Annotated in this window: 210 protein-coding genes, 5 tRNA genes, 6 pseudogenes and 1 riboswitch (2 of these 222 only partly in view); of the genes and pseudogenes, 95 read left to right on the plus strand and 126 right to left on the minus strand. The window is 59.3% G+C overall.

The window, feature by feature from the left end; all coding sequences use genetic code 11:
- The 4 genes and pseudogenes from JIO00_RS20115 to cobA all read left to right on the plus strand — a co-directional run.
- A protein-coding gene (locus tag JIO00_RS20115) for a bifunctional protein-serine/threonine kinase/phosphatase (protein ID WP_169856750.1) crosses the window boundary here: on the plus strand, positions 1-994 show its 3' portion. It extends 677 nt beyond the left edge of the window; 994 of the gene's 1671 nt are visible here — the last part of the coding sequence; its start codon lies off the left edge, out of view; it ends in the stop codon at positions 992-994.
- 428 nt (positions 995-1422) lie between these two features.
- Positions 1423-2679: pseudogene (locus tag JIO00_RS20120) on the plus strand (NAD(P)/FAD-dependent oxidoreductase); the annotation flags it as partial.
- On the plus strand, positions 2679-5396 hold the full coding sequence (locus JIO00_RS20125; RefSeq protein WP_200668660.1) for a nitrate reductase: 2718 nt from the start codon (positions 2679-2681) through the stop codon (positions 5394-5396). The pseudogene JIO00_RS20120 and the gene JIO00_RS20125, both read left to right, overlap by 1 nt.
- A gap of 10 nt (positions 5397-5406) precedes the next feature.
- Complete coding sequence (gene cobA / locus JIO00_RS20130) at positions 5407-6192, plus strand: uroporphyrinogen-III C-methyltransferase (protein WP_010456514.1); 786 nt, start codon at positions 5407-5409, stop codon at positions 6190-6192.
- Between the two features lie 75 nt (positions 6193-6267).
- Here cobA and JIO00_RS20135 read toward each other — a convergent pair whose 3' ends face one another.
- From JIO00_RS20135 to ppsA, 8 genes are all read right to left on the minus strand, one after another.
- Positions 6268-7302: an OmpA family protein gene (locus JIO00_RS20135; protein ID WP_010456516.1), complete on the minus strand. Its 1035-nt coding sequence runs from the start codon at positions 7300-7302 to the stop codon at positions 6268-6270.
- Positions 7303-7409: 107 nt separating this feature from the next.
- A complete protein-coding gene (gene sigX / locus JIO00_RS20140) occupies positions 7410-8000 on the minus strand; it encodes an RNA polymerase sigma factor SigX (protein WP_010456518.1) in 591 nt (196 codons plus the stop codon).
- A gap of 87 nt (positions 8001-8087) precedes the next feature.
- Positions 8088-8912 carry a mechanosensitive ion channel family protein gene (locus tag JIO00_RS20145; protein WP_008027407.1) on the minus strand — a complete coding sequence of 275 codons (825 nt, stop codon included), beginning with the start codon at positions 8910-8912 and terminating at the stop codon, positions 8088-8090.
- A gap of 2 nt (positions 8913-8914) precedes the next feature.
- Positions 8915-9163, minus strand: coding sequence for a CrfX protein (locus JIO00_RS20150; protein WP_077748196.1), 249 nt, complete (start codon positions 9161-9163; stop codon positions 8915-8917).
- A gap of 63 nt (positions 9164-9226) precedes the next feature.
- Entirely contained in the window at positions 9227-10222 is a 996-nt protein-coding gene (locus tag JIO00_RS20155; protein ID WP_083376059.1) for a zinc transporter ZntB, read from the minus strand.
- A 26-nt stretch (positions 10223-10248) separates the two neighbouring features.
- A complete protein-coding gene (gene rraA / locus JIO00_RS20160; RefSeq protein ID WP_077748195.1) occupies positions 10249-10740 on the minus strand; it encodes a ribonuclease E activity regulator RraA in 492 nt (163 codons plus the stop codon).
- Between the two features lie 121 nt (positions 10741-10861).
- The gene (locus tag JIO00_RS20165; RefSeq protein WP_077748194.1) at positions 10862-11851 is read right to left on the minus strand and encodes an alpha/beta fold hydrolase; all 990 of its coding nucleotides are present in this window, start codon (positions 11849-11851) and stop codon (positions 10862-10864) included.
- A gap of 98 nt (positions 11852-11949) precedes the next feature.
- Positions 11950-14325 (minus strand): phosphoenolpyruvate synthase, encoded by a 2376-nt coding sequence (gene ppsA / locus JIO00_RS20170; RefSeq protein ID WP_010456532.1) that lies wholly within the window; start codon positions 14323-14325, stop codon positions 11950-11952.
- Positions 14326-14499: 174 nt separating this feature from the next.
- On the opposite strand from ppsA, the gene ppsR reads away from it, so the two are divergent.
- On the plus strand, positions 14500-15318 hold the full coding sequence (gene ppsR / locus JIO00_RS20175) for a posphoenolpyruvate synthetase regulatory kinase/phosphorylase PpsR (RefSeq protein WP_077748193.1): 819 nt from the start codon (positions 14500-14502) through the stop codon (positions 15316-15318).
- 123 nt (positions 15319-15441) lie between these two features.
- Here ppsR and JIO00_RS20180 read toward each other — a convergent pair.
- Positions 15442-16852: pseudogene (locus tag JIO00_RS20180) on the minus strand (aminotransferase-like domain-containing protein).
- A gap of 91 nt (positions 16853-16943) precedes the next feature.
- On the opposite strand from JIO00_RS20180, the gene JIO00_RS20185 reads away from it, so the two are divergent.
- Positions 16944-17876: a DMT family transporter gene (locus JIO00_RS20185; protein ID WP_145305892.1), complete on the plus strand. Its 933-nt coding sequence runs from the start codon at positions 16944-16946 to the stop codon at positions 17874-17876.
- Positions 17877-17981: 105 nt separating this feature from the next.
- Here the strand turns inward: JIO00_RS20185 and prpD are convergent, their stop codons facing one another.
- The 6 genes from prpD to JIO00_RS20215 all read right to left on the minus strand — a co-directional run bounded on the left by prpD (position 17982) and on the right by JIO00_RS20215 (position 26578).
- Positions 17982-19466, minus strand: a complete 1485-nt coding sequence (gene prpD / locus JIO00_RS20190) for a 2-methylcitrate dehydratase (RefSeq protein WP_169856745.1) — start codon at positions 19464-19466, stop codon at positions 17982-17984.
- Between the two features lie 175 nt (positions 19467-19641).
- A complete protein-coding gene (gene prpF, locus JIO00_RS20195; RefSeq protein WP_010456542.1) occupies positions 19642-20832 on the minus strand; it encodes a 2-methylaconitate cis-trans isomerase PrpF in 1191 nt (396 codons plus the stop codon).
- Between the two features lie 54 nt (positions 20833-20886).
- Positions 20887-23484 (minus strand): Fe/S-dependent 2-methylisocitrate dehydratase AcnD, encoded by a 2598-nt coding sequence (gene acnD, locus JIO00_RS20200; protein WP_010456544.1) that lies wholly within the window; start codon positions 23482-23484, stop codon positions 20887-20889.
- Positions 23485-23687: 203 nt separating this feature from the next.
- Complete coding sequence (gene prpC / locus JIO00_RS20205) at positions 23688-24815, minus strand: bifunctional 2-methylcitrate synthase/citrate synthase (RefSeq protein WP_077748190.1); 1128 nt, start codon at positions 24813-24815, stop codon at positions 23688-23690.
- 153 nt (positions 24816-24968) lie between these two features.
- Positions 24969-25859, minus strand: a complete 891-nt coding sequence (gene prpB, locus JIO00_RS20210) for a methylisocitrate lyase (RefSeq protein WP_010456549.1) — start codon at positions 25857-25859, stop codon at positions 24969-24971.
- Positions 25856-26578 carry a GntR family transcriptional regulator gene (locus tag JIO00_RS20215; protein WP_077748189.1) on the minus strand — a complete coding sequence of 241 codons (723 nt, stop codon included), beginning with the start codon at positions 26576-26578 and terminating at the stop codon, positions 25856-25858. The genes prpB and JIO00_RS20215 overlap by 4 nt, the downstream gene beginning before the upstream one ends.
- Before the next feature lie 299 nt (positions 26579-26877).
- Between JIO00_RS20215 and rloA the strand changes: the two genes are divergently transcribed.
- From rloA to pabB, 4 genes are all read left to right on the plus strand, one after another.
- On the plus strand, positions 26878-27414 hold the full coding sequence (gene rloA, locus JIO00_RS20220; protein ID WP_010456553.1) for a retropepsin-like aspartic peptidase RloA: 537 nt from the start codon (positions 26878-26880) through the stop codon (positions 27412-27414).
- 5 nt (positions 27415-27419) lie between these two features.
- Positions 27420-28955, plus strand: coding sequence for an osmotic stress tolerance membrane protein RloB (rloB, locus tag JIO00_RS20225; protein ID WP_077748188.1), 1536 nt, complete (start codon positions 27420-27422; stop codon positions 28953-28955).
- Complete coding sequence (locus tag JIO00_RS20230) at positions 28955-29941, plus strand: alpha-L-glutamate ligase-like protein (RefSeq protein ID WP_200666717.1); 987 nt, start codon at positions 28955-28957, stop codon at positions 29939-29941. The genes rloB and JIO00_RS20230 overlap by 1 nt, the downstream gene beginning before the upstream one ends.
- A gap of 239 nt (positions 29942-30180) precedes the next feature.
- A complete protein-coding gene (pabB, locus tag JIO00_RS20235) occupies positions 30181-31518 on the plus strand; it encodes an aminodeoxychorismate synthase component I (protein WP_010456559.1) in 1338 nt (445 codons plus the stop codon).
- A 49-nt stretch (positions 31519-31567) separates the two neighbouring features.
- Here pabB and thrH read toward each other — a convergent pair whose 3' ends face one another.
- Positions 31568-32185: a bifunctional phosphoserine phosphatase/homoserine phosphotransferase ThrH gene (thrH, locus tag JIO00_RS20240; RefSeq protein WP_010456561.1), complete on the minus strand. Its 618-nt coding sequence runs from the start codon at positions 32183-32185 to the stop codon at positions 31568-31570.
- Between the two features lie 172 nt (positions 32186-32357).
- Here thrH and JIO00_RS20245 point away from each other — a divergent pair, with 172 nt between their 5' ends.
- Positions 32358-33098, plus strand: coding sequence for a phosphoadenylyl-sulfate reductase (locus tag JIO00_RS20245; RefSeq protein WP_010456562.1), 741 nt, complete (start codon positions 32358-32360; stop codon positions 33096-33098).
- A gap of 53 nt (positions 33099-33151) precedes the next feature.
- Here JIO00_RS20245 and JIO00_RS20250 read toward each other — a convergent pair whose 3' ends face one another.
- Positions 33152-34099 (minus strand): IS110 family transposase, encoded by a 948-nt coding sequence (locus JIO00_RS20250; RefSeq protein WP_042932411.1) that lies wholly within the window; start codon positions 34097-34099, stop codon positions 33152-33154.
- Positions 34100-34835: 736 nt separating this feature from the next.
- On the opposite strand from JIO00_RS20250, the gene JIO00_RS20255 reads away from it, so the two are divergent.
- A complete protein-coding gene (locus JIO00_RS20255) occupies positions 34836-36371 on the plus strand; it encodes an NCS1 family nucleobase:cation symporter-1 (RefSeq protein WP_077748186.1) in 1536 nt (511 codons plus the stop codon).
- 57 nt (positions 36372-36428) lie between these two features.
- Positions 36429-37157, plus strand: a complete 729-nt coding sequence (locus JIO00_RS20260; protein WP_200666719.1) for an aspartate/glutamate racemase family protein — start codon at positions 36429-36431, stop codon at positions 37155-37157.
- 96 nt (positions 37158-37253) lie between these two features.
- Here the strand turns inward: JIO00_RS20260 and JIO00_RS20265 are convergent, their stop codons facing one another.
- Positions 37254-38177: a LysR family transcriptional regulator gene (locus JIO00_RS20265; protein ID WP_010456568.1), complete on the minus strand. Its 924-nt coding sequence runs from the start codon at positions 38175-38177 to the stop codon at positions 37254-37256.
- Between the two features lie 125 nt (positions 38178-38302).
- On the opposite strand from JIO00_RS20265, the gene JIO00_RS20270 reads away from it, so the two are divergent.
- The gene (locus JIO00_RS20270) at positions 38303-39049 is read left to right on the plus strand and encodes a 3-oxoacyl-ACP reductase family protein (RefSeq protein ID WP_200666721.1); all 747 of its coding nucleotides are present in this window, start codon (positions 38303-38305) and stop codon (positions 39047-39049) included.
- Positions 39050-39167: 118 nt separating this feature from the next.
- Here JIO00_RS20270 and JIO00_RS20275 read toward each other — a convergent pair whose 3' ends face one another.
- The gene (locus JIO00_RS20275; RefSeq protein WP_010456572.1) at positions 39168-39863 is read right to left on the minus strand and encodes an HAD-IA family hydrolase; all 696 of its coding nucleotides are present in this window, start codon (positions 39861-39863) and stop codon (positions 39168-39170) included.
- A 252-nt stretch (positions 39864-40115) separates the two neighbouring features.
- On the opposite strand from JIO00_RS20275, the gene JIO00_RS20280 reads away from it, so the two are divergent.
- The 3 genes from JIO00_RS20280 (at position 40116) to JIO00_RS20290 (ending at position 46095) form a co-directional block, all read left to right on the plus strand.
- Entirely contained in the window at positions 40116-44990 is a 4875-nt protein-coding gene (locus tag JIO00_RS20280; protein WP_200666723.1) for an RHS repeat-associated core domain-containing protein, read from the plus strand.
- On the plus strand, positions 44980-45381 hold the full coding sequence (locus JIO00_RS20285; protein ID WP_154913733.1) for a hypothetical protein: 402 nt from the start codon (positions 44980-44982) through the stop codon (positions 45379-45381). Before JIO00_RS20280 ends, JIO00_RS20285 begins: the two co-directional genes overlap by 11 nt.
- 318 nt (positions 45382-45699) lie before the next feature.
- Positions 45700-46095, plus strand: a complete 396-nt coding sequence (locus JIO00_RS20290; protein ID WP_200666725.1) for a hypothetical protein — start codon at positions 45700-45702, stop codon at positions 46093-46095.
- Between the two features lie 580 nt (positions 46096-46675).
- Here JIO00_RS20290 and JIO00_RS20295 read toward each other — a convergent pair.
- The 7 genes from JIO00_RS20295 to JIO00_RS20320 all read right to left on the minus strand — a co-directional run bounded on the left by JIO00_RS20295 (position 46676) and on the right by JIO00_RS20320 (position 49747).
- The gene (locus JIO00_RS20295; protein WP_010456577.1) at positions 46676-46888 is read right to left on the minus strand and encodes a hypothetical protein; all 213 of its coding nucleotides are present in this window, start codon (positions 46886-46888) and stop codon (positions 46676-46678) included.
- Between the two features lie 106 nt (positions 46889-46994).
- Entirely contained in the window at positions 46995-47177 is a 183-nt protein-coding gene (locus JIO00_RS20300; RefSeq protein WP_010456579.1) for a hypothetical protein, read from the minus strand.
- Positions 47178-47303: 126 nt separating this feature from the next.
- Entirely contained in the window at positions 47304-47732 is a 429-nt protein-coding gene (locus JIO00_RS20305) for a glycine zipper domain-containing protein (protein ID WP_010456581.1), read from the minus strand.
- Between the two features lie 193 nt (positions 47733-47925).
- The gene (locus tag JIO00_RS20310; RefSeq protein ID WP_010456583.1) at positions 47926-48297 is read right to left on the minus strand and encodes a hypothetical protein; all 372 of its coding nucleotides are present in this window, start codon (positions 48295-48297) and stop codon (positions 47926-47928) included.
- A gap of 337 nt (positions 48298-48634) precedes the next feature.
- Entirely contained in the window at positions 48635-48820 is a 186-nt protein-coding gene (locus JIO00_RS29895) for a hypothetical protein (RefSeq protein ID WP_010456584.1), read from the minus strand.
- Positions 48821-49007: 187 nt separating this feature from the next.
- Positions 49008-49328, minus strand: coding sequence for a YbjQ family protein (locus JIO00_RS20315; protein WP_083376046.1), 321 nt, complete (start codon positions 49326-49328; stop codon positions 49008-49010).
- 329 nt (positions 49329-49657) lie between these two features.
- A tRNA-Ser gene (locus tag JIO00_RS20320) sits at positions 49658-49747 on the minus strand.
- Between the two features lie 307 nt (positions 49748-50054).
- On the opposite strand from JIO00_RS20320, the gene JIO00_RS20325 reads away from it, so the two are divergent.
- The 3 genes from JIO00_RS20325 (at position 50055) to JIO00_RS20335 (ending at position 52814) form a co-directional block, all read left to right on the plus strand.
- Entirely contained in the window at positions 50055-50744 is a 690-nt protein-coding gene (locus JIO00_RS20325; RefSeq protein WP_010456588.1) for a crotonase/enoyl-CoA hydratase family protein, read from the plus strand.
- A gap of 214 nt (positions 50745-50958) precedes the next feature.
- Entirely contained in the window at positions 50959-51681 is a 723-nt protein-coding gene (locus tag JIO00_RS20330; protein WP_077748178.1) for a lysophospholipid acyltransferase family protein, read from the plus strand.
- Between the two features lie 161 nt (positions 51682-51842).
- Entirely contained in the window at positions 51843-52814 is a 972-nt protein-coding gene (locus JIO00_RS20335) for a magnesium and cobalt transport protein CorA (protein ID WP_145305861.1), read from the plus strand.
- A gap of 54 nt (positions 52815-52868) precedes the next feature.
- Here the strand turns inward: JIO00_RS20335 and JIO00_RS20340 are convergent.
- From JIO00_RS20340 to JIO00_RS20350, 3 genes and pseudogenes are all read right to left on the minus strand, one after another.
- Positions 52869-53598: pseudogene (locus JIO00_RS20340) on the minus strand (amidotransferase).
- Positions 53599-53693: 95 nt separating this feature from the next.
- The gene (locus JIO00_RS20345; protein WP_200666727.1) at positions 53694-55838 is read right to left on the minus strand and encodes a 3-hydroxyacyl-CoA dehydrogenase NAD-binding domain-containing protein; all 2145 of its coding nucleotides are present in this window, start codon (positions 55836-55838) and stop codon (positions 53694-53696) included.
- Positions 55839-55863: 25 nt separating this feature from the next.
- Positions 55864-57069: an acetyl-CoA C-acetyltransferase gene (locus JIO00_RS20350; RefSeq protein WP_102595324.1), complete on the minus strand. Its 1206-nt coding sequence runs from the start codon at positions 57067-57069 to the stop codon at positions 55864-55866.
- A 598-nt stretch (positions 57070-57667) separates the two neighbouring features.
- Between JIO00_RS20350 and JIO00_RS20355 the strand changes: the two genes are divergently transcribed.
- On the plus strand, positions 57668-58489 hold the full coding sequence (locus tag JIO00_RS20355; protein WP_200668661.1) for a c-type cytochrome: 822 nt from the start codon (positions 57668-57670) through the stop codon (positions 58487-58489).
- 120 nt (positions 58490-58609) lie between these two features.
- On the opposite strand, the gene JIO00_RS20360 is transcribed toward JIO00_RS20355, so the two are convergent.
- The 10 genes from JIO00_RS20360 to JIO00_RS20405 form a co-directional block, all read right to left on the minus strand.
- Positions 58610-59425 carry a transglutaminase family protein gene (locus JIO00_RS20360; protein WP_010456609.1) on the minus strand — a complete coding sequence of 272 codons (816 nt, stop codon included), beginning with the start codon at positions 59423-59425 and terminating at the stop codon, positions 58610-58612.
- Entirely contained in the window at positions 59422-60372 is a 951-nt protein-coding gene (locus tag JIO00_RS20365) for an alpha-E domain-containing protein (protein WP_010456611.1), read from the minus strand. The genes JIO00_RS20360 and JIO00_RS20365 overlap by 4 nt, the downstream gene beginning before the upstream one ends.
- Before the next feature lie 12 nt (positions 60373-60384).
- Positions 60385-61794 (minus strand): circularly permuted type 2 ATP-grasp protein, encoded by a 1410-nt coding sequence (locus JIO00_RS20370; protein WP_010456613.1) that lies wholly within the window; start codon positions 61792-61794, stop codon positions 60385-60387.
- A gap of 393 nt (positions 61795-62187) precedes the next feature.
- On the minus strand, positions 62188-62529 hold the full coding sequence (locus JIO00_RS20375) for a ribonuclease E inhibitor RraB (RefSeq protein WP_200666729.1): 342 nt from the start codon (positions 62527-62529) through the stop codon (positions 62188-62190).
- 214 nt (positions 62530-62743) lie between these two features.
- Positions 62744-62977 carry a hypothetical protein gene (locus tag JIO00_RS20380; RefSeq protein ID WP_200666731.1) on the minus strand — a complete coding sequence of 78 codons (234 nt, stop codon included), beginning with the start codon at positions 62975-62977 and terminating at the stop codon, positions 62744-62746.
- Positions 62978-63153: 176 nt separating this feature from the next.
- A complete protein-coding gene (speE, locus tag JIO00_RS20385) occupies positions 63154-64029 on the minus strand; it encodes a polyamine aminopropyltransferase (RefSeq protein WP_010456619.1) in 876 nt (291 codons plus the stop codon).
- Between the two features lie 250 nt (positions 64030-64279).
- Entirely contained in the window at positions 64280-64471 is a 192-nt protein-coding gene (locus JIO00_RS20390; RefSeq protein WP_010456621.1) for a PLDc N-terminal domain-containing protein, read from the minus strand.
- Positions 64472-64535: 64 nt separating this feature from the next.
- Positions 64536-65066 (minus strand): hypothetical protein, encoded by a 531-nt coding sequence (locus JIO00_RS20395; RefSeq protein WP_010456623.1) that lies wholly within the window; start codon positions 65064-65066, stop codon positions 64536-64538.
- Between the two features lie 246 nt (positions 65067-65312).
- Positions 65313-65831: an ankyrin repeat domain-containing protein gene (locus tag JIO00_RS20400; protein WP_010456625.1), complete on the minus strand. Its 519-nt coding sequence runs from the start codon at positions 65829-65831 to the stop codon at positions 65313-65315.
- A gap of 96 nt (positions 65832-65927) precedes the next feature.
- A complete protein-coding gene (locus JIO00_RS20405) occupies positions 65928-67754 on the minus strand; it encodes a long-chain-acyl-CoA synthetase (protein ID WP_154501358.1) in 1827 nt (608 codons plus the stop codon).
- A gap of 344 nt (positions 67755-68098) precedes the next feature.
- Between JIO00_RS20405 and JIO00_RS20410 the strand changes: the two genes are divergently transcribed.
- Positions 68099-68377 (plus strand): DUF3509 domain-containing protein, encoded by a 279-nt coding sequence (locus tag JIO00_RS20410; protein WP_010456630.1) that lies wholly within the window; start codon positions 68099-68101, stop codon positions 68375-68377.
- A 205-nt stretch (positions 68378-68582) separates the two neighbouring features.
- Here JIO00_RS20410 and mtnC read toward each other — a convergent pair whose 3' ends face one another.
- The 5 genes and pseudogenes from mtnC to aroC all read right to left on the minus strand — a co-directional run bounded on the left by mtnC (position 68583) and on the right by aroC (position 72743).
- Positions 68583-69266, minus strand: coding sequence for an acireductone synthase (gene mtnC, locus JIO00_RS20415; protein WP_154501359.1), 684 nt, complete (start codon positions 69264-69266; stop codon positions 68583-68585).
- Positions 69267-69270: 4 nt separating this feature from the next.
- Positions 69271-69815, minus strand: a pseudogene (locus tag JIO00_RS20420) (1,2-dihydroxy-3-keto-5-methylthiopentene dioxygenase).
- 34 nt (positions 69816-69849) lie between these two features.
- Complete coding sequence (locus JIO00_RS20425; protein WP_200666733.1) at positions 69850-70476, minus strand: methylthioribulose 1-phosphate dehydratase; 627 nt, start codon at positions 70474-70476, stop codon at positions 69850-69852.
- Positions 70473-71618, minus strand: a complete 1146-nt coding sequence (locus tag JIO00_RS20430; protein ID WP_200666735.1) for an MFS transporter — start codon at positions 71616-71618, stop codon at positions 70473-70475. The genes JIO00_RS20425 and JIO00_RS20430 overlap by 4 nt, the downstream gene beginning before the upstream one ends.
- Before the next feature lie 33 nt (positions 71619-71651).
- Positions 71652-72743: a chorismate synthase gene (aroC, locus tag JIO00_RS20435; RefSeq protein WP_083376042.1), complete on the minus strand. Its 1092-nt coding sequence runs from the start codon at positions 72741-72743 to the stop codon at positions 71652-71654.
- Positions 72744-72872: 129 nt separating this feature from the next.
- Between aroC and JIO00_RS20440 the strand changes: the two genes are divergently transcribed.
- Together JIO00_RS20440 and JIO00_RS20445 are read left to right on the plus strand one after the other, a co-directional pair.
- A complete protein-coding gene (locus JIO00_RS20440) occupies positions 72873-73826 on the plus strand; it encodes an alpha/beta hydrolase (protein ID WP_200666737.1) in 954 nt (317 codons plus the stop codon).
- A gap of 99 nt (positions 73827-73925) precedes the next feature.
- Complete coding sequence (locus JIO00_RS20445; protein WP_200666739.1) at positions 73926-74717, plus strand: hypothetical protein; 792 nt, start codon at positions 73926-73928, stop codon at positions 74715-74717.
- 126 nt (positions 74718-74843) lie between these two features.
- On the opposite strand, the gene prmB is transcribed toward JIO00_RS20445, so the two are convergent.
- Positions 74844-75752, minus strand: coding sequence for a 50S ribosomal protein L3 N(5)-glutamine methyltransferase (gene prmB / locus JIO00_RS20450; RefSeq protein WP_010456646.1), 909 nt, complete (start codon positions 75750-75752; stop codon positions 74844-74846).
- Between the two features lie 238 nt (positions 75753-75990).
- On the opposite strand from prmB, the gene JIO00_RS20455 reads away from it, so the two are divergent.
- The 10 genes from JIO00_RS20455 to JIO00_RS20500 all read left to right on the plus strand — a co-directional run bounded on the left by JIO00_RS20455 (position 75991) and on the right by JIO00_RS20500 (position 89058).
- A complete protein-coding gene (locus JIO00_RS20455) occupies positions 75991-76581 on the plus strand; it encodes a cysteine hydrolase family protein (RefSeq protein ID WP_010456648.1) in 591 nt (196 codons plus the stop codon).
- A 130-nt stretch (positions 76582-76711) separates the two neighbouring features.
- Positions 76712-77032: a hypothetical protein gene (locus tag JIO00_RS20460; protein ID WP_010456650.1), complete on the plus strand. Its 321-nt coding sequence runs from the start codon at positions 76712-76714 to the stop codon at positions 77030-77032.
- Between the two features lie 87 nt (positions 77033-77119).
- Positions 77120-77677 (plus strand): Smr/MutS family protein, encoded by a 558-nt coding sequence (locus tag JIO00_RS20465; RefSeq protein WP_010456652.1) that lies wholly within the window; start codon positions 77120-77122, stop codon positions 77675-77677.
- Positions 77678-77754: 77 nt separating this feature from the next.
- Positions 77755-78300: a GTP cyclohydrolase I FolE gene (gene folE, locus JIO00_RS20470; protein WP_003204506.1), complete on the plus strand. Its 546-nt coding sequence runs from the start codon at positions 77755-77757 to the stop codon at positions 78298-78300.
- Between the two features lie 101 nt (positions 78301-78401).
- Entirely contained in the window at positions 78402-78773 is a 372-nt protein-coding gene (locus JIO00_RS20475) for a glutathione S-transferase N-terminal domain-containing protein (RefSeq protein WP_010456661.1), read from the plus strand.
- Between the two features lie 334 nt (positions 78774-79107).
- A complete protein-coding gene (locus JIO00_RS20480; RefSeq protein WP_200666741.1) occupies positions 79108-80457 on the plus strand; it encodes an NCS2 family permease in 1350 nt (449 codons plus the stop codon).
- A 72-nt stretch (positions 80458-80529) separates the two neighbouring features.
- The gene (locus tag JIO00_RS20485) at positions 80530-81159 is read left to right on the plus strand and encodes a LysE family translocator (protein WP_200666743.1); all 630 of its coding nucleotides are present in this window, start codon (positions 80530-80532) and stop codon (positions 81157-81159) included.
- A 208-nt stretch (positions 81160-81367) separates the two neighbouring features.
- The gene (locus tag JIO00_RS20490; RefSeq protein WP_200666745.1) at positions 81368-84967 is read left to right on the plus strand and encodes a calcium-binding protein; all 3600 of its coding nucleotides are present in this window, start codon (positions 81368-81370) and stop codon (positions 84965-84967) included.
- Between the two features lie 234 nt (positions 84968-85201).
- Complete coding sequence (locus JIO00_RS20495; protein WP_231990899.1) at positions 85202-87088, plus strand: hypothetical protein; 1887 nt, start codon at positions 85202-85204, stop codon at positions 87086-87088.
- 110 nt (positions 87089-87198) lie between these two features.
- Entirely contained in the window at positions 87199-89058 is a 1860-nt protein-coding gene (locus JIO00_RS20500) for a hypothetical protein (RefSeq protein ID WP_231990898.1), read from the plus strand.
- A 155-nt stretch (positions 89059-89213) separates the two neighbouring features.
- On the opposite strand, the gene uraH is transcribed toward JIO00_RS20500, so the two are convergent.
- Entirely contained in the window at positions 89214-89567 is a 354-nt protein-coding gene (gene uraH / locus JIO00_RS20505) for a hydroxyisourate hydrolase (protein ID WP_010456673.1), read from the minus strand.
- Positions 89568-89985: 418 nt separating this feature from the next.
- Between uraH and puuE the strand changes: the two genes are divergently transcribed.
- The 8 genes from puuE (at position 89986) to JIO00_RS20545 (ending at position 98112) form a co-directional block, all read left to right on the plus strand.
- Positions 89986-90912, plus strand: coding sequence for an allantoinase PuuE (puuE, locus tag JIO00_RS20510; RefSeq protein WP_008031461.1), 927 nt, complete (start codon positions 89986-89988; stop codon positions 90910-90912).
- Positions 90909-91424 (plus strand): 2-oxo-4-hydroxy-4-carboxy-5-ureidoimidazoline decarboxylase, encoded by a 516-nt coding sequence (uraD, locus tag JIO00_RS20515; protein ID WP_010456677.1) that lies wholly within the window; start codon positions 90909-90911, stop codon positions 91422-91424. The genes puuE and uraD overlap by 4 nt, the downstream gene beginning before the upstream one ends.
- Positions 91425-91514: 90 nt before the next feature.
- Positions 91515-92510 carry an allantoicase gene (gene alc / locus JIO00_RS20520; protein ID WP_010456679.1) on the plus strand — a complete coding sequence of 332 codons (996 nt, stop codon included), beginning with the start codon at positions 91515-91517 and terminating at the stop codon, positions 92508-92510.
- A 116-nt stretch (positions 92511-92626) separates the two neighbouring features.
- Positions 92627-93130 carry an ureidoglycolate lyase gene (locus JIO00_RS20525; protein WP_010456681.1) on the plus strand — a complete coding sequence of 168 codons (504 nt, stop codon included), beginning with the start codon at positions 92627-92629 and terminating at the stop codon, positions 93128-93130.
- A 50-nt stretch (positions 93131-93180) separates the two neighbouring features.
- Entirely contained in the window at positions 93181-94473 is a 1293-nt protein-coding gene (locus JIO00_RS20530; RefSeq protein WP_010456683.1) for a urate hydroxylase PuuD, read from the plus strand.
- A 171-nt stretch (positions 94474-94644) separates the two neighbouring features.
- Positions 94645-96003: a nucleobase:cation symporter-2 family protein gene (locus tag JIO00_RS20535; RefSeq protein WP_010456685.1), complete on the plus strand. Its 1359-nt coding sequence runs from the start codon at positions 94645-94647 to the stop codon at positions 96001-96003.
- Between the two features lie 161 nt (positions 96004-96164).
- On the plus strand, positions 96165-96950 hold the full coding sequence (locus JIO00_RS20540) for an outer membrane protein OmpK (protein ID WP_200666747.1): 786 nt from the start codon (positions 96165-96167) through the stop codon (positions 96948-96950).
- Positions 96951-97326: 376 nt separating this feature from the next.
- Complete coding sequence (locus JIO00_RS20545; RefSeq protein WP_010456690.1) at positions 97327-98112, plus strand: outer membrane protein OmpK; 786 nt, start codon at positions 97327-97329, stop codon at positions 98110-98112.
- Between the two features lie 116 nt (positions 98113-98228).
- Here JIO00_RS20545 and JIO00_RS20550 read toward each other — a convergent pair whose 3' ends face one another.
- Entirely contained in the window at positions 98229-99401 is a 1173-nt protein-coding gene (locus JIO00_RS20550) for a patatin-like phospholipase family protein (protein WP_077748165.1), read from the minus strand.
- A gap of 28 nt (positions 99402-99429) precedes the next feature.
- Complete coding sequence (locus tag JIO00_RS20555) at positions 99430-100362, minus strand: lipid A biosynthesis lauroyl acyltransferase (RefSeq protein ID WP_010456694.1); 933 nt, start codon at positions 100360-100362, stop codon at positions 99430-99432.
- Positions 100363-100480: 118 nt separating this feature from the next.
- On the opposite strand from JIO00_RS20555, the gene minC reads away from it, so the two are divergent.
- The 8 genes from minC to JIO00_RS20595 all read left to right on the plus strand — a co-directional run bounded on the left by minC (position 100481) and on the right by JIO00_RS20595 (position 108494).
- Positions 100481-101218 (plus strand): septum site-determining protein MinC, encoded by a 738-nt coding sequence (gene minC, locus JIO00_RS20560; protein ID WP_154912306.1) that lies wholly within the window; start codon positions 100481-100483, stop codon positions 101216-101218.
- A 191-nt stretch (positions 101219-101409) separates the two neighbouring features.
- Positions 101410-102222 carry a septum site-determining protein MinD gene (minD, locus tag JIO00_RS20565; protein ID WP_010456697.1) on the plus strand — a complete coding sequence of 271 codons (813 nt, stop codon included), beginning with the start codon at positions 101410-101412 and terminating at the stop codon, positions 102220-102222.
- Positions 102222-102476, plus strand: coding sequence for a cell division topological specificity factor MinE (gene minE / locus JIO00_RS20570; protein WP_007898843.1), 255 nt, complete (start codon positions 102222-102224; stop codon positions 102474-102476). Before minD ends, minE begins: the two co-directional genes overlap by 1 nt.
- Positions 102477-102655: 179 nt before the next feature.
- Positions 102656-103291, plus strand: coding sequence for an RluA family pseudouridine synthase (locus JIO00_RS20575; RefSeq protein WP_030131660.1), 636 nt, complete (start codon positions 102656-102658; stop codon positions 103289-103291).
- Between the two features lie 50 nt (positions 103292-103341).
- Entirely contained in the window at positions 103342-104448 is a 1107-nt protein-coding gene (locus JIO00_RS20580; protein ID WP_200666749.1) for a hypothetical protein, read from the plus strand.
- A 76-nt stretch (positions 104449-104524) separates the two neighbouring features.
- The gene (locus JIO00_RS20585) at positions 104525-105814 is read left to right on the plus strand and encodes a M18 family aminopeptidase (RefSeq protein WP_027922480.1); all 1290 of its coding nucleotides are present in this window, start codon (positions 104525-104527) and stop codon (positions 105812-105814) included.
- Between the two features lie 257 nt (positions 105815-106071).
- On the plus strand, positions 106072-106248 hold the full coding sequence (locus JIO00_RS20590; protein ID WP_008031437.1) for a hypothetical protein: 177 nt from the start codon (positions 106072-106074) through the stop codon (positions 106246-106248).
- A 77-nt stretch (positions 106249-106325) separates the two neighbouring features.
- Positions 106326-108494 carry a mechanosensitive ion channel family protein gene (locus tag JIO00_RS20595; RefSeq protein ID WP_010456714.1) on the plus strand — a complete coding sequence of 723 codons (2169 nt, stop codon included), beginning with the start codon at positions 106326-106328 and terminating at the stop codon, positions 108492-108494.
- A 112-nt stretch (positions 108495-108606) separates the two neighbouring features.
- Here the strand turns inward: JIO00_RS20595 and JIO00_RS20600 are convergent, their stop codons facing one another.
- A complete protein-coding gene (locus JIO00_RS20600; protein ID WP_010456716.1) occupies positions 108607-109320 on the minus strand; it encodes a UTRA domain-containing protein in 714 nt (237 codons plus the stop codon).
- Positions 109321-109669: 349 nt separating this feature from the next.
- Here JIO00_RS20600 and JIO00_RS20605 point away from each other — a divergent pair, with 349 nt between their 5' ends.
- From JIO00_RS20605 to JIO00_RS20630, 6 genes are all read left to right on the plus strand, one after another.
- On the plus strand, positions 109670-110734 hold the full coding sequence (locus tag JIO00_RS20605; RefSeq protein ID WP_077748162.1) for an ABC transporter substrate-binding protein: 1065 nt from the start codon (positions 109670-109672) through the stop codon (positions 110732-110734).
- A 188-nt stretch (positions 110735-110922) separates the two neighbouring features.
- Entirely contained in the window at positions 110923-111729 is an 807-nt protein-coding gene (locus JIO00_RS20610) for an alkaline phosphatase family protein (RefSeq protein WP_010456720.1), read from the plus strand.
- Between the two features lie 5 nt (positions 111730-111734).
- Positions 111735-112571 carry an ABC transporter permease gene (locus JIO00_RS20615; protein ID WP_154501365.1) on the plus strand — a complete coding sequence of 279 codons (837 nt, stop codon included), beginning with the start codon at positions 111735-111737 and terminating at the stop codon, positions 112569-112571.
- A complete protein-coding gene (locus JIO00_RS20620; protein ID WP_010456724.1) occupies positions 112558-113358 on the plus strand; it encodes an ABC transporter permease in 801 nt (266 codons plus the stop codon). The genes JIO00_RS20615 and JIO00_RS20620 overlap by 14 nt, the downstream gene beginning before the upstream one ends.
- On the plus strand, positions 113355-114344 hold the full coding sequence (locus tag JIO00_RS20625) for an ABC transporter ATP-binding protein (protein ID WP_083376032.1): 990 nt from the start codon (positions 113355-113357) through the stop codon (positions 114342-114344). Before JIO00_RS20620 ends, JIO00_RS20625 begins: the two co-directional genes overlap by 4 nt.
- 115 nt (positions 114345-114459) lie before the next feature.
- Complete coding sequence (locus JIO00_RS20630; RefSeq protein WP_200666751.1) at positions 114460-115113, plus strand: HAD family hydrolase; 654 nt, start codon at positions 114460-114462, stop codon at positions 115111-115113.
- Positions 115114-115167: 54 nt separating this feature from the next.
- On the opposite strand, the gene JIO00_RS20635 is transcribed toward JIO00_RS20630, so the two are convergent.
- Complete coding sequence (locus JIO00_RS20635; protein ID WP_200666753.1) at positions 115168-116130, minus strand: zinc-binding dehydrogenase; 963 nt, start codon at positions 116128-116130, stop codon at positions 115168-115170.
- Between the two features lie 140 nt (positions 116131-116270).
- On the opposite strand from JIO00_RS20635, the gene JIO00_RS20640 reads away from it, so the two are divergent.
- On the plus strand, positions 116271-118352 hold the full coding sequence (locus JIO00_RS20640; protein ID WP_172962143.1) for a carboxy terminal-processing peptidase: 2082 nt from the start codon (positions 116271-116273) through the stop codon (positions 118350-118352).
- 120 nt (positions 118353-118472) lie between these two features.
- On the plus strand, positions 118473-120263 hold the full coding sequence (locus JIO00_RS20645) for a bifunctional diguanylate cyclase/phosphodiesterase (protein WP_102595825.1): 1791 nt from the start codon (positions 118473-118475) through the stop codon (positions 120261-120263).
- Between the two features lie 137 nt (positions 120264-120400).
- Here the strand turns inward: JIO00_RS20645 and JIO00_RS20650 are convergent, their stop codons facing one another.
- The 6 genes from JIO00_RS20650 to JIO00_RS20675 form a co-directional block, all read right to left on the minus strand.
- A complete protein-coding gene (locus JIO00_RS20650; protein ID WP_200666754.1) occupies positions 120401-120727 on the minus strand; it encodes a hypothetical protein in 327 nt (108 codons plus the stop codon).
- Positions 120728-121166: 439 nt separating this feature from the next.
- Entirely contained in the window at positions 121167-121574 is a 408-nt protein-coding gene (locus JIO00_RS20655; RefSeq protein WP_077748156.1) for a sel1 repeat family protein, read from the minus strand.
- Positions 121575-121946 (minus strand): hypothetical protein, encoded by a 372-nt coding sequence (locus JIO00_RS20660; RefSeq protein WP_003223109.1) that lies wholly within the window; start codon positions 121944-121946, stop codon positions 121575-121577.
- Positions 121943-122284, minus strand: coding sequence for a helix-turn-helix domain-containing protein (locus JIO00_RS20665; protein WP_200666755.1), 342 nt, complete (start codon positions 122282-122284; stop codon positions 121943-121945). The genes JIO00_RS20660 and JIO00_RS20665 overlap by 4 nt, the downstream gene beginning before the upstream one ends.
- A gap of 114 nt (positions 122285-122398) precedes the next feature.
- The gene (locus tag JIO00_RS20670) at positions 122399-122854 is read right to left on the minus strand and encodes a YkvA family protein (RefSeq protein WP_010456751.1); all 456 of its coding nucleotides are present in this window, start codon (positions 122852-122854) and stop codon (positions 122399-122401) included.
- A 293-nt stretch (positions 122855-123147) separates the two neighbouring features.
- Complete coding sequence (locus JIO00_RS20675; RefSeq protein ID WP_010456752.1) at positions 123148-123861, minus strand: FKBP-type peptidyl-prolyl cis-trans isomerase; 714 nt, start codon at positions 123859-123861, stop codon at positions 123148-123150.
- A gap of 271 nt (positions 123862-124132) precedes the next feature.
- Here JIO00_RS20675 and JIO00_RS20680 point away from each other — a divergent pair, with 271 nt between their 5' ends.
- Both JIO00_RS20680 and JIO00_RS20685 read left to right on the plus strand, forming a co-directional pair.
- Positions 124133-125941, plus strand: a complete 1809-nt coding sequence (locus tag JIO00_RS20680) for a di-heme-cytochrome C peroxidase (RefSeq protein WP_200666756.1) — start codon at positions 124133-124135, stop codon at positions 125939-125941.
- Positions 125938-127071 (plus strand): catalase family protein, encoded by a 1134-nt coding sequence (locus tag JIO00_RS20685; protein ID WP_083376028.1) that lies wholly within the window; start codon positions 125938-125940, stop codon positions 127069-127071. The genes JIO00_RS20680 and JIO00_RS20685 overlap by 4 nt, the downstream gene beginning before the upstream one ends.
- A gap of 85 nt (positions 127072-127156) precedes the next feature.
- On the opposite strand, the gene JIO00_RS20690 is transcribed toward JIO00_RS20685, so the two are convergent.
- The 4 genes from JIO00_RS20690 to JIO00_RS20705 all read right to left on the minus strand — a co-directional run bounded on the left by JIO00_RS20690 (position 127157) and on the right by JIO00_RS20705 (position 127688).
- A tRNA-Asp gene (locus JIO00_RS20690) sits at positions 127157-127233 on the minus strand.
- A gap of 19 nt (positions 127234-127252) precedes the next feature.
- Positions 127253-127328 (minus strand) — tRNA-Val (locus JIO00_RS20695).
- A gap of 189 nt (positions 127329-127517) precedes the next feature.
- Positions 127518-127594: transfer RNA gene (locus JIO00_RS20700), tRNA-Asp, on the minus strand.
- An 18-nt stretch (positions 127595-127612) separates the two neighbouring features.
- Positions 127613-127688 (minus strand) — tRNA-Val (locus tag JIO00_RS20705).
- A gap of 160 nt (positions 127689-127848) precedes the next feature.
- Here JIO00_RS20705 and rdgC point away from each other — a divergent pair.
- The 3 genes from rdgC (at position 127849) to sugE (ending at position 130314) form a co-directional block, all read left to right on the plus strand.
- A complete protein-coding gene (gene rdgC / locus JIO00_RS20710; protein WP_077749804.1) occupies positions 127849-128769 on the plus strand; it encodes a recombination-associated protein RdgC in 921 nt (306 codons plus the stop codon).
- A 145-nt stretch (positions 128770-128914) separates the two neighbouring features.
- Positions 128915-129880, plus strand: coding sequence for a bile acid:sodium symporter family protein (locus JIO00_RS20715; protein WP_077749803.1), 966 nt, complete (start codon positions 128915-128917; stop codon positions 129878-129880).
- Positions 129881-129999: 119 nt separating this feature from the next.
- Entirely contained in the window at positions 130000-130314 is a 315-nt protein-coding gene (sugE, locus tag JIO00_RS20720) for a quaternary ammonium compound efflux SMR transporter SugE (protein ID WP_010456757.1), read from the plus strand.
- 125 nt (positions 130315-130439) lie between these two features.
- Here the strand turns inward: sugE and JIO00_RS20725 are convergent, their stop codons facing one another.
- The 4 genes from JIO00_RS20725 to JIO00_RS20740 form a co-directional block, all read right to left on the minus strand.
- Positions 130440-132326, minus strand: coding sequence for an MFS transporter (locus JIO00_RS20725; protein WP_200666757.1), 1887 nt, complete (start codon positions 132324-132326; stop codon positions 130440-130442).
- Between the two features lie 99 nt (positions 132327-132425).
- Positions 132426-133577: a TDT family transporter gene (locus JIO00_RS20730; RefSeq protein ID WP_145305829.1), complete on the minus strand. Its 1152-nt coding sequence runs from the start codon at positions 133575-133577 to the stop codon at positions 132426-132428.
- A gap of 104 nt (positions 133578-133681) precedes the next feature.
- Complete coding sequence (locus JIO00_RS20735; RefSeq protein WP_169856710.1) at positions 133682-133993, minus strand: cupin; 312 nt, start codon at positions 133991-133993, stop codon at positions 133682-133684.
- Between the two features lie 42 nt (positions 133994-134035).
- Positions 134036-135229, minus strand: coding sequence for an MFS transporter (locus JIO00_RS20740; RefSeq protein ID WP_010456761.1), 1194 nt, complete (start codon positions 135227-135229; stop codon positions 134036-134038).
- A 91-nt stretch (positions 135230-135320) separates the two neighbouring features.
- Here JIO00_RS20740 and JIO00_RS20745 point away from each other — a divergent pair, with 91 nt between their 5' ends.
- Together JIO00_RS20745 and JIO00_RS20750 are read left to right on the plus strand one after the other, a co-directional pair.
- The gene (locus tag JIO00_RS20745) at positions 135321-135860 is read left to right on the plus strand and encodes a TetR/AcrR family transcriptional regulator (RefSeq protein ID WP_010456762.1); all 540 of its coding nucleotides are present in this window, start codon (positions 135321-135323) and stop codon (positions 135858-135860) included.
- 263 nt (positions 135861-136123) lie between these two features.
- Positions 136124-139594 carry a hybrid sensor histidine kinase/response regulator gene (locus JIO00_RS20750; RefSeq protein WP_077749800.1) on the plus strand — a complete coding sequence of 1157 codons (3471 nt, stop codon included), beginning with the start codon at positions 136124-136126 and terminating at the stop codon, positions 139592-139594.
- A gap of 138 nt (positions 139595-139732) precedes the next feature.
- Here JIO00_RS20750 and rmuC read toward each other — a convergent pair whose 3' ends face one another.
- Entirely contained in the window at positions 139733-141097 is a 1365-nt protein-coding gene (gene rmuC / locus JIO00_RS20755; RefSeq protein WP_200668662.1) for a DNA recombination protein RmuC, read from the minus strand.
- Between the two features lie 175 nt (positions 141098-141272).
- The gene (locus tag JIO00_RS20760; RefSeq protein ID WP_077749798.1) at positions 141273-141596 is read right to left on the minus strand and encodes a sel1 repeat family protein; all 324 of its coding nucleotides are present in this window, start codon (positions 141594-141596) and stop codon (positions 141273-141275) included.
- 940 nt (positions 141597-142536) lie between these two features.
- Here JIO00_RS20760 and JIO00_RS20765 point away from each other — a divergent pair.
- From JIO00_RS20765 to JIO00_RS20775, 3 genes are all read left to right on the plus strand, one after another.
- Positions 142537-142761 (plus strand): hypothetical protein, encoded by a 225-nt coding sequence (locus JIO00_RS20765; protein ID WP_008031832.1) that lies wholly within the window; start codon positions 142537-142539, stop codon positions 142759-142761.
- A 277-nt stretch (positions 142762-143038) separates the two neighbouring features.
- The gene (locus tag JIO00_RS20770; RefSeq protein WP_010456766.1) at positions 143039-143521 is read left to right on the plus strand and encodes a hypothetical protein; all 483 of its coding nucleotides are present in this window, start codon (positions 143039-143041) and stop codon (positions 143519-143521) included.
- 146 nt (positions 143522-143667) lie between these two features.
- Entirely contained in the window at positions 143668-144939 is a 1272-nt protein-coding gene (locus JIO00_RS20775; RefSeq protein ID WP_010456768.1) for an OmpP1/FadL family transporter, read from the plus strand.
- Positions 144940-145029: 90 nt separating this feature from the next.
- Here the strand turns inward: JIO00_RS20775 and JIO00_RS20780 are convergent, their stop codons facing one another.
- From JIO00_RS20780 to cobO, 14 genes are all read right to left on the minus strand, one after another.
- Positions 145030-145581, minus strand: a complete 552-nt coding sequence (locus JIO00_RS20780) for a glutathione peroxidase (RefSeq protein ID WP_010456770.1) — start codon at positions 145579-145581, stop codon at positions 145030-145032.
- Between the two features lie 55 nt (positions 145582-145636).
- The gene (locus tag JIO00_RS29970) at positions 145637-145759 is read right to left on the minus strand and encodes a hypothetical protein (RefSeq protein WP_010456772.1); all 123 of its coding nucleotides are present in this window, start codon (positions 145757-145759) and stop codon (positions 145637-145639) included.
- Positions 145756-146964, minus strand: a complete 1209-nt coding sequence (locus JIO00_RS20785; RefSeq protein WP_200666758.1) for an MFS transporter — start codon at positions 146962-146964, stop codon at positions 145756-145758. Before JIO00_RS20785 ends, JIO00_RS29970 begins: the two co-directional genes overlap by 4 nt.
- Positions 146965-147016: 52 nt before the next feature.
- Entirely contained in the window at positions 147017-147421 is a 405-nt protein-coding gene (locus JIO00_RS20790) for a MarR family winged helix-turn-helix transcriptional regulator (RefSeq protein WP_010456776.1), read from the minus strand.
- A 203-nt stretch (positions 147422-147624) separates the two neighbouring features.
- Positions 147625-148356, minus strand: a complete 732-nt coding sequence (locus JIO00_RS20795; protein WP_172791425.1) for an adenosylcobinamide-GDP ribazoletransferase — start codon at positions 148354-148356, stop codon at positions 147625-147627.
- A 2-nt stretch (positions 148357-148358) separates the two neighbouring features.
- Entirely contained in the window at positions 148359-148934 is a 576-nt protein-coding gene (gene cobC, locus JIO00_RS20800) for an alpha-ribazole phosphatase family protein (protein ID WP_200666759.1), read from the minus strand.
- A complete protein-coding gene (gene cobT / locus JIO00_RS20805) occupies positions 148931-149986 on the minus strand; it encodes a nicotinate-nucleotide--dimethylbenzimidazole phosphoribosyltransferase (protein ID WP_200666760.1) in 1056 nt (351 codons plus the stop codon). The genes cobC and cobT overlap by 4 nt, the downstream gene beginning before the upstream one ends.
- Positions 149983-150504: a bifunctional adenosylcobinamide kinase/adenosylcobinamide-phosphate guanylyltransferase gene (cobU, locus tag JIO00_RS20810; RefSeq protein ID WP_083376021.1), complete on the minus strand. Its 522-nt coding sequence runs from the start codon at positions 150502-150504 to the stop codon at positions 149983-149985. Before cobU ends, cobT begins: the two co-directional genes overlap by 4 nt.
- A 118-nt stretch (positions 150505-150622) precedes the next feature.
- Positions 150623-152074, minus strand: coding sequence for a cobyric acid synthase (locus JIO00_RS20815; RefSeq protein WP_083376020.1), 1452 nt, complete (start codon positions 152072-152074; stop codon positions 150623-150625).
- Positions 152071-153063 carry a threonine-phosphate decarboxylase CobD gene (gene cobD / locus JIO00_RS20820; RefSeq protein WP_169856677.1) on the minus strand — a complete coding sequence of 331 codons (993 nt, stop codon included), beginning with the start codon at positions 153061-153063 and terminating at the stop codon, positions 152071-152073. Before cobD ends, JIO00_RS20815 begins: the two co-directional genes overlap by 4 nt.
- Positions 153056-153964: an adenosylcobinamide-phosphate synthase CbiB gene (gene cbiB / locus JIO00_RS20825; protein WP_200666762.1), complete on the minus strand. Its 909-nt coding sequence runs from the start codon at positions 153962-153964 to the stop codon at positions 153056-153058. The genes cobD and cbiB overlap by 8 nt, the downstream gene beginning before the upstream one ends.
- Positions 153961-154611: a 5,6-dimethylbenzimidazole synthase gene (gene bluB / locus JIO00_RS20830; protein ID WP_200666764.1), complete on the minus strand. Its 651-nt coding sequence runs from the start codon at positions 154609-154611 to the stop codon at positions 153961-153963. Before bluB ends, cbiB begins: the two co-directional genes overlap by 4 nt.
- Positions 154608-156005, minus strand: a complete 1398-nt coding sequence (locus JIO00_RS20835) for a cobyrinate a,c-diamide synthase (RefSeq protein ID WP_169856673.1) — start codon at positions 156003-156005, stop codon at positions 154608-154610. The genes bluB and JIO00_RS20835 overlap by 4 nt, the downstream gene beginning before the upstream one ends.
- A gap of 10 nt (positions 156006-156015) precedes the next feature.
- Positions 156016-156627: a cob(I)yrinic acid a,c-diamide adenosyltransferase gene (gene cobO, locus JIO00_RS20840; RefSeq protein WP_077749787.1), complete on the minus strand. Its 612-nt coding sequence runs from the start codon at positions 156625-156627 to the stop codon at positions 156016-156018.
- An 80-nt stretch (positions 156628-156707) separates the two neighbouring features.
- A riboswitch (cobalamin riboswitch) is annotated at positions 156708-156940 on the minus strand.
- A gap of 155 nt (positions 156941-157095) precedes the next feature.
- Here cobO and JIO00_RS20845 point away from each other — a divergent pair.
- Together JIO00_RS20845 and JIO00_RS20850 are read left to right on the plus strand one after the other, a co-directional pair.
- Entirely contained in the window at positions 157096-157680 is a 585-nt protein-coding gene (locus tag JIO00_RS20845) for a hypothetical protein (RefSeq protein ID WP_077749786.1), read from the plus strand.
- A 67-nt stretch (positions 157681-157747) separates the two neighbouring features.
- On the plus strand, positions 157748-159061 hold the full coding sequence (locus JIO00_RS20850; protein WP_077749785.1) for a PQQ-dependent sugar dehydrogenase: 1314 nt from the start codon (positions 157748-157750) through the stop codon (positions 159059-159061).
- A 102-nt stretch (positions 159062-159163) separates the two neighbouring features.
- Here the strand turns inward: JIO00_RS20850 and JIO00_RS20855 are convergent, their stop codons facing one another.
- The 6 genes from JIO00_RS20855 to JIO00_RS20880 all read right to left on the minus strand — a co-directional run bounded on the left by JIO00_RS20855 (position 159164) and on the right by JIO00_RS20880 (position 164541).
- Positions 159164-159817 (minus strand): O-methyltransferase, encoded by a 654-nt coding sequence (locus tag JIO00_RS20855; RefSeq protein ID WP_154912293.1) that lies wholly within the window; start codon positions 159815-159817, stop codon positions 159164-159166.
- Positions 159818-159839: 22 nt separating this feature from the next.
- Positions 159840-160376 (minus strand): C40 family peptidase, encoded by a 537-nt coding sequence (locus tag JIO00_RS20860; RefSeq protein WP_200666766.1) that lies wholly within the window; start codon positions 160374-160376, stop codon positions 159840-159842.
- A gap of 219 nt (positions 160377-160595) precedes the next feature.
- Positions 160596-161222 carry a C40 family peptidase gene (locus JIO00_RS20865; RefSeq protein ID WP_010456802.1) on the minus strand — a complete coding sequence of 209 codons (627 nt, stop codon included), beginning with the start codon at positions 161220-161222 and terminating at the stop codon, positions 160596-160598.
- A gap of 213 nt (positions 161223-161435) precedes the next feature.
- Positions 161436-162140: a DnaA regulatory inactivator Hda gene (hda, locus tag JIO00_RS20870; protein ID WP_010456804.1), complete on the minus strand. Its 705-nt coding sequence runs from the start codon at positions 162138-162140 to the stop codon at positions 161436-161438.
- A gap of 230 nt (positions 162141-162370) precedes the next feature.
- The gene (locus JIO00_RS20875; RefSeq protein WP_077749783.1) at positions 162371-163444 is read right to left on the minus strand and encodes an AI-2E family transporter; all 1074 of its coding nucleotides are present in this window, start codon (positions 163442-163444) and stop codon (positions 162371-162373) included.
- 38 nt (positions 163445-163482) lie between these two features.
- Positions 163483-164541: a DUF2066 domain-containing protein gene (locus JIO00_RS20880; RefSeq protein ID WP_200666768.1), complete on the minus strand. Its 1059-nt coding sequence runs from the start codon at positions 164539-164541 to the stop codon at positions 163483-163485.
- A 384-nt stretch (positions 164542-164925) separates the two neighbouring features.
- On the opposite strand from JIO00_RS20880, the gene purM reads away from it, so the two are divergent.
- From purM to JIO00_RS20895, 3 genes are read left to right on the plus strand one after another with little or no spacing between them, the layout of a single operon-like run.
- Positions 164926-165984 carry a phosphoribosylformylglycinamidine cyclo-ligase gene (gene purM / locus JIO00_RS20885; protein ID WP_200666770.1) on the plus strand — a complete coding sequence of 353 codons (1059 nt, stop codon included), beginning with the start codon at positions 164926-164928 and terminating at the stop codon, positions 165982-165984.
- A complete protein-coding gene (purN, locus tag JIO00_RS20890; protein ID WP_010456811.1) occupies positions 165984-166634 on the plus strand; it encodes a phosphoribosylglycinamide formyltransferase in 651 nt (216 codons plus the stop codon). The genes purM and purN overlap by 1 nt, the downstream gene beginning before the upstream one ends.
- A gap of 8 nt (positions 166635-166642) precedes the next feature.
- Positions 166643-167356, plus strand: a complete 714-nt coding sequence (locus JIO00_RS20895; protein ID WP_077749780.1) for a DUF3108 domain-containing protein — start codon at positions 166643-166645, stop codon at positions 167354-167356.
- 64 nt (positions 167357-167420) lie between these two features.
- Here the strand turns inward: JIO00_RS20895 and JIO00_RS20900 are convergent, their stop codons facing one another.
- From JIO00_RS20900 to JIO00_RS20910, 3 genes and pseudogenes are all read right to left on the minus strand, one after another.
- The gene (locus JIO00_RS20900; protein ID WP_077749779.1) at positions 167421-168599 is read right to left on the minus strand and encodes a trans-sulfuration enzyme family protein; all 1179 of its coding nucleotides are present in this window, start codon (positions 168597-168599) and stop codon (positions 167421-167423) included.
- A pseudogene (locus JIO00_RS20905) lies at positions 168596-169973 on the minus strand (pyridoxal-phosphate dependent enzyme). Before JIO00_RS20905 ends, JIO00_RS20900 begins: the two are co-directional and overlap by 4 nt.
- Before the next feature lie 149 nt (positions 169974-170122).
- Entirely contained in the window at positions 170123-171133 is a 1011-nt protein-coding gene (locus tag JIO00_RS20910; protein WP_010456819.1) for an amidohydrolase family protein, read from the minus strand.
- A 142-nt stretch (positions 171134-171275) separates the two neighbouring features.
- Between JIO00_RS20910 and JIO00_RS20915 the strand changes: the two genes are divergently transcribed.
- Together JIO00_RS20915 and JIO00_RS20920 are read left to right on the plus strand one after the other, a co-directional pair.
- A complete protein-coding gene (locus tag JIO00_RS20915) occupies positions 171276-171692 on the plus strand; it encodes an OsmC family protein (RefSeq protein ID WP_010456822.1) in 417 nt (138 codons plus the stop codon).
- Positions 171693-171753: 61 nt separating this feature from the next.
- Positions 171754-172614, plus strand: coding sequence for a pirin family protein (locus JIO00_RS20920; protein ID WP_083376012.1), 861 nt, complete (start codon positions 171754-171756; stop codon positions 172612-172614).
- Between the two features lie 135 nt (positions 172615-172749).
- On the opposite strand, the gene JIO00_RS20925 is transcribed toward JIO00_RS20920, so the two are convergent.
- The 4 genes from JIO00_RS20925 to JIO00_RS20940 form a co-directional block, all read right to left on the minus strand.
- On the minus strand, positions 172750-173478 hold the full coding sequence (locus tag JIO00_RS20925; protein ID WP_200666772.1) for a dienelactone hydrolase family protein: 729 nt from the start codon (positions 173476-173478) through the stop codon (positions 172750-172752).
- A 66-nt stretch (positions 173479-173544) separates the two neighbouring features.
- Positions 173545-175449, minus strand: coding sequence for a molecular chaperone HtpG (htpG, locus tag JIO00_RS20930; RefSeq protein ID WP_102595537.1), 1905 nt, complete (start codon positions 175447-175449; stop codon positions 173545-173547).
- Positions 175450-175530: 81 nt separating this feature from the next.
- Positions 175531-175983: a PaaI family thioesterase gene (locus tag JIO00_RS20935; protein WP_010456830.1), complete on the minus strand. Its 453-nt coding sequence runs from the start codon at positions 175981-175983 to the stop codon at positions 175531-175533.
- Positions 175980-176456 (minus strand): PaaI family thioesterase, encoded by a 477-nt coding sequence (locus tag JIO00_RS20940; protein ID WP_077749774.1) that lies wholly within the window; start codon positions 176454-176456, stop codon positions 175980-175982. Before JIO00_RS20940 ends, JIO00_RS20935 begins: the two co-directional genes overlap by 4 nt.
- Before the next feature lie 157 nt (positions 176457-176613).
- Between JIO00_RS20940 and JIO00_RS20945 the strand changes: the two genes are divergently transcribed.
- Complete coding sequence (locus tag JIO00_RS20945; protein ID WP_102595532.1) at positions 176614-176850, plus strand: hypothetical protein; 237 nt, start codon at positions 176614-176616, stop codon at positions 176848-176850.
- A 68-nt stretch (positions 176851-176918) separates the two neighbouring features.
- Here the strand turns inward: JIO00_RS20945 and JIO00_RS20950 are convergent, their stop codons facing one another.
- Together JIO00_RS20950 and JIO00_RS20955 are read right to left on the minus strand one after the other, a co-directional pair.
- Positions 176919-177320, minus strand: a complete 402-nt coding sequence (locus JIO00_RS20950; RefSeq protein WP_010456836.1) for an MAPEG family protein — start codon at positions 177318-177320, stop codon at positions 176919-176921.
- Positions 177320-178057, minus strand: a complete 738-nt coding sequence (locus JIO00_RS20955) for a DUF599 domain-containing protein (protein ID WP_010456838.1) — start codon at positions 178055-178057, stop codon at positions 177320-177322. Before JIO00_RS20955 ends, JIO00_RS20950 begins: the two co-directional genes overlap by 1 nt.
- Before the next feature lie 262 nt (positions 178058-178319).
- Here JIO00_RS20955 and JIO00_RS20960 point away from each other — a divergent pair, with 262 nt between their 5' ends.
- Complete coding sequence (locus tag JIO00_RS20960; RefSeq protein WP_200666774.1) at positions 178320-179591, plus strand: hypothetical protein; 1272 nt, start codon at positions 178320-178322, stop codon at positions 179589-179591.
- A gap of 90 nt (positions 179592-179681) precedes the next feature.
- On the opposite strand, the gene brnQ is transcribed toward JIO00_RS20960, so the two are convergent.
- The 10 genes from brnQ to sdhC all read right to left on the minus strand — a co-directional run bounded on the left by brnQ (position 179682) and on the right by sdhC (position 192833).
- Positions 179682-180995, minus strand: coding sequence for a branched-chain amino acid transport system II carrier protein (gene brnQ / locus JIO00_RS20965; protein WP_010456842.1), 1314 nt, complete (start codon positions 180993-180995; stop codon positions 179682-179684).
- A gap of 464 nt (positions 180996-181459) precedes the next feature.
- Positions 181460-182341, minus strand: a complete 882-nt coding sequence (gene sucD, locus JIO00_RS20970) for a succinate--CoA ligase subunit alpha (protein WP_008148605.1) — start codon at positions 182339-182341, stop codon at positions 181460-181462.
- Positions 182341-183507: an ADP-forming succinate--CoA ligase subunit beta gene (gene sucC / locus JIO00_RS20975; protein ID WP_008148602.1), complete on the minus strand. Its 1167-nt coding sequence runs from the start codon at positions 183505-183507 to the stop codon at positions 182341-182343. Before sucC ends, sucD begins: the two co-directional genes overlap by 1 nt.
- A 196-nt stretch (positions 183508-183703) precedes the next feature.
- On the minus strand, positions 183704-185140 hold the full coding sequence (gene lpdA / locus JIO00_RS20980; protein WP_077749772.1) for a dihydrolipoyl dehydrogenase: 1437 nt from the start codon (positions 185138-185140) through the stop codon (positions 183704-183706).
- 107 nt (positions 185141-185247) lie between these two features.
- The gene (odhB, locus tag JIO00_RS20985) at positions 185248-186468 is read right to left on the minus strand and encodes a 2-oxoglutarate dehydrogenase complex dihydrolipoyllysine-residue succinyltransferase (protein ID WP_010456848.1); all 1221 of its coding nucleotides are present in this window, start codon (positions 186466-186468) and stop codon (positions 185248-185250) included.
- 42 nt (positions 186469-186510) lie between these two features.
- Positions 186511-189342 (minus strand): 2-oxoglutarate dehydrogenase E1 component, encoded by a 2832-nt coding sequence (locus JIO00_RS20990; RefSeq protein WP_102595535.1) that lies wholly within the window; start codon positions 189340-189342, stop codon positions 186511-186513.
- A gap of 259 nt (positions 189343-189601) precedes the next feature.
- A complete protein-coding gene (locus JIO00_RS20995) occupies positions 189602-190306 on the minus strand; it encodes a succinate dehydrogenase iron-sulfur subunit (RefSeq protein WP_010456852.1) in 705 nt (234 codons plus the stop codon).
- A gap of 11 nt (positions 190307-190317) precedes the next feature.
- Positions 190318-192093, minus strand: coding sequence for a succinate dehydrogenase flavoprotein subunit (gene sdhA / locus JIO00_RS21000; RefSeq protein WP_008032662.1), 1776 nt, complete (start codon positions 192091-192093; stop codon positions 190318-190320).
- A 3-nt stretch (positions 192094-192096) separates the two neighbouring features.
- Positions 192097-192465: a succinate dehydrogenase, hydrophobic membrane anchor protein gene (gene sdhD, locus JIO00_RS21005; RefSeq protein WP_007945134.1), complete on the minus strand. Its 369-nt coding sequence runs from the start codon at positions 192463-192465 to the stop codon at positions 192097-192099.
- A complete protein-coding gene (gene sdhC / locus JIO00_RS21010) occupies positions 192459-192833 on the minus strand; it encodes a succinate dehydrogenase, cytochrome b556 subunit (RefSeq protein ID WP_010456855.1) in 375 nt (124 codons plus the stop codon). The genes sdhD and sdhC overlap by 7 nt, the downstream gene beginning before the upstream one ends.
- Positions 192834-193196: 363 nt before the next feature.
- On the opposite strand from sdhC, the gene gltA reads away from it, so the two are divergent.
- A complete protein-coding gene (gene gltA / locus JIO00_RS21015; RefSeq protein ID WP_010456856.1) occupies positions 193197-194486 on the plus strand; it encodes a citrate synthase in 1290 nt (429 codons plus the stop codon).
- A gap of 260 nt (positions 194487-194746) precedes the next feature.
- On the opposite strand, the gene JIO00_RS21020 is transcribed toward gltA, so the two are convergent.
- The 4 genes from JIO00_RS21020 to JIO00_RS21035 form a co-directional block, all read right to left on the minus strand.
- The gene (locus tag JIO00_RS21020) at positions 194747-194968 is read right to left on the minus strand and encodes a hypothetical protein (protein ID WP_200666776.1); all 222 of its coding nucleotides are present in this window, start codon (positions 194966-194968) and stop codon (positions 194747-194749) included.
- A gap of 655 nt (positions 194969-195623) precedes the next feature.
- Positions 195624-197282 carry a cation acetate symporter gene (locus JIO00_RS21025; RefSeq protein WP_010456858.1) on the minus strand — a complete coding sequence of 553 codons (1659 nt, stop codon included), beginning with the start codon at positions 197280-197282 and terminating at the stop codon, positions 195624-195626.
- Positions 197279-197590: a DUF485 domain-containing protein gene (locus tag JIO00_RS21030; RefSeq protein WP_154912287.1), complete on the minus strand. Its 312-nt coding sequence runs from the start codon at positions 197588-197590 to the stop codon at positions 197279-197281. The genes JIO00_RS21025 and JIO00_RS21030 overlap by 4 nt, the downstream gene beginning before the upstream one ends.
- A 272-nt stretch (positions 197591-197862) precedes the next feature.
- Positions 197863-198714, minus strand: coding sequence for a glycine betaine ABC transporter substrate-binding protein (locus tag JIO00_RS21035; protein ID WP_010456861.1), 852 nt, complete (start codon positions 198712-198714; stop codon positions 197863-197865).
- A 299-nt stretch (positions 198715-199013) separates the two neighbouring features.
- Here JIO00_RS21035 and JIO00_RS21040 point away from each other — a divergent pair, with 299 nt between their 5' ends.
- Complete coding sequence (locus JIO00_RS21040) at positions 199014-200609, plus strand: glycoside hydrolase family 17 protein (RefSeq protein ID WP_200666778.1); 1596 nt, start codon at positions 199014-199016, stop codon at positions 200607-200609.
- A 124-nt stretch (positions 200610-200733) separates the two neighbouring features.
- On the opposite strand, the gene JIO00_RS21045 is transcribed toward JIO00_RS21040, so the two are convergent.
- Positions 200734-201102, minus strand: a complete 369-nt coding sequence (locus JIO00_RS21045) for a hypothetical protein (protein ID WP_010456864.1) — start codon at positions 201100-201102, stop codon at positions 200734-200736.
- Positions 201103-201326: 224 nt separating this feature from the next.
- Between JIO00_RS21045 and JIO00_RS21050 the strand changes: the two genes are divergently transcribed.
- Both JIO00_RS21050 and JIO00_RS21055 read left to right on the plus strand, forming a co-directional pair.
- Positions 201327-202625 carry a serine/threonine protein kinase gene (locus JIO00_RS21050; RefSeq protein WP_077748649.1) on the plus strand — a complete coding sequence of 433 codons (1299 nt, stop codon included), beginning with the start codon at positions 201327-201329 and terminating at the stop codon, positions 202623-202625.
- Positions 202618-203406: an MlaA family lipoprotein gene (locus JIO00_RS21055; RefSeq protein ID WP_010456868.1), complete on the plus strand. Its 789-nt coding sequence runs from the start codon at positions 202618-202620 to the stop codon at positions 203404-203406. The genes JIO00_RS21050 and JIO00_RS21055 overlap by 8 nt, the downstream gene beginning before the upstream one ends.
- A 189-nt stretch (positions 203407-203595) precedes the next feature.
- Here the strand turns inward: JIO00_RS21055 and JIO00_RS21060 are convergent, their stop codons facing one another.
- Positions 203596-204510 (minus strand): DUF808 domain-containing protein, encoded by a 915-nt coding sequence (locus JIO00_RS21060; RefSeq protein WP_010456870.1) that lies wholly within the window; start codon positions 204508-204510, stop codon positions 203596-203598.
- Between the two features lie 134 nt (positions 204511-204644).
- On the opposite strand from JIO00_RS21060, the gene JIO00_RS21065 reads away from it, so the two are divergent.
- Complete coding sequence (locus tag JIO00_RS21065) at positions 204645-205253, plus strand: TetR/AcrR family transcriptional regulator (protein WP_083376004.1); 609 nt, start codon at positions 204645-204647, stop codon at positions 205251-205253.
- Between the two features lie 101 nt (positions 205254-205354).
- Here JIO00_RS21065 and JIO00_RS21070 read toward each other — a convergent pair whose 3' ends face one another.
- Both JIO00_RS21070 and JIO00_RS21075 read right to left on the minus strand, forming a co-directional pair.
- On the minus strand, positions 205355-205813 hold the full coding sequence (locus JIO00_RS21070; protein ID WP_010456874.1) for an REP-associated tyrosine transposase: 459 nt from the start codon (positions 205811-205813) through the stop codon (positions 205355-205357).
- Positions 205814-206022: 209 nt separating this feature from the next.
- Positions 206023-206463 (minus strand): GlcG/HbpS family heme-binding protein, encoded by a 441-nt coding sequence (locus JIO00_RS21075; protein ID WP_200666780.1) that lies wholly within the window; start codon positions 206461-206463, stop codon positions 206023-206025.
- A 267-nt stretch (positions 206464-206730) separates the two neighbouring features.
- Between JIO00_RS21075 and gcl the strand changes: the two genes are divergently transcribed.
- The 8 genes from gcl to JIO00_RS21115 all read left to right on the plus strand — a co-directional run bounded on the left by gcl (position 206731) and on the right by JIO00_RS21115 (position 216352).
- Entirely contained in the window at positions 206731-208506 is a 1776-nt protein-coding gene (gcl, locus tag JIO00_RS21080; RefSeq protein WP_010456878.1) for a glyoxylate carboligase, read from the plus strand.
- A 174-nt stretch (positions 208507-208680) separates the two neighbouring features.
- Positions 208681-209463 (plus strand): hydroxypyruvate isomerase, encoded by a 783-nt coding sequence (gene hyi / locus JIO00_RS21085; protein ID WP_010456880.1) that lies wholly within the window; start codon positions 208681-208683, stop codon positions 209461-209463.
- A gap of 167 nt (positions 209464-209630) precedes the next feature.
- Positions 209631-210521 carry a 2-hydroxy-3-oxopropionate reductase gene (locus JIO00_RS21090; protein WP_010456882.1) on the plus strand — a complete coding sequence of 297 codons (891 nt, stop codon included), beginning with the start codon at positions 209631-209633 and terminating at the stop codon, positions 210519-210521.
- 153 nt (positions 210522-210674) lie between these two features.
- Positions 210675-211955 (plus strand): glycerate kinase type-2 family protein, encoded by a 1281-nt coding sequence (locus JIO00_RS21095; RefSeq protein ID WP_200666782.1) that lies wholly within the window; start codon positions 210675-210677, stop codon positions 211953-211955.
- Positions 211945-213360: a pyruvate kinase gene (gene pyk, locus JIO00_RS21100; RefSeq protein ID WP_010456886.1), complete on the plus strand. Its 1416-nt coding sequence runs from the start codon at positions 211945-211947 to the stop codon at positions 213358-213360. The genes JIO00_RS21095 and pyk overlap by 11 nt, the downstream gene beginning before the upstream one ends.
- A 139-nt stretch (positions 213361-213499) precedes the next feature.
- Complete coding sequence (locus JIO00_RS21105; RefSeq protein WP_154505075.1) at positions 213500-214414, plus strand: urea transporter; 915 nt, start codon at positions 213500-213502, stop codon at positions 214412-214414.
- Positions 214415-214435: 21 nt separating this feature from the next.
- Positions 214436-215260, plus strand: coding sequence for an ion transporter (locus JIO00_RS21110; protein ID WP_010456890.1), 825 nt, complete (start codon positions 214436-214438; stop codon positions 215258-215260).
- Positions 215261-215353: 93 nt separating this feature from the next.
- Positions 215354-216352: a sulfate ABC transporter substrate-binding protein gene (locus JIO00_RS21115; protein ID WP_010456892.1), complete on the plus strand. Its 999-nt coding sequence runs from the start codon at positions 215354-215356 to the stop codon at positions 216350-216352.
- A 192-nt stretch (positions 216353-216544) separates the two neighbouring features.
- Here JIO00_RS21115 and JIO00_RS21120 read toward each other — a convergent pair whose 3' ends face one another.
- Positions 216545-217174: a DUF5666 domain-containing protein gene (locus JIO00_RS21120; protein WP_010456894.1), complete on the minus strand. Its 630-nt coding sequence runs from the start codon at positions 217172-217174 to the stop codon at positions 216545-216547.
- A 234-nt stretch (positions 217175-217408) separates the two neighbouring features.
- Between JIO00_RS21120 and JIO00_RS21125 the strand changes: the two genes are divergently transcribed.
- The gene (locus JIO00_RS21125; protein WP_010456896.1) at positions 217409-218614 is read left to right on the plus strand and encodes an MFS transporter; all 1206 of its coding nucleotides are present in this window, start codon (positions 217409-217411) and stop codon (positions 218612-218614) included.
- Positions 218615-218711: 97 nt separating this feature from the next.
- Here the strand turns inward: JIO00_RS21125 and JIO00_RS21130 are convergent.
- Positions 218712-218882 (minus strand): annotated as a pseudogene (locus tag JIO00_RS21130) (type II toxin-antitoxin system HicB family antitoxin); the annotation flags it as partial.
- 185 nt (positions 218883-219067) lie between these two features.
- Here JIO00_RS21130 and JIO00_RS21135 point away from each other — a divergent pair.
- Complete coding sequence (locus tag JIO00_RS21135; RefSeq protein ID WP_010456900.1) at positions 219068-219787, plus strand: SDR family oxidoreductase; 720 nt, start codon at positions 219068-219070, stop codon at positions 219785-219787.
- Positions 219788-219839: 52 nt separating this feature from the next.
- The gene (locus JIO00_RS21140; RefSeq protein ID WP_200666783.1) at positions 219840-220727 is read left to right on the plus strand and encodes a LysR family transcriptional regulator; all 888 of its coding nucleotides are present in this window, start codon (positions 219840-219842) and stop codon (positions 220725-220727) included.
- Positions 220728-220790: 63 nt separating this feature from the next.
- Here JIO00_RS21140 and JIO00_RS21145 read toward each other — a convergent pair whose 3' ends face one another.
- From JIO00_RS21145 to ccmA, 10 genes are all read right to left on the minus strand, one after another.
- A complete protein-coding gene (locus tag JIO00_RS21145) occupies positions 220791-221195 on the minus strand; it encodes a hypothetical protein (protein ID WP_010456904.1) in 405 nt (134 codons plus the stop codon).
- A 14-nt stretch (positions 221196-221209) separates the two neighbouring features.
- The gene (gene ccmI, locus JIO00_RS21150) at positions 221210-222412 is read right to left on the minus strand and encodes a c-type cytochrome biogenesis protein CcmI (protein WP_200666785.1); all 1203 of its coding nucleotides are present in this window, start codon (positions 222410-222412) and stop codon (positions 221210-221212) included.
- Positions 222405-222878: a cytochrome c-type biogenesis protein gene (locus tag JIO00_RS21155; protein ID WP_010456908.1), complete on the minus strand. Its 474-nt coding sequence runs from the start codon at positions 222876-222878 to the stop codon at positions 222405-222407. Before JIO00_RS21155 ends, ccmI begins: the two co-directional genes overlap by 8 nt.
- Positions 222875-223411: a DsbE family thiol:disulfide interchange protein gene (locus tag JIO00_RS21160; RefSeq protein WP_200666787.1), complete on the minus strand. Its 537-nt coding sequence runs from the start codon at positions 223409-223411 to the stop codon at positions 222875-222877. Before JIO00_RS21160 ends, JIO00_RS21155 begins: the two co-directional genes overlap by 4 nt.
- On the minus strand, positions 223408-225396 hold the full coding sequence (locus JIO00_RS21165) for a heme lyase CcmF/NrfE family subunit (RefSeq protein WP_010456911.1): 1989 nt from the start codon (positions 225394-225396) through the stop codon (positions 223408-223410). The genes JIO00_RS21160 and JIO00_RS21165 overlap by 4 nt, the downstream gene beginning before the upstream one ends.
- A gap of 3 nt (positions 225397-225399) precedes the next feature.
- The gene (gene ccmE, locus JIO00_RS21170; RefSeq protein WP_010456913.1) at positions 225400-225855 is read right to left on the minus strand and encodes a cytochrome c maturation protein CcmE; all 456 of its coding nucleotides are present in this window, start codon (positions 225853-225855) and stop codon (positions 225400-225402) included.
- Positions 225852-226028 (minus strand): heme exporter protein CcmD, encoded by a 177-nt coding sequence (gene ccmD, locus JIO00_RS21175; RefSeq protein ID WP_010456915.1) that lies wholly within the window; start codon positions 226026-226028, stop codon positions 225852-225854. Before ccmD ends, ccmE begins: the two co-directional genes overlap by 4 nt.
- Positions 226025-226780 carry a heme ABC transporter permease gene (locus JIO00_RS21180; protein ID WP_010456917.1) on the minus strand — a complete coding sequence of 252 codons (756 nt, stop codon included), beginning with the start codon at positions 226778-226780 and terminating at the stop codon, positions 226025-226027. The genes ccmD and JIO00_RS21180 overlap by 4 nt, the downstream gene beginning before the upstream one ends.
- Before the next feature lie 76 nt (positions 226781-226856).
- On the minus strand, positions 226857-227525 hold the full coding sequence (gene ccmB, locus JIO00_RS21185; RefSeq protein ID WP_010456919.1) for a heme exporter protein CcmB: 669 nt from the start codon (positions 227523-227525) through the stop codon (positions 226857-226859).
- Positions 227522-228157 (minus strand): cytochrome c biogenesis heme-transporting ATPase CcmA, encoded by a 636-nt coding sequence (gene ccmA, locus JIO00_RS21190; protein WP_010456921.1) that lies wholly within the window; start codon positions 228155-228157, stop codon positions 227522-227524. Before ccmA ends, ccmB begins: the two co-directional genes overlap by 4 nt.
- 197 nt (positions 228158-228354) lie before the next feature.
- On the opposite strand from ccmA, the gene fliK reads away from it, so the two are divergent.
- Together fliK and JIO00_RS21200 are read left to right on the plus strand one after the other, a co-directional pair.
- Positions 228355-229929 carry a flagellar hook-length control protein FliK gene (fliK, locus tag JIO00_RS21195; RefSeq protein ID WP_200666789.1) on the plus strand — a complete coding sequence of 525 codons (1575 nt, stop codon included), beginning with the start codon at positions 228355-228357 and terminating at the stop codon, positions 229927-229929.
- Positions 229926-230255, plus strand: coding sequence for an EscU/YscU/HrcU family type III secretion system export apparatus switch protein (locus tag JIO00_RS21200; RefSeq protein ID WP_010456924.1), 330 nt, complete (start codon positions 229926-229928; stop codon positions 230253-230255). The genes fliK and JIO00_RS21200 overlap by 4 nt, the downstream gene beginning before the upstream one ends.
- A gap of 116 nt (positions 230256-230371) precedes the next feature.
- Here the strand turns inward: JIO00_RS21200 and JIO00_RS21205 are convergent, their stop codons facing one another.
- Positions 230372-230686: the 3' portion of a DUF2802 domain-containing protein gene (locus JIO00_RS21205; protein WP_010456926.1), read on the minus strand. Its footprint extends 78 nt past the window's final position; only the last 315 of its 393 coding nucleotides appear in the window; the start codon falls outside the window, past its right edge — the gene reads right to left on this strand; the stop codon is at positions 230372-230374.

Consider the following 230686-nt stretch of genomic DNA (forward strand, 5'->3'; position numbering starts at 1 on the left):
GCGAGTCGATGCCCTCGGTGAGACGAGCATTGGCGATGCGCTGATTCATCTGCAGCAATGGCCACTGCCACCCGCACTGAAACCGGGCCAGATGTTCGAGGGCTGGCAGGTCGAAGGGATGCTCGGCCAGAGCCAGCAGTCGCTGCTCTATCGGGTTCGCGACAGCCAACAACACCCCTGGCTGCTGAAAACCTTGCCCGCCGCACTTCGCGACGATCACCTCGCCGGGCAGGCTTTGCTGTCGGAGGAATGGTTTCTCAAGCGCGTGGCCGGACGGCATTTCCCTGAAGTTCATGCCGCCAGTCAGCGTCAGCATTTGTATTACGTGATGCGCGAGTATTCCGGTTCCACTCTGGCGCAGTTGCACGAACGGGTTGCGGCGCTGCCGCTGGCGCAATGGCAGGATCTGGCCGAGCGTCTGCTCAAGGCCGTCGGCATGCTGCATCGCCGGCAGATTCTTCATCGCGACATCAAACCGGAGAACCTGTTGCTGGGCGACGACGGTGAATTGCGCTTGCTGGATTTCGGCCTCGCCTACTGCCCCGGTCTGTCAGAAGATCAACCCACGACCTTGCCCGGCACGCCGAGCTATATCGCGCCGGAAGCCTTTGCCGGTGAGGCACCGACACCGCAACAGGATCTGTACGCAGTCGGTGTCACCCTGTATTTCCTGCTGACCGGGCATTATCCCTACGGCGAAATCGAAGCCTTCCAGCGTCCACGCTTTGGCGTGCCCGTCAGCCCCAGCCGTTACCGCCCCGACCTGCCGGACTGGATCGCGCAAAGCCTGGAGCGCGCGGTCGCGGCGGATCCGGGTCAACGGTTTGAAACGGCGGAAGAATGGTTGCTGTTGCTGGAGCAGGGAGAGCGACGCAGTTTGAGTGTGCGGCCCAGACCGCTGCTGGAGCGCGAGCCGTTGAAGGTCTGGCGGACGCTGGCGCTGGTGATGTTGGTGGTGAATCTGGTGCTGCTGGTTTTGCTGTTTCATGGCTGATTCCGCGTCGTGCCCATCGCGAGCAGGCTCGCTCCCACAGAGGATCTCCAGTATCCGGGAGACCACTGTGGGAGCGAGCCTGCTCGCGATGGCGGACTGACAGCCCCGCCAGCCCCATCAGCAACTCGCTCCATTAATGGGCAACGCGCTTTGATTCGGTGCAATAAATCGGACGCTTTGACTCAAAACTGTTATTTCCCGCTCTAAACCCGGGTTCTGACGACTTGGCACAACCACTGCATTACCTCTCCCAACAGACATAAAGCCCAGCCTTCAACGATGAAGGGTGTGCTTCCCGAGAGAACGGGACCAGGACAAAGGCGTCCTCGCTAGGCAACTAGCGGGACGCCTTTTTTTGTTTGCGCAAAATATGTCGAGCAAGACCTGACAGCCCTGATGAGGCGGGTCCGAGCTCCCCGGAGAACCTGATGAAAAAACTAAAACTGGTGATGATCGGCAACGGCATGGCCGGGGTTCGTACCCTGGAAGAACTGCTCAAGTTGAGCAACGAGCTGTACGACATCACGGTCTTCGGCGCCGAACCCCATACCAACTACAACCGCATCCTGCTGTCACCGGTACTGGCCGGTGAACAGACCTTCGACGAGATCGTACTGAACGATCTCGACTGGTACCTGGACAACAACATCAAGTTGCTGCTCAACCGCAAAGTAGTGGAGATCGACCGGATCAAACGCCGCGTGATCGCCGACGACGGCACCGAAGCGGAATACGATCGCCTGCTGATCGCGACCGGCTCGACCCCGTTCATCCTGCCGATCCCCGGCAACGCTTTGCAGGGTGTGATCGGCTATCGCGACATCGCCGACACCCAGGCCATGATCAACACCGCGAAAACCCACAAGCACGCCGTGGTGATCGGTGGCGGTCTGCTCGGCCTGGAAGCTGCAAACGGTCTGATGCTGCGCGGCATGCACGTCACCGTGGTGCACATCGGCGAGTGGCTGCTGGAGCGGCAGCTGGACAAAACCAGTGGCCAACTCCTGCAAACCGCCCTGGAAGCCCGCGGCCTGCATTTTCGTCTGAGCGAACAGACCCAGGCCCTGCACGATGCCGGCAACGGCCGGGTCGGCTCGGTTGAATTCAAGAATGGCGACATCATCCCCGCCGACCTGGTGGTCATGGCCGCCGGCATCCGCCCAAGCACCGAACTGGCGGAAAAATCCGGCATCCCCTGCCATCGCGGGATTCTGGTCAATGACACCCTGCAAACCTATGACCCACGGATCTACGCCATCGGCGAATGCGCCAGCCACCGCGGAACCGCCTACGGCCTGGTCGCGCCGCTGTTCGAGCAAGCCAAGGTCTGCGCCAACCACCTCGCGCAACTGGGCTTCGCCACCTACAAAGGCTCGGTGACCTCGACCAAATTGAAAGTCACAGGCATCGACCTGTTCTCCGCCGGCGACTTCATGGGCGGCGAAGGTACCGAAACCATCACCCTCTCCGACCCGATCGGTGGGGTCTACAAAAAACTGGTGATCAAGGATGACGTGCTGGTCGGCGCCTGTCTGTACGGCGACACGGCCGATGGCGGGTGGTATTTCCGGCAGATTCGTGAAAATCACGACATCGACGAGATCCGCGATCACTTGATGTTCGGCGACGCTTCGTTCATGGAGCAGGCCATCGGCGACGCAGGACACTCAGGCAGGGAAGCAAGCTGATGAACCAGATTACCGCTTCCACCTGCTGCTACTGTGGGGTCGGCTGCGGCGTGCTGATCGAGCATGACGGCGAGCGCATTCTCGGCGTCAGCGGCGATCCGAGTCACCCGGCGAACTTCGGCAAGCTGTGCAGCAAGGGGTCGACCTTGCACCTGACGGGCGACTTGACCGCGCGAGCGTTGTACCCCGAACTGCGCCTGGGCAAAGGCCTGGCCCGCAGCCGCACCGACTGGGACACCGCCCTCGACCACGCGGCCAATGTCTTTGCCCGAACCATCGCCGAACACGGCCCGGACAGCGTGGCGTTCTACATTTCCGGGCAGTTGCTGACCGAGGACTATTACGCCTTCAACAAACTGGCGCGAGCGCTGGTGGGCACCAACAACATCGACAGCAATTCGCGGCTGTGCATGTCATCCGCAGTGGTCGGCTACAAGCGCAGCCTCGGGGCCGATGCGCCGCCATGCAGCTACGAAGACCTGGAACTGAGCGACTGCGTGATGATCGTCGGCAGCAACATGGCCTACGCCCACCCGGTGCTGTTTCGTCGCCTGGAAGAAGCCCGGTCCCGCCGCCCGCAGATGAAAGTCATCGTCATTGACCCCCGTCGTACCGACACCTGCGATTTGGCCGACCTGCACCTGGCGATTCTTCCCGGGACCGATGTCGCCTTGTTCCATGGGATTTTGCACCTGCTGCTGTGCGAAGACTGGGTCGACCGCGATTTCATCCAGGCTCATACCGAAGGTTTGGCCGAACTGACCAATCTTGTACGCGATTACACGCCGTCAATGGTGTCGCAGCTGTGTGGGATCGAGGTCGAGCAATTACAGGAATGCGCCAGATGGGTCGGCACCTCCACGAGTTTTCTGTCGCTGTGGTGCATGGGATTGAACCAGTCCACCGCCGGTAGCGCCAAAAACAGCGCACTGATCAATCTGCACCTGGCCACCGGGCAAATCGGCCGTCCCGGCGCAGGACCGTTCTCCCTCACCGGTCAGCCAAATGCCATGGGTGGACGGGAAACCGGCAGCCTGTCGAACCTGCTGCCGGGCCATCGCGAAGCGGCCAATGCCGAGCATCGCGCGGAAGTGGCGGCCTATTGGGGCGTTGATCAACTTCCGGAAAATGCCGGGCTTACCGCGATCGAGTTGTTTGAACAGGTTCGCTGCGGAAAAATCAAAGCCCTGTGGATCGCCTGCACCAACCCGGCCCAATCGTTGCCGGACCAGACCGCCGTGCGCGCTGCCCTGGAGGCCTGCCCGTTCGTGGTGTTGCAGGAAGCCTTTCGCACCACCGAAACCGCCGCGTTCGCCGACCTGCTGTTGCCTGCCGCCAGTTGGGGCGAAAAGGACGGCACGGTGACCAACTCCGAACGGCGCATTTCCCACGTTCGCCGGGCCATCGTCGCACCGGGTGAAGCGCGTTCCGACTGGGCGATCACGGTGGATTTCGCACAACGCCTGGAAAAACAGCTGCGCCCCGGGCAAAACAGCCTGTTTGCCTTTGAAACGCCGGCGCAGGTCTTCGACGAATACAAACACCTGACCCGCGGGCGTGATCTGGACTTGTCCGGCATCAGTCATGAGCTGATCGACCGCCTCGGCCCACAACAATGGCCCTTCCCCACTGGCGCCAGCGAAGGCACTGCACGCCTGTATCTCGACGGTATTTTCCCGACCGCCAGCGGACGTGCTCAGTTTGTGGCCGATCCGTATCGCGCGGCCAGGGAACAACGCGACGCACACTTCCCGCTGACGCTGATCACCGGTCGCTTGCGCGATCAATGGCACGGCATGAGCCGCACCGGCACCGCCGCGCAGCTGTTCGGGCATGTCAGCGAGGCCGTGTTGAGCCTGCATCCGGATGAAATGCGTCGGCATCGTCTGCAACCCGGCGATCTGATCAGCCTGAAAAGTCGGCGCGGCGCGGTAATCGTGCCGGTCGCCAGCGACGACAGCGTGCGGCCTGGCCAGGCCTTTCTGCCCATGCATTTTGGTGACCGTTTCCTCAAGGGCGGCGTGAACACCCTCACCCTGCCCGCTTTCGATCCGCTGTCAAAACAACCGGAACTCAAACACAGTGGCGTGCGACTTGAGCCGGTGCAGTTGCCGTGGCAGCTGTTCGCCCTGGTCGAAGGCAATGTTCAACAACATTTTGAGACGCTACGACCGCTCTGCGAGGCGTTTTCCTACGCCAGCCTCAGCCTGGTCGGCCGTGAACGCCCTGCGCTGCTGATACGCGCTGCCAGCGCCACCGCGCCTGATCCGCAACTGCTGCGTGACATCGATCAGTGCCTGGCGCTCAACGACGGTCCCGTACTGGCCTACGACGACCCACGACGCTCCATCGGCAAACGCGTGCGGATCGAGAACGGTCGGATCACCGCGATTCGCCTGGCCGGCGAAACACTCGCCCAACACTGGCTGCAAAACCTCTGGTTTGAGGGACGCGTCGACGAACAACTGCGCCGTTGGCTGCTGGCACCACTGAGCGCGCAGCCGGGTAACGCGGGCACGGCGGCAGCGGGCACCAAAACCCTTTGCAACTGCAAGAACGTCAGTCAACGCGCGGTCTGCGCCGGCATCAGCCGTGGCCTGGACTTGCAGGGCCTGAAACAAGAATTGGGCTGCGGCACGCAATGCGGCTCCTGTGTACCTGAAATCAAGCGTCTACTGGCTGCCACTGCGCAGCCGATCGCCGTTATCGCGTGAGGAAAATACGATGAGCGCAAAAGTCTGGCTGGTGGGTGCAGGTCCCGGCGACCCTGAATTGCTGACCCTCAAGGCTGTTCGGGCGTTGAGAGAAGCAGATGTTGTGCTGATCGACGATCTGGTCAATGACGCGGTGCTGGAGCATTGCCCCGGCGCGCGGATCATTCCTGTGGGCAAACGCGGCGGCTGTCGTTCCACGCCTCAAGCCTTCATTCATCGCCTGATGCTGCGTTATGCCCGCCACGGCAAATGCGTGGTACGGCTCAAGGGCGGCGATCCGTGCATCTTCGGTCGCGGCGGTGAAGAGGCACAGTGGTTGCGCGAGCACGGCGTTGAAGTCGAACTGGTCAATGGCATCACTGCCGGGCTGGCGGGTGCGACGCAATGCGATATTCCGCTGACCCTCAGAGGCGTTGCCCGTGGCGTGACGCTGGTCACCGCCCACACTCAGGACGGCAGCAGCCTGAACTGGCAGGCCCTGGCCCAGGGCGGCACGACGCTGGTGATTTATATGGGCGTGGCGAAGCTGAGCGAGATCCGCGAGCAGCTGCTGGCCGGGGGGATGGCGGCGGATATGCCGGTGGCGATGATTGAAAACGCGTCCCTGGCGCACCAACGGGAATGTCGGAGCAATTTGACGGCCATGGAACAGGATGCCTCAGCATTCGAATTGAAAAGCCCGGCGATCCTGGTCATTGGCGCGGTAGCAGCCCGCTCTGCGCTTTACTGTGGGAACGAGTCTGCTAGCGAAGCGGACTTGTCCGTCGACATCAATGCTGGATATCAACGCGCCTGACGGCTCGCCCCTCACCAAATCGCAGACAAAGAAAAGCCCGGCCTAAGCCGGGCTTTTCTCAGAGCTGCGGGCTAATTACTTAGCTTGAGCTTCAACCTGCGCTTCTACGCGACGGTTTACAGCGCGGCCAGCTTCAGTTTTGTTGTCAGCAACTGGGCGGGATTCGCCGTAGCCAACAGACTGAACGCGGGTCGATTCAACACCGTACTGGTTGGTCAGAACTTGCTTAACGGCGTTTGCACGACGCTCGGACAGTTTCTGGTTGTAAGCGTCAGGACCGACGGAGTCAGTGTGACCTTCAACAGTAGTGGTGGTGGATGGGTACTGTTTCATGAAATCAGCGAGGTTTTTGATGTCGCCGTAGCTGTTAGGCTTGACTACCGACTTGTCGAAGTCGAATTTCACGTCCAGTTCAACACGAACAACTTCAGCAACTGCTGGGCAGCCATCAGCGTCAACAGTTACGTTGGCTGGGGTGTCCGGGCACTTGTCAACGTTGTCGCAAACGCCATCGTTGTCGCTGTCGGAGCAGACTTCAGCTGGTGCTGGAACTGGAGCAGCAGCAGGCTTGGAGCCGCCACCGAAGTTCACACCGATACCGACGCTTGGAGCCCACTCGGTGTCGCCTTGGTCGATGTTGTACTGAGCTTCAACGCCAGCACGGGCATAGAAGTTGTCAGTGAAGTACAGCTTGGCACCGCCGCCAACGTTGGCGAAGGTCGAACGGTTGCGGCCGTTGCTGCCATTCTGGTCGATGCTCTGGTCCGAGAAACCGGCAGAGACGTAAGGACGCAGCATGTCACCTGGGTTGTTGAAGTGGTACAGAGCGTCCAGAGCGGTGTTAGCGCCCTTGATGTTACGACCGTCGTCGGAACGAACGTTGTGCACTTCGTCGTAGCCCAGACGCAGTTCAACGTCGTCGGTCAAGAAGTAACCGATCGAGCCGCCGAACAGGTTGCCGTTGTTCTTGAAGTTACGAGCGCTGTCGAATTGTTCTTTCTTAGCGAAGCCTTCGATTTCAACTGCGCCTTGGCCTTGTGCCAGAGCGCCGAACGAAGTGGCGGCAATCAAAGAACCAATGGCCAAGCCCAAGGTGTTTTTCAGTTTCATCCGTTAAATCCCCATCTGGTGATTGTGAAGCAGTCCCGCAAACCGGGGGACAACTCGGCGGCAAGTCTATCAGAACTTGCCTACACGTAAGAGATATTTGCGCCGAACTAAGTTTCAGCAATGCCTGCAAATTTCTCACGCAATTTGTCTAGAGCGCGTTTGTACCGCATTTTTGTTGCACTCAAACCCATGTGCATGATGTCTGCGATCTCCTGAAACTCCAGCTCTGCGACAAATCGTAGCACCAGAATTTCACGGTCAATCGGGTTCACATACACCAGCCAGCGATCAAGTCCACCCTTATCCTCGGGTTTCGGCGTCTTTTCTTCAGACGCTTCCTCGAGGGGGTCCAGACTCAAAGCGTCCATCAAGCGACGCTTTCGCCGTTCCTTCCGATACTGTGTGATGCATTCGTTGTACGTGATGCTGTAGAGCCACGTTTTGAACTTCGATTTTCCCTCGAAGTTCTTCAGGCCATACAACACCTTCAACATCACTTCCTGACAGACATCGTCCGCGTCGCGATCGTTCCCCAGATATCGTGCGCAGACGTTAAATAATGTTCGTTGGTAACGCCGCATCAGTTCTTCATAGGCGCGTGTTACGTGAAACAGCTCGGTATGCGAGCGCGCGACCAACTCCTCATCAGAGAGCTCGCGGGGGTCGTAGCGCGTGGAGAGCGATTGAGCTTTATTCAAAACAAGTCGGGCCGACAGTCAGGTCAATGTCCGCCGCAGCCCTTACAGGGCACTTTGCGGCGGCATACATTAGCAGGGTTTGCCGGGTTAGCGGCTACTCACATGCTGCTCCAGGAGGATCCGATTGGAGAGAGAGACTAGCTCACCCTCATCGGTCAGCAATGTGGTTTTAACCGTGCCGATCTCTTCGATCTGACCTTCGACCTCGCCAACACGCACTTGTTGCCCAACCTGATACAACTCACGCACATAGATTCCCGCAAGAATCTGACCGGCAATTTCCCGGCTTCCCAATCCCATGGCCAGCGCAACTGCCAGACCAACGGTAATCAAAACGATCACAATCACGTGGTTGAGCAGGTCAGTCTTGACCTCCAACTGGCTGATCGCGACCGAAATACTGATGATAATTACCAGCCCCTGGGCAATTCGCCCAAGTCCCGCAGCGTAATCCAGCCCTACGCCCTCTGCGGCACCACGCACCAGCCCATTGGCCAGTTGCGCCAGCAAAACACCCACCAGCAGCACCAGCGCGGCGCCAAATACTTTCGGCAAATACAGCGCAAGCATGTCAAGCGTAGCCGAAACTCGCTCAAGTCCAAGGGACTCTGCGGCAGAAACCAGAAAAATCAGCAGAACGAACCAATAGACAATCTTTCCGATCAGGGTCGAGATCGGCACTTGCAAGCCGGCCCGGGACAGCAATTTGGTCAGACCGGTGCCGCCCATCAGGCGATCAAGGCCCAGCTTGGCGAGCAACTTCGACAGCAAAGTATCCAAAAGTTTCGCAACGACGAAACCCAACAGCAGCACAACCAGCGCGCCGAACAGGTTCGGGATGAAATTGGCCACCTTGGTCCATAACGCAGTCATTGCAGTGACGAGGCTCTGTGTCCAGAGATCAAGTTCCATATTCAATCAGCCTTATCAGCGGTTCGAGCGGTAGGTTTACGGTGGCGGGATACCGGCGAGACGTGGGCCGAGCCGTTATTGAGGGCAATCATCAGCGCGGGCAACCAGCGGCCCAGCAGGCTGAACAGATCGCCAGCGCCGACCTGGCGGTTGGCGGTTTTCAGGACACGTCCAAGGCACGCATCGTCGTCACGGGTGGACGGCGAGGCGTTCAGCATGTCGCGCAAAGACTGTTCAAACGGATCGTGCATACGCACCTCTCGTGATGTCTGTGAAAGACGCGGTCAAATTTGCCCGGGTCACATGGCTCATCGTCACACCCAGCGCAAACGTCTAAATAACCACCACTGTCCGAGCGCTACCGAAACCATCATCAGGCACGCGATCAGGAACCCATAAGGGCTGGCGGAGAATGGAATTCCACCGACGTTGATGCCCAGAAGACCGGTCAGAAAACTCATCGGCAAAAAGATCCCGGTGATGATCCCGAAGCGGTACATCGTGCGATTCATGCGCACGCTCAAACGTCGGTCTTCAGCCTCGAGGACCAGCCCCACCCGCTCCCGGGTCAATTCCAGCTCCTCAAGATATCGGGTCAGGCTGTTGTTCAATTCGTTCCAGTAATCGCCATCGTCTTCGACGAACCAGGGCAGTTTTATCCGCGTCAGCTGTCCGAAAATTTCCCGCTGCGGAGCAAGGAAACGTTTCAGTGCAGCAGCCCGTCGACGGATCTGCAAAATGGCGCCGTGCTCGGGTGTATACCGTTCGTCGGCATCCAGTTTTTCTTCTTCCTCATCGACCACTTCCGAGAGGCAACTGACCAGATCCTGCACCTTGTGGGTGAGGTACTGAGCCATATAAAGGATGAGTTCGGAGGCGGTTTTCGGCCCTTTGCCTTCGGCCAGCGTCACCAGCAACTCATCAGTGGCGCGCAATGGACGCAGGCGAAGGGAAATCACACGCTGGGCTGAGGCGAAGATACGCACCGAGACCATGTCTTCCGGTTCTGCGCCCGGGTTCAGGTTGACCCCGCGCAGAAACAGCAGGAGTTCGGAGTCCGGCAGCGGCAGAAGGCGCGGACGGGTGTTCTCTTCGAGCAGCAGGTCACAGCTGAATTCACTCAGACCGCTGGATTTGCGCAGCCAGGTCTGGGTTTGCGGGTGACTGCGATCCCAGTGCAGCCACAGGCTTTCATGGGCCTGTAGCTGCAAGTCATCGAGTTCAGTCCGGGCTATCGAACGCGCACCGCCTTTACCATCCAGCACCAGGGCATGCACCAGCCCCCACTGCGCGTTTTCTTCCTCGAACATCCTCACCCCTTTGTTGGTCTTGCGCTTTATTCAGGCATCTTCAGCGGGCTTGGCGAGATGATCACGCCGTTGTTGTCCGCGTAGATGTAATGGCCTGGATGGAAGGTCACGCCCGCAAAGGTCACCGCCACGTTGAGATCGCCGACACCACGCTTGTCGGTCTTCATGGGATGGCTCGCCAGTGCCTGAACCCCCAGGTCGGTTTGCGCAATGACGTCGACGTCACGGATGCAACCATAGATCACCAGCCCTTCCCAGCCGTTGTTCGCGGCTTTCTCGGCGATCATGTCGCCCAGCAGGGCACGACGCAGGGAACCGCCACCGTCGACCACCAGCACCTTGCCATTGCCCTTGAGCTCGGCTTGTTCCTTGACCAGCGAGTTGTCTTCGAAGCACTTGATGGTCACGATTTCGCCGCCGAAAGAATCACGGCCGCCGAAATTGCTGAACATCGGTTCCAGCACCTGCACCAGCTCCGGGTAGGCGTCGCACAGGTCAGGCGTGAGGTAATGGTTCATCGAGAAACTCCTGTAGAGAGGAAGACAATCGAGTGTGTCGCAAAGTGACCGGAACAGCTCAATGCGTCATATCTTAGCCTCAAGCCGAACAGAGCGAAATGCCCTTGTTAGAGCATCAGGCTCAGATTGCCGTGGCCAAATCCGGCTTTTCTCCCAGTAAAGGCGCTTGCTGATCGGCCAGCCAGCGCGCCACCAACGGCCAGACTTCGGTTTGGGCGGCTTTGCTGACGAGCATTTCCACGTGACCGAAATTATCGCCAAAGCCCTGCTCGCGGCCAAGGTTGATGAATTGCTTGTGTTCGGAACCCATTTGATCGAACAACTTGCGGCACGCCCATGCCGGATCCTGGTGATCGCCAGCGGCACTCACGGCCAGCACCGGTATTTGAACGTCGGCCAATCCCGCCCACCAGTCCTTCTCCGCATCGCCGAAGCGCCCGAACAGGCCATACCAGCGCATGCTTTCCAGGGCCAGGCCAATCGGCTCGTCCTCCGGGCCACGCTTGAGCCGCGAACCGGACAGTTGGGCGAAACGCTTGAGAATGAAGCGCCCGCTCCACTCCACCGGTGGAATTTTCAACGGCCAGTAGGTGCGACTGACCTGCGTGCCGAAGAACGCCGCCGACGCCACGACAGGCTCGCCGATGTATTCCCCACCCAGTGCCGCCGCCAATGTGATGCCGCCCAGCGAGTGACCGATCCAGTGCGGGACCTGACCGCTCTGCTCGCGCACGAACGCGCCAATGGCCGGCAGATCGTAACGGGCGTAGTCGGCAACACGGTTCTTGCGGTAGTTCTGATTACGCTGGGACAGGCCGTGACCGCGCATTTCGGGAATCCAGACATCGAATCCCAGGCGCGTCAGGTAGGCGCCCAGCCCAAGTCCTTTCGGCGAGAACCAGAACCGGCGATTGGAAAAGCTGCCGTGCAACAAAATCACCGGCACGCCACGCACGGACGATTCATCAGCCATGCCAAGACGCGTCACAGCCAGTTCGACGGTGCCGTCAGGGCTGTTGCCAGGTTTCAAACGATAGACATCTTCGCTCAGATCGCCGCGACGCTCGGCGCTGATCAGGGCGACAGGAAATAGGTTGCTGCTGCTTTGCATAATGCTCTTGCACAAAAAAGGGCGGCTTCCAGAGGAGCCCGCCCTACTTGAATCTTAAAGCCCCAGCCACTAAAGCGGCCGGGGCTTCACTCACACCATCAAGCCGAAGCCTGACCTTCAGCCAGGAAGAACCAGGTTTCCAGTACGGAATCGGGGTTCAGCGAAACGCTTTCGATGCCCTGCTCCATCAGCCACTTGGCCAGATCAGGGTGGTCCGAAGGGCCCTGACCGCAAATACCGATGTACTTGCCAGCCTTGTTGCAGGCCTGAATCGCGTTGGCCAGCAGCTTCTTGACCGCCGGATTACGCTCGTCGAACAGGTGCGCGATGATCCCGGAGTCACGGTCCAGGCCCAGGGTCAGCTGGGTCAGGTCGTTGGAGCCGATGGAGAAGCCGTCGAAGAACTCGAGGAACTCTTCAGCGAGGATGGCGTTGGACGGCAGCTCGCACATCATGATGATGCGCAGACCATTTTCGCCACGCTTCAGACCGTTCTCCGCCAACAGATCGATGACCTGGCTGGCTTCGCCGAGGGTACGGACGAAGGGCACCATGATTTCGACGTTGGTCAGGCCCATCTCGTTGCGCACGCGCTTGAGGGCACGGCATTCGAGTTCGAAGCAGTCGCGGAACGATTCGCTTATGTAACGCGAGGCGCCACGGAAACCCAGCATCGGGTTTTCTTCTTCCGGCTCGTAGAGCTTGCCGCCGATCAGGTTGGCGTATTCGTTGGACTTGAAGTCCGACAGACGCACGATGACCTTTTTCGGCGTGAACGCAGCGGCCAGGGTGCTGATGCCTTCAACCAGTTTCTCGACATAGAAACCGACCGGATCGTCGTAACCGGCAATGCGCTTGTCGACGCTGTCCTTGATGTCCTGCGGCAGCCCGGCGTAGTTCAGCAGCGCCTTGGGGTGCACGCCGATCATGCGGTTGATGATGAATTCCAGACGGGCCAGACCCACACCGGCGTTCGGCAGTTGCGCGAAGTCGAATGCACGGTCCGGGTTACCGACGTTCATCATGATCTTGAACGGCAGATCAGGCATGGCATCGACGGAGTTTTTCTTGATGTCGAAGCCCAGTTCGCCTTCGAAGATGTAACCGGTGTCGCCTTCAGCGCAGGAAACAGTCACGCCTTGGCCGTCTTGCAACAGCTGGGTGGCGTTGCCGCAACCGACCACGGCCGGGATGCCCAGCTCGCGTGCGATGATCGCCGCGTGGCAAGTACGGCCGCCACGATTGGTGACGATGGCGCTGGCGCGCTTCATGACCGGTTCCCAGTCCGGGTCGGTCATGTCGGAGACCAGAACGTCGCCTGGCTGGACCTTGTCCATCTCGGACACGTCCTTGATGATGCGGACCTTGCCGGCGCCGATGCGCTGGCCGATGGCGCGACCTTCAACCAGCACGGTGCCGGTTTCTTTCAACAGGTAGCGTTCCATGACGTTGGCCTGGGTGCGGCTCTTCACGGTTTCAGGACGGGCCTGAACGATGTAGAGCTTGCCGTCGTCGCCGTCTTTGGCCCATTCGATGTCCATCGGGCACTTGTAGTGCTTCTCGATGATCATCGCTTGCTTGGCCAGTTCGCTGACTTCAGCGTCGGTCAGGCAGAAACGGGCGCGATCGGCCTTGTCCACGTCGATAGTCTTGACCGACTTGCCGGCCGTGGCGACTTCGCCGTAGATCATCTTGATGGCCTTGCTGCCCAGGTTGCGACGCAGGATGGCCGGACGACCGGCGGCCAGCGTGCCTTTGTGGACATAGAACTCATCCGGGTTCACCGCGCCTTGTACGACGGTTTCACCCAGGCCGTAGGCGCCGGTGATGAACACCACGTCACGGAAGCCCGATTCGGTATCGAGGGTGAACATCACGCCGGCGGTGCCGGTTTCGGAGCGGACCATGCGCTGCACGCCAGCCGACAGGGCAACCAGTTTGTGGTCGAAGCCCTGGTGGACGCGGTAGGAAATCGCGCGGTCGTTGAACAGGGAGGCGAACACCTCTTTGGCGGCGCGAATAACGTTTTCGACACCACGGATGTTCAGGAAGGTTTCCTGCTGACCGGCGAAGGAAGCGTCCGGCAGGTCTTCGGCGGTAGCGGAAGAACGCACGGCCACGGCCATGTCAGGGTTGCCGGCCGACAGCGTGGCGAACGCAGTGCGGATCTCGGCGTTGAGTTTCTCGGGGAATTCGGCTTCCATGATCCATTGACGGATCTGGGCGCCAGTCTTGGCCAGGGCGTTGACATCGTCGACGTCCAGGGCGTCGAGGGCGGCGTGGATCTGATCGTTCAGGCCGCTCAGTTCCAGAAAATCACGATAAGCCTGAGCTGTCGTGGCGAAGCCACCGGGCACCGATACACCGGCACCTGCGAGGTTACTGATCATCTCGCCCAGGGATGCGTTCTTGCCCCCTACGTGCTCTACATCATGGACGCCGAGCTTATCGAGGGAAACTACGTACTCTACCAAGGTGATCTCTCCACTAACTGTGTTGGAAAAGCTCAGAAGCCGGGCGCTCGGGGGAGCGTTTGCCAGCTGTATGGCCTGGACCTGGAAAATAAGTGAGAATGCGGGCCACTGGCGGCCGGCAAATCGCGCCTATCATATCCAAGATTCGTCACTAGCTTAAGGCCCAAGGTGCAAATGAAACGATCTGCTTTCTTTATTTCCGACGGCACCGGCATCACAGCCGAAACCCTCGGCCAAAGCCTCCTGGCGCAGTTCGAAAACATTACCTTCAGCAAATTCACGCGTCCGTACATCGACAACGTGGATAAAGCGCGGGCCATGGTACAACAAATCAACAAAGCCGCCGAAACCGACGGTTTCCGGCCGATTATCTTTGACACCATCGTCAATCAGGACATCCGTGAGATCCTCGCCACGTCCAATGGTTTCATGATCGACATTTTCTCGACCTTCCTGGCGCCGCTTGAACAGGAACTGACCGAGCATTCTTCCTACACCGTCGGCAAATCCCACTCCATCGGCACCAACTCCAATTACATGGAGCGGATCGAGGCGGTGAACTTCGCCCTCGACAATGACGACGGCGCGCGCACGCATTATTACGACAAGGCCGACCTCATCCTAGTGGGCGTGTCGCGTTGTGGTAAGACACCGACGTGCCTGTACATGGCGATGCAATTCGGCATCCGCGCGGCCAACTACCCGCTGACCGAAGACGACATGGAACGCCTGCAACTGCCCACCGCCCTGCGCGCCCACCAGCACAAGCTGTTCGGCCTGACCATCGACCCGGATCGTCTCACCGCGATCCGCAACGAGCGCAAGCCCAACAGCCGCTATTCGAGCTACGCCCAGTGCGAGTTTGAAGTGCGCGAGGTGGAGAACCTGTTCCGCCGGGAGAACATTCCGAACATCAATTCCACGCATTTTTCGGTGGAAGAGATTTCGGCGAAAATCCTGGTGGAGAAAGGGGTGGAGCGGCGGTTCAAATAGTTCTGCGGCGCCCGTTATAGCGCATTCGCGAGCAGGCTCGCTCCCACAGTTGATCTCCAGTGGACACAAAGTTTGTGTACGACAGAGATCCACTGTGGGAGCGAGCCTGCTCGCGAAGAACGATTACACGGTCTCCGCCAATGCCCTCGCCAATGCTTCAAACCCCTGCAGCAACCACCGATCATCCCCCGCTGAATGACACACACTCGCCCGAATGAATTGCGGCACTGCGGTATGCCCGACCGCAAACGCTTCCGCGGTGGCCACCAGGTAATTGTTCTGCTTTAGCTCCGCCGCAATCTGCGATGCTCGCCACGGCTCGGGCACTTCGATCCAGAAGTGTGGGCTGTGGGGATGAGTCTTGTACCCGACCTCTTCTAACATTGGGCTGACCAAACGCTTGCGGCGACTGATTTCAGCAATCTGCTGCCCCAGCAACTGCTCGGCGATACCGTTTTCGATCCACGCCGTCGCCAGCTCCATCGACAGCGGACTCGCCATCCAGCACGTCCCGCGCACCGCCGCGCTCAAACGTCCGATCAACGGTTGCGGCGCATGCAGATAACCCGCCCGTAAACCCGCCGAAACCGCTTTGCTCAGACTGCCGATCAACACCGAACGCTCCGGGGCAAAGTGGCTCAAGGGCAACGGACGCTGCTGCGCGAGAACGGCGTGGGCTTCGTCCTCGATGATCAGCAGATTATGTTGGCGACAGACCTCGGCAATCGCCTCACGTCGTGGGACGGACATCACCGCCGCCGTAGGATTCTGGAGGGTCGGCGTGCAGTACACCGCCGATACCCGATGATGCTGGCAAACCTCCGACAAAGACTCGGGCAACAATCCTTCGTCATCCATCCCGACACCGATCAGCTTGATGCCGAGCATGCGGGCGACACTGATCAGCCCGGGGTAAGTCAACTGCTCGGTGACCAGAGTGTCGCCAGGGCTTGAGCAGCGCCATCAACACGCAGAGCAAGCCGTGCTGGCCGCCATTGACGCAAATAACCTGCTCGGCGCTCGGTACGAAGGCCTGATGCCGCAGCCAATGGGCACCTGCCGCACGATGTCGCGGCAACCCGGCATCGGCCGTATAACCGCTAAGCAGTTGCAAGGTGTATGGATCGCTGGCCAAGGCCTGCAGGCTTTGACTCAGAAAAGCGCCTTCCTGCCCCGGAATCGGCTGATTCCGACTCATATCGAAGTAAGGCTGTGGGTCGTCGCTGACATTGCGAAAGCCGCCATCCCGCACCCGCTCCATCCCCCGCTGACGCACATAGGTGCCATCTCCTACACGAGCCACGACCAACCCTACCCGCTCCAGTTCGCCATAGGCACGGCTGATGGTGCCGATGGTCACTCCCAGGCTGTCTGCTAAAAGACGATGGGGTGGCAGCTTGCTGCCAGGTTCGATCAAACCTTCGCCGATACTCTTTTCCAGGGCTTCGGCGAGGCGCTTGTACTTCACGCCGCGTCCCTGAGCCAGGCCTTCGCGCAAGATTGACACGGTGGCAATACTTACTTTGACAGTCATTTCCATCCCGAATAGCGTGCTGAAAACAGGCTCAATCAGGGATAGACCTATTTGGTAACGGGGTCAATTTCGACGACGAAGGAGCACGATCATGTCCACGGCCCTCAGCGCCTTTTCCAGTATCCGAAAACCGTGGCTAGCCGGAGGGGTCACCAGCGTGCTGTTCCTGATCGTTTGCCTGAGTTGGGGCACGACGTGGCTGGGCATCAAGATTGCCGTCGAAAGTGTGCCCCCGCTGACCGCCGCCGGGCTGCGTTTTCTGATCGCCTTTCCGCTGTTTTTGAGCTTCGCCCTGCTGCGTCGCGAGCCGCTGCTGTTTCCCCGGCAAAGCCGCTGGTTTTTCGTGTTCGTCACCCTGTCGTATTTCAGCCTGCCGTATTACTTGCTCAACTACGGCGAGATGCACGTGTCGTCCGGCCTGACCGCGCTGCTGTTCAGCTGCATGCCGGTGTTCATCCTGCTGTTTTCCGCCGTGTTTCTGCGGCAGAAAATCTACCCTTCGCAAGTGATTGGCATCGCCATCGGTTTTGGCAGTCTGTTCATGATTATCCGCAGCCAGGGGCTGCACCTGGACCATGCCGAATTGTTCGGGGTACTGGCGATTCTGGCGGCGGCGGTCATGCATGCGCTGTGTTACGTCATCACCAAGAAGCAAGGCAGTGCGATCAGTGTGATTACTTACAACACGCTGCCCATCGGCCTGGCCGGTTTGATGCTGTTTGTGGCGGGATTGAGCGTTGAGGCTCCGGTGTTCGAAGACATCACTGCGCGCTCGTGGGGCGCCTTGCTGTATCTGGGACTTGTGGCCTCGGTGGGCGGGTTTATCGTTTACTTTTTGCTGCTCAAACGCTTGAGCCCGATCATTCTGTCGTTCGTGTTTATTATTTTTCCGGTGTTCGCGGTGGTGATTGGCGCGTGGTATGAAGGGCACAGTCTGACCCGGGAGTTGATGGGGTATTCGGCGGTGTTGCTGACCGGGTTTGCCATCACCAAATTACCCGTCGAAAAATGGCTCAAGGGTTGACGCCGGCCGCCCCTGCAGGAGCCAGGCTGCCGGCGAAGGCGTCTTCAAATACGCCGTCGCCGGCAAGTCGGATCGCCGCCCCCCTGTCTTTTGCAGGAATTCGTGTCAGATCACGAACAGGTCGACGAAGCGATTGACCGGGGTTGCCTCCAGCGCAGCCTGGTCCTTGCACAACGCAAAAATCTCCGCACTGCGCTGGGCGGTGAAGCGCGTCGCCAGGTTGGCCTTGAACTTGTCCTCCAGCAACGGAATGCCATCGGTGCGGCGACGGCGATGCCCGATTGGATATTCCACCACGACCTTCTCGGTGCTCGAGCCGTCCTTGAAAAACACCTGGATCGCGTTGGCGATGGAACGCTTGTCCGCCTCCAGGTACTCGCGGGTGTACTGCGGGTCTTCGACGATGACCATTTTCTCGCGCAATACATCAATGATCGGGTGCGCCGCGTGGAAACTGTCTTCGTACTGCTCGGCGACCAGATTGCCGAATGCCAGCGGCACCGCCGTCATGTACTGAATGCAGTGGTCGCGGTCGGCAGCGTTGGCCAGCGGGCCCACCTTGGAAATGATCCGGATCGCCGACTCGTGGGTGGTGATGACGATTTTGTCGATCTCATGCAGACGATTTCTAACCTGTGGATGAAGCGTCACTGCCGCTTCGCAGGCGGTTTGTGCGTGGAATTCAGCGGGGAAACTGATTTTGAACAGCACGTTTTCCATCACGTAGGTGCCGTATGGGCGGGAGAAGCTGAAGGCGCGTTTGTCTTCGGGCTTGAGCGCCAGATCGTTGTTGGTGTGGCTGAACAATACATCGTAAAAGCCCCACTGCTTCGCCGTCAGCACGCCGGGAATGCCCATCTCGCCACGCATCGCCATGTCCGCCAGGCGCACACCGCGACTGGACGCATCACCCGCCGCCCAGGACTTGCGCGACCCGGCATTCGGCGCATGCCGATACGTGCGCAACGCCTGGCCGTCGGCGAAGGCGTGGGACAACGCTGACAGCAACTGCTCGCGATTGGCGCCCATGAGTTTGGCGGTGACGGCGGTCGAGGCGACTTTCACCAGGATGACGTGATCGAGTCCTACCCGATTGAAGGAGTTTTCCAGTGCGATCACGCCTTGAATCTCGTGGGCCATGATCATGGCTTCGAGCACTGCGCGAACGGTCAGCGGCGCATCGCCATTGGCCAGGCGCTTTTGCGACAGGTGATCGGCCACTGCGAGAATACCGCCGAGGTTATCGGACGGATGGCCCCATTCGGCGGCGAGCCAGGTGTCGTTGTAGTCGAGCCAGCGCACGATGCAGCCGATGTCCCAGGCCGCCTTGACGGGATCGAGCCGAAATGGGGTGCCTGGCACGCGTGCACCGAACGGGACGATGGTGCCTTCCACGATAGGGCCCAGGTGTTTGGTGCATTCGGGGAAGCGCAGGGCCAGCAGGCCGCAGCCGAGGGTGTCGATCAGGCAGTTGCGGGCAGTGTCGAGCGCTTCGGCGGACTCGATCTTGAAGTTGAGGACGTAATCGGCAATGTCCTGCAGGACGGTGTCGTAGTCGGGGCGGTTGTTCAGGTCGACGTTGGCGCTCATGTTCGATTCACTCTTGAAGTGGTTCGTTGATGGGACCTCGGTTCAGGGATCAATCTCGATGGGTTACAACATTCTTATTGTTGAAATCGGACCTGTAGGAGCCAGGCTTGCCGGCGAAGGCGATCTTGAGGGCGCCTTCGCCGGCAAGCCTGGCTCCTACAGGCGTTAGATGTTGTTAGAAGGAATCACCCGGCACGCGGACGTAACCTTCCATCAACACCCGCGCACTGCGGCTCATGATGGCCTTGTTCACTTTCCATTCACCGTTCACCAGGCTAGCTTCAGCACCCACCCGCAAGGTGCCGGACGGATGCCCGAAGCGCACGGCATTGCGTTCGATTCCACCCGCCGCGAGGTTGACCAAGGTGCCGGTAATCGCCGCTGCCGTGCCGATGGCAACGGCCGCCGTGCCCATCATCGCGTGGTGCAATTTACCCATCGACAACGCACGTACCAGCAGGTCGACATCCCCTGCCGCAATGGCTTTGCCGCTGGACGACACGTAGTCCGCCGGCTTTGCCACAAAGGCCACCTTAGGCGTGTGCTGACGCTTGGCCGCTTCGTCCAGGTCCTTGATCAAGCCCATGCGCAACGCGCCATAAGCACGGATCGTCTCGAACATCAGCAGCGCTTTCGGATCGCCATTGATCGCCCCCTGCAACTCGGTGCCGGTGTAGCCAATGTCTTCGGCATTGACGAAAATCGTCGGGATGCCGGCATTGATCATGGTTGCCTTGAAGGTCCCGACGCCGGGCACTTCCAGGTCATCCACCAGATTGCCGGTGGGGAACATCGAACCGCCGCCACCCTCTTCTTCCGCGGCAGGGTCCATGAATTCGACCTGCACTTCAGCGGCGGGAAAGGTCACGCCGTCGAGTTCGAAATCGCCGGTTTCCTGCACTTCACCGTTAGTGATCGGCACGTGGGCGATGATGGTCTTGCCGATGTTGGCCTGCCATACGCGCACCACGGCGATGCCGTTCTGCGGAATGCGGCTGGCGTCGACCAAACCATTGCTGATGGCGAACGAACCGACCGCAGCCGACAGGTTGCCGCAATTGCCGCTCCAGTCGACGAAAGGCTTGTCGATCGAGACCTGACCGAACAGGTAATCGACGTCGTGATCAGCCTTGGTGCTTTTCGACAGGATCACGGTTTTGCTGGTGCTGGACGTCGCGCCGCCCATACCGTCGATTTGCTTGTCGTAAGGGTCGGGGCTGCCGATCACGCGCAGCAACAAGGCATCGCGTGCCGGGCCGGGAATCTGTGCCGCTTCGGGCAGGTCTTTGAGGCTGAAAAACACGCCTTTGCTGGTGCCGCCGCGCATGTAGGTGGCGGGGATTTTGATCTGAGGTGCGTGAGCCATGATGGTCCTTTTAGGATCGAGCGGGACCGCAGGGTCCCGCCCGAACTCATCGTGTTAAACGGCAACCGCCGATTCTTCGAGGAAGTCCTGCGCGAAACGCTGCAACACGCCGCCGGCCTCGTAGATCGACACTTCTTCAGCGGTGTCGAGGCGGCAGGTCACCGGCACTTCGACGCGTTCGCCGTTCTTGCGGTTGATCACCAGCGTCAGTTCGGCACGCGGCGTGCGCTCACCGATCACGTCGTAGGTTTCGCTGCCGTCGATGGCCAGGGTGTGACGGTCGGTGCCCGGCTTGAACTCCAGGGGCAACACGCCCATGCCCACCAGGTTGGTGCGGTGGATGCGCTCGAAACCTTCAGCGGCAATCGCCTCGACACCCGCCAGACGCACGCCCTTGGCCGCCCAGTCGCGGGACGAACCCTGACCGTAATCGGCGCCGGCAATGATGATCAGCGGCTGCTTGCGCTCCATGTAGGTTTCGATGGCTTCCCACATGCGCATCACTTTGCCTTCCGGCTCGACGCGAGCGAGAGAACCCTGCTTGACCTTGCCGTTTTCCTGAACCATTTCATTGAACAGTTTCGGGTTGGCGAAGGTGGCGCGTTGCGCGGTCAGGTGGTCGCCACGGTGAGTCGCGTAAGAGTTGAAGTCCTCTTCCGGCAAGCCCATTTTCGCCAGGTATTCACCCGCCGCGCTGTCCAGCATGATCGCGTTCGACGGCGATAGGTGATCGGTGGTGATGTTATCCGGCAGCACCGCCAATGGGCGCATGCCCTTGAGCGGACGTGCGCCGGCCAACGCGCCTTCCCAGTACGGCGGACGACGGATGTAAGTGCTCATCTCGCGCCAGTCGTACAGCGGCGTGACTTTCGGGCCGGTGTCTTCATGGATGGCGAACATTGGAATGTAGACCTGACGGAACTGCTCCGGCTTGACCGACGCCTTGACCACGGCGTCGATTTCTTCGTCGCTCGGCCAGATGTCTTTCAGGCGGATTTCCTTGCCTTCGGCGTCCAGGCCCAGCACATCTTTTTCGATGTCGAAACGGATGGTGCCGGCGATGGCGTAAGCAACCACCAACGGCGGCGAAGCAAGGAACGCGTTCTTGGCGTACGGGTGAATCCGGCCGTCGAAGTTGCGGTTACCGGAGAGCACGGCGGTGGCGTACAGGTCGCGGTCGATGATCTCTTGCTGGATCACCGGATCCAGCGCACCGGACATGCCGTTACACGTGGTGCAAGCGAACGCCACGACGCCGAAACCAAGTTGCTCCAGCTCAGTCGTCAGGCCGGCTTCGTCCAGGTACAGCGCCACGGTTTTCGAACCCGGCGCCAGGGACGATTTGACCCACGGCTTGCGGGTCAGGCCGAGCTTGTTGGCGTTACGCGCCAGCAGGCCGGCGGCAATCACGTTGCGCGGGTTACTGGTGTTGGTGCAGCTGGTGATGGCGGCGATGATCACCGCGCCATCCGGCATCTGGCCAGGAACGTCGTCCCACTGACCGGAGATGCCTTGGGCGGCGAGATCCGAGGTGGCGACGCGGGCGTGCGGGTTGCTCGGGCCGGCCATGTTGCGCACGACGGTGGACAAGTCGAACGTCAGGCCGCGCTCGTATTGCGCGCCTTTCAGGCTGTCAGCCCACAGGCCGGTTTGCTTGGCGTAGTTCTCGACCAACTGCACCTGCTCGTCTTCACGGCCGGTGAGTTTGAGGTAGTCGATGGTTTGCTGGTCGATGTAGAACATCGCCGCCGTGGCGCCGTATTCCGGGGCCATGTTGGAGATGGTTGCGCGGTCGCCGAGGGTCAGCGCGGCGGCGCCTTCACCGAAGAATTCCAGCCATGCGCCGACCACTTTTTGCTTGCGCAGGAACTCGGTCAACGCCAGCACCATGTCAGTGGCAGTGATGCCCGGTTGCAGCTTGCCGGTCAGTTCAACGCCGACGCTTTCCGGCAGACGCATCCACGACGCACGGCCGAGCATCACGCTCTCGGCTTCCAGACCACCGACACCGATGGCGATCACGCCCAGTGCATCGACGTGCGGGGTGTGGCTGTCGGTGCCGACGCAAGTGTCGGGGAACGCCACGCCGTCACGTACCTGGATCACCGGAGACATTTTCTCCAGGTTGATCTGGTGCATGATGCCGTTGCCCGGTGGAATCACATCAACGTTCTTGAAGGCCTTTTTGGTCCAGTTGATGAAGTGGAAACGGTCTTCGTTGCGACGGTCTTCGATGGCGCGATTCTTCTCGAACGCCTCCGGGTCGAAGCCTCCGCGCTCGACGGCCAGGGAGTGGTCGACGATCAACTGCGTCGGCACCACCGGGTTCACTTGCGCCGGGTCACCACCTTGCAGGGCGATGGCGTCACGCAGGCCGGCGAGGTCGACCAGCGCGGTCTGGCCGAGGATGTCGTGGCACACCACGCGAGCCGGGAACCACGGGAAGTCGAGGTCGCGTTTGCGCTCGATGAATTGCTTCAGGGATTCGGTGAGCGTGGCCGGGTCGCAGCGACGTACCAGGTTTTCCGCCAGCACGCGTGAGGTGTACGGCAGAGTGTCGTAGGCGCCAGGCTGGATGGCCTCGACAGCCGCGCGGACGTCGAAGTAATCCAGATGGCTGCCGGGCAGCGGTTTACGGAATTCAGTGTTCATCGTCAGGACTCGGTCACGGTAGTTTCAAAAGGTGGGGCCTGGCACAGCACCTGAAATGCACACAATCCACTGTAGGAGTGAGCCTGCTCGCGATAGCGGTCAATCAGTCGACATCCATTTTGAATGTCAGTCCGTCATCGCGAGCAGGCTCGCTCCTACAGGGATCTGCGTAGAGTTCAGATCCCGGTGCAGGCCTTCACCATTCAGCGTTGTTCGATTGGCACGAACTTGCGCTGTTCGACGCCGACATACTCGGCGCTCGGGCGGATGATGCGGTTGTTGGCACGCTGTTCGAACACGTGCGCCGCCCAGCCGGTCAGGCGCGAGCAGACGAAGATCGGTGTGAACAACTTGGTCGGAATGCCCATGAAGTGGTACGTCGATGCATGGTAGAAGTCGGCGTTCGGGAACAGTTTCTTCTGTTCCCACATGGTCGCGTCGATGGCTTCGGAAACCGGGAACAGCACGGTGTCGCCCACTTCTTCAGCGAGTTTTTTCGACCAGCCCTTGATCACTTCGTTACGCGGATCGTTGTCTTTATAGATCGCGTGGCCGAAGCCCATGATCTTGTCCTTGCGCGCCAGCATGCCGAGGGTGCCCTCGACGGCCTCTTCAGGCGACGAGAAGCGCTCGATCATTTCCATCGCCGCTTCGTTGGCGCCGCCGTGCAGAGGGCCGCGCAACGAACCGATGGCTGCGGTGACGCAGGAATACATGTCCGACAGCGTCGAGGCGCACACCCGTGCGGTGAAGGTCGAGGCGTTGAACTCGTGTTCCGCGTAGAGGATCAGCGAAACGTTCATCACCTTGACGTGCAAATCGCTCGGTTTCTTGCCGTGCAGCAAGTGTAGGAAGTGGCCGCCGATGGATTGTTCGTCGCTCACGCAGCTGATGCGCTTGCCGTCATGGCTGAAGCGATACCAGTAGCACATGATCGCCGGGAACGCGGCGAGCAGGCGGTCGGTCACGTCGTGTTGCTCGGAGAAGTCTTTCTCCGGCTCGATGTTGCCCAGGAACGAGCAACCGGTGCGCATCACGTCCATCGGGTGGGCGTCGGCAGGAATGCGTTCCAGCACTTCTTTGAGCGCTTGCGGCAGGTCGCGCAGCTTGCCCAGTTTGCTGATGTAAGCGGCGAGTTGTGCCTTGGTCGGCAATTCACCGTAAAGCAGCAGATAAGCCACTTCTTCGAATTGCGCGTCGGCCGCCAGTTCGCGAACGTCGTAGCCGCGATAGGTCAGGCCGGCGCCCGATTGGCCCACGGTGGACAGAGCGGTTTGCCCGGCAACCTGGCCACGGAGCCCGGCGCCACTGAGTACTTTTGCTTCGGCCATTGCTGTCTCCAGTTTTTCTTGAATTTGTCAGGGAAACTTGTAGGAGCGATGCTTGCTCGCGAAAGCGCTGTATCAGACGACATTAATGTTGAATGTCAGTGCGTCTTCGTCGGATCGCCGCCCAGAGCAAGCTTCGCTCCTACAGGGCTTTCGTTACTTCTTCGCGGCAAACAACGCATCGAGCTTCTGCTCGAAGGTGTGGTAGTCGATGCGATCGTAAAGCTCCATGCGGGTCTGCATGGTGTCGATCACGTTCTGTTGCGTGCCGTCGCGACGGATTGCGGTGTAGACGTTTTCCGCCGCCTTGTTCATCGCGCGGAAAGCGGACAGCGGGTACAGCACCAGCGACACATCGGCAGCGGCGAGTTGCTCGGTGGTGTACAGCGGCGTCGCGCCGAATTCGGTGATGTTAGCCAGGATCGGCGCTTTCACGCGGTTGGCGAACAGCTTGTACATGTCCAGTTCGGTAATGGCTTCCGGGAAGATCATGTCGGCGCCGGCTTCGATGCAGGCGGCGGCGCGATCCAGCGCGGATTCCAGACCTTCCACTGCCAGGGCGTCGGTGCGAGCCATGATCACGAAGCTGTCATCGGTGCGCGCATCGACGGCGGCCTTGATCCGGTCGACCATTTCCTGCAGCGACACGATCTCTTTATTCGGACGGTGACCGCAGCGCTTGGCGCCGACCTGGTCTTCAATATGGATCGCCGCCGCGCCGAACTTGATCATCGACTTGACGGTGCGCGCGACGTTGAACGCCGAGGAACCGAAACCGGTGTCCACGTCCACCAGCAGCGGCAGGTCGCACACGTCGGTAATGCGACGCACGTCGGTCAGCACGTCATCCAGGCCGGTGATGCCCAGGTCCGGCACGCCGAGGGAGCCGGCAGCCACCCCGCCACCCGACAGGTAAATGGCCTTGAAACCGGCGCGCTTGGCCAGCAGCGCGTGGTTGGCGTTGATCGCGCCGACCACTTGCAGCGGATGTTCGCTGGCGACCGCATCGCGGAAACGCTGGCCTGGAGTGCTCTTGTTGGAACTCATGACTCACCTCGTTCAGTGGCTGTCTGGTTAGCGCCGTCCTGGTAGTGACGGGCGATATTGCGTTTGGAGGCGCCGATGTGACGGCGCATCAACAACTCGGCTAGCTCACCGTCACGGTCGGCGATGGCGTCGAGAATTCGGTGGTGCTCGGCAAAGGCCTGGTGCGGGCGATTGGGCGTGGTGGAAAACTGGATGCGGTACATGCGCACCAGTTGGTAGAGCTCGCCGCACAGCATCTGCGTCAGGGTGCGGTTGCCGCTGCCCTGGATGATCCGGTAGTGGAAATCGAAGTCGCCTTCCTGCTGGTAATAGCCAACGCCGGCCTGAAACGCCTCATCGCGCTCGTGGGTTTCGAGGACACGGCGCAGTTCGTCGATTTCTTCGCCGGTCATGCGTTCGGCCGCCAGCCGACAGGCCATGCCTTCGAGGGATTCGCGAATCTCGTAGAGCTCCAGCAGCTCGGCATGGCTCAGCGAAACCACCCGCGCCCCGACGTGCGGTACGCGGACCAGCAGGCGCTGGCCTTCCAGTCGATGGATCGCCTCGCGCAACGGCCCGCGGCTGATGCCATAGGTGCGCGCCAGCTCCGGCTCGGAGATCTTGCTGCCCGGGGCGATCTCGCCTTTGACGATGGCCGCCTGAATGCGGCGGAAGACGTTTTCGGAAAGCGTCTCCGACTCGTCTTGCGTAACCACCGGGGGATCGAGTTGATCCAGCATATTGTCGACACCTTGAAAGCCAATGCCGCAAAAACTAGCGAAAACAGCCGCAACAGTCAAAGGATAAATAGGTATTGTCGACAATCGTCTAATAACCGACTGCACCACAACAAAGCAGCCCTTCTGTTTATAGCCCCCCGCCAGCGCTGGCGCCATAAACCCACCGTGCTAGAATGCCGCCCGCATTTGTCTGTGACATCTGCACGGCTTGTCATAAATAGTTGATAGGCATACGAGGGAGCTTGCGCAGCGATGCCAGGGCCTTGAATTGAAGTACGGACCGCTGCGCACCAGGATTTATGAGACTCAAGCCCCTCCCGACATTCCTTTATCTTCTTTGCCTGCCCGGTTTCGCCGTGGCGGGGGAAAAGACCGTGTACGGCCTCAACGAGTATGCTTCCCTGGACGGCATCAACCTGGAAGTCGCCGCCAAACTCGACACCGGGGCGAAAACAGCGTCCCTGAGTGCCCGCGACATCAAACGTTTCAAACGCAATGGCGAGTCCTGGGTGCGCTTCTATCTGGCCATCGACGCAGCGCATTCGCACCCCATCGAACGGCCACTGGCCCGCGTCAGCAAGATCAAGCGTCGTGCGGGCGACTACGACCCGGAAGAGGGCAAGAAGTACACCGCCCGTCCGGTGATCGAGCTGGATATCTGCATGGGTTCGGCTTTACGCAGTATCGAAGTGAACCTAACCGACCGTAGCGCCTTCCAATACCCGCTCTTGATCGGCTCCGAAGCGCTGAAACGCTTCGACGCGCTGGTCGACCCCAGTCTTAAATACGCTGCTGGCAAACCCGCCTGCGCCACCGACGCACATACCGCAGAGTAATTCCAATGCGCGCTCTTACCCTCCATCTGAAACTGCTGATCGCCATCCTGGTGGTGCTGGGCATTTCAGTTACGGCCTATCAGATTTTCGTGCTCGGCATTCCCGTGACCGAGGACGCCACCGACGACTTGTGGAATATCGACGCCAAGGTCGAGTTCGTCGCCAGTGCCAAAGACCCGGTCAAGATCCAGATGTTCGTGCCGCCGCTGAGCCGCGACTACGTCAGCCTCAACGAGAGTTTCATTTCCAATAACTACGGCGTGGCCGTAAACCGTGTCGACGGCAACCGCAAGGTGACCTGGTCGGCGCGCCGGGCCAAGGGCAACCAGACCCTTTATTACCGCCTGGTGCTGACCAAGCGCTACACCGGCGAAAAATCCAAGGTCAAGGGCCCGACCTTCCGCGACAGCATCGCCGTCGAAGGTGCGGAAAAAATCGCCGCCGAAGCCCTGCTCGCGCCGATCCGCCAACACTCGGCCGACGTCGAAACCTTCATCGGCGAAGCCATCAAGCGTGTCAACAATCTCAACGATGACAACGTGAAGCTGTTGCTGGGCGGCGATCCTTCCCCCGGGCACAAGGCGAAAATCGTCGAGCTGGTCCTGTCCATCGCCCACGTGCCGGTAGAAAAGGTCCACACCATCCGTCTGGTGGCCGATCAGCCGCAAACGCCGGAACTCTGGCTGCGCAGCTTCAACGGCACCGACTGGCTGTACTTCAACCCGGAAACCGGCGAACAAGGCCTGCCGTCCGACCGCCTGCTGTGGTGGACCGGCGACGAAAACCTGATCACCGTCGATGGCGGCAAGAAAGCCAACGTGACGTTCAGCCTGAACAACAGCGAAATGAACGCGATTCGACTGGCCAAGCTGACCGACGAAAACACCGACGCCAACTTCCTCGAATACTCGCTGTACGGTTTGCCCCTGCAAACCCAGCAGACCTTCATGATCATGGTGATGATCCCGATCGGCGTGCTGGTGATCCTGATCCTGCGCAACCTGATCGGCCTGCAGACCCTCGGTACCTTTACCCCGGTGCTGATCGCCCTCGCCTTCCGCGAAACCCAGCTTGGCTTCGGCATCGTTCTGTTTACGGTCATCACGGCGCTCGGGCTGTCACTGCGCTCCTACCTTGAACACTTGAAGTTGCAGATGCTGCCGAGGCTGTCGGTGGTGCTGACCTTCGTGGTGGTGCTGATCGCGGCGATCAGCCTGTTCAGCCATAAACTCGGCCTGGAACGCGGGCTGTCGGTGGCGCTGTTCCCGATGGTGATTCTGACCATGACCATCGAACGCCTGTCGATTACCTGGGAAGAACGCGGTTCCGGGCATGCGATGAAAGTGGCGATCGGTACGCTGTTTGCCGCCTCCCTGGCGCACCTGATCATGAGCGTGCCGGAGCTGGTGTACTTCGTGTTCACCTTCCCGGCGATCCTGCTGATCCTGGTGGGTTTCATGCTGGCGATGGGGCGTTATCGCGGTTACCGCCTGACTGAACTGGTGCGCTTCAAGGCTTTCCTCAAGAAGGCTGACTCTTGATGTTCGGCTTCTGGAAGACCTGGAAGGCCCTGGAAGCCCGGGGCATCATGGGGATCAATCGGCGTAACGCGGACTACGTGCTCAAGTACAACAAGCGCAGCCTGTACCCGATTGTCGATGACAAGATCATCACCAAGGAACGCGCGATCGCCGCCGGTATTCATGTGCCGGAACTGTACGGCGTGATCTCCACCGAGAAGGAAATCGATAACCTCGACAAGATCATCGGCGAGCGCACCGACTTCGTGATCAAACCGGCCCAGGGCGCGGGCGGCGACGGCATCATTGTGGTTGCCGACCGTTTCGAGGGCCGCTATCGCACGGTGTCCGGCAAGATCATCAGTCATGAGGAGATCGAGCACCATGTCTCCAGCATCCTCACCGGCCTGTATTCCCTGGGCGGTCACCGTGACCGCGCACTGATCGAATACCGCGTGATCCCGGACCAGATCTTCAAAAGCATCAGCTACGAAGGCGTCCCGGACATTCGCATCATCGTGTTGATGGGCTATCCGGTGATGGCGATGTTGCGCCTGCCGACGCGCCAGTCCGGCGGCAAGGCCAACCTGCACCAGGGCGCTATCGGCGTCGGCGTCGACCTCGCAACCGGGCAGACGCTGCGCGGCACCTGGCTGAACAACATCATCACCAAACATCCGGACACCACCAACGCGGTGGACGGCGTGCAACTGCCCTACTGGGACGGTTTCATGAAACTCGCTGCCGGCTGTTATGAGCTGTGCGGGCTGGGCTACATCGGTGTCGACATGGTGCTCGACCAGGAAAAAGGCCCGCTGATTCTTGAGCTCAATGCCCGGCCCGGGTTGAACATCCAGATTGCCAACGATTGCGGCCTGACGCTGCGCACCCATGCGGTTGAAGCGCGGCTGGAAGAGCTGAAAGCGCGCGGGGTTGTTGAGTCGGTTCAGGAGCGGGTCGAGTTTGTTCAGGAGATGTTTGGGCATATTCCTGCCGTCGAAGGCTGATCCGAAACCGAGTCGCTGCCTTCGCGGGCAAGCCTCGCTCCTACAGATCTAGCGTCGTTCACATTCTCGGCGAACGGCACAAACCCGTAGGAGCGAGGCTTGCCCGCGAAGACTGACTAACAGTCACCAAACCTCGCAACCCTGTCCCCAATCTGCCAATCCCCGACATCCCCTCTAGGAGCAAATCCTGCAGAGGACTACAATCCCACCCCCGCCTCGATGGCTGATCTGCCCCGCCCATGTTGACCTGTTCCGTACACCCGCTGCCCTATCGCGCCAACCCCGCCGAGTACTTCGCGGCGATTCGTCATGCCCCCGGTGCCGTGCTGCTCGACAGCGGCCGGCCCACCGCTGATCGCGGGCGTTATGACCTGCTCAGCGCCTGGCCGCTGCAGCAAATAGCAGTATTGCCTGACGAAAGTGGCAGCGATTTCCTGCAACGCCTTCGCGACCATCTGGCACGACTGGGTGAAGCGGCAGTCTCCGATGAACTGCCATTCGCCGGCGGGTTGATCGGTTATCTGAGTTATGACTTCGGACGGCATCTTGAACACCTGCCGAGCCAGGCGCAGGACGACCTGCAATTGCCGGATGCGCGTTTCGGGCTGTACGACTGGGCATTGATCAGCGATCACCAGTTGGCTACCAGTCAACTGGTGTTCCACCCGACACTGATCGACAGCGAGCGCCAGCGCTTGATCGCCTTGTTCAGTCAGCCTGCGATTGAGCCGATCGAGCCGTTCAGTTTGAAAGCCCCGATGAAGGCCGACCTGAGCGCTGACGAGTATCGCCACGCACTTGAGCGCATTCAGCAGTACATCCAGGCGGGCGATTGTTATCAGGTGAACTTCGCCCAGCGCTTTCGTGCGCAATGTGCGGGTGATCCGTGGGCCGCGTATGTCGCGCTGCGGGCCGCGTGCCCGACACCGTTTTCCGGTTTCCAGAGCCTGCCCGACGGCGGCGCGGTGTTGAGTCTGTCGCCTGAGCGCTTCGTCAAAGTCAGTGAACGTCATGTGGAAACCCGCCCGATCAAAGGCACCCGTCCGCGTGGCCTGACGGCTGCCGAAGACGCCGCGAACGCTGCCGAACTGCTGGCCAGTCCCAAGGACCGTGCCGAGAACCTGATGATCGTCGACCTGCTGCGCAACGACCTCGGTCGCACTTGCCGCATCGGCTCGGTGCGGGTGCCGGAGTTGTTCAGTCTGGAAAGCTATCCGAATGTGCATCACCTGGTGAGCAGCGTGACCGGCGAACTGGCGGATGACCGGGATGCGCTGGATCTGATCGCTGGCAGTTTTCCGGGCGGATCGATTACCGGTGCGCCGAAGATTCGTGCCATGCAGATCATCGACGAGCTGGAGCCGACCCGACGTGGGTTGTACTGCGGCTCGTTGCTGTACCTGGACGTGCGCGGCGAGATGGACAGCTCCATCGCCATTCGCAGCTTGCTGGTCAAGGATGGGCAAGTGTGCTGCTGGGGCGGTGGCGGGATTGTCGCGGACTCGGAATGGCAGGCGGAGTATCAGGAATCGATTACCAAGGTGAAGGTTCTGCTCGACACCCTGCAAAACCTTTGATTCCGGGCTTTTGTGGCGAGGGAGCTTGCTCCCTCGCCACAGGCTGTGTTTACAGACTTAGGGCCCGATTCGAAGCCTTGATGAACTCCTGCTTCAAGTCCTCAAAGGTATGCACCGCCGGGAACTGCGGAAACTCGCGAATCACATTATCCGGCGCATGAAACAGAATCCCCGCATCCGCCTCACCCAGCATGGTGGTGTCGTTGTAGGAATCCCCTGCCGCAATGACCCGATAGTAAAGACTCTTGAACGACAGAACCGACTGCCGCTTCGGATCTTTCTGACGCAACTGATAGCTCGTCACCCGTCCCGAATCGTCGGTGATCAAGCGATGGCACAGCAAGGTCGGGAAGCCCAGTTGACGCATCAGCGGCTGGGAAAACTCGTAGAACGTGTCCGACAGAATCACCACCTGGAACCGCTCACGCAGCCAGTTGACGAACTCGATGGCGCCGTCCAGCGGCTTCAGCGTGGCGATCACTTCCTGGATGTCAGTGAGCTTCAAGCCGTGCTCGTCGAGAATCCGCAGGCGCTGCTTCATCAGCACGTCGTAGTCGGGAATGTCCCGGGTGGTCGCCCTCAGGGATTCAATACCGGTTTTTTCAGCGAACGCGATCCAGATTTCCGGGACCAGCACACCTTCGAGATCCAGACAGGCAATTTCCACAAGACACTCCCATTTGTATTGATTATTGAGTCGAGCGAGTAAAAGACTGCCGAACTCTAGCGACTCAGGCTGCCCCGCGCAACGCACAGGGCGCGCCCGCCGCCGCAGGATTTTGTTACCATCAGCCCCATATAGAGCGCCCAGCGCCACCGACCTGTAGGAAGCCGCCCTGATGAGCCCATCGTTCGATGTTGTGGAACTCGCCACGACCTATGCCAACAAATCCGCCCAGGACATCCTGAAACTCGCGTTTGCCGAGTTTGGCGATGACCTGTGGATATCTTTCAGCGGCGCCGAAGACGTGGTGCTCGTGGACATGGCCTGGAAGCTGAACAAGAACGTCAAAGTGTTCAGCCTCGACACCGGCCGCTTGCACCCGGAGACCTACCGCTTCATCGATCAGGTGCGCGAGCACTACAAGATCGACATTGAGCTGGTGTCCCCGGACTACACGAAACTGGAGCCGTTCGTGAAGGAAAAAGGCCTGTTCAGTTTCTACAAGGACGGCCATGGCGAGTGCTGCGGCATCCGCAAGATCGAACCGCTGCGTCGCAAACTGTCGGGCGTGAGCGCCTGGGCCACCGGCCAGCGTCGGGACCAGAGCCCGGGTACCCGCAGCGCCGTCGCGGTGATGGAAATCGACACCGCGTTTTCCACCCCGGAACGCACCCTCTACAAATTCAACCCGCTGGCGCAGATGACCAGCGAAGAGATCTGGGGTTACATCCGCATGCTCGAACTGCCGTACAACAGCCTGCACGAACGCGGCTTCATCAGCATTGGCTGCGAACCCTGCACCCGCCCGGTGCTGCCGAACCAGCATGAACGTGAAGGCCGTTGGTGGTGGGAAGAAGCGACGCAGAAAGAATGCGGGCTGCATGCGGGGAATATCATCAGCAAGTCCAAGGCCTGAGCCCGAGCCGGGTGAATTCCCCTGTGGGAGGTTCTATGGTTGAGGGGAAACCCTCAACTGACTTTTGACTGATATTCGCTTTGCCCTTTCAGCAAAGCGAATGCCACCCGCGCAAGCTTGCGAGCCAGCATCACCAGCGCCTCAGTAGTGCTGAAGCCCCGGGCTCTTTGGGCTTCGTAAAACCCTTTCCAGGCTTTCGTACGGCTAGCCGACATCGCTGCATTGTGCAGAAGCCGGCGGGCCTCGGGGTCACCGCGCTTGGTCAAACTGCGGCGACCGTCCTTCTGTCCTGATTTAGACACCCGTAAATCCATGCCCAGGAAGGCGATAAACGCATCCGCGTTTCTAAAATCCCCGCGCTGAAATGCAGTTATCAAGCGAGCCCCAGTCAAAAATCCAATGCCTTCAACTTTCAGGCAACGTTTCAGTTGACCGAGTAAACCGGCTTCTTTGAGCTGATCGTTGATCGTCTTTTCGATCAGCGTTTCAAGCTGCTGCATGGACTTCACTTGTTCTGCAAAAGCCGCTTTCAGCAGCGGCTCATTCGACCAACTCTGCACCAGGCCAACCCTAGCCTGGACCAAGGCAGCCCGGCGGCGGAAGAGGCTCAGGAGCTGGCGGTACAGCGGTGATGGAGGGGTCCAGGGGCGCAACTCCTCGGCTTCGTTCTTCAGGTAACGGGCCAGCAACTTGGCGTCCAGCGCGTCGGTTTTGGCGCGGATTTTCACGCCTTCGCGATAATGTTTGAGTTCATAGCCTCCCACCATGTAAATCGCACATCCGGCCTCATAGGCCAGATCAGCAAAGTCCAGGTGATAGATGTTGGTCGCCTCAATGGCAATAGCCACCGTCCCCGGCAACGTATTCAGCCACTGCTTGATGGATGTTTTAGTGTTGGGAATCTCTTTAAGCAAATCGTTATCAGCCTGATAAATCACCAGTTCATTCTTGGCGACATCCACGCCCACGATCGGTTTTGATAGAGAGACCGGCATTGCCATAGGATTTCCTCCGAGATAAGGTTTGAGCACTTGAAGGGCTCACTCAGAGGCGCAGGCTTGTTCCTATCGTCGGTCTAGCCAGATGCATTCTTTATCGGCGCTTGGGTGAAAGGAGGAGGGGCGAAATCTCCCACAGTCTGTACTGCGTCAACAGTCAGAATCGAGCCTTGTCCCTCCTCCTCCCTTCAAGTCCTACCATACAAGCGAGCCTGCTCGCGATAGCGGTGTAACAGTCAACGATACTGTTGAATGCCCCGGCAAGCCGGTCTCACTCCCACAGGCTTAGTGTTCTGTTTTATAGATGTGTACACACGAATGTCACCATAGGTGCCATTTATGTGTGCACTTTTGTTTTCTGCGCCCCAAAAAGTTACACCCTCTTTTCCTGACTTCCCCAGTCGAGTTTTCCCACCTCCTCCGACGAAAAATAAATACCTGTTCAACCGGTCAATTTATATCGCCTTTTTTTCAGTCACTTATCGTGATTCATCAACAAAACGAAATGAGAACCTATTTTTATAGATCGGTAGCTGGCATGGATCTGGCTTAAGTGCATACATGTTTTGTATACAATCAACTCAAAACATACACACACTTAGATCCGCAAGCCTGAAGCGCCCTATCCCGTACAGGCTGCAGATGCCCCGTAACCAATGATGCTTTTGCCCGCGACGAAGATTTGTCGAGCTCACGCTCATGCACAGTCATCGCGACGCCAAGCTCGGAGCCTGCCGGAATGCGTACTAGCCTCTCCAATAACAACATCGCGCTGGATCTGCCCTCCTTTCCACCCACCGCTCAAGATCAAACTGTTCAAGAACCCGTGGTGCTCAGCCCGCGCCTGCACAACAAGGACCTGGCGCCGACCAAGGCCGAAGGCCGACGCTGGGGCCGCTACAGCATCTTCGCCCTGTGGACCAACGACGTTCACAACATCGCCAACTATTCCTTCGCCATTGGCCTGTATGCGCTGGGTCTGGGTGGCTGGCAGATTCTGTTGTCCCTGGGGATCGGCGCGGCGCTGGTGTATGGCTTCATGAACCTTTCCGGCTACATGGGGCAAAAGACCGGCGTGCCGTTTCCTGTCATCAGCCGGATCAGTTTCGGTATCCACGGGGCGCAAATTCCTGCGTTGATCCGCGCCATTATCGCCATCGCCTGGTTCGGCATTCAGACGTACCTGGCGTCCGTAGTGTTTCGCGTGTTGCTGACGGCGGTGCATCCCGGCTTCGCCGACTACGACCACAACTCGATCCTTGGTCTGTCGAGCCTGGGCTGGGTATGTTTCGTGGCGATCTGGCTGGTGCAACTGGGCATCCTCGCCTACGGCATGGAAATGGTACGGCGCTATGAAGCGTTCGCCGGGCCGGTGATTCTGCTGACCGTCGCCGCGCTCGCCGCCTGGATGTACACCCAAGCCGACGCAACCATCGCGTGGTCGATCCGCGAGCCGCTGACCGGTGGCGAGATGTGGCGCAATATTTTTGCCGGCGGCGCATTGTGGCTGGCGATCTACGGGACGTTGATCCTCAACTTCTGCGACTTCGCCCGTTCATCGCCGTGCCGCAAAACCATCAAGGTCGGAAATTTCTGGGGCTTGCCGGTGAATATTCTGGTGTTCGCGGCCATCACCGTCCTGCTTTGTGGTGCGCAATTTCAGATCAATGGCCGGATCATCGAAAGCCCGACTGAAATCATCGCCTCGATCCCCAACACCTTCTTCCTGGTGCTCGGCTGCCTGGCGTTCCTGATCGTCACCGTAGCGGTGAACATCATGGCCAACTTCGTCGCCCCGGCGTTCGTGCTCAGTAACCTGGCGCCTAAATACCTGACCTTCCGCCGCGCCGGGCTGATCAGCGCAACCATCGCGGTGCTGATCCTGCCGTGGAATCTCTACAACAGCCCACTGGTGATCGTGTATTTCCTGTCCGGCCTCGGCGCCCTGCTAGGCCCGTTGTACGGCGTGATCATGGTCGACTACTGGCTTGTACGAAAAGGCCAGGTCAACGTGCCGCAGTTGTACAGCGAAGACCCCAACGGCGCTTATTACTACAGCCGTGGAGTCAATTTACGCGCCGTAGCGGCGTTCATTCCTGCCGCATTGATTGCCATCGTCCTGGCACTGGTGCCGGGCTTCCACCTCGTTTCACCGTTCTCGTGGCTGATCGGCGCCGGGATTGGCGCAATGCTCTACCTGATCATCGCCAAGCGACAGCCCCATTACGCCGACGTCAGCGGTGAAAGCATCGCAGTCGACAACGTCTGCCACTAATCCACTCGCGGCCCGCCAGCGCCGGGCCGCAGAACCGCCCTGCAATAAGGACTACTCATGCGAATTCTCGTGGTCAACGTCAACACCACCGAGTCCATCACCCAGGCCATCGCCCGATCCGCCCAGGCGGTGGCCGCGCCGGGAACGGAAATCGTCGGCCTGACGCCCTACTTCGGCGCCGACTCCATCGAAGGCAATTTCGAAAGTTACCTGGCCGCCATCGCCGTAATGGACCGGGTCATGGCCTACGACAAGCCCTTCGATGCTGTGATCCAGGCCGGCTACGGCGAACACGGTCGCGAAGGCTTGCAGGAATTGCTCAACGTGCCGGTGGTGGACATCACCGATGCAGCGGCCAGTACGGCGATGTTCCTCGGCCATGCCTATTCGGTGGTCACCACCCTGGACCGCACCGTGCCCCTGATCGAGGACCGGCTAAAACTGTCGGGGCTGTGGGACCGCTGCGCGTCGGTGCGGGCCAGTGGTCTGGCGGTGCTGGAACTGGAATCCGATCCGCAACGGGCGCTGGAGGCGATTGTCCGTCAGGCGGAACTGGCGGTGCAGGAAGACAAGGCCGAAGTGATTTGCCTGGGCTGCGGCGGCATGGCCGGGCTGGATGAACAGATTCGCCAGCGCACCGGGGTTCCGGTGGTGGATGGCGTGACGGCGGCGGTGACCATTGCCGAATCGCTGGTGCGATTAGGGTTGTCCACTTCCAAGGTGCGGACGTATGCGACGCCACGGCCGAAGAACATTATTGGTTGGCCGGGGCGGTTCGGGCGGTAGACCGCGTTATCGTTCATCGCGAGCAGGCTCGCATTGGATCTGTGTCGTTCACAAATCCCCTGTTCGCGAAAGCAGCGACTCGGTCTCAAGCCAGGCTCAAACCGCACTGAACCGCTGCACCCACCCCCGCTCCGCAAACTGCTCAATAATGAAATCCACAAACGCCCGGGTCTTGCCCGGCAGCAGTTTGTGTTCCGCGTAATAGATAGAAATGTTGCCGTCGTCGACATACCAGTCCGGCAACACCCGTTGTAACGTCCCGGCTTCCAGATACCCCACAGCAAACGGCATGCTCACCAACGCAATGCCCAACCCCTGCGCCGCCGTCGCACACGCCGCTTCCGAATCGCTCATGGTCATGCGCGCCTTCAGCGCCAGCGGGTTGTGTTGCTGAGTACGACTGGTCAATTGCCAGGAACGCACCCGACCGGTCTGTGGGGAGCGGATCAGGATGCCGTCGTGGTCCTTGAGTTGATCGGGCTCGACGATCACAGGCCGCGCCGCCAGATACTCCGCCGACGCCACCAGCACCCGATGCGCCGGCGTCAGCTTGCGCGCCACCACGCCTTGAGGCAGCTCAAATCCCCCACCAATCGCCGCATCGAAGCCCTGAGCGATCAGATCGACCTGCCGGTTGTCGAAATGCCAATCCGGGTTGATCGCCGGAAAACGCCGCAGAAACTCACCCAGTAAGGGCACCACATATAAACGCCCGAACACCGTGCCCATGCTGACTTTCAGTGTTCCCGCTGGCCGACCCTCAGCGCTGGCGAGGTTGGCCACCGCATTCTGGATCGTGTGAAGGCTGGAACTGACTTCGCCGAGAAACAGGTGACCTGCCTCGGTCAGCGTCAGGCTTCGCGTGCTGCGCTGGAACAGCCGCACACCCAGCCGGGCCTCAAGCTTGGCAACACTTTTGCCCACCGCCGCCGGGGTCAGGCTCAACCGTCGCGCGGCTTCGGCGAAGCTGCCAACCTCGGCGCTGCGCACGAAGCATTCGATACTGCTGAAGGTTTCCATAGGCGCCACTATAAACTTCTGGTTTACACAGACTATCGCAATTGCCGTCTACACAGCGTGTAATCCGCAATCAATACTAGGCTCCATCAACCGAGGCATCTCGCCTCGGGACTTCGGAGATCGTTATGACTACTCAGAACCTCAGCGGCAAAGTGGCTTTGATTCAAGGCGGGTCCCGCGGCATCGGCGCCGCCATCGTCAAACGCCTGGCCGCTGAAGGCGCAACCGTTGCCTTCACCTATGTCAGCTCCACAGCCAAAGCCGAAGCCTTGCAAGACAGCATCACCGGCACTGGCGGCAAAGCCCTCGCCATCAAGGCCGACAGCGCTGACGCCGAGGCCATTCGCCGCGCCGTGACCACCACCGTAGACACCTTTGGTCGCCTCGACATCCTCGTCAACAACGCCGGCGTGCTGGCCGTTGCGCCACTGGAGGATTTCAAACTCGAAGATTTCGACCAGACCCTGGCTATCAACGTGCGCAGCGTGTTCATCGCCACCCAGGCCGCCGCCAAACACATGACTGAAGGCGGTCGCATCATCAACATCGGCAGCACCAACGCCGACCGCATGCCCTTCGCCGGTGGCGGCCCTTACGCCATGAGCAAATCAGCGCTGGTAGGTCTGACCAAAGGCCTGGCCCGCGACCTCGGCCCGCGCGGCATCACCATCAATAACGTGCAACCGGGCCCGGTCGACACCGACATGAACCCGGCCGACGGTGACTTCGCTGACAGCCTGATCCCGCTGATGGCGGTGGGCCGTTACGGCACTTCCGAGGAAATCGCCAGCTTTGTGGCCTATCTGGTCGGGCCGGAAGCCGGTTACATCACAGGGGCGAGCCTGACCATCGACGGTGGTTTTGGCGCCTGATGCGCTAGACGCAATCACAATGTGGGGGCGAGCCTGCTCGCGAAGACGGTGCGTCAGGCGACATTGATGTCGTCTGACCTTCCGCTTTCGCGAGCAGGCTCGCTCCCACATTTCTACATCAAGCCCATTCGAGGGCTGGCAAACCACAAGCACTCGGCTTGAACGCCTTCAACGAACGAAGAATGCCATCGGCATGCGCATACTTTTCGTCAGCCATCGCCGCGTCGGGAATCGCAATCGCCGTCATCCCCGCCGCTTTCGCCGCCGTGACACCGAACGGCGAGTCTTCGAATACCAGGCAGTCCTCGGGCGCAACGCCCAGGCGCCGCGCCGCCGTGAGGAAGATGTCCGGCGCCGGTTTGGCCGCGCCCACTTCAGGGTCATCGGCCGTCACGACAAAGTCGAACAGCGCAAACCAATCGCGGTGCAAGGTGGTTTTCTGGCCGAACGACTGACGCGAAGAACTGGTGCCGACCGCGATCGGAATGTTGTTGGCTTTCAAGTGCCTGACCAGTTCCTCGGCGCCAGGCATCGCCAGCGCTTGCGGAAAACGCTCGCGCATCAGCGGTTCGCGGATCACCAGAAACTCTTCGGCGGTGATCGGCAAGTCCAGAGCCTCGACCACGTACCGCGCCAGATCACCTGCGCCACGGCCGATGATGTTCTGTTTGATGCTCCAGTCGAAGACCCGTCCGTAGCGCTCGGCAATCATGGACGTGACCTCGGTATAAATGCCCTCGGTGTCCAGCAGCAAGCCGTCCATATCAAAAATCACGGCCTTGATCGGGCCGTATTCATTCAGCGGTGCATTCATCGCATCTGATCCGTTTTCTAATGACATCCCAGAGGCGGCTCAGGTGCGGCCGGGTCCGTGATCGATTAAAGGATTCAGCAGCATAGCGAGCGCGGCGGCCATCGAGCAACGGGCAATCCCTGACAGATACAAAAAGTGCTCGTCGTCATTTAGCGATTTTCCCTACATAAAACGCCTCCTTTCCCGACTTCTTTACCCGTTGATCCCAAGCAAAGTCCCGCGCTCAAACTTGATCTGCGCGAGGGACTGCGAATGTTCGTACCTGACAAGGTACTGGCCTTGAATAACGCCATCGGCCTGCTGGTGGTTGCCGCCATGGACCCCGAGCGGCCGGATGTCGAAGCGCTGTTCGCTGACTTCCGGCTTTGCCTCAATGACTACGACGCCTGGGCCGAAAGTTTCTGGACCGGCAAGGCGCTGGATATCGAGCAGGTGTTCAAGGTGGGGCACGACGTTCGCCTGGTCGCGCCGAAAAACTCCACCACCCCTGTCAGCTCGACCGTCGCCGCATGCCCGGCAGCGGGTCCCCTGACCCTCGTGCACATGTTCGACGCTGCGCGGTTCGTGCCGATCGGTAACACCCCGGTGATGCTTGAGCCTTTGAACGCTGACGGTACGTTCGGCAAGCCGGTTTATGACGAGATCGGCCCTAGCGGCATCCTCGAAATCCGCGAGTGCGAACGCAGCCTGCGTTATCGCATCACCTTCTTCCCGAATGTTTCCGCTGAGCATGTCAAAGCGCTTTATGCCTCCTATCAAGGCGTCATCAGCGGTCTGGAAGGCTGGCTGCGTAACGAGTGGACGACCGAATTCGAACCCTCATGGGCCGAGTTCGCCGAGGCCGGTTTCATCAAGCGTTACGGCCAGCTGCAACAGGCCGACTGGCGCGGTTTCGAGAATTCGCTGAACGGGTTGTGGGATGACGTGAAGCAGATCTACGCGCTGATCGCGGACCTGCAAGCCAACAGTGAAAAACTCCTTGAGTACCTGACCGAAACCGAACTTGAAACGCTGCTGGAGGCTTCAGCGGAATCCATCGCCAACCTGCTGCTGGTGTTGAGTGATGAGCCGCTGATGTTCATTCATCTGGCGGCGATCACCAGTTGGCTGAGGATGTTGCCGCCGCAGTTCATCGCCGAAGTCGTGGCAGAGATTCGCACAGGCATATTGATCGGCTTCCTGCTGGCGCGCTTCACAGGCCCTGCCGGGTTGAAGCTCGGCATCAGCGCCAAGGTGCTGGACAAGGTCAAATCCGAGCGCGCGCGCAAATGGCTGGCTGCCGCGAGCCTGAGGTTGGCCGAGCTCGGCACCCAGTCCGACCTGACGAGCCACGCGGACGTACTCAAACCCCTTGCGGTCAATGTCCGAAATGCTCCGCTAAACCCCGCACCCGCCGTGCCGTTGCAGATCAACCTGAGCACTGCGCCGGTTTTGACAGTGCAGAATCCAGTCGCCATCGCTCGCGACAAATCCGCAGCCATGACCCGATTGGGTCGGCAGGAGCACCGTGACGACGTTCCCGATCAAGCGAAAAATCCCAACGGCGATAGTGCCGATTGCGGGCCGCTGACCTGCACCAACGGTTGCCCGGTGTCGATGGTCACCGGCGAAGAATTGCTGACACTGGACGATGGATCGCTTAACGGTTTGCTGCCTTTCGCGTTTACCCGGTTGTACCGAACCAGCGCCGTGGAAATGGATTGCGGGCTGGGTTGGGGCTGGAGTCATTCGCTGGCGCATCGCCTGGAGCTGGACGCAGAACAAGTCGTCTGGACCGACCATGAAAACCGTCGCACGACGTTTCCACTGCCCAGCATTTTGCGTCCGGCGATTCATAACAGCCTGTCCCGCTCGGCCATTTATCTCGGAAACAAACCCGAGGAGCTGATTGTTGCTCTGGCGGGTGAGTCTCCACGGTTCTATCACTTTGAGAATGGTCGCCTGACGTCCATCAGTGATGCCTACAACAACCGGCTGCATATCACCCGCGACCGTCAGGATCGCATTCAACGCGTCGATAACGGCGCGGGACGTTCACTGCTGTTGCGTTACGAGCGCCGGCACATCGTTACGGTCGAGTATCAGTCGTTTCACCCCGCCGACGGGTTGGTGGACGCCTGGCGTACAGAGCAAACGCTGATTGCCTACCGCTACGACGCCCGTCACCGTCTGATCGAAGCGACCAATGCTGCCGGCGAAAGCGAGCGGTACGACTACGACGACCAACATGTGATTCTCCAGCGGCAACTGGCCGGTGGGGCCAGCTTCTTCTGGGAGTGGGAAAGGTCTGGCAAGGCGGCCAGATGTGTCAGGCATTGGGCGACTTTTTCGCAGATGGATACGCGATATGCCTGGGATGACGACGGCGCAGTGCTGGTTAAAAACGCCGATGGCAGCGAAGAAGTTTACGTCCATGACGATAAGGCGCGATTGGTGCGCCGGGTTGAGCCGGATGGCGCAGAGCATCTCAATGCCTACGACGACCAGGGCCGTTTGACGAATGAGTGCAGTCCGTCAGGGGCAATCACTCAATATCGCTACGACGAGGTCGGGCGGCTGATCGCGCTGATTCCACCGGAAGACGAGCCAACGTCCTACGAATATCGCTACGGTTTCCTGCATGCGCGATATCGCGGTAAAGCGGTGTGGAAATACCAACGCAATGTTCAGGGGGATGTCACCGAGGCCATCGATCCCGACGGCCACATCACTCACTACCACTACGATGCTCAAGGCCGGCTGCTGTCTATCCGTTACCCGGACACCAGCCGTCATGTGTTCGTGTGGGATGCCATCGGGCAACTGGTCGAAGAGACGTTGCCAGACGGCAGTCAGCGGCGGTTTTCCTACGATGTATCGGGTCGTCAGATTGCCCGTCAGGACGAACATGGTGCCGTCACTCAATACCAATGGGACGCCGTTGGCCGACTGATCCAGACGGTTCTTCCTACAGGCGCCAGCCGCGCCTTCAGTTACAACGCCTACGGCAAAATCACCGCCGAACGCGATGAACTGGGGCGCGTCACCCGTTTTGAATACGACGATGACCTGCATCTGGTCAGCCGCCGAATCAATCCCGACGGCACGCAGCTGCGTTATCGCTACGACAACGCCCGGCTGCTACTGACGGAAATCGAAAACGAATCCGGCGAACGCTATCGACTGGACTACACACCTGGCGGACTGATCCGACAGGAAACCGGCTTTGACGGCCGTCGCACAGCGTATGCCTACGACCTCAACGGCCATCTGCTGGAAAAAACCGAATTCGGTGATGACGGCTCGCAGCTGTTTACGAGTTACCAACGGGATACGGCCGGACGCCTGCTGGTCAAAAACCTGCCCGATGGCGTCAACGTCGAATATCGCTATGACAGCCTAGGCCGATTGGTCAGCGTCGATGACGGCCAAGACCATCCGCTGGAGTTCGCGTACGACAAGCAAAACCGCCTGATCACCGAACATCAAGGTTGGGGCACGCTGCGCTACGGCTACGACGCTTGCGGCAAGCTCAACCATCTGCGTCTGCCGGACAACAGCCAACTCGACTATCACCACGCCAAGGGCGGTGCGCTGACAGCCATCGACCTTAACGGCACACGACTTACAAGCCACACGTATAAAGCCGACCGCGAACTGCAACGTCAGCAAGGCATGTTGTCGAGCCGGTACGACTACGATGAACAAGGTCGCCTGAAAGCTCACGCTATCAGCCAACCCGAGCATCCGCTGTATCGGCGCGACTATACCTACAGCGCCAACGGCAATCTCGAACACATCGCCGACACCCGTCATGGCCAACGCAGCTATCAATACGATCCGCTTGACCGCCTGATCCGCGTCCGCCACTCCCGCGACCAGCAGCCCGAAAGCTTCGCCCATGACCCCGCCGGCAACCTGTTGATGCAGGACCGTCCAGGCCCAGCCACCCTCAAAGGCAATCGCCTACTGATGCAGGGCGATCGCCATTTCGACTACGACGCCTTCGGCAACCTGATCCGCGAGCGCCGCGGCGCCGCCCAAAAACTCGTCACCGAGTACCGCTACGACTGCCAGCATCGATTAATCGGCGTCACCCTGCCGAACGGCAACACCGCCAGCTACCGCTACGATGCCTTCGGCCGCCGCATCTGTAAAACCGTCGACGGCCACATCACCGAGTACTTCTGGCAGGGCGACAACCTCGTTGCCGAAAGTGGCCGCGAACATTACCGCAGCTATGTCTACGAACCCGGCACCTTCCGCCCGCTGGCCATGCTCGACGGCAAAGGCCCGCACCAGGCCTGCCCGTTCTACTACCAACTCGACCACCTCGGCACACCACAAGAACTCACCGACTACAGCGGCGACATTATCTGGGCCGCGCAATACACCGCCTATGGCCGCCTGACTCGCCTGAACCGCGATACCCATCAGGTTCTGGATCAGCCATTGAGGTTCCAGGGGCAGTATTACGATGCGGAGACGGGACTGCATTACAACCGGCACCGGTACTACAACCCGGATCTGGGACGGTATCTGACGCCGGATCCGAGTAAGTTGGCGGGTGGGTTAAACGGATATCAGTACACTCGAAACCCGACGGGGTGGGTTGATCCGTTGGGGTTGAATGATTGCCCTGGAGGGGACGGGTGCAAGAGGCCTTCGTTTGGGGATGAGGATCCGGCGGGGAAGGTGAAGGTTGATGAGGGGGAGGCTACTCTTCCGACTCCGAAAGCAGAAATCGATTATCTTTACCGTGGTGATCTTCGTCGTCCCGATGAAATCTTTGACACTGGTTTTTTAAGCTTAGGCAAAAGTAGCGATCTATTGCTCCATATATGGGACAACCGAAATCCACCAAGCAATTTCGTAAGTACATCGACTGATCGGGAAGTAGGCATCGATTTCGGCACAAGATACAGAACTACCAAGGGTTACTTGTACACCCTGAAAAAAATCTATGGCCACGACGTGAACAAAGAATTACATCCTGACGACATTCCTTATAGTTATGAGTCTGAAATTGCAATACCTAACGGAATAGAAAGCAAAAATATTCTCGGTGCCACGCCCCTGAAAAAAGATGGTAGTTATGTTGGGTATTCCATTCCGAATCCATCAAGGAATCTGAAAAATGACAATTAAGAAAATACCTATAGTGGTGGGTGGAAAACCCGAAACTGCGACCTTGGATTATGACGAGCGGGTACCTGTGATCCGCTTGACACTTGAAAATGGTTGGAGCGAAGAATTCAAAGGCTTAGACATCTATGAGTGTCTGGGAAAAATAATTAAATCACTCCCTGAAATTAAATTTCTTTGTAAAGGAGCGAAGATAAACGTTAGACCATCTAGCATGTCGTCGCAGATGACATCCGGAATAATGGCATACGAGCACAAAATAGGCGTCCGCGCCACAAGAAAAGATATCGTCAACATCTTCGATTTTGATGACAAAGAAATAATCAACGAACCAAGACTACAGACCGAATTCTTTCATCGCTGGTTAGAATCCATAAAAAAAGTTAAAGACTAGGGCGCATACAGAGCAGCGATTTAAAACACAACCTCCCCTAACATCTCTGTTATTTAAAAAAGCACCTGTAGAGCCCAGTTTGTACTGGGCTCATCTTCTGGAATACTCGGATTAACCATCCGAACCGCCACCTCCACCCGCACTCCCCAAACTCCCACCGCGACTCATCCCTGAACCACCGAAACTACCGGATCCTCCATTCCCACTCCCAGCCCCATTCCCGATCGGTTTAAGGGGACGGGCTCAGGGGACAGATTTATTTAGGACGGATGGCAGCTCCAAGGGCTACTCAACTCCCAACCCACGCAGGAAGTGATCGTGAACAAAACAATAGAAATATCCATAAACTCCTGCGGAGTCACCGAGAAAATTTCAATCGAATGCGACCGAAAAAATCTGACATTGGTTTTCACAACAAAAAATGGCTTGAGAAAAACTTACACGGCTTTTGATCTTTACGAATGCTTTGGGCTGTTGCGAGCCGATTTTCAGGAAATGAATTTTCTATGCAAAGGCGCCAAACTCAACGTATATCCCTCGCGTATGGCCTCGCAAATGGCCGGCGTCATAGTGGCGTATGAGCTCCATATGGGACGCGCAACTGAAACTGAAGACGTGGTTAATATCTTCGATTTTGAAGACAAAGACATCACAACTGATATTCAACAACAAAGGGACTTCTATAACCGTTGGCTGCAACAGTTCACGCACTAACCACGAAGGTTAAAAATCATATTTAGCCAAAGCACTTTATTAGCAAAAAAGCCCAGTTCGGACTGGGCTTATCCTCCAAGAACAACCTGGATTAACCGCCGGAACCACTCGTCCCCCCACCAGCACCACCCGTCCCTCCTCCCGCACTTCCCGAACTCCCACCACTCCCACCACCGCTCATCCCGGAACCACCAGAGCTACCGGATCCTCCAGACCCACTCCCAGAACCACTCCCCATCGAACTTCCACCACTCATCGACCCGCTTCCCGCTCCCGGGCTGGTGCTACTCCCGCTCGCATCACCCGCATTCCCACCACCAATGGAGCCAGGCGGCAACGCCTTCCCGTCTCCAGAACCCGCGTTCATTTCAGTAGACGGCGGCATCCCGCCCTTATCGACCGGAGCATCGTTGCCGGAAGACTGAGCAAACGCCGCCATTGAACTGATCGACAACACGCTGCTCACCGTCAGGACCATCAATGTTGACCTGATCATGGTGCATCTCCTCTAAAAAGGTGCGTACCTGATTTCTGGCAGCGTTGGCTTTTTAAAGGTGCCGCTAAATCGACGAATGGCTTTTCAGCTGGGCTCACCGGAGCCATCGTTACCGGCAATGTCCGGATCTTCGGGGGTGGCCTCAACATCGCCACGTTTCACATCATCAGTCGGCACTTGCTCGACCGCCGTGTCGTCGTCCGGCGGACGTTGATCGCGACTCAGGGAATCGGTGGGCGAAGGCAGAGGGTATTCAGGGGTGTCGTCGTCATCGTCGACTTTCGGATCAGCATTCATAAAGCACCTCTCGAAGGGCCTGAAAAGCAGGCCCTGAAATTTCGAGGGCTGGGCAATGCTTGCGTTCGATCAGTGAGACGATCGGTCGATAGCACATCAACGCCGGTCAATCGTCGTCTTCTTCCTCTTCTTCGTACTCAACGTTTCCCACATCCCCAGCGTCATCGGAGTCGTTGAGCGGGACCGTTGCATCATCCATCAAAGAACCCGGATCTTCGTTGCCGGGGTCATTGATGAACGGAAGCCCACTTGGGCCTTTTTCTTCCTTGCCTTCGGTTTCAGGAGTCATGGCAGTCCTCGCAACGTTGGGGTGTATGACGTTCGAGGCGGCTTGCGACCAAACGTTCCGGGGACTACAAGGCAGATACGAAAAAACCCGGCCTGGGCCGGGTTTCTGATATCACTCGATGTCGAATCAGTGATGTTTATTCTTGTGCTTGTTTTTGTGCTTATTCTTATGACCGCCTCCGGAATGGGAGCCGCCGTTGTCGTTGCCGAGGTTGTTACCGACCGCACCACCCGCTGCGCCACCCAGGCCTGCGCCAATGGTCGAACCGGTAGAACCGCCGAGGCTGTTGCCGATCACGGAACCGCCTGCCGAGCCTAACCCACCACCAATCGCGGCCTCTGTGCGACTGCCCTTGTTCGCGCCAACAGCGCTGCCCGCAGCACCGCCAACGCCGGCGCCAATCGCTGCGCCTGTGCTGCCGCCCATTTGCTGACCCACTACGTTACCTAGTGCGCCGCCAAGACCGCCACCAACTGCAGCAGTGCCATCACCGGCAGCCATTGCACCTTGAGCGACCAAAAGTCCCAGAAACAACGTGGACAATGTCAAACGCATGATATGAACCTCAAATTCCGCATCGGGGGTAAGAGTACGCATTGCGGATGGGCGTGAGTCTAGCACCTGCACTCACTGAATCCGGCCAGCGATGAAGGTTGGACATCTGCAAATTCAAAGTCTGTGAAAAACGAAACATCCAGATACGAAAAGCCCGGCATTTAGCCGGGCTTTTCGAGGTTATCGCTCAGGATCAGTGACGCTTGTGACCTTTGGCCAGATTGCTGCCCACGCCGCCGCCCAATGCGCCGCCCAAGCCTGCACCAATGGTCGAACCAGTCTTGCCGCCCAGGCTGTTACCGATCACCGAACCACCGGCCGCACCGACGCCGCCACCAATGGCCGCTTTGGTGCGGCTGCCTTTACGTGCTGCCACGGCACTGCCGGCTGCGCCCGCAACACCCGCGCCGATTGCCGCGCCGGTGCTGCCACCCATGCTCTGGCCGACTACGTTACCCAACGCACCACCCAGACCACCACCGATCGCAGCAGTGCCATCACCGGCAGCCATCGCACCTTGAGTCACCAGAAGTCCCAGAACCAGAGCAGGCAGTGTTAAACGCATGACGAAAAACCTCAAAAATAGGGAATACCGAAAAGCCGGGGATTGAATGCTTTCGAGGAGGAAACGTCCACACAAAAGCCGCCGCTCCTCGCAATTGGCGACGTTTGGACAGCTTTTATGGAAAAGGTTTTATGACAGGCAAAAAAAAGCCCGCTGGGGAACGGGCTAGGGTACTGCTTTCTAACGGATGAGCTGAGACTACGTACTTGGGTGTGAAAACTTTGTGAAAAAACATCAACAGAAAATTCTCGCTTGTCGGTCGACCATTTTTTGGGGTGTCGAGCCCCTCTAAAAATAAAAAAACCCCACTCATTGGCGGGGTTTGTCCGGTTGATCATTACTTCCTGGATGTCACTCGTTTTGGCAAAAACTTCGACCTGAGCACCTTGGTCGCCGCGGATCTGACTTTGCTGGTCTCGACCTGATCTTCACCGAAGCTCGCCACATACTCCGTCTGGCCACACTGCACGCAATTGTTGATTGGAAATTCTGCCCCGTCGTCTTCGATATACGGATCAGTCATAGCGCTTCCCCTCTCAAAGCGGGATCGATACCGGCAAGCCCTATTGCCTGAAAAATATCGACCACCAAGGCTTTTGAGACTAGCCGGTCATTACCGGACTTGTAGTTCAGATCTCCGCATGCCCGACGAATGGACCCCGCCGTTTCCTACAAAATCAGCTGGCGATCAAACAGATTCATTCCGTCACTCACCTCAGCTTGACTGCCGTCCCGGTTACAAACACCACGACCATCCCACCCTTGCCGGCCGGCATGCTGATCTCAAAATCGAGCCCCACCACCGCATCCGCCTGAAGCGCCCGCGCCCGCTCCTTGATCTCCTCGGTCGCCTGAATCCGCGCTTCCTTCAACGCCCGCTCCAGCGTCTGGGAACGGCCACCGAAAAAATCCCGCATGCCGGCGAACACGTCGCGGATAACGTTGACGCCCTGCACCGACTCGGCGCTGACGATGTCCAGATAGGCGGTGATTTGGCGGCCTTCGATGGCGTGGGTTGTGGTGGTGATCATGGGGATTCCTTCTTCATAGAGGCGCGCATTATTCCTCTGCGGCCAATCGTTGAAAACAAAAAGCCCAGCAACGGCTGGGCTTCGATAATCAGGTATCACAGTTCTTCAGGCATATTTACAGAGTCAAAGAAGCTTGCCGTCGGAAGCCCCCATCCGCTTGGCGCTCCTGCGTTACTTCCCACACGCCTTTCACTATTCCTACACCATTTTCAGAAGCGACTTCGCTTATTCGCTTGAGCCAACAACGGTGCCATGATTCAAATACTAACGCCAGAAACCACAAAACCCCTGATTTCTCTCGAAATCAGGGGTTCTGGTTACATCGAATTTGGCGGTGAAGGAGAGATTCGAACTCTCGATACAATTTCTTGTATACACACTTTCCAGGCGTGCTCCTTAAGCCACTCGGACACTTCACCGTATCTCTTCAAACATGTTCTGTCTGTCGAGGCGCGCTAATGTAGTCGAAAGCTTTTCTGATGGCAAACTTTTTTTGCAGAATTTTCATGCGCTTAGCGTTTCAGTCGTTCCTGTCGGTTCCGGGCGATGGCAAACCTGCCAATCTCCGGCTTCGCGCCCTCTTCTATAAGCAGAGGAATGCGCGGCGGGAGTGGCGAGCTACGCTTGCCCGGCGGGGAAAGGGTGACTGGCGGGTCAGTCACGGCGCTTTACCTGGCCTGCGGCGGTGGGTAACGTCTGCCCAACTTTCATACAAGGAATAGCGTCATGAGTGAGTTGATTTCCTACCATCTCGAAGACGGTATCGCGACCCTGACTTTGAGCAATGGCAAGGTCAATGCCATTTCCCCGGACGTGATTGCTGCGTTTAATGCTGCGCTGGATCAGGCGGTGACTGATCGTGCAGTGGTGATCATTACCGGTACGCCGGGGATCCTGTCCGGCGGTTATGACTTGAAGGTGATGACGTCCGGCCCGAAAGAAGCGGTCGCGCTGGTGACGGCCGGCTCGACGCTGGCCCGTCGTCTGTTGTCGCATCCATTCCCGGTGATTGTGGCGTGCCCTGGGCATGCGGTGGCCAAGGGCGCGTTCCTGCTGTTGTCGGCGGACTACCGCATTGGTGTCGACGGCCCGTTCAGCATTGGCCTGAACGAAGTGCAGATCGGCATGACCATGCACCATGCCGGTATCGAGATCGCGCGTGATCGTCTGCGCAAGTCGGCGTTCCACCGCTCCGTCATCAACGGTGAGATGTTTAATCCACAGAGCGCCGTGGATGCCGGCTTCCTCGACCTGGTGGTGTCGGCCGAAGAGCTGCAAAGTGCTGCGCTGGCGGCGGCGCGTCAGTTGAAGAAGATCAACATGACCGCGCACAAGAACACCAAGCTGAAAGTGCGCAAGGCGCTGCTGGATACGCTGGACAACGCGATCATCCTGGATCAGGAACACATGGGTTAAGCCCGGACAGTCTGCACAGAAAAGCCCGACCGTCGTGTCGGGCTTTTTCATACGCACGCTGTTGAAAAATCAACAACCGCTCTAGCACGCGTCTGACCCTCAAGTCGGAAACATGCGCACAAACATCGCCTATCTCCTCCCTCTATAGCGGCAATTGCCGAAAACAGTGCACATCCGTACACTGCGCCACCTTTTGTCCCGGTGGGGCCTGTAAATGCTGTTTGCGTTTCGTATGTTATTGATGGGCCTGCACTTTATTTTGGCCGGTGTGCTTGGGGTGATTCTGGGCCTGTGCCGCCCGTTCAACCCGGACAACAGCCGGTTGTGTGCGCGCCTGTATGCGTGGCCGGCGATGTGTATTTTGCGTTTGCGGGTGAAGGCCGATGTCGGACCGTTGATGGATAAGCCCGACAGCTGCGTGATCATCGCCAACCACCAGTCCAACTACGATCTGTTTGTGTTCGGCAACGTGGTGCCCCGCCGCACCGTATGCATCGGCAAAAAGAGCCTGAAGTGGGTGCCGCTGTTCGGGCAGTTGTTCTGGCTGGCCGGCAATGTGTTGATCGACCGCGGCAATGCGCACAAGGCGCGCCAGTCGATGTTGACCACCACGCACACCTTGCAGCATCAAGACACATCGATCTGGGTTTTCCCCGAAGGTACGCGCAACCTCGGTGAAGATCTGCTGCCGTTTAAGAAAGGCGCGTTCCAGATGGCGATCGCCGCGGGCGTGCCGATCGTGCCGGTGTGTGTCAGCAGTTACGTCAAACACATGCGATTGAACCGCTGGCGCAGTGGGAAAATTCTGATCCGCTCGCTGCCAGCAATTCCTACGGCGGGATTGAGCCTGGATGACATGCCCCGGCTGATGGCACAGTGCCGCGAGCAGATGCGCGAATGCATCGAATCGATGGACCGGCAACTCCAAGCCGTTTGACAATAAAACCCGCCTAGTGCGGGTTTTTTTCGCCTGTGAACTTCTGCCGGCGAACTCGGCAGATTTCATTGACTCTCAAGCAGCAGACAAGGCTAAGCTGAGCACGGCTCGCCACTGGGTCTTTGTTAATCAAAAGCGCTAATAAGAAGTGAACCAAAATCATGGGTAGAGTTGTTGCTGCTGCGGTTTATAGCGCCGGTAAAAAAGTCACCAATATCACCCTCGACGAAGGCGCGGCCTGGGCAGCAAAGCCTGGCCACTTTGTCTGGATCGGCCTTGAAGAGCCGAACGCGCAGGAACTGACCAACCTGCAACGCCAGTTCAACCTGCACGAGCTGGCCATCGAAGACGCCTTGGAAAAACACAGCCGACCGAAGCTCGAAACCTTCGGCGATGCCTTGTTTATCGTCACGTATTCACCGGTCCGGCATGAAGGCAAACTGGAGTTCATCGAGACTCATATCTTTGCCGGCAACGGTTACATCATTACTGCGCGCAACGGTCATTCGGCGTCCTACGCCCTTGTCCGCCAACGTTGTGAGGCGCGTCCGCTGTTGTTGGAGCACGGGGAAGATTTCGTCCTCTATGCCATCCTCGATTTCGTGATTGAAAACTACCAGCCGGTGGGCGAAGCGATCCATGCCGAGATCGATGAGCTGGAGCGCAATGTGTTGTGCAGCGCGCTGAATGAACATGACATCCAGAAGCTGCACGGCCTGCGCCGGGACGTCTTGCGCTTGCGGCGTTATGCGGCGCCGATGGTGGAGATCGGTGAGGAACTGCAGAAGCTGAGCTTTCCGTTTATCGACAAGAACATGCGCCCGTACTTTCGCGATGTGCAGATTCACGTCACACGGCAGATGGAAGACCTGACGACCCTGGCGGACATTGCCAGCCAGACCATCGAGGTCGGTGTGTTGCTGGAGGCGTCACGGCAGAGCGTTGTGCAACGCAAGTTTGCGGCGTGGGCGGCGATCCTGGCGTTTCCGACGGCGGTGGCGGGGATTTACGGGATGAACTTCCAGAACATGCCGGAGTTGACCTGGCATTACGGGTATTTCGCGGTGCTGGGGTTTATTGCGGTGGGGTGTGTGAGTTTGTGGGCGAGTTTCAAAAAGTCCGGGTGGCTTTGAAACGCTTGTGTGGCGAGGGCGCCTGCTCCCTCGCCGCACATTCGCTGCAATGTTTTAAACCGCTTTAGCTTCTGGCTTATGCGCCACAAACCGCATCATCCACTCCGCAACGGTCGTGCCGTGATGCTCTTGCTCAAGGCTCGCCACACCTTTTGTATAAACCTGCTGACCCAGTGCCTCCTGTCGAATCTCCAGCAGCGCACGGGAATAATCGTGAATGAACTCCGGGTGCCCCTGGAAGCACAGCACCTGATCGTTGATGTGGTACGCGGCGAACGGACAGAAATCGCTCGAGGCGATAACCGTGGCGTTTTCCGGTAGCGACGTCACCTGGTCCTGGTGGCTGATCAACAAGGTCAGTTCTTCACGCACCGGACTCATCCATGGCGCCTTGGCAGCGAGTTTGTATTTGTGAGTGCCGACGCCCCAACCTTGGGTCGCTCGTTCGCTCTTGCCGCCCAGCAGCAGCGCCAACAACTGATGGCCGAAGCACACGCCCAGCAACTTGTCGCCGCGTTCATAACGCTTCAGCAAGTAGGCCCGCAGGGGTTTCGATCCACGGATCGGTGCCGAAGGAATCGGCCTTGCTGCCGGTAACGAGGTAGGCATCGAAGGTCAGATCGTCACTGGGGTACTCGCCCTGCATCACGTTGTACACGGTGAACTCGGCAGCGATGGGTTGCTGCGAAAACAGATTCTGGAACATCTGCCCGTAACCCTGATATTGATCGACCAGTTCCGGACGCAGGATGTCGGTTTCCAGAATGCAGATGCGTAACGACATAAAAAATACCTGACACGTGATGGGAATAATGCACACCCCAGAGCCTGCCTCGAAACACGGTGACAAGGCAAGCCCCGGAAGGCGTCATACGTCCCTTAGAACGCCTCCCCTTTGGCCGCTTTCTCCAGTAATAACGCAGGCGGCGCGAAACGCTCGCCATACTGCTGGGCCAGGTACTGGGCGCGGGCAACGAAGTCTTTCACCCCGTACTGGTTGATGAACTGCAGCGCGCCACCGGTCCAGGCCGCGAAGCCGATACCGAAAACCGAGCCGACGTTGGCGTCCGCCGTCGAGGTCAGCACACCCTCCTCCACACAACGCACGGTTTCGATGGCTTGCACGAACAGCAGGCGATCGCGCACATCCTTTGGCGAAATCTGCCCGTCGGCTTTCTCGAAACGGCTTTTCAGCTCAGGCCACAGATGTTTCTGGCCACCGACCGGGTACTCGTAGAACCCGCCTCCTGCGGCTTTACCGGGCCGTTTGTATTCGTTGAGCAGCAAGTCAATCACGGCGAACGCGGGGTGCTCAATCAGCGGTTTCCCTTCTGCTTGCAGGTCTTTGGCGGTCTGCTGGCGGATATGACTCATGAGGCTGAGGGAAACTTCGTCGGAGATCGCCAGAGGCCCGACCGGCATACCCGCCTTGCGCGCTTCCGTCTCGATCATCGGTGCACTCACGCCTTCGCCGAGCATGGCGATGCCTTCGTTGGTGAAGGTGCCAAACACCCGGGAAGTGAAGAAACCACGGCTGTCGTTGACCACAATCGGCGTCTTCTTGATTTGCAGGACGAAATCGAACCCGCGCGCCAGGGTTTCGTCGCTGGTGTTGGCGCCCTTGATGATTTCCACCAGCGGCATTTTCTCCACCGGGCTGAAGAAATGCAGACCGATGAACTTCGTTTGATCCGGCACGGCGGTGGCCAGGCCGCTGATCGGCAAGGTCGAGGTGTTGGAGGCGATCACTGCGGCCGGGCCGACGACCTTTTGTGCCGCCGAGGAGACTTTGGCTTTCAGCTCGCGATCTTCGAATACCGCTTCAATGATCAGGTCGCAACCGGCCAGGTCGGCATCGTTTTCGGTGGTGCGGATCCGCGCCAGGATCGCCTCTCGCTGTTGCGGGAGCATCTGGGCGCGTGCGACTTTCTTGTCCAGCAGCGCCGCCGAGTGGGCCTTGCCCTTCTCCGCTGCTGCGAGGTTGATGTCCTTGAGCACCACTTCAATGCCGGCCGAAGCGCTGACAAAGGCGATGCCCGCGCCCATCATCCCGGCGCCCAGCACGCCGACTTTTTGCGTGACACAAGGTGCAAACCCCTTGGGCCGCGAGCCGCCGGCGTTGATCTCGTTGAGCTGGAACCAGAAGGTGCCGATCAGGTTTTTCGAAATTTGCCCGGTGGTCAGTTCCGTGAAATAGCGGGTTTCGATCAGGTGCGCGGTGTCGAAATCCACTTGAGCGCCTTCGACAGCGGCACAGAGAATCTTCTCCGGCGCAGGCATGCAGCCCTGGGTTTTGCTGCGCAGGATCGACGGTGCGATGGCGAGCATTTGCGCGACTTTCGGGTTCGACGGCGTGCCGCCGGGTATCTGATAACCCTTCACGTCCCACCGCTGTGCGGCGGCCGGATTGGCAATAATCCAGGCGCGCGCCTTGCTCAGCAATTCATCGCGATCTGCGGCCAGTTCATCGATCAAACCCGCTTGCAAGGCCTGTTGCGGCCGGACTTTCTTGCCTTCGAGCAGGTACGGCAAGGCTTTTTCAATGCCCAGCATGCGCACCATACGGACTACCCCGCCACCGCCCGGCAGCAAGCCAAGGGTGACTTCCGGCAGGCCGAGTTGCACGGATGGATTGTCCAGCGCGACGCGGTGATGGCAGGCGAGGCAGATTTCCCAGCCACCGCCCAACGCCGCGCCATTGATCGCGGCCACCACCGGTTTGCCGAGGGTTTCCAGGGTACGCAACTGGCCTTTGAGCGTCAGGACCATGTCGTAAAAGGCCTTGGCCTCGGGTTTGCCGACCTTGATCAGTTCATTGAGGTCGCCGCCGGCAAAGAAGGTTTTCTTGTCCGAGGTGATGATGACCCCGGCAATGCTGTCCTTTTCGGCCACCAGGCGGGCGACGCAGGCGGCCATGGCCTCGCGATAGACCGCATTCATGGTGTTGGCGCTCTGGCCCGGCATGTCGATGGTCAGGACGACGATCTGGTCCTGACCTTTTTCGTAACGAATGGCTTCAGTCATGTCACTTGTTCCTTAAGGTCGGGGCTCAGAGGCGTTCGATGATGGTGGCAATGCCCATGCCGCCGCCGACACACAGGGTCGCGAGGCCATAGCGCAGACGCCGGGTTTCCAGTTCATCGAGCAGCGTGCCGAGAATGGCGCAGCCAGTGGCGCCCAGCGGATGGCCCATGGCGATGGAACCGCCGTTGACGTTGACCTTGTCCGGGTCGATGGCCATGTCCTTGATGAATTTCAGTACCACCGAGGCGAAGGCTTCGTTGACCTCGAACAGATCGATGTCTTCAACCCGCAGCCCGGCCTTGGCCAGTGCTTTGCGGGTGGCCGGCGCCGGGCCGGTGAGCATGATGGTCGGGTCGGTGCTGGTGACTGCGGTGGCGACAATCCGCGCCCGAGGCTGCAGACCCAGCGCACGGCCCTTGGCCTCGGAGCCAATCAGCATCAGGGCGGCGCCATCGACGATCCCGGAGCTGTTGCCCGGTGTGTGAACGTGGTTGATCCGCTCGACCTGGCTGTAAACGCGCAGCGCGGTGGCGTCAAAGCCCATCAGCCCCATCATCTCGAAGCTGGGCTTGAGTTTGCCCAGTCCTTCCAGGGTGGATTCGGCGCGGATGAACTCATCGTGATCGAGCAGGATGATGCCGTTCTGATCCTGCACCGGCACCAGTGATTTGTTGAACGAACCGTTGGCCCGCGCCCGCGCTGCCTTTTGCTGGGAATACAGCGCGTAGGCATCGACGTCCTGGCGGCTGAAACCTTCAATCGTGGCGATCAGGTCGGCACCGACGCCTTGCGGGGTGAAATGGCTGTGCAGATTGGTTTCCGGGTCCAGCGCCCAAGCGCCGCCGTCGCTGCCCATGGGCACACGGGACATGGATTCGACGCCGCCGACCACCACCAGGTCTTCGAAACCGGAACGGACCTTCATCGCGCCCAGGTTCACGGCTTCAAGCCCCGAAGCGCAGAAGCGATTGATCTGCACGCCAGACACGCTGACGTCCCAATCGGCGACTTGTGCCGCCGTCTTGGCGATATCGGAGCCCTGATCGCCAATTGGCGTGACGCAACCGAGCACCACATCATCGACCTGGCTGGTGTCCAGCGAAGTGCGCTGCTGCAACGCCGTGAGCAACCCGGCCACCAGATTTACTGGTTTGACGCTGTGCAAGGCGCCATCGGCTTTGCCTTTGCCACGGGGCGTGCGTAACGCGTCGAAAATCAAAGCTTGGGTCATGACGTCCTCGAACCTGGGCGGTGAGTAAATACTGAGCTTCCACCTTAGGCCGAGCCGCCATGGATTCAATGACCGCAATGCTCACTGGCGTTGACGGACACGCTCAGACGGACGGTCACTCGGGTGCGGATTAACCGATTAACGTCACCAAGCTGTCTAGCAAACGGGCGCCCAAGAAGCTGGCAATAGGCCTCATGCCTTTTTAAAAGCTTTAAGTAAGCAAACCATACGAAATGGATCTAAACCAAGCGTGACGCGGGCTCTAAGGTGAACATGTACGAAGTTGTCGTCGGGTTTTGCCGAGGCACTCGTCTTACAGGAAGTTCAGCGCTCTGCCGTCATGGAGATATGCAGGCAGGCATCAGGAAATAACAAAAAAGGCGGTCAAGCCATGTTCAAGCATTCGAAAGTACGTCAAGCCGGGCTCATTCTTTTCGCCACTACGCTGTTGTTGATTTTGCCGAACTTGACCAAGGTGATCGGTTAAGCGGTCTTCAAATAATACGGCGCCAGGTTTTTACATCGCCCTCTTAAAAATGTGACTGGCTCGCTACCCGGGCCAGCGTGGGTGTGCCAACCTTTGCGGCACTTCAACGACATGGACGGCGATCATTTGAAAACGCTCATTCTCTTTGGGGCCTTGCTGCTCAGCACGCCCTCGTATGCCGCACAGCTGAACCTTGAGCTGGGCGCGAGCAGTCGCACCTGGCAGACCGAGGAATTGCTCAAGCATCCTCAGGTCCAGACCATCACTATCAGCGACGACGTTTCCTACAAGCGGGACATGAGTTATCGCGCAGTTCCGTTGGCGGCGTTGTTGACCGGCATCAAGCCTGAAGACCATCTGCAAGCCGTGGCGCTGGACGGATTTGCCGCTGAACTGTCGGCGGCGCCGTTGCTGAACGCCAAGGGCGCGCGCGCGTGGCTGGCGATTGAAGACCCGGCGAAACCGTGGCCGGCGTTATCTGAAGGGAAACCGGGTGCCGGGCCGTTTTATCTGGTGTGGGTCGATCCGCAAGCCGGCAACATCAGCCCGGAGCAATGGCCGTTTCAAGTGGCGAGTATCAAGCGCATGGCGCCCGTGGCCGAGCGCTTCCCTGCGCTGCTGCCGGATCCGGCCTTGAAGGCGGATGATCCGGTGAACAAAGGCTTTGCGCTGTTTCAGAAGAATTGCCTGGCGTGTCATCGATTGAACGGTGCAGGGGATGCGCAGTTCGGGCCGGATCTGAATATTCCATTTAACCCGACCGAGTACTTCGGGGCGGATTTTCTGAAGCGCTATATTCGAGATCCGCAGAGTTTGCGCCAGTGGCCTCAGGCGAAGATGCCGGGTTTTGCGCCGACGGTGTTGCCGGAGGGGGATCTGGAAATGCTGGTGGGGTATTTGAAGCATATGGCTGGGCGCAAAGCTAAGCCCTGATCCATTCCCTGTAGGAGCGAGGCTTGCCCGCGAAGGCGTAGTGTCAGTCGACATCAATGTGAATGACACTACGCCTTCGCGGGCAAGCCTCGCTCCTGCAAGGGGGCCGTGGTGTTTCGGTTATTGCTGCTGAACGGAGATAATCGGCGCTGGCATCGGCGTCGGCGAAACAAACACCTTCGCGTGCATTTGCTCACACCCACCGCCCCGGCGCATCCCGCGTACAGGGCAGGCATCCAGGTAATCCAGGCCCACCGCCAGTTTCAAATGCCGTTCCGGCCGGGCCAATTCGTTGGTCACATCGAAGCTGTACCAAGCGTCATCGAGCCAGGCTTCGGCCCAGGCGTGACTGGCCAGGTGTTCGCTATTCTCGCTGTACAAATACCCCGACACATAACGTGACGGAATGCCCAGGCTGCGGGCGCACGCGAGAAACGCGTGCGTGTGGTCCTGACAGACACCGGAACGCCCGGCGAAGGCCTGGGCGGCGCTGGTGTCCACTTCGGTGGAGCCCGGCGTGTAGGTCATGTGCGAATTGAGGCCATGCATCAAGTCGATCAACGCCGTGCGATCCCGGCGTTTTTTGCATTCCTTTTCCGCGAACGCACGCAGGGCTTCGTCGGCTTCGGTCAGGCGCGTGAAGCGCAGGAACGGCAGTGCCGACTGGCTTTCATGTTCGGCTTCGCGCAGCTCGTCGATGTCCACCTGGCCACGGGCGCCGATGATGATCGCCTCGTGGGGTTCGTCCATGGTCAGCACATGCAGGATGTTGCCGAACGGATCGAGTTGCGCGCGCACCGGGCGCGGCAGGTCGAGTTGCCAGCTGAGCACATGCTGACGCTCGCTGTCGTGGGGTGTCAGTCGCAGGTACTGGATGCTCGCCCGCACCTGATCTTCGTAGTGATAGGTGGTTTCGTGGCTAATGGAAAGTCTCATGCAGCCTCCAGGTAGGAACTGTGAATGGCGTTACCCAACTGGCGCACCAGCGGGATGAATTCGGTCAGCCAGGCGTGCAGGCCTTCGTCGAGAATTTCGTTGATGCCGGTGTAGCGCAGGCGCGCGTCCATCTCCGCCGCCAGACGTTGCGCGGGCCGGCCATTGGCCCCCGGCAACTGGGCAAGGATCTGGTCGATTTCTTCGGTGCAGGCACGCAGGGAACGTGGCACATCGGCGCGCAGCAACAGCAACTCGGCCACATGCCGGGCACCGGGTGCATCGCGATAAATCTCGGTGTAGGCCTCGAACGACGACAACGCCCGCAACAACGCGCTCCACTGGTAATACGCGTGAGCAGTGCCGTCGCTGACCGCTTCGGCCTGATCGCCGGCCATTTCGTAGCGGGCGTCGAGCAGGCGCAACGTGTTGTCGGCCCGTTCGATAAACGTCCCCAGGCGAATGAAGCGGAACGCATCGTTACGCATGATCGTGCCGTAGGACGCGCCACGGAACAGGTGGGAACGTTCCTTGATCCACTCGCAAAAACGGCTCATGCCGTAGCGACTCAGGCCTTGCTCGGCGATCCCGCGAATTTCCAGCCAAGTGGCATTGATGTTTTCCCACATGTCGGCGGTGATTCGCCCACGCACCGCATGGGCACTGGCCCGCGCCGCGCCCAGGCAGCTGTAGATGCTCGCCGGGTTGGCCGCGTCCAGTGCGAAGAAATGCAGCAGCCGCTCGGCGTGCAAATCACCGTGGCGCTCCAGGTAATCGTCCAGGGTGCCGGTAATCAGCAGCGGCATGGCCAGTTCGTGCAGACCGTCACCGCGACCGTCCTGCGGCATCAGCGACAGCGAATAACTGATGTCGAGCATCCGTGCGAGGTTTTCCGCCCGCTCCAGGTAACGCGACATCCAATACAAATCCGAGGCAGTTCTACTTAACATGGCAGGCTTCCTTCAATCCTCGACCACCCAGGTGTCCTTGGTTCCGCCGCCCTGGGAAGAATTCACCACCAGAGAGCCTTCACGCAGGGCCACACGGGTCAAACCGCCGGGCACAACCCGGGTTTCGCGGCCAGACAATACAAACGGACGCAGGTCGATATGGCGTGGCGCAATGCCGTTTTCGACAAAGGTCGGACAGGTCGACAGGGACAACGTCGGTTGCGCGATATACGCATGAGGCTTGGCTTTGATTCGCGCGCGGAACGACTCGATTTCCGCCGCGGTCGCCGCCGGCCCCACCAGCATTCCGTAACCGCCGGAGCCCTGGGTTTCCTTGACCACCAGGTCTGGAAGATTGGCCAGCACGTGGGACAGTTCAGAAGGATTGCGACACTGGAACGTCGGCACGTTCTTCAGGATCGGCTCTTCGTCCAGGTAGAAACGGATCATGTCCGTGACAAACGGATACACCGATTTGTCGTCCGCGACCCCGGTGCCGATGGCATTCGCCAGCACCACGTTGCCGGTTCGGTAGGACGACAACAGCCCTGGAACGCCGAGCATCGAGTCCGGGTTGAACGCCAGCGGGTCGAGGAATGCATCGTCGAGGCGACGGTAAATCACGTCGACCGCCTTCGGCCCGTCCGTGGTGCGCATGAACACCTTGTCGTCGCGCACGAACAGGTCCGCGCCTTCCACCAGCTCAACGCCCATCTCTCGCGCCAAAAAGGCGTGCTCGAAAAACGCGCTGTTGAAGCGACCCGGCGTCAGCACCACCACGCTCGGATTATCGATCGGGCTGGAGCTTTTCAGAGTGTCGAGCAGCAGGTTCGGATAATGGTCGATCGGCGCGATGCGCTGGGCCGAGAACAACTCGGGAAACAGTCGCATCATCATCTTGCGGTCTTCGAGCATGTAGCTCACGCCGCTGGGTGTACGCAGGTTGTCTTCGAGCACGTAGTACGTGCCGTCGCCATCGCGTACCAGATCGACACCGGAAATGTGCGAATAGATATCGCGGTGCAGATCGAGCCCTTGCATCGCCAGCTGGTATTGCTCGTTGGCCAGCACCTGCTCGGCCGGAATGATGCCGGCCTTGATGATGCGCTGCTCGTGGTAGAGGTCGGCGAGGAACATGTTCAACGCCTTGACCCGCTGGATACAGCCGCGCTCGACGATCCGCCATTCACTGGCGGGGATGCTGCGCGGGATGGTATCGAAGGGAATCAGGCGCTCTGTCCCCTGCTCATCACCGTAGAGCGTGAAGGTAATCCCGGCGCGATGAAATAACAGATCGGCCTCGCGTCGCCGTTGTGCCAAGAGCTCGTCAGGCGTCTCGGCCAGCCAACGGGCAAACTCCCGATAATGCGGGCGGACCTGGCCGCCGGCATCGTACATCTCATCAAAATAGGTGCGGATCATGCCGTACTCCTTGTCACCCGGACATCTAGGCATCGCAAGGCCCGTGCCATCGGCAGAAACGCTTTGTTATCAATCAGTTGGAGAATCACGCCGTTTGCACCGCACCAATCCTGTGCAGCAAACGCCCCACGCTGATCGCCCCCGCTTCATTGCAAGGCGACGTTGTCACCTATCACCAGCATAGTCAGAGTTGATTTCACTGCCCGGCCGGCGGTGCGGATAATCCGCGCATCCGCTGCAAAACCTGACCAAACTTCCCTTTAGCCGCCTGCTCAGGCGGTTTTTTTTGCCTCGGGATTCTTGTTTCAGGGTTTTGCCAAGGGGCGGATGCCACAAACGAAAACGGCCAACCCGAAGGTCAGCCGTTGCTGAGCGTTGTCACTGTTCATAACGTTATGCGAGACGCCCTCGTAGTTCCTGCTTGACGCCCCACCCTTCGAGGATGCCGCCCAGAGGCTCAACCACCGCCTCGAAACCCTGTTCGAAATCGCCGATATCATCGTAGGTGGCGTACATGACTTTGCTCAGTTCGAGCGCCCATGCGCCGTCATCGCGCACACTGATTTGCGCGTTCAAGGATTCACCTTTGTATTGCCCTGCCGCCCTGCGTGCCCGCTCCTCGTCCGGGAAAATGGCGTAGAACTCGATGGGATGGAACCGTGAAAAATCGAAACCGCCTTCTTTCATGCGGCGCAACACGCTGCTGCTGATGTCTTCTTGATAGGCTGTGCTCATGAAACGTCCCCCTCAATCATGATGGATAGACTTTCCGTATTCCCGGCACGCGCAACCGATTGGTGCGAGCGATGCGGCAACCAGGTCGCCGGTGGGAAGCAAGCATGTAGCTGACAAGTCCAGACCTTAGCGATCCGTTCGCTGATCTCGATTGCAGAGTAGCCCCAAGACGGAGGCGCTGCCAAGGCCTGGATAAGAATGAGACAGGTGTTGTTCAGATTGGCGTGATGCCGAGGATTTGAATGCTGTTCTGCGCTTTGAGACTTTTTACGCCGGCATCAGCGGTGCGCCCTTCCAGATCATTCAGATCCAGTTCAGCGGCGACAGGAAGGAACCGGCCTTTGATGAGTTTCGCGGCTTGCTCGTTATCCGGGCACTCGTCGCACTCAAAGACTTCATCGACTGTTTCACCGTGATCATCCACGAAAGTGATTTTCCACTTTTGCATCAGTGCCTCCTCGAACAAACCCGCAAATGGGCTTACATCCATCTGGACTTTTGGCCTGAGTGATCGTTCAAACGGATTACCGCATGCAGGTATGAAAAACATACAGGAACCTGCAGGAGCGAAGCTTTCGCGAGCAAGCTTCGCTCCTGCAAGGGGGTTATGCGTACATCTTCAGTTTAGTCGTTGCTTGGCTTGTTGATCGCTTGCAGCACGTATTGCGGCAAAGCGAAGGCGCCGATGTGGATTTCCGGGTTGTAGTAGCGGGTGATGATGCCGCTGCCGGCGAAACGCTGTTGCAGGGTTTCGCGGGACAACTTGCGATAGGCGGTGTTGGTCGCCCCCCAGGCAAAGGTCATCGAGCCGCCGATGTAGGTCGGCACCGCGGCCTGATAGAAGTGCCAGTCCGGGAACAGACTGCGCAGGCGACCCGCAGTGGTTTTGACTTCTTCGATCTGCATGAACGGCGTGCCGTTCTGCGTGACCAGGATGCCGCCCTCGTTCAGGCAGCGACGGCAGGCCTGGTAGAAGTTTTCGGAGAACAGCACTTCACCCGGACCGATCGGGTCAGTGGAATCGGAAATGATCACGTCGAATTTTTCGGTGGTGGTGGCGACGAAACGCATGCCGTCATCGATTACCAGATTCAGGCGGGGATCATCGAACGCACCCTTGGAGTGGTTCGGCAGGAATTCCTTGCACATGTCGACCACGGTGCCGTCGATCTCGACCATGGTAATGTGCTCGATGCTGCGGTGCTTGGCCACTTCACGCAGCATGCCGCCGTCGCCGCCACCGATAATCAGTACACGTCTGGCGGCGCCATGCGCCAGGATCGGCACGTGGGTGAGCATCTCGTGGTAGATGAATTCGTCGGCCTCGGTGGTCTGGATCACGCCGTCCAGCGCCATGACCCGGCCCATGCGCGGGTTCTCGAAAATCACCAGGTGCTGGTGTTCGGTGCGCACTTCGTGCAGCAGTTTTTCCATGCGAAAACGCTGGCCGTAGCCTTCGTAGAGGGTTTCCAGGTATTCGCTGGTGGTGATGTTGCTCATGGGAAGTGCTCCGATGAATGCGGTGGCAACGGACGGTTACCCGCCCATGATGGCCAATCGATCGGCTCGATTAACCGGGAAAGGCGCGCATTCTACGTTGCGGAAGATGACAGGTCGAACCTTCTGACACCCACATACCTGTAGGAGCGAGGCTTGCCCGCGAAGAACGATAACTCGGTCTCTCTGTTAAACCGTTTAATCGTTCTACGCGGGCAAGCCTCGCTCCTACAGGGGGGGGGCGGTGTTGGGGTCAGATCCGCACATTGCCCCGGGGCCCGGCGATAGCCCAGATGATCAGGCCCAGGACAGGCAGCAGCAGAATCAGCAGCACCCAGATGATTTTCATCCCTGTGTCAGCGCCACTTTTGAGCACGTTGATGATTGCCCAAATGTCCAGGACAAGAATAATCAGGCCGATCAGGCCATTGAACGTGGAACCCATGGTGTCGCTCCCTAAGAGTGGTGTGCACTCTTAGGATAGCCGGGCCTTGCGAGGGTTCCGTTTTTTAAACGTGGACCGCTATTTTCAGGGCTTCGAGCGATGGCGCGGCGGTGATACCCACTTGCGCGCACAACTCGAGCACGCGCGGTACGTCGTTGCCGTAGACCAGCACCACTTGCAGTTCGTCGTCGAGCAACTGGCTGAAGTTCATCAGCGTGTAACCGCCGTTTTCCTTGTTCATGCTGCCCATCTGCACCTGAATGCGGTTGAGCGCTGTCAGGGCTTCGGTCTTGGCCAGTTGCTTGGGTTTGATGTTGAAATCAACGCCGGGGCCGAACGAGGCGACGATCTGGGCGAACAGGTCGACGTAGGTGTCGGCCTGGAACAGCACGGTTTCCGGCAGGCTGCCCACTACAACCCACTCGCCCAGTGGAATCGGGAAGGAGTCGTCGTAGTTGATATCCGGATTGGCCGTCAGAAAAGCCTCGGGATCGGCGTAGGCCTGAGCCGCTTCGTCAGCGACTTTCAGGATTTCGTCATCGCTCATGCACCCGGAGCTGATTTTAGTGATGAGTTCGACGAGTGCGGCTTTCATGGGGCGGATCCTGTAGCGAGTGAATTTTGAGGGCGCGAAGGATAGCGCATTCGGAGAGAGTTACCGAGCAGACCAAAACTGCGTGGCGAGGGCGCTTGCTCCCGCTCGGCGGCAAAGCAGTCGTCAATCAGGTGAAAGCGGTCGACCTGATCTACTGCGGTGAATGGTTTTGGGGCCGCTTCGCAGCCCAGCGGGAGCAAGCTCCCTCGCCATAAAAGCCTCGATACCACAGGGGAGCGTGCGTATTCAGGCCAGCAATTTTTGCAACTGCGCGGTGGTGTCGACCGCGCCCATGGTTTTAGCGGCGTCCAGCGCGGTGACGCCATTGGCATCCTTGGCTTTCGGATCGGCGCCTTTGCTGATCAGGTAATCGACGATTTCAACGCGGTTGAACATCGCCGCCATCATCAGCGCGGTGCGGCCGTCGAAGGATGAGCCTTCCACTTGTGCGCCACCCTCGACCAACGCCTTGACCACCGCCAGGTCGCCCTTGAACGCGGCGCCGGCAATCGGGCTCTGGCCGTTGTCGTTGCGGATTTCCGGGTCGGCCTTGTGTTCCAGCAGCACTTTCACCGTCTCCACGTGGCCGTGGTAGGCGGCGAGCATCAGCAAGGTGTCGCCCTTGTGGTTGCGCAGGTTCGGCGGCAGGCCTTTGGTCAGCAACGCAGCCATCATGGCCGCATCGCCCTCGCGTGCCTTGTTGAATACCTGTTCGGCAAATTCAGCGGCTTCTTCGGGGGTCATCTGGCGGCTTTGGTCTGACATCGGGGACTCCACTGTCTGTCATTCGGAAAGCCGACAGTTTCCCGAGCAGCCCCAAGGCTGTCACTTCTTTTTTCTCAAGAGCCGCCATAGCCACATTCAATAGCGGTACTTGCCGCCGCGAATATCCGCCAGGATCTGGTCGGTGACTTGCACGTAAGTCTGGGTGCCGGGCAGCCAGGCGTAGATCGGGTCATCGCCGGTTTTGCCGGGGTCGAAGGCTTCGTCCTTGAGCCGGGTCTTCTGGTATTTGAAGGTCCCGGTGGTTTCCATTTTCACTTTCACCCGCAGGAAAAGCGGCACCGCATACGCGGGCATTTGCTCGCGGGCAAACGCCAGTAACTCGCTGAAATCCAGGGTCGCCAAGGATTCGGCAGGCGTGATCGCGGCCATGCCGGCACGTCCGTTGGTGTTCAGGATTTCCACGCCATACGCCACGGCTTCTGAAATATTCGGGTGTTGCAGCAAGATGTTCTCGACCTCGGTCGTCGAGACGTTCTCACCCTTCCAGCGATAGGTGTCCCCCAACCGATCAACAAACTGCGCATGGCCAAAACCGATATTGCGCAGCAGATCGCCCGTATTGAAGTAACGGTCGCCCAGGGTGAACACGTCGTGGAGCACGACTTTTTCAGTCTTCTGCGGATCGGTGTAACCGTCCAGCGGCGCCTTGTCGTCGATTCTCGCCAACAACAGACCCTGCTCGCCTTTGGCGACTTTGCGCATGAAGCCCTTGGCGTCACGAATCGGCTGGCCGCTGTCGTGGTCGTAGGCCACCAGCTCCCAGGCCATCAGGGAAAAACCGATGGTGTTGTCGAAGTTGAGGATGTTGGTGAAGCCGATATTGCCGTCGCTGGCGGCGTACAGCTCACAAATGTGCTCAACCGCAAAGCGCGTCTTGAACTCGCGCCAGGCGCCGGGCCGCAGGCCATTGCCGATCATCTTGCTCACGCGGTGTTTGCTGTCCTCGGCCGTGGGTGGTTGATCCACCAGGTAGCGGCATAATTCGCCGACGTAACCAAGGGTGGTCGCCTGGTATTTGCGCACGTCGTTCCAGAACTGGCTGGCGCTGAATTTGCGGCGGATGGCAAATCCTGCGGCGCCGCTGATCGCCGCCCCCCAACACACGCAGAGCCCGGTGGCGTGATACAGCGGCAAGGTGCAATACACGACATCCTCGGGCTGCATATTCAGGGCGATCTGACCGAAGCTCGCCGAGCTGCGCATCCAGCGACCGTGTTTGAACACGCCCGCTTTGGGCAACCCGGTGGTACCTGAGGTGTAGATATAGAAACAAGGATCGTCGAAGAAAACCTGCTGGCTGCTGGCCGGATTTTCACTGGACGCCTGGGCGCTGGCGCTCATCAGGTTGATGAAACCGTCGGGCGCATGGCCGGGATGTCGATAGGTGTCTTGATCGGCGACGAACCAGGTGTGCGTCGGCTCGATCGACACCCGCTCGCAGACGGCACTGAAAGCCGGGACCAGTTCTTCGCCCACAATGATCGCCGCAGGCGCCACGAGGTTCAGGCTGTGAGCCAGGGTGTCGCGGGTTTGCGAGGTATTGAGCAACGCACTGATCGCGCCGACCTTGGCCACTGCCAGAATCGTCACCAGCAGTTCTGGACGGTTCTCGAGAAAAACCGCCACCACATCACCCTTGCGGATGCCTTGGGTAATCAGGTGATGGGCGATGCGATTAGCCCACTGATTGACCTGTGCATAACTCAGCGTCACGTCGCCTTGCAGCAACGCGGGCCCATCGGGATTGCGCAAGGTCGCTTGCTCGAACGTCCAGCCGAGGCCACACGCTTGGGTCGGATCCTTGACGTTGGCAACCTTCATGCCCTTCACCACCCGAGGAATGGCTTTGGCAATGGAAGGCAGTTTGCGGAGCATCATGCTCCAGGTAATCGTGTCGCTCATGCTTGCTCCCGTTCGATCTTTTTATTGTCGGGCGGCGGTCTATGAGTCCGAAAATACGTCAGCGGTTCTTGAGCTGTACACGCGGTTTTTGAAATGTTTTGTATCCGCGCCCCGAGCGTTCGAGATCGCGAACCTCAGCGCGGGTGATTGGTTCCATCCAATCGAGGCCAACCCCGCAAAATGCAGGATGCACGATGGCCATTCATGCAGATTGCACGAAAGCGAAAATCCACCAAAAATATAACTTATTGATTTATAAGGATTTTAAAAATATCAGGTGCTGGCACAATCACTGCAACTACCTCTCCATGCTTGCCAATCAAGTGCTAACGGAGCTGATAGACATGAGCCTGATCCAAGAAAAATTTACCTCCCTGTTCTCCAACTTCGAAGTGAACACCCAACCACGTCCGGATGGTGGCATTCTGCTGACCCTGCGCAGCACCGAAGGCAAAGTGTTCAAGCGTTCGATTTCGTACCAGCAATTGCATGCCGGCGATCAGTTGTCGTGGGTGATCAGTGCAATTCGCCGTGATCTGGCCGAACAGGCCAGCGAACTGCCGCAGATCTCCATGCTGCAAAGCCAGCAGCGGTTTGCCCTGCCGACCTATCACTCGGCGTGAACCTTGCGGTTGTGTAAATAGACGCGCTGTAAAAAAACAGGCCGTGAGAGCTTTCGCTCCACGGCCTGTTTTGTTTTTGAAGCTGTACTGAGCCTTTGTAGGAGCGAAGCTTGCTCGCGAAGGCGATGGAGCAGATGTCAATAATGTTGACGGACACGCCGCCTTCGCGAGCAAGCTTCGCTCCTACAGGTAAGTCGTTTCGACGTTAAAAGGTGGAAAGATCAATCCGGGCAAAACTGTCGACGGTGACATGCCCTGCCAGCTCCCCGCCTTCCCGGGCCAGTCCGCAAGTGGCCATGCCAGCGGCGCGCGCCGCGTCCAGTTCCTCGACGATATCGGACAGAAACACAATCTGCGCAGCCTCCAGCCCGATCGCCTGGGTGATGCGCTCGTAAGAGTGTGCTTCACGCTTGGGCCCCGACGTGGTGTCGAAATAGCCGCTGAACAAGGGCGACAAGTCCCCCGCCTCCGAGCAACCGAAGATCAGCTTCTGTGCCTGGATCGAGCCCGAGGAATACACAAACAGTTTAAAACCGTCCTGATGCCAGCGCTTGAGCGCTTCAACGGCGTCCGGGTAAACGTGACCTTTCAACTGTCCGGCCTGATAGCCCTGCTCCCAGACCATGCCTTGCAATGCTTTCAGCGGCGTGGCCTTGCGGTCTTCGGCAATCCAGCCCAGCAGGATTTCGATCACCCGCTCAACGTCGGCGTCCGCTTCGTTGCTGTCACGGCGCACGGCGGCCAGTTGCTCGGCCACATCTGCGCGCCCGGCGTGCTGGCGAACAAAGTCCGGCAGGTGTTTGGCGGCATACGGAAACAGGACGTCGAACACAAAACTCACCGCGCTGGTGGTGCCTTCGATGTCGGTGAGAATCGCTTTGATCGGCATCGGCTCAGTCCTCAAGACGCGGGAAGCGGCTGGCGATGTCTTCGCCGGTGAAGTTGGCACCCAGCCTTCAGGGTTGTTGAACAGTCGGATCGCGACGAAGTGCGGATGCTCGCCCATGTCGAACCAGTGCGGCGTGCCGGCCGGTACGGAGATCAGGTCGTTCTTCTCGCAGAGCACCGCGTAAACGTAATCGTCGATGTGCAGGGTGAACAGCCCACGGCCGGCGACAAAAAATCGGACTTCGTCTTCGCCATGGCGGTGTTCGTCGAGGAACTTGGCGCGCAGTTCGGCTTTTTGCGGGTGATCGCTGTTCAGGCTGATCACGTCGACGGTGACGTAACCGCGCTCGGTCATCAGTTTGTCGATCTGTTCCTGGTACGCCGCGATCACTTCTTCCTGACTGGCGCCCGGCTGGATTTTCGCGGTGGCTTGCCAGCGGTCGAAACGCACGCCCTGCTCGGCCAGGGTCGAGGCGATGTCTTCGAAATGGGTCAGCACCTTGTTCGGAAGATCAGGGCTTGAGACGTGGTAAACGGACAGGCTGCTCATCAGGGCAACTCCTTAACGGTTCATGCGTTGCGGTTCATGCTTGACGGTTCAAAGCCGCGCGCATCTTCAACTCGCATTCGAACAAAAATTCAAACGCTTCGATCTGCCGCAGGGCGTCGCTCATGCGCGCGCCCCAGGTGTAGAGGCCGTGGCCGCGAATCAGGTAGCCGACGCAATCGGGATGGGCTTCTAGCCAAGGCTGCACCTTGGCGGCGAGGCGCGCAATGTCCTGGTCGTTGTCGAAAATCGGCACGCGCACCCGGGACTCGTGGGTCGAGACGCCGCTGAAAGCTTTTTGCAGTTCGTAATCTTCGAACTCGATGAAATCTTCTGGCGTCAGGCGCGACAGCACCGTGGCGTTCACCGAATGGGTGTGCAGCACCGCGCCGATCTCCGGGCGCCAGCTGTAGAGCTGGGTGTGCAGCAGGGTTTCGGCGGACGGTTTTTTGCCCGGTTCCAGGCTGTTGCCCGACAGGTCGGTGACCAGCACATCATCCACACCCAGCTGGCCTTTGTGCTTGCCGGACACGGTCAGCAGCGCTTCGGTCGGCGACAGGCGGGTCGAGTAGTTGCTGCTGGTGGCCGGCGACCAGCCGCGACCGTACAGAAAACGCCCGGCGTCGATGATTTCCTGGGCGAGGTGTTCACGGGTAAGGCTCATGGCCTGTCCTCTTGCATGCGTGTGGCAATGATAACGGCAGCGGCGAAGGCTGCGAGACTGGCAATACTAAAGGTGAACGTGGCCCCGAGGGCGTTCCAGCTGTAGCCGGAATACAACGCGCCCAATGCGCCGCCAGTGCCGGCGAGCGCGGCGTAAAGCGCCTGGCCCTGACCTTGCTGACGCGCACCGAAGCTACGTTGCACGAACTGGATGGCAGCGGCGTGAAAGCTGCCGAATGTTGCAGCGTGCAGCACCTGGGCAAACAGCAGCACCCAAAGGAATTCGGCCAGCGAGCCCAGCAGCAACCAGCGCACGGCCGCCAGCAGGAAACTCACCAGCAGCACCCGACGCACCGAGAAGCGCGCGAGGATTTTGCTCATGGCCAGAAACATCAGGACTTCGGCGACCACGCCGACCGCCCAGAGCATGCCGATCACGCCTCGACTGTAACCGAGCCGTTCGAGGTGCAACGTCAAAAAGGTGTAATAAGGCCCGTGGCTCACCTGCATCAGCGCCACGCAAGCGTAAAACGCCAACACGCCGGGATTGCGCAATTGCGTGAGAAAACCGTCTCCGGCAATGCGTTCGCCCTGAACCGGTTGAGCGTTGGGCACCCACAGGCTGCTGACGACGATGCCGGCCATGATCAGCACAAGCGCCACCGGGTAAATGTCGAGGCTCAGCCATTCGAACATCCGGCCGAGCGCGACCACGGTGATGATGAAACCGATGGACCCCCAGAGGCGGATCTGACTGTAGCGCGACGTCTGCCCTTTCAAGTGCGCCAGGGTGATGACTTCGAACTGCGGCAACACCGCGTGCCAGAAGAACGCATGCAGCGCCATGACCATCGCCAGCCAGGCGTAGGTCTGGCTGACGAAAATCAGCGAAAACGTCAGCAGGGTGCAGACGGCGCCGAAGCGCACGATGGCCAGGCGGCGGCCGGTGTAATCACCCAGCCAGCCCCAGATGTTCGGTGCCACGCAACGCATCAGCATCGGGATCGCCACCAGTTCGCCGATGCGCGCGCTGGAAAACCCCAGGTGATCGAAGTACAGCGCCAGAAACGGTGCTGTCGAACCGAGCAAGGCGAAATAGAACAGATAGAAACTGGAGAGCCGCCAGTATGGGAGCGCCGCCACGTCGTCAGACCGCAGCGGCGTTGAGGTCAGCCATTAAAGCTGACCCAGCACCGGCGTGCTCACGCGCACGTCGGCATTCTGCCCGCGATGACGCAACAGGTGATCCATCAGCACGATGGCCATCATCGCTTCGGCGATCGGCGTGGCGCGGATGCCGACGCAGGGGTCATGACGGCCCTTGGTGATGACGTCCACCGGGTTGCCATGAACGTCGATCGAGCGGCCCGGAGTGGTGATGCTCGAGGTCGGCTTGAGGGCCAGGTGCGCAACGATCGGCTGACCGGAGGAGATACCGCCCAAAATGCCGCCCGCGTTGTTGCTGAGGAAGCCTTCCGGGGTCATTTCGTCGCGGTGTTCAGTACCGCGCTGGGCGACGCTGGCGAAACCGGCGCCGATTTCCACGCCTTTCACGGCGTTGATGCTCATCAGCGCATGGGCCAGTTCGGCGTCGAGGCGGTCGAAGATCGGCTCGCCAAGGCCTGGCATCACGCCTTCGGCGACGACAGTGATCTTGGCGCCGACTGAATCCTGATCGCGGCGCAGCTGATCCATGTAGGCTTCCAGCTCCGGCACCTTGTCCGGGTCCGGGCTGAAGAACGCGTTCTCTTCCACCGAATCCCAGGTCTTGAACGGGATCTCGATCGGGCCGAGCTGGCTCATGTAGCCGCGAATGACGATGCCCTGGGTGGCCAGGTATTTCTTGGCAATCGCACCAGCGGCTACACGCATGGCGGTTTCGCGGGCGGAACTGCGTCCGCCACCGCGGTAATCGCGCTCGCCGTATTTGTGGTGATAGGTGTAGTCGGCGTGGGCCGGGCGGAACAGATCCTTGATCGCCGAGTAGTCCTTGGACTTCTGGTCGGTATTGCGGATCAACAGGCCGATGGCGCAACCGGTGGTGCGACCTTCAAACACGCCGGAGAGGATTTCGACTTCGTCGGCTTCCTGGCGCTGCGTGGTGTGGCGGCTGGTACCGGGTTTGCGGCGATCCAGATCGCGCTGCAGATCCTCAACGGAAATCTCCAGCCCCGGCGGGCAGCCGTCGACAATGGCGACCAACGCCGGACCATGGCTTTCGCCCGCGGTGGTGACAGTGAACAGCTTGCCGTAGGTATTGCCGGACATGCAGGACGCTCCGTGAAATGAACCTGAATACGTAATGCGCGCCAGTATACGCAGGCTACCCAAGTAGTTCATCCTCGAACCTTATGGGTGCCCGCGAGTCCAACCGGCACCTTTGTGAATGATGGCGTGATGATGCTGCGAGTTCTAGCCTTGAGCCTTACCCTGTTTACCGGCTTTGCCCAGGCCACTGTCCTGCAACGCCCGATCACTTTGGATACCGGCACCGGGGAGCTTTTCGGCTCGCTGTTGCTGCCTAAATCCGACACCCCCGTGCCCGTTGTCCTGATCATTTCCGGCTCCGGTCCTACGGATCGTGACGGAAACAACCCCGACGGCGGCCGTAACGACAGCCTCAAGCGGCTGGCCTGGGTGCTGGCCAAACACAACATCGCCAGCGTGCGTTACGACAAGCGCGGCGTGGCGGCGAGCCTCGCAGCGACGCCGGACGAGCGCAATCTGTCGGTGGAAGCTTATGTCGCCGACGCCGAGGCCTGGGGCCGCAAGCTCAAAACCGACCCGCGCTTTGGCCAGCTGATTCTGCTGGGCCACAGCGAAGGCGCCTTGATCGCCAGCCTTGCGGCGCCCAGCGTCGATGCCGCCGCGGTCATCTCCATGTCGGGCAGCGCCCGGCCGATCGACCAGGTGTTGCGTCAGCAATTGAGCAATCGCCTGCCACCGCCGTTGATGCTGCGCAGCAATGAGCTGCTCGACAGCCTCAAGGCCGGCAAAACCGACGACAACGTGCCGCCGCAGTTACAGGTGATTTTCCGCCGGAGCGTGCAGCCGTATCTGATTTCGCTGTTCCGTCAGGACCCGGAGGCAGCGTTCGCCAAATTGAAAATGCCGGCGTTGATCATCCAGGGCAGCAACGACATTCAGGTCGGCGTCGGTGACGCCAGGATGCTCAAGGCGGCCAAACCGGACGCCGAACTGGCGCTGATCGAAGGCATGAACCACGTCATGCGCATCGTGCCCAACGACGTGAAACGACAAATGGCCTCTTACAAGGACCCGCAATTGCCGTTGGCCGCCGAACTCGGCGCGCGAATCCTCGAGTTTATTGACGGACTTCGCACCAGTTAGCCACTACTCACCCTCCAGTCCTGAAAAAAACGGCCGATAAGCCTTTGTCGCCAGCGCTATGACTGACGACAAGCAGAGCTTGGACAGGATCTCGCCGTTATGACTGATACCCAGACTTCACCCGACACGACCGCTGAAAAAGACGCACCGCCAGCGGTCGAGCTGCCGTGGGCGGACGTTCACGTCGAGCACCACAAGATGCTCCGCCTGGCGCCGCTGCAAACCGACCGCAATACCGGTGGGCGGCCATTGCGCTTTGTCGAATTCGGTTACGCCGACCGCCACAGCAAGGACCACAGCCTGATGCGCATGAGCATCAAGCTGCCCGGTCAGCGCGTGCGCAAAGAGCAGAACCATCTGGACGTGTGGGTCGATCACACCGCCAAGCGTGTGCATTTCGAGCCTGAAAGCGGTTTGCAGATTGAACCGATGAACCGTGGCATCGGCCGGTTCATGGCCGCCCAGGGCATCACTTGGGCGAAGAAGCGTTGGCCTGGCTACACCGTCGACGGCACGGATCTGAACAATAAAGATGCGTTGAACGAAGACACGCGCCTGCGCCGCGATCACTTTCTCAAGGCCCATGGCTTTGAAGTGGTCTACGCCGACGCCCAGCATTTGAAAGGCAGCGTCAAAGAAGTAAAGGTCGAAGACCTGGTGGGTGACTGGAACAGCGAAAAGCTGCAAGTGGTGGAAATACTCGAAGCCGCGCAGATGCTTCAACAGGCCGAGCAGAATCTGGCCGAGCAGGAAGTGAAGCTGAAGAAACACGAAGAGAAGGTCAGCAAGTACAAGCGTGAAGACGCCGGTCTGCGCTTTACCATTACGTGCCTGGTGGCGTTTGCGGTGTTTCAGGCGGGGTTACTGATCTGGATTGCTACGCACCGGTAACGATCCGAGACCGCGGCGCGGTCTTCGCGGGCAAGCCACGTTCCCACCGATTTTGCGTCGTGCCCATATGATGCGGCACACACAAGACCTGTAGGAACGAGGCTTGCCCGCGAAAGCGCCCTATAGTCAGACGCGGGAAGCGAACAGGGCCTGATGATCGCGGCACTGCTCCGCGCTCAACATGAACACACCATGCCCACCGCGCTCGAAATCGAGCCAGGCGAAGTCGACTTCCGGGTACAGCGCCTCAACGTGAACCTGGCTGTTGCCCACTTCAACTATCAGCAAGCCCTTCTCGGTCAAATGATCCGCTGCTTCAGCGAGCATCCGTCGCACCAGGTTCAAACCATCATCACCGCAGGCCAGGCCCAGTTCAGGTTCATGCTGATATTCGTCCGGCATGTCGGCGAAATCTTCCGCGTCAACGTAAGGCGGGTTCGACACGATCAGGTCGAAACGCTGACCCGGCAAGCCGTCAAACCCATCACCCTGAACGGTGTACACCCGCTCATCAACGCCATGGCGCTCGATGTTCTGGTTGGCCACCTCCAGCGCTTCGAACGACAGATCAGCCAGCACGACTTCGGCGTTCTGGAATTCGTAGGCGCAGGCGATACCGATGCAACCGGAACCGGTGCACAGGTCGAGAATCCGCGCCGGCTCGGCACCCAGCCATGGTTCGAAACGTTTTTCGATCAGCTCGCCAATCGGCGAGCGCGGGATCAGCACACGTTCGTCGACAATGAACGACATCCCGCAAAACCAGGCTTCGCCCAGCAGGTAGGCGGTCGGAATGCGGTCTTCGATGCGGCGTTTGAGCAAGCGTTGCAGATTGACCAGTTCGTCATCTTCCAGGGCGCAATCGAGGTAGCTGTCAGCGATCTCCCACGGCAAGTGCAAGGCACCCAACACCAGTTGACGGGCTTCGTCCCAGGCGTTGTCGGTCCCATGGCCGAAAAACAGATCCTCCCCATGGAAGCGGCTGACGGCCCAACGGATATGGTCACGCAGGGTACGAAGGCGGGAAGTGATCACGGGGGTAAACTCCAGAAAAAACGACTGGCGATTCTAACAGCCAAAACGCGCCACGACGACGCGGGAAAACAGCAGATCAGATGTAGGACATGTCCATTTTCACTGTTGGCTATTGAACAAAACCTGCATCTTGACAAGGCTGCACGCCAGCAACGACGGCGCCTGCGATAGTAGCGATTCACAGAACCGCTCAGCCAGAGGACAATGTCGCAAAAGCCCCACTCCAAGGAGCCCCAGAATGTCCGTTCCAAAAACGATGTTTCAACTCAGCGGCCGCGGTTACGCAGCAGCCAATCTGGGTCATGCGACCCTTGTCATCATCGATGCCCAGAAAGAATACCTCAGCGGCCCGCTGGCCCTGACCGGCATGGATGCTGCCGTCGCGAACATCAAGCAACTGGTGGCCGCTGCCCGTGCCGCCGGTCGTCCGATCGTGCATGTGCGCCATCTCGGCACCGTGGGCGGGCTGTTCGATCCACAGGGCGAGCGCGGTGAGTTTATCCCGGGCCTGGAGCCGCTGGCGGACGAAACCATTATCGGCAAACTGCTGCCGAGTGCGTTTCACGGCACCCCATTGTACGATCGACTGCAAGAACTCGGCTCTCTGGACCTGATCGTGTGCGGCTTCATGAGTCATTCCAGCGTCAGCACCACCGTGCGTGCCGCAAAGAACCTGGGCTTTCGCTGCACCCTGGTTGAAGACGCCTGCGCGACTCGCGATCTGCCCTACAAAGGTGGCGTACTCACAGCCGAGCATGTTCAGCACACCGAAATGGCGATCATGGCGGACAACTTCGCCACCCTCGCGCTCACTCATGAACTGATCTGATCGGCCTCGAAGAGCGGTCAATACCGCCGCTCATCCGCAAAAGCCTCTCATTTGCTGCAATTGACTTAGCCTCAGGAACAACCCGGACAACTCCCGGTCGAAGGGCCGATACCCATTGAGGAAGGTCGGAATGAAGTTATCCGATGGTTTTGACGCACGCCGCTTGCGGCCCAAGGGCCAACGCAACTGGCGTTTTCGATTCGGCGCAGCCTTTGCTGCCTTGCTGGCGACGTGCGGTGTGTTGCTGGCAATGGCCGGCGCCGCCAGCCTGCTCGGCCGCCCTCCGGCCCTGGGCGAATTGAATGCCAGCCCGCTGGGCTCGGCGATCATTCTGGCGGTTGGCCTGTTCGTGCTTTATATCGGTGTGTGGCTGTGGCGTCGTTGCCGGCGTCGTTCGCGCCAATCGCGAGAGCTGAACATGTCCCCGCACCTGATGAAAAAACACGATTGAATCGAAGGCCCGGCTTTTAGGCGGGCCTCAATTGTTATGGATAGTGCCTCGACTTGGGTAAACTGGCCGCCCTTCGCGGAGGCTGACATGCAAGACGACGATTTTTCCCTGTTCAAAAGTGCGATCCAAGGCGTCAAGCCGATCAAGCACGATCGCGCCGAAACCGGCAAACCCAAGGCCGACCGCGCGCAAATCGCCAAGTTGCGTCAGGCCGCGACCGTTCGCACCGATGCCACCACCGTTGATGGTCTGTCCGATCAGTTCGTGATCGACGTCGGCCCGGAAGACGAGTTGATGTGGGCCCGTGACGGCGTTCAGGAAAGCCAGATACGCAAGCTCAAGATCGGACAGATTCCGTTCGAAGGCAGCCTCGACCTGCACGGCATGACGGTGGAAAAAGCCCGGGAAACCCTCTGGGCGTTCCTGGCTGAAGCAACCAAATTCGAAATCCGCTGTGTGCGTGTCACCCACGGCAAAGCCGTGCGTCTGGACGGCAAGCGGCCGATGATCAAAAGCCACGTCAACACGTGGTTGCGTCAGCATTCCCAAGTACTCGGCTTCACCTCTTGCCAACCGAAACATGGCGGTGCCGGCGCGGTGTATGTGATGCTCAAACGGACCATGATGGAAGGTCGTGACGAGTAAAGCTGTCGCTTCACGCTTGCAGCGCCGTGTTTGCCACCGTACCCTTGCCCTTTGCGAAAATCCCCACAGGTAGTTTCATGTCCCTGGAACAGAATTACACCGCGATTCTCGGCCAACTGGGCGAGGACGTCTCCCGCGAGGGCCTGCTCGACACGCCAAAGCGTGCCGCCAAAGCCATGCAGTACCTTTGCCGCGGCTATGAACAGACACTGGAAGAAGTCACCAACGGTGCCTTGTTCAGCTCTGACAACAGCGAAATGGTGCTGGTCAAGGACATCGAGCTTTACTCGTTGTGCGAACACCACCTGTTGCCGTTCATCGGCAAGGCTCACGTCGCCTACATCCCCAGCGGCAAAGTATTGGGCCTGTCGAAAGTCGCGCGGATCGTCGATATGTACGCTCGCCGCCTGCAGATCCAGGAAAACCTCAGCCGCCAGATCGCCGATGCGGTCCAGCAAGTCACCGGTGCCCTGGGCGTTGCGGTGGTGATCGAGGCCAAGCACATGTGCATGATGATGCGCGGTGTGGAGAAGCAGAATTCGTCGATGATCACGTCGGTGATGTTGGGTGAGTTCCGCGAAAACGCCGCGACACGCAGCGAGTTTCTCAGCCTGATCAAGTAATTCGTTACACGAAGAAAACCGGCATTCATCGCCGGTTTTTTTTCGTCTGTGAAAAATCAGGTAAGCTGCGCGCCTTCCGTTCGCCCTGTGAGGCTTATTCCGTGTTCGTAAAAGCGCTTCGTGTCGGCCTTGGCCAACTGATCATCTTCATCGACTTCATTACTCGCCCAGGCAAGAAGCAGCGCCCCGCCGCCGCTCAGGCTCAGGTCGAAACAGCGGCCAAGGACCTGACGCTGTATCAGTTCCACGCCTGCCCGTTCTGTGTGAAAACCCGTCGCACCCTGCGTCGTCTGAATGTGCCGGTAACGTTGCGCGATGCGAAGAACAACGAACAGGATCGCCAGACCCTGCTGGAGCAAGGCGGCAAGATCAAGGTGCCGTGCCTGCGCATTGAAGAAAATGGGCAGACCACCTGGATGTATGAGTCTAAGGTGATTATTGATTATCTGGATAAGCGGTTCGCAGCTGCCTGACACGGCGGATCTCGAACAAAAATAAACCGGCCCATTGGCCGGTTTATTCGTTTCTACCCTCCCCTCAGTCGTTTCCCGGCTTGCTTGTGATGCGAGCCGAGCTCGGTCAGCGGTACGACGAAGGCCTCCCTCCCGGCGATATATCCCTATTGCCAAACTTTTCGTCTACAAAATCAAAAACATTATTTGCTTTATTTGTATACAAAAGCATAATCCACTTCGTGCGAGTTTCTGACCAGCCGGTCAACAAATTCGCAAGTGCCTCAAAGGGCCGCTGCCACCCTCATGGGTCCGGCCCTGGAAATAACAATAAAACTCTTGAGGAGTATTCGCTGTGGAAAGCCGCAAATCCGAAGCCCCGACGCTGGAACTCTCGCCGCCGTTACGCAATGGCTTGCTTGAGCGCATTTTCAAACTCAGCTTGCACGGCACCACGGTGAAGACCGAGCTGATTGCCGGTCTGACAACCTTCATCACCATGGCCTACATCATCTTCGTCAACCCCAACATCATGGCCGACGCCGGGATCGATCACGGTGCCGCGTTCGTCGCGACCTGTATCGCTGCTGCGCTCGGTTGCCTGTTAATGGGCCTGTATGCCAACTGGCCGGTCGGCCTGGCACCGGGCATGGGGCTGAACGCCTTCTTCACTTACACCGTGGTCGGCACCATGGGCTACAACTGGGAAACCGCCCTTGGCGCGGTGTTTGTTTCCGGTGTGTTGTTCATGTTCCTGACCTTTTCGCGGATTCGCGAATGGTTGCTCAACAGCATTCCTGTGAGTCTGCGCTACGCCATGGGCGCCGGCGTGGGGCTATTTCTTGGGTTGATCGGCCTGAAAACCGCCGGCATTGTCGTTGATAGCCCGGCCACCCTGATCAAGCTCGGCTCCCTGCGCGAGCCCGGCCCGTTGCTGGCCGCCATCTGCTTCCTGATGATCGCCGTGCTCAGCTACCACAAAGTGTTCGGTGCGATCCTCATCAGCATCATCACCGTGACTCTCGCGGGCTGGGGCCTGGGCCTCGTCCACTACGAAGGCATCATGTCTGCCCCGCCAAGCCTGGCGCCCACCTGGATGGCCATGAATGTTGCCGGCGTGTTCAACGTCAGCATGATCAGCGTGGTGCTGGCCTTCCTCTTCGTGCACATGTTCGACACTGCCGGCACCCTGATGGGCGTCGCCCAGCGCGCCAACCTGGTTAACGCGGACGGCCGGATTGAAAACCTTTCTCGCGCCATGAAAGCTGACAGTGCTTCCAGCGTGTTTGGCGCTGTAGTCGGCGTCCCACCCGTCACAAGCTATGTGGAAAGTGCCGCTGGCGTAGCGGCGGGTGGTCGGACTGGTCTTACCGCTGTGACCGTGGGTGTGTTATTTATTGCAGCCATGTTCTTCGCTCCACTGGCGGGCATGATCCCTGCTTATGCAACAGCGGGTGCGCTGATTTATGTGGCGATTCTGATGATGGGCGGCATGGCGCACATCGAATGGGACGAAGCGACCGACAGCATTCCCGCGATCGTCACTGCGATCATGATGCCGCTGACGTTCTCGGTTGCCGATGGCATCGCGCTGGGCTTTATCACCTACGTGGTCCTGAAAGCCTTCACCGGCAAGCACAAGGAAATTTCTGTCAGTCTGTGGGTGTTGTGCGCGATCTTTATCGCCAAGTTTATTTTCTTGTAAACGTTACGGCGTCAGTGTTTCAAATCAGCCTCACCCCGTCGGGTGGGGCTTTTGCACAAATGGAGGAAAGTGATGAGTCTGGAAACCTGGCTGCTGTTCAGCGGCGCTACGCTGGTGGTGATCCTGATCCCGGGGCCCCTGTCTTTGCTGATGATCAGCAACAGTCTGAATTACGGTTTGCGCCGCTCTTACCCGGCGTTCCTGGGGGGCGTTATTGCCTCGATCTGCCTGCTCAGTGCCTCGGCGCTGGGCCTGGGCGCCCTGTTGCTGGCATCGGAACAGTTGTTTAGCGCGCTGAAAATCGTTGGTGCGCTGTACCTGTTCTACCTCGCCTGGCAGAGCTGGCAGCAATCGCGCCAGCCATCGGTTGGCGCTGAAGTGCCCCAGGCTGCACCGGTGCCACGTTTTCGTGCGCTCTTCGGACGCGCATTCGTGTTGGGCGCGAGCAATCCGAAGGATATTTTGTTCTTTGCTGCTTTCCTGCCGCAGTTTCTGAGCGCCGAACAACCGTTCCTGCCGCAGTTGCTGATGATGATTGCGACCTGGACTGTGCTGGATCTGCTGTGCAAATTAGCTTATGGGCTGGGCGCTCATGGTGCGGCCAGGTATTTACGCAGTGGCAAAGGACAAAGTTGGTTTAACCGGGTGAGCGCAGGACTCTTCAGTGGAGCGGGCGCAGCCTCCTTACTAAGCAATCACTGATCGTATTGCCCTATTACTTGAACTCTTGATTTCATTAGACGTTATCAACGTCAACGCACTAAGAAGTGTTTGCCAAGGATGGCAACACTTCACACCCGCCCCGCAACAAACCGCAACACGCGATATAAATATATATAGTTGTCTTTTCAGAACTCCCCCTACCATGGCGCTGCGATTTTGCACACGACGCCAGGAAAAGGAAGTTCCTATGGCAATGGTTTTCCAAACCCCCGATCCCGATCACTACAATGCCGTCGAAGTGACGGATATTGAACTGCAAGCCAATGAGTACTCCCCAACCACTATTGATTTCGATAAAGAAAGCATCGCCTCCGCCCCGCAACAAACAAATGCCAATAAAAGCCAGCTACGCGTTATTGATGAGTTGTTCGGCCCTATAAAAATAGGCACCCACTCGATTACCCGGTGTGCACTGGATGCACTGGGCGCGACATCAAATGGTCAGGGATTGAACGCTCAAAACACGTTCTTTCGACACCCCAAGCGGTCTTTTATCAACGCCTTGCAATTTGACCCTCTATTTATTGAAGCGCGTATGCGATTCACCGGCACCCGGGATGATTACGCACTGCCTTCCTTGCTGTTTGAAATGGCGTCGCAACGCCCACTAACGGCTCCGCCCCTGCTAAGAGAATTACCTGATCCCGCTGCCGATCCTGAGCAGTACCGCCACAAACTGGACAAATTGCTGAACGCGGCGCAGAGGCTTGATATACGCCACGCGCACTTGTCCAAAACCACACCTCCCTGGGTGAATCGGGTCAAAAGTAGCAGCATGGTCAGCATGGGGACTGGGCTTCAGGCCTTCGGTATTTACAGCGGGCTGCGCGGCCTGCAAGACGCCATTGCAAGAAAAGATCATGGCGAAGTTGTATTCAACAGCCTCAGCACTTCAGCGGAAGTCACTTCATTAGCCGTCGAAGTGGCGGTCACCAAGCAAGCAAAATACATGATCGAAGCCGGGCAAAAAGCCTACAGGGATTTTGCCAAAACCAGCTTCGGCGTTCGACTGGGGCGTGGCGCGGGGCTGATCGCGAGCGCACTGACGTTGCCCTTCGATGTCATGTCCGCCGTCAAATCCTTTAATAGCGCAGCGGCAACCACAGGCAAAGAAGCCACGGATCACTATGTCGCTGCTGGCTTGAGTGTGACCAGCGCGGCCATGACGTTGATTCTGGGTGCCGCCGCACTGGCAGGTTTCTCCTTTATCGGCCCGGTGGGGCTGACGGCCGGACTTCTGCTGGTGGCAGGTTCTCAGGTCTATGCGGCGGTACGCGTTGTCGACGATATCGATGATTACATCGAACTCACTACCCATGAGCGCCTGCGCACGGGCTGGTTCGCCTTTTGGGGAATTCTCCCCGACGACGACATACAAACCCGCCACGCGATTGCAAAATCAACGGTTGAACATTCTAGATTGTTACAAGCGACCGCCCGAAAATTACTGGAAGGAAAATTAAAAGACAGTACAGAAGTCATTGTAAACGGCAAGTTCAAGGTCGAGCTAAAGCCGACACAGGTGCCTAGCTTCGATTGGGAGGCGCAACAGTACCTATATAAAACCATACAAAAACCGCACGTCATTGATAGTAACGACACGATTGATGCTCGGAACGGTGTGACTGACGACATGCCCGGCGCGGAGTTCGGAACGCCAGGAGAGAACAAAGGTGCGGTGTGGTTTATGGGTGGCGGCGACGACACCATCGTGGGTGTTGAAAAAAAGCCAAACAGATTCTATTACGGCGCAGGTATCAAGCATCTGACCGGGGGAGAGAAAGACGATGAATTCATCTTCGAAGGCGCCGCCGAACTTCTCAAAAACGGTCCAAAAGACCCTCTACCCACTCTTCTGAAAGGTGGTTTGGGCAGCGACACGCTAGTGGTTACCGGGAGCTATCCTGAGGGCAACCGCCAAAGATTCGGGTATTTCATCGATCTGAACGAAGGACGACTGTCCATCATCACCCGTGACCAGACCAATGAGGGCCGTTTCAACTATCGGCACACGCTTCTGGAGAGCATTGAGAACGTCGAAACCCTGGCCGGTGCGCAAAACAAGGTCATCGGTACGGGCGGCCCGAATGTCATCAAGTCGCGCGGTCGCGACACCATTGAGGCGGGCGCCGGGGATGACAAAATCTATCTCCTGAACAATGAAGGTACAGCCGCCGGAGGTCCCGGAAAGGATCACTACGCGGTGGCCCATAAACCCGGCAACGTATTCATTACTGAAGATGGCGTGGAGGAAAGCGTCATTGCACTTGACTGGAGAATGGACCTGATAAAGAGCTGGAAAATCGACAATCACGAACTGGTCATCACCTCAGGCTTTGATCTCGACGATCTTAAAGAGCGGGATGTCTACATCAAGGGCGTCTATAAAACAGCCAACGATCGACGGCAACTGCAGAACAGGAAACTGACTTTCGTTACAAAGGACGGGTTTCATTTGATGCCTGAACTTCCTGAAACCATAGAGGCTGCCGGCTCCCTCGAGATTAAAACAGTCATTACTGAACAGGGAAAAACCCAAAACCCGGTCATCCTTTACAACCGTGAATACACGATCGCACACGACAAAAATACGAGTTATTTTGTTTCGCGACTCAATAAACATACGATCCTTACAGTAAAACAACGAAGCACAAACACGCTGGCAACCCTTTATCTGGAGTATGCCAGCCATGAACTGACGCGGGTCGAGGCTTACTTCAAGGTAGACCTGATGCGCCAACGTGACTTTGATCGCATCATGTACAAAGAATGTGGTCTGACCTTTCACTTTGACAGTCAGCGATTGACTATCAACAACCTGGCCAGCTCTATCTGGAGCGGCGACCAGAGAATCACAAGCCGACTGACGCGCCCCACCAACGTGTTGAACCAAGCTGTTCTTCTGATTATGAATGACGGTGTTTCTTATAGAGTCGATCCACCCTCTTTGCCCGATTCAGCTTTCTCCAACGATCAGTTCGAAATAAACGGTCCAATGGAGCGCACCCGCCAAGTGCCGCTGCCACTCGCGGCCAGAGATGGAGCGCCTGTTTTTTGTCAGCCCTTGGACAACGAGGCCCATCACCTGGGCAACCGGGAGAAGTGTGTCCAACTGGTCGCTTACCCTGAACAAACAACCATCGAACATCTGGAGGGTGACGGCTCGACGTACCTTGTCCACCTCAGCTCCGAAATGACGCTAGGCATTTCAACGCCAGGCGCTCGAGCGAACGCCCTACTCAAATCGCCATCGGCGTCTACCTGGGAATTCGATGCAACGAGCCTCGCCTACACCAGAATCAAACGGGTGGACGACTGTCTGCTGATCGGACATACCGTCATTCACCTTCCGCACTACGACGACCCACAAGATTTGATCGATCAGATACGGGTCATCACGCCAGACGGCGTTGTCTATAAAGTCGATCTGGATTTCGACGAAGTCTATATCGACTCACTGGATGGCCGGTATTTCAAAGGCGATGTTCTGAACGAGGGCGCCCTATTGGCAGACCTGAGAGCCTTGGAAATGGAGGACCTCGCCGTTCGAAACATAGCCCTGAGAGACGGTACTGTCGGCAGTCTGTCTTACAACCTGTCGGACCGTCGTTGGATACTTGATACAGACACGTCCCGCACGGTCTTTTACGCCGATCTGGTGCCTTTACACCGGTGCGCCCACCAACTCGAACACTGTTATGAGTTGATGGAGTTTGGCACTCGTTCCACCCCTCCGGTAAGCGCCGCCGATCTGCGGATACTTTTAGACACCTGCAAACTTCTATAGCGCCTACGCAAGACTTCAAACCTCAGGATCAGGCAGACGTCTTTTGTAGCAAATACCGCCACACCCTATACATATCTATCGCCTCTCGACGGCTGATCCAATCAAAACTAACCACCGTGTTTTCCAGGGCCGTGCTTCTTCACGAGCCCTGCTTTTCACCCAACTAATTTTTCGTCTGTATCAGCGGCCAGTCCTGATTCAGACCTTCACCTGATTATTATCGGATCTACGGCCATGGCTAAACCACCCAAGAAAATTCCAAACCCTAATACGCCTGGCACTTCATCATCCTCCACCAGACTCTCTTCTGAGGATGACGTGCCCAGGGTTGGCCCGTCCGGCCGCAATGACACGCCCGTGCAGGGAGAACTCACTCCCCTTGTCCCTGCCTCAAATACGTTGCCAGGCGACACTTCCCAGCACCAGCCCGTGGTTGTCACCCACATGCCTGCTCGAACTCCTCACCCCTTTTTGCAACCGGAGAATAGGGTGTCCTGGCCTCTTGAGCAGGTTGATCAACTGATACGCATCGGTGACACCGGGCTCTTCATGAGCAAAGAGCAAAGGTTATATGCCCACATTGAATACGCAGGCATTGGCAGAGTGGAACCGAACGCCAACGGAGACTACCAAGTCTATTTCCCTTTCGCCCCTGACCATGCCGGACCGGTGCTGAAGAAGCTTGAAGGCAAGCCGCTGTGGTCCATTTTTCCGTCAACTCCAGGCGAACAAAAAGTGGGTTCGCGCGTGACCGCTTCGACCTTCGCGGTCCCCGTCCATCTGATCAATAATCCACTGGTGATCAGAAAACTACCCGCCGCTGACGGGCTTGGAATTCGTTGGCACAACCTGAGAAGTTATGTCGAGTTGCTCGACGAAGGCATTGTTCAAGTCGTCAGAAACGCGAATGGCGATTATCAGGCGACCTTCGGCCAGGAATGGACACCTTCCGGCCCCGTACTCGAGAGGGTTGGACTGACACGATTCTGGCGCCGTAAAGCTCCGACGCAAACCACTGATCAACTGACGGCTCGTCAACCGTCCTCCACCGTCGAAGAAGCCGGTCCGAGCAAGCGCCAGCGCCTTGAGGAACATGAACAGCAGCCAGGCCCCCGTGGACCCGAGCAACAGGTTATTCCTCTCTACCCCGCCCACCCGACCAATGAAAACCCCTACCTGTGGGCATCCTGGGGAAAGGTCAACAAGCCGCATTCAACGGAATCCATACAGATCGGTGAACTGCATTATGAAACGGTACCCAAGGTCAAAAACGTACCAAAAGTCTTGAATTACCTCCAGCATCCCCAATTCCAGCCTTCTCGTTTCGACTTGTTTGAACAGATGTTGCACGCGAAACCCTGGTTGCAGCCCGTACCGGTAGTCCTGAACAGCGATGGCAAGTGGATTGTGAATAGCACCCGCCGATTGTTTGAAAAACCGATGACAGAGTCTGTTTCAACTACCTTCCCGGACTTTTCACCGGTCACCTCGCGCGCTGTCGCAAAGCGACTATTCGAATATTCGGGGGGATCCGAGGTAATCGCCCGCGACGGCTTGTACACCACCATATTGACGCTGGATCACTGGAAGGAACGGGCGGGCATCTTTGATGCAAAGTTCGAAAATCCGATTGATTTATTGCCTGTCGCTTCACGCATGGATGATGAGGGGACAATCATTTCCATGGTGCCTCCGGAATTTGGCGAACCCTTGCGCAGGCTGGACTTCCTCCCCAGGCATTTCCAGATGGAATGGGACAGCTTTGTCGCGGATCGCTCTGACTACAACCTCAAACGGTTAGTCAGCACCGCATTGATCCGCAACGGGTATGACGTGTTTCCTTTATTGAATGAACATCGCACTCCCAAGTTGATATTCAAACGCGAGGGTCATGACAAGGTTTACTTCCTGAAACTCGGTATCGTCGAGAAAAATGCGATTGGACTAAAACCGTCTCTTGCGCCCGAACTTGCCTACCAGGCGTTAGCTTCACAGGTGGGGAATGAAGCCCGGCAAGCTCTCATTACCGCCGACCAACAAAACAACATTGTCTGGTTATTAGGCGGCGTTCAAACAACGCCGTCTGGATGGCAGTCTGTTTTTATTATCAGAGAGCGCTGATACCGCCTTTCTTCAGTGATAGCCGCACATCATTAAACGCCCCTTATCGGGCCTCAGATACTTATTGTTTAAACATTACCCACTTATATAAACATCCAGGAATACGACCGATGGCCAAACCACCAAAAAGAGTTTCAACTTCCAATACACCTGATACCTCGACAACACTTCCAAGGTCTTCGTCAGAAGACAGCCGGGTACGAGGCGGCCATCAGGCCGCAACGGTTGGCACATCGCGGGGAGACGCCAATCCCGTTTCAGACGCCAATGTGCCAGGTTCATCGCAAAGTACCTTGCCTCGTCAGCCTGTCGTCGTTAGCGACATGTCGGCTAACCCTACAAGCGATGCCGAGATGGCTACCCGCATGATTTCCTGGCCTCGGAACAAGGTCGACGAACTGTTCAGCATCGCCGACACCGGGCTTTTCATGAGCCGCCAGCAGCAGCTTTACGCCGATATTGGAGAGGAAGGCATTTTTCTGATCAGGGCAAACGCGAGAGGCGACTACCAGGTGCCTCTTCCGTTTGCCCCGGGCCAACCCGGGCCGATCCTCACGAAGGTGCCTGGCCAGGCGCAGTGGAAAATCACTCGCGAGGGCATGGTCCTTCCCATCGCAAGCGTTCCCGTGAGGCAGGAAACGCTGGAGATCATTCCTCGGCATCTGGCCGACAAACTGACGTCACCCGATGCCAACGGTCTTCGTTACGACAAGCTGAAGAGAACCTATGTCGACGTGACGGAAGAAGGCACGGTCATGGTCCGCAAAAATACGGACGGCCACTATCAGGCCTCCTCGACGAGCGAATTGATCCCTTCGGGCCCGTTACTCGAAAACATTGAAGGGATGACGCTTTGGCAACGCAAGGCAACCAACACACCAGCCTCAGACGCTGAAGATTCAGGCCCCACCCCAGGCAAGCGCCCTCGTCTGGACGAACAGGTTGAGGCTGCCAACCCCGTGGCCGATAACAACCCTCCTGCTGCCACCCTGAATGACAACCCGTATTTATGGGCCTCCTGGGGGAAAATAACCAAGCCTGATTCGGTGGAATCCATCATGATCGGCCAACTCCATTATCCGATCGTGCCAAAGGGGCCAATGGCCGATCAGCTCCCCCTCGTGTTCATTCAACACCCGGAATTTGCGCCCTCACGCTTCGAGGCTTTCGAGCGCATGTTGCAAGAGGCACCTTCGTTGCAACCCGTCGCCACCAGCCACCACGCCGCAACAAATACCCGGAAAGTCGACGGCGCTGCTCGGCTCTTTGAGAAAACACTGACGCAACAGGTCGCGGATGTTTACAAGGGTTTCACCGAGCCGACATCCCGCGCCGTCGCCAAGCGACTATTTGAGCTATCCAACGAGTCAGCGGAGTTCAACGGCAGCGGTTTGGCCCGAATGAAGCAAACCTTTCGCTACTGGGAGGGCAAATCGAACCTGGGCGTGCCACGGCTCGGCGACCCATTGGACATGTTGCCTATTGCGTCCAGTAATGATGGCGCCAGACGAATCGTCGAATTACACGCTCCGGATTCCGTGACGCCCTTACAGCAGTTGAACTTCAACCCCGAGAGCACTCATGCCTGGCAGTTCTACACCGAGTTGCCCAACGCGCCGGGACGACTTTCGTTGTTGCTCGCGTCGATACTGGGCCACAGCGGTTACAAGGTCTTCCTACCCGCAAACGTAGAGAATGTTCAGCTCACGCCTCCAACGCTGGTATTTAAAAGGCCCAATCACGACAAGGTGTACTTTTTGAAAGTGGGACGTGTGGAGACCGATGCGATTGAAATTCTGCCGCCGTCCATGGCAGAGCTTGACGACCCTCATCTGAAGACGCGAATCGGCGATGAAGCGCACCAGTCACTGGTTGCCGCCGATGCGAAGGGTGATGTGGTATGGCTGATGGGCGGCGTCCAGCACCTGCTCGCTGGAAGCCCTTCGGTGTTCATCATTAAGGAACGCTGATAGCGAAACGTGCGCACCTCGCCGTCCATCAGCGGGGTGCAACCCAAGGTATCCGTGCCAAACACAAGACAAAAAAAGCCCGCAGTGTGAGCGGGCGAAAGACCAAAGAAGCTATATGCGCAGTCGCTTCCAGGTTGAGGCAGCTGCTTGGGGGATCAGCTGCCGCGGTACGTGGAATAGCTGTAAGGCGAAATCAGCAATGGCACATGGTAGTGATCCTGTTCCGCAGAGATGCCGAACCGCAGCACCACCACGTCCAGGAACGCCGGTTCCGGCAACTGAACACCACGGGCGCGGTAGTAATCGCCCGCATGAAACTGAACCTGATAGACCCCGGAACGGTAGTCATCGCCTTGCAGCAGCGGTGCGTCGACACGGCCGTCGCTGTTGGTGATAGCGCTGGCGACCAATTCCAGCTGCGAGCCTTCAACGCGGTACAACTCGACCTTGATCGAGCTGCCCGGGCAACCGTGTGCAGCGTCCAAAACGTGTGTAGTCAAACGTCCCATTGATTCTGCGCGCCTGCCTGCATGGAGCAGTCAGACCTCGCGCCTCCCGAAGTCAGTTGAAAGGAGACCGCACCGGTTCGGAGCACGAAACGCTGCGGCGAGCGACTGATTAAGACACTTTTCAAAAAAATTGTACACAATAAAAACGACATTTTTCCAACCAGTGCCGCCATCCAGGATTTCATAACAAATCTGACGCCAAACCATGCGCTAAAAGGTCCTTCCATCCATTAGCTGACCATTCGGGCAGGTTTCTTGCAATAACATGCAAAGATGACAGCTCATCAAAAATGCAAAAAATCAGGCTTACAAAGTGAACATAAAGTTGTATACAATCAGCCCATCGCTGTGACGCCAGCCTGTCATCTCACCGCCAGGCCGCCACACAACCTGTCAACGAACAAGAAGGAAGACTGCAGTGAGCGCTGACTACCCACGCGACCTGATCGGTTACGGCAGTAACCCTCCTCACCCACACTGGCCCGGCAATGCCCGCATCGCCCTGTCGTTCGTGCTCAATTACGAGGAAGGTGGCGAGCGCAATATCCTGCACGGCGATAAAGAATCCGAAGCCTTCCTCTCGGAAATGGTCTCGGCGCAGCCGCTGCAAGGCGCGCGCAACATGAGCATGGAATCCCTTTACGAGTATGGCAGCCGCGCCGGCGTCTGGCGGATTCTGAAACTGTTCAAGGAATTCGACATTCCGCTGACCATCTTCGCCGTGGCCATGGCCGCCCAGCGTCACCCGGACGTGATTCGCGCGATGGTCGATGCCGGCCACGAGATCTGCAGCCACGGCTACCGCTGGATCGACTATCAGTACATGGATGAGGCGCAGGAACGCGAGCACATGCTCGAAGCGATCCGCGTCCTCACCGAAATCACTGGCGAACGCCCGCTGGGCTGGTACACCGGCCGCACCGGCCCGAACACCCGTCGCCTGGTGATGGAAGAAGGCGGTTTCCTCTACGACTGCGACACCTACGACGACGACCTGCCCTACTGGGAACCGAACAACCCGACCGGCAAGCCGCACCTGGTGATTCCTTACACCCTGGACACCAACGACATGCGTTTCACCCAAGTCCAGGGTTTCAACAAGGGCGACGATTTTTTTGAATACCTCAAAGACGCGTTCGACGTGCTGTATGCCGAAGGCGCCGAAGCACCGAAGATGCTGTCGATCGGCCTGCACTGCCGCCTGATCGGCCGCCCGGCGCGCCTGGCCTCGCTCAAGCGCTTTATCGAATACGCTAAAAGTCATGAACAGGTGTGGTTCAGCCGTCGCGTCGACATCGCTCGCCACTGGCACGAAACCCACCCGTACCAAGGGGCTGCCCAATGAGCACCTTCCAGACCGTCAAACCTTCGAGCCTGAGCCGCGACGCGTTTGTCGCCGCGTTCGCCGATATCTACGAACATTCGCCATGGGTGGCCGAGAAGGCCTTTGACCTGGGGCAGGACGCCTCGATCGATGAGATCGAAACCCTGCACCAGCGCATGAGCGACATCCTGTTGAGCGCCGATCATCAAAGCCAACTGGCCCTGATCAACGCTCACCCGGACCTGGCCGGCAAAGCCGCTGTCCAGGGCCAGCTTACCGCGGCCAGTACTGAAGAACAGTCGGGCGCGGGGATTCACCAATGCACGGCCGAAGAGTTTCAACGCTTCACCGAGCTGAACGACGCCTACAAGGCCAAGTTCAAGTTTCCCTTCATCATGGCGGTAAAAGGCAGCAACCGGCATCAGATCCTCGCGGCGTTCGAAACGCGCATTCACAATTCGGCGGATACCGAATTCAAATGCGCGCTGGCGGAGATTAACAAGATCGCCCTGTTCCGTTTACTGACTCTCTAGCAAGCTTGGCCCGAGAAACCTCTAGAACGCTTGCGTTTCCCAGGGCCCTGCAAGCATCCCAAGCCAACTTATTAAAGGCAGACAAGAAGAATGAAAGCTTACGCCGTACCTTTCGAGAAGTTCGTCAACCTGGCCGACGCCCGCCTGGGCACCAGAATCATCTCGGTCACCGATGACTGGTTCGCAGACGCCAACCGTCTGTTCCAACCGACCCCGGCCGTATGGAAGGAGGGCGTGTTCGATGACAACGGCAAGTGGATGGACGGCTGGGAGTCGCGCCGCAAGCGCTTCGAAGGCTACGACAGCGCCGTCATCCGCCTGGGCGTTCCGGGATCGATTAAAGGCGTGGACATCGACACTTCATTCTTCACCGGCAACTTCCCGCCGTCGGCCTCCCTGGAAGCCTGCTTCCTGGCCTCGGGCGAGCCGGACGACAACACCCAGTGGACTGAAGTGCTGTCCGCCGTCGAGCTGCAAGGCAACAGCCACCATTACCACGAAATCAGCAATGACCAGGCCTTCAGCCACTTGCGTTTCAACATCTACCCGGATGGTGGCGTGGCCCGTCTGCGTGTCTACGGTATTCCGTTCCGCGACTGGTCCGCTGTCGGCGACAACGAACAGGTTGACCTGGCAGCAGCCCTCAACGGTGGCCGCGCCCTCGCCTGCTCCGACGAACACTTCGGCCGCATGAGCAACATCCTCAACCCGGGCCGTGGCATCAACATGGGCGACGGCTGGGAAACCGCACGTCGTCGCACGCCGGGTAACGACTGGGTCATCGTCGCGCTGGGTCATGCCGGCGAGATCGAAAAAGTCATCGTCGACACCCTGCACTTCAAGGGCAACTACCCGGACACGTGCTCGATCCAGGGCGCGTTCGTGAAGGGCGGCACCGACAGCCAGATCGAAACCCAATCGCTGTTCTGGCGTGAACTGCTGCCGGCGCAGAAACTGGAAATGCACGCCGAACACACCTTCGCCGAACAGATCAAGGCCCTGGGCCCGATCACCCACATCCGCCTGAACGTGTTCCCGGATGGGGGCGTGAGCCGCCTGCGGGTATTGGGCAAGGTCGCTAAATAAGCGGCGCGCCCTTCGCGGGCAAGCCTCGCTCCAACAGGTATCACCGACCGTAGGAGCGAGGCTTGCCCGCGAAGACGCCAGAACAAACAACATTGAATTCGGAAAAGAAGACCAGCATGCGCACACTGACGATTGAACCGCTGACCAAAGAAGCCTTCGCCCCTTTCGGTGACGTGATCGAAACCGACGGCAGCGATCACTTCATGATCAACAACGGTTCGACCATGCGCTTTCACAAACTGGCGACGGTGCAAACCGCCACGCCAGAGGACAACGCGATCATCAGCATTTTCCGCGCCGACGCGCAGGACATGCCGCTGACCGTCAGCATGCTGGAGCGTCACCCGCTGGGCAGTCAGGCGTTCATTCCGCTGCTCGGCAACCCCTTTCTGATCGTGGTCGCGCCACTTGGCGATGAACCTGTATCAGGCTTGGTCCGCGCCTTCGTCACCAACGGCAGGCAGGGCATTAATTACCATCGCGGCGTTTGGCACCATCCGGTGCTGACGATCGAAAAGCGGGATGACTTCCTGGTGGTTGATCGCAGTGGCACAGGCAATAACTGCGATGAGCATTTTTTCAAAGAGGATGAGCGTTTGATCCTCGCCCCCCACCAATAAGAGAAGGTCTGATCACTCGACAACAGAGTGACAGGCGAGAGGTAAAGACTGTGGAAGCACATCTGTTGGAATGGCTGAACCTGAGCGTGCGCTGGGTTCACATGATTACTGGCGTGGCCTGGATCGGTGCGTCGTTCTATTTCGTCTGGCTGGAAAACAACCTCAATCGGGTCAACCCGAAAAGTGGTCTGGCAGGCGATCTGTGGGCGATCCACGGCGGCGGTATCTACCACCTGGAAAAATACAAACTGGCCCCGCCGACCATGCCGGACAACCTGCACTGGTTCAAATGGGAAGCCTACTTCACCTGGTTGTCGGGGATCGCGCTGCTGTGCGTGGTGTTCTACTCCAACCCGACGCTGTACCTGCTGGCACCGGGCAGCAGCCTGACCGGCCCTGAAGGGGTCGCACTGGGCATCGCCTCGTTGTTCGTCGGCTGGTTCATCTACTCCTTCCTCTGCGACTCGGCCCTGGGCAAACGCCCTGCCCTGCTAGGCTTCATCCTGTTCGTGCTGATCATTGGCGCCGCTTACGGCTTCAGCAAAGTGTTCAGCGGTCGTGGTGCGTACCTGCACGTCGGCGCGATCATCGGCACCATCATGGTCGGCAACGTGTTCCGCATCATCATGCCGGCGCAACGAGCATTGGTGGCGGCGATTGCCGAAAACCGCACGCCGGACCCGGCACTGCCGGCCAAAGGCTTGCTGCGTTCGCGTCACAACAACTACTTCACCTTGCCGGTGCTGTTCATCATGATCAGCAACCACTTCCCGAGCACCTACGGCAGCCAATACAACTGGCTGATCCTGGCCGGGATCGCGGTGCTGGCGGTGTTGGTGCGTCACTACTTCAACACCCGTCATGACAGCCACAAGTTTGCCTGGACCCTGCCTGTCGCGGCTGTTGGCATGATCTGCCTGGCTTACGTCACCGGCCCGGCGCAAATGCCGAGCGCACCTGAAGTGGCCAAGGCGCCTGGCACCATCGAGTACCAGCCGCTGCCGGAAACCGCCATCGGTGGTGGTGCCAAACCTGCCGCTGCGAAGCCTGCTGAAGCACCGGTCCAGGCGTCCAACGCCGGCCCGAGTTTCGACAAGGTGCACAGCGTGATCCAGGAACGTTGCTCGGTGTGCCATTCGGCCAAACCGACCAGCCCATTGTTCAGCGCGGCTCCGGCCGGTGTGATGTTCGACACCCCCGAGCAGATCCGCCAGAACGCCGCGCGCATCCAGGCTCAGGCCGTTACCAGCCAGATCATGCCACTGGGCAACATCACCCAGATGACCCAGCAGGAACGTGACCTGATCGGTGCGTGGATTGTTCAGGGCGCTCCGACCAACTAACCGTTGAAAAGCTTCGCGGGCAAGTCGGATCGCCGCACCGCTCGCTCCTACGGATATGCAGTGTCCCTGTAGGAGCGAGCGGTGCGGCGATCCGACTTGCCCGCGAATGGCCGCGCCGCGGTCAATCCTGATGCACAAAATCACAAGAATAAAAAAGATCCGAGGTGTTGCATGTCCGAGCTATCCGAAGCACGCATCCCCGACGCACCCGCAATTCAGCGTTTGCCCCTTTTGCAACTGATCCTGGTCGGCCTGCAACACGTTCTGCTGATGTACGGCGGCGCCATCGCGGTGCCGCTGATCATCGGGCAGGCCGCCGGCCTGAGTCGTGAAGAAATCGCCTTCCTGATCAACGCCGACCTGCTGGTAGCCGGGATCGCGACCATCGTGCAATCGCTGGGCATCGGCCCGATGGGCATCCGTATGCCGGTGATGATGGGCGCCAGTTTCGCCGCCGTCGGCAGCATGGTCGCCATGGCCGGCATGCCCGGGATCGGCCTGCAAGGAATCTTCGGTGCAACCATCGCCGCCGGTTTCTTCGGCATGATCATCGCGCCGTTCATGTCCAAAGTCGTGCGCTTCTTCCCGCCGCTGGTGACCGGCACGGTCATCACCTCGATCGGTTTGTCGCTGTTCCCCGTGGCCGTCAATTGGGCGGGCGGCGGTGCCGGCGCCACTCAATTCGGCTCACCGATTTACCTGGCCATTGCCGCGCTGGTGCTGGCCACCATTCTGCTGGTCCACCGCTTCATGCGTGGGTTCTGGGTCAACATTTCCGTATTGATCGGCATGTGCCTGGGCTACGTAATCTGCGGGCTGATCGGCATGGTCGACCTCAGCGGCATGGCGGATGCGCCCTGGGTGCAGATTGTCACCCCGCTGCACTTCGGCATGCCCACGTTTGAACTCGCACCCATCCTGTCCATGTGCCTGGTGGTGGTGATCATCTTCGTCGAGTCCACCGGGATGTTCCTCGCGCTGGGCAAAATCACCGGCCAGGAAGTCTGCCCACGGATGCTGCGCCGCGGCTTGCTGTGTGATGCCGGCGCCTCGTTCTTCGCCGGTTTCTTCAACACCTTCACCCACTCTTCGTTCGCGCAAAACATCGGCCTGGTGCAGATGACCGGCGTGCGTTGCCGCTCGGTGACCATCGTTGCCGGCGGTTTGCTGGTGGTGCTGAGCCTGTTGCCGAAAGCGGCGTTTCTGGTGGCCTCGATTCCACCGGCGGTACTGGGCGGCGCAGCGATTGCGATGTTCGGCATGGTGGCCGCCACCGGGATCAAGATTCTTCAGGAAGCCGACATCGGTGACCGTCGCAACCAGTTGCTGGTGGCGGTGAGCATCGGCATGGGACTGATTCCCGTGGTGCGTCCGGAGTTCTTCGCGCACTTGCCGTTGTGGATGAGTCCGATCACCCACAGCGGCATTGCGATGGCGACGTTGAGTGCGCTGTCGCTGAACCTGCTGTTCAACATTCTTGGCGGCAAAGAACGCGCCGCGATCAACGACTGTCACGCCCACTCGCATTAAGTCAGCAACGCACGAACCCTTTAGGAGCCGGTTTGCTGGCGAAGGCGGCGTGTCAGACGACATCAAAATTGGATGTTCTGACCTCATCGCCAGCAAGCCAACTCCTACAGGGTCGGGGACTGCCTGCGCCTTGCAAAAATAAAAACAAGAGGGAGCAACAGATGATTCGGACACAGAAAAAACTGCTGTTGGGCGGTGGCCTTCTGGCCGCAAGCCAGGCCATGGCTGGCGATTTACTGCTGTGGCAGACCAACAGTCTGAGCTATTTGTACGGCAAGGATTTTGCGGTCAACCCGTCGATCCAGCAGACGATAACCTTTGAGCATGCCGACCGCTGGAAGTACGGCGACAACTTTCTGTTCGTCGACAGCACTTACTACAACGGCGAGAAAGACCGGAACAAAGGCGTTCACGCCTATTACGGCGAGTTCAGCCCCCGCCTCTCCTTCGGCAAAATCCTCGACCGCCGTTTCGAGTTCGGCCCGATCAAGGACGTGTTGCTGGCCATGACCTACGAGAATGGCGAAGACGACACCGAGGCCTACCTGATCGGCCCCGGTTTCGACCTCGCGGTTCCCGGCTTCAACTTTTTCACCTTGAACTTCTACTATCGCCAGACCGAAGGCTCGCGCCCTGGCGACGATGTCTGGCAGATCACGCCGGCCTGGTCCTACTCCCTGCCATTGGGCAACTCGAACCTGTTGATCGACGGCTACATCGACTGGGTGGCGGATAACGACCAGAACTCACAGGGCACCTACCACGCCAACTTGCACGTCAACCCGCAGATCAAGTACGACCTTGGCAAGGCCCTGGGCTGGCGGGAGAAACAGGTGTACGTCGGCGTCGAGTACAGCTATTGGAAAGACAAGTACGGCATCGAAAACAACGGCAACTTCGACACCAATGAAAACACCACCAGCCTGCTGCTGAAGGTGCACTTTTAAGATGGCCCGCAACCGTGCTCCAAACCTGTCGTCGGTGCGCTGTTGCGGGGCACTTGAGACCTGGCCAAGGAGTCAGTATTCTCCGCGGCCGCCTGAATCCGCTTTAAAAAAAAGCCCGGATTTAATTCCTGACCAGAAAGCCAACTTATCCCGGCTCTGCACGGTTCCAAGGCATTCCAAAACCCCTCTCAATCGACTGCTCTTGAGCAGCCGAGCGGGAGTTTTTTGGCTTTTTGAACGCCTTGGCTCAGCTCTTGCTATCAGCACTGAAGCTGACCGACTGGATGATTTTTTACCGCTACAGAAAAAGGCGCCACACCAGAGCGTCGACCTTAGAAAAATAACGTGGAACCACCTACTTTTTGGGAGCAACCGAATGAAACGTACGTGCACCAGCCTGATGCTCGCGGGATCGTTACTGGCCGGGGGCCAGGCCATGGCCGGCGACTTGCTGCAATGGCAGGACAACAGCCTGACTTATCTGTATGGCAAGGACTTCCAGGTCAACCCGCGCATTCAGCAGACGGTGACCTTCGAACACGCCGACGGCTGGAAATATGGCGACAACTTCTTCTTCATCGACAAGATCTTCTACAACGGCAAGGAAGACGCCTTCGCCGGTGAGAACACCTACTACGGCGAATTCAGCCCGCGTCTGTCGTTCAACAAGATCTTCGACCAGAAGCTTACGTTTGGCCCGGTCAAAGACGTGCTGCTGGCCATGACTTACGAGTTCGGGGAAAACGATACCGAGTCCTACCTGATCGGTCCCGGTTTCGACCTGGCGATCCCTGGGTTCGACTACTTCCAGCTGAACTTCTACAACCGCCATACCGAAGGCGACCGTCCGGGTGACAACATCTGGCAGGTCACCCCGGTCTGGTCCTACACCATTCCGGTCGGCGACTCGAACATCCTGATCGATGGCTTCATGGACTGGGTGGTCGACAACGACGTCAACAAAAAAGGCGAATATCACGCCAACCTGCACTTCAATCCGCAGGTCAAATACGACCTGGGCAAGGCACTGAACCTGGGCGAAAAGCAGTTGTACGTCGGCGTCGAGTATGACTACTGGAAAAACAAGTACGGCATCGAAGACAGCCAGGGTTTCAAGACTGATCAGAGCGTGACCAGTTTCCTGGTCAAGGTTCACTTCTGATCCGACGGCGTCTCTAAGGACGCCATCGCTAGCAGGCTAGCTCCCACAGTTGATCTTCATCGCGCTGAAGATCCCCTGTGGGAGCTAGCCTGCTAGCGATAGCAACACCGCCGATCTCAGGCCGTAACCACAGGCTCCGACAACCCCAGAAACCGGCACAACTCCCCGCGCTTGGCCAACGCATCCCGTCGCCCCAGATCAATCAGCTCGCTGCAATACCCCGCCTCGAACAGCAGATAACTCAACACCCCCGCCCCGCTCGTCTTGGTCGCCCCCGGCCCGCGCAGAAACAGGCGCAACGCCGCCGGCAATTCCTGCCGATGCCGCGCGGCAATTTCATCGATCGGCTGACTCGGCGAAATCACCAACACGTCCACTGGCGCCACGCCCAACGCGCGCATCGGCGTGCCGTCGGGCAGCAAGTGACTGAACTGATTCAGACGCTGCAGCAACTCGATGTCACTTTCCAGACTGTCAATGAACGTGCTGTTGAGCATGTGCCCGCCGATCTGCGCGAGGGTGGGCTGCTGACCGGTGTAGGCGCGTTGCAGCGGTTGCTCCGGGTCGACCCCGCGCGGGTTGCCGCTGACGCCCACCACCAGCACGCGGCTGGCGCCCAGGTGCAGGGCCGGGCTGATCGGTGCCGATTGGCGCACCGCGCCATCGCCGAAATACTCTTCGCCGATTTTTACCGGTGCGAACAACAAGGGAATCGCTGAACTGGCCAGCAAGTGATCGACGGTCAATTGCGTGGGCACGCCGATCCGCCGATGGCGCAACCAGGCATCGATGGTGCCGCCCCCCTGATAGAACGTGACGGCCTGCCCGGACTCATAACCGAATGCCGTGACCGCCACCGCTTGCAACTGCTTCTGGGCAATGGCCTCAGCGATGCCGTTCATGTGCAGTTTGTCGTTGAGCAACCCGCGCAGCGGCGAACTGTTGAGCAAGGCCACCGGAACCTGAGCGCCGATACCGAGCAAACTGTGGCTGACGAAGCGGCTGGCCTGATGGATCACGCCAGGCCAGTCGCTGCGCAGCACCAAGTGACTGCGAAAACCCTGCCAGAACGCAGTCAGGCGCTCGATCGCGCCACGAAAGTCCATCGCCCCGCTGGCCAGGCTCACTGCATTGATCGCCCCGGCCGAGGTGCCGACAATCACCGGAAACGGATTCGCCGCGCCCACTGGCAGCAACTCCGCAATCGCCGCCAGCACGCCCACCTGATACGCCGCCCGAGCCCCGCCGCCGGAAAGAATCAACCCTGTAACCGGTTCAGCAGGACTCATCGCAACACTCCATGGTGCAAAAAAGGGATCAGCCGCGTTTCTTGTACAGCTTCGGCTCGCCCGGTGGACGGCTCTTGAAGCGCCGATGGGCCCAGAGGTATTGCTCGGGGCACTCACGCAGAGCGCCTTCGACCCACTGATTGATGCGCAGGCAATCGGCCTCTTCGGTCTCGCCAGGGAAACCTTCGAGCGGTGGGTGGATCATCAACCGATAGCCGCTGCCGTCCGCCAGACGCTCCTGGGTGAACGGAACCACCAGCGCCTTGCCCAGCCGGGCGAATTTGCTGGTGGCCGTGACCGTCGCGGCCTGAATCCCGAACAGCGGCACAAAGATGCTCTGCTTGGCGCCGTAGTCCTGATCCGGTGCGTACCAGATCGCCCGACCGGCCCGCAGCAATTTGAGCATGCCGCGCACGTCGTCACGCTCCACGGCCAGCGAATCGAGGTTGTGCCGCTCGCGGCCACGGCGCTGGATGTAGTCGAACAAAGGATTCTTGTGTTCGCGGTACATGCCGTCGATGGTGTGCTGCTGCCCCAACAGCGCCGCGCCGATTTCCAGCGTGGTGAAATGCACCGCCATCAGGATCACGCCCTTGCCTTCGCGCTGGGCCTTTTTCAGATGCTCCAGGCCTTCGACATGGGCCAGCTTCGCCAGACGCTGACGCGACCACCACCAGCTCATGGCCATTTCAAAGAAAGCGATGCCGGTGGAGGCGAAGTTTTCCTTGAGCAGGCGCTTGCGCTCATCGGCGGACTTTTCAGGGAAACACAGTTCCAGATTGCGTTTGGCAATGCGCCGTCGGTCGCCGGCCAGCCGATACATCAAGGCGCCCAACAAGCGACCGATGAACAGCAGCGCCGGATATGGCAACTGAACAATCAGCCACAACAGCCCCAAGCCACACCACAGTGGCCAGAAACGCGGCATAAGAAATGTTTTTCGAAAACGCGGGCGATCCATTAAAGGTTCCGGAAAGACAATGGCCGCGCATTCTACATCGTTCGACCCGGCTTGCGGCTTGCGGGCGTTCTCGTTATAAGTCTCGGCACTTTTAGTGACAAGCCGTTGTATGCCGACCATGAGCCAAACCGAACCGCAAGACCAGGATCCCGTGTTCCAGTTGAAGGGCAGCATGCTCGCCATTACGGTGCTGGAACTGGCCCGCAACGACCTCGAGAACCTTGATCGGCAACTGGCCGCCAAGGTCGCCCAGGCGCCTAATTTCTTCAGCAATGCGCCGCTGGTGCTGGCCCTGGACAAACTCCCGGCCAGCGAAGGCGCGGTCGATCTGCCGGGCCTGATGCGCGTGTGCCGCCAGCATGGCCTGCGCACCCTGGCGATCCGGGCCAGCCGCATCGAAGACATCGCCGCCGCCATCGCGGTGGATTTGCCGGTGCTGCCGCCGTCCGGCGCCCGAGAGCGTCCCCTCGACCCGCTCGAAGGCCAGGTGAAGAAAAAGCCGGAAAAACTGCCCGAGCCGACCATCAAACCGACGAAAATCATCACGTCGCCAGTACGCGGTGGCCAGCAGATTTATGCCCAGGGCTGCGACCTGGTGGTGATCTCCTCGGTCAGCCCGGGTGCGGAACTTCTCGCCGATGGGAACATCCATGTATACGGTCCGATGCGCGGTCGCGTGCTGGCCGGGGTCAAAGGCGACACGAAAGCCAGGATTTTCTGTCAGCAGATGAGCGCTGAACTGGTCTCCATCGCCGGCCACTACAAGGTTTCCGAGGATTTGCGCCGTGACCCTTTGTGGGGCGCGGGCGTGCAAGTCAGCCTGTCAGGCGACGTGTTGAACATCATTCGGCTTTAACGGATACTGCCGCATTTTCCAAGCATCTCTAAAACGTAGCGAAAACGGCTCAAACGAAGTAGGAAAAAGGCCAAACGCAGTGTTTATCGCTGTTCTGGACCGGATTCCAGCCAAGGCTGTCCGACTGCAGTAGTTTTTCAAGAGATGTTTTTCAGGGGCTAAAAGTCCTTTTTCCTTAGGGGTGAAACACCTTGGCCAAGATTCTAGTGGTTACATCCGGCAAGGGTGGTGTGGGTAAGACCACCACCAGCGCCGCTATCGGTACCGGCCTCGCACTGCGCGGCCACAAAACAGTGATCGTCGACTTCGACGTCGGTTTGCGTAACCTCGACCTGATCATGGGTTGCGAGCGCCGTGTGGTGTATGACTTCGTCAACGTTGTGAACGGCGAAGCCAACCTGCAACAAGCCCTGATCAAAGACAAACGCCTGGAAAACCTCTACGTCCTGGCCGCCAGTCAGACCCGCGACAAAGACGCGCTGACCGTGGAAGGCGTAGAAAAAGTCCTGATGGCGTTGAAAGAAGACTTCGAATACGTGGTCTGCGACTCCCCGGCCGGCATCGAGAAAGGCGCCCACCTGGCCATGTACTTCGCTGATGAAGCGATTATCGTGACCAACCCGGAAGTGTCCTCGGTACGTGACTCGGATCGCATGCTGGGCCTGCTGGCCAGCAAATCCCGTCGCGCCGAAAACGGCGAAGACCCGATCAAGGAACACTTGCTGCTGACCCGCTACAACCCGCAGCGCGTCAGCGATGGCGAAATGCTGGGCGTTGAAGACGTCAAGGAAATCCTGGCGGTTGCCCTGCTGGGTGTCATCCCGGAATCCCAAGCGGTACTCAAGGCTTCCAACTCGGGCGTGCCCGTGATTCTCGACGACCAGAGCGACGCCGGTCAGGCGTACAGCGATGCAGTCGATCGTCTGCTGGGCAAGGAAAAGCCGCATCGATTTATCGATATCACGAAGAAGGGCTTCTTCGAGCGCCTGTTTGGAGGTAGATAATGAATCTTTTTGACTTCTTTCGTGCCAGCAAAAAGGTCAGCACCGCGTCGGTAGCGAAAGAGCGTCTACAGATCATCGTGGCGCATGAACGCGGCCAACGCAGTACGCCGGACTACTTGCCAGCCTTGCAGAAGGAACTGGTGGAAGTGATCCGCAAGTACGTCAATATCGGGTCCGACGACGTGCATGTCGCGCTGGAAAACCAGGGCAGCTGCTCGATCCTGGAACTCAATATCACCCTGCCGGATCGCTAGTCGGTCCAGCGGGAGCCACGGCGGCTCAGGCCCTTACGCTTTTGTAGGAGCGGAACTTGCTCGCGAAGCAGGCAACTCGGTGTATCTGATAGACCGAGATGATGTGTTCGCGAGCAAGCTTCGCTCCTACGGATGCGGGGGCCTGAGTCGCCGTTGGCGTTTGTTACGAGGCTGTTTTAATGCCGTTGTCCAACATCCGCATCATCCATCAGGACGCCGCCGTACTGGTGGTGGATAAACCGACCCTGCTGCTATCTGTCCCTGGCCGGGCCGATGACAACAAGGACTGCCTGATCACCCGCCTGCAAGAAAACGGCTACCCGGAAGCGCGAATCGTCCATCGCCTGGACTGGGAAACGTCCGGCATCATCCTGTTGGCCCGTGACCCGGACACTCATCGCGAGTTGTCTCGGCAATTTCACGACCGCGAAACCGAAAAAGCCTACACAGCCCTGTGCTGGGGACAACCGGAACTGGACAGCGGCAGCATCGACCTGCCCTTGCGCTACGATCCGCCGACCAAGCCACGCCATGTGGTGGACCACGAGTTCGGCAAACACGCCCTGACCTTCTGGCGAGTGCTGGAACGTTGTGGCGACTGGTGCCGCGTCGAACTGACGCCGATCACCGGCCGTTCCCACCAGCTACGCGTACACATGCTTTCCATCGGCCACCCGCTATTGGGTGACGGGCTTTATGCCCACGAGCAAGCGCTGGCCGCGTGGCCGCGTCTGTGCCTGCACGCCAGCATGCTCAGCTTCACCCATCCGCAAACCGGTGAACGCTTGCGCTTCGAATGCCCCGCACCGTTTTAAGCACTGCCTGACACGCAGTCGCCTGCTTTAGCAAAAGGATCCCCATCCCGATGAGCTTTACCGAATTCCCGGCAACACCGGTCAAGAAAACCCGACACCAACTGCTGTACCTGATCTACGGCAACCAGGACGTTTACCGGCGCGAAGCCAAGTTCAGTATCTTGACCGCGCTGTCCCACGCGAAGAACGGCAAGCTCCCGAGCATCCGAATCCTCACGGATCGTCCTCAGGACTACGCCGGCTGGCCGGTCGAAACGGTCATGCTGACCCAGGAAACCCTGACCCTGTGGCAAGGCGAAAACGGCTATCACCATCGTCGCAAGGCCTGCGCGATTGCCGCCGGCTTGCAACTGGCTGAAAAAACCCTGTTCGTCGACACCGACACGCTGTTCACCAGCGACCCGAACCTGATTTTCAACCAGATTCAGCCGCAGCACTACTTGATGGATCGCTTCGAGTACGACTGGCAGGACGTGTGTGAACGTCCCGACTATGTGAAGCTCGGCGGTTGCCTGCAGGCTCACGGCGTCAGCGCGGACAATGGTTTCAAGCTGTACAACAGCGGATTGTGCGGCGTGACCGACGGAGATGGCGCCTTGTTCGAAGAGTCGATCACGCTCATCGACGAATGGACCCGGGACGGCTTCGACATCCACACCATCGAGCAGATCGCCCTGTCGTTCGCCATGCGCGACAAACCGGTTCATGAAGCGAAAAAATACATCTATCACTACTTCGCGGAAAAACGCTTTTTCCATGCGATGCAAGCGTATTTCTTTTCTCAGCATGGCGAGCGGTTCAGCCAGGAGCTGGTCGAACTGTGCCAGGACGTGCCGCGGGTCAAACCCTTCCCATCGGCCTGGCAGCGCCTGAAAATCAAATGGAAGCTGCGTAACCAGAGTGGCGCCCTACGCAAAGTCGGCCGCGATCTGCTTTACGGCAGCGCGGCACCCGATCATCCGTACTACACGGCCTGCCGCCACGAATGGTGGGAATGTGCCTCGCGGGAGATCCTTCGCTGGGACAAGGCTCAACAGAAAAAGCTGCTGGAGACTCATCAGAACGCCTGGCCCCCGCAATTGCCCAAGCCAGAAAAGCCAGAAGATGAGCGGATTATCATGAAGTACCTGAAAAAGCGGGTAGAGGCTGCCAGCTGACGTGACCGGTTCACGTCATGCCCAAAGGCCTCGGCCAATACGTTAAACTCCCGCCCACTGCTGTCTGGAGCTTCTTATGCGCGAAGAGTTGAACCAAGGCCTGATCGACTTCCTCAAGGCCTCCCCTACCCCGTTCCATGCCACTGCCAGCCTCGTTCAGCGTCTGGAAGCGGCGGGTTTTGTGCGCCTTGACGAGCGCGAGCCCTGGACCACTGAAGCCAACGGTCGTTACTACGTCACCCGCAATGACTCGTCGATCGTCGCGATCAAGATGGGACGGCATTCGCCGCTACATGGCGGCATTCGCCTGGTCGGCGCCCACACCGACAGCCCGTGCCTGCGGGTCAAACCCCAGCCGGAATTGCAGCGCCAGGGTTTCTGGCAACTGGGCGTCGAAGTCTACGGCGGTGCGCTGCTGGCGCCGTGGTTTGACCGCGACTTGTCCCTGGCCGGCCGCGTGACGTTCCGCCGCGACGGCAAGGTCGAGAGCCAACTGATCGACTTCAAGGCGCCGATCGCCACCATCCCGAACCTGGCAATCCACCTCAATCGTGAAGCCAATATGGGTTGGGCCATCAACGCCCAGACCGAACTGCCCCCGATCCTCGCGCAATTTGCCGGTGACGAGCGTGTGGACTTCCGCGCCGTGCTCACCAATCAGCTGGCGCTGGAACATGGCCTGAATGCCGACGTGGTGCTCGACTACGAGCTGAGCTTCTACGACACTCAGAGCGCCGCCATTATCGGTTTGCATGGCGACTTCATCGCGGGCGCGCGCCTGGACAACTTGCTGTCGTGCTATGCCGGCCTGCAAGCCTTGTTGACCGCGGAAACCGACGAAACCTGCGTGCTGGTGTGCAACGACCACGAAGAAGTCGGTTCCTGCTCGGCGTGCGGGGCCGATGGTCCGATGCTCGAGCAAACCTTGCGTCGCCTGCTGCCTGAAGGTGACGAATTCGTGCGCACCATTCAGAAATCCTTGCTGGTCTCGGCCGACAATGCCCACGGCGTGCACCCCAACTATGCGGAAAAGCACGACGCCAACCACGGCCCGAAACTCAACGCCGGCCCGGTGATCAAGGTCAACAGCAACCAGCGCTACGCCACCAACAGCGAAACCGCCGGGTTCTTCCGCCATCTGTGCATGGCCGAAGAAGTGCCGGTGCAAAGCTTCGTGGTGCGCAGCGACATGGGCTGCGGCTCGACTATCGGCCCGATCACCGCCAGCCACCTGGGCGTGCGCACCGTGGACATCGGCCTGCCGACGTTCGCCATGCACTCGATCCGTGAACTGTGCGGCAGCCACGACCTGGCCCACCTGGTCAAAGTGCTGAGCGCGTTCTACGCCTGCCAGGAATTGCCGTAATTTCGCGCCAATGAATGGCCGGAATGCTATCTGTGGCGAGGGAGCTTGCTCCCGCTCGACTGCGCAGCAGTCGCAACCCCCGGTGAATGTGTGCTGTCTCATAGATCGCGATAGCTGGGTTTGGGGTTGCTTCGCAACCCAGCGGGAGCAAGCTGCCTCGCCACAATGATCGTGCCGCATTCATGATTGATCTCTGACCACCGGTCGCCCAAAAGCCACCTAGACTTAAGCTATCCCCTTCGACAAGGCAGTCACCCATGATCTCGATGTCTTCATTCCATGCCATGCTGATCCCCATTCTCGCCGGGATGATCTTGCTGGCAATCGGCTTCAACTTCCGCGACAAAAACGCCGGCGTGTTCGCCATGTGGATCGGCATGCTGACGATCCTTGCCACCGTGGTGTTCAAGATCCTCGCCAAACTCAACGAATAAATCCTGCCCCTGGCTCGCATTGATTTTGACGGGCTCGTACACTCGGCCGATCCGTCCCCCCCGAGGTTGACCGCCTAGTGTTCGCTCGTCTTTTCGCCCTGCCGTGTTTCTTCCTTGTCTGCCTGATGACGCTGCTGCCGATGGCGCCTGCCCAGGCGGTCGGTTTGCCGGGCTTGCTCAACAGTTCGGCCAAGGCCCAGCCAGAAGCGCAAGAACCGCTGGGCCAATCACTGGACGAAGTCATCAAGTCGCTGGAGAACGATCAGCAGCGGAGCAAACTGCTGGCGGACCTGAAAAAGCTGCGCGACGTCACCAAAAAAGCTCAGCCGGCCGCCGAAGAAGGCGTGCTCGGCCTGATCGGCGGCACACTGGCCACCTTCGAAAAACAGTTTTCCGGTGCCGACAGCCCGCTCACGCGCTGGTCCGAAGAATTTGACCTGGCCAAAGACGAACTGACCGCGCTGATGCTGCCGGCCAACGAGTGGCTGCCGATCATCTTTGCCTTCGCCATGATTCTGATGGTCTGGAGCCTGCTGGCCGCTGCGCTGATCTGGGTCAGTCACCGGGTGCGCATGCGCTTCGGCCTCACCGAAGAACTGCCGCAACACCCCAAGGCCCTGGACATGTTGCGCTTCGCCCTGCGCAAACTCGGGCCGTGGCTGATTGCCTTGGTCATCACGGTCTACATGAGCTATGCCCTGCCCTCATCCTTGGGCAAAAGCCTGGCCATGGTGCTGGCCTACGCGCTGGTGGTCGGCACCTGTTTTTCGGCGATCTGCGTGATCGCGTTTTCCTTGCTCGACGGCCCGCATCGTCATCGGGCCTTGTACATCCTGCGCCATCAAGCCTTTCGACCGTTGTGGCTGATCGGCAGTTTCGCCGCATTCGGTGAAGCACTGAGCGATCCGCGCCTGGTCGCCAGCCTGGGCAGTCACCTGGCCCACTCCGCCGCCACCGTCGCCAACGTCCTGGCGGCGCTGTCCACCGGGCTGTTCATCCTGCGTTTCCGCCGCCCCATCGCCCACCTGATCCGCAACCAGCCGTTGTCCCGACGTCTGACGCGCCGCGCGCTCAGCGACACCATCGAGATTCTCGGCACCTTCTGGTACGTGCCCGCGCTGGTGCTGGTGGGCATCTCGCTGTTCGCCACCTTCGTCTCGGCGGGCGACACCAGCACCGCACTGCGCCAGGCGCTGATCTGCACCGTGCTGCTGGTGTTGTGCATGGTCATCAACGGACTGGTTCGTCGTCATTCGCTTAAACCGCAAAAGGGTGTGAAGCGTCATGCGCTGTATTCAGAGCGCCTGAAAAGTTTCTTCTACACCCTCGCCCACCTCGTGGTCTGGCTGGTGTTCATCGAACTGGGCCTGCGGGTCTGGGGCATGTCGCTGATTGCCTTCACCGAAGGCGAAGGCCATGAAGTCAGCGTCAAACTGTTCAGCCTCGCCGGTACGCTGATTTTTGCCTGGCTGATCTGGATCCTCAGCGACACCGCGGTGCACCACGCCCTCACCCGCTCGCGCAAAGGCCTTGCCAACGCCCGCGCGCAGACAATGATGCCGCTGATCCGCAACGTGCTGTTCGTGGCGATTTTCATCATTGCGCTGATCGTCGCGCTGGCGAACATGGGCATGAACGTCACGCCACTGCTGGCCGGTGCCGGCGTGATCGGCCTGGCCATCGGTTTCGGTGCGCAATCGCTGGTCGCGGATTTGATCACCGGCCTGTTCATCATCATCGAAGATTCCCTGGCTATCGATGACTACGTGGATGTCGGCGGCCACCTCGGCACTGTCGAAGGCCTGACCATCCGCACCGTTCGCCTGCGGGACATCGACGGCATCGTCCATACCATTCCGTTCAGCGAAATCAAAAGCATCAAGAACTACTCCCGGGAATTCGGCTACGCGATCTTCCGGGTGGCGGTGCCCGCCAGCATGGACATCGACGAGGCGATCAAGCTGATGCGCGAAGTCGGCCAGAAAATGCGCGCCGACCCGCTGCAACGGCGCAATATCTGGTCGCCACTGGAGATCCAGGGTGTCGAAAGTTTCGAGTCGGGCAACGCGATTCTTCGGGCGCGGTTCAAGACTGCACCGATCAAGCAGTGGGAGGTTTCACGGGCGTTCAATCTGTCGCTGAAGCGGCATCTGGATGAGGCCGGGATGGACCTGGCGATGCCGCGAATGAGTGTGCAGGTGCTGACGGCCGGTGGTGGGCCGCAGAAGGATGTATCTGCTACTTGATTGATAGGGTGGCTGTGAGGACGCCATCGCGAGCAGGCTCACTCCTACATTTGAAATGCATTCCAATGTAGGAGTGAGCCTGCTCGCGATGGGAGCGACGCGGTCTCCCTGGCTAAACCACATCCACCCCGACATGAATCGCATCATGGCGCCAAAACTCCAGGTCGCAATCGATCAACCGCTCGTGCTGATCGTAGTTGACCCGAGCAATCCGCAACCCCGGGCTCCCCACCGACACCCGTAACGCTGCCGCCGCATCCACCGACAACGCCGTCGGCACGATCTCGAAACGCACCCGACCATAGTGCAAGTCGTAATGCCTGGCGTACAACTCGGTGATCGACTGATTCAGATCGAAATCCAGAATCCCCGGAAAGTACTGCGGATTCAGGTAGTGCTCCACATAGAGCACCAGCCGCTCATCAATGCGCCGCGCCCGGCAGATCTGAATCACACTGGACAGCGCCGGCAACTGCAACCACGCACACACCGCCGCCGACGCCGGTTGCAACCGCGCCGAAATCACCTCGGTGGACGGCACCCGCCCCTGCGCACTGACCATCGCGTGAAAGTGACTGCGCTGCATCAAGTTGTAAGCCAGGCGCGGTGGCGACACGAACCAGCCACGGCGTTCCTCCCGATAAATCTGCCCTTGGGCTTCCAGTTGCAACAAGGCTTCACGCACGGTGATACGCGTGGTGCCGAACAACTCACTGAGCTTGCGCTCGGCCGGCAGTTTGCTCCCGGGCGCCAACAGGCCATGGTCAAGCTGTTCCTGCAGAACCTGCCCGATGGCTGTCACCGCTTTGGTTGTCTCGATGCGCATCAACGTTACCTATCTGGACTAGACCAGCACTGTTTCGGGGCAGAACCGTGATTCAAACTGGCTCCATCAACTCCCTGCAAGCCTAGGCACTGCTTGTGACTGGCAGATGACAAAGCCGCCGAACGGTTGCGCCAGACACCTGCAAATTCACGGCCAAGTCCTTTCGTATCAGCCCTTTAGCCATGGTCTACGCTTACTCGCAAGCCTGAGCATCACCGCTCGAAAAATGTAGGCCGACCGATCGTCGACATCAAAATGTCATCAGCGGCGCCTAAATTGGCTCAGGTATTGCTGACCTAGACCAACACAACCGCAATCGCAGCGTTGAAAACGCCCAAAGGAGCTTCGGATGAAAAAGCTTTTCCTGGCATCACTGTTAGGCTCGACCATTGCCATGTGCAGCGCCGCCATGGCCGCTGATGATATGAAAACCCTGGAAGCCGCTGCGAAAGCGGAAGGTGCGGTCAATAGCGTCGGCATGCCCGATGACTGGGCCAACTGGAAAGGCACCTGGGCAGACCTGGCCACGAAATACGGCTTGAAACACATCGACACCGACATGAGCTCGGCGCAGGAAATCGCCAAGTTCGCCGCCGAGAAAGACAACGCCAGTGCCGACATCGGCGACGTCGGCGCAGCCTTCGGCCCGATCGCGGTCAAACAAGGCGTGGTGCAACCCTACAAGCCAAGCACCTGGGACCAGATCCCGGACTGGGCCAAGGACAAGGACGGCAACTGGGCACTGGCGTACACCGGCACCATCGCGTTCATCATCAACAAGAAGCTGCTGCACGGTTCCGAAGCTCCGACCAAGTGGGCGGATCTGAAAACCGGTAAATACAAGGTGTCGATCGGTGACGTGAGCACCGCCGCCCAGGCCGCCAACGGTGTACTGGCCGCCGCACTGGCCAACGGTGGCGACGAAAAGAACCTGCAGCCAGCGTTGTTGCTGTTCGCAGATATCGCCAAGCAGGGCCGCCTGTCCATGGCCAACCCGACCATCGCCACGATGGAAAAGGGTGAAATCGAAGTCGGCGTAGTCTGGGATTTCAACGGCCTGAGCTACAAGGCCAAGATGGCGAACCCCGATGACTACGTGGTGCTGATCCCTTCCGACGGTTCGGTGATTTCCGGCTACACCACCATCATCAACAAATACGCGAAGAACCCGAACGCCGCCAAGCTGACCCGCGAATACATCTTCAGCGATGCCGGTCAGATCAACCTGGCGAAAGGTAATGCCCGTCCAATCCGCGCCGAGCACATCAAGCTGCCGGCTGACGTCCAGGCCAAGCTGCTGCCAAACGAGCAGTACAAAAAGGTCACGCCGATCAAAGACGCGGATGCGTGGGAAAAGACTTCCAAGGCTTTGCCGCAGAAGTGGAACGAAGAAGTCCTTGTTGAAATGAAATAACCCTGTAGCCCGACTTCTGTCGGGCTGATGGAGATCCAAATGCAGGAGCGAGCCTGCTCGCGAAAAGCGGACTGACATTCAACACCTGTGTTGACTGACTCAACGCCTTCGCGAGCAGGCTCGCTCCCACAATGGACCGTGGTGAATTCAAGTTTTATGAATGTCTGTTTCGCGGAGTTTTTGCCCCTATGAAGCACAACGTCATCCTTGTCGTGCTCGACGGCCTCAACTATGAAGTCGCGCGCCACGCCTTGGGGCACCTGCAGGCTTACGTCGGCGCAGGACGCGCGGCACTCTACAAACTGGAGTGCGAACTGCCGGCCCTGTCCCGACCACTTTACGAATGCATCCTCACCGGCGTCCCGCCCATCGAGAGCGGCATCGTCCACAACAACGTCGCGCGCCTGTCCAACCAGCGCAGCATTTATCACTACGCCACGGATGCCGGCCTGACTACCGCCGCCGCGGCCTATCACTGGGTCAGCGAATTGTATAACCGCTCGCCGTTCGAGGCCGCCCGGGATCGTCACACCGACAACCCCGACCTGCCGATCCAGCACGGTCACTTCTACTGGAACGATCACTACCCGGATTCGCACCTGTTCGCCGACGCTGAAAACCTGCGTCTGCGCCACGCGCCCAACTTTTTGTTGATCCACCCCATGAACATCGACGACGCCGGGCACAAGCACGGCCTCGACACCCCGCAATACCGCAACAGTGCCCGCTCGGTGGACATTATCCTGGCCGACTACCTGCAAACCTGGCTCGACGCCGGCTACCAAGTGCTGGTGACCGCCGACCACGGCATGAACAACGACCGCTCGCACAACGGCCTGCTGGCGGAAGAACGGGAAGTGCCGCTGTTTGTCCTGGGCGATGCCTTCAGCTTCAACACCAGCGCCGCGCCCAAACAGACTGACATCTGCGGCACGGTCTGCGAACTGCTGGGCGTGGCCCACGACAAACCTGTCTGCCGGGAGCTGCTCAAGTGAATGCCATGACCCGTGGTAAATGGCTGGCAGCGTTGTGCCTGGTGCCTTTCGCTCTGTTTTTTATCGTGTTCGAGATCGCGCCGCTGGTCTGGGTAATGATCAACAGCCTGCAATCGGAAGAGTTCGGCTGGGGCCTGGCCAACTTCACCAAGATCTTCAATTCGAAGTTCTATCTGCAAGCGATCCAGTACAGCCTCGAGATCAGTTTCTGGTCCAGCGTATTCGGGATCATCATCGCGGTGCTCGGCGCCTATTCCCTGCGCCGGGTCGACTCGAAACTGCGTAACTTCGTGAATGCTTTCGCCAACATGACCAGCAACTTCGCCGGCGTGCCCCTGGCCTTTGCCTTCATCATTTTGCTGGGGTTCAACGGCAGCTTCACCATCATGCTCAAGCAGGCCGGGATCATTCAGGACTTCAACCTGTATTCGAAGACCGGGCTGATCATTCTCTACACCTACTTCCAGATTCCATTGGGCGTGCTGCTGCTTTATCCGGCGTTCGATGCCTTGCGCGAAGACTGGCGTGAGTCCGCCGAACTGCTCGGCGCCAACGGCTGGCAGTTCTGGCGCCACATCGGTTTGCCGGTGCTGACCCCTGCGCTGCTCGGCACTTTCGTGATTTTGCTGGCCAACGCGCTTGGCGCCTACGCCACGGTTTACGCGCTGACCACCGGCAACTTCAACGTACTGCCGATCCGCATCGCGGCGATGGTGTCCGGCGACATTTCCCTGGATCCGAACCTGGCCAGCGCGCTGGCCGTGGTACTCGTGGCGTTGATGACCCTGGTGACCATCGTGCATCAGCTGCTGTTGAAGAGGAGCTACCATGTCTCGCGCTGAACTGGGCCCCGCCGGTGTCTATCACCGGGTGGTGGTGTACGTGCTGTTTGCCATTCTGTTGTTGCCGCTGGCCGGGACGTTGATCTACTCGATCGCCAGCAGCTGGTCGGCGACCATTCTACCGAGCGGCTTTACCTTCAAGTGGTACATCCAGCTGTGGAGCGATCCGCGCTTTCTGCATGCCTTCGGGCAGTCGCTGCTGGTGTGCGTCGGCGCGTTGATTCTGTCGGTGGTGCTGATTCTGCCGCTGCTGTTCGTGGTGCATTACCACTTCCCCAAACTCGATGCGCTGATGAACATCCTGATCCTGCTGCCCTTCGCGGTGCCGCCGGTGGTGTCCTCGGTGGGGCTGTTGCAGCTCTACGGTTCCGGGCCATTTGCGATGGTCGGTACGCCGTGGATTCTGATCGGCTGCTACTTCACCATCGCGCTGCCGTTCATGTACCGGGCGATCACCAACAACCTGCAAGCGATCAACCTGCGCGACCTGATGGACGCCGCGCAACTGCTCGGCGCCAGCACCTGGCAAGCCGCGTTCCTGGTGGTGCTGCCGAACCTGCGCAAGGGGTTGATGGTGGCATTGCTGCTGTCGTTCTCGTTCCTGTTCGGTGAATTCGTGTTCGCCAACATCCTGGTCGGCACCCGCTACGAAACCTTGCAGGTCTACCTCAACAACATGCGTAACAGCAGCGGCCACTTCACCAGTGCGCTGGTGATTTCCTACTTCTTCTTTGTGCTGGTTCTGACCTGGGCGGCCAATATCTTGAACAAGGACAAAAGCGAATGAGCTATGTCAGCGTCCAACATCTTCAAAAAAATTACGCGGGCACCACCGTCTTCAGCGACATCAACTGCGAAATCCAGAAAGGTGAGTTCGTCACCCTCCTCGGCCCGTCCGGTTGCGGCAAGTCCACGCTGTTGCGTTGCATCGCCGGCCTGACGTCGGTGGATGGCGGCAAGATTCTGCTGGAGGGCGTCGATCTGGTTCCGATGAGCCCACAGAAACGCGGGATTGGCATGGTGTTTCAGAGTTACGCACTGTTCCCCAACATGACCGTGGAGCAGAACATCGCCTTCGGTCTGCGCATGCAAAAGGTCAACGCCGACGACAGCCAGAAGCGTGTCGTCGAAGTGCTGAAACTGGTGGAGCTCAATGACTTCGCCGCGCGCTACCCGCATCAATTGTCGGGCGGCCAGTGCCAGCGCGTGGCCCTCGCCCGCTCATTGGTTACCCGTCCGCGGCTGTTGTTGCTGGACGAACCACTGTCGGCCCTCGATGCGCGGATTCGCAAGCACCTGCGCGAACAGATCCGTCAGATCCAGCGTGAACTCGGTCTGACCACGATCTTCGTCACACACGATCAGGAAGAAGCCCTGACCATGTCTGACCGGATTTTCCTGATGAATCAGGGAAAGATCGTACAGAGCGGCGACGCCGAAACCCTCTACACCGCGCCCGTGGATGTGTTTGCCGCCGGTTTCATCGGCAACTACAACCTGCTGGACGCCGACAGCGCCTCGAAACTGCTGCAACGGCCGATCAACCACCGCATCGCGATTCGCCCGGAAGCCATCGAGCTGAGCCTCAATGGCGAGCTGGATGCGCAAGTACGCAGCCACAGTTTGCTGGGCAACGTGATTCGCTATCGGGTCGAAGCCCGGGGCGTGGAATTGGTGGTGGATGTGCTGAACCGCTCGGCGGCCGATCTGCACCCCGATGGTCAGCGCCTGGCACTTTCCATCGATCCGACTGCCCTGTGTGAAGTAGCTTGAAAACAGCTGCAAGCTGCAAGCTGCGAGCGACAAGTTGTAAACTGCTCACCACCTCAATCACTTCTTGCGGCTTGAAACTTGCCGCTTGAAGCTGTTCTCGGAGAGAACCGCACTAATGGCCTTGGCAATTTTTGATCTGGACGAAACCCTGATCCACGGCGACTGCGCCACCCTCTGGAGCGCGCAAATGGGCCGCCTGGGCTGGGTCGATCCCGAGTCGTTCATGCGTCAGAACAACGAACTGATGGACGCTTACAGCCACGGCAAACTGCGCATGGAGGAGTACATGACCTTCAGCCTGGAGCCGATGATCGGGCGCACACCGGAAGAGGTCGAGCATTTGGTCGGGCCTTGGGTGGAAGACTTCATCGAGCCGATCATCTTCAGTGACGCCACCAAAGCCATCGCCGCCCATCGCAAGGCCGGTGACCGGATTCTGGTGATCTCGGCCTCGGGCACGCACTTGGTCAAGCCGATTGCCGACCGTCTGGGCATCGACGAGACTCTCGCCATCGAACTGGAAGTGACGCATGGCGTTTATAGCGGTCAGACCGTCGGCACCCTGACCTACCGCGAAGGCAAGATCGTCCGGTTGCTGGAGTGGCTGGATGCGGAAGAGGAGAATCTGGAAGGTGCGAGTTTCTATTCCGACTCGCGTAACGATTTACCGCTGCTGTTGAAGGTGGATTTCCCACACGTGGTGAACCCGGATCCGGTGTTGCTTGAGCACGCCGAAAAAGCCGGCTGGCCAATCCATATCTGGAAGTAACCGATATCCCTGTAGGAGCGCCGCCCGCTCGCTCCTACAGGTTCAGTGTGTCCTTCAGGTCAGGCTTGGGTCGATTATCAGGACCAGCTTCCCCGCCACCTTATTACTCGCCAACGCCGCAAACGCCGCTTCTGCGTCCTTGATCGGGTAGGTCTTCGCCAACTGGGGACTCAACCGCCCTTCAGCAAACAACGGCCACACATGCTGGCTCAAATCACTGAACAAATCCGCCTTGAACTGCTCATCACGACTGCGCAACGTCGAGCCCAGCAGTTGCACGCGCTTGGCCAGAACCTGCGCCAGATCCAGGTTCGCATCACGACCGCCCATCAAGCCGATCAGCACCCAGCGACCATCCAGAGCCAGCATTTTCAGGTTCAGCGCGGCGTAGTTGCCGCCGACCGGATCGAGAATCACATCGAACGGTCCCAGGTCGCGCAAGCTGTCCAGGTCGCCCGTGCGCACCACACCCCCCTGCGCACCCAGCGCTTCGCAATAAGCCAGACGCTCGGCGGAACCGACGCTGACCCAGCACGGGTTGCCAAAGGCCTTGCATAGCTGAATGGCCGCTGAACCGATTCCACTTGCTCCTGCGTGCAGAAGAACTTTCTCACCCGGTTTGAGCGCAGCGAGTTGAAACAAATTCAGCCAGACGGTCGCGTACACTTCCGGCAACGCCGCCGCCTCGGCCAGGGACAAACCTTCGGGGACCGGCAGCACATGCCGTCCGTCGACAACTACCTCTTCGGCCATCCCGCCCCCGGCCAGCAAGGCGCAGACCCGATCGCCGACCTGCCAGGACGAGCCCGGGCCGACTTCGCTGATCACCCCCGAACACTCAAGACCCAGTACCTGACTGGCTCCCGGCGGTGGCGGATAAAGCCCTGCTTTCTGTAACAAATCGGCGCGATTGAGGCCTGCTGCCGCCACTCGAATCCGAACTTGTCCTACATCGCATGTAGGACTGGGCTCTTCAACCCACTCCACTTGACCTTCCACGCCTTGCAATGCTTTCACAGTGCCTCCATAGTGAGTCTGGACTGAGCCCGTAGCTGTAGCGCCGGGCTTTCTTGCATTATGTGACCGGCCCTTTGTGGAACCGGCGACTTCAAAGACGGCCTAATATGCGTGATCAATTGTCTCCGCGTCGAATCAGCATGAAGCATTTTTTCCCCAGCACCGCCCTAGCCCTATTCATTGGTATCGGCCTGTTGCCGATGTCGAGCAATACATTCGCAGCCAATAGCTGGGACAAGCTTCAGCCTGATCGTGACGAAGTGATCGCCAGCCTGAACGTCGTCGAACTGCTCAAGCGCCATCACTACAGCAAGCCGCCGCTCGATGACGCGCGCTCCGTGATCATCTATGACAGCTACCTCAAGCTGCTGGATCCGTCGCGCAGCTACTTCATGGCCAGCGACATTGCCGAATTCGACAAGTGGAAGACCCAGTTCGACGACTTCCTGAAAAGCGGCGACCTCAACGCCGGGTTCACCATCTACAAGCGCTACCTGGACCGCGTCAAAGCGCGTCTGGACTTCGCCCTTGCCGAGCTGAACAAGGGCGTCGACAAAATCGACTTCAATACCAAGGAAACCTTGCTGATCGATCGCAAGGACGCCCCTTGGCTCAAGTCCACCGCAGAACTCGACGACCTGTGGCGCAAACGCGTCAAGGACGAAGTCTTGCGGCAGAAGATCGCGGGCAAGGATTCCAAGCAGATTCAGGAAACCTTGACCAAGCGCTACAAAAACCAGTTGGCGCGCCTGGACCAGACCCGTGCGGAAGATATCTTCCAGGCGTACATCAACACCTTCGCCATGTCCTACGACCCGCACACCAACTATCTGTCGCCGGATAACGCGGAAAACTTCGACATCAACATGAGCCTGTCCCTCGAGGGCATCGGCGCCGTGTTGCAGAGCGATAACGACCAGGTGAAAGTCGTGCGCCTGGTGCCTGCCGGCCCGGCCGACAAGACCAAACAGGTTGCACCGGCCGACAAGATCATCGGCGTTGCCCAAGGCAACAAAGAGATGGTCGACGTGGTCGGCTGGCGCCTGGACGAAGTGGTCAAGCTGATCCGTGGTCCGAAAGGCACCGTGGTGCGCCTGGAAGTGATTCCGGCCAGCAATGCGCCAAACGACCAGACCAGCAAGATCGTGCCGATCACCCGCGAAGCGGTGAAGCTTGAAGACCAGGCAGTGAAGAAGTCGGTGCTCAACCTGAAACAGGATGGCAAGGACTACAAGCTCGGCGTCATCGAGATCCCGGCCTTCTACCTCGACTTCAAGGCGTTCCGTGCTGGCGATCCGGATTACAAGAGCACCACTCGCGACGTCAAGAAACTGCTGACCGAGCTGCAGAAAGAGAAAGTCGACGGCGTGGTCATCGACTTGCGCAACAACGGCGGCGGCTCTCTGCAGGAAGCCACCGAGCTGACCAGTCTGTTCATCGACAAAGGTCCGACCGTGCTGGTGCGTAATGCCGACGGCCGTGTCGATGTGCTGGAAGATGAAAACCCGGGCGCATTCTATAAAGGCCCGATGGCGTTGCTGGTCAACCGCTTGTCCGCCTCGGCTTCGGAGATTTTTGCCGGCGCCATGCAGGACTACCACCGTGCACTGATTATCGGTGGCCAGACCTTCGGTAAAGGCACCGTGCAGACTATTCAGCCGTTGAACCATGGCGAGCTGAAACTGACCCTGGCCAAGTTCTACCGGGTTTCCGGCCAGAGCACCCAGCATCAGGGCGTACTGCCGGACATCGATTACCCGTCGATCATCGACACCAAGGAAATCGGCGAAAGCGCCCTGCCGGAAGCCATGCCGTGGGACACCATCCGCGCGGCCATCAAGCCGGCGGCCGACCCTTTCAAACCGTACATCACGCAGCTCAAATCCGAGCATGACGTGCGCACGGCCAAAGACGCCGAATTCGTGTTCATTCGCGACAAGCTGGCCCTGGCCCAGAAGCTGATGACGGAGAAAACCGTCAGCCTCAATGAAACTGATCGCCGTGCGCAACACGCCGATATCGAAGCCAAGCAACTGGTGATGGAAAACATCCGTCGCAAGGCCAAGGGCGAAGAGCCGCTCAAAGAGCTGAAGAAAGAAGACGAAGACGCCATCGCGGCCGAGCCGGACAAGACCAAGCCAGAAGACGATGCCTACTTGAGCGAGACCGGGCGGATTCTGTTGGACTACCTGAAACTCAACACCGCGGTCGCCAAGCACTAAAATGATGGCAATTTAATGCTGACGCTCCCCGGAGCGTCATCAAACAGTCATCATTCTGTCGTGAAATAAAGGACTGGGAGCTCATGGCTCCCAGTCCTTTTTTTATCGCCAGAGATCGCCATGACCACCACCGAACAGCTGAGTGCATTGAGTTCCATTCTGGCTCAAAGCGGTTTGCACAGCCTGTTCCAGCCGATCATTTCCGTCTCTGAGCGACGCATTGTCGGCTTCGAAGCCCTCACTCGCGGCCCCTCGAACAGTCCGCTGCACTCCCCCATCGCATTGTTCGCGGTTGCCCGCCAGGCCGGTCGCTTGAGCGAGCTGGAAATCGCCTGCCGTGAAAGTGCCTGCCGACGCTTCAATGAACAACAGCTGCCGGGCAAACTGTTTCTCAACGTCTCTCCGGAATCCCTGTTGGAAGCCGCTCACCAACCGGGTCGCACCCTGCAATTGCTGCAGGACTTCGGCATCCCGCCGAGCCAGGTGGTGATCGAACTCACCGAACAAACCCCGACCGACGACTTCCAGTTGCTGCAAAATGCCCTGCATCACTACCGGGCGATGGGTTTTTCCATTGCGCTCGATGATCTGGGGGCGGGTTATTCGAGTTTGCGGCTCTGGTCCGAGCTGCGGCCGGATTACGTGAAAATCGACCGGCACTTTATCGACGGCATTCACCAGGATGCCCTCAAACGTGAATTCGTCGGCTCGATCCTGCAAATCGCCAAAGCCTCACGGGCACAAGTGATCGCCGAAGGCATCGAATTGCCGGAAGAGCTCGCGGTGTTGACCGAGATGGGCGTCGATCTGGTGCAAGGCTACTTGCTGTGTCGGCCTCAAGAGCATCCACCTCGCGACGCCCGAGTCTTGATGCCAAAACGGGAAAGCACAGCAGTGGCTTTGAATGATGACGCCAGTGACCTCAGCGCCTTGCTCAACGACCAACCGGCCGTGGCCCGGGACACACCGACGGCCACGGTGCTGGAAGCCTTCCGCCGCCAGGCCAACCTGAACTCACTGGCGGTGCTTGACGAGCAAGGCCATCCCTGCGGCATCGTCCATCGGCATTCGCTCTCGGACGCACTGCTCAAGCCCTTTGCTACCGACCTTTTCGCACGCAAGCCCATCAGCCGCTTGATGAACGACGACTTCCTCGCCGTGGAGATGAGCCAGTCACTGCAACAAGTCAGTCGCTTGATCACCAGCCGCGCGCGCCAGCGCATCGAGGAGGACTTCATCATCACCCTCAACGGCGGCTATCTGGGCCTGGGCCGGGTGATCGATGTGCTCAAGCTGATTACCGAACTGAAAATCCAGCAGGCCCGCTACGCCAACCCGCTGACCCTGTTGCCAGGCAACGTGCCCATCCAGCAATGCCTGACGCGGCTGCTGCAACAGGAGCGGGAGTCGGTGATCTGTTACGTCGACATCGACAGTTTCAAACCCTTCAACGACATCTATGGCTACGGCCGTGGGGACGAAGTCCTGCTGTGTCTGGCTCAATGCCTGAACGATCGGGTGGACCCGGCCCGCGACTTCGTTGGCCATATCGGCGGGGATGATTTCCTGCTGGTGCTCGGCCCGGAAGACTGGCGCAAACGTCTGAACCAGTTGCTGGACGACTTCCACAGCCAGTGCCGACGCTTCTACCGCAGCGAACACCTGGAAGCCGGCTGCTTTATCGCACCGAATCGCCAGGGCATGCGCCAGGAGTTTCCACTGCTGTCATTGTCGATTGGCGTCGTGCATTTACACCCACAGGCCTGTGGACAACTCGATGCGAGCCAGTTGGCAGAGATGGCTTCGCAGGCCAAGCATCACGCGAAGAATGTGGCGGGGTATAGCGTGTATGTGATTGATAGTTTGGTGGTGCCGGTGCAAAACGAGGATTTGATCATCGGGCAGCGGTGATTGAACGGACGCCTTCGCGGGCAAGCCTCGCTCCTACAGGGGTTTTTGTCGTTCGCAACTATTGTGGACTACCCATCTCCCGTAGGAGCGAGGCTTGCCCGCGAAGAGGCCAGACCACACAACAAAAATCTCTGGATTCAATCCGCTACTGACCACGCCCCCAGCCGCCGCCCAACCACATCCAGCACATCACAGCCATCGCGCAACGGAATGGCGCAAAGCAACGCGAAGTCGCTGAGGATCATGGAATCGCATTCAACTGAACCGCGCATGGAGAGGTTCTCCAGCACTTGGGTGACGGCTCGGATTCGGTAGCGGGCGGCGTCGGTCAGAATATCGAGTGGCGCATGGGTGTCGACGAACAAGGTGGGCATGTCGCTGCAGTTGCTTGTCAGCGCCATGAAGCGGTTTTTCGGATGGGAAACTGGCTTTTCGTAGGGTGGATCAGGATGAAGTGTTGGCATTTGAGACCTTCCGATGACAATGGGAGCTGCCAAAAACCTTCCTACAGGCTTGGGTGGCAGCTATACGCGGGGTAGGAATACCGAGCATCGGAGACTCGACCACGCCGAAGCGTGCCCGCGCACAGCCGCCGCAATAGATGTTACGGACGCACATTAACGGCCGCAAATCAGGTTTCGACGCTTACGCAATACCGATGCCGAAAGGGTTCCTACACCCCACCACTGAGTGTTCAGTGACCATCAAAGGCTATCGGGTGAACTTCCTTCGCACCAGTTCATGAAAGCCGCCACAACTCGAAGGAAATCTCCGATGGTTTTCCACAGCATTAAACGCGCAGCACTTTGCGGGGGAATAATCAGGAAAGAAGTCAGGAGAAGCTGAGAACTGCGTAGGGTAAATCCCTGATCAGCCATGACTGGCTACAAAAACCACCCACGCCTACTTCGCGTCCTCCCGAGACGCCAGCTCTTTAAGCTTCATCTCAGCCAACGGATGCCCCGCCTTCGCCGCCATCTCCCAGAATCTCGCCGCTTCCACCGGATCCGGCGCCTTGCTCGGCGTCCCCGCCAAACTGATCACTCCCACCTGATACGCCGCTTTGCCATCCCCCGCCAAAGCCGCCAGGCGCAGCAATCGCACACCCTCCTCGCGAGCCCCAAGGCCAACGCCACGAAAGGTCAGGATGTGGCCATAGAAGCTTTGCGCGCCGACATCACCCAGATTGGCCATCCGTGCGAACTGACCTTCGAGCCAGCTCCAGCCGCGGGGCTGTCGCACGAACCACGACCAGTGAAACAATCGGCGGGCCAGCCAGTAACTGGCCCGTGCCTTGAGGCGTAAAAACACTCAGGCCTCCGCCGATTCCGGGTATTCGTATTCGAACACGCGCACCACTTCCGAAGCGTGCCATGAGGCGGCGGCGACACCGTCGGACGGTCCCGAGAAACGCCCCAGACGCTCGACACATTCGAAGAAACCGGTGCGTGGCAGGCGGCTGGCGCCCTGGCTGATCACCAGCGAGCTGCGCAGCGGCTGCTCGGCCTTGGCGTCCAGCGCTGCCAGATGCTCCAGCGCAGCGGTGAGGGTTTGCATGGCCGGCGTGGGCAACTGCAAACGTTCCAGCAAGGCTCGATAAGTCAGCAGATGCCGTTGGCGGCGGGCCTGATCCAGCTCACCCAACAACCCGTCCCAATGTTGACGACTGATGCGGACGCTCACGATTCATCCCTCCACCCTGGCACCGTCAGTTCCCAGGCCAGACTGCGGCGAATCGCAGCGTCGGGTAGACGCTCGCCACTTTCGATCAGGGCCAGATAAGACGGGCTGATGCCTACCGTGCGGGCCAGCGCCTCGATGGCGATGCCCTTCCCTTCGCGCAAACTGCGTAGTTGATCCAGATCTGGAAGAATCGGGTCTGATGATGTTGCTTGACGCGCCGGCGTGTCGGGCGCCGGTTGTTGGTTGATGCCTGCTGCTTTCAGTAGAGCCTGGTACTGAGCCCACGGCAAAACCGCGTATTCGGGCTCGCCTTCGCGTGTGATTATCTGAATATCCATGACTTCCCCGTAGGACAACGACACTTAGCGAGTCGGCACTTTTCCCTAGAAGTGTAATCCTAACAGCGGCCACGGTCGCGGGGGGTATGAATATAAGGACGATCCTCAATCGAATCAGGTTTTTTTCGGGCCTTGAAGCTGAAGTTGCTCAGGTGTATCGGGGAGCCGCTCCACCACCGCAAGCTTCTCCGGCAACTGACGTTTGCGCCAGGCACGGAACGCATTGAGTTCATCGTCGAGGACTTTCATCAACCAGGCTAGCACGGCAATGTCATCCAGCATGCCGAATACCGGGATGAAGTCGGGGATCGCATCCACCGGACTGAGGAAGTACATCAGGCCGGCCACCACCGAGATCAGCGCCTTCGGGCTGATGGCGCGGTACTCCCCACGCCAGTAGGCCAGGCACAGTGCCTGCATCAGGCGCAGATCGTCCTTGAGTTTGCCCAATCGGTTGCCCTGACTGGCCCCTTTGCTGGCGACGGCGAACAGCAGGGTCGGCAAACGTCCACGGGCAAGCAGGCGTCCGGCGAGTGGCAGGAAACGAGCGAAATTCCAAGGTGCTTTCATCATTCCTCCCGCTGAAATGTTATCCACACAAATTGTGGATAACCTTGTGAACAGAGCTATATTTCACGGCTGAAAGCCCCGTTTCATAAGGGCTCAACTCAGATCGGGCGTTTTTTACTCACATAAAAAAACCCAAGATTTCATTGACTTGGCGCGCCGGCGCGGCTAGCACGGCGTCCTCAATGGCTATGACTGCACCGTACAGCATCCGTTCGCTTTGTTTACCCTCGCTGAACGCCAGATGCAACAACGCCCCGCATAAAGCGAGGCGTTGTTTTTAAAGCAGACGCTGATTACTTGGCGGCGTCTTCTTTTGCTGGATCCTTGATCGCCAGCAGTTCCAGGTCGAATACCAGCACCGAGTTGGCTGGAATCGCCGGGCTTGGGCTTTGGGCGCCGTAGGCCAGCTCGCTAGGAATGTACAGCTTGTACTTCTCGCCAACGTGCATCAGTTGCAGGCCTTCGACCCAACCCGGAATCACGCCGCTGACCGGCAGATCGATCGGGCTGCCACGGTCGACGGAGCTGTCAAAGGTAGTGCCGTCGGTCAGCTTGCCGGTGTAGTGAACAGTCACTACGTCGGTCGGCTTTGGCTGTGCGCCATCAGCTTTCTTGACCACTTCGTATTGCAGGCCCGAAGCAGTGGTGGTGACACCCGCTTTCTTGGCGTTTTCTTCGAGGAATTTCTTGCCGGCGGCTGCCGACTCTTCGCTCATTTTGGCCATACGCTCTTCAGCACGCTTCTGCAGTGCTGCGAAGGCTTCGACCAGTTCTTCGTCCTTCAGCTTCTGTTCTTTCTTGCCGACGGCGTCTTCGATGCCTTGGGCTACGGCTTTGGAGTCCAGGTCATCCATGCCTTCCTGAGCCAGGCTCTTGCCCATGTTCAGGCCAATCCCGTAGGAAGCTTTTTGCGCCGGGGTTTTCAGCTCTACGCTGGTCTGCGAGTCACAACCCGCAAGTACCAGGCTAACCAGGGCCACCGCCGCCGCCAACCGATGCTGTTTCATGCTATTTCCTTGTTCATGCGCCTAAAGGGCAATCGAGTAAAGCCGCGAGCTTATCAGGCGGCCACGACCAATGGCTACCGGCATGAGAGCAGGAAACTTCTGATAAGTTCAGGTGTTTTAACGCATTTCGGGATTGCAGCGATGAAGCTTCTGTCATCTTGGGCCCCACAGAGACGAATACCGGATCCCACAGCATCTGGCGTAATGGCCACTTGCCGCACCTCAAGCACTGAGGCATAAGAGAGCTACAAAATCGACAAGGATGTTTATCTTGCGCCTCTTATTCCGCCTGCTGGCGTTGTTCGCTGTGCTGCTGGGGCTGGGCCTCGCCGTGGTGCTGTACTACGTCGCCAACCCGAAATTGCCGACCTGGTCCCCCGCACAACAGGTGCATTACCTGGAACAGTGGAGCGCCGCCGACCGCCAGACTTACTACTTCACCCCCCAGGGCACTCAGGTCAAAGGCTTGCGCTATGACTGGTTCAAGGAACTCGAACTGCCCTTCTCGGAACATCGCTTCGCCGCCCCGGAATACCTCGCACGCTTTGGTTTCCTGATCGACCCCGAGCAGAAACCCACACCGAACAACCCTGCCAACTTGCCCGTGGGGTTTGCCCGCCATCAAAACCCCGGCAGCCAGGACGAGTTCCTCGACATCACCTGCGCCGCCTGCCACACCGGTGAATTGCGTTTCAATGGCCAGGCCGTGCGGATCGACGGCGGTTCGGCGCAGCATGTCCTGCCTTCCAGTGTTCCTACACTACGCGGTGGCAGTTTCGGACAAGCACTTGTCGCCAGTCTGGTCTCGACTTATTACAACCCGTGGAAATTCGAACGTTTCGCCCGCAACGTGCTGGGCGAGGACTACGACACCCGCCGCCAACAGTTGCGCCAGGACTTCAAAGCCTCCCTCAATACGTTCGTGAAAGTGGCCTGGAACGATACCCATCGCGGGCTCTATCCGACCGAGGAAGGCCCCGGCCGCACCGACGCTTTCGGGCGCATTGCCAATGCCAGCTTCGGCGATGCGATTTCACCTGATAATTACCGCGTGGCGGATGCGCCGGTGGACTACCCGCAACTGTGGGACATGTGGACCTTTGACTGGGTGCAATGGAACGGTTCGGCGCAGCAACCGATGGCCCGCAACATCGGCGAAGCGCTGGGCGTCGGTGCCACCCTGGATTTCTTCGACGCCAATGGCCAGCCGCTCAAAGGTGACGAGCGCTATCCGTCGAGTGTCCGCTTGCGCGACTTGCACCAGATCGAACAAACCCTGCAACGACTCAAACCACCGGCCTGGCCCGAAGCGCTGCTCGGCGCTGTCGATAAGCCTCTGGCCGTCAAAGGTCGCGAATTGTTCAGCGAAAACTGCGCCGGGTGCCACGTGCCTCGATCGGTCCAGACCAACGGGCGTTGGGTGCAACACCTGAAAATGCTGCCGGTGGATTACATCGGCACAGACCCGGGCGCGGCCAATAACATCGCCGACCATCGCTTCGACCTCAGCGCCTTGCAATGGGACCCGGCGGAGCTGGCGAAACTGGATGTGCAGTTGCAGCCGCCGCCCGCCGAACCGCTGGACATGAGCAAACTCTCGTCAGCCAAAGGCCTGGCCTACGTCACCGCTTTCGTCGGAAACCGTGCTTATCGCGAGGCGAAAATCCCCGAGGCCGAGCGTCCGGAGATGGATGGCTTCGGCCTGCCGATTGGCGTGCGTGAATTGCGCGCCTACAAGGCCCGTCCGTTGGCCGGCGTCTGGGCGACGGCGCCGTTTCTGCACAACGGTTCGGTGCCAAGCCTCTATCAACTGCTCTCGCCCCAGGATGAACGCGCAACGACCTTCTTCAAAGGCACGTTCGAGTACGACCCCAGGCACCTGGGCTATCGCACCGAGGCCTTTACCAATGGCTTCAAGTTCGACACGCGCATCACCGGCAATCACAACAGCGGCCACGAATTCCGTGCTGGCAAGTTGGGTAACGGCGTCATCGGTCGCCTGCTGCAACCGCAGGAGCGCTGGGCGCTGCTGGAGTATCTGAAAGTGTTGGGCGGCCCGTTGGAGGCACAATTGCCATGAGCAGACTGTGGATGTGGTTGGGCGCCTTTCTCGGCAAAACCCTGTTGTGGGTACTGGGCCTGGGAGTGCTCGGCTGGGCGCTGGCCACGGCGTGGTTTGCCTGGCAGCACAGTGGACCGGTATCCGCTGAAGAACTGATCCCGAATGGCGAAGCGGCGATGACTCAGGACATCATCCAGACGGCCGTGCGCATCGTCGATCAGCACCGGGAAAGCACCCGCTACCTGCGTGATGCGCACGCCAAGGCACATGGCTGCGTGAAGGCCGAAGTCCAGGTCCTGCCGGATCTGACGCAAGCGCTGCGTCAGGGCGTATTCAGCGAACCCGGCAAAACCTGGCAAGCGACGATGCGGCTGTCCAACGGCAATGCCTATCCACAGTTCGACAGTATCCGCGATGCCCGGGGCATGGCGATCAAGTTGCACGACGTGCCCGGCAAACAACTGCTCACCGATCAACAAAGCCGTGGCGAACAGGACTTTGTGATGTTCAGCCACCCGAATTTCTTCGTCAGCGATGTCGCCGAATACCGTCAGAATGTGGCCGCCCAGGCCGATGGCAAGAAGCTGATGGCGTTTTTCCCCGGATGGGATCCGCGCACGTGGCAGGTCCGTCATCTGTTTATCGCTTTGGCGACACTCTCCCCTGCGCCGGAAAGCCCGACGCAGACGACGTACTTTTCGGTCTCACCCTACAAGTTCGGTAACGCCAATGCGAAGTTTCGGGTGACGCCCGACCCTGACAGTTGCCCGGCCTACACGTTGCCGGCGCAGAACCAGAAGCTGCCGAATTTTTTACGCAATGCGCTGAATCAGCAGTTGTCGACGGATCGGGTGCCCGCGTGCTTTGTCTTGCAGATCCAGCGCCAGGATCCGGGCAAGTACATGCCGATCGAGGACACGAGTATCCAATGGAAGGAAAAGGATGCGCCGTTCGAAACCGTGGCACGGATCAGGCTGCCCGCCCAGGACTTCGACACGCCAGCGCTAAACGTGCAATGCGATAACCAATCGTTCAACCCGTGGTTCGGGCTTGAGGCTCATCGCCCGATTGGCGGGATCAACCGTCTGCGCAAGGCGGTGTACGAAGCGGTCAGCGATTACCGCCACAGCCGCAACGCCGAGCAATAAAGCCAAATCCAGGACAGCAAAAAGCCCGCATAAAGCGGGCTTTCTGTGTGGTGACCTGGCGTTCAGCGTTCCAGATTACCGAATATGGCGCAGCGGACGGGACTCGAACCCGCGACCCCCGGCGTGACAGGCCGGTATTCTAACCGACTGAACTACCGCTGCGCGTAGCGTTGAAAGTAAGTGGTGGGTGATGACGGGATCGAACCGCCGACATTCTGCTTGTAAGGCAGACGCTCTCCCAGCTGAGCTAATCACCCTTTACCTTCGTTGCGGGGCGCATTGTGCCACAGATTTTCGTAAAGTGTTGATTTAATTGAATAAATCTTCAAAAAAATCTGAAAACCGGTGAAACAACACATTCCGCAGGAACAACAGACAGAAAAAAACCCGCATTGAGCGGGCTTTTCCGTGGTGACCTGGCGTTCAGCGTTCCAGGTTACCGAATATGGCGCAGCGGACGGGACTCGAACCCGCGACCCCCGGCGTGACAGGCCGGTATTCTAACCGACTGAACTACCGCTGCGCGTAACACTAAAGCGAATGGTGGGTGATGACGGGATCGAACCGCCGACATTCTGCTTGTAAGGCAGACGCTCTCCCAGCTGAGCTAATCACCCTTCACTTTCGGTGTGGCGCGCATTCTACGGAGCGACCCAACCTCTGGCAAGCACTTTTTACAATAATTTTTGCAGGCCTTCCAAAGGCTTAGAGAAGGGTTGGCCTATGGCTTCGCTAAGAGAATAATGCCCCCCTTTGTATAAAGGAGAGACTCGCCCCATGTGGTTCAAAAACCTGCTTATCTATCGCCTGACCCAAGATCTGCCTTTTGATGCCGAGGCGTTGGAAACTGCACTGGCCACCAAACTGGCGCGTTCATGTGCAAGCCAGGAGTTGACCACCTATGGTTTCGTCGCGCCCTTCGGCAAAGGCGAAGATGCCCCCCTGGTGCACGTCAGCGGCGACTTCCTGCTGATCTCCGCCCGTAAGGAAGAGCGCATCTTGCCGGGCAGCGTCGTGCGTGACGCTGTGAAGGAAAAGGTCGAAGAGATCGAAGCCGAACAAATGCGCAAGGTCTACAAAAAGGAACGTGACCAGATCAAGGATGAAATCATCCAGGCGTTCCTGCCGCGTGCCTTTATCCGTCGTTCGTCGACCTTCGCCGCCATCGCGCCGAAACAGGGCCTGATCCTGGTGAACTCGGCCAGCCCGAAACGCGCCGAAGACCTGCTGTCGACCCTGCGCGAAGTGATCGGCACACTGCCGGTACGTCCGCTGACCGTTAAAATGTCGCCAACCGCGACCATGACCGAATGGGTCACCACCCAGAAAGCCGCGGACGACTTCTTTGTGCTGGACGAGTGCGAACTGCGCGACACCCACGAAGACGGCGGCATCGTGCGTTGCAAGCGTCAGGACCTGACCAGCGAAGAAATCCAGTTGCACTTGAGCACCGGCAAAGTGGTGACTCAGCTGTCGCTGGCCTGGCAAGACAAGCTGTCTTTCGTCCTCGACGACAAGATGGTGGTCAAGCGCCTGAAGTTCGAAGACCTGCTGCAAGACCAGGCAGAGCAGGACGGCGGCGAAGAAGCCCTCGGCCAGCTGGACGCCAGCTTCACCTTGATGATGCTGACGTTCGGCGACTTCCTGCCGGCGCTGGTTGAAGCGTTGGGCGGTGAAGAGCTTCCGCAAGGGATCTAAAAGCGTGTGATATCACTGTGGGAGCAAGCCTGCTCGCGAAGGCGTTGTGACAGTCGGCATTTATGTCGACTGATACACCGCATTCGCGAGCAGGCTCGCTCCCACATTGGTTTTTGTGGTGTTACTTAATAATAAGGATCAGGCCATGCGCGCCCTCGCTGCATTGAGTCGTTTTGTCGGCAACACCTTCGCTTACTGGGTACTGATTTTCGCGGTCGTGGCGTTCTTGCAGCCGACGTGGTTTATCGGCCTGAAAGGCGCGATCGTGCCGCTGCTGGGCCTGGTGATGTTCGGCATGGGCCTGACACTCAAACTCGAAGACTTCGCCGAAGTCGCTCGCCATCCGTGGCGCGTGGCGCTGGGCGTGGTTGCACATTTCGTGATCATGCCCGGCGTGGCGTGGTTGCTCTGCCAGGCGTTTCACCTGCCACCGGAAATCGCCGTCGGCGTGATCCTGGTCGGCTGCTGCCCAAGCGGCACCTCGTCGAACGTGATGACCTGGCTGGCACGCGGTGACCTGGCACTGTCGGTGGCCATCGCCGCCGTCACCACCCTCCTCGCTCCGCTGCTGACGCCGGCGCTGATCTGGCTGCTGGCCTCGGCGTGGCTGCCGGTGTCCTTCATGGAGCTGTTCTGGTCGATCCTGCAAGTGGTGCTGTTGCCGATCGTGCTGGGTGTGGTTGCCCAGCGTTTGCTCGGCAGCCGGGTGCGTCATGCGGTGGAAGTATTGCCGCTGATTTCGGTGGTGAGCATCGTGATCATCGTCACCGCCGTGGTGGCCGCCAGCCAGGCGAAGATTGCCGAGTCCGGCCTGCTGATCATGGCCGTGGTAATGCTGCACAACAGCTTCGGTTATCTGCTGGGTTACTTCACCGGGCGCCTGTTCAAGTTGCCGCTGGCCCAACGCAAATCCCTGGCACTGGAAGTCGGCATGCAGAACTCCGGCCTCGGTGCTGCGTTGGCCAGTGCGCACTTCTCGCCACTGGCGGCGGTGCCTAGTGCGTTGTTCAGCGTCTGGCACAACATTTCAGGGGCGTTGCTCTCGACGTATTTCCGTCGCATGAGCGAAAAACAAGACCGGGAAACCGCGGTTCAGCAAGCGGCCGAGTAATCCGAAAACTTGATCCCCGGGTTAATGATGGGCACTCTATGGCGCAACGCGAGGACGACCTCGCGGCTCGATCGAGTCATTAATCTGGGGACGACCCCGTCAATCGATGGAGGTCTTTCATGTCCTGGATCATTCTGTTTTTCGCCGGCCTGTTCGAAGTCGGCTGGGCCGTCGGCCTGAAATACACCGACGGTTTCAGCCGCCCTCTCCCCACCGCATTGACTGTTGCCGCCATGGCCATCAGCCTTGGCTTGCTGGGCCTTGCCATGAAGGAATTGCCGCTGGGCACGGCCTATGCGATCTGGACCGGTGTGGGTGCGGTGGGCACGGTGATCGCCGGGATCATTTTGTTTGGTGAATCCATGGCGCTGTTCAGGCTGGCCAGTGTGGCGTTGATTATTGCCGGGTTGATCGGGCTCAAGGTCAGCGCCTGACCTTTAGATCGCCGTCGCGGGCAAGCCTCTTTCCTGCAGGGTTTCTGGCGCATCCCGAATGATGGATATGCCACAAACCCCGCAGGAGCGAGGCTTGCCCGCGAAGAGGCCCTCACAGTCACCGACTATCTAACGGCCCCACGCAAATCCCCGACCATCGCCTGCAACGTCGCCTGCAACGTCGCCGGCTCCGCCGCCTCAACCGCCACCGCCGGCCCCGCCACCAACGTCACCCGCGACCACAACCGACGAAACAAGCCTTTGCCCGGATCGCGGCTGAAGAAACTCCCCCACAACCCTTGCAACGCCAGTGGAATGACCGGCACCGGCGTCTCTTCGAGAATGCGCACCAGCCCGCCCTTGAACTCACTCATCTCCCCGTCAGCGGTCAACTTGCCTTCCGGGAAGATGCACACCAGTTCACCGTCCTTCAGGTATTGAGCGATACGCGTGAAGGCTTTTTCGTAGATTTGAATGTCTTCCTGGCGCCCCGCAATCGGAATCGTCCCCGCCGTGCGAAAGATAAAGTTCAGCACCGGCAGGTTGTAGATCTTGTAGTACATGACAAAGCGAATCGGCCGACGCACCGCACCGCCAATCAGCAACGCATCCACAAACGAAACATGGTTGCAGACCAGTAATGCCGCGCCTTCATCCGGGATCAAATCGAGATTTCGATGCTCCACGCGGTACATCGAATGGCTGAGCAGCCAGATCAGGAAACGCATGGTGAACTCAGGCACGATGCTGAAGATGTAGGCGTTGACGCCGATGTTCAGCAGCGACACCACCAGAAACAGCTGCGGAATCGACAGCTCGACCATGCTCAGGAGCACGATCGAGACAATCGCCGACACCACCATGAACAGTGCGTTGAGAATGTTGTTGGCGGCAATCACCCGCGCCCGCTCATTCTCGGGGGTGCGCGACTGAATCAGCGCATACAGCGGCACAATGTAGAACCCGCCGAAAATCCCCAGACCCAGAATGTCGATCAGCACCAGCCAGGCGTGACCAAAACCAAGGATTTCGATCCAGCCGTGGCCGGCAACGCTGTCTGGGATACCGCCGGAATGCCACCACAGCAGCAAGCCAAAGACAGTCAGGCCAAACGAGCCGAACGGCACCAGGCCAATCTCGACTTTGCGTCCGGAGAGCTTCTCGCAGAGCATCGAACCGAGCGCGATCCCCACGGAAAACACCGTCAGAATCAGCGTCACCACGGTCTCGTCGCCGTGCATCCATTCCTTGGCATAGGCCGGGATCTGCGTCAGATAAATCGCCCCGACAAACCAGAACCACGAGTTGCCGACGATGGAACGCGACACCGCAGGCGTTTGCCCCAGGCCCAGTTTCAAAGTGGCCCAGGATTGGCTGAAGATGTTCCAGTTCAGGCGCATTTGCGGCGACGAGGCCGCTGCCCGGGGAATGCTGCGACTGGCCAGGTAGCCGAGCACCGCGACAGCGATGATCGCGGTGGACACGATGGGCGCGTAATGACTGGACGACATCATGATCCCGGCGCCGATAGTCCCGGCGAGGATCGCCAGGAACGTGCCCATTTCCACCAGCCCGTTGCCACCCACCAACTCTTCTTCACGCAGGGCCTGGGGCAGGATCGAATATTTCACCGGCCCGAACAGCGCCGAGTGCGTGCCCATGGCAAACAGCGCCACCAGCATCAGCGACAGGTGATCGAACAGGAAACCCACGGCGCCGACCGCCATGATGGCGATTTCCCCGAGCTTGATCAGTCGAATCAGCGCGTCCTTGGCGAACTTTTCCCCGAACTGGCCGGCCAGCGCCGAGAACAGAAAGAACGGCAGGATAAACAGCAACGCGCACAGGTTGACCCAGATCGAACGGTCACCGTCGATGGTCAGCTTGTACAGAATGGCGAGGATCAACGACTGCTTGAAGATGTTGTCGTTGAACGCCCCGAGGGACTGCGTGACAAAGAACGGCAGGAAGCGCCGGGTGCGAAGCAAGGTGAACTGTGAGGGGTGGCTCATCTTCCATGGGTCCCTGAGATTGGGTAAAGAGTGGCTTGGCGATTTGCTATTGGAATGTCGAACGTCGATCCAGGCCACACATTACCTAATCTTTGCGGCTTATTTCTTTAATCCTGCAATGCACGGCGAGACAAACAACTCACCCCGCCACGCGCCCCGCACTGTGCGTTTCGAGACAATCAGCCACATCACCGCCAGCATCGCCACCAGCACGCAGCCAAAGACATTGAAAAACGCCAGGTTCAAGGTGCTGCCCAGTTTCAACGTCGTCAGAGAATAGACGCCCAGCGGGAAGGTGAAGCCCCACCAGCCCAGGTTGAACGGGATACCGTCGCGCAGGTAACGCACGGTGATCAGCACCGCCATCAGCATCCACCAGAAGCCGAAGCCCCACAGCGTGATCCCAGCCACCAGGCCCAACCCGGCTGCAATTTCACCGATGCCCGGCAGGCCGTTGGCCGCAAAGATGGCCGGCGCATCGGCGCCCAGCAGCAACATGCCCAACGCCCCGGTGCCGATCGGCCCCAGCGCCAGCCAGCTGGAGGCGGCCATGTTTTCGTGCGGCAGTTTATGCAGCGCCATGCGCAGCAACAGAATGGTCAGAATGCTGAACGCCACCGGCAGGGAAAAGGCCCACAGCACGTAGCTGGTTGTCAGCACCACCAGTTGCGAATGGGCATCGGTCAAGTGCGGTGCCAACAGGCCCCCACTGGCGGCCGCCACTTCCGCCGCAACCACAGGCAACAGCCAGACCGCTGTCATCTGGTCGATGCTGTGCTCCTGACGGGTGAACATCATGTAGGGAATCAGCACACCGCAGGCCAGCGACATGACCACATCGAGCCACCACAGCACCTCGGCGACATGAATCACTCCATCGCCCCAGCGCGGCAAGCCGAACACCAGGAAGCCATTGATGATGGTCGCCAACCCCATGGGGATGGTGCCGAAGAACATCGAGACCGTGGAGTGACCGAAGATCCGCCGAGCCTCATCGAAGAACAGCACCCAGCGTGCCGTGTACGCGGCGGTGAATAATACGAACAAGCAGATATTGAGCAGCCAGAGACCTTCGGCCACCGCCTTCAGTCCGGGTATGGCGACGGGCAATTGCGCCAGCGCCAATGCCAGCACGCCCGTGCCCATGGTTGCGGCGAACCAGTTGGGCGTGAATTGGCGAATCGCCTCAAGCGGGTGCTGCAAATGGCTGAACGGTCTTGAACCGAGGGTGGTGCTGTTGGGGCATGTCATGGTGAATTCCTCTCCTCTTGTGAGGTGGAATCCATGGTAGATCCGAATCGAATATCTATATAACGGGTAATATCTCTAACTGTTATCTGTTTTGTAGATATGCGTCAGACGCTACCTTCCGTCTCGATCACCAGGATCCGCGCCGCACCTTGTGGATGGGCAACGTGTTCGGTGCCCACCGAGGCGTAGAAAATGTCGCCGATGTCGAGCAGCGTGTCCTTTTCAACGCCGTCGTCGCGATAGCGCATCTGCACTTGGCCATCGAGTACGACGAACACTTCCTGCCCATCGTTGACGTGCCATTTATACGGCTGATCGGTCCAGTGCAAACGGGTGGTGATGCCGTTCATGTTGGCGATATCCAAGGCGCCCCAGGCGCGGTCAGCAGTGAAGGATTTGCTGCGGATGATCTTCATCGGGTGGTCCGTTGAAATGGGTGGCGACGCCAAGGCTAGCGGTCATCGAGCATCGGCGCCACAGACTTTGGCAGGCTGTTGACGCATCAACGCGGGCAGAGCACTGACCGCCAGGATAATCAGCACCGCGCCATAACCATCAGTCGTGGTCACCAGCCCAAAGGCCCGCGTCAGATTCCCCGCCAGCAACGATGGCAGGCAGAACGCCAGATAACTGAGCACATAAAACGCCGACATCAACCCGGCCCGTTCATGAGGCAAGGCTAACGGCACGACACTGCGCAACGCGCCGAGGAAACTCGCGCCAAAACCGCAACCGGCGACCAGCGTCCCGATGAAAAACAACGGCAGGCTGGCGCTGTGAACCGCCAGTAAAATCAGCGCCACACCGACGGGCAGAATGCTCGCGCCGACCCGCAAGACTTTGTCGGCCGGGCGACTGCGCAAGGTGTAGATCATCAGCGCGCCGGTGACGGTCAGCACCGCCACTGTCGCACCGCCAATCAGATTGGAAGTCGATCCGGTGGCCGTCCGCACAAGGGATGGAGCGAGGGACGCGTAAAAACCGCCGAGCGCCCAGGCGGCGGTGTTGATCGGCAACACCAGCCACAACGCACGCCTTGCCTGGATGGGCACATGCAGAGTCGGGCGCAGCGACGCCAATGCGCCACGTTGCGCACTGACACTTTCCGGCAGACGCCAGACGTACAGCGCTTGCAACCCGAACATCGCGAGCAGCACCCAGAAGGTCAATTGCAGTGGCAGCGGCGCGAACTCGGCCAACAAACCACAACCCATGGCACCTAACGCCATACCGAGCAGCGGCGCGACGCTATTGATCAGCGGACCTTGCTGGCGATCCGTGTCGAGCAGCGCGGCGCCCAACGCAGCCGTGGCCATCCCGGTAGCAAAACCCTGAAGCACCCGGGCACTGATCAACCAGGCGACGCTGTCGGCATTGATAAATAGCAGCATGGCCAGCATGTTCAGCGCCACAGCGGTGAAAATCACCGGTTTGCGTCCCAGGTAATCCGAGAGCGAACCGACCGTGAGCAGCGCGGCGAGCAAGCTGATGGCGTAGACGCCGAAGATCAGGGTCAGGGTCGCCGCCGAAAATTGCAGGTGTTCCTGATACAAGTGGTACAGGGGCGTTGGTGCAGTGGAAGCGGCGAGAAAACTCAGTAAAGTGATCGCCAGGAACCACAGGCTGGAACGGTTTGATATCGAGCTGGACATGCGCACACTCCGCAAAAGCTAATTTGTTGCTTTTGCGGAGTGTGCTACTGCCCCGCGCTTAAAGCAAATTCTTTGTGTTAAGGTCCGCCGTATGGCTATTAAAGAAGGTTTACGCCCGGGCGGTCGAAGCGCCCGGGTGCAAGAGTCGATTCATTCGGCTGTCCGCGCCCTGCTTGAAGAGCAGGACCGCTCGACCGTGACCGTCCCGCAAATTGCTGCGCGCGCGGGAGTGACGCCGTCGACCATTTATCGGCGCTGGGGCGATTTGTCGGTGTTGCTGGCAGACGTCGCGCTGGCGCGCATGCAACCCGACAGCGAACCCGCCAATACCGGCAGCCTGCGCGGTGACGTGCGAGCCTGGGCCGAGCAATACCTGGACGAGATGAGTTCCGAGCCTGGCCGCAACATGCTTCGCGACGTGCAATGCAGCCTCACACCGGTCTATTGCACGACGATCATTGGCGGGCAGTTGCAGACGATTCTGGACCGTTACCCGGATCAGCCGAAGCCGAGTGTTGATCGATTGATCAACCTGGTGGCGGCACCGACGGTGTTTCGTATCCTGTTTTCAGCGGCGGCGCTGGAGGTTGAGGAGTTGCATCAGTTGATCGAGATTGCTTTGAATCAGTGAGGCCGTTTTCGCGGGCAAGTCGGGTCGCCGCATCTCACGCTCCTACAGGCTTTTTTGTCGTTCGCAGATTATGTAAACGACACATAACCTGTAGGAGCGAGGCGTGCCCGCGAAGAGGTCAGCACAAACACTAAAATCCAACTGACAAACACCCTGCGACACCCCACCACGCCACGACCTTGGTCGACACTGACTATCCCCGGCCATCGTGCGAGACTGTCTGACCGGGCGGGAGTCCCGGGTGTCTTTTGTCGGGAGTTCCCATGTCGCTGTCCAGCGGGCTGATCGCCGCCGTCGCCCTGGCCTATATGGCCATCATGTTCGCCATCGCCTTTTACGGCGACCGTCGCAGCACACCGTTGCCGCCGCGAGTGCGCGCCTGGGTATACAGCCTGTCGCTGGCGGTCTATTGCACCAGCTGGACCTTCTTTGGCGCCGTCGGCCAGGCCGCCGAGCAACTCTGGTCATTCCTGCCAATCTACCTCGGGCCGATCCTGCTGCTGGTCTGCGCGCCGTGGGTCCTGCAAAAAATGGTGATGATCAGCAAGCAGGAGAACATCACCTCCATCGCCGACTTCATTGCCGCCCGCTATGGCAAATCCCAATCGCTGGCGGTGGTGGTGGCGCTGATCTGCCTGGTGGGCGTGTTGCCCTACATTGCACTGCAACTCAAGGGCATCGTTCTCGGGGTGAACCTGCTGATCGGCGCCGGTGCCGACGCCATGGGCACCCGCGCCCAGGACACGGCGCTGATCGTGTCGCTGGTGCTGGCGCTGTTCACCATTGTCTTCGGTACCCGCAACCTCGACGCCACGGAACACCACCGTGGCATGGTGCTGGCGATTGCCTTTGAATCGCTGGTCAAGCTGTTCGCGTTTCTCGCGGTCGGCGCGTTCGTGACTTACGGCCTGTACGACGGATTCGACGACCTGTTCAACCAGGCCATGCTCGCCCCGCGCCTGGAGGCGTACTGGAAGGAAACCATTAACTGGCCGTCGATGGTGGTGCAGACCGGCGTGGCCATGATGGCGATCATCTGCCTGCCCCGGCAGTTCCACGTGACGGTGGTGGAAAACATCGACCCTCAGGATTTGCGCCTGGCGAAATGGGTGTTCCCTGCCTACCTGGCGCTGGCAGCGCTGTTTGTCGTGCCTATCGCCCTCGCCGGCCAGATGCTGCTGCCCAGCTCGGTCCTCCCGGACTCTTTCGTCATCAGCCTGCCACTGGCCCAAGCCCATCCGGCTCTGGCGATGCTGGCCTTTATCGGTGGCGCCTCGGCGGCGACCGGCATGGTGATTGTCGCCAGCGTGGCGCTGTCGACCATGGTTTCCAACGACATGTTGCTGCCGTGGCTGCTGCGCCGAAACAACGCCGAGCGACCGTTCGAAGTGTTCCGCCAGTGGATGCTGTCGGTGCGCCGGGTCAGCATCGTGGTGATTCTTTTGCTGGCTTACGTCAGTTATCGCCTGCTCGGCTCCACAGCGAGCCTGGCGACCATCGGCCAGATCGCCTTCGCTGCCGTGACCCAATTGGCCCCGGCCATGCTCGGCGCGCTGTACTGGAAACAGGCTAACCGCCGGGGCGTGTTCGCCGGTCTCGCCGCCGGGACATTCCTCTGGTTCTACACCCTGATTCTGCCGATCGCGGCCCACAGCCTCGGTTTGTCCTTGAACAGTTTCCCGGGGCTGGCCTGGTTGCACAGCAACCCGCTGAACCTGCCGCTCACCCCGCTGACCCAAGGCGTCGTACTGTCGCTGGCGGCCAACTTCACGCTGTTCGCCTGGGTGTCGGTGCTGTCACGCACGAGGGTGTCGGAACACTGGCAGGCCGGTCGTTTCATCGGTCAGGAAATCAGCGCGCGCCCCAGCGCCCGCTCGATGCTCGCAGTGCAGATCGACGACTTGCTGCAACTGGCCGCACGCTTCGTCGGTGAAGAACGGGCGCGGCAGAGCTTCATCCGTTTTGCCTACCGCCAAGGCAAAGGCTTCAACCCGAACCAGAACGCCGACGGTGAATGGATCGCCCACACCGAACGCTTGCTGGCGGGTGTACTCGGCGCTTCTTCGACGCGTGCGGTAGTCAAGGCCGCCATCGAAGGTCGTGAAATGCAACTGGAGGATGTCGTGCGGATCGCCGACGAAGCCTCGGAAGTGTTGCAGTTCAACCGCGCCCTGTTGCAAGGCGCCATCGAAAACATCACTCAAGGCATCAGCGTGGTCGACCAGTCGCTGAAACTGGTGGCCTGGAACCGGCGTTATCTGGAACTGTTCAATTACCCCGACGGGCTGATCAGGCTTGGCCGCCCGATTGCCGACATCATTCGCTACAACGCCGAGCGCGGACTGTGCGGCCCCGGTGAAGCCGAAGTGCACGTCGCCCGCCGCCTGCACTGGATGCGTCAGGGCCGCGCCCACACCTCTGAAAGACTGTTTCCCAACGGGCGTGTGATCGAGCTGATCGGCAACCCGATGCCCGGCGGCGGTTTCGTCATGAGTTTCACGGACATCACCGCGTTCCGTGAGGCCGAGCAGGCGCTGACCGAAGCCAACGAAGGCCTGGAGCAGCGGGTCACCGCGCGGACCCACGAACTGTCCCAACTGAACGTGGCCTTGACCGAAGCCAAGGGCACCGCCGAATCGGCCAACCAGTCGAAAACCCGCTTTCTGGCGGCGGTCAGCCATGACTTGATGCAACCGCTGAATGCCGCACGCCTGTTCTCCGCCGCGCTTTCCCATCAAGAGGACGGTCTGTCCAGCGAGGCGCAGAAACTGGTGCATCACCTCGACAGCTCGTTGCGCTCGGCCGAGGACCTGATCAGCGATCTTCTGGATATTTCCCGCTTGGAGAACGGCAAGATCAACCCGGACCCCAAACCCTTCGTGCTCAACGAGTTGTTCGATGCGCTCGGTGCCGAGTTCAAGGCACTGGCTCAGGAACAAGGGCTGAAATTCCGTGTTCGGGGCAGCACATTACGGATCGACAGCGACATCAAACTGCTGCGTCGGATCCTGCAGAATTTCCTGACCAACGCGTTCCGCTACGCCAAGGGGCCCGTGCTGCTCGGCGTCCGGCGGCGCAAGGGCGAGTTGTGCCTGGAGGTGTGGGACCGTGGACCGGGAATCCCTGAAGACAAGCAGCTAGTGATTTTCGAAGAATTCAAACGCCTCGACAGCCACCAGACGCGCGCCGAGAAAGGCCTGGGACTGGGGCTGGCGATTGCCGACGGGCTGTGTCGCGTTTTGGGTCACACTTTGCGTGTAAGGTCCTGGCCGGGGCGCGGCAGCGTGTTCAGCGTCAGCGTACCGCTGGCGCGGGCTCAAGTCGTCGCGCCAACCCAGGTCAGCGAGCTCAATGGCCATGTGCTGAGCGGCGCGCAGGTGCTGTGTATCGATAACGAAGACAGCATCCTGATCGGCATGAACAGCCTGCTGACACGCTGGGGTTGCCAGGTCTGGACCGCACGCAACCGCGACGAATGTGCAGCGCTGCTGAAGGACGGTGTACGCCCGCAATTGGCGCTGGTGGATTACCACCTGGACCATGGCGAGACCGGGACCGAGTTGATGGCGTGGTTACGAACCCAACTGGGTGAGCCGGTGCCGGGAGTGGTGATCAGTGCCGATGGCCGGCCGGAGACGGTGGCCCAGGTGCATGCGGCGGGCCTGGAGTACTTGGCCAAACCGGTGAAACCGGCGGCGTTGCGGGCGTTGTTGAGCCGGCATTTGCCGTTGTAAGAGCGGGTTTTAATCCCGTAGTGATTGAACCGACGCCTTCGCGAGCAGGCTCGCTCCCACGGTGGATCGGTGTTGTTGCCTACATCGAGTGAACAATACAAAACCCTGTGGGAGCGAGCCTGCTCGCGATGCTTTCAGCTATTCAGGCAACTCGGCCAAGCCATCGACGTCGGTCATCGCTCGTTCCAGCAGATCAGCCGGCAAGCTCTTGCTGGCGCGCGCTCCCAGCAGCTTCAACTGCTCACTGCGACTGACCAGGTTGCCGCGCCCTTCTGTCAGCTTGTTGCGCGCTGAGCTGTAGGCCTTGTCCAGTTGCTGCAAGCGATTGCCGACTTCATCCAGGTCCTGGATGAACAACACGAACTTGTCGTACAGCCACCCGGCGCGCTCGGCAATTTCCCGGGCGTTCTGGCTCTGGCGCTCTTGCTTCCACAGGCTGTCGATGACCCGCAGGGTCGCCAGCAACGTGGTCGGACTGACGATGACGATGTTGCGGTCGAAGGCTTCCTGGAACAGCGTCGGCTCAGCCTGCAACGCAGCGGAGAACGCCGCTTCGATCGGCACGAAAAGCAAGACGAAATCCAGGCTGTGCAAGCCGTCGAGTCGCTTGTAATCCTTACCTGACAGGCCTTTGACGTGATTGCGCAGCGACAGCACGTGCTGTTTGATGGCGATCTGGCCGATGGCATCGTCCTCGGCGGCCACGTATTGCTGATAGGCCGTGAGGCTGACCTTGGAATCGACCACCACCTGCTTGTCGCCCGGTAGATAAATGATCACGTCCGGCTGGAAACGCTCACCGTCCGGCCCCTTGAGAGTGACCTGAGTCTGGTACTCGCGACCCTTTTCCAACCCGGCGTGTTCAAGCACGCGCTCAAGAATCAACTCGCCCCAGTTGCCTTGGGTTTTCTGCCCTTTCAACGCACGAGTGAGGTTGGTGGCTTCGTCGCTCAGGCGCAGGTTCAGTTGCTGCAGGCGTTCCAGCTCTTTGGCCAGGGAAAACCGTTCACGGGCCTCGGCCTGATAGCTTTCCTCAACGCGTTTTTCGAAAGACTGAATGCGTTCTTTCAAAGGATCGAGCAACTGGCCCAGGCGCTGCTGGCTGGTTTCGGCGAAACGCTGCTCGCGCTCGTCGAAGATCTTGCCCGCCAGTTCGGCGAACTGTGCTCGCAGTTCGTCTCGTGAGCCTTGCAGGTCGTTAAGGCGTTGTTGATGGCTGTCCTGCTGCTCACGCAGCTCGGCCTGGAGCGAGGCCGCTTGAGAGTCCAGACGCCGCAGTTCGGCTTCTTTGCCGGCGCGCTCGATGTTCCAGGCGTGAGCCGCATCGCGGGCATCGTCGCGCTCTATCTGTAGCAGTTCGATTTCGCGGCGCATGGCGGCCAGCTCTGCCTGCTTGGCGGCGTTAGCCTGGCCAAGATCACCGATTTCATCGCGGCAGGCTTCGAGCTGAGCGTTCAAGCCGTCCTGCGCCAGTAGCGACATGGCCAGACGCTCTTCCAGCAAAGCCACCTCGGCTTGCCCCACGCTCGCCCGACGCTGGATTTGCCAGGCCAGTACCAGCAAGGGCAGTGCGGCACCCGCCAGACCCAGCAAAATGCTGGTCAAGTCCATAGCCATAGCGACTCCTGCCGATGAGATAAAGCTTGAAGGGTAACCAAGGCGTCAGGACTTGGACAGCTCAGTCTTCGACCAGGCCCAGTTCCTGTTGAGCACGCCGGTCCCCTGCCCGCGCCGCCTGGCGCAACAGATCCTGGCCAATGCGGCGATCGCGGGCATTGCCGCATTCGCGGCACATCAGCTGGCCGAGACGACTTTGCGCGGCCACCACGCCTTCACGGGCAGGCTGTTTGAGCAAGCGTCCGGCGAAATGTTTGACGTTGGTATTTTCACCCAGGCGCGGGCTATCGAGCAGCCACTCCGCCACGCGCATCGAAAAGCGTTTGGGAGGGGTAACACTGGGAGGTGTTGAGGTAGCAGAAACTGATACGGAGCGAAACTTCATAAAGCACTGTGGGGCAGATCGGAAGGCGCGCCACTCTACTCTTTTTTTCTTACAGGTAAAGCCTAAAAAAACCCGGCACGCCCGTCCTAGAGCAAGCGCTCGGGACAATCCACAGAAGCTGTGGATAACTCAGTGGACAACCGCCCTTGAACTCGCGCAAAGCCCTGTGGAATGGGGCTCGCAGTCAAACTGACGATTTTTTCACCAGTAAAAAAAAGCGATGTTTTTCATTGACTTAAATTTTCAATACAGGCACCCACTGGGGTCGTGGCGTGGATGACAGTCCGGTTACAGTCTGCGCAACTTATGTGCACAAGTACCTTCGCGGCAGTTATATCGATGCGTTTTTTCGGAGCGTTTTGTAGGCATTTTCTGGGGATAACCTTGGCAAACCCTTGTTCCAGGCGTTTGCCCGAGCGACGACCAATGGTCGGAAATGATCCCATTACCCAGCGTGTCAGCAGGGCATGGCAATTATTTTGCTTTAACGCTTCCCTTCGCCCATTCAATTCGTTACTATCCGCGGCGTTAGTACCAAGCTGAAAGTCAATTCTGGTCGAACAAATCCTCCCGGTCAGCCTTCCCAACGGAAGCCTCTACCGAACAAGCGGGATCGACCACCTCGATGGTTTCCAGGTAAACCTTGCGCCAACACTGCCTTTGAATCGAATGCAAAGGGTGTTGCGAAGCTCACTTACTCTGACCGAACCAGCCTGCAAATTGATCAGGATCTTCACCCCGGGCCCAGAACCTTTGCCCTTGATGTGTTGCCTGCCCTCCTAAGTACCTACCTGCCAGCCCAAGCGCGCCAATTATCAGCGCTTCAAACTGGCTGCTTTGTTCCAGTCGGGTTCTTCGTTCGACCAATGGTGGTCGTCGTCACTGGAACGTTTTAATTTTGCACGGCTCTTATCCGTGTCGCTTGTAGGAACACCCAATCATGACTACTCAAATCCACACTCAGGATGCAATCCGCACCCTAACCAACGCTTTTGCTCCAATGAACTGCCTGATCATGGCCGCTCGCAAAGGCTGCTTCAGCTTCACCCTGGTCAACGAACACGGCATCGCTCGTCACAGCGAACGCCTGTACCCCGATCAATACTCCAGCGCAGAACCGCTGCAGGCCGTGATCGAGCGTACCCGTCAGGCACTGGTTGCCTGATACGCCAGAAAGACTGAAAACCTCAAAAGCCCTGCTCAAAAAGCGGGGCTTTTTATTGCCCGATATTTCTCATTGCGCAGCCTTCGGCTAAGTTCCAAACGATATAACGGTTATAACTCGAAGCCGGAAATATTTTAAAAACAGGCCTTTACAGCGCGAATATGACACTACACTTCAACTCAAGCGGCTTGATCCGCTTCCGGCGAGCCTGAGTCGATCAACCTGCTGCCAACGCTCCCTTCAGGTATCGCCGCCCATTTGATGTTTCGAGGGCTTTATGGGTATCGCTGCCAGCGAACTGTGCCGTTATGTGATCCGTCCGACATTGATTTACCTCGGGCGCCATAGCGCAACTGCCGAATCCCTTCTGCTGGGCATTGCCGCCAGCCAGTCAGCCCTTGGTTCCGCCCTGCATGACCGCCGTGGACACGGCCTGTACCGAATTGCCGAACCCCGCCACCAGGCCCTCTGGGATCACTACCTGGCATTGGACCCTGAGCGCGCGAGCCTCGTGCGCGGCCTCGCCAGTCAGCATGCCTTTCTCAGCGGGCCTCACCTGGAGTTGATCGTCAACCTGCGTTACGCCACTGCCATCGCCTGGCTGCTGGTAGAAGAACAGAACACTCCCCTCCCCGCCGCGGATGACTTGTTGGGAATGGCCCGAATCTGGCGCCAGACTTTTCAACCTCAAGGACGCCTGCGCGATTTCACCTACGCCTGGCAAACCTGTGTTTCACCCCTGAATCAGGTTGCCTGCTGATCCACCGATTTCCAAAGATCCCGCAACGGGACGCGAATCTGGTCGGATTGTCCTACAAAACCGCTCTAACTCAAGCCATACAGCCTATAGCGCTGGGACGAAAATGTTGGTAATTTTCGCCCCGGTGATCACCAGGAGTTCTAATAATGAAAAAAGTAATGCTCAAAACCACACTTAGCCTCGCTGTTACCTTGGCATCCACCCAGATTTTCGCAAGTGGCTTCGCCATCAACGAACAGAGCATCAGCGGGATGGGTACAGGTTTTGCCGGGCGATCTTCCTCTGCCGATGACGCAAGCACAATTTTTGGCAACCCTGCCGGCATGTCCCGCCTCAAGCGCGAACAAGTCACCGGCGGTGCTGCATTTCTCGACGCACACACTGACATCAGCCACGCCAGCTCCAGCCCGAACAGCGGCAGCAACGACGGCGACATGGTTCCGTTCATCGCCGTGCCTATGGGCTACTACGTCAAGCCAATCGACGACCACTGGGCTTTCGGTATCGGCATGTACGCGCCATTCGGCCTGGTGACCGACTACGAGAACGGCTTCGCCGGCCGTTACTTCGGCAGCAAAAGCGAAGTCAAGATCGTCACCCTGCAACCGACTGTCAGCTACGCCTTCAACGACAAGGTCTCCATCGGTTTCGGCCCGACCATCAACCGCATCGACGGCACTCTGGAATCGAACCTGTCGATCACCCAGGCCGCACCGGACGGCAAGGTCAAGATCAAAGGTGACGACACCGCACTGGGCTACAACATCGGTGTTCTGGTGCAAGCCACCGACAGCACTCGCGTCGGCCTGACCTACCACTCGAAAGTGAAGTACAAGCTCGAGGGTGACACCAAGGTCAACTACAACGTCCTGGGCCTGGTCGGCCAGAACCCAAGCCAGAAGTACGACGCCTCGCTGGACCTGACCACGCCTGAATCGGTGGACTTCTCGGTGACTCATAAGCTGGACGACCAGTGGACACTGTACGCAGGCAGCACCTGGACGCGCTGGAGCCGCCTGAAAGAAATCACCGTCGATAACAAAGGTGTTCCGGCCATCCTGAACGGTCAGTTCGGGACCATCACCGAAGAACAGAACTGGCATGACACCTGGGCTCACGCCATCGGCGCGTCCTACCAGTTGAACAAGCAATGGGTATTGCGTACCGGTCTGTCCTTCGACCAGGCGCCGACCAACAACGTCGACCGTTCCCCACGCATCCCGACGGGCGATCGCAAGATTTTCAGCGTGGGCGCCGGCTGGAGCCCGACCGACGACCTGACCATCGACGTAGCGTATTCGTACCTGCGTGAAGAGTCGGTCAAGGTCACCAACAGCAACGACCGTGGCCAGAACTACAACGCCAAGTATGAAAACTATGCGAATGGTTTCGGCGTAGGCGCGACCTACCGCTTCTGATGAAGCCCGGCGAGCCTGAAACGCTCGCCGCTTGAATCAAAAAAGCCCCGCTCTCTTGTACAGAGGCGGGGCTTTTTCATGGGCGTTCAATCAGGGTTGCGAGGCGAGGGCTTTTTCCACCGCGGCAATGAACTCGGGATCGTCGGGCTTGGTCAGGCTGGAGAAATTGGCGATCACCTTGCCTTTGCGATCGACCACGTATTTGTAGAAATTCCACTTCGGCGCGCTGGTCTGTTTGGCGAGGACCTTGAACAGGTGAGTCGCGTCATCGCCGCGGACTTTCTGCGGCTCGGTCATGGTGAACGTCACCCCATAGTTCACGTAGCAGACCTTGGCGGTCTCAGCGCCGTCCTTGGACTCCTGCTTGAAGTCATTGGACGGAACGCCGATCACCTCCAGCCCCTGATCCTTGTAACGCTGATTCAGAGCCTCAAGGCTTTTGAACTGTGGGGCAAAGCCACAGAAGCTTGCGGTATTGACCACCACCAGCGGCTTACCCTCAAACCGCTGGCACAGGTCGATGGATTCCTTGGCGCGCAGCTTGGGCAACGAGCCCTGCAACAGCTCCGGGCACTCGGCCGCTTGTGCCAATCCGGTAAACGCCACCAGCAACGCGGGGACTGCAATCCAGCGCATCAGCATGTCGGTGCATCCTTGATTAATGGTCACAAACGAAGTTACTCGCCCTCGCCTGTTCCTAGCAAGCGCCCATGCCCAACTGCATCAGCGCCAATCCGCCCTGATGCCAGCCCCACCAGGCCAAGGCCAGCAGCAAGGCACCGACAGCGACCACCGCCACTCGCGGCCAGAGACGGTTCATATCGCACTCAACCGGGTTTGCAGACGCGCCACCGGCTGCTCACGCACCGGCCAGTTCAGGGCGGCGGCCAACAGACTCAAGAGAATCGCTACTTGCCAGATCAAGTCATAGCTCCCGGTTCGGTCATACACCACGCCACCCAACCAGCCGCCGAGGAACGAACCGAGCTGGTGGAAGAGGAAAACAATCCCGCCGAGCATGGACAGGTTTCGCACGCCAAACAAGGTCGCCACGGTGCCGTTGGTCAATGGCACGGTCGACAACCACAGGAAGCCCATCGCCATGCCGAACAGGTACGCGGTGGTCGTGGTCACCGGCGCCCACAGAAACAGCATAATCACCACCGCCCGCAGCAGGTACAGACCGGTGAGCAAGCGCGGCTTGGACATGCGACCGCCGAGCCATCCTGCGGTGTAGGTGCCGAAGATATTGAACAGCCCGATCAGCGCCAGCACCGTGGTGCCCACTGTGGCCGGAAGGTGCTGATCCACCAGATAGGCCGGCAAATGCACGCCGATGAACACCACCTGGAAACCGCAGACAAAAAAGCCGAACGCCAACAGCCAGAACCCCGAATGGGAGCAGGCTTCCCGCAGCGCTTCAGAGAGGGTTTGTTCATGGCCGAGCACTGGCAGCGGTTTGTCCTTGAGCATGCTCACCAGCGGGATAATCAGCGCCACCAGCAAGCCCAGGACCAGCAATGCCGCGGACCAGCCCAGCCAGCCGATCAGCCCCAGCGTACCGGGCAACATGGCGAACTGACCGAAAGAGCCGGCAGCGCTGGCGAGGCCCATGCCCATGCTGCGTTTCTCCGGGGGCACGGCGCGACCGACCACGCCAAGGATCACCGAGAACGAAGTGCCCGACAGGCCGATGCCGATCAACAGGCCCGCACTCAGGGACAACGTCACCGCCGAGTCGGACAAGCCCATGAACACCAGGCCCAACGCGTACAGCACACCGCCGACCAACACCACTTTCGCCGCGCCAAAGCGGTCGGCCAGCGCGCCGGTGAACGGCTGCGCCAGACCCCAGATCAGGTTTTGCAGGGCGATGGCAAAAGCGAACGTCTCACGCCCCCAGCCGAATTCGGCACTCATCGGTGCCAGGAACAGCCCGAAGCCGTGTCGCACGCCCAACGACAATGCCAGGATCAGCGCACTCCCCACCAACACCCAACCGCATGTACGCCACATCAAGGTCATTCTTATTCTCCGGTAGCGGGTATATACCCGCTTAAGATCGGAAAAACCGGCATCACGCCAGTTCGTCCAGCAGTCGCAACAAGGTTTCGCGTTTTTCGGCGCCCAGACGATCGACCAGCCGCTGCTGCGCCGCCTCCCATGCAGGCAAGGCCGCGGCCAGGCGAGCTGCGCCCGCCTCGGTCAGCCGGACAATGCGATTACGCATGTCCTCACCCTCGACCAGCGCCACCAGGCCCTCACCTTCCAGCACCCGAAGATTGCGCCCCAGGGTGCTGCGGTCCAGCCCCATGGCTTCGGCCAGGGTGGAAATACTCGGTTCATTCAGACGCTGCAGATTGCACAGCAAAGAATACTGGGCAACGTTGATCCCGAAGCCATCGAGAGCGCCGTCGTAATGCCTGCTGACGCCACGGGCGGCGCGACGCAGGTTGATGCATAAACATTGGGAATCGAGCATGGTGCGTGTATATACCCGCGAGTGTGTTAAATCAAGTTACAGATGAGTTCATTGATAAATATTCGAGGTGCTTGGTCGACCGCCTTCGCGAGCAGGCTCGCTCCCACAGTGGATCTTCAGTGGACGTTAAATTTATGCAAGACGCCATCAACGTGGGAGCGAGTCTGCTCGCGATGAGACCGGCACATCCTGCCCACAAACCATCAGACCAACGCCCATCCCACCAGCACCACCATCTCCAGCAATTCCAGCATCGCCCCGGCCGTATCCCCCGTCGTGCCGCCCAATCGCCGCAGCATCACCTGCCGCAACCAAACGAACATCCCCCCCGCCAGCACAATCGCCCAGACACCACTGAACCCTGCGATCAGTACACACGCCAACGCACTGGCCGCCAACACCCGCCTACCCGCCAAACGCGGCAAATGATCCGCCAGCGCCTGCCCCAACCCGCCGGCACGCACATACGGCGTGGTCAGGAACAATCCCAGCATCGCGCTGCGGCCAATCAGCGGAACGATCATCAGAAAAAGACTGTGCTGCCGCTCGATCAATGCCAGCAACGCGGCGAATTTGAGCAGCAACACCAACACCAGCGTCACCACCGCAATCGGTCCGCTGCGCGGGTCTTTCATGATGGTCAGCGTGCGCTCGCGGTCGCCGAAGCCCCCGAGCCACGCATCGGCGCTATCGGCCAGACCGTCCAGGTGCAACGCGCCGCTGAGCAATACCCAAGCGCTCAGCAGAAGCGCTGCGTGAAGCAACAAAGGCGTGCCCAGTAGCAGCCAGTTCAGTGCCCATAACAGCGCGCCGAACAGCAGCCCCACCAGCGGATAAAACAGCAGCGACCGACCCAGTTCCTGAGGCGCCGGCATGCCTGGCAGACGAATCGGCAAACTGCTGAGAAATTGCAGGGCGATCCAGAAGGGCAGCATGGTCAGATCGCTTCCTTGAGGAGGACGCATGACTCGACGCTCAACGAAAACAGCGAGCCATGCCCGACCTCGACGTTCAGCAACTGCTCACGGGGCAAACCACGTGCCTGAGCCAGCAACAAACGCATGACACCGCCATGACTGATCAGCAAGATCCGTTCACCCGCATACGCCGCGTGCAGACGCGCTACCGCCGTCAGCACCCGCGTTGAGAAATCTTCGACCGGCTCACCTTCCGGCGGCGTAAAGGCATACGGATCGGCCCAGAACAGCCCCAACCCCTCGGCGTCAGTCTCCATCAGCGCCGCCGCGCTCTGCCCTTCCCAGGCACCGAAATGCAGCTCCTGCAGATCCTTGTCCAGGTGCACAGGCAACTCCAACTGCGCACCGAGCTCATGCGCAAACCGCGCACATCGTTGCAGCGGCGAACTGATCAACCGATCCCATGGCCCTTGCTCGACCACCGCCGCGCGCATCTGCGCCCAGCCCTTGTCGGTCAGCGCATCGTCGAGGCTGCCGCGCAAACCGCCGCCCAGTTCGGTTTCCCCGTGGCGCAGAAGATCCAGTCGCAACGTCATGCCGGACGATCCGCCACCGCTGCTTCGGCGAAGGTTGCCATCTGCCCGTGAAGATCGCAGGCCAGACGCAGCAACGGCACGGCCAACGCGGCGCCACTGCCCTCGCCCAGACGCAGCCCCAGATCCAACAGCGGCTCGGCATTGAGGGTTTCCAGTACATGACGATGACCCGGCTCGGCACCGCGATGGCCGAACAACAGCCATTCGCGGCAGCCAGGGTTCAAACGCACCGCCACCAACGCGGCGACGCTGCAGATAAAGCCGTCCACCAGCACCGCAACACCCTTCTGGGCGCACGCCAGATATGCGCCGACCAGCGCCGCAATCTCAAAACCGCCGATATTGAACAGGGTTTGCAACGCATCACCGCGCTGAGCACCGTGTAATGCCAGGGCACGCTCGATGACCTGGGCTTTGTGGCTGACCCCCGCCGCGTTCAAACCGGTGCCCGGCCCGGCCAGATGCACCACCGGGCAATCGAGCAAGGCACAGGCCAGCGCGCTGGCCGCCGTGGTGTTGCCGATGCCCATCTCGCCGCCGATGAACAGCTGCGCGCCATTGGCGACCGCACGTTGCACGCTGTCGCGACCAGCCTGCAAGGCGAGTTCACCCTGGGTAGCCGTCATGGCCGGGCTTTCGACGAAATTGGCGGTACCCGCGCCGATGTTGAGGTGACGCACGCCTGGCAAATTCAACGACGGCGTTACCGTGCCGAGGTCGACCACTTCGAGGGAAGCCCCGAGCTGGCGCGCCAACACGCTGATCGCTGCACCGCCGCTGACGAAGTTGTGCAGCATCTGCCCGGTGACTTCCTGAGGGAACGCCGACACGCCTTCTGCAACTACACCATGATCGCCGGCAAAAATGGCAATCCACAGCTGATCGAGACTCGGTTTGACCTGCCCTTGCAGCCCCGCCATTTGCACGGCCACCGATTCCAGTCGGCCAAGGGAGCCAGCGGGTTTGGTCAGTTGCTGTTGACGTGCCTGCGCCTGCTCGACGGCTTGCGCGTCGATCGGCTTGCACGGGTTCAGCCACCAGTATTGAGTCATAACGCGGTTCCTTTCAAAGTCAGGGGCAGGCCGGCGACGGTCAGGACGACTCGTTGGCAGCGCTCGGCCAGGGCTTGATGCAGCCAACCGGCTTCATCGACATAGCGGCGAGTCAATTCGCCCAGCGGCACGACACCCATTCCGGTCTCGTTGCTGACAAAAATGATTTCACCCGGCAAGGAGGCCAGGCAGTCCAACAGGGCTTCGCGTTCGACGTTGAGACGTTTGGCGTCGTCGAGCATCAGCAGATTGGTCATCCACAGGGTCAGGCAATCCACCAGCAGGCAACGCTCGGCGCGGGCGCTTTCGCGCAATACGCGGGCGAGTTCGATTGGCTCTTCGATCAACGCCCATTCGGCTGGACGACGGGCCCGGTGATGGGCGACCCGTTCGTTCATTTCACCGTCCAGCGGTTGGCTGGTGGCGATGTAAGTCACTTGGAGGTGACTGTCTAACGCAAGTTTTTCAGCCAGTCGGCTTTTGCCGGAGCGGGCGCCGCCGAGGATCAGTTGCAGCATGGTTCATTCCTTAAATATGCGGTGTAGCTGCTGGCCTATTCGCGGACAAGCCTCGCTCCTACAGGGCTGAGCCGCTCTTGACCTTGTAGGAGCGAGGCTTACCCGCGAAAGCGTCCTCTCAAAAACCGCAGAGCTCACGCAACAACGCGGTATCCAAATGCTTCTCCACCAGATCCGCCAACCGCTCGATATCCCGCTCGCGCAACCCGTGGTAATCCACGTCCTGCACCTCCTGCAAACCCGCCCAGCGCAGCAGCGCACTGCACGCCGCCGGGGATTCAAACAGGCCATGCAGGTAGGTGCCGAAAATCTGCCCGTCAACACTTTGCGCGCCATCGCAGCGACCATCGTCCAGCTGCACCGCAGCGTTTTCCAGCGCTGGCCCGGTGGTCACCCCGGCATGGATTTCATAGCCACTGACCTGCGCATCCTCCAGCGCCAGACGACCGCGCACATTGCGCAATTGCTTCTCTTCTTCGAGCTGTGTTTCGAACGCCAGCAAGCCCAGGCCAGCACTGGAACCCGGCGCGCCTTCGAGGCCCAGCGGATCGTGCACCTGCTCACCGAGCATCTGCAGACCGCCGCAAATCCCCAGCACTTTTCCGCCATAACGCAGATGACGACTGATGGCCGTGTCCCAGCCATTGGCCCGCAGGTACGCAAGATCACTGCGCACACTTTTCGAGCCGGGAAGAATGATCAGATCAGCCGGCGGGATTGCCTGGCCGGGGCCGATGAATTGCAGGTCGACTTGCGGATGCAGGCGCAGCGGATCGAAATCGGTGTGGTTGCTGATGCGCGGCAGCACCGGCACCAGCACTTTGAGCACGCGTTCAGCCTTGTCGGCCTGGCGCTGATCGATGCCGTCCTCGGCTTCCAGGTGCAAATCCATCACATACGGCAGCACGCCGATCACCGGTTTGCCGGTGCGCGCTTCCAGCCAATCGAGGCCGGGTTGCAGCAAGGCGAGGTCACCGCGAAAACGGTTGATGATGAAGCCTTTGACCCGCGCCTGCTCGGTCGGCGACAGCAGTTCCAGCGTGCCCACCAGATGCGCGAACACCCCGCCGCGATTGATGTCGGCGATCAACACCACCGGACAATCCACCGCTTCGGCAAAGCCCATGTTGGCAATGTCGCCGGCACGCAGATTGATCTCGGCCGGCGAGCCCGCGCCTTCGACCATGACCACCGGATACGCCGCGCTCAATCGTTCATGGGAAGCCAGTACGGCTTGCATGGCGATGGCTTTGTAGTCGTGATAGGCGACCGCGTTCATGGTCGTGACCGCGCGACCATGGATGATGACCTGGGCGCCTGTGTCGCTGTTGGGCTTGAGCAGCACCGGATTCATGTCAGTGTGCGGTTCCAGGTTGGCCGCCTGGGCCTGCACCGCCTGGGCGCGGCCGATCTCGCCGCCGTCGGCGGTCACGGCACTGTTGAGGGCCATGTTCTGCGGTTTGAACGGCACGACGCGCACGCCCTGACGCGTGACCCAGCGACACAACGCCGTCACCAGCGTGCTTTTACCGGCGTCGGAGGTGGTGCCCTGCACCATCAATGTTGTCATTGGGCTTCCTTTACGAAGGCTTGAAGCGCTTGCTCAAGACGCAGCCAATCGGCTTCATCCGCCGGCAAGCCGAAACGCACGCTGCTGTTGTGGGCGAACAGCCGCAGCAAGATGCCGCGCCTGGCCATGAACTCGTGAAGCGCTTCGGCATGCTCGGTCATCAGCCATTGAAACAAGGCGCAGCCACCCTGCGGCTGCAAACCATACTGCCCAAGCAAAAGTGCCAGGCGTTTGCCGGCCTCTTCGCTGCGCGCGCGCTGCCTTGCATGGCCTTCGGTGTCCAGCAAACAGGCTTGGCCCAACACGCGTGTCGGCCCGCTGACCGCCCACGGGCCCACCTGCTCTGCGAGCAGTTTAAGCAGCTTGCGCTCAGCCAGCACAAAGCCCAATCGCACACCCGCCAGGCCAAAAAACTTGCCGAAGGAACGTAGCACGATCAGGCCGACCTGATGGGCAAACGGCGCGAGGCTCAACGCCGGCGTGTTATCCATGAACGCTTCGTCCACCACCAGCCAGCCGCCGCGCGAGGCCAGTCGGGCATGCCAGTCGAGCAAGCGACTCGTGCTCAGGCTCAAGCCTGTCGGGTTGTTCGGGTTGACCACCACCAGCACGTCGAGGCTGTCGATATAGAAGTCGACTTCCTGCTCCAGCACCTCGCGCACGATGTAACCATTGCTGCGCCATGCGTGCGCGTGTTCGGCGTAACACGGCGACAGCACGCCGACCTTACCGGCCCGACGCAAACGCGGCAGTAACTGGATGGCCATTTGCGAACCGGCCACCGGCAGCACCTGTCCGGTGCCGTAATAATCGCAAGCAGCCTGCTCCAGACCATCATCGGTTTCCGGCAAGCGCGCCCAGGCGCGCAACGGAATGTCCGGGATCGGGAATGGCCACGGCGCGAGGCCGCTGGACAGGTCCAGCCAGTCAGCTTCGGCAATGCCATATTCGAGCGCGGCCTTGCGCAAGCGACCACCGTGCTCAAGCATAGAATTCAGCTCCCACGCAGAGAATCAGCAGCCATAACCATACCCCGCGCTGAACCAATTGCCAGCCACGGTCGATGGAATCGGCATCCGCCGGCACGCCTTCGCCCAGTTGCGGGCGCTGATGCACTTCACCGTGATAGATCGCCGCCCCGCCCAACTCGACGCCGAGCGCACCGGCACCGGCCGCCATGACGGGCCCGGCGTTGGGGCTGTCCCAGGTCGGGCCCTGGGTGCGCCAGCATTTCAAGGCCAGCCGGGTTTTGCCCAGCAGCGCGTAGGTCAACGCCACCAGGCGTGCAGGCAGGTAGTTGAGGACATCGTCGATCTTCGCCGCCGCCCAACCGAAACGTTCGAAGCGTTCGTTGCGGTAACCCCACATGGCATCGAGGGTGTTACTCAAGCGATAGAGCACCACACCGGGCGCACCGGCCACGGCAAACCAGAACAGCGCAGCAAATACTGCGTCGCTGCCGTTCTCCAGGACAGATTCAGTGGCGGCACGGGCCACTTCGGTTTGATCCAGTTCGCTGGTCTGACGGCTGACCAAATAACCCACGCGCTTGCGGGCTTCGTCCAGATCATCGCTGCGCAAAGCCTTGGCCACCGGCTCGACGTGCTCACCAAGGCTACGCATGCCGAGGGCGCAATAGAGCGCGAGAATCTCGACAATCCAGCCCACATACGGTGCCCAGGAAAAAGCCGTGGCGAGCAAGGTCAGCGGCACGACCGCGATTACCCACGCGGTGACGCCATGGCTGCGCCAGCCACGTCCCTCACCGTTGAAACGTTGCTCGATGCGGTCGGCAAAACGGCCGAACGCCACCAGCGGATGCCAGCGTTTGGGTTCACCCAGCAGCGCGTCCAGCGCAACCGCGGCGACGCTCAATAACGCCACACTCATTGACTCACTCCCCAATAATTTTCATACAGCAACTCACTGAGCGGACGCGCCTGCGCCCACCCTTCGAGTACCAGCATCGGCGCCGCATAGAATTCCTTGACCGGGCCGAGACAAAGAACCGCCAACGGCTTGGCCCCGGGTGGCAAACCCAGCAGGTTCGCCAGCGCTTGCGGTTCGAACAGCGACACCCAGCCCAAGCCCAGACCTTCGGCGCGGGAGGCCAGCCAGAGGTTCTGGATCGCGCAGGACAGCGAGGCCATGTCCATTTCCGGCAAGGTGCGACGACCGAAGATGTGGCGCTCTCGATCATCCATGAGCGCGGCGACCAACACCTCGGCGCAGTCGTTGATGCCTTCGACCTTGAGCTTCATGAATTCGTCAGTGCGCTCGCCGAGGGCTTCGGCGGTGCGGATGCGTTCTTCTTCCACCAGTCGCTGGATGTTGCCTCGCAGGGCCCGGTCGCTGATGCGGATGAAGCGCCAGGGCTGCATCAGGCCGACGCTCGGGGCCTGGTGGGCGGCTTCGAGCAGACGCCGCAACAACTCGGGCTCGACGGTGCCGCCACTGAAGTGGCGCATGTCGCGACGTTCGGCGATGGCTCGGTAGACCGCTTCGCGTTCGGCTTCGGAGAATGCGTTGTCGGTCATGGCCTCTTCGCGAGCAGGCTCGCTCCTACAGGGGTTAGGTGATCCATTGTAGGAGCGACGGTGCGACGATTCGGCCTGCTCGCGAAGGCGGCATCAAGGTCAGGCGCAAAAAGCGCGGCGACTGCGGTGGGGTTGGACGGAAAATAAAAATGCACATAAGAGGCGGTCATCCGCCCCTCACGGTAAACCGCCTCCGCCCCACGCCCGCCGTTCGGACTGAGTCCACGGGCAATCGGCTCAAGTTCGGTGCTGGTCAACGAATGGTGATAGGTGTGCCCACGCAGTGAACCTTCCGGCAACTCAACCGCTTGCAACGCCAGCGCGGCCAGACGCTTTTGCATCACCGCATCACCTTTGAGTAAGCCCACCAGTTCGGCGCGAGTTCCCTCGACATCAGTCAACGAATCGAGCAGGTACAACATCCCGCCGCACTCGGCCAGCAACGGTTTGCCGGCAGCATGATGGGCGCGGATCGCGTCGAGCATCGAGGTGTTCTGTGACAGCGCCACATGGTGCAGTTCCGGATAACCGCCCGGCAGATAAAGGCTGTCAGCTTCCGGTAGATCAGCATCGCGGATCGGCGAGAAGAACAGCAACTCGGCGCCCATGGCCCGCAGCAAGTCCAGGCTCGCGCCGTAGGTGAAGGCAAACGCTTCATCACGGGCCACGGCAATTCGGATGCCTTTAAGCAAAGGCTCGGCGGCGATCACGTCGGGCCCGGCGAACTCCACGGCAGGCGGCAGCGCCACATCGCAACTGCTGGCCAGCGATTCGGCCGCCGCATCGAGGCGCAGGTCCAGATCATTCAACTCGCTGGCCTGGACCAGACCGAGGTGCCGACTGGGCAATTCGATCCCGGTTTCCCGCGACAAGGCGCCGTACCAGCGCAAGCCTTCCGTCAGGCTGCCTTCGAGCAATTGCGCATGACGCAGCGTGCCCACGCGGTTGGCCAGTACACCGGCAAACGGCAAGTCCGGCTGATACTTCGCCAGCCCCAACGCCAACGCACCAAAGGTCTGCGCCATGGCCGTGCCGTCGATCACGCCGAGCACCGGCACACCGAAGTGCCGCGCCAGGTCGGCACTGGACGGCGTGCCGTCGAACAGGCCCATGACGCCTTCTATCAGGATCAGGTCGGCTTCCCCGGCCGCTTCCCATAACAGACGACGACTTTCCTGCTCGCCGACCATCCACATGTCCAGTTGATACACCGGCGCACCGCTGGCGCGCTCGAGAATCATCGGGTCGAGAAAGTCCGGGCCACATTTGAACACGCGGACCTTGCGCCCCTGATTGCGGTGCAAACGGGCCAGCGCAGCGGTGACGGTGGTCTTGCCCTGACCGGAGGCCGGCGCGGCAATCAATACCGCCGGGCAATGACGATGACTATTCATAAAGTGCGGCTCACAACTCGACGCCTTTTTGCGCTTTGATGCCGGCCTGGAACGCGTGCTTGATCACGCCCATGTCGGTGACTGTGTCGGCCAGTTCGATCATCTCTGGCTTGGCGCCGCGACCGGTGACCACCACGTGTTGCATCGGCGGACGCGCCTGCAAATCACTTAGTACCTGATCGAGGTCGAGGTAGCCGTGCTTGAGGGCGATGTTCAACTCATCCAGCACCACCAGACCGATCGACGGGTCACGCAGCAGTTCCTGGGACACCGCCCATGCGGCCTCGGCGGCGGCGATGTCACGCTGGCGGTCCTGGGTTTCCCAAGTGAAGCCCTCGCCCATCACATGAAAACGCACCTGCTCCGGAAAGCGGCGGAAGAACAGCTCTTCGCCGGTGCTGTTACGGCCCTTGATGAACTGCACCACGCCGCACTGCATGCCGTGGCCCATGGACCGGGCGAGCATGCCGAAGGCCGAGCTGCTCTTGCCTTTGCCATTGCCGGTCAGCACCAGCAGCAGGCCGCATTCGTTCGGGGAGTTGGCGATGCGTTCGTCGATCACCGCTTTTTTTCGCTGCATGCGCGCCAGGTGGCGTTCGTCACGATCAGGGGAATCAGTCATGGGGAGCTCTCCGTTGAGGCTGGATAACGGCGGGCAGGCACAAGAATAGACGGCAACAAGCCTGGCATCGCCCACCGTGATGCCGTTGGATGAATCAGGCCGGTCTCCGGGCTCATGAGCGGCTTGCGCCGGACTGCGCGCCTTCCCATATCGACAGTCGACACAGTGGCTCAAGACGCAGTCTTTACTCATTTACCGTTGCGGGGGCAGCGCCGGGATCATGACTCTTCGTCGCTTGAAGAGAGTCACTCACCGGCTTCCCTGTTTCACTCTGTCGGCTTCGCCACAGAGCACCTGAAACAAGCCGCGAAGGTTAGAGGGTTGGGGGGGGAGCGTCAATTGAAGACAGGGCACGGATTCTCGATAGACTGCCGCCCATCAATAACCTGACGTCAATCTTGCGCCATACTGCCAGCAGTGATATCAAAGCGCCATAAACCCAACAACACAATTACAAGGGTGAGCGACATGCAAGGCATGATCATCAGTAATCCGAAGCTGGAATTCCTGCGACCGGTGCTGGAACGCTGGTTTGACTGTATCGACCGCTTTAACGCCGTGCGCGGCGATAACGACACGCCTTATTGGTACGACGAGAAAGCCAACCTTGGCCTGCTCTGCGCCGCGGCCTGGATGGCGGAAATGGTCACGCTGCAACAAACGCCGACCCGTAAACAGAACGAAGAAGGCGAACGCAACAGCCGCGCCGACCTGTTTATCGCCACCGCCGAAGAACGCGCCTACCTTCAGGCCACTCAACGCTGGCCGAAGGTCAACAGCCTGAACCTGAGCCAGGCGCTGCAGGACATCACCAGCGACGCCAAACGCATCAGCTACGCCAGCGACCTGAAACTCGGCTGCCTGTTCGTTGCGCCACAAAAGGCCCAACAGAGCGCGACCCCGGAAGAACTCCAGGACATGGTCGACGACCTGCAAAAGGAACACAGCTGCGCCGTGGCCTGGTATTTCCCGTACGCCTATCGCAAGTTGCGCAACGAAGCCGGTCACTATCACCCCGGCATCGCCGTGCTGCTCAAGGAAGCCCGCGGCTGACCGGTTGAACCATCGCGCGTCTAAGCTTCTCTATGACTAAGTCAATGCATTCATAGGGAAGTCCAGCATGCGCAAGCCTCAGCTCGTTCTCGTCATCGCGCTCGCCGGAGGGCTCGCCGCCTGTGGTGAAACCTCCAGCCTGCAAGTCTCCGACGGCACCGGCCCGTCACCCAAGCTGCCCGAGCCGAACAAGACCCTGATCCCGACGGTGAATATCGCCCCGGCGATCGGCTGGCCGGAGGGTGCAAAACCCACCGCTGCGGCAGGCACTCAGGTAGCGGCATTTGCCGAAGGGCTCGATCACCCGCGCTGGCTCTACGTGCTGCCCAACGGCGATGTATTGGTGGCGGAAACCAATGCCCCTCCCAAACCCGATGACGGTAAAGGCATTCGCGGCTGGGTGATGGGCAAAGTCATGGGCCGCGCCGGCGCCGGCGTCCCTAGCCCCAACCGCATCACGCTGCTGCGGGACAAGGACCACGACGGCATCGCCGAAACCCGCACGGTGTTCCTGGAAAACCTCAATTCGCCCTTCGGCATGACCCTGGTCGGCAATGACCTGTATGTCGCCGATACCGACCGCTTGCTGCGCTTTCATTATGAAAATGGCGACACCGCAATCAAGTCGCAGCCGATCAAGGTGGTCGATCTGCCGGGCGGCACGCTGAATCACCACTGGACCAAAAACGTCATCGCCAGCAAGGACGGGAGCAAGCTGTACGTCACCGTCGGCTCCAACAGCAACGTCGGCGAAAACGGACTGGATCAGGAGGAAGGTCGTGCAGCGATCTGGGAAGTGGATCGCGCCACCGGCAATCACCGGATCTTCGCCTCGGGGATTCGTAATCCGAACGGCCTGGCCTGGGAACCTCAGACCGGCGCCCTGTGGACGGCGGTCAATGAGCGCGACGAAATCGGCAGCGACCTGGTGCCGGACTACATCACGTCAGTGAAGGACGGCGGGTTCTATGGCTGGCCCTTCAGCTACTACGGCCAGCACGTCGATATCCGCGTCGAGCCGCAAAACCCAGATCTGGTGGCCAAGGCCATTGCCCCGGATTATGCGGTCGGCCCACATACCGCATCGCTGGGCCTGTCGTTTGCCGAGGGCAACACACTTCCCGCGCAATTCAAGGAAGGCGCCTTCATCGGCCAGCACGGCTCCTGGAATCGCAAGCCGCACAGTGGCTATAAAGTGATTTTCGTCCCGTTCGCGGGTGGCAAGCCGACCGGCCAACCGGTTGATGTACTGACAGGCTTCCTCAACGAAGATGAAAAAGCCATGGGTCGGCCCGTAGGCGTGGTGATTGATCAGCAGGGCGCTTTGCTGGTGGCCGATGATGTGGGAAACAAGGTGTGGCGCGTCTCGGCCGCTAAATAGCCGCCCTGTAGGAGCGAGGCTTGCCCGCGAGGGCTGTAGGTCAGGCAACATCAATGTTGGATGTGCCGACGCCTTCGCGGGCAAGCCTCGCTCCTACAAGGATCAGCGTTTACGACAGAGCGTGAGCCCATCACCCAACGGCAACAACGACAGATCCACACGCGCGTCATCCTTCAAGGCGCGATTGAGCGCCTGGATGGCTCGGGTGTCTGCACTCTCGGGATTCTCCTCAAGCACCCGCCCACTCCACAGCGTGTTATCGAACACCGCCAGCCCGCCGACGCGCAGCAGACGCAGTGCATGCTCCAGATAGTTCGGATAGTTGGACTTGTCGGCATCAATGAAGATCAGGTCGAACGCCTCCGGCTGATCCAGCATGGCGAGCGTTTCCAGTGCAGGGGCCAGCCGCAGGTCAATTCGCTCGGCCAGCCCCGCTTCCTGCCAATAACGGCGTGCGATAGCGTTGTAGTCGCCGGGAATGTCGCAGCAAATCAGCGAACCGCCCTGCGGCAATGCAGCGGCCATGCACAGGGCGCTGTAACCGGTAAACGTACCGACTTCCAGCAAGCGCTTGGCACCAATGAGTTTGACCAATAACGCGAGGAACTGCCCCTGCTCCGGCGCTACCTGCCAGCGCGCCATTGGCATCGCCTGGGTTTCGTCGCGCAAGCGCTTGAGCAGCGGCGTTTCCCTCAGGGAAACGTCGAGCAGGTATTGATACAGGGCATCGTCGAGATTGAGAGTGCGAGCGGTCATGACAACCTCTTCGGACAGGACGCTACGGATTACGCGCCAGGTGTTCAGGCTGCAGAACGCGCTTGGCGCTCAGATAAGCCTTCTGCCAATAAGCCTTGGACAGGCTGTCGAGCTTCACCGTGCCGCCAGTGGCCGGCGCATGAACGAAGCGACCTTCACCGACGTAGATACCGGCATGACTGACCTGGGATCCGCCATTGGTGGCGAAGAAGATCAAGTCACCGGTTTGCAGGCCTTCCTTGCCGACGTTGGCCGCCTGCATGCTGATCATTTCTCGGGTGGTACGCGGCAGGGAAATACCGGTGACGTCATGGTAGACGTAACCGATCAGGCCGCTGCAATCGAAACCCGAATCCGGCGTGTTGCCCCCCCAACGATACGGCGTGCCCACCAGGCCCAGCGCGCGGAACAGCACGTCTTCTGCCTCGGGGGAAAAGGGTTGTGGGTTACCGAAAACAATGGGTACACGAACCACCGGCGCAGGCGGCGGTGTGCGACTGGCGCAGGCGCTGAGCAGCGCTGCGAAGAACATGATTGCGAGGCGGGCCGACATCGTCATAAGCAGAACATCCTGATCTGGCTGCGGCTTTTTCTGCCGGGAAGGCAGAAAAGAAAACCGCCTGCGCAGGACGCAGGCGGTTTGCCATCAATAATAGATCTGGATTCTAGCGGCTATGGGCCAAACTTCAAGTAAGACTTTAAGTTCGCCTTACAAAGTGTCCGCCTACTTCGTTGCGAAGAGGTAGTTGTCGCCACCCACGTGGCGACAGGTTAAGCCTTATTTGCGTGCAGTGACCACGGTCGGAGCCATCGCGAGGGCGCGTTTGGCTTCGATGAAGGTCTTGCTCCAGTAGCTGTCGCCCAGGCTGTCGACCCGGACACCACCGCTTTTGCGGCTGCTGGAATGGATGAACTGGTTGTCACCCAGGTAGATCCCGGCGTGACTGACACGACCACGACGACCATTGGTGGCGAAGAACAGCAGATCACCCGGCTTCAGCGCGCTGCGAGCTACCAGCGGAGCGTCGACGTTGATCATTTCGCGAGTGGAGCGCGGCAGGTTCATGCCGGCTTCTTCACGAAACAGATAACCGATGAAACCGCTGCAATCGAAGCCAGCCTCGGAGGTGCCGCCGAAACGGTAACGGGTACCGATCAGGGACATGCCACGCTCGAGGATGCTGTCAGCCAGAACCGGAAGCTGGTACGACTTGCCATCGGCGAAGTTTGCCAGTTCTTTATCGGTGGCTAGCTCTTCCTGGAAAAGAACGGAAGAAGACTGCGCAGTAACTGAATTCTTGACCTGCTGTTGTTGCTCTTGCTGAGTCACTGGGGAGTGGGCAGCGCAACCGAACAACAGGGTGACGAGTGCGAGAGGCACGAGGGGTGCGAAGCGCTTTAGCATGGGCACGACCGTGGCTGATAGTTGTAAAGAAGCCGAGACTATGCCCGCTATCATCCTCATTTGCAAATTCAATCGAACTTTATGTGACTTCCCGGTTTCGCGATTACATCTAAGCGCTTAAGCCCCATTTAGACACTCGCGCAGCCTGCACCCTGCAGGAAAGCGGATTTTCTGGCGCCTGAAATATGCCAAAAACCCCCGCCAAGCTTAGGTTTACCAGCCTAGGGTTTCTTTCAGGAACGGAATCGTCAGCTTGCGCTGAGCTTGAAGGGAGGCCTGATCGAGACGCTCAAGCAGCTCGAAAAGCGCGCTCATGCTGCGGGTACCACGAGTCAAAATAAAATGCCCGACTTCATCGGTCAGGTGCAGGCCGCGACGGGATGCACGCAGTTGCAAGGCGCGCAATTTGTCTTCGTCAGAGAGCGGACGCATCTGGAAGATCAGTGCCAGGGTCAGGCGCGATTTCAGGTCAGCCAGTTTCACCGGCAATTCACGCGGCGAGGTTGATGCAGCAATCAACAGACGCCGACCGCTGTCGCGCAGACGATTGAACAGATGGAACAACGCCTCTTCCCAATCCGCCCGGCCGGCCACGGCCTGCAAATCATCCAGGCAGACCAGTTCGTATTGTTCGAGGTTGTCGAGGATCGAGATGCCGCGGTCCAGCAGCTCGGCCAGCGGCAGATACACCGCCGGCTCCCCCAGTTGTTCGAAGCGCAGGCAGGCGGCCTGCAACAAGTGCGTGCGCCCTACCCCGTCCTTGCCCCAGAGATAAATCAGGCTTTCTGTCCAGCCGGCGTCGGCTTCGCATAGCCGCTCGACATAGCCGAGTGCAGCGGCATTGGCGCCTGGGTAGTAATTGATAAAGGTAGCGTCATCACGCAGACGCACACCTAGGGGCAGCTGAATCGGTTTCATGCTGACTGAACAGTTCCAAAGGAACCGTTAGTGGCCTCTGTGTAAAGTTTGCGAAGTTTATACCCGTGAGGCGGGTCGCACAATGCGACAGACCACAAGCAAAATCAAAGGTTTGCGTTAACGCCCTGGTTTCATGACAGTTTCTTTGGCGGCGCATGTGACAGCCGCGCGAGGGATACGGGCCGACCTGGCATGGAACCAGGCCGCCCGCCACAGGACTTCAACGACTCTTACAGCTCCGGTTCGTCGACACCACTGTAGATATCAGAATCCTTATACAAATCATGCACATGGCGCACCAGCACCATGATCACCGCCGCCACCGGCAACGCCAGCAACACGCCGGTAAAGCCGAACAGTTCGCCCCCCGCCAGAATCGCGAAGATCACCGCCACCGGGTGCAGACCGATACGATCGCCCACCAGCAACGGCGTCAGCACCATGCCTTCCAGTGCCTGCCCGACCATGAACACCGCAACGATGCCGATCATGGGATACAGATCGCCACCGAACTGGAACAGGCCGGCGATCAACGCCGCGCCGATCCCGATGACAAACCCCATGTACGGCACAATGGCCGCCAGGCCTGCGATCAGACCGATCAACAACCCCAGCTCCAGCCCCACCAGCATCAAGCCCGCAGCGTAGATCACGCCCAGCGCCAGCATCACCAGCAACTGCCCGCGTACAAATGCCCCCAGCACTTCATGGCATTCGCCCGCCAGGGTCACCACGCGTTCTTCACGATCACGGGGAAGCAGGCTGCGGATCTTGGCCATCATCAGGTCCCAGTCCCGCAGCAGGTAGAAACTCACGACAGGGATCAGCACCAGATTCGCCAGCCAGCCGATCAACGCCAGCCCGGACGCCGTCGCCTGACTCAGCACCACCCCGACGATGTCGGTGGTCTGGCCCATGTGTTCGCTGATCGCGGCCTTGAGCTTGTCGAACTTCCAGAAGTTATCCGACAGTCCGAATTTTGATTGCGCCCACGGCAGTGCAGTGTGCTGCAGCCAGTCGAGCATCTGCGGCGCCAGTTCATACAAGCGAAATAACTGCTTGGCGAGCATCGGCACCAGCACCAGCAGCAATGTGGTGAAGATCAAGGTGAACAGCGCAAACACCGCCACCACGCCCCAGGTGCGTGACAGACCGGCCTTTTCCAGCCGATCCACCAGCGGATCGAACAGATAGGCCAGCAGCAACGCAACCAGAAAGGGCGTCAGGATCGGATGCAACAACCAGACAAACACGCAGAGCAGAACCACCCCACCCAACCAGAACCAACGCCGCGTATCCGCCATGTACCACTCCATATGCATCTATATAAAGAAAGAAAACCTTACCAACGGAATCTCAGCTGTGGCACCGGTGCCGGGGTTGGTGCAACGACCGGCACCGCCCCCTCGGCTGGCTGCGCAGGCGCTGCCGGTGCAGGCGCCTCACCGGCTGGAACTTCCTGCAACTTCGAGAGGGACAGCTGCGAACGTAACTGCTCGGCGCTGCCATTGACCCGATACAGAATGCGCTCGCCATCAACCGTTTGCAGGCGCGCCCTAAAAGGCTCCAGCAAGCGTCCAAGGGCGGCGTAGCGTTCCAGGTTCATGCCCTGCACTTCCAGCAATTGTTCGCCCGAAGCGCCCGGCTTGACGACAAACCGCGGTGCCAGGCGCTCACTGACCGCCAGCATCACCGCATCGGCCACAGCAGCCTGATCCGCCCCCTGTACGCTGCCCGCCTCTTTCTTGTCGCCCAGCCACATGTTCCATTTGGCCTGCCACTGGCCACCCTCTTCCCGGGCATGCACCGCGAGCAAGGCATCGGCGTTGTAACGGTCCGAGGCAGCGCGCAACGGCGTTGCATCTGCCCCTTCAAGGTTGGGTGCCGTAGCCACCAGTTGCTCACTCAGGTCCGCCAACGGCAACCGCAACGGCAGACCACGATGCTGGGCTGCGCGACGCAACGGCGCGGCGCTGGACTGGCCATCGCCCACCAGGCTCGATCCCTCGGCGGAGTCGTTCAACCACCAACTCAGGATCGACGGCCGATTCGTCCCCCACAAAGACAACCCGGCGCGGCGCAAGGCTTGTTCGGTGCTGGCCGGGTCGAAATCGACTTTCAGCACTTCCGGCGGGCCGGCGTCGAAACCGTATTGACTGATGATCTGTTGCGGGTCTTTGCGCAGCGCCGCCAACCCCGGACTTTGCGCAGCCTTGGGATCACCGGTCAGGCGCAGCACCAGGGTGTCCAGCGCGCGCTGGGTCGCCTGGTCGCGCTCCTCAGACGATTGACTGCTGACAGGCTCGCGCACTTGATACAGGCCTTTGACGGTTTCGGCATGACTCGCCAGGCTGACCAGTGAAAAACAGCCTGCAAATAAAAATCTGGAAAAAAAACGCATGGGAGATTCCTGACGACGAGAGCGGCTGGAACAGACCGCATGAAGATGATCGAGCAAGGCTGTGACCACATCCCTGCGCAAAACATTCACCACGATCTGACTAAGTTTTTCGCACTGTCATAACGATAGACGGTTAATCGCGATACCTTATACAGCCATCGAGGCGGCGACCAACACGGGCAATAGAGGTTTTTTTCAGCCGATATGCCCCTGCCGTCGGCGTGAGGATGGCCGCTGCCCTTCAAGCCTGATAAAATCGCGCGCCTTCGCAGACCGGCAACAGCCGGGCACCCTGAAATTCGTGCAAGGCGCTCGCCTTCGTTTATTTCAGCGGTCCCACTGGACTCGGTCGTTACCCCTGAATCCCCCCTAAAGGCCTGGATCATGAGCAAGCAACCCTCCCTGAGCTACAAGGACGCCGGTGTAGACATCGACGCCGGTGAAGCATTGGTCGAACGCATCAAGAGCGTCGCCAAGCGCACTGCGCGCCCGGAAGTCATGGGCGGCCTGGGCGGTTTCGGCGCCCTCTGCGAAATCCCGGCCGGCTACAAGCAGCCCGTACTGGTTTCCGGCACCGACGGCGTGGGCACCAAGCTGCGCCTCGCTTTGAACCTGAACAAGCACGACAGCATCGGCATCGACCTGGTGGCCATGTGCGTGAACGACCTGGTGGTCTGCGGCGCCGAGCCGCTGTTCTTCCTCGACTACTACGCCACCGGCAAGCTGAACGTCGAAACCGCGACCCAGGTCGTGACCGGCATCGGCGCTGGCTGTGAACTGTCCGGCTGCTCCCTGGTCGGCGGCGAAACCGCTGAAATGCCTGGCATGTACGAAGGCGAAGACTACGACCTGGCCGGCTTCTGCGTCGGCGTCGTGGAAAAATCCGAAATCATCGACGGTTCGAAAGTCGCTGCCGGCGATGCCCTGCTCGCCCTGCCGTCTTCCGGCCCGCACTCCAACGGCTACTCGCTGATCCGCAAGATCATCGAAGTCTCCGGTGCCGATATCGAAAACATCCAGCTCGACGGCAAACCGCTGACCGACCTGCTGATGGCCCCGACCCGCATCTACGTGAAACCGTTGCTCAAGCTGATCAAGGACACCGGCGCGGTCAAAGCCATGGCCCACATCACCGGTGGCGGCCTGCTGGACAACATCCCGCGCGTACTGCCAAAAGGCGCCCAAGCCGTGGTTGACGTCTCAAGCTGGACCCGCCCTGCCGTGTTCGACTGGCTGCAAGAGAAAGGCAACGTCGACGAAAACGAAATGCACCGCGTGCTGAACTGCGGCGTGGGCATGGTCATCTGCGTGGCTCAAGAGCACGTTGAAACTGCCCTGAACGTCCTGCGTGAAGCCGGCGAGCAGCCATGGGTTATCGGTCAGATCGCCACCGCTGCCGAAGGCGCAGCCCAGGTTGAACTGAAGAACCTCAAGGCTCATTGATGTCCCAGACCTGTGATGTGGTGGTGCTGTTGTCCGGCACCGGCAGTAACTTGCAGGCCCTGATCGACAGCACGCGGACCGGCGACAGCCCGGTCCGCATCGCCGCGGTGATTTCCAACCGCGCCGACGCTTACGGCCTGCAACGCGCCAGGGACGCGGGTATCGACACCCGCTCCCTGGATCACAAGGCTTTCGAAGGCCGCGAAGCCTTCGATGCCGCGCTGATCGAACTGATCGACGCCTTCAACCCCAAACTCGTGGTACTGGCCGGTTTCATGCGCATTCTCAGCGCTGACTTCGTGCGCCACTACGCGGGTCGCCTGCTCAACATCCATCCCTCGCTGCTACCCAAATACAAAGGGTTACACACTCATCAGCGCGCGCTGGAAGCCGGCGACACGGAACATGGCTGCTCCGTGCACTTCGTCACCGAGGAACTCGATGGCGGACCACTGGTCGTACAGGCAGTAATACCGGTAGAGTTGCACGATTCGCCGCAGAGTCTGGCGCAGCGAGTCCATGTTCAGGAACACCTGATCTACCCGATGGCTGTACGCTGGTTTGCCGAAGGCCGTTTATCGCTCGGTGAGCAAGGTGCTTTACTGGATGGAAAGTTACTCGCGGCCAGCGGCCACTTGATTCGACACTAGGAGATTTTATGCGTCGCGCCCTGCTCTTCGCTTGCGCTCTGTTTGCCCTGCCTTTCGCGCAGGCTGCAGACCTTCAACCTTTCTCCGCCAGCTACACCGCCGACTGGAAGCAGCTGCCCATGAGTGGCACGGCTGAACGCAGCCTGACCCAGGGTGCCAACGGTGTCTGGAAGCTCAGCTTCAAGGCCTCGATGATGATCGCCAGCCTGACAGAAGAAAGCACCCTGACCCTGGACAAGGACACGTTGCTGCCCCAGTCCTACCACTTCGAACGCGGTGGTCTGGGTAAAGCCAAGAAAGCCGACCTGGACTTCGACTGGACCAACAAAATGGTCACTGGCACCGATCGCGGTGATGCGGTCAAGATCCCGCTGAACCGTGGCATGGTCGACAAATCCACCTATCAGCTGGCCCTGCAACACGATGTGGCCGCCGGCAAAAAAAGCATGAGCTATCAGGTCGTCGATGATGGCGAAGTCGATACGTATGACTTCCGCGTGCTGGGTTCGGAGAAAGTCGACACCAAGGCCGGCCAGATCGATGCGATCAAGGTCGAGCGCGTGCGCGACCCGACGCAAAGCAAGCGCATCACCGTCCTGTGGTTCGCCAAGGATTGGGATTACCTGCTGGTTCGCCTGCAACAGGTCGAAACCGATGGCAAGGAGTACAACATCATGCTCCTCGACGGTACGGTCAACGGCAAGGCTGTCAAAGGCAGCTGATCCGGGCCTGAACAAAAATCCGGAATCCCTCAGGGATTCCGGATTTTTTTATGCCTGCCGAACGTCAAATCCGCGCCAGCGCCTGAGCCAGGTCAGCGCGCAGATCCTCGACATCCTCGACCCCCACAGACAAACGCACCAGCGCATCGCCGATCCCGAGTTGTGCACGGGTGTCTGCGGGGATGGTGGCATGCGTCATGATTGCCGGATGCTCGATCAGGCTTTCCACCCCGCCCAGGCTCTCGGCCAGGGCAAATATCTGCACATTTTCAAGGAAGCGTCTGGCGCCAGCCAGGTCGCTGTTCAGGTCGAGGGAAATCATCCCGCCAAATCCACGCATCTGCTGTCGAGCCAATTCGTGCTGCGGGTGCGACGGCAAGCCCGGATAGTAAACGCGTGCCACTTGCGGCTGACGCTCCAGCCATTGCGCAAGCTCCAGCGCGTTACTGCAATGACGCTCCATGCGCAACGCCAGGGTCTTCACGCCGCGCAGGGTGAGGAACGCGTCAAACGGCCCGGCGATGGCTCCTACCGCGTTCTGCAAAAAGCCCAGGCGCTCGGCCAGTTCGGCGTTCTGCCCTACCACCGCAATGCCGCCGATCACGTCGGAGTGGCCGTTCAGGTACTTGGTCGTCGAGTGCACCACGATATCGAAACCCAACTCCAGCGGGCGCTGGATCCATGGGCTGGCGAAGGTGTTGTCGGCGACACAGAGGATGCCGCGCTCGCGGCAGATACGCGCAATGGCGGCGAGATCAGAAAGGCGCAGCAAAGGATTGCTCGGCGTCTCGACACAGACCATCCGCGTGTCGTCCTGCAACGCCGCTTCGAAGGCGGACAGGTCGGTCAGGTCGACGTAGCTGAAGCGATGCCCGGCGCTGCGCTGACGGACTTTGTCGAACAGACGAAACGTTCCGCCGTACAGGTCGTTGCCGGAGACGATGTGCGCGTTGGCATCAAGCAGTTCGAGCACCGTGGAAATCGCCGCCAGCCCGGAGGCAAAGGCGAAGGCCCGGGTGCCGCCCTCGAGGTCCGCCACGCAACGCTCCAGCGCAAAGCGCGTCGGATTGTGCGAGCGGCCATAGTCGAGGCCCTTATGCACGCCGGGGCTTTGCTGCAAGTAAGTGGAGTTAGCGTAGATCGGCGGCATCAGCGCCCCGGTGGAGGGATCCGGCGTCTGTCCGGCATGGATCACTCGGGTGCCGAAGGCGCGGGGCGCGCCGGATTCATCGTGCTGACTCATGTAAGCGATCTCCGTAAGTGATTAAGCAGGTCGACTCGCGTAATCAGGCCATGGAAGCCCGAGGCATCGGCGATGATCGCCACCAGACCACGATCGAGCTCCGCCTGCAGTTCGGCCAGACTGGCGTTTGCCGGCAGGGTTTGTAACTTGTCAGTCATGGCGCTGGCTACGGGCATGCGCAAGTGCGAAGCGTCTTCGTGCACGCCCAGCAGAATATCGGATTCGTCGATCACGCCGACCAGCCGCTTGCCGTCCGCCAGCACCGGCAATTGCGATACATCCGCCAGGCGCATGCGCTGGAAGGCGGTGAGCAGCGTGTCGTCGGGGCCGACGCTGATGACGCGGCCATCCTCGAAACGCCGCGCGATCAGGTCGCGCAGATCGCCGTAGCGCTTGTATTGCAGCAGGCCCTGATCGTTCATCCACTGGTCGTTGTAGACCTTCGACAGGTAACGGGTGCCGGGTGTCGCAGACGAAGCTGACCACCCGTTTCGGCTCGGTCTGCTCGCGACAGTAACGCAACGCCGCCGCCAGCAAAGTGCCAGTCGAGGAACCGCCGAGAATGCCTTCGGCGCGCAGCAATTGACGGGCGTGATCGAAGCTTTCCTCGTCGCTGATCGAATAGGCGTGGCGCACGCTGGAAAGGTCGGCAATCGATGGAATGAAGTCTTCGCCGATGCCTTCCACCGCCCATGAACCGGCCTTGCCGAGGGTGCCGCTGCGGCTGTACTCGGCCATCACCGAACCGACCGGATCGGCCAGCACCATTTCCAGGTTCGGTTGCACGCGTTGAAAGAAGCGCGTCAGCCCGGTCAGGGTGCCGGCCGAACCGACGCCGACGACAATGGCATCCAGATCATGCTGGGTCTGTGCCCAGATCTCCGGCGCGGTGCTGCATTCGTGGGCCAGCGGATTGGCCGGGTTGTTGAACTGGTCGGCGAAGAACGCATCGGGTATCTCCTGCGCCAGCCGCGCCGCCACGTCCTGATAGTAGTCGGGATGGCCCTTGCCGACGTCGGAACGGGTGATGTGCACCTCGGCGCCCATGGCCTTGAGGTGCAACACCTTCTCGGTGGACATTTTGTCCGGCACCACCAGCACCACTCGATAGCCTTTGGCACGGCCGACCAGGGCCAGGCCGAGGCCGGTGTTGCCGGCGGTGGCTTCGACGATGGTGCCGCCGGGTTGCAGACGGCCATCGCGTTCGGCGGCATCGATCATCGCCAGACCGATGCGGTCCTTGATCGAACCGCCGGGGTTCTGTGATTCGAGTTTGAGAAACAGCGTACACGGGCCGGTATCGAAACGGCTGACGCGCACCAGCGGCGTATTGCCGATCAGTTCAAGCACGGCAGGGCGGGAGTCGTTTGGCATGTCGTTACCTCGCTGCGAGAATCCGCACTGGATGGACAGCAACCGGCATCGGGTCTTCGTGCGCCAGTCACCAGTAATGCCTCGCAAGGAACATAGGCAGGGAATGCGCTATCCGCAACCGTGCGCAGCCAACCGGTAGCGTCGCAGCCTTAACGGTTGCGCGGCAGAATCGACAGAAAATTGTCCCGCGCGACTTTTCTCGCCACCTGCTCAGGCAAGGCGTCGAGAAACGGGTCGAAGCTGCGCATTTCCTTACCCAGCTTGTTGAAACGTCCCACCACATCAGAGCCGAGCATGAAGCGATCCGGGAAGCGCTCCACCAGCCCCAGCCAGGCTTCAGAAGGCTTGCCCTGCTCATCCAGCAGGTATGGCGTCAGCATGCTCCAGGACAGGTCGATGTACAGATTGGGGTAGGCCTCGAGCATTCGACTCAGGGTCGGCAACAGAAAATCCAGTCGGGTTTGATGCCGATGGACCTCGGCGCTGGTGCCTGCGTGCGCCCAAATGAATCGTGTATGCGGATGATTACGCAACGGCTCCTCGACTTCCGACAGGTACAGCGGATTTTTCTCACGCTTGGAGGTGATGTTGGAGTGCAGCATCACCGGCAAGTCGTTCTCCGCCGCGAGGTGATAGATCCGCGTCATCGCTTCGTTGTTGGCCCGTGGCGTGTCGCCAGCGGTCAGCGCGGTCAGGTCATCATGCCGGGTAAACACTTCGCCGATCCCCTGCCACAGCCCCGGATTGAGATCGAGCATTCGCTGGATGTGCGCTGCGGAGTTTTTGTCGTTGGGGTTGAAACCGGACAGGAACGGGTGAAAGCGCTGACGCTGCTCGGGGGTCAATTTGTTTACCGCTGCCGCGACGATCACATCCGTCGCGCTGTACCAATAGGCATCGGCGTCATCACCGGCGTAATAGCGCGGGCGCTTCGGTTCGTCTTCGTGCCATTTCTTCGCCACCGGGATCCCGGAAATCATCACATGATCAATGGCATTGTCGTCCATGGCCTTGAGCAATGTCGGCATGCCGGCGGTTTCCTGAAAAAAGTCCACGTAATGCAGGTGCGCATCGCTGTAGGCGTATTCGCGTGCATTGACGTAAGCACTGGATAGCACCAGCAAACAGGCAAGGCTCAAACGGAACAGGGGCACGGGCATTCTCCGGGGGCAGGAAAGACGTAGACCTTTGCACACTCAAGACGGTTCAGCCGGTAAGAAAGTGGAACGCGCATCATCAGGAATGCTCTATAACTTCGAGGTCTATTTTGATCGAATGACTTTTTAGCCTGGGAGGCTCCCAATGACCGTTACCGTCAATACCGTTTCCGCCGAAGGTTTTCGCCACAGTGTCCAGATCGATGACCACGAGCTTTTTGCCGATGTGCCGACCACGTCTGGCGGCGAAGGCTCGGCCCCTGAGCCACACGACTACTTCGACGCGGCCCTGGGTGCCTGCAAGGCCCTGACACTGAAGCTGTACGCAAAGAAGAAAGACATTCCGCTGACCGGCGTCACGGTTGAAGTCAAACGTGACAACAGCGAAGAGCAGAAAGGCAAATATGCCCTGCACGTCAAACTGACCCTCAAGGGCGTGCTCACCGACGCCCAGCGCGACGAGTTGCACCGCGTGGCGGACCGCTGCCCGGTACACAAGCTGATGACCAGCACCGAGGTGAGCATCGAAACCCATCTCTCCGAGGGTGCCTTCAGCCAATAGCGGCAAGGGCTGCGCAAGCGGGTTATGCTCCACGCGTCACCCGCTCAGCCTGGAATGCACCATGAACACGCCACTCGTGATCCGCCCTCGCGCCGAAGATGTCGAGGGCCAACCGATTCTGCGCCCGCTGCCGTCAGCCAAATGCCGCAGCGTCGGGCCTTTCGTCTTTTTCGACCACATGCTCGAAACCCGTTATGCGGCGGGAACAGGCATGAACATCCGTCAGCACCCGCACATTGGCCTGTCCACCCTCACGTATTTGTTCGAAGGAAAAATCCAGCACAAGGACAGCCTCGGCTCCGATCAGGTGGTCGATGCTGGCGATGTCAGCTGGATGACGGCGGGCAGTGCAATTGCTCACGTTGAACGCACGCCTGAAACCTTGAAGGAAAGCGGCTTCACGATGCACGGTTTGCAGGTTTGGCTCGCCTCCCCCAAGACGCAGGAACAGGGGCCCGGCCACTACAGCCATCATCCGGCGGCGACGTTGCCGGTCAGCGATAACCTTGGCGTGAAGATCCGCATGATTGCCGGGTCAGGCTTTTGCCTGGAATCGCCGGTGCCGGTGCTTTCTCCTACGCTGTATGCGGAATTGAACCTGCAAACGGCGACCACCTTGCTGATCCCGACCGAGCATGAAGAGCGGGCACTGTACGTGCTCAGCGGCGACGCACAGCTTGATGGCGAGCTGCTGGAGCCGCATGCGCTGGTGGTGCTGCCTGCCGGAGAGGAAATGACGTTGTTCGCCGAGAGCGACTGTCATGCCGTGCTGTTTGGCGGGGCACCGCTGGACGGGCCGCGGCGAATCAACTGGAATTTTGTGGCGAGCGATCCGGCGGCGATCGATGAAGCGCGACGACGCTGGGCGGCTGGGGATTGGCCGACGGTGCCGGGGGAAAGCGAGCGGATCGAGCTGCCTTAGCATCGTCGGTAGCAGTAACACCGCCATCGCGAGCAGGCTCACTCCTACAAGGGAGAATGCATTCCAATTGTAGGAGTGAGCCTGCTCGCGATGAGGTCGGCCCTGACACCGAAAGTGTCAGGGCGGAATCAGCTATCAGTCTTTAAAAACTTCATCCAGCAGATTGTGCATCGACGTAAACGCCCGAGCCGCCGTCTTCGCGTCATACATCATCTTGCCCGGCACATTCGCATGCGGGTCAGTAAACGAATGCACCGCGCCGCCGTAACTCAGCAGTTGCCAATCCACGCCCGCCGCATTCATTTCCTCTTCAAACGCCGGCAATTGCTCTTTCGGCACCAGCGGGTCGGATGCACCGTGCAACACCAGCACCGAGCCCTTGATGGTTTTAGCATCGTTGACGTTCGGCGTATCCAGCGTGCCATGGAACGAAACCGCCGCTTTTACCGGCGCCCCCGTGCGGGCCAGTTCCAGTGCGCAGCAACCGCCGAAGCAGAAACCGAAGGTCGCCAGTTTCGAGGTATCAACCGCCGCCTCGCCCTGCCCTTGCAACTGTTCGAACGCCGCTTGCATGCGCTTGCGCAGCAAGGCGCGGTCGTTCTTCAGGGGCATCATCGCTGCACCCGCCTCGTCGCCATTCTGTGGACGCACCGACTGGCCGTACAGGTCGGCGATCAACACCACATAACCCTTGGCCGCCACCGATTTGGCGATCTCCTCGGCACCGGCGCTGACACCCATCCAGTTCGGCGCCATCAACAGACCGGGACGCGGGCCTTTGTGGTCGGCATCGAACGCCAGACGGCTTTCATACGACTGGCCATCATGCTGATAAGCGACGGAACGAACAGTGATTTGGCTCATGACTAACTCCCAGTAAAAGACACCAGAATGAAAAAACCCGCCGAAGCGGGTTTTTTTACAACTCGGTTAAACCGACAGTTCAACCAGCAGCTTGTTGAGGCGGCGCACATACGCGGCCGGGTCTTTCAAGCTGTCGCCGGCTGCCAGTGCCGCCTGATCGAAGAGAATGTGCGACAGGTCGCCGAAGCGCTCGTCGCTCTGCTCGTTGTCGAGTTTCTCGATCAGCGGGTGAGCCGGGTTGAATTCGAAGATCGGCTTCGAATCCGGAACCTTCTGACCGCTGGCTTCGAGGATCTGACGCATCTGCATGCCCAGGTCCTGCTCGCCGATGGCCAGGATCGCCGGGGAATCGGTCAGACGGTGGGAAACCCGTACTTCAGCGACGGATTCGCCCAGTGCAGTTTTCAGACGCTCAACCAGGCCCTCTTTGGACTTGGCAACTTCTTCCGCGGCTTTCTTGTCTTCTTCCGAATCCAGGTTGCCCAGGTCCAGGTCACCGCGCGCCACGTCGACAAAGCTCTTGCCGTCGAAGTCGCTGAGGTAGCTCATCAGCCACTCATCAATGCGGTCGGTCAGCAGCAGCACTTCGATGCCTTTCTTGCGGAAGACTTCCAGGTGCGGGCTGTTCTTGACTTGCGCGTAGGTTTCGCCGGTCAGGTAGTAGATCTTGTCCTGACCTTCCTTGGCGCGCGCCAGGTACTCGGCCAGACCCACAACCTGCTCGCCTTCTTCACCCTGAGTGGAGGCGAAACGCAGCAGGCCAGCGATTTTCTCTTTGTTGGCGAAGTCTTCTGCCGGGCCTTCTTTCATGACCTGGCCGAAGTTCTTCCAGAAGCCTTTGTATTGCTCAGGCTCGTTCTTCGCCAGTTTTTCCAGCATGTCCAGAACGCGCTTGGTCAGCGCCGACTTCATGGAGTCGATGATCGGGTCCTTCTGCAGGATTTCCCGCGACACGTTCAGCGACAGGTCGTTGGAATCGACCACGCCTTTGATGAAGCGCAGGTACAGCGGCAGGAACGACTCGGCCTGGTCCATCACGAATACGCGCTGTACATACAGCTTCAGGCCTTTCGGCGCTTCACGCTGGTACAGATCGAACGGAGCACGGGTCGGCACGTACAGCAGCGAGCTGTATTCGAGCTTGCCTTCGACCTTGTTATGGCTCCAGCTCAGCGGATTTTCGAAGTCATGAGCGATGTGTTTGTAGAACTCCTGGTATTCCTCGTCCTTGATCTCGGTGCGAGGACGAGTCCACAGGGCGCTAGCGCGGTTGACGGTTTCCCATTCAACTGCAGGCTTCTCTTCACCTTCGACAGCTGCCACTTCTTTCGGCAACTCGATCGGCAGAGCGATGTGGTCGGAGTACTTCTTGATGATGTTGCGCAGACGCCAGCCATCGGCGAATTCGTCTTCACCGGATTTCAGGTGCAGGACGATACGGGTGCCGCGCTCGGCTTTCTCAACGGTGGCAACTTCAAAATCGCCTTCACCTTTGGACGACCAATGCACGCCTTCGCTGGCAGCAGAACCGGCACGACGGCTGAACACGTCAACTTTGTCAGCGACGATGAAGGCCGAGTAGAAACCGACACCAAACTGACCGATCAGGTGCGAGTCTTTCTTCTGATCGCCAGACAGGTGTTTCATGAAATCAGCAGTGCCGGATTTGGCGATGGTCCCCAGGTGGGTAATCGCGTCTTCACGGCTCATGCCGATGCCGTTGTCTTCGAGGGTGACGGTCTTGGCGTCCTTGTCGAAGCTCACACGGATTTTCAGTTCGGCGCCACCTTCCAGCAGTTCAGGCTTGGACAGGGCTTCGAAACGTAATTTGTCGACAGCGTCAGAGGCGTTCGAGATCAATTCGCGAAGGAAAATTTCCTTGTTGGAATACAGCGAATGGATCATGAGGTGCAGCAGTTGCTTCACCTCGGTCTGGAAGCCCAGGGTTTCCTTTTGAGTTTCCACACTCATGGTCATCAAACTCCAATCAGATGGCAGTGGCCGCGACCTGAAGGGTCGGCGGCGGGTTGTCATCAGAGTTTGGGGCTGAGTTCAGGATTTCAAGGGCTCTTCAATTTTGAAATGACCGCGGGCGGTGGCAATCGGCTCGGCTTCGGTGGTTTGCCAGGCTGTAATCGCCACGTTTGCCACGCGTCGGCCCTGGCGGCAAACCTGACATTTGGCCCAGGTATCGCGAAACTGCCCGGCTCGCAGGTAGTCGAGGGAGAAATCGATGATCTTCGGTACACCGGGCGAGCCGGTGAAAATCAGCAGGTGCAGCGCTGCGGACAGCTCCATGAACCCGGCGATCACCCCGCCATGGATGGCCGGCAGTAAAGGGTTACCAATGTTGTCCTTGTTGGCCGGCAAGCGAAACAGCAGCTCATCCCCGACACGGGAACACTCGATGCCGATCAGTTTGGCGTAAGGCAGCAGGTGCAGCAGCGAGGCATAGTCCCCCTGCGCGTGGGCTTGCTGGAGTTGCTCCTTGAAAGAGTCAGTCATTTCGCACCTCCGGCGATTGCACCGCCAAAACCCTTGGCGCCTTTGACGGCTTTGCCCATGCGCATGAACGTGCCGACGACATGGGCGATGGGCTGCTCGGGATCGTCCTGGTAGGCAAAGCCTCGGGCGAAGATCACGTCGGTGGTCACCCGGTAGCATTGGGCGAAACCGTAGACATCCTTATGCGGCTCGGCGGCGTGCATGTAGTCGATGCGCAAATCGAGGGTCGGGCAGACTTCAAATTCGGGCAGGACGCAGAGGGTCGACATGCCACACGCGGTGTCCATCAGCGAGGTCAAAGCCCCGCCATGGATCACACCGGTCTGCGGGTTGCCGACGATTTGCGGGCTGTACGGCAGGATGACCGTCAGCCCTTCGTTGCTGGCGCTATGAACCCGCAAACCCAGCACCTGACAATGCCTGAGTGCCGAAAGAAATCGCGTCGCGCGCTCAAAAACGGGGTTTTCGGCCATGTGATAAACACTCTTCTTAATAGTCGGAAATCGTATTCGGCGTATTCGTAAAAGTTCCCGCAGGAATATTCTTATATATCTGAACGATTTGAGGAACTTAACCCTGAGGGCTGTGCTCGAAAGGCCAGTAGATATTTTCCATAAGGAGATACACCCCATGCGTAAGACTTTAGCTATTGCCTTGATGTTGACCGCTTCCCTCGGTCTCGCTGCTTGCGATAAAAAATCCGAGGACAAAGCTCAAGATGCTAACCAACATGCTGAGCAAGCCCAGCAAGACATGAACAAAGCTCAGGATAAAGTGAACGACGCTGCGAAAGAAAACGCCGAAGCTGCCAAAGCTCAGGCCGAATCGAACGAAGCCGCAGCAAAAGAAGAAGCACCTAAAAACTAAAATCGTTTTTAGCGTGATAAAAGAAAACCCGCCAAGTGCGGGTTTTCTTTTGCCTGTCATTCGGCCCGTCAGAGCAAAACAGTTCTAAAAGTCGGACTAATCATCAACAGCAACGAACACACTAGTCCGACGATCCATACCAGGCTGCGCTGCCAGGCAAGATCCGCCCAATAGCACAGTAAATAAATGATTCGGGAAATCACAAAGATGATGGCCAGCGAATCGATCAGCCACCCCGCCGTCTGCGTGGTGTGCGCCATCAACACCCCCACCGCAAACAATATGAACGCCTCGAAGCTGTTTTGATGCGCCGCCACTGCACGGGCGCCGAAACCTGTGAGTTGCGCCTGTTGCTGACGCGGCAGGTGATTGTTGTAACCGCCCTGCTCTTTCATGGCCTTGGTCACGGGCATGCGGGCCACGTAGATCAGCAAGGCGCTGATAAACACGCACCAGAACGGAATACTCATCAAGCGGCCTCTTTATTGGCTTCGGGCAATGGCGCCTCTGTAGGGGTATAGACCATCACATCGAGAACGTCGGAATGAAACTCCCGGCGATACAACACCAGCACCACGCCAGCACTCATCAACATGAACAGCCATGGGCTGACGAACCAGGCCAGCATGGTCATGCCAAAGTAGTAAGAACGCAGGCCAAAGTTGAACTGGTTGGCCGCCATGGAAATTACCCGGGCGGCTCGGGCGGCGAAGGCTTTGCGCTCTTGTTCGGACACGTGACGTTCGCCAATCATCGGCGCCGACCCGATCAAAATGGCGGCGAAGTTGTACTGGCGCATGCACCAGCTGAAGGTGAAGAACGCATAGACAAACACCAGCGCCAGGCACAGTAACTTGATCTCGGACATCCCCTGCGACGCCTGTTGCACCATCGGAATATCCGCCAGCAACGACACGGCCCGTTCCGACGCACCGAGTACGGTGAGAATGCCAGCCAGGATAATCAGCGTGCTGGAGGCAAAGAACGAGGCGTTACGCTCCAGGTTGCCGACCACGCTGGCGTCGGCGATGCGGTTGTCGCGCAAGAGCATGCGGCGCATCCAGTCTTCACGGTACAGGTGCAGCACACTGGCCAGGCATGCGGTGTCGCGGCCCTTCCATGAGGCATAGCGGGTGTAACCGCCCCAGCAGATGACAAACCACAGCGCGGCAACGATGTGGATGATATTGGCGTGGATGAACGACATGCAGGTCCTTAAACGTGGGCTGAAGCTGAGTTTTCAATACGAATTGGCTGTGCAAGGCAACCACTACCTCTCGCGTTCAACGTTACATAAGCGCTTGTTCAATGCAAAGTCGAAAAAGGGCGCACTTCATTAAATTCTATCGATTGAACATCATCAATAGCTGTCATATTTGACAGCTATTCAGCCTTATTTTTACCGGTTAGCCTCCAAGGTATCGCTTGTAGCCTCTTGAACTTTATCAATCGGCACCTGGAGAATTCCTATGCTCAGCCCCAAAAAAAAATCAGCCGCGGCTCCTGATGAACAATGGCTTGATCCGTTTTTTGGGGAGGCTGGCGTAGCCTATCAATTTTCTGCAGGAAGTGACCCACTGCAAATTATTTCCAGAAGACCCGACGAAAAGTTACTTCTGGCAGGCGGCGTCTACTGGGAAGGTCATCAAGACTTCCAGCTTGTACAACTGCTGGAAAATGGCAGCCGGGATCCTGATTTTGCGGATGACGGAATACTCAAGGGCGGGTTTAAGGTTGGATCTCGGGCCTCTCTACACGGCGCCCAACTTTACAAAGATGGGAAGATCCTGGTCATTGGTACACACCGCGACGATATTGAGTATCTTGCTTTCGCGCGCTTTCTCGAAAACGGCAAACCTGATGACACGTTTGGCGATGAAGGTCTGGTACTGAATCCCTACCCAACCCACTTGAGTAACCTGGCCGTTTCAACCAGACCCCATCTTTCAATGACTCAACCAACCTCCAACACTGCAATCGGTCCAAATGGCGAGATCATAATGGCGGGTTGGATGAGCATCTTTCGATACGACCCAGACGGTAAACTTGATCTGTCATTTAACGGAAGCGGCAGCATCAATGTCGATTTCGTCATCCATGCAGTCGGCGCGTCCGCTGATGGCGCCATTACTGTCGTCGGATCCAGCTCCGTAGGCTTTAGCCCTCAGAACGAAGGTATCGTCGCCCGCTTCAAAGCTGATGGAACTCCAGACAATTCCTTTGGGACGAGCGGCATCACGAGAATCCGCATCGACGAAGCCGATACAGTATTTTCAGGCCTGTTACTGCGCGAAGATGGCAGTACGTTCGTGACTGGCTCGTTGGACCGAACCCCGAACGATGTTTGGGGCAACGGCCGCCGGGGAGTGCTTGCAGCGTTTAATGGAAATGGTTGGCCGAATCTTGTTTTCAACGGTGGCAAAGCGGTGGTGTCCGAGTTGCCATCAAGCGCAGCCAACGCATGGTCTGACATTGGCGGAGACCCTGCACATGGAATTGTCGTCGTTGGCCTGTCAGGCGCGAGAAGCAGGGAGAGTACGCTGATCGCCCGTTATGAGGCTACGGGAAAACTCGACATCACGTTCGGCGACGAAGGCTTTCTGAATACCCGCTTTGGAAAAGATTACGAGTTCTGGAAGTCGGTGGTTGTGCAACCCGATCAAAAAATCATTGCTTCGGGTGATTGCCGGTATTTTTTTGACAGGGCGACTGTAGCGCGGTTTCTAGCCACCAGAGAGTAGTAACTGGTGATAAAAAAATGCCCCGTATCGATTGATACGGGGCATTTCTATAGAGACTCAAGACCCGCTTGTGGCGGGCCATGAAGCAACTTAAGCCAGCACTTCTTCGCGCTTGCCCAGCAGACGATCGCAAACCACCGCAACCACCAAGGTCATCACCGACGGCACCAGCCACGCCAGACCTTGCTCGCTCAGCGGCAGGTGGGACAGCTGAGCTGGCATCCAGTCCGCCAGACCCGCCCCCTTGAGCGCATCGATCATGCCGAAGATGAACGACACCAACATCACGGGGCCAACGATACGGCCCTGTTCATGCCAGAAGTCTTTGCAGAAGCTCAGCGCTACCAGGGCGATGCACGGCGGGTAAATCGCCGTCAGTACCGGGATCGAGAACGCAATCAGCTTGGTAAGGCCCAGGTTGGACACAAACAGGGAGAACACGGCGAGGATGATGACCAATGTCTTGTAGGACAGTGGCAGCACACGGCTGAAGTATTCGGCGCATGCACACGTCAGACCGACCGCCGTGACCAGACAGGCCAGGGAGATCAGCACCGCCAGGAAACCGCTGCCCAAAGAACCAAAGGTGTGCTGAACATAGGCGTGCAACACCGCGGCACCGTTGGCTGCACCGGCCGCCACTTCATGGCTGCCGGAACCGAGACGAAACAGGCTGACATACACCAGCGCCAGGCCCACGCCGGCAATCAGCCCGGCAATGATCGCGTAGCGGGTGATCAGCGCTGGTGACTCGACGCCACGGGAGCGGATCGCGTTGACGATGACGATGCCGAACACCAGCGCGCCAAGGGTATCCATGGTCAGGTAACCGTTGATGAACCCTTGGGAGAACGGCGCCGCGACATACTCAGGCGTCGCCACGCCGATGTCACCGGCAGGCAGCGCAAATGCGGCGATGCCGAGTGCGGCCAGGGCGATGATCTTCAGGGGGGCGAGGAAACGTCCTACGGTATCCAGCAAACGGCCCGGATAGAGCGAAATGAAGAACACCAGCAGGAAGTACACCGAGCTGTAGAGGAACAGCGCCAGCGGGCTTTCGCCGGTCAGCGGCGCCAGACCCACTTCGAACGATACGGTCGCGGTACGCGGCGTGGCGAACAGCGGGCCGACCGCGAGGTAGCACGCAGCGGCCAGCAGGCCGCCGGCGATTTTGCCGATCGGGCTGCTCAAGGCATCCATCGCACCACCGACCTTGGCCAACGCAACCACGGTGATCACCGGCAAACCGACTGCCGTGATCAAGAAGCCTAGCGCCGCCATCCAGACATTGGGCCCGGACTGCAAACCGACGATAGGCGGGAAGATGATGTTGCCAGCCCCGACAAACAGGGCAAACGTCATAAAACCAAGTGCCAGGATGTCCTGACCTTTCAAGACTTTCATTAAGGAAATACCACACTACTGAATCGGAATTTAGAGAGGGATTTCCCTGAGGGGTGAGGGAAATGCTGTCGGTCCGTATAGGACTGACCCGTTTAGCGCGACGCTTCCTTGTGGGACGCAAACGCAAAAATGGCGGCTAGCCTAACGAATTTGCCCGACAAACGCACTGTTAAGGGGCGATCTATCCGATACGCGACATTTCCGTGTCGCGTTTACATATCTAATTTACCTAAGAAGAGCCCCGTGGCGAGGGAACTTGCTCCCGCTCGGCTGCGCAGCAGTCGTAAATCCATTGCATGCGGCGTACCGGACAATCTTCGACGGCCTGTTTTGGGGCCGCTTCGCAGCCCAGCGGGAGCAAGCTCCCTCGCCACAAAAAGCACTGCAAATATCTAAACACCAGAAACGACAAAGGCCACCCGAAGGTGGCCTTTGTTTGGTGAAGCGTCAGCTAAGCGCGAGGCTTATTTGATCGCCCAACCGGTCAGCTCGGACAATGCCTTGCCGATGTCTGCCAGCGAACGCACGGTTTTAACGCCTGCGTCTTCCAGGGCAGCAAACTTCTCGTCTGCAGTGCCTTTGCCGCCAGAGATGATTGCGCCAGCATGGCCCATGCGCTTGCCCGCAGGGGCAGTCACACCAGCGATGTAGGAAACAACCGGCTTGGTCACGTGTGCCTTGATGTAGGCAGCCGCTTCTTCTTCAGCCGAACCGCCGATCTCACCGATCATGACGATCGCTTCGGTCTTCGGGTCTTCCTGGAACAGCTTCAGGATGTCGATGAAGTTCGAACCCGGGATCGGGTCACCACCGATGCCGACGCAAGTCGACTGACCGAAACCGGCGTCAGTAGTTTGCTTCACAGCTTCGTAGGTCAGGGTGCCGGAACGGGAAACGATACCGACCTTGCCTGGCAAGTGAATGTGACCTGGCATGATGCCGATCTTGCATTCGCCTGGAGTGATCACGCCAGGGCAGTTAGGACCGATCAGGACTACGCCCAGCTCGTCGCACTTAACTTTAGCGTCCAGCATGTCCAGGGTAGGAATGCCTTCGGTGATGCAGACGATCAGCTTGATGCCGCCGAAAGCAGCTTCCAGGATCGAATCCTTGCAGAAAGGAGCCGGAACGTAGATCACGCTGGCGGTAGCGCCAGTGGCAGCTACAGCATCTTTCACGGTGTTGAACACTGGCAGGCCCAGGTGCTCGGTGCCGCCTTTGCCTGGAGTTACACCACCAACCATCTTGGTGCCGTATTCGATGGCTTGCTGGGTGTGGAAACTACCTTGCGAACCGGTAATACCCTGGCAGATAACTTTGGTGTCTTTATTGATCAGGACGCTCATTATTTGCCCTCCGCAGCTTTAACGACTTGTTGAGCAGCGTCGGTCAGGCTGGTAGCAGCGATGATGTTCAAACCGCTTTCTGCCAGTACTTTAGCGCCCAGCTCAGCGTTGTTGCCTTCAAGGCGAACAACAACCGGGATTTTCACGCCGACTTCTTTCACAGCGCCGATGATGCCTTCGGCAATCATGTCGCAACGAACGATGCCGCCGAAGATGTTGACCAATACTGCAGCGACGTTAGTGTCGGACAGGATGATCTTGAACGCTTCGGTAACGCGTTCTTTGGTAGCACCGCCGCCCACGTCGAGGAAGTTGGCTGGTTTGCCGCCATGCAGGTTGACGATGTCCATGGTACCCATGGCCAGGCCAGCACCGTTGACCATGCAACCGATGTTGCCTTCCAGCGCTACGTAGTTCAGTTCGAACTTGGCAGCGTGCGCTTCGCGCGGATCGTCTTGCGACGGATCGTGGAAAGTCTTCAGCTTAGGCTGACGGTACATGGCGTTGGCATCGATGTTGATCTTGGCGTCGAGGCAATGCAGATCGCCGTCAGCCTTGATCACCAGCGGGTTCACTTCCAGCAGAGCCAGGTCGTGATCCTTGAACAGCTTGGCCAGACCTACGAAGATCTTGGCGAACTGAGCAACTTGCTTGCCTTCCAGACCCAGCTGGAATGCCAGCTCGCGACCCTGGAATGGCTGGGCGCCAACCAGTGGATCGATCGTGGCTTTCAGAATTTTTTCTGGAGTGTCGTGAGCGATTTTCTCGATGTCCACGCCACCTTCGGTGGAAGCCATGAACACGATGCGACGGCTCGAACGGTCAACGACAGCGCCCAGGTACAGCTCTTTAGCGATATCAGTGCACGATTCAACCAGGATCTTGGTGACTGGCTGGCCATTGGCGTCAGTCTGGTAAGTCACCAGGCGCTTGCCCAGCCACTGCTGTGCGAATGCCTTGGCGTCTTCTTTGCTGCGAACCAGCTTTACGCCGCCCGCTTTACCGCGACCACCAGCGTGGACCTGGGCTTTGACAACCCACTCGGTGCCGCCGATTTTGTCGCAAGCTTCTGCTGCTGCTTCCGGGGTGTCTACTGCGAAACCCTGGGATACTGGCAGGCCGTACTCAGCGAACAGCTGCTTACCCTGATACTCGTGAAGATTCATGCTTATTACCGTCTTCGTTAGGTACTGCGCATTCGGTGCTGCACTTGTTCAAGTGCCGCACCACCTGTGACTGCTGCTTGCGTAGCCTTTCCGGACAACCGGTGCAGCTACGCAAGACTGCGTCCAGCGGATATTCCGCGGTGAGTCTTGCATGCAAGGCTCACGACGGGCCATACCGCCGTGGTTTCTTATTGTCTTAACGCTTCTTGCGGTTGGCGATGTGGATGGCGCCGCCATTCACAGCCAGAGCAGCTTCGTGCAAGGCTTCAGACAGGGTCGGATGGGAGAAAACCATCATGCCCAGGTCTTCAGCGCTGGTGCCGAACTCCATGCCGATCGCGCCCTGCTGAACCAGTTCTGCAGCGCTCGGGCCAATCACGTGGACGCCCAATACGCGGTCAGTCTTGGCATCAGCAATGACTTTCACGAAACCGCCGGTGTCGTTGGCTGCCATGGCACGGCCACTGGCTGCGAACGGGAAGGTGCCAACGTTAACTTCAACGCCTTCAGCCTTCAATACCTGCTCGGTCTTGCCGACCCACGCGATTTCCGGGTGAGTATAAATAACAGACGGGATCAGGTCATAGTTGATTTGGGCTTTGTGGCCCTTGATGCGCTCAACCACCATGATGCCTTCTTCGGACGCCTTGTGCGCCAGCATCATGCCGCGAACCACGTCACCGATCGCGTAAACGCCCGGTACGCTGGTGGCGCACTGGTCGTCAACGAATACGAAACCGCGCTCGTCGATGTTCACACCGCTGTCGGCAGCCAACAGTTCGGTGGTCACTGGACGGCGACCAACGGCAACGATCAGCTTGTCGAAGGTGATGTTCTGTTCGCCGTTGGCATCGGTGTAGTTCACCACGACTTCGTCGCCGTTCACTTTGGAACCGGTAACGCGAGCGCCCAGCTTGATGTCCAGACCTTGTTTGGTCAGGGTCTTGAAGGCTTCTTTGGAAACGGCTTCGTCAGCGGCTGGCAGGAACTTTTCCAGCGCTTCCAGGACAACCACTTGCGAACCCAGACGCGACCAGACAGAACCCAGCTCCAGACCGATGACGCCAGCGCCGATCACGCCCAGACGCTTGGGAACGGATTGGAATTCCAGCGCGCCAGTCGAATCGACGATCACGTTCTGGTCAACCGGAGCCGGTGGAATGTCGATCGGACGCGAGCCCGAAGCCAGAATCACGTTCTCGGCTTCGATGATTTCAACGGTGCCGTCTGGCTTGGTCAGCTCGACTTTCTTGCCAGCCAGCAGCTTGCCGTGGCCTTGCAGGGAAGTGACGCCGTTCGCCTTGAACAGGGTGGCAACGCCAGAGGTCAGGCCTTTGACGATGTTGGCTTTACGGCCAACCATTGCCGCCACGTCCATGGTCACGCCAGCGTGATTGATGCCGTGGATCGCGAAGCCTTCTTTGGCTTCCTTGTACTTCCAGGAGCTGTCCAGCAGCGCCTTGGATGGAATGCAGCCGACGTTCAGGCAAGTACCGCCGAGGGCCAGTTTGCCTTCCTTGTCGGTGTATTTCTCGATGCAGGCAGTGGAGAGGCCCAGTTGCGCTGCTTTAATGGCAGCCACGTAGCCGCCAGGGCCCGCGCCAATCACTACCACGTCGAATTTCTGAGTCATAAAAAAGGTTCCCTTTTAGCAGCAAGCTTCAAGCCGCGAGCTGCAAGTTGAAGCCCATTCGCATGTTTTGCGCTTGAGGCTTGCAGCTTGCAGCTTGCAGCTGCTTTTTAGATATCCAGCAGCAAACGAGCCGGGTCTTCCAGCAGGTTCTTGATGGTAACCAGGAAGGTCACAGCTTCTTTGCCATCGATCAGACGGTGATCGTAGGACAGAGCGAGGTACATCATCGGACGGATCACGACCTGACCGTTGATCGCCATAGGACGCTGCAGAATGTTGTGCATGCCCAGGATGGCCGCTTGCGGCGGGTTGACGATCGGAGTCGACATCATCGAACCGAAAGTACCACCGTTGGTGATGGTGAACGTACCGCCGGTCATTTCGTCCATCGACAGTTTGCCGTCGCGAGCCTTCTTGCCGAAGGTGGCGATGCCGCCTTCGATTTCAGCCAGGCTCATCAGTTCGGCGTTACGCAGAACCGGTACAACCAGGCCGCGGTCGCTGGAAACAGCCACGCCGACGTCGGCATAACCGTGGTAAACGATGTCGGCACCGTCGATCGACGCGTTGACAGCCGGGAAGCGTTTCAGCGCTTCAGTGGCAGCCTTGACGAAGAACGACATGAAGCCCAGGCGCACGCCGTTGTGGGACTTCTCGAACAGGTCTTTGTACTTCGAACGCAGGGCCATGACTTCAGTCATGTCGACTTCGTTGAAGGTGGTCAGCATCGCCATGTTCGACTGGGCTTCTACCAGGCGCTTGGCCACGGTAGCGCGAACGCGGGTCATCGGAACGCGCTTCTCGATGCGGTCGCCAGCGGCGAACACAGGAGCAGCGGCAGCCGGAGCAGCAGCCTTGGCAGGCGCGGCAGCCGGAGCGGCTTTCTTGGCAGCAACGGCTGCAACCACGTCTTCCTTGGTCACACGACCGCCTTTGCCAGTGCCGGCAACGGAAGCGATGTTGATGCCGTTTTCTTCAGCCAGCTTGCGAGCAGCCGGTGCAGCAACAGGATCGTCTTCGCCTTCGGCGGCTGGCGCAGCAGCTTGTGCAGCAGCCGGAGCCGCGGCAGCAGCTGGAGCGGCAGCAGCGCCGCCCGCTTCGATGGAGCCCAGCACTTCGTCGGACAGAACGGTGTCGCCTTCGTTCTTGACGATAGCGCCCAGCACGCCGTCAGCGGTAGCCAACACTTCCAGCACAACCTTGTCGGTTTCGATGTCGACGATCAGGTCGTCACGCTTTACAGCGTCGCCCGGTTTTTTGTGCCAGGTGGCAACGGTGCCATCGGCAACCGATTCCGGGAAAGTGGGGGCTTTGATTTCGATAGCCATTATCTGTGGGTCCTTAAATTCGGTTTCAGGTGCGCGAAGGCGTTAAACAGTAAAGGCGTCTTGCAGCAGTTTTTCCTGCTGCTCAGCGTGCATCGATGCATAACCACAAGCAGGTGCAGCAGAAGCATCACGGCCGGCGTACTCGAGAACGAGTGCCTTGTTGTGATTGCCCACGATGCGGCGCATGTGGTGCTGGCTGCAGTACCAGGCACCCTGGTTCATCGGCTCTTCCTGACACCAAACGATATGTTTGAGGTTGGTGTACGGAGCCAGGACTTCATTCAAGTCGTCCTCAGGGAACGGGTACAGCTGCTCGATACGCACGATGGCGATGTCATCACGACCTTCGGCACGGCGTTTTTCCAGCAGGTCGTAGTAGACCTTGCCGCTACACAGAACAATGCGCTCGACCTTTTTCGGGTCTTGAACATCGATTTCCGGGATCACGGTCTGGAACGAACCTTCGGCCAGATCTTCCAGGGTCGATATGGCCAGTTTGTGACGCAGCAGCGACTTCGGAGTCAGAACGATCAATGGCTTGCGCAGCGGGCGAATCACCTGACGACGCAGCAAGTGGTAGATCTGGGCCGGCGTGGTCGGTACGGCTACCTGAATGTTGTGCTCGGCGCACAGTTGCAGGTAACGCTCTAGACGCGCCGACGAGTGCTCCGGCCCCTGACCTTCATAACCGTGCGGCAGCAGCATGGTCAGACCGCAAAGACGGCCCCACTTGTGCTCGCCGCTGGTGATGAACTGGTCGATAACCACCTGGGCACCGTTGGCGAAGTCGCCGAACTGGGCTTCCCAGATCACCAGCGCCTCAGGCGTGGTGGTCGAGTAACCGTATTCGAACGCCAGCACGGCTTCTTCGGACAGGAACGAATCGTACAGGTCGAAACGTGGCTGGCCCTTGTACAGGTTTTGCAGCGGGACGTAGGTCCCCGCGTCTTTCTGGTTGTGCAAGACAGCGTGACGGTGCGAGAACGTGCCGCGACCGATGTCCTGACCCGTCATGCGAATCGGGTGACCTTCGAACGCCAGGGTCGCGTACGCCATGGTTTCGGCGTAACCCCAGTTGATCGGCAGGCCGCCGGCTTGCATCTTCTGACGGTCTTCGTAGATTTTCGAGACCTGGCGCTGAACCACGAAGCCTTCCGGGATTTCCAGCAGCTTGGCGGACAGTTCCTGCAAGGTTTTCAGATCGAAACGCGTGTCGTGACGCGCGGTCCAGGCGTGGCCCAGATACGGACGCCAGTCCACGAACAACTCTTTGTTCGGCTCTTTGACCAGGCTTTTTACAACATGCAGGCCGTTGTCCAGCGCGTTGCGGTATTCGTCGACTTTCGCCTGAACACGCTCTGCGTCGAGTACACCGCCCTGGGTCAGACGATCGGCGTACAGCTCACGGGTGGTGCGCTGCTTGGTGATCTGCTGATACATGATCGGCTGGGTGCCACTTGGCTCGTCGGCCTCGTTGTGGCCACGACGACGGTAGCAGACCAGGTCGATTACCACGTCACGCTTGAACTGCATGCGGTAGTCGATGGCCAACTGGGTCACGAACAATACGGCTTCCGGATCATCACCATTCACATGGAGGATCGGCGCCTGGATCATTTTCGCAACGTCGGTCGCGTACTCGGTGGAACGCGAGTCCAGCGGGTTGCTGATGGTGAAACCGACCTGGTTGTTGATCACGATGTGCACGGTGCCGCCGGTCTTGAAACCGCGGGTTTGCGACATCTGGAAGGTTTCCATCACCACGCCCTGACCGGCGAATGCCGCGTCACCGTGGATGGAGATCGGCAGAACCTTCTCGCCGGTAGGGTCGTTACGACGATCCTGACGGGCGCGAACCGAACCCTCGACCACTGGAGATACGATTTCCAGGTGGGACGGGTTGAAGGCCATCGCCAGGTGAACTTCACCGCCGGTGGTCATGACGTTGGACGAGAAGCCCTGGTGATACTTAACGTCACCGGAACCCAGCTCGACCTTCTTCTTGCCTTCGAACTCGTCGAACAGCTCGCGCGGGTTCTTGCCGAAGGTGTTGACCAGCACGTTCAGACGGCCACGGTGGGCCATGCCGATAACGATTTCCTTGGTGCCGTAGGAACCGGAACGCTGGATCAACTCGTCGAGCATCGGAATCAGGCTCTCGCCGCCTTCCAGGCCGAAACGCTTGGTACCCGGGTATTTGGTGCCCAGGTATTTTTCCAGGCCTTCGCCGGCGGTGACGCGCTCGAGCAGGTGGCTCTTGATGTCGGCGGAGTACGTCGGACGACCACGCACGCTTTCCAGACGCTGCTGGAACCACTGGCGCTGCTCGGAATCGGTGATATGCGTAAATTCAGCGCCGATGGTGCGGCAATATGTCTGCTGCAACGCTTCGTGAATTTCGCGTAGGCTCGCCTCCTCTTTGCCGATGAACAGGTCGCCGGCACGGAAGGTCGTATCAAGATCGGCATTGGTCAAGCCGTAATGATTGATCGACAGGTCTGCAGGTGCAGGACGCTGCCACAGCCCCAGCGGGTCAAGCTGGGCTGCCTGGTGGCCACGCATACGGTAGGCCTGGATCAATCGCAGCACTTCAACTTGCTTCTTCTCGTGCTCACTGCTCACGCTGCCGGCGGAAACCGGTTGGGCGCGGCGCTGGTTCTTTGCCAGCAAGACGAAATGATCGCGAATTGTGGAGTGCGAAACATCGGTGGCAGAGCTGCCGTCAATAGGCAGCTTCTGAAAGTAGGTGCGCCACTCTTCTGGCACAGCGTTAGGGTCGTGCAGGTAGAGCTCATAAAGCTCTTCCACATAGGCAGCGTTTCCACCTGAAAGGTAGGCGCTGTTCCACATGCGCTGCATCACGCTTTCTTGCATGCTTGGTCACCCTCGGTTAGGGGAACACCACCGGCGTCGACACCGAGCAAACTTGCAGAAGTCCGAATGCAGCGACCAAAACAAGCCACTTAGGATCACGCTGATAGTCCGGGTACCAGCCCGGATGCCCCTGCTTGTCTCATTTCTTCAAAATAAGAGCCGCAGCCTTGTAAGCTGCTGCCCAGGTTAAAACTACGGCGCCGGTTGAAGCCTGCGCCGTAGCATCTACGGGTACAGCGGTCTTGCAGTTACAGCTGAATCACACGCCGCTTTGCAGCAGCATGTTACGCACGTGACCGATGGCCTTAGTCGGGTTCAGGCCTTTCGGACAGACGTTGACGCAGTTCATGATCCCGCGGCAGCGGAATACGCTGAACGGGTCATCCAGCGAAGCCAGACGCTCGGCAGTCTTGGTGTCGCGGCTGTCTGCCAGGAAGCGGTACGCTTGCAGCAGTGCAGCCGGGCCCAGGAACTTGTCCGGGTTCCACCAGAAGGACGGGCAAGAGGTCGAGCAGCAAGCGCACAGGATGCACTCGTACAGACCGTCGAGCTTTTCACGCTCTTCCGGGGTCTGCAGACGTTCGATGGCCGGAGCCGGCGTGTCGTTCTGCAGGTATGGCTTAACCTTCTCGTATTGCTTGTAGAAGATGCTCATATCGACGACCAGGTCACGGATAACCGGCAAACCTGGCAGCGGACGAACAATCAGCTTGTTACCTTTTACGACAGAAGACAGCGGCGTGACGCAGGCCAGGCCGTTTTTGCCGTTGATGTTCATACCGTCGGAACCGCAAACACCTTCACGGCAAGAGCGACGATAGGAGAAACCTTCGTCCTGCTCTTTGATCAGGGCCAGCACGTCCAGCACCATCAGGTCTTTACCACCGGTGTCGACCTGGAATTCCTGCATGAACGGCGCAGCGTCCTGATCAGGGTTGTAGCGATAAACACTGACTTGCAACATGGCGGCCACCCTTAATAAGTCCGAATCTTAGGTTCAAAAGTCGGAACAGTTTTCGGCGAGAAGTTCACGGCACGCTTGGTCACGCGCTTGTCACCCGGGAAGTACAGGGTGTGGCACAGCCAGTTTTCGTCGTCGCGATCTTCGTAGTCTTCACGGGCGTGAGCGCCGCGGGACTCTTTGCGGATCTCTGCAGCGATGGCGGTGGCTTCGGCCACTTCCAGCAGGTTTTGCAGTTCCAGGGCTTCGATTCGAGCGGTGTTGAACGCCTGGCTCTTGTCGTTGATCTTGACGTTGGCGATACGGCCACGCAGATCAGCCAGCTGGGCGATACCCTTCTGCATGTATTCACCGGTACGGAATACACCGAAGTAGTTCTGCATGCAGCTTTGCAGTTCTTTACGCAGAGTGGCGACGTCTTCGCCTTCTGTACGCGAGTTCAGGCCATCGAGACGAGCCAGGGCTGCATCGATGTCGGACTGGCGAGGACGGGCGTAATCAACGCCTTCTTTCAGGGTCTGCTCCAGGAACAGACCGGCTGCACGGCCGAATACCACCAGGTCGAGCAGCGAGTTGCCACCCAGACGGTTGGCACCGTGAACCGATACGCAGGCCACTTCGCCCACTGCGAACAGACCAGGAATGATCTGGTCGACGCCGTCGGCGTCCTGGGTGATTGCCTGGCCATGAATGTTGGTGGCAACGCCGCCCATCATATAGTGGCAGGTTGGAACGACCGGAATCGGCGCCACGGCTGGATCGACGTGGGCGAAAGTCTTGGACAGTTCCATGATGCCTGGCAGACGACTGTGCAGAACTTCTTCACCGAGGTGATCGAGTTTCAGCATTACGTGGTCGCCATCCGGACCGCAACCGTTGCCGGCGATGATTTCTTTAACCATCGAACGAGCAACAACGTCACGACCTGCAAGGTCTTTGGCGTTCGGAGCATAACGCTCCATGAAACGCTCGCCGTGCTTGTTGATCAGGTAACCGCCTTCACCGCGGCAACCTTCAGTCACCAGTACACCGGCGCCGGCGATGCCGGTCGGGTGGAACTGCCACATTTCAATGTCTTGTACCGGCACGCCAGCACGCAGAGCCATGCCGACGCCGTCACCGGTGTTGATCAGGGCATTGGTGGTGGACGAGTAGATACGACCTGCACCGCCAGTCGCCAATACGGTGGCGTTAGCGCGAACGTAGGAAGTTTCGCCGGTTTCGATGCAGATGACGATCATGCCGACAAAGGCACCGTCTTCGTTCTTCACCAGATCCACACCGTAGTATTCGTTGAGGAATACGGTGCCAGCCTTGAGGTTGGCCTGGTACAGGGTGTGCAGCAGTGCGTGACCGGTACGGTCGGCAGCGGCGCATGTACGTGCAGCCTGGCCACCTTTACCGAAGTCTTTCGACTGACCGCCGAACGGACGCTGATAGATGCGGCCCTGTTCGGTACGGGAGAACGGCAAACCCATGTGCTCGAGTTCGAAAACGGCTTCCGGGCCTACGGAACACATGTATTCGATAGCGTCCTGGTCACCGATGTAGTCGGAACCCTTGACGGTATCGTACATGTGCCAGCGCCAGTCATCGTTCGGATCTGCCGAGGCGATGGCGCAGGTGATACCACCCTGGGCGGATACAGTGTGCGAACGAGTCGGGAAAACCTTGGTAACTACGGCAGTCTTGTGACCACCTTGTGCCAGTTGCAGCGCAGCGCGCATACCAGCACCGCCGCCGCCAATGATGATGGCGTCGAACGAAAGCGTATTAACTGTAGTAGACATGAATCAGATACCCCAGAGAATCTGCACACCCCAGACGAAGTAAGCGAACATCGCAACGCCGCATACCGCCTGAAAAAGGAAACGTATTGCAGTTGCGGACTTGCCGAACGCCATTGGCGTCAGGTAGTCGGTCGCGATGGTCCACATGCCGACCCAGGCGTGAGCGCCGAGGGCCACGAGGGCCAGGAGACTGAAAATACGCATCCAGTTGCTTGCGAACAGTTCATGCCATTGGGCGTAGCCGATGCCAGGGTTGGCGACGACGTATCCGATCAGGAAAATGAAATAAGCCGCGAGAACGACCGCAGACACACGTTGTGCCATCCAGTCATAGAGGCCCGAACGGGACAGGTTCGTGACGTTAGTTACCATATCCAAACTCCTGCCAGAACGATTACCACCACGGAAACGGCGATAACGATTTTCGAGCCCAGTTTGCCGCCTTCAAGCGACTCGCCGATGCCCATGTCCATGATCAAATGGCGCACACCGGCAACCAGGTGATACAGCAAGGCGGACAGGATGCCCCAAATCACTAGCTTGGCTAGCGGACTGGTCAGACACGCTTTCACCTGACCGAAGCCTTCTTCCGAGTCGAGCGACTTGTCCAATGCATAAAGCATGATGGCCAGGCTGACAAAGAGGATGATTCCGGAGATTCGGTGAAGAATGGACGTGTAAGCAGTGACTGGGAGTTTGATGGTCCTTAGGTCTAGGTTTACAGGTCGTTGGCTATTCACGGCTTTTTTTCACACTGAAGAGCCCCTAACAATCAGGGCAAAGTTGTTGGGGAGTGCACTGGTCAGGTACCCACCACCCAGGGAGTGCGACCCCCAGTAAAGCAGGCCCAAAAGCCCCTGGCGGTCGGAGGCCGAGTATAGACAGTTAGGCTACTAATGACAACGCGTTCACCTTCCCCTAATAGCTCATTGCACAAGTTGGATAAAAGGCGTAAATGGCAGTCAATTTCGAGGAAAAAGTCCGGTTAAAGCCTTCTGGAGCAAGACTTTAGGCAAATTGACATTCGAATTTATCTCACTATAGTGGTGCGGGCCCTGCGTGGGGGGTCTGTCTGATGATTTCAAGCATAAATAGGAGGCCACATGGCTGACAAAAAAGCGCAGTTGATCATCGAGGGCGCAGCCCCCGTCGAGCTGCCCATTTTAACCGGCACCGTTGGTCCCGATGTAATCGACGTTCGGGGCCTGACGGCCACGGGCCGTTTCACCTTTGACCCTGGTTTCATGTCGACAGCTTCCTGCGAGTCGAAGATCACCTATATCGACGGCGACAACGGCATTCTGCTGCACCGCGGTTACCCGATCGAACAGCTCGCTGAAAAATCGGACTACCTGGAAACCTGCTATCTGCTGCTCAACGGCGAATTGCCGACCGCAGAACAGAAGGCCCAGTTCGTCAGCACCGTGAAGAACCACACCATGGTTCACGAGCAGCTGAAGACCTTCTTCAACGGCTTCCGTCGCGACGCTCACCCAATGGCCGTCATGTGCGGCGTAGTCGGCGCCCTCTCGGCCTTCTACCACGACTCCCTCGACATCAATAACCCGCAGCATCGCGAAATTTCCGCGATCCGCCTGGTTGCCAAGATGCCGACCCTGGCAGCGATGGTTTACAAGTACTCCATGGGCCAACCCATGATGTACCCGCGCAACGACCTGACGTACGCGGAAAACTTCCTGCACATGATGTTCAACACCCCGTGCGAGATCAAACCGATCAGCCCGGTACTCGCCAAGGCCATGGACCGGATCTTCATCCTCCATGCCGACCACGAGCAGAACGCATCGACTTCCACCGTACGCCTGGCCGGTTCTTCGGGTGCCAACCCGTTCGCCTGTATCGCCGCCGGCATCGCTGCACTGTGGGGCCCTGCCCACGGCGGCGCGAACGAAGCTGTTCTGACCATGCTCGATGAAATTGGCGATGTGTCGAACATCGACAAGTACATTGCCAAGGCCAAGGACAAGAACGATCCGTTCAAGCTGATGGGCTTCGGTCACCGGGTTTACAAAAACCGCGACCCACGCGCTACCGTCATGAAGCAGACTTGCGACGAAGTGCTGAAGGAACTGGGTATCAAGCACGACAAGCAACTCGAACTGGCCATGCGCCTGGAAGAGATCGCGCTGACCGACCCGTACTTCATCGAACGCTCGCTGTACCCGAACGTCGACTTCTACTCGGGGATCATCCTCAAGGCGATCGGCATTCCAACCAGCATGTTCACCGTGATCTTCGCCCTGGCGCGGACTGTCGGCTGGATCTCCCACTGGAAAGAAATGCTCTCCAGCCCGTACAAGATTGGCCGTCCTCGCCAGCTGTACACCGGCTACGAGTCGCGTGACATCACCAAGCTGGAAGACCGCAAATAAGACCTGTCTTGCGATAACGTCTTAAGCTGTACCGGGAACGGCCTCTATTTATATAGAGGCCGTTTTTGTTTGTGCGGTCTCAGCGGCCTAGGGGCCGACTGGGTTTTTGGTTGTGTACATATCCGTTTCTGCGGTAACGGCTACTTATGGTTTCGCTCTTACAGCGAGTCCTTTTTTCAAACGCCAAAAGGGAACCAAAAGGCTTCGCCCCGACGTACGGCGCCTCGCTGAGGCTCCGCGATCCCTCGCTACGGCGTCCATCAGGGGGCATCGCCTAAGGTCTGCCGAAGGGGCGAGAGAACAAGATCAAGATCAAGATCAAGATCAACGTCAAAAGCCAAAGCCAAAGCCAAAGCCAAAGCCAAAGCCAAAGCCAAAAGGATCACTGCCTTTGGAAAGCTTGCGTACATCCGCAAGAACAGGTCGGCTGTCAGGCTGCCTTCGCGGGCAAGCCGCGCTCCTACAAGGGGTTCGCTGTACACGCTTCGCTCTTCACCATTCATCAGGCCGAGCGTTAGCTCGCCTGCAGCTTGGCCGTCATCGCTGGCAGGCCAGCTCCCACAGGGTCAGGTGTTCACCTGCAAGTCATTGGTCGGCTGTCAGGCCGCCTTCGCGGGCAAGCCTCGCTCCTACAAGGGGTTCGGTGTAAACGCTTCGCTCTTCACCACTCATCAGGCCGAGCGTTAGCTCGCCTGCAGCTCTTGATCTTGATCCACCCGCCCCTTTCGGGAGGCTGAGTGGAGGTGTTCATCCGGGGAGTGGCGCGCAGCGCCGTTCGACGCAGTCGAACACGCTGCATGTAGGTCGTCGCGAAGCAGACCGGAGGGCAGTGTCCCCGGATGGATACCGGAGCGAAGGTACGCCGAGCCTTAGCGAGGGGCCGGACGCTTGGGGCGAGACTTTTTGGTTCCTTTTGTGGCGTTTGACAAAAGGGACTCGCCGTAAGGGCGAAACCGCCAGCCGCCGTTACCGCAGGAATGGATATATACACCTGAGAGAGACAGGTCGGCTGTCAGGCCGCCTTCGCGGGCAAGCCTCGCTCCTACACCAAATACCATCGCCAACAAAAAAAATGCCCCGATCTCTCGACCAGGGCATTTTTCGTTTAACGCAACTTACACAGACAAACCCGAAGCCTTAGTGAGAAACCGCCCCACTCGCCCCCAAACCGGTCTGCGAACGAACAAACTGCGGGAAGAACAGCGCACGCTCATTAACGCCAGCCGCCGACTTGTCAGTGATCGAGAAGAACCAGATCCCGATAAACGCAATGGCCATCGAGAACAGCGCCGGGTACTCATACGGGAAGATAGCCTTCTCGTGATGCAGGATCTGCACCCAGATGGTTGGACCCAGCACCATCAAACCAACCGCACTCACCAGACCCAACCAGCCGCCGATCATTGCACCGCGAGTGGTCAGCTTCTTCCAGTACATGGAAAGCAACAGCACCGGGAAGTTACAGCTCGCTGCGATGGAGAACGCCAGGCCCACCATGAACGCGATGTTCTGGCTTTCGAACAGAATGCCCAAGCCGATCGCCAGCACTGCCAAAGCGATGGTGGTGATTTTCGAGACACGGATCTCGTCCTTCTCGTTGGCCTTGCCTTTCTTGATCACGCTGGCATACAGGTCGTGAGACACCGCCGAAGCACCGGCCAGGGTCAAACCGGCAACCACCGCCAGAATGGTCGCAAACGCTACCGCCGAGATAAAGCCCAGGAAAATACTGCCACCCACCGCGTTGGCCAGGTGCACCGCCGCCATGTTGTTGCCGCCCAACAGCGCGCCAGCAGCATCTTTAAAGGCCGGGTTGGTGCTGACCAGCAGGATCGCGCCGAAGCCGATGATGAAAGTCAGGATGTAGAAGTAGCCAATGAAGCCGGTTGCATACAGCACGCTCTTGCGAGCTTCTTTTGCGTCACTCACGGTGAAGAAGCGCATCAGGATGTGCGGCAGGCCAGCGGTACCGAACATCAATGCCAGGCCAAGGGAGAACGCCGAGACCGGGTCTTTCACCAGACCGCCGGGGCTCATGATCGCTTCGCCTTTGGCGTGAACCTTGATCGCCTCGGAGAACAGTGTGCTGAAGTCAAAGTTGACGTGCTTCATCACCATCAGCGCCATGAACGAGGCACCGGACAGCAACAGCACAGCCTTGATGATCTGCACCCAAGTGGTCGCCAGCATGCCGCCAAACAGCACGTACATGCACATCAGGACGCCGACCAGGATCACTGCTACGTGGTAATCCAGACCGAACAGCAACTGGATCAGCTTGCCGGCCCCGACCATTTGCGCGATCAGGTAGAACGCCACCACCACCAGCGAACCGCAAGCAGACAGCGAGCGAATCTGGGTTTGCCCAAGGCGGTAGGACGCCACATCGGCAAAGGTGTACTTACCCAGGTTACGCAGGCGCTCGGCGATCAGAAACAGAATGATCGGCCAGCCCACCAGGAAGCCGATCGAGTAGATCAGGCCATCGTAGCCGGAAGTGAACACCAGGGCGGAAATACCCAGGAAGGACGCCGCCGACATGTAGTCACCGGCAATCGCCAGACCATTCTGGAAACCGGTGATCTTGCCGCCGGCCGCATAGTAGTCGGCCGCCGAGTTATTTTTCTTGGAGGCCCAGTAGGTGATATACAAAGTCGCGCCAACGAAGGCCACGAACATCAGGATCGCGGCGACGTTCAGCGGTTGTTTCTGAACCGCGCCGGTCAGGGCTTCAGCCGCCCAGGCACCCGGTGCGAATGCTGCAACGCTCAATAGAGCCAATAGACGCCGGATCATTGCTGAGCCTCCTTGAGAATCAGATTGTTCAGGTCGTCGAATTCGCCATTGGCGCGTCGTACATAGATTGCAGTCAGGATAAAGGCCGAGAGAATCAGCCCGACACCAATCGGTATCCCCCAGGTAATCGAAGACTCGGGGCTGATTTTCGCTCCCAGAATATGCGGCCCGTAAGCAATCAAAAGGATGAATCCGGAGTAAAGCCCAAGCATGATCGCCGAAAGAATCCAGGCGAACCTTTCTCGCTTACTAACCAGCTCCTTGAAGCGCGGGCTGTTTTGAATCGAGAGGTAAATGCTGTCGTTCATTGTTTTTATCCTCGCAGCACAGATTAAAGTTGGAACGTTATCCACTCTATGCGGCTGCGGGGCAGGTTCCAGACGACCTTAGTATTAGAACGACATGACAGAATCGCCATTTTCTGGTGTGACGCAACTTTTGTAGGAGCCAGGCTTGCCGGCGAAGGCGTCCTCACGATCGCTTTCGCCGGCAAGCCTGGCTCCTACAAAAAAAAACAAAAGGCCCGTTGGCAATATGCCAAGGGGCCTTGAGAGGTGCTGACTAGAGCCGTCAGCTCAAATCACTTGATCCAGTCTGCAACGCGCTCAGGGTGTTTTGCCACCCAATCTTTCGCCGCGGCGTCAGGCTTGGCGCCGTCTTGAATCGCCAACATGACTTCGCCGATTTCGTCTTTCGAGGCCCACTGGAAGTTCTTCAGGAACTTGGCAACTTCCGGCGCCTTCGTGGCCAGTTCTTTGCTGCCGATGTTGTTCACGGTTTCAGCCGCGCCATAAACGCCTTTCGGGTCGTCCAGGAAGCGCAGTTTCCACTTGGCGAACATCCAGTGCGGTACCCAACCGGTCACAGCGATGGATTCGTTTTTCTTCTCGGCACGGGTCAGTTCGGCAATCATGCCGGCGCCGGAACTGGCCTTGAGTTGATACCCGGTCAGATCGTAATCCTTGATCGCCTGCTCGGTTTTAAGCATCACGCCCGAACCGGCGTCAATGCCGACGATGCGTTTTTTGAAGGTGTCGTCAGTTTTCAGGTCATCGATGGTTTTAGCCTTGACGTACTCCGGCACGATCAAGCCGATTTTTGCATCCTTGAAGTTCGGACCGTAATCGACGACTTGATCCTTGTTCTTGGTCCAGTATTCGCCGTGAGTCACCGGCAGCCAGGCGGACAACATGGCGTCGAGTTTGCCGGTGGCCACACCCTGCCACATGATCCCGGTGGCGACGGCTTGCAGTTTCACGTCATAACCCAGCTTTTGCTTGATCACTTCGGCGGCCACATGCGTGGTCGCGACGCTGTCGGACCAACCGTCAACGTAACCGATGCTCAGGGTTTTGCTCTCGGCATTGGCCATTGTGGAGCCAATCGCGAGCACCAGAGCGGCACCTGCGCCTAAAAGTCGTCGCATCTTCATCGTTACTTCCCCGAAAGTGCTGCGCTCGACGGGTGCCGAGTCGCGTCAACGTATTGTTATGGTGCACAGCGCCCCCATCACGCCCACCGCAAACTCGTTCGAACATCAGCGTGATTTTCCATGGGAGCACTGATGCCTCGATAATCAACCTGACGACAACCGGAACCTGTGCTGTCAGCGACCTCAAGGCATCGAGAAACGACATCAGAACGCCATTAATCACGACCGCCTGGAGTGCGCCGACCAATCCGCCCGAACTTTGCATGTCAAAATCATGCAAGCCCCCTAGCGCGGGGCAAATGAAGGTAACATGCGCGGCTTTGCTCCCAGACGGCCTGACCATGCCCGCGACCTCCCGCTTTCCTTTTCTGGCTTATCTCTTCGCTTGCCTGCTGGGGCTGTTTGCCCTTGGCGGCTTTTGGTACGGCCTTGGCAAACCGGTGATTCTGCCGGACGTGGCCAGCGCGACGCACAAGCTGCAATGCGCCTCCTACACCCCGTTCGACAAGGACCAGTCGCCGTTCGACGTGCCGTTCAAGTTGCGCCCCGAGCGCATGGACGCCGACCTCGCGCTGCTGGCCAAAAGCTTCGAGTGCATCCGCACCTATTCCATGACCGGCCTCGAGGCGTTGCCCGACCTGGCGCGCAAGCATGGTCTGAAACTGATGATTGGCGCCTGGGTCAACAGCAACCCGGTGGACACCGAGAAAGAAGTCGACCTGCTGATCGCCTCGGCCAACGCCAACGCGGACGTGGTGACCTCGGTGATCGTCGGCAACGAAACCCTGCTGCGCAAGGAAGTCACGGGTGCGCAGCTGGCAAAGCTGATCAATAAAGTCAAAAGCCAGGTCAAGCAACCGGTGACTTACGCCGATGTCTGGGAGTTTTGGCTCAAGCACCCGGAAATCGCCCCGGCAGTGGATTTCCTGACCATCCATTTGCTGCCGTACTGGGAAGATGATCCCTCGAACATCGATGCCGCGCTGCAGCATGTGGCCGAAGTGCGTCAGGTGTTCGGCAACAAATTCGCGCCCAAGGACGTGGTGATTGGCGAAACCGGCTGGCCGAGCGAAGGCCGTCAGCGCGAAACCGCCCTGCCGAGCCGGGTTAACGAAGCCAAGTTCATTCGCGGTTTTGTCATCATGGCCGAGCAGCAAGGCTGGCATTACAACCTGATCGAAGCTTTCGACCAGCCCTGGAAGCGCGCCAGCGAAGGTGCGGTCGGTGGTTACTGGGGGCTGTTCGATGCCGATCGCCAGGACAAGGGCGTGCTGGCCGGTCCCGTGTCGAACGTGCCGTACTGGTCGCAGTGGCTGGCCGTTGGCGGTTTGATTTTTCTTGGCACGCTGATCCTTGGCGGGCGTGTACGCACCACCCGCGCTGCACTGGTGCTGCCGCTGCTCGGCGCACTGGCGGCGTGCTCGATTGGCGCCTGGGGTGATCTGGCGCGAGTCACGACGCGCTTTGCCAGTGAATGGTTGTGGGTGGCGTTGCTGACGGGGTTGAATCTGTTGGTGCTGGCGCATGCCGCATTGACGCTGAGCGCTCGTACCGGTTGGCGTGGGCGGGCGTTCAATGCACTGGAGCGTCGAGCAGGCTGGCTGGTCGCCGGAGCAGGTTTTGCGGCGGCGGTGATGATGCTTGAGCTGGTGATCGACCCGCGTTATCGCAGCTTTCCAAGTGTCGCCTTCATACTGCCGGCGCTGGTTTACCTGTGCCGCCCAGTGAGCGCGGCGCGCCGTGAAATCGCCCTGCTGACCTTCATCATTGGCGCCGGCATTGCACCGCAGCTGTTCCGTGAAGGGTTGCAGAACCAGCAAGCCTGGGGTTGGGCGCTGGTGAGTGTTTTGATGGTGGCGATGTTGTGGCGCTGTTTGCGGGTTCGCAAGGCGTAATCTTCAGCGCAGCTGGTGGCCTCTTTGCGGGCAAGCCACGCTTCCACAGGGTTATTCAGCGAATACAGATGTTGTGTACGACGAAGATCCTGCAGGAGCGAGGCTTGCCCGCGAAGACGGACTATCAGGCGCTACGGGAGGCCCGGACCAGCCGCAACCCGGCAATCACCACCGCAAAAACGGCCAAGGTCGTGTTGTACAACGCCAGCGCCGGAAACCCGAACACCAGCGCCAGCACTGCCAGCCACCACCCTGCCCGGCCCGGCACCACAAACCCGATGATCGCAGCGGCCAGTGCAGCAAAGCCCAACACCTTGAAGTGAATCATCAAGCCCAGGTTCGAACGAATCTGGCATTCCCAGCGGCTCGCCTCGTCCACGCAGATGCCAACCCACTGCGCATCCTCCATAAAGCCATAACGCGCGCCATAACTGGCGGCCAGCCATAATGGCAGCAGAACGAGTAGCAGAATCACGGGCAGACGGCGGGACATGAAGCACTCCAATAAACGAAAACGGCGGCCAGCTTAATCCTCCGGCAGCGCTAAGCAAACGCGCGTAACAGATAATTAGTCACGAAATAGCTGCAAAGTGTATCGTCCAGCTACTATTGATCCGAAATTCGCCCAGATTGGTGCCGCAGCATGGCACTTTGGCGCAAACCCCGTGGTCATAGCCTGCGAACTTCATTCGGCACCTTCCTCTAAGGGATCTAGTCATGCTCCGTTCCTTGCGCTTCGCCGCCCTGTTTGGCGGCCTTATTTTGAGTGCGTCCGCGCTGGCGGTCGATATCGACGCCGCCAGTTATGGCTACCCCTTGACCAACCCGTTCGAGGCGACCATTGCCACGACTCCGCCGGACCTGCGCCCGGAGTTACCGCTGGACGACGACATCGATCAGCAGACTCGCAGCGTGACTCTGCGCCCGGAGCGTGCATTCGAACTGCCAGACAATTTCTGGCCGGTCAAAAAGCTGACCTATCGTATTGCCACTCAGGACAAGGCTGCGCCGCTGATCTTCCTGATCGCCGGCACCGGTGCGCGTTATGACAGCAGCCTCAATGAGTACCTGAAAAAGCTCTACTACAAGGCCGGTTATCACGTGGTGCAACTGTCGTCGCCCACCAGTTTCGACTTTATGAGCGCGGCCTCACGCTTTGCCACACCGGGTATCACCAAGGAAGACGCCGAAGACATGTACCGGGTGATGCAGGCCGTCCGGGCGCAAAACCCGCACGTTGCCGTCACCGATTACTACCTGACCGGTTACAGCCTGGGCGCGCTGGACGCGGCCTTCGTCGCGCACCTGGACGAAACCCGTCGCAGCTTCAACTTCAAGAAAGTCTTGCTGCTCAACCCGCCGGTCAACCTCTACACCTCGATCACCAACCTGGACAAGCTGGTCCAGACCGAGGTCAAGGGCATCAACAACAGCACCACGTTTTATGAACTGGTGCTGAACAAACTGACTCGCTACTTCCAGCAAAAAGGCTACATCGACCTCAACGATGCCCTGCTCTACGACTTCCAGCAGTCCAAGCAGCACCTGACCAACGAGCAGATGGCCATGCTGATCGGCACTTCGTTCCGCTTTTCGGCGGCCGACATTGCCTTCACCTCGGACCTGATCAACCGCCGCGGCCTGATCACCCCGCCGAAATACCCGATCACCGAAGGCACCAGCCTCACGCCGTTCCTCAAGCGTGCGCTGCAATGCGACTTCGACTGCTACATCACCGAGCAAGTGATCCCGATGTGGCGCGCCCGCACCGACGGCGGCAGCCTGCTGCAACTGATCGACCAAGTCAGCCTGTATGCCCTCAAGGATTACCTGCACGACAGCCCGAAAATCGCCGTCATGCACAACGCCGACGACGTGATCCTCGGCCCTGGCGACCTCGGTTTCCTGCGCAAGACTTTCGGCGACCGCTTGACCGTTTATCCACTGGGTGGCCATTGCGGCAACCTAAATTACCGCGTCAACAGCGACGCTATGCTGGAGTTCTTCCGTGGCTAAATACCTCCTGCTTATCGCTGCGTTACTCTGTGCAGGCGTCGCCAATGCCGACAACAGCAAAGCCAACGCACCTGTCGTGGTCGACAGTGACGGTTTCAAGGAACCGCTGAGCAAACTCAAGTTCAACCCGGGGCTGGATCAGCGCGAGTTCGAACGTTCCACGCTCAATGCGCTGAACGTCTACGATCCGCTGGAAGAGTGGAACCGCCGGGTTTATCACTTCAACTACCGCTTCGACCAATGGGTGTTCCTGCCGGTAGTCGACGGTTATCGCTACATCACCCCGAGTTTCCTGCGCACCGGCGTGAGCAACTTCTTCAATAACATCGGCGATGTGCCGAACCTGATGAACAGCCTGCTGCAGTTCAAGGGCAAGCGTTCGATGGAAACCACCGCACGCCTGTTGCTCAACACCACCATCGGCATCGCCGGCCTGTGGGACCCGGCCACGGCCATGGGCCTGCCGCGCCAGAGCGAAGACTTCGGTCAGACCCTGGGCTTCTACGGTGTACCGGGCGGCGCTTATTTCGTGTTGCCGATCCTCGGCCCGTCGAACATCCGCGACACCGGCGGCCTGGTGGTGGACTTCAGCGCCGAATCGGCGATCAACTTCCTGAACGTCTCGGAAGTCAGCTCCAACCATCCTGAGGTCTGGGCCCTACGCGGCGTCGACAAGCGCTACCAGAACAGCTTCCGCTACGGCCAGCTGAACTCGCCGTTCGAGTATGAGAAGGTGCGCTACGTGTACACCGAGTCACGCAAGTTGCAGATCGCCGAGTAAATCAGGCGGTAACAAAAAAGGCCATTCGATTCGCGTCGAATGGCCTTTTTTATGAGGTCTCTCAAACACCAAAAAACCAATGTGGGAGCGAGCCTGCTCGCGATGGGGCCAGCACAGTCAACATCTATGCTGACTGAAACACCGCTATCGCGAGCAGGCTCGCTCCCACACTTGGAAAGTGCCCAGCTTCTAGCCTTTCAGAGTTTTCCAGATTTTGCTGGCGACCATCACACCCGCCAGCACCACAGCTCCGGCCACAATCCCCGCCACCGCATTCAGCAACGTCGGCACGATAAACCCGGCACCGCCCGCCCCTGCACTGACGCTCTCAATCCAGTGATGAACCACCGGCACGCCATGGGTCAGAATCCCGCCGCCCACCAGGAACATTGCTGCCGTGCCGATCACCGACAGGCCTTTCATCATGTACGGCGCTGCGCGCAGAATCCCGCCGCCGATGCTTTTGGCCATCTGCCCGGGCTTCTGGGTCAGCCACAGGCCGAGATCATCAAGCTTGACGATACCCGCCACCAGGCCATAGACACCGATAGTCATGACGATGGCAATACCCGACAGCACGATAACCTGCTGAGTCAACGACGCATCTGCCACGGTGCCGAGGGTGATGGCGATGATTTCCGCCGACAGGATGAAGTCGGTGCGGATAGCGCCCTTGATCTTGTCTTTCTCGAACGCCACCAGATCAACGGCCGGATCGGCCACGGCTTCGACCAGCTCGGCATGTTCGGCCTGATCTTCAGCCTTGCTGTGCAGGAATTTGTGGGCGAGTTTCTCGAAACCTTCGAAACACAGGTAGGCGCCACCGACCATCAACAGTGGGGTGACCAGCCACGGGATGAACACGCTGATCGCCAGCGCCGACGGCACCAGGATCAGTTTGTTGAGAAACGAGCCCTTGGCCACGGCCCAAACGACCGGTATTTCCCGTTCGGCACGCACGCCGCTGACCTGCTGGGCATTGAGCGCCAGATCGTCGCCGAGCACGCCGGCGGTCTTCTTGGCGGCCATTTTGGTCATCAACGCCACATCGTCGAGAACGGCGGCGATGTCGTCGATCAGCATCAGCAAACTGCTTCCTGCCATAAATCAGGTTTCCTTCTTGAATGAATGCCGCGCAGCATAGCGCGACCGAGCGCCACACGGGGCATTCTTGAGCGCCGCGCGAGGCCGGTGATACCATGCGCAACCGCCAGAACAGGCAAGGAACCCCCTGGTTTATGAGCACTATCCGCGAGCGCAACAAAGAACTGATCCTGCGTGCCGCCAGTGAAGAATTTGCCGACAAGGGCTTCGCAGCGACCAAAACCAGTGATATCGCAGCCAAGGCGGGATTGCCCAAGCCCAACGTCTATTACTACTTCAAATCCAAGGAAAACCTCTACCGCGAGGTCCTGGAAAGCATCATCGAGCCGATTCTGCAGGCGTCGACGCCGTTCAACGCCGACGGTGTGCCCAGCGAAGTGCTGAGTGGCTACATTCGCTCGAAAATCCGCATCTCCCGCGACTTGCCTTTCGCCTCCAAGGTATTCGCCAGCGAAATCATGCACGGCGCCCCGCACCTCAGTGCCGACCTGGTCGAACAGCTCAACGGCCAGGCCAAGCACAACATCGACTGCATCCAGACCTGGATCGACCGCGGCCAGATCGCCCCGATCGACCCTAACCACCTGATGTTCAGCATCTGGGCCGCGACGCAGACCTATGCTGACTTTGACTGGCAGATCACGGCCATTACTGGCAAGGCCAAGCTGGATGAAGAGGACTATGAAGCGGCGGCGCAGACGATAATTCGGCTGGTGCTGAAGGGGTGTGAGCCGGATCAGTGAGACTGCGCTGCGGCTTATCGTCAGCAGTCTCACTCCTGCATTTGGAATGCATTCCCCTGTAGGAGTGAGCCTGCTCGCGATCGAGGCGATTCGGTCCCAACTCAAACCCAAATCGCATCCCACAACGGATAATCGCCCAGTTTCTCCACCAGTCCAGCCCGCAACGGGTTGGCCACGACATACCTCGCCAACTTCACCAAATCCTCCTCCCGCCGAAGTGCCCGATCATGGAATCCTCTCTGCCAGAGGCTAATATTTCGACCGGTACGCTGCTTCACCGCTTTGGTACTCATCGACTTGGTCTTTTGCATCAACTCGCTCAAAGAGCCCTGCTGTAATTCAATCAACCAATGAAAATGATCGGGCATGACTACCCACGCCAGTGAGTTCGCCAAGCCTAGATTCTGCGCATTTCGAAATTGATCGACGACCAGCCTGCCCAAGGCAAAATCCTTGAAAACCGGGATCCTGTGAAGTGTATTGCTGGTTAACAAATAAATCCGGCTGGCTTCGGCATAGCGCCCGACTCGCAATCGGTGTGCAGCAGGTAAATCCGGCATTCCTTGCCTCCCATGATCAGGTCAGGAAAAGGCTAGTCCTGTGGATTAAGGAAGACGGGGCAAACTTTTGGCTGGATGTGTCTGGTAGATAGCTATCGCGAGCAGGCTCACTCCTACAGGGGATTTGTGGTGTTCAGACATTTTGTGTCCAACCCCGATCCTTGTAGGAGTGAGCCTGCTCGCGATAGCAATTAATCAGTCACCCCAAATCAAGCCGTAACCCCCGCATCCGCCCTTAACCCCACCGCCTCGATCGCACTGATCGCGCACTGCTCGTCAACGTCCGACAGATCCCCGCTGACCCCCACCGCCCCCAGCACATTCCCGTCCTGATCCCGAATCAACACGCCGCCCGGTGCCGGCACGACGCTGCCCTGCCCCAGGCTGTTAAGCGCGGCAAAGAACGCCGGTCGTTGTTGGGCGTCCAGCGCCAGCAGGCGTGAGCCTTTGCCGAGGGCGATGGCGCCCCAGGCTTTGCCGATGGCGACTTGCGGGCGCAGCAGGCTGGCGCCGTCTTCGCGCTGCAAGGTAATCAAGTGCCCGCCGGCATCCAGCACCGCGACGGTCAGTGGAGCCGCGGAGATAGCACGCCCAGCGGTGATGGCCTGATCGATCAGGTTGACTGCAACTTTCAAGGTTAAAGCGCTCATGGTGCCGTCCTCATTTTGTTATAGGGAAAGCCAGTGGACTGCGCGCTTGCGTCGCAGTCCGATGCAACAAATAGAACACAATGAGTTATTTTTTTGTATACAATAATCATCGAAAAGCGCCACATGCGACGAAAAGCCACAGCAGAACGGGCTTCCGACGAATGAAACAGTCGCTTGAGAAAATGGATTGACCTGCGCCGTCCGCCGTGAATACACTCTGCGCAAAGCCACTTGTATACAATTACAAAACGTAAGAGGCACAAAACCATGAGCAAAATGAGAGCAATCGAAGCCGCCGTTCTGGTGATGCGCCGTGAAGGGGTTGATACCGCTTTTGGCATCCCGGGCGCCGCGATCAACCCGCTGTACTCCGCCTTGCAGAAGGTTGGTGGCATCGATCACGTCCTCGCGCGCCACGTTGAAGGTGCCTCGCACATGGCCGAGGGCTACACCCGCACCAAGGCCGGCAACATCGGCGTGTGCATCGGCACCTCCGGCCCGGCCGGCACCGACATGGTCACCGGGCTCTACAGCGCCTCGGCCGACTCGATCCCGATTCTTTGCATTACCGGCCAGGCCCCCCGCGCCCGTATGCACAAGGAAGACTTCCAGGCTGTCGACATCACCGCGATCGTCAAACCAGTGACCAAGTGGGCAACCACCGTCATGGAACCGGGCCAGGTGCCTTACGCGTTTCAGAAAGCCTTCTATGAAATGCGCTCCGGCCGTCCAGGCCCGGTGCTGATCGACTTGCCGTTCGACGTGCAGATGGCTGAAATCGAATTCGACATCGATGCCTACCAACCACTGCCGCTGGCCAAGCCAACCGCTAACCGTGTGCAAATCGAGAAGGCCTTGGCCATGCTCGATCAGGCCGAGCGTCCATTGCTGGTGGCCGGTGGCGGCATCATCAATGCCGATGCCAGCGAGTTGCTGGTGGAATTCGCCGAGCTGACCGGTATCCCGGTGATCCCGACCCTGATGGGCTGGGGCACCATCCCGGACGATCACCCGCTGATGGTCGGCATGGTCGGCTTGCAGACGTCGCACCGTTACGGCAACGCCACCCTGCTCAAGTCCGACGTGGTGTTGGGCGTCGGTAACCGTTGGGCCAACCGCCACACCGGTTCGATCGATGTGTACACCGAAGGCCGCAAGTTCATTCACGTCGACATCGAGCCGACGCAAATCGGCCGCGTATTCAACCCGGACCTGGGCATCGTCTCCGACGCCGCGGCCGCGTTGACCGTGTTCATCGAAGTCGCTCGCGAATGGCAAGCCGCCGGCAAGCTGAAAAACCGCAGCGCCTGGCTGCAAGACTGCCAGCAGCGCAAAGCCAGCCTGCAGCGCAAGACTCACTTCGACAACGTGCCGGTCAAGCCGCAACGGGTTTACGAAGAGATGAACCAGGTGTTCGGCAAAGACACCTGTTACGTCAGCACCATCGGCCTGTCGCAGATTGCCGGCGCGCAGTTCCTGCACGTCTACAAGCCTCGTCACTGGATCAACTGCGGCCAGGCCGGCCCGTTGGGCTGGACCATTCCGGCAGCACTGGGCGTGGTCAAGGCCGATCCGACCCGTAAGGTCGTGGCGCTGTCGGGCGACTATGATTTCCAGTTCATGATCGAGGAATTGGCGGTGGGCGCGCAGTTCAAGCTGCCGTACATCCACGTTGTGGTCAACAATTCGTACCTGGGGCTGATTCGTCAGGCCCAGCGCGGTTTCGACATGGACTACTGCGTACAGCTGTCCTTCGATAACCTGAACGCCCCGGAACTCAACGGTTACGGTGTCGACCACGTCGCGGTGGCCGAGGGCCTCGGTTGCAAGGCGCTGCGGGTGTTCGAACCGGGTCAGATCCAGCCTGCCCTACGCAAGGCTCAAGAGCTGATCGAAGAGTTCAAGGTGCCGGTGATCGTCGAGATTATTCTGGAGCGCGTGACCAACATTTCCATGGGCACCGAGATCAACGCCGTCAATGAATTCGAAGACCTGGCGCTGGTCGGCAACGACGCGCCAACGGCGATTTCGCTGCTCGATTAACTGCTGATCGTTCCCACTGTGGGAGCGCGCCTGTGTGGCGAGGGAGCTTGCTCCCGCTGGGTCGCGAAGCGGCCCCAAAAGCTTTGCGACTGCTTCGCAGCCGAGCGGGAGCAAGCTCCCTCGCCACACAGGCTCGTACCCACAGGGGACTGCACAAATTTACGGGAGACCACCATGCCGCGTTTCGCAGCCAACCTGTCCATGCTGTTCACTGAGCAGGATTTTCTTGCCCGTTTCGAAGCGGCCGCCAAGGCCGGCTTCAGTGGTGTCGAGTACCTGTTCCCCTACGACTTCAGCTCTGCCGAGATCAAGGCCAAGCTCGACGCCAACGGCCTGACCCAAGTGCTGTTCAACCTGCCGGCCGGTGACTGGGCAAAGGGCGAACGCGGTATCGCGTGCCTGCCGGACCGGGTTGAAGAGTTCCGCGCCGGTGTCGATCTGGCAATCGCTTACGCGAAAGTGTTGGGCAACACCCAGGTCAACTGCCTGGCGGGTATTCGTCCACAAGGTGTCGACGATGCCACCGTGGAAAAAACCTTCGTCGCCAACCTCAAGTACGCCGCCGACAAGCTGCAAGCGGCGGGCATCAAACTGGTGATGGAAGCGATCAACACCCGCGACATCCCGGGTTTCTACCTGAACAACACGGCGCAAGCCCTGTCGATTCGCGAACAGGTCGGCAGCGCCAATCTGTTCCTGCAATACGACATCTATCACATGCAAATCATGGAGGGCGACCTGGCCCGCACCATGGCTGCGCACCTGGGCGAGATCAACCACATCCAGTTGGCCGACAACCCGGGGCGCAACGAACCGGGCACCGGTGAAATCAACTACCGCTTCCTGTTCGAACACTTGGACCGCATCGGTTATCAGGGTTGGGTTGGTTGTGAATACAAACCGCTGACCACCACTGAAGCGGGCCTGGGCTGGCTGAAAACCCACAACGCGATCTGATACCGCGTCATCGTTCTTCGCGGGCAAGCCTCGTTCCTACAGGATCAGGTTGATACGCAACAGGGCGACAGACACGTACCCGTAGGAGCGAGGCTCGCCCGCGAAGGCGCCCTCGCCGACACCCAAGAATTTTGCGAACAGAGCAATAAAAACAAGAGGAATTTCTCATGGCTAAAATCGGATTTATCGGCACCGGCATCATGGGCCACCCAATGGCGTTGAACCTGCAGAAAGCCGGTCACAGCCTGTTCCTGTCGGCGCACCACGATGCCGCCCCGGCCGACCTGATTGCCGGTGGCGCCGTCGCCCTGGCGAACCCGAAAGAAGTCGCCCAGGAAGCTGAAGTCATCATCATCATGGTGCCGGATACCCCGCAGGTCGACGACGTGCTGTTCCGCGCCGATGGCGTTGCGGCCGGCGTGGGCAAAGGCAAAATCGTTATCGACATGAGCTCGATCTCGCCGACGGCTACCAAGGCCTTCGCGGCCAAGGTCAACGAAAAAGGCGCTCAATACCTTGATGCGCCAGTGTCCGGCGGTGAAGTCGGCGCCAAGGCCGCGACCCTGAGCATCATGGTCGGCGGTGATGCCGATGCCTTCGAACGCGCGCTGCCGCTGTTCCAGGCCATGGGCAAGAACATCACCCTGGTCGGTGGTAACGGCGACGGTCAGACCGCGAAAGTGGCGAACCAGATCATCGTCGCGCTGAACATTCAGGCCGTGGCCGAAGCACTGCTGTTCGCCGCGAAAAACGGTGCCGATCCCGCCAAGGTCCGTGAAGCGCTGATGGGTGGTTTCGCCTCCTCGAAGATCCTCGAAGTGCACGGCGAGCGCATGATCAAAGGCACCTTCGACCCGGGCTTCCGCATCAGCCTGCACCAGAAGGACCTGAACCTGGCTCTGCAAGGTGCCAAAGAGCTGAACATCAACCTGCCGAACACCGCCAACGCCCAGCAAGTGTTCAGCACCTGCGCAGCCATCGGCGGTAGCAACTGGGACCACTCGGCGCTGATCAAGGGCCTGGAACACATGGCGAACTTCTCGATTCGCGATAAGTAAGCCCTGCCCAAAACCCTGTGGGAGCGAGCCTGCTCGCGAAAGCGGTTTCACATTCAACATCTATGTTGGCTGACACACCGCATTCGCTAGCAGGTTAGCTCCCACAGGGATCTGAGTTGCACCTTCAAATAACAAGAATTCCGGGAGCCCGCCATGTCGGTCGATCCGCAACAATTCCTGCGCGAGCTGTTCGCCACAGCCATCGACGCCGCCCATCCGCAGCAAGTCCTCGAAGCCCATTTGCCCACAGATCGCAGCGGTCGGGTGATTGTCATTGGCGCCGGCAAAGCCGCGGCCGCCATGGCGCAGGTGGTCGAGCGTTGCTGGCAGGGTGAAGTCAGCGGTCTGGTGGTCACCCGTTACGGCCACGGCGCCCCGTGCGAAAAAATCGAAGTCGTCGAAGCGGCTCACCCGGTGCCGGACGCAGCCGGTCAAGCCGTCGCCAAGCGCGTGTTTGAACTGGTCAGTAACCTGAGCGAAGACGACCGCGTGATCTTCCTGCTCTCGGGCGGCGGTTCTGCCCTGCTGGCCTTGCCGGCCGCCGGCATCACCCTCGCCGACAAGCAGTCGATCAACAAAGCCCTGCTCAAGTCTGGCGCGACCATCGGCGAGATGAATTGCGTGCGCAAGCACCTCTCGGCGATCAAGGGCGGCCGCCTCGGCAAGGCCTGCTGGCCGGCCACTGTTTATACCTACGCGATTTCCGATGTGCCGGGCGACCTCCCCACCGTCATCGCCTCCGGCCCCACCGTGGCCGACCCGAGCACGTCGGCCGAAGCCCTGGCGATCCTCAAACGCTACGGCATCGACGTCCCTGCCTCGGTCCGAACCTGGCTGCAGAGCCCGGAATCGGAGACGGTCAAGCCCGGCGATCCGAGCCTGGCGCGCAGCCATTTCCAACTGATCGCCCGCCCCCAGCAATCGCTTGAAGCAGCAGCCGTGAAAGCGCGCCAGGCCGGTTTCAGCCCGCTGATCCTCGGCGACCTGGAAGGCGAATCCCGCGAAGTGGCCAAGGTTCATGCCGGCATCGCCCGGCAAGTGGTCCTGCATGGCCAACCATTGGCGGCGCCCTGCGTGATTTTGTCGGGCGGCGAAACCACCGTCACCGTGCGCGGCAATGGCCGTGGCGGGCGCAACGCCGAATTCCTGCTGAGTCTGACCGACAGCCTCAAAGGCCTGCCCGGTGTCTACGCCCTGGCCGGTGACACCGACGGCATCGACGGTTCCGAAGACAACGCCGGCGCGATCATGACCCCGGACAGCTACGCCCGCGCCGCCGCTCTCGGCCTGAGCGCCAGCGACGAGTTGGACAACAACAATGGCTACGGCTATTTCGAGGCGCTGGACGCATTGATCGTCACCGAACCGACCCGCACCAACGTCAACGACTTCCGCGCCATCCTGATCCTCGAGAGCCCTAACAATGACGCCTGATAAAAAGGTCAAAATCCTCGCCACCCTTGGCCCTGCCACCGATGGGATCGATGACATCCGTGAGCTGGTGCAGGCCGGGGTCAACATCTTTCGCCTGAACTTCAGCCACGGCGATCACGCTGACCACGCGCAGCGCTATCAGTGGATTCGTGAAGTCGAGCGCCAGCTCAATTACCCCTTGGGCATTCTGATGGACCTGCAAGGCCCGAAGCTGCGGGTCGGCAAATTCGCCGAGGGCAAGGTGCAACTGCATCGCGGCCAGGCCCTGCGCCTGGACCTCGACCCGACGCCGGGCGATCAGCGCCGGGTCAACCTGCCGCATCCGGAAATCATCGCCGCACTCGAGCCCGGCATGGACCTGCTGCTGGACGACGGCAAGCTGCGTCTGCGCGTGGTCACCAAGTACGCCGACGCCATTGACACCACGGTGCTCAACGGCGGCGAACTCTCGGACCGCAAAGGCGTGAACGTGCCCCAAGCGGTGCTGGAACTGAGCCCGCTGACCGCCAAGGATCGCCGCGATTTGAGCTTCGGTCTGGAGCTGGGTGTGGACTGGGTTGCGCTGTCGTTCGTGCAGCGTCCTGAAGACATCCGCGAAGCCCGCGAACTGATCGGCGACAAGGCGTTCTTGATGGCCAAGATCGAGAAGCCATCGGCGGTGACTCAGCTGCGGGAAATCGCCGAGTTGAGCGATGCGATCATGGTCGCTCGCGGTGACCTGGGCGTGGAAGTGCCGGCGGAAAGCGTGCCGCAGATCCAGAAAAACATCATCAGCCTCTGCCGCGAACTCGGCAAACCGGTGGTGGTGGCGACGCAGATGCTCGAATCGATGCGCTTCTCCCCGGCCCCGACCCGCGCCGAAGTCACGGATGTGGCCAACGCCGTGGCTGAAGGGGCCGATGCGGTGATGCTGTCGGCGGAAACCGCCTCGGGCGAGTACCCGCTGGAAGCCGTGCAAATGATGAGCAAGATCATTCGCCAAGTGGAAAACGGCCCGGATTATCAGGCGCAACTGGACGTGAGCCGGCCGAAGGCCGAGGCGACGGTTTCCGATGCGATCAGCTGTGCGATTCGTCGCATCAGTAACGTGCTGCCGGTGGCGGTGCTGGTGAACTACAGCGAGTCCGGGACGTCGAGCCTGCGTGCGGCGCGGGAACGGCCGACGGTGCCGATCCTGAACCTGACGCCGAACCTGCAGACCGCACGCCGCTTGACCGTGGCGTGGGGCGTGCACTCGGTGGTCAATGACAGGCTGCGGCAAGTGGATGAAGTGTGTTCGACGGCGCTGGAGATCGCGCAGGCCCAAGGCATGGCGCAACGCGGGGATACCTTGTTGATCACGGCCGGTGTGCCGTTTGGGCAACCGGGGTCGACTAACTCGTTGCGTATCGAGACCTTGATTTAGCGTCCTTACCGGCCTTTTCGCGGGCAAGCCTCGCTCCTACAGGATTTGCGTGATCCCGATATTTGGCACGATGCAAACCCTGTAGGAGCGAGGCTTGCCCGCGAAGAACGATTACTCGCGCCTCCTGACTCACAAAAAAATGCCTGCCAACCACTTCAACACCCACTGCCCCGATTGGGCGACTGCCCTGCTCAATGGTTTCAGTCAGATCTTCCTCCAGCGCCATCCGCTGTTTGGTCTGCTGTGCCTGTTGGCGATTCTTTTCACCGCACCTACCCTGCTCGGCGGTGCGCTGCTGGGCGGCGTCGCCGGGTTGCTCACCGCGCAACGACGCGGTTACGCCAAGGCCGATCGTCAGGCCGGACTGTTCAGTTACAACGGTGTCTTGCTCGGTCTTTTGCTGAGCCTGTATTTCCCTTGGTCAGCACTGTTGCCGCCGCTGATCATTGCTGCGGGCGGACTGAGTGCGATGCTGACTCAGCAATGGCTCAAACGCGTCCGGGTCAGCCATTACCTGCCTGCCTATACGGCGCCCTTCGTTGGGTTGGGCTGGGTGCTTCTGTGCTTCGCCACTCCCTCGACAAAAGCGCATCTGATCGAAATCAACACGCTGAACATGCTCGCCGCACCGTTCAAAGGCTTCGGCCAGGTGATGTTCCTCGGTCATCCGCTGGCCGGGGCGATGATTGCCGTGGGTTTGCTGATCGCTGATCGTCGCGCCTTTTGCTGGGCGTTATTGGCGTCTGTCGCGGGCATGGGCTGGAGCCTGCTGCATCACGACGCTTACAGCGCATTGATCGGCCTCGGTGGCTATAACGCCGTACTCACCGCCCTCGCCTTGAGCTCGCTGCGCCAGCAGCCGTGGCTGCCGCTGGCTGGCATCGCATCAGCGTTGTTGCTGACGCCGGTGTTTTCCGCCATCGGTCTGCCGACGCTGACCGCGCCGTTCATCCTCGCCTGCTGGCTGGTCCGCACGGTTGTTCAACTGCTCGGCATCACCGCTGTCACCCGTGCGCCTTGCGCTATTGAGGAGAATCAACCTAGGCTTCGCTGATCATTGGTTCAGGCGGTATCCATGGACAGCAGCAAAAACTGGCGTGAAGAGCTTTACGTCATGGTTTTCCAAAGCGACACCAAGGCGGGGCGGCGCTTCGACGGCATCCTGCTGTTGATTATCCTCGCCAGCATCGTGATTGTGATGCTCGACAGCATCGACACGGTCCACAAGAACTACGCCGACGTGCTGGCGTACATCGAGTGGGGCTTCACCGTCATCTTCGCCATCGAATATGGCTTGCGCCTTTACTGCTCGCCCAAGCCGCTACGCTATGCGTTCAGCTTTTACGGGCTGGTGGATCTGCTGGCGATCGTGCCCGGTATCCTGGCGCTGTATTACGCCGATGCGCAGTACCTGCTGATCATCCGGATCATCCGGATGCTGCGGATTTTCCGCGTGCTCAAGCTCAGCCCCTACCTCAAGCAAGCCAACTATTTGATGTCGGCGCTGCGCGGCAGCAAGCAGAAGATCGTGGTGTTTCTGGTCAGCGTCTGCACGCTGGTGACGGTGTTCGGCACGTTGATGTACGTGATCGAAGGCCCGGAACACGGCTTCACCAGCATTCCCAAAGGCATCTACTGGGCGATCGTCACGCTGACCACGGTGGGCTTCGGTGACATCGTGCCCAAGACGCCGTTAGGCCAGGTGATTTCATCGCTGGTAATGATCACCGGTTACTCGATCATCGCCGTGCCGACCGGTATTTTCACCGCCGAACTGGCCAATGCCATGCGTGGTGAACAGCTGCAACACGACTGCCCGGTGTGCAAGAAAACCAGTCACGAACACGGTGCGGCATTCTGCTCACGGTGTGGCAACGCTCTGTTTAAGAAACGAGAATAAGCAAAGAGCTTTTTAATCTTTAAGGGTCTATGCGAGCCCGGCTATAGTCGCTGGCAAATTGCCTCACTTTTAAATCAGAACAAGGACTGCGCAGTGAAAAAACTCTTTGGCGCCTCACTTCTGGCCGCTGGCCTGGCATTGACCAGCGTGGCTCAGGCCGCACCGACCCTGCTCAACGTTTCCTACGACGTGATGCGCGATTTCTACAAGGACTACAACACTGCGTTCCAGAAACACTGGCAAGCCGAGCACAACGAGAACATCACCCTGCAGATGTCCTTCGGCGGCTCCAGCAAACAGGCGCGTTCGGTGATCGATGGCCTGCCGGCTGACGTCATCACCATGAACATGGCCACCGACATCAACGCCCTGGCGGACAACGGCAAACTGATCCCGGACAACTGGGTCACCCGCCTGCCGAACAACAGCGCACCGTTCACCTCGGCCACCGTGTTCATCGTCCGCAAAGGCAACCCGAAAGCCCTGAAAGACTGGCCCGACCTGCTCAAGGACGGCGTGCAAGTGATCGTGCCGAACCCGAAGACCTCGGGTAACGGTCGCTACACCTACCTGTCTGCCTGGGGGTATGTGCTGAAAAACGGCGGTGACGAGAACAAGGCCAAGGATTTCGTCGGCAAGCTGTTCAAGCAAGCGCCGGTGCTGGATACCGGTGGCCGTGCCGCGACGACCACGTTCATGACCAACCAGCTCGGTGACGTGCTGGTGACCTTCGAAAACGAAGCGGAAATGATCGCCCGTGAGTTTGGTCGTGACCAGTTTGAAGTGATCTACCCAAGCGTCTCCGCTGAAGCCGAGCCGCCGGTGTCGGTGGTCGACAAAACCGTCGACAAAAAAGGCACCCGCGCCGCGGCCGAGGAATACCTGAAGTACCTGTGGTCCCCGGAAGGTCAGGAAATTGCAGCGGCCAACTACCTGCGTCCGCGTGACCCGGCGGTGCTGGCCAAGTACACCGATCGCTTCCCGAAAGTGGACTTCCTGTCGGTGGAGAAGACCTTTGGTGACTGGCGCACCGTGCAGAAGACCCACTTCAATGATGGCGGGGTCTTTGATCAGATCTACAGCGGCCAGTAATTCCTGAGCCCAACGAGAAAGGCGACCTGAGAAGGTCGCCTTTCTCGTGGTCGAACACAAAAACCCAAGTTCACTGAAGATCCCCTGTAGGAGTGAGCCTGCTCACGATAGCGAAGTGTCATTCAACATTGATATCAACTGACATTCCGCTATCGCGAGCAGGCTCACTCCTACAAGGTTTTTGCCCTGCCTTCACATCGGTGGGGTAACGCCATCCTTGCCCGCAGAGATCGATTGCGCAGTCAGTGTCCCGTCTGCACTTTGGGTGACGAATGTCACGATCTTCACCCCCACCTTCAGCAAACTCCTGTCCCCCGGCATCAAATTCACGATCGGCACATCCTCCGGCACCAGGATCTTCTGCTGCCCGCCCTTGTAGTTGACGGTCAACATCCGGCCATTGCTGACCACCAGATCGCCCACGCTGCCATTGGTCATGCTACTGCCCTTGACCAGATCGAACGGCCGATGCCCGTCGCCGCTGCCCGCCAGTTCCGGTGGAAAGACGTGGACTTCCAGCGCCTTCAAGGTGCCATCGTCTTGCGGAATGGCCGCCGATCCAACGTAGCTGCCGGGTTTGATGTCTTCGATATTGGCCAAGGTAACGGCGCGGACTTTGGTGTCGTTGGTCAGATTGATTACCACGTTTTCGCCAGTGTTGACGTGGACTTTCAAGACGTCGGGGCTGACCCCAGTGATCTCGCCGCGCACGCCAATGCGCAGGCCCGGCGCGTCGGCGGCCTGGGCCAGACCCGCCGTGACCAGGCCGACCAAGGTAACCACTGAAGCACCGCGTATTAGGTGACGAAACATCGCATTCATGGAAGTGCCTTCCGGTTATGAATCGTGAAGGAGAACATAAGCACGCTATCGAACAGGATGTAAGTGAATGTATCATCGGAGCTCGATATTTTGACGCAAGGTTTATCGATGGACAGCACTCCTGTCCGTCACTCATTCCGCAAAGGAATGATTGCTATCACTCCAATCCCTCTTCTGCCGAATCCGATACCTCTTTAGCCTGCGCGCATTCCCTTCTGTTCAGCGAGACACGTTATGAACCCAGCGACTCAGGTGCCCCACGGCACCGCGACAATGACCAAAGGCATGGTGCTGCTGTTCGCCTTCTGCTGCGGCGCGATTGTGGCCAACATCTACTACGCCCAGCCGATCATCGGCCTGATCGCGCCGGACATCGGCCTGACCAGCACCATGGCCAGCCTGATTGTTTCGCTGACCCAGATTGGTTACGCACTTGGCTTGTTCTTCCTGGTGCCGCTGGGTGATCTGCTGGAAAACCGTCGACTGATGATCATCACCACCGTGGTGGCGATTGCCAGCCTGTTGGGCGCGGCGTTTACCGATCAGCCGAACGTGTTTTTGCTGATCTCGTTGCTGGTGGGTTTCAGTTCGGTGTCGGTGCAGATCCTGATTCCGCTGGCGGCGCACCTCGCGCCGGAAGAGTCACGCGGTCGGGTCGTCGGCGGGATCATGGGCGGTTTGCTGCTGGGGATTCTGTTGGCGCGGCCGGTGTCCAGCGTCGTGGCGGACCACTTCGGCTGGCGCGCGATGTTTGTGATCGCGGCGGCGTTGATGGCGGCGATCAGCATCGTGCTGGCGTTGACCATTCCCAAGCGTCAGCCGGATCACAGCGCCTCTTATGGCCAGTTGCTCGGTTCGCTATGGACGCTGCTGCGCCAGCAACCGGTGTTGCGTCAGCGCGCGTTCTACCAGGGTTGCATGTTCGCCACGTTCAGTCTGTTCTGGACCGCCGTGCCGCTGGAGCTGGCGCGCAATCACGGCCTGTCGCAAACCCAGATCGCGATCTTCGCCCTGGTCGGTGCCATCGGTGCGATCGCCGCGCCGATTGCCGGTCGACTGGCCGATGCCGGCCACACCCGCATCGCCTCCTTACTGGCCCTGCTGTTCGCCAGCCTGAGCTTCCTGCCAGCGTTCATCCATCCGGTCTACAGCGTCATCGGTCTCGCGGTCACGGGCGTGGTCCTCGACTTCTGCGTGCAAATGAACATGGTCCTCGGCCAACGCGCGGTCTACGCCCTCGACGCCAAAAGCCGCAGCCGCTTGAATGCGTTGTACATGACCAGCATCTTCATCGGCGGCGCGTTCGGTTCATCGGTGGCCAGCGCAGTGTATGAGCATGGCGGCTGGCTGTGGATCGTGATCGTGGGCAGCGCGTTCCCGCTGTTGGCGTTGTTGCGGTTTTTGAGTGTTTCGCCGAAGGCTGCGTTGGCGGCTGCATAAGGTCAAAAAGCGTCGCGGGCAAGCCACGCGCCCACAGGAATCTGGCTTGCTCGTGACTGATGTGCGACTGATGTTCCGCGCTTCAAATCTTGTTCACCGATGTCGGCACCGGAAGATCCAGCCCCTGTGCTTCCATTTGTTGCAGAAGTATCTGCGCGATTTCGACAGCTGCGTCGTATGCCTCCTCGAACGTATCCCCGGCAGTCACAGCACCCGGGATATCCGGTATTTGAATACCCACTCGATCCTCATTCCCCCAAGCACGAATCCTATAACTTCACCTGAGCGCATTTCGCCCCTGCGGTCAGGATGGATCTCACCTGATTCGTTACCGCCAAGGCCAACCCGGATTACACTCAGCGTCCAAAGCCTGAAGCGATGCTGGATGCGATTCGCGGCTGACCCGTTCAACGGCCGCCCGCCCCGGCGGCCTGTGCTTTCAAGGAGTGTGCAATGACTCGACGTACCTTTCTCATTACCGGTGCCAGCAAAGGCATCGGTCGGGCAGTGGCCGAACATCTGGACCGTGCGGGGCATCGGGTGGTCGGGATTGCCCGGACCCCGGACCTGTCGTTCCCCGGCATTCTGTTTCCGCTGGATTTGAGCGACAGGGCGCTGACCCAGGAAGTGCTGGCGGATCTGTCCAGGACGTATGAATTTGATGGGCTGGTCAACAATGTCGGTCTGGTCCGCCCCCAAGTGTTGGGCGAAATCGACCTCGACACCTTTGATGACGTGATGCGGGTCAACCTGCATTCGGCGTTGCAGGCCACTCAGGCGTTGCTACCAAATATGCGCGCCAAGGGCTGGGGTCGAGTGGTCAATATTTCCAGTCTGACTGTACTCGGTATCACCCAGCGCACGGCCTACGCGGCGGCCAAGGCGGCGTTGATCAGCTTCACCCGCTCCTGGGCGCTGGAACTGGCGCAAACCGGCGTGACCGTGAATGCCGTGGCGCCGGGGCCGACCGAGACCGAGCTGTTTCGCGCCAACAACCCGCCGGGCAGCGAAGGTGAAGCTCGGTATCTGGCGGGTGTGCCGATGGGACGACTGGGGCAGCCACAAGAGATCGCGGCGGCCATTGCGTTTTTGTTGTCCGAGCAAAGCGGGTTTATCACCGGGCAGACTTTGTTTGTCGACGGCGGCTCCTCCATAGGCAAAGCCGCGTTCTGACTCGCCCCCACTGGGGTCTCGACAGTGTTTAGAATCGCAAAAAGGACTTGAGATGGACCGCCTCGGTGCAATGGAAACCTTCGTCTACGTGGTGGAAACCGGCTCGTTTTCCGCCGCCGCCCGGCGCCTGAATATCGGCCAGCCCGCCGTGTCGAAAACCATTGCGCAACTGGAGTCGCGTCTCGCGGTTCGACTGCTGTTGCGCTCGACCCGCGGCCTGACGCCCACCGAAGCCGGGCTGGCCTTTTTCGAACGCGCCAAACGCGCCATCGAAGAAGCCAATGAGGCCGACAACGCAGCACGCGGCGCCGCCAGCGGTCTGACCGGCAACCTGCGGATCTGTGCTGCCGTGACCTTCGGCCGACTGCACATCGTTCCGCACCTCGGGCCGTTTCTCGATCAGAACCCGGACCTGAACATCGACCTGATGCTCGATGACCGCAACGTCAATCTGGTCGAGGAAGGCATCGACATCGCCCTGCGCATGGGCACCCTGAGCGACTCCGGCCTCACCGCTCGTAAAATTGCCGAATGCCGGCGCGTCGTGCTGGGCACCCCCGCCTATTTCGAAAAACACGGTGAGCCCACTTGCCCGACCGACCTGAGCAACCACCAGGCAATCGCCTACACCTTGGGCGGCGGTGGCAACTGGCAGTTCAGCAACGGAACAGATGAGCAGTCAGTCATCATCAGCGGGCGAATCCGCGTCAACGCCGCCGAAGGCCTGCGTGCAGCCGTGCTCGCCCATCAAGGGCTGACCCTGGCGTCGGAATGGATGTTTGCGCCGGAACTGGCCAACGGTGCGGTCAGGGAAGTGATGAAGGAGTGGGCCCTGCCGAATCAGGACCTGTGGGCGGTATTTCCCACCGGCAGAATGGCCAGCGCGAAGGCTCGGGCGTTTGTGGAGTTTGTGCAGGGGTTGATGGCCAAGGAGACCTGAATCACTGGGGATCCTTGCAAACCCCAGACAGCAAAACGGCGATCCGAAGATCGCCGTTTCTGTTTATTCCCCGAATTGCCGCCCCAACCCACCCGGCACACCATGGATATTGGTCTCTTCCCATGGCCCGTCCGGGCTGATCGACCGGCTCCAGCCGTTGTTCCAGCGGTAGTAGGTGCGCTGGCGGTAGAAGGTGTTGGGCTGGTCATCAAGCACGTACACGCCAAGCTTGGCATCCCAATGGCTGTTGCCACCCGGTGGCGGCGCGAAGCTGGCGGAGGTGCGTGGCAAAGGTTTGGCGGGCTTGGCCGGAATGCTCGGCTTGCTCGGTGTCGGTGTGGGGGACGGCGTCGGACGCGGCTGCGACGGCGGGATCGGAGGCAGCCGTTCAGGCGGCTGCGGTTGGACCACACAAGCGCTTAACCCCAAAACCATACTGAGCAGGGTGATACGAGCGATGGTGGTCATAGTGGCGTTTCCTGTCATTTATCCGGGCTGTCGATGGTCAGTTTTTGCGCTGCGGTGGTGCTGCTGGCCAGGGGCTGGCTGCGACCGATCCATTCGCCGGCAGTCGGTTGGCCGGCGCGGGAGATGCGCGCAACCAGTTGGACTTCAGGGAAGTTCGACAGTTTCAACTGCGGCATCATTGCGTCGGCATCGCCCAGTTCGACGGTGGCCGGCAGATCGGCCACGGTCAGGCGTTTGGCGGCCAATGGGGCCGGTGGACCTGAGGTGGCGCGGGCGAAGATGAACACGCTGTCGCCGGGCTGGACCTTGGCTTTGAGCTCAGGTGCCAGATCGACGGTGACCTTAAGCTTCGCTGCCGCTTTGGCCACTGGTGCCTGGGCGACTTTGCCGCCGCTGGCTTCGAGTTTCTCGGTGGCTCGCGTGATCCCGCCTTGCAGCGCGGCACGGGAACTGTCCTCCGGCGGCAGTTGCGCCAACAGGCGATTCCAGTAGTCGATGGCGTCCTGATACCGCTGGCTTTCAAACGCCGCGATGCCCAGCAGGCCAAGGCTGGTGACTTCTTTCGGATCGGCTTTCAGCGCTTCGTCAGTCAACGCCTGAATCTTGTCCGACCACTTTTTGCCATCGGCGAAGTACTGGGCCTGGGCCCATTGGCCGAGCAGTTCCGGCTGACGACCGGCCAGGCTCACCGTGCGCTCGAAGATTTTCGCCGCGTCTCCCGGACGGTCCTGAGCCATGTAGGTGCGACCGAGGAAGTACAAGCCTTCAGCCGAATCCGGCTGTGCCGCGACCGCGCGCTCCAGACGCTGGGTCATCTCTTCCATCGACTGCGGCGCCTGGGCGAATTCGCGAGTCAGTTCAACCTTGTCGCTGGCACCGTAATGCAGGTACAAGCCAAGCCCCAGGACCGGCACCAGAATCGCCGCCAGCAAGGGCAACGGTTTGCCCAGGCGTGCCACGCGCGGTGCCTCGACGCCTTCGGTGTCGGCGAGCAACTCACGGGCAGCTTCGGCGCGACCGGTTTCCAGTTGCGCCGCGTTGAGCACGCCCTCCTCCTGCTCGGTTTGCAACTCAGCCACGCGCTCCTGATACAGCGCAACGTTCAGGGCAGTACGATCCTCTTCAAGCTGTGCACGACGGCCACGCAAAACGGGGATCAGCAGAAAACTCAGGGCAACCAGAAGCAGCAGACCTGCAGCGAGCCAGAAATCAATCATTCTTGGTTTTATCCAACAGGTGGTCGAGGCGCTCACGCTCCTCGGCAGAGAGCTCATCCTTGGTGTCAGCGCGCTGCACGCGACGACGGCGGACGATCACGGCGATGATCACAAAACCGCCCAGCAACAGGCCGGCGGGGCCGAACCAGAGCAGAGCGGTCTTGGCGTTCAGAGCGGGTTTGTAGCGGACGAAATCACCGTAGCGATCAACCATGAAGTCGATGATCTGCTGATTGTCCTTGCCCTCGCCCAACATGCGGAAAATCTCTTTGCGCAGGTCGGCGGCGATCGGTGCGTTGGAATCGGCGATGTCCTGGTTCTGGCACTTGGGGCAACGCAGCTCTTTGGTCAGCTCGCGAAAACGCTCGCGATCGCCTTCTTTGGCGAACTCGTAGGTGTCGATGGCGGCGTGGGCAACACCGGCCATGCTCAAACCCAATACAAGGGCGGCTATCCAGCGCTTCATGGCTTGGCCTCATCGACCAGCGCCTGATACCGGGCCGCCAGTTTTTCGCGCCAGACCTGTTCGTCGATCACCCCGACGAACTTGTCGCGGATGATGCCTTTGGCGTCGATGAAAAAGGTTTCCGGGGCGCCGTAGACACCGAGGTTCAGGCCCAGCGAGCCGTCCGCGTCACTGATCCCCAACTGGTAGGGGTTGTGGAATTCCACCAGCCACTTCTTAGCGTCGGCGTTGACGTCCTTGTAGTTGATGCCATAAATCGTTACGCCCTGCTGGGCCAGCTTGTTCAATACCGGATGCTCGACCTTGCAGGCGATGCACCAGGTGGCCCAGACGTTGACCAGCGCCGGTTTACCGAGAATGTCGGCCTTGGTCAGGGTCTTGTCGCCTTCCACGGTCGGCAGGGAAAACGCCGGGAACGGCTTGCCGATCATCGCCGAAGGCAACTCGGCTGGTTTCAGGTACAACCCGCGGTACAGGAAAACAGCCACCACCAGAAAAATCGCCAGTGGCAACAGCATTAACCAACGTTTCATGCAGTGGCTCCCGACATACCGAGTGCTTCCCGCACGCGGCTTTTTACCTTGACCCGATAACGGCGATCCAGCGCCGCCAGCAACCCACCGAAACCTGTCAGCAGCCCGCCGAACCAGATCCAGCGCACGAACGGCTTGACGTGCACGCGCACGGCCCAGGCGCCATCGCCCAGCGGTTCGCCAAGGGCGACGTAAATGTCACGGGTGAAACCGGCGTCGATCCCGGCTTCGGTCATTACCGAGTTCTGCACGGTGTACAGGCGTTTTTCCGGGTGCAACACGCTGACTTCCTTGCCGCCCTTGATCACCCGGACGGTGCCCTTGTCGGAGGTGAAGTTCGGGCCTTCGTAGTGCTTGGCGCCTTCGAACACGAAGTGATAACCGGCCAGGTCCATGGACTCGCCCGGCGCCAGGCGCAAATCGCGTTCGGCACTGTTCTGGCTCGACAGCACGACGCCAAGAGCGCACACGGCGATGCCCAAGTGCGCGATCTGCATGCCCCAGTAGCTGCGGGTCAGGGTCGGCAGGCCTTTGATCAGGCCTTTGTGGCGGGTCTTGTCGAGGATGTCGCGCACACCGGCCAACAGCACCCAGGCCGCGAGCATGAACGTGGCGAGCACCGCCCAGTTGAAATCGCCATAAGCGACGCCGGCCACCACAGCTAACGCGGCACTGCCAAGCAACACCGGGGTCAGCATGCTTATCAGCCATTTGACCGGGGTGTCTTTCCAGCGCACCAGCATGCCGACGGCCATCACCATCATCAGCAACGCCATCAACGGAATGAACAGCGCGTTGAAGTATGGCGGGCCGACGGACAGCTTGGCGCCGGTCATCGCATCGAGAATCAGCGGATACAAGGTGCCCAGCAGAATCATCGACGCCGCCACCACCAGCACCAGGTTGTTGCCCAGCAGCAGGGTTTCCCGGGACCACAGGTTGAAGCCGACGTGGCTTTTCACCACCGGAGCGCGCAGGGCGAACAGCGTCAGCGAACCGCCGACCACGAACAGCAGGAAAATCAGGATGAACACACCGCGCTCCGGGTCGGAGGCAAAGGCGTGAACCGAGGTCAGCACGCCGGAACGTACCAGGAACGTACCGAGCAAGCTCAACGAGAACGCGGCAATGGCCAGCAATACGGTCCAGCTTTTGAACACGCCCCGTTTTTCCGTGACCGCCAACGAGTGAATCAGCGCCGTACCGACCAGCCAAGGCATGAACGAGGCGTTTTCCACCGGGTCCCAGAACCACCAGCCGCCCCAGCCGAGTTCGTAGTAGGCCCACCACGAACCCAGTGTGATGCCGATCCCGAGGAAAGCCCAGGCAACGATGGTCCATGGACGCGACCAGCGCGCCCACGCCGCATCAAGACGACCGCCCATCAGCGCCGCGATGGCGAAGGCGAAGGCCACGGAGAAACCGACGTAACCCATGTACAGCATCGGTGGGTGAACGATCAGGCCGATGTCTTGCAGCAACGGATTGAGGTCGGCGCCATCGCTGGGCACTTGCGGCAGGATGCGCTTGAACGGGTTGGACGTGAGGATCAGGAACAGCAGGAAACCGGTGCTGATCATGCCCATCACCGCCAGCACCCGGGCCAGCATCACTTGCGGCAACTGCCGGGAGAATACCGACACCGCAAAGGTCCAGCCGCCGAGGATCAAGGCCCAGAGCAGCAGCGAACCTTCGTGAGCGCCCCACACCGCGCTGAACTTGTAGTACCACGGCAAGGCGCTGTTGGAGTTGCTGGCCACGTAAGCGACGGAAAAGTCATCAGCCATGAACGCGTAGGTCAGGCAACCGAAGGCGAACAGCAAAAAGGCGAACTGGCCCCAGGCCGCTGGTTGCGCGAGGCTCATCCACAAACGGTCACCGCGCCAGGCGCCGAGCAACGGCACGATGGCCTGTACCAGCGCGAAACACAGCGCCAGGATCATGGCCAGGTGGCCGAGTTCAGGGATAAACAGTGCGGATGTCATCGATCAACCCTCCTTCACGGGCGTTGGAGCAGATTGACCGCTGTCTTTCAAAGCCTTGGTCACTTCCGGCGGCATGTACTTTTCATCGTGCTTGGCCAGCACTTCGTCGGCCACCACCACGCCGTCGGCGTTCAGTTTGCCCAGCGCCACGATACCCTGCCCTTCACGGAACAGGTCCGGGAGGATGCCGCGGTAGCTAATGGTCACGGACTTGTTGAAGTCGGTGACGATGAATTTCACGTCCAGCGAATCGCCGGAACGTTGCAGCGAGCCTTTCTCGACCATACCACCGGCACGGATGCGCGTGTCTTGCGGGGCTTCGCCGTTGGCGATCTGTGTCGGGGTGTAAAACAGATTGATGTTCTGCTGCAGGGCGCTCAGGGCCAGGCCGACGGCAGCGCCGACACCCACCAGGATCGCGAGAATGATGATAAGACGCTTTTTGCGCAGCGGATTCACTTGCCGTTCTCCCGGCGCAAACGACGCGCCTCTTGTTGCAGATAGCGCTTGCGAGCCAGGATCGGCGCCGCCACGTTGAGGATCAGCACCGCCAGGCAGATGCCATAGGCTGACCAGACATACAGGGCGTGATGGCCCATGGCGAGGAAGTCGCCGAATGAAGCAAAACTCATCGAACGGCCTCCAGACTGTTCTGCACTTCAGCTTTCACCCAACTGGCCCGGGCTTCGCGCTTGAGCACTTCAAGGCGCATGCGCAGCAACAGCACCGCGCCGAAGAAACAGTAGAACCCCAGCACCGTCAGCAACAATGGCAGCCACATCTCGGCGGGCATCGCCGGTTTTTCGGTGAGGGTGAAGGTCGCACCCTGGTGCAGGGTGTTCCACCACTCCACCGAGTATTTGATGATCGGGATGTTGATTACGCCGACAATCGCCAGCACCGCGCAGGCCTTGGCCGCGCTGTCACGATTGCTGATCGCGTTGCCCAGCGCAATGAGACCGAAGTACAGGAACAGCAGAATAAGCATGGACGTAAGTCGCGCATCCCAGACCCACCACGAGCCCCACGTCGGCTTGCCCCAGATCGCGCCGGTGACCAGCGCCACGGCGGTCATCCAGGCACCGATGGGCGCCGCGCATTGCAGGGCGACGTCGGCCAGTTTCATTTTCCAGACCAGCCCGACGATGCCGCACACCGCCAGCATGACGTAGACGGACTGCGCCAGCATGGCGGCCGGAACGTGGATATAAATGATGCGAAAGCTGTTGCCTTGCTGGTAGTCAGGCGGCGCGAAGGCCAGGCCCCAAACGACACCGACGCCGATCAGCAGCACTGCGGCAATGCTCAGCCACGGCAGCAATTTGCCACTGATGCCGTAAAACCATTTGGGCGAGCCGAGCTTATGAAACCAGGTCCAGTTCATTACTGTTTCCATCACGGTTGCTCTTCGCTATGAAGAGCCAAAGGGTCTTTACTGATCAAAAAATGACCAGACCTCATTATTCGCCGACGCTGATCTTCAGGCCAGCAGCTATTGCAAACGGTGTCAGGGTTATCGCCAGGGCGGTCAGGCTACCAAGCCACAAGAGATAACCGGTCGCCGGCATGCCCTGCAGGGCCGCCTGCAAGGCGCCACTGCCGAGAATCAACACCGGGATGTACAGCGGCAGAATCAGCAGCGCCAGCAACAGGCCGCCTCGCTTCAATCCCACCGTCAGGGCTGCGCCCACCGCACCGAGCAGGCTCAGCACCGGTGTACCCAGCAATAAAGAAAGCAGCAACACCGGCAGACAGGCGGTTGGCAAACCGAGCATCAATGCCAGCAGTGGAGCGAGCAAAACCAGTGCCAGGCCAGAGAAGGCCCAGTGTGCCAGTACCTTGGCCAAAACCAGAAGAGGCAGGGGGTGCGACGAAAGGACCCACTGTTCCAGCGATCCGTCCTCGAAATCACTGCGGAAGAGCCCGTCCAGCGAGAGCAGGACCGATAAAAGTGCCGCGACCCACACCAGTCCCGGAGACAAGGTTTGCAACAATTGAGACTCGGGACCGACCGCCAACGGGAACAGCGAAACGACGATCGCGAAAAAAACCAGCGGATTGGCCAGTTCAGCCGGACGGCGGAACAGCAGACGGGACTCACGGGCGACCAGCAGGCCGAAAACACTCATACGGCCCACTTCCCCAGATCGATATCGCGATAGCTGGCCGGCATCCGGCTCAGCGTGTGGTGAGTGGTCAGCACCACCATGCCGCCGCGCTCACAGTGGGCGGCCAGGTGTTCTTCGAGTTGCGCCACGCCTTGTTTATCGAGCGCGGTGAACGGCTCGTCGAGGATCCACAGCGGCGGACTGTCGAGGTACAGGCGCGCCAATGCCACACGGCGTTTCTGCCCGGCGGACAACGTATGGCAGGGAACATCCTCGAAACCGCGCAATCCGACATCGGCCAGCGCTTGCCAGATCGCCTCGTGGGGAGCCGGTTGATGCAGGGCGCAGAGCCAGATCAGGTTCTCCTCCGGCGTCAGCAAGTCCTTGATCCCGGCGGCATGGCCGATCCACAGCAGGTTGCGCGCCAGTTCAAGGCGCTGATCGTTCAGCGGCTTACCGTTGAGCAGCACTTGACCGGCGGTCGGCTGCATCAGGCCGGATAACAGCCGCAGCAGGCTGGTCTTGCCGCTGCCGTTGGGGCCACTGATTTGCACCATTTCGCCACTGGCCAGTCTCAATTCGAGATTTTCGAAGAGCAGCCGAAGGTCTCGCTCACAAGCAAGGGCAACGGTTTGCAGGACAGGACTGGTCAAGAGATCACGGGCCTTTTGCGGTTCAAGTCGGCGGCGGAGCGGCCGCTAAAGAGATGCAGCATAGATGCATTGGCGGCCTGTTCTAGAGAGCTGCGTCAAACAAATGCAATGTTTTCGCCACTCCCCGAAGGACGGGCGGCATTATACATGCCATACCCTACTCTAAAGAGTGCATTTTCCTCAGGTTGTGACCGCGTATGACAGGCGAAATGAACATCCTCCCGGTACCGCAGACCACGCCCGCGACTTCGCGGCCGCTGGTAGTGAGCGGCGATCTGCTCAAGCTGCTGTCGCCGATGGAGGGCCTGATCACCCCCGGCCAGACCGCCAAGGCTGAAGTGCTGTCGCTCAAGCAGGCCGATCAGACCTTTCAACTGTTGCTTAAAGTCACCCTCGACAGCGGCCGCCAGACCACGGTCCAGGCCACCAGCACCCAGCCGCTGCCCCAAGGCACCAGTCTGGCGATCACCCAACCGTCAGCGGGCAATCTGGCGATCACGGTGCAACAGGCCATTGCTTCCAGCGTCGCCACCCTCACCCGCATCGACACCGCGCAATTGCCGGTCGGGACGTTGTTGCAGGGCAAAGTACTGACCTCGCAAGTGCTGCCGCAGGTGCCGGGCCAGCCGACGGTGTTTCGTTCGATGGTGAGCCTGCTCAACACCGCGTTGAGCGGCAGCACGCTGAGCATCGACAGTCCGACGCCGCTGCGCATCGGCACGCTGTTGAGTGCCTTGGTGCAGGACACGCAAACGCTGAAATTCGTGCCGTTGAGTAACCGTCAGGAGCAACTGGCGATCACCCAGCAATTGGTCAGTCAGCAGAGCCGCCAAGGCTCGCTGGATGGTTTGATCAAGCTGCTGCAAAACCTGCCTCCGTCGGATCAGTCTTCCAGCGACCTGCGGGCCGCTGTGGAAAAACTGCTGGCCGGTTTACCGGACGTTCAGCAACTGAGTACGTCAAAAGGCCTCGCTCAGGCGCTGGCCAATAGCGGGCTATTCCTCGAAGCGAAATTGCTGACCGGGCAAAATCCGACACTGGCGCCCGACATGAAAGGCGATCTGCTCAAGCTGATTGCGCAATTGACGCCAGGGCTGCCGGCCAACACCAATCTCAATGCGATCATTGCCGCCAACACGCTGGTCCAGTCCATGCCGAGTTTCGTGCGCAGCGCCCTCGGCATGCTCGGCCAGGTCAGCGCCAAGCCGTTGCCGACCAGTTTCCCGCTGCCCGAACGGCTGCTTCAAAGCCAGGACGGTGAAAACGATCTGGAGCATTTGCTGCGTCTGGCTGCGGCGGCGGTTTCGCGCCTGCAAAGCCATCAGTTGTCGAGTCTTGAGCAGACCGGCGTCACTGACGATGGCCGCCTGCTCAGCACTTGGCAGCTGGAAATCCCGATGCGCAATTTGCAGGACATCGTGCCGCTGCAGGTCAAGTTTCAGCGTGAAGAAGCGCCGGAGAAAGAACAACCCCACGAACGCCGGGACGAACGCGAACCGAAGCAGCAACTGTGGCGCGTGGACCTGGCGTTCGACATGGAACCGTTGGGCCCATTGCAGATTCAAGCGCAGCTGATCAAGGGCAGCCTGTCCAGCCAGCTCTGGGCCGAGCGGCCGTACACCGCCAGCCTGATCGAAAGCAATCTGGCAGCACTGCGCCAGCGCTTGCTGGATTCCGGGCTGAACGTCGGCGATCTGGATTGCCACCTCGGTACACCGCCACAAGGCCCACAAACCCGCCTCGAACAACGCTGGGTCGACGAAACCGCATGAGAAACCCCAACACCCCACGCCAGGCCATCGCCCTCAAATACGACGGCACCCACGCCCCTACCCTCACGGCCAAAGGCGACGAAGCACTGGCCGAAGCCATTCTGAAGCTTGCCCGTGATTATGAAGTGCCCATCTATGAAAACGCCGAACTGGTGAAGCTGCTGGCGCGGATGGAACTGGGGGAAAGTATTCCGGAAGAGTTGTACCGCACGATTGCCGAGATTATTGCGTTCGCGTGGAACTTGAAGGGCAAGTTTCCGGCGGGGCATGATCCGGAGGCGACCATGGTTGAGAAGGACATCACTGATCGCGGTGACGACTACTGATCGTTCCCACGCTCTAAGTGGGAATGCAGCCCGTGACGCTCTGCGTCACATTCAACAGCGGAATGCGGAGCGTCCCCAGAGATCGTTCCCACGCGGGGAACGATCTCTGGCAGGCGTCAGTTCTTGTGAAGCTTGCGCATCAACTCCGCCTCAGCCTGGGTCAACCCGCAGGACTGAGTCAGTTCATCAACGGTAGCCCCCATGCCGACCAGGCGCGCCGCCTGGGCAAACGACAGGCTCGACGGATCGCGCTGTTCCAGCTGCGCCAGTTTGTCCGGCAAGGGACTGACGACGGCGCGCAGTTCGTGCAGGTCTTCACCCATGCGCACGTTGCCGCTTTGATAGTCGTCGACGCGTTTGGCCAGGTCCTTGATGCGCTGATCGCGCAGCGCATCACCCTGGGCCTGTTGCGCGGCAATTTGCCGTTGAGC

The sequence above is a fragment of the Pseudomonas sp. SW-3 genome, assembly GCF_016615645.1.
Lineage (GTDB): Bacteria > Pseudomonadota > Gammaproteobacteria > Pseudomonadales > Pseudomonadaceae > Aquipseudomonas > Aquipseudomonas mandelii.

Coding starts and splice junctions, on each gene's coding strand:
- folE (WP_003204506.1), top strand. CDS start 77,755: ATGTCCCTGGAACAGAATTACACCGCGATTCTCGGCCAACTGGGCGAG.
- JIO00_RS20580 (WP_200666749.1), top strand. CDS start 103,342: ATGAGCTTTACCGAATTCCCGGCAACACCGGTCAAGAAAACCCGACAC.
- cobO (WP_077749787.1), bottom strand. CDS start 156,627: ATGACTGATTCCCCTGATCGTGACGAACGCCACCTGGCGCGCATGCAG.
- cobT (WP_200666760.1), bottom strand. CDS start 149,986: ATGACTCAATACTGGTGGCTGAACCCGTGCAAGCCGATCGACGCGCAA.
- JIO00_RS20615 (WP_154501365.1), top strand. CDS start 111,735: ATGACCCGTGGTAAATGGCTGGCAGCGTTGTGCCTGGTGCCTTTCGCT.
- gcl (WP_010456878.1), top strand. CDS start 206,731: ATGAGCAAAATGAGAGCAATCGAAGCCGCCGTTCTGGTGATGCGCCGT.
- JIO00_RS20775 (WP_010456768.1), top strand. CDS start 143,668: ATGAAAAAAGTAATGCTCAAAACCACACTTAGCCTCGCTGTTACCTTG.
- JIO00_RS20760 (WP_077749798.1), bottom strand. CDS start 141,596: ATGAAGTTTCGCTCCGTATCAGTTTCTGCTACCTCAACACCTCCCAGT.
- JIO00_RS20735 (WP_169856710.1), bottom strand. CDS start 133,993: ATGAAGATCATCCGCAGCAAATCCTTCACTGCTGACCGCGCCTGGGGC.
- odhB (WP_010456848.1), bottom strand. CDS start 186,468: ATGGCTATCGAAATCAAAGCCCCCACTTTCCCGGAATCGGTTGCCGAT.
- JIO00_RS20845 (WP_077749786.1), top strand. CDS start 157,096: ATGCAAGGCATGATCATCAGTAATCCGAAGCTGGAATTCCTGCGACCG.
- JIO00_RS29970 (WP_010456772.1), bottom strand. CDS start 145,759: ATGAACCGTCTCTGGCCGCGAGTGGCGGTGGTCGCTGTCGGTGCCTTG.
- rloA (WP_010456553.1), top strand. CDS start 26,878: ATGAGACTCAAGCCCCTCCCGACATTCCTTTATCTTCTTTGCCTGCCC.
- JIO00_RS20540 (WP_200666747.1), top strand. CDS start 96,165: ATGATTCGGACACAGAAAAAACTGCTGTTGGGCGGTGGCCTTCTGGCC.
- pyk (WP_010456886.1), top strand. CDS start 211,945: ATGACGCCTGATAAAAAGGTCAAAATCCTCGCCACCCTTGGCCCTGCC.
- uraH (WP_010456673.1), bottom strand. CDS start 89,567: ATGGGACGTTTGACTACACACGTTTTGGACGCTGCACACGGTTGCCCG.
- JIO00_RS21040 (WP_200666778.1), top strand. CDS start 199,014: ATGAAGGTAACATGCGCGGCTTTGCTCCCAGACGGCCTGACCATGCCC.
- brnQ (WP_010456842.1), bottom strand. CDS start 180,995: ATGAAAGTCTTGAAAGGTCAGGACATCCTGGCACTTGGTTTTATGACG.
- JIO00_RS21160 (WP_200666787.1), bottom strand. CDS start 223,411: ATGAAACGTTGGTTAATGCTGTTGCCACTGGCGATTTTTCTGGTGGTG.
- JIO00_RS20330 (WP_077748178.1), top strand. CDS start 50,959: ATGCTGTTTGCGTTTCGTATGTTATTGATGGGCCTGCACTTTATTTTG.
- JIO00_RS20765 (WP_008031832.1), top strand. CDS start 142,537: ATGACTACTCAAATCCACACTCAGGATGCAATCCGCACCCTAACCAAC.
- JIO00_RS20920 (WP_083376012.1), top strand. CDS start 171,754: ATGAACACGCCACTCGTGATCCGCCCTCGCGCCGAAGATGTCGAGGGC.
- JIO00_RS21110 (WP_010456890.1), top strand. CDS start 214,436: ATGGACAGCAGCAAAAACTGGCGTGAAGAGCTTTACGTCATGGTTTTC.
- JIO00_RS20345 (WP_200666727.1), bottom strand. CDS start 55,838: ATGACTGAAGCCATTCGTTACGAAAAAGGTCAGGACCAGATCGTCGTC.
- JIO00_RS20730 (WP_145305829.1), bottom strand. CDS start 133,577: ATGACATGCCCCAACAGCACCACCCTCGGTTCAAGACCGTTCAGCCAT.
- JIO00_RS20305 (WP_010456581.1), bottom strand. CDS start 47,732: ATGCGTTTGACATTGTCCACGTTGTTTCTGGGACTTTTGGTCGCTCAA.
- JIO00_RS20150 (WP_077748196.1), bottom strand. CDS start 9,163: ATGCACGATCCGTTTGAACAGTCTTTGCGCGACATGCTGAACGCCTCG.
- JIO00_RS20585 (WP_027922480.1), top strand. CDS start 104,525: ATGCGCGAAGAGTTGAACCAAGGCCTGATCGACTTCCTCAAGGCCTCC.
- JIO00_RS20575 (WP_030131660.1), top strand. CDS start 102,656: ATGCCGTTGTCCAACATCCGCATCATCCATCAGGACGCCGCCGTACTG.
- JIO00_RS20440 (WP_200666737.1), top strand. CDS start 72,873: ATGATGCTGCGAGTTCTAGCCTTGAGCCTTACCCTGTTTACCGGCTTT.
- JIO00_RS21075 (WP_200666780.1), bottom strand. CDS start 206,463: ATGAGCGCTTTAACCTTGAAAGTTGCAGTCAACCTGATCGATCAGGCC.
- JIO00_RS20835 (WP_169856673.1), bottom strand. CDS start 156,005: ATGAATAGTCATCGTCATTGCCCGGCGGTATTGATTGCCGCGCCGGCC.
- JIO00_RS20855 (WP_154912293.1), bottom strand. CDS start 159,817: ATGACCGCTCGCACTCTCAATCTCGACGATGCCCTGTATCAATACCTG.
- JIO00_RS20360 (WP_010456609.1), bottom strand. CDS start 59,425: ATGAGACTTTCCATTAGCCACGAAACCACCTATCACTACGAAGATCAG.
- JIO00_RS20370 (WP_010456613.1), bottom strand. CDS start 61,794: ATGATCCGCACCTATTTTGATGAGATGTACGATGCCGGCGGCCAGGTC.
- JIO00_RS20255 (WP_077748186.1), top strand. CDS start 34,836: ATGCGTACTAGCCTCTCCAATAACAACATCGCGCTGGATCTGCCCTCC.
- sdhA (WP_008032662.1), bottom strand. CDS start 192,093: ATGTCTACTACAGTTAATACGCTTTCGTTCGACGCCATCATCATTGGC.
- JIO00_RS21125 (WP_010456896.1), top strand. CDS start 217,409: ATGAACCCAGCGACTCAGGTGCCCCACGGCACCGCGACAATGACCAAA.
- JIO00_RS20425 (WP_200666733.1), bottom strand. CDS start 70,476: ATGAGCCTTACCCGTGAACACCTCGCCCAGGAAATCATCGACGCCGGG.
- fliK (WP_200666789.1), top strand. CDS start 228,355: ATGACAGGCGAAATGAACATCCTCCCGGTACCGCAGACCACGCCCGCG.
- JIO00_RS20375 (WP_200666729.1), bottom strand. CDS start 62,529: ATGAGCACAGCCTATCAAGAAGACATCAGCAGCAGCGTGTTGCGCCGC.
- prpC (WP_077748190.1), bottom strand. CDS start 24,815: ATGGCCGAAGCAAAAGTACTCAGTGGCGCCGGGCTCCGTGGCCAGGTT.
- JIO00_RS20675 (WP_010456752.1), bottom strand. CDS start 123,861: ATGAAACAGCATCGGTTGGCGGCGGCGGTGGCCCTGGTTAGCCTGGTA.
- JIO00_RS20165 (WP_077748194.1), bottom strand. CDS start 11,851: ATGCAAAGCAGCAGCAACCTATTTCCTGTCGCCCTGATCAGCGCCGAG.
- JIO00_RS20740 (WP_010456761.1), bottom strand. CDS start 135,229: ATGTCCAGCTCGATATCAAACCGTTCCAGCCTGTGGTTCCTGGCGATC.
- uraD (WP_010456677.1), top strand. CDS start 90,909: ATGAGCACCTTCCAGACCGTCAAACCTTCGAGCCTGAGCCGCGACGCG.
- JIO00_RS20880 (WP_200666768.1), bottom strand. CDS start 164,541: ATGCGTTTTTTTTCCAGATTTTTATTTGCAGGCTGTTTTTCACTGGTC.
- JIO00_RS21030 (WP_154912287.1), bottom strand. CDS start 197,590: ATGAACGACAGCATTTACCTCTCGATTCAAAACAGCCCGCGCTTCAAG.
- JIO00_RS20485 (WP_200666743.1), top strand. CDS start 80,530: ATGAGTCTGGAAACCTGGCTGCTGTTCAGCGGCGCTACGCTGGTGGTG.
- JIO00_RS20785 (WP_200666758.1), bottom strand. CDS start 146,964: ATGACCTTGATGTGGCGTACATGCGGTTGGGTGTTGGTGGGGAGTGCG.
- cobU (WP_083376021.1), bottom strand. CDS start 150,504: ATGCTGCAACTGATCCTCGGCGGCGCCCGCTCCGGCAAAAGCCGACTG.
- JIO00_RS20275 (WP_010456572.1), bottom strand. CDS start 39,863: ATGAATGCACCGCTGAATGAATACGGCCCGATCAAGGCCGTGATTTTT.
- JIO00_RS20960 (WP_200666774.1), top strand. CDS start 178,320: ATGCTCAGCCCCAAAAAAAAATCAGCCGCGGCTCCTGATGAACAATGG.
- JIO00_RS20815 (WP_083376020.1), bottom strand. CDS start 152,074: ATGACAACATTGATGGTGCAGGGCACCACCTCCGACGCCGGTAAAAGC.
- JIO00_RS20715 (WP_077749803.1), top strand. CDS start 128,915: ATGCGCGCCCTCGCTGCATTGAGTCGTTTTGTCGGCAACACCTTCGCT.
- JIO00_RS21090 (WP_010456882.1), top strand. CDS start 209,631: ATGGCTAAAATCGGATTTATCGGCACCGGCATCATGGGCCACCCAATG.
- JIO00_RS20900 (WP_077749779.1), bottom strand. CDS start 168,599: ATGAGTCAGCACGATGAATCCGGCGCGCCCCGCGCCTTCGGCACCCGA.
- JIO00_RS20625 (WP_083376032.1), top strand. CDS start 113,355: ATGAGCTATGTCAGCGTCCAACATCTTCAAAAAAATTACGCGGGCACC.
- acnD (WP_010456544.1), bottom strand. CDS start 23,484: ATGAACACTGAATTCCGTAAACCGCTGCCCGGCAGCCATCTGGATTAC.
- JIO00_RS20685 (WP_083376028.1), top strand. CDS start 125,938: ATGAGCAGACTGTGGATGTGGTTGGGCGCCTTTCTCGGCAAAACCCTG.
- cobD (WP_169856677.1), bottom strand. CDS start 153,063: ATGCTTGAGCACGGTGGTCGCTTGCGCAAGGCCGCGCTCGAATATGGC.
- JIO00_RS20355 (WP_200668661.1), top strand. CDS start 57,668: ATGGACGGCGATCATTTGAAAACGCTCATTCTCTTTGGGGCCTTGCTG.
- JIO00_RS20525 (WP_010456681.1), top strand. CDS start 92,627: ATGCGCACACTGACGATTGAACCGCTGACCAAAGAAGCCTTCGCCCCT.
- JIO00_RS20280 (WP_200666723.1), top strand. CDS start 40,116: ATGTTCGTACCTGACAAGGTACTGGCCTTGAATAACGCCATCGGCCTG.
- rloB (WP_077748188.1), top strand. CDS start 27,420: ATGCGCGCTCTTACCCTCCATCTGAAACTGCTGATCGCCATCCTGGTG.
- JIO00_RS21165 (WP_010456911.1), bottom strand. CDS start 225,396: ATGACATCCGCACTGTTTATCCCTGAACTCGGCCACCTGGCCATGATC.
- cobA (WP_010456514.1), top strand. CDS start 5,407: ATGAGCGCAAAAGTCTGGCTGGTGGGTGCAGGTCCCGGCGACCCTGAA.
- JIO00_RS20260 (WP_200666719.1), top strand. CDS start 36,429: ATGCGAATTCTCGTGGTCAACGTCAACACCACCGAGTCCATCACCCAG.
- JIO00_RS20380 (WP_200666731.1), bottom strand. CDS start 62,977: ATGCAAAAGTGGAAAATCACTTTCGTGGATGATCACGGTGAAACAGTC.
- JIO00_RS20135 (WP_010456516.1), bottom strand. CDS start 7,302: ATGAAACTGAAAAACACCTTGGGCTTGGCCATTGGTTCTTTGATTGCC.
- JIO00_RS21095 (WP_200666782.1), top strand. CDS start 210,675: ATGTCGGTCGATCCGCAACAATTCCTGCGCGAGCTGTTCGCCACAGCC.
- JIO00_RS20395 (WP_010456623.1), bottom strand. CDS start 65,066: ATGAAAGCCGCACTCGTCGAACTCATCACTAAAATCAGCTCCGGGTGC.
- JIO00_RS20250 (WP_042932411.1), bottom strand. CDS start 34,099: ATGGCAATGCCGGTCTCTCTATCAAAACCGATCGTGGGCGTGGATGTC.
- JIO00_RS20215 (WP_077748189.1), bottom strand. CDS start 26,578: ATGCTGGATCAACTCGATCCCCCGGTGGTTACGCAAGACGAGTCGGAG.
- JIO00_RS20630 (WP_200666751.1), top strand. CDS start 114,460: ATGGCCTTGGCAATTTTTGATCTGGACGAAACCCTGATCCACGGCGAC.
- ccmI (WP_200666785.1), bottom strand. CDS start 222,412: ATGATTGATTTCTGGCTCGCTGCAGGTCTGCTGCTTCTGGTTGCCCTG.
- prpF (WP_010456542.1), bottom strand. CDS start 20,832: ATGGCTCACGCACCTCAGATCAAAATCCCCGCCACCTACATGCGCGGC.
- ccmD (WP_010456915.1), bottom strand. CDS start 226,028: ATGAGTTTTGCTTCATTCGGCGACTTCCTCGCCATGGGCCATCACGCC.
- JIO00_RS20265 (WP_010456568.1), bottom strand. CDS start 38,177: ATGGAAACCTTCAGCAGTATCGAATGCTTCGTGCGCAGCGCCGAGGTT.
- JIO00_RS20300 (WP_010456579.1), bottom strand. CDS start 47,177: ATGACTCCTGAAACCGAAGGCAAGGAAGAAAAAGGCCCAAGTGGGCTT.
- JIO00_RS20445 (WP_200666739.1), top strand. CDS start 73,926: ATGACTGATACCCAGACTTCACCCGACACGACCGCTGAAAAAGACGCA.
- JIO00_RS20895 (WP_077749780.1), top strand. CDS start 166,643: ATGCGTCGCGCCCTGCTCTTCGCTTGCGCTCTGTTTGCCCTGCCTTTC.
- JIO00_RS20590 (WP_008031437.1), top strand. CDS start 106,072: ATGATCTCGATGTCTTCATTCCATGCCATGCTGATCCCCATTCTCGCC.
- JIO00_RS20350 (WP_102595324.1), bottom strand. CDS start 57,069: ATGACCCAAGCTTTGATTTTCGACGCGTTACGCACGCCCCGTGGCAAA.
- JIO00_RS20145 (WP_008027407.1), bottom strand. CDS start 8,912: ATGGAACTTGATCTCTGGACACAGAGCCTCGTCACTGCAATGACTGCG.
- JIO00_RS21105 (WP_154505075.1), top strand. CDS start 213,500: ATGCCTGCCAACCACTTCAACACCCACTGCCCCGATTGGGCGACTGCC.
- JIO00_RS20725 (WP_200666757.1), bottom strand. CDS start 132,326: ATGAGCCACCCCTCACAGTTCACCTTGCTTCGCACCCGGCGCTTCCTG.
- cobC (WP_200666759.1), bottom strand. CDS start 148,934: ATGACGTTGCGACTGGATCTTCTGCGCCACGGGGAAACCGAACTGGGC.
- JIO00_RS20750 (WP_077749800.1), top strand. CDS start 136,124: ATGTCGCTGTCCAGCGGGCTGATCGCCGCCGTCGCCCTGGCCTATATG.
- JIO00_RS20500 (WP_231990898.1), top strand. CDS start 87,199: ATGGCCAAACCACCAAAAAGAGTTTCAACTTCCAATACACCTGATACC.
- cbiB (WP_200666762.1), bottom strand. CDS start 153,964: ATGAGTGTGGCGTTATTGAGCGTCGCCGCGGTTGCGCTGGACGCGCTG.
- JIO00_RS20610 (WP_010456720.1), top strand. CDS start 110,923: ATGAAGCACAACGTCATCCTTGTCGTGCTCGACGGCCTCAACTATGAA.
- JIO00_RS21140 (WP_200666783.1), top strand. CDS start 219,840: ATGGACCGCCTCGGTGCAATGGAAACCTTCGTCTACGTGGTGGAAACC.
- sucC (WP_008148602.1), bottom strand. CDS start 183,507: ATGAATCTTCACGAGTATCAGGGTAAGCAGCTGTTCGCTGAGTACGGC.
- JIO00_RS20925 (WP_200666772.1), bottom strand. CDS start 173,478: ATGAGCCAAATCACTGTTCGTTCCGTCGCTTATCAGCATGATGGCCAG.
- JIO00_RS20555 (WP_010456694.1), bottom strand. CDS start 100,362: ATGGATCGCCCGCGTTTTCGAAAAACATTTCTTATGCCGCGTTTCTGG.
- JIO00_RS20155 (WP_083376059.1), bottom strand. CDS start 10,222: ATGTTCGAGGAAGAAAACGCGCAGTGGGGGCTGGTGCATGCCCTGGTG.
- JIO00_RS21045 (WP_010456864.1), bottom strand. CDS start 201,102: ATGTCCCGCCGTCTGCCCGTGATTCTGCTACTCGTTCTGCTGCCATTA.
- JIO00_RS20915 (WP_010456822.1), top strand. CDS start 171,276: ATGACCGTTACCGTCAATACCGTTTCCGCCGAAGGTTTTCGCCACAGT.
- rdgC (WP_077749804.1), top strand. CDS start 127,849: ATGTGGTTCAAAAACCTGCTTATCTATCGCCTGACCCAAGATCTGCCT.
- JIO00_RS21155 (WP_010456908.1), bottom strand. CDS start 222,878: ATGAAGCGCTGGATAGCCGCCCTTGTATTGGGTTTGAGCATGGCCGGT.
- JIO00_RS20935 (WP_010456830.1), bottom strand. CDS start 175,983: ATGACTGACTCTTTCAAGGAGCAACTCCAGCAAGCCCACGCGCAGGGG.
- JIO00_RS20865 (WP_010456802.1), bottom strand. CDS start 161,222: ATGCTAAAGCGCTTCGCACCCCTCGTGCCTCTCGCACTCGTCACCCTG.
- JIO00_RS20315 (WP_083376046.1), bottom strand. CDS start 49,328: ATGATCACCACCACAACCCACGCCATCGAAGGCCGCCAAATCACCGCC.
- sugE (WP_010456757.1), top strand. CDS start 130,000: ATGTCCTGGATCATTCTGTTTTTCGCCGGCCTGTTCGAAGTCGGCTGG.
- minC (WP_154912306.1), top strand. CDS start 100,481: ATGAGCCAAACCGAACCGCAAGACCAGGATCCCGTGTTCCAGTTGAAG.
- JIO00_RS20940 (WP_077749774.1), bottom strand. CDS start 176,456: ATGGCCGAAAACCCCGTTTTTGAGCGCGCGACGCGATTTCTTTCGGCA.
- mtnC (WP_154501359.1), bottom strand. CDS start 69,266: ATGCCGATCAAAGCGATTCTCACCGACATCGAAGGCACCACCAGCGCG.
- JIO00_RS20335 (WP_145305861.1), top strand. CDS start 51,843: ATGGGTAGAGTTGTTGCTGCTGCGGTTTATAGCGCCGGTAAAAAAGTC.
- JIO00_RS20545 (WP_010456690.1), top strand. CDS start 97,327: ATGAAACGTACGTGCACCAGCCTGATGCTCGCGGGATCGTTACTGGCC.
- bluB (WP_200666764.1), bottom strand. CDS start 154,611: ATGACCGACAACGCATTCTCCGAAGCCGAACGCGAAGCGGTCTACCGA.
- htpG (WP_102595537.1), bottom strand. CDS start 175,449: ATGAGTGTGGAAACTCAAAAGGAAACCCTGGGCTTCCAGACCGAGGTG.
- JIO00_RS20620 (WP_010456724.1), top strand. CDS start 112,558: ATGTCTCGCGCTGAACTGGGCCCCGCCGGTGTCTATCACCGGGTGGTG.
- JIO00_RS21200 (WP_010456924.1), top strand. CDS start 229,926: ATGAGAAACCCCAACACCCCACGCCAGGCCATCGCCCTCAAATACGAC.
- JIO00_RS20875 (WP_077749783.1), bottom strand. CDS start 163,444: ATGGCGGATACGCGGCGTTGGTTCTGGTTGGGTGGGGTGGTTCTGCTC.
- JIO00_RS20490 (WP_200666745.1), top strand. CDS start 81,368: ATGGCAATGGTTTTCCAAACCCCCGATCCCGATCACTACAATGCCGTC.
- JIO00_RS20270 (WP_200666721.1), top strand. CDS start 38,303: ATGACTACTCAGAACCTCAGCGGCAAAGTGGCTTTGATTCAAGGCGGG.
- purN (WP_010456811.1), top strand. CDS start 165,984: ATGTCCCAGACCTGTGATGTGGTGGTGCTGTTGTCCGGCACCGGCAGT.
- JIO00_RS20455 (WP_010456648.1), top strand. CDS start 75,991: ATGTCCGTTCCAAAAACGATGTTTCAACTCAGCGGCCGCGGTTACGCA.
- JIO00_RS20665 (WP_200666755.1), bottom strand. CDS start 122,284: ATGGATATTCAGATAATCACACGCGAAGGCGAGCCCGAATACGCGGTT.
- speE (WP_010456619.1), bottom strand. CDS start 64,029: ATGAGCAACATCACCACCAGCGAATACCTGGAAACCCTCTACGAAGGC.
- JIO00_RS20990 (WP_102595535.1), bottom strand. CDS start 189,342: ATGCAAGAAAGCGTGATGCAGCGCATGTGGAACAGCGCCTACCTTTCA.
- prpD (WP_169856745.1), bottom strand. CDS start 19,466: ATGAGCGCCAACGTCGACCTGAACAACCGCCCCGACTACGACACCGTC.
- JIO00_RS20910 (WP_010456819.1), bottom strand. CDS start 171,133: ATGCCCGTGCCCCTGTTCCGTTTGAGCCTTGCCTGTTTGCTGGTGCTA.
- JIO00_RS20795 (WP_172791425.1), bottom strand. CDS start 148,356: ATGCTGCCCTTCTGGATCGCCCTGCAATTTCTCAGCAGTTTGCCGATT.
- JIO00_RS21145 (WP_010456904.1), bottom strand. CDS start 221,195: ATGACCACCATCGCTCGTATCACCCTGCTCAGTATGGTTTTGGGGTTA.
- sdhD (WP_007945134.1), bottom strand. CDS start 192,465: ATGGTAACTAACGTCACGAACCTGTCCCGTTCGGGCCTCTATGACTGG.
- JIO00_RS20745 (WP_010456762.1), top strand. CDS start 135,321: ATGGCTATTAAAGAAGGTTTACGCCCGGGCGGTCGAAGCGCCCGGGTG.
- ccmB (WP_010456919.1), bottom strand. CDS start 227,525: ATGAGTGTTTTCGGCCTGCTGGTCGCCCGTGAGTCCCGTCTGCTGTTC.
- JIO00_RS20185 (WP_145305892.1), top strand. CDS start 16,944: ATGTCCACGGCCCTCAGCGCCTTTTCCAGTATCCGAAAACCGTGGCTA.
- JIO00_RS20850 (WP_077749785.1), top strand. CDS start 157,748: ATGCGCAAGCCTCAGCTCGTTCTCGTCATCGCGCTCGCCGGAGGGCTC.
- ppsR (WP_077748193.1), top strand. CDS start 14,500: ATGAAACGATCTGCTTTCTTTATTTCCGACGGCACCGGCATCACAGCC.
- JIO00_RS21180 (WP_010456917.1), bottom strand. CDS start 226,780: ATGAACTGGACCTGGTTTCATAAGCTCGGCTCGCCCAAATGGTTTTAC.
- JIO00_RS20245 (WP_010456562.1), top strand. CDS start 32,358: ATGAGCCCATCGTTCGATGTTGTGGAACTCGCCACGACCTATGCCAAC.
- JIO00_RS21025 (WP_010456858.1), bottom strand. CDS start 197,282: ATGATCCGGCGTCTATTGGCTCTATTGAGCGTTGCAGCATTCGCACCG.
- JIO00_RS20410 (WP_010456630.1), top strand. CDS start 68,099: ATGAGCCTGATCCAAGAAAAATTTACCTCCCTGTTCTCCAACTTCGAA.
- lpdA (WP_077749772.1), bottom strand. CDS start 185,140: ATGACTCAGAAATTCGACGTGGTAGTGATTGGCGCGGGCCCTGGCGGC.
- JIO00_RS20390 (WP_010456621.1), bottom strand. CDS start 64,471: ATGGGTTCCACGTTCAATGGCCTGATCGGCCTGATTATTCTTGTCCTG.
- gltA (WP_010456856.1), top strand. CDS start 193,197: ATGGCTGACAAAAAAGCGCAGTTGATCATCGAGGGCGCAGCCCCCGTC.
- JIO00_RS20405 (WP_154501358.1), bottom strand. CDS start 67,754: ATGAGCGACACGATTACCTGGAGCATGATGCTCCGCAAACTGCCTTCC.
- JIO00_RS20650 (WP_200666754.1), bottom strand. CDS start 120,727: ATGCCAACACTTCATCCTGATCCACCCTACGAAAAGCCAGTTTCCCAT.
- JIO00_RS20770 (WP_010456766.1), top strand. CDS start 143,039: ATGGGTATCGCTGCCAGCGAACTGTGCCGTTATGTGATCCGTCCGACA.
- JIO00_RS21050 (WP_077748649.1), top strand. CDS start 201,327: ATGCTCCGTTCCTTGCGCTTCGCCGCCCTGTTTGGCGGCCTTATTTTG.
- JIO00_RS21070 (WP_010456874.1), bottom strand. CDS start 205,813: ATGCCGGATTTACCTGCTGCACACCGATTGCGAGTCGGGCGCTATGCC.
- JIO00_RS20295 (WP_010456577.1), bottom strand. CDS start 46,888: ATGAATGCTGATCCGAAAGTCGACGATGACGACGACACCCCTGAATAC.
- JIO00_RS20365 (WP_010456611.1), bottom strand. CDS start 60,372: ATGTTAAGTAGAACTGCCTCGGATTTGTATTGGATGTCGCGTTACCTG.
- JIO00_RS20310 (WP_010456583.1), bottom strand. CDS start 48,297: ATGCGTTTAACACTGCCTGCTCTGGTTCTGGGACTTCTGGTGACTCAA.
- hda (WP_010456804.1), bottom strand. CDS start 162,140: ATGAAACCGATTCAGCTGCCCCTAGGTGTGCGTCTGCGTGATGACGCT.
- JIO00_RS20535 (WP_010456685.1), top strand. CDS start 94,645: ATGTCCGAGCTATCCGAAGCACGCATCCCCGACGCACCCGCAATTCAG.
- JIO00_RS20645 (WP_102595825.1), top strand. CDS start 118,473: ATGACCACCACCGAACAGCTGAGTGCATTGAGTTCCATTCTGGCTCAA.
- JIO00_RS20285 (WP_154913733.1), top strand. CDS start 44,980: ATGACAATTAAGAAAATACCTATAGTGGTGGGTGGAAAACCCGAAACT.
- purM (WP_200666770.1), top strand. CDS start 164,926: ATGAGCAAGCAACCCTCCCTGAGCTACAAGGACGCCGGTGTAGACATC.
- JIO00_RS20670 (WP_010456751.1), bottom strand. CDS start 122,854: ATGAAAGCACCTTGGAATTTCGCTCGTTTCCTGCCACTCGCCGGACGC.
- minE (WP_007898843.1), top strand. CDS start 102,222: ATGAATCTTTTTGACTTCTTTCGTGCCAGCAAAAAGGTCAGCACCGCG.
- aroC (WP_083376042.1), bottom strand. CDS start 72,743: ATGTCCGGCAATACCTACGGCAAGCTGTTCACTGTCACCACCGCGGGC.
- JIO00_RS20995 (WP_010456852.1), bottom strand. CDS start 190,306: ATGTTGCAAGTCAGTGTTTATCGCTACAACCCTGATCAGGACGCTGCG.
- JIO00_RS20945 (WP_102595532.1), top strand. CDS start 176,614: ATGCGTAAGACTTTAGCTATTGCCTTGATGTTGACCGCTTCCCTCGGT.
- JIO00_RS20640 (WP_172962143.1), top strand. CDS start 116,271: ATGAAGCATTTTTTCCCCAGCACCGCCCTAGCCCTATTCATTGGTATC.
- JIO00_RS20230 (WP_200666717.1), top strand. CDS start 28,955: ATGTTCGGCTTCTGGAAGACCTGGAAGGCCCTGGAAGCCCGGGGCATC.
- JIO00_RS21060 (WP_010456870.1), bottom strand. CDS start 204,510: ATGGCAGGAAGCAGTTTGCTGATGCTGATCGACGACATCGCCGCCGTT.
- prpB (WP_010456549.1), bottom strand. CDS start 25,859: ATGAGTTCCAACAAGAGCACTCCAGGCCAGCGTTTCCGCGATGCGGTC.
- JIO00_RS21035 (WP_010456861.1), bottom strand. CDS start 198,714: ATGAAGATGCGACGACTTTTAGGCGCAGGTGCCGCTCTGGTGCTCGCG.
- JIO00_RS20790 (WP_010456776.1), bottom strand. CDS start 147,421: ATGCTCGATTCCCAATGTTTATGCATCAACCTGCGTCGCGCCGCCCGT.
- JIO00_RS20400 (WP_010456625.1), bottom strand. CDS start 65,831: ATGTCAGACCAAAGCCGCCAGATGACCCCCGAAGAAGCCGCTGAATTT.
- JIO00_RS20955 (WP_010456838.1), bottom strand. CDS start 178,057: ATGTCGTTCATCCACGCCAATATCATCCACATCGTTGCCGCGCTGTGG.
- JIO00_RS20950 (WP_010456836.1), bottom strand. CDS start 177,320: ATGAGTATTCCGTTCTGGTGCGTGTTTATCAGCGCCTTGCTGATCTAC.
- JIO00_RS20465 (WP_010456652.1), top strand. CDS start 77,120: ATGCAAGACGACGATTTTTCCCTGTTCAAAAGTGCGATCCAAGGCGTC.
- JIO00_RS20605 (WP_077748162.1), top strand. CDS start 109,670: ATGAAAAAGCTTTTCCTGGCATCACTGTTAGGCTCGACCATTGCCATG.
- JIO00_RS20860 (WP_200666766.1), bottom strand. CDS start 160,376: ATGACGATGTCGGCCCGCCTCGCAATCATGTTCTTCGCAGCGCTGCTC.
- hyi (WP_010456880.1), top strand. CDS start 208,681: ATGCCGCGTTTCGCAGCCAACCTGTCCATGCTGTTCACTGAGCAGGAT.
- JIO00_RS21065 (WP_083376004.1), top strand. CDS start 204,645: ATGAGCACTATCCGCGAGCGCAACAAAGAACTGATCCTGCGTGCCGCC.
- alc (WP_010456679.1), top strand. CDS start 91,515: ATGAAAGCTTACGCCGTACCTTTCGAGAAGTTCGTCAACCTGGCCGAC.
- JIO00_RS20460 (WP_010456650.1), top strand. CDS start 76,712: ATGAAGTTATCCGATGGTTTTGACGCACGCCGCTTGCGGCCCAAGGGC.
- JIO00_RS20600 (WP_010456716.1), bottom strand. CDS start 109,320: ATGCGCATCGAGACAACCAAAGCGGTGACAGCCATCGGGCAGGTTCTG.
- rraA (WP_077748195.1), bottom strand. CDS start 10,740: ATGAACCATTACCTCACGCCTGACCTGTGCGACGCCTACCCGGAGCTG.
- JIO00_RS21135 (WP_010456900.1), top strand. CDS start 219,068: ATGACTCGACGTACCTTTCTCATTACCGGTGCCAGCAAAGGCATCGGT.
- JIO00_RS20325 (WP_010456588.1), top strand. CDS start 50,055: ATGAGTGAGTTGATTTCCTACCATCTCGAAGACGGTATCGCGACCCTG.
- sucD (WP_008148605.1), bottom strand. CDS start 182,341: ATGAGCGTCCTGATCAATAAAGACACCAAAGTTATCTGCCAGGGTATT.
- pabB (WP_010456559.1), top strand. CDS start 30,181: ATGTTGACCTGTTCCGTACACCCGCTGCCCTATCGCGCCAACCCCGCC.
- JIO00_RS20495 (WP_231990899.1), top strand. CDS start 85,202: ATGGCTAAACCACCCAAGAAAATTCCAAACCCTAATACGCCTGGCACT.
- JIO00_RS20780 (WP_010456770.1), bottom strand. CDS start 145,581: ATGCTGATGCGCTGGATTGCAGTCCCCGCGTTGCTGGTGGCGTTTACC.
- JIO00_RS21120 (WP_010456894.1), bottom strand. CDS start 217,174: ATGAATGCGATGTTTCGTCACCTAATACGCGGTGCTTCAGTGGTTACC.
- JIO00_RS20550 (WP_077748165.1), bottom strand. CDS start 99,401: ATGAGTCCTGCTGAACCGGTTACAGGGTTGATTCTTTCCGGCGGCGGG.
- JIO00_RS29895 (WP_010456584.1), bottom strand. CDS start 48,820: ATGACTGATCCGTATATCGAAGACGACGGGGCAGAATTTCCAATCAAC.